Source organism: Massilia sp. WG5 (assembly GCF_001412595.2).
Lineage (GTDB): Bacteria > Pseudomonadota > Gammaproteobacteria > Burkholderiales > Burkholderiaceae_D > Telluria.
In genome coordinates, this window is sequence record NZ_CP012640.2 from 3,531,521 (window position 1) to 3,762,206 (window position 230,686).

General features: G+C 65.5%; 193 protein-coding genes, 6 tRNA genes, 2 pseudogenes and 1 riboswitch (2 of these 202 cut by a window edge). Of the genes and pseudogenes, 117 read left to right on the forward strand and 84 right to left on the reverse strand.

Features of this window, described 5'->3' with window-relative positions:
* On the reverse strand, nt 1-559 hold the 5' portion of the coding sequence (locus tag AM586_RS15775) for a hypothetical protein (RefSeq protein WP_229411249.1). It extends 1,673 nt beyond the left edge of the window; the window shows 559 of its 2,232 coding nt (coding positions 1-559); it begins with the start codon at nt 557-559; the stop codon falls past the left edge of the window.
* Between the two features lie 258 nt (nt 560-817).
* A complete protein-coding gene (locus AM586_RS15780; RefSeq protein WP_052234276.1) occupies nt 818-1,738 on the reverse strand; it encodes a cytochrome c5 family protein in 921 nt (306 codons plus the stop codon).
* A 183-nt stretch (nt 1,739-1,921) separates the two neighbouring features.
* On the opposite strand from AM586_RS15780, the gene AM586_RS15785 reads away from it, so the two are divergent.
* Nucleotides 1,922-1,997 (forward strand) — tRNA-Arg (locus tag AM586_RS15785).
* A 6-nt stretch (nt 1,998-2,003) separates the two neighbouring features.
* Here the strand turns inward: AM586_RS15785 and AM586_RS15790 are convergent.
* Nucleotides 2,004-2,918 carry a hypothetical protein gene (locus tag AM586_RS15790; protein WP_052234275.1) on the reverse strand — a complete coding sequence of 305 codons (915 nt, stop codon included), beginning with the start codon at nt 2,916-2,918 and terminating at the stop codon, nt 2,004-2,006.
* Between the two features lie 466 nt (nt 2,919-3,384).
* Between AM586_RS15790 and AM586_RS15795 the strand changes: the two genes are divergently transcribed.
* The 6 genes from AM586_RS15795 to AM586_RS15820 all read left to right on the forward strand — a co-directional run bounded on the left by AM586_RS15795 (nt 3,385) and on the right by AM586_RS15820 (nt 12,144).
* Nucleotides 3,385-4,674: a nucleotide sugar dehydrogenase gene (locus tag AM586_RS15795; protein ID WP_052234274.1), complete on the forward strand. Its 1,290-nt coding sequence runs from the start codon at nt 3,385-3,387 to the stop codon at nt 4,672-4,674.
* Nucleotides 4,675-4,798: 124 nt separating this feature from the next.
* Nucleotides 4,799-5,827, forward strand: a complete 1,029-nt coding sequence (locus tag AM586_RS15800; protein ID WP_052234273.1) for an SDR family oxidoreductase — start codon at nt 4,799-4,801, stop codon at nt 5,825-5,827.
* 71 nt (nt 5,828-5,898) lie between these two features.
* Nucleotides 5,899-7,287: a TIGR03013 family XrtA/PEP-CTERM system glycosyltransferase gene (locus AM586_RS15805; RefSeq protein ID WP_229411248.1), complete on the forward strand. Its 1,389-nt coding sequence runs from the start codon at nt 5,899-5,901 to the stop codon at nt 7,285-7,287.
* Nucleotides 7,288-7,350: 63 nt separating this feature from the next.
* Nucleotides 7,351-9,435, forward strand: a complete 2,085-nt coding sequence (prsK, locus tag AM586_RS15810; protein WP_060566608.1) for an XrtA/PEP-CTERM system histidine kinase PrsK — start codon at nt 7,351-7,353, stop codon at nt 9,433-9,435.
* Between the two features lie 10 nt (nt 9,436-9,445).
* Nucleotides 9,446-10,807 carry a PEP-CTERM-box response regulator transcription factor gene (prsR, locus tag AM586_RS15815; protein ID WP_052234270.1) on the forward strand — a complete coding sequence of 454 codons (1,362 nt, stop codon included), beginning with the start codon at nt 9,446-9,448 and terminating at the stop codon, nt 10,805-10,807.
* Complete coding sequence (locus AM586_RS15820) at nt 10,804-12,144, forward strand: chondroitinase-B domain-containing protein (protein WP_052234269.1); 1,341 nt, start codon at nt 10,804-10,806, stop codon at nt 12,142-12,144. The genes prsR and AM586_RS15820 overlap by 4 nt, the downstream gene beginning before the upstream one ends.
* An 18-nt stretch (nt 12,145-12,162) precedes the next feature.
* Here AM586_RS15820 and AM586_RS15825 read toward each other — a convergent pair whose 3' ends face one another.
* The 5 genes from AM586_RS15825 to AM586_RS15845 are packed head-to-tail and all read right to left on the reverse strand — an operon-like array spanning nt 12,163 to nt 16,332.
* Nucleotides 12,163-13,014: a hydrolase 1, exosortase A system-associated gene (locus AM586_RS15825; protein ID WP_052234268.1), complete on the reverse strand. Its 852-nt coding sequence runs from the start codon at nt 13,012-13,014 to the stop codon at nt 12,163-12,165.
* Entirely contained in the window at nt 13,004-13,861 is an 858-nt protein-coding gene (locus AM586_RS15830) for a hydrolase 2, exosortase A system-associated (protein ID WP_052234267.1), read from the reverse strand. The genes AM586_RS15825 and AM586_RS15830 overlap by 11 nt, the downstream gene beginning before the upstream one ends.
* Before the next feature lie 2 nt (nt 13,862-13,863).
* On the reverse strand, nt 13,864-14,109 hold the full coding sequence (locus tag AM586_RS15835; RefSeq protein WP_052234266.1) for an acyl carrier protein: 246 nt from the start codon (nt 14,107-14,109) through the stop codon (nt 13,864-13,866).
* A 10-nt stretch (nt 14,110-14,119) separates the two neighbouring features.
* Nucleotides 14,120-15,145, reverse strand: coding sequence for a GNAT family N-acetyltransferase (locus tag AM586_RS15840; protein WP_052234265.1), 1,026 nt, complete (start codon nt 15,143-15,145; stop codon nt 14,120-14,122).
* Entirely contained in the window at nt 15,142-16,332 is a 1,191-nt protein-coding gene (locus AM586_RS15845; protein WP_052234264.1) for a DegT/DnrJ/EryC1/StrS family aminotransferase, read from the reverse strand. Before AM586_RS15845 ends, AM586_RS15840 begins: the two co-directional genes overlap by 4 nt.
* A 120-nt stretch (nt 16,333-16,452) precedes the next feature.
* On the opposite strand from AM586_RS15845, the gene AM586_RS15850 reads away from it, so the two are divergent.
* From AM586_RS15850 to AM586_RS15865, 4 genes are all read left to right on the forward strand, one after another.
* Nucleotides 16,453-18,045, forward strand: coding sequence for an acyl-CoA ligase (AMP-forming), exosortase A system-associated (locus AM586_RS15850; RefSeq protein ID WP_052234263.1), 1,593 nt, complete (start codon nt 16,453-16,455; stop codon nt 18,043-18,045).
* 7 nt (nt 18,046-18,052) lie between these two features.
* Nucleotides 18,053-19,294: a pyridoxal-dependent decarboxylase, exosortase A system-associated gene (locus tag AM586_RS15855; protein ID WP_052234262.1), complete on the forward strand. Its 1,242-nt coding sequence runs from the start codon at nt 18,053-18,055 to the stop codon at nt 19,292-19,294.
* 102 nt (nt 19,295-19,396) lie between these two features.
* Nucleotides 19,397-20,410, forward strand: coding sequence for a glycosyltransferase family 2 protein (locus tag AM586_RS15860; RefSeq protein WP_162600550.1), 1,014 nt, complete (start codon nt 19,397-19,399; stop codon nt 20,408-20,410).
* Between the two features lie 228 nt (nt 20,411-20,638).
* Nucleotides 20,639-22,120, forward strand: coding sequence for a lipopolysaccharide biosynthesis protein (locus AM586_RS15865; protein WP_229411247.1), 1,482 nt, complete (start codon nt 20,639-20,641; stop codon nt 22,118-22,120).
* Between the two features lie 62 nt (nt 22,121-22,182).
* Here the strand turns inward: AM586_RS15865 and AM586_RS15870 are convergent, their stop codons facing one another.
* The 15 genes from AM586_RS15870 to AM586_RS15940 all read right to left on the reverse strand — a co-directional run bounded on the left by AM586_RS15870 (nt 22,183) and on the right by AM586_RS15940 (nt 41,206).
* Nucleotides 22,183-23,553, reverse strand: a complete 1,371-nt coding sequence (locus tag AM586_RS15870; RefSeq protein ID WP_229411246.1) for a glycosyltransferase — start codon at nt 23,551-23,553, stop codon at nt 22,183-22,185.
* Between the two features lie 3 nt (nt 23,554-23,556).
* Nucleotides 23,557-24,537 carry a polysaccharide deacetylase family protein gene (locus AM586_RS15875; protein ID WP_082439361.1) on the reverse strand — a complete coding sequence of 327 codons (981 nt, stop codon included), beginning with the start codon at nt 24,535-24,537 and terminating at the stop codon, nt 23,557-23,559.
* Nucleotides 24,534-25,835, reverse strand: a complete 1,302-nt coding sequence (locus tag AM586_RS15880) for a putative O-glycosylation ligase, exosortase A system-associated (RefSeq protein WP_082439362.1) — start codon at nt 25,833-25,835, stop codon at nt 24,534-24,536. The genes AM586_RS15875 and AM586_RS15880 overlap by 4 nt, the downstream gene beginning before the upstream one ends.
* Nucleotides 25,828-27,003 (reverse strand): glycosyltransferase family 4 protein, encoded by a 1,176-nt coding sequence (locus AM586_RS15885; protein ID WP_052234259.1) that lies wholly within the window; start codon nt 27,001-27,003, stop codon nt 25,828-25,830. The genes AM586_RS15880 and AM586_RS15885 overlap by 8 nt, the downstream gene beginning before the upstream one ends.
* A complete protein-coding gene (locus AM586_RS15890) occupies nt 26,960-28,213 on the reverse strand; it encodes a TIGR04063 family PEP-CTERM/XrtA system glycosyltransferase (RefSeq protein WP_052234258.1) in 1,254 nt (417 codons plus the stop codon). Before AM586_RS15890 ends, AM586_RS15885 begins: the two co-directional genes overlap by 44 nt.
* Nucleotides 28,214-30,112, reverse strand: coding sequence for an XrtA/PEP-CTERM system amidotransferase (locus AM586_RS15895; protein ID WP_052234257.1), 1,899 nt, complete (start codon nt 30,110-30,112; stop codon nt 28,214-28,216).
* Nucleotides 30,100-31,269 carry a TIGR03088 family PEP-CTERM/XrtA system glycosyltransferase gene (locus AM586_RS15900; protein ID WP_052234256.1) on the reverse strand — a complete coding sequence of 390 codons (1,170 nt, stop codon included), beginning with the start codon at nt 31,267-31,269 and terminating at the stop codon, nt 30,100-30,102. The genes AM586_RS15895 and AM586_RS15900 overlap by 13 nt, the downstream gene beginning before the upstream one ends.
* Nucleotides 31,270-31,330: 61 nt before the next feature.
* Complete coding sequence (xrtA, locus tag AM586_RS15905) at nt 31,331-32,881, reverse strand: exosortase A (RefSeq protein ID WP_052234255.1); 1,551 nt, start codon at nt 32,879-32,881, stop codon at nt 31,331-31,333.
* Nucleotides 32,878-34,074: a TIGR03087 family PEP-CTERM/XrtA system glycosyltransferase gene (locus AM586_RS15910; protein ID WP_052234254.1), complete on the reverse strand. Its 1,197-nt coding sequence runs from the start codon at nt 34,072-34,074 to the stop codon at nt 32,878-32,880. The genes xrtA and AM586_RS15910 overlap by 4 nt, the downstream gene beginning before the upstream one ends.
* Before the next feature lie 6 nt (nt 34,075-34,080).
* Nucleotides 34,081-35,199 (reverse strand): FemAB family XrtA/PEP-CTERM system-associated protein, encoded by a 1,119-nt coding sequence (locus AM586_RS15915; protein WP_052234253.1) that lies wholly within the window; start codon nt 35,197-35,199, stop codon nt 34,081-34,083.
* Nucleotides 35,196-36,074, reverse strand: a complete 879-nt coding sequence (locus AM586_RS15920) for an XrtA system polysaccharide deacetylase (protein WP_197416497.1) — start codon at nt 36,072-36,074, stop codon at nt 35,196-35,198. Before AM586_RS15920 ends, AM586_RS15915 begins: the two co-directional genes overlap by 4 nt.
* Nucleotides 36,075-36,076: 2 nt before the next feature.
* Nucleotides 36,077-37,135, reverse strand: coding sequence for an XrtA/PEP-CTERM system-associated ATPase (locus AM586_RS15925; RefSeq protein WP_052234251.1), 1,059 nt, complete (start codon nt 37,133-37,135; stop codon nt 36,077-36,079).
* 11 nt (nt 37,136-37,146) lie between these two features.
* Nucleotides 37,147-38,703: a TIGR03016 family PEP-CTERM system-associated outer membrane protein gene (locus AM586_RS15930; protein ID WP_082439363.1), complete on the reverse strand. Its 1,557-nt coding sequence runs from the start codon at nt 38,701-38,703 to the stop codon at nt 37,147-37,149.
* Nucleotides 38,684-39,634, reverse strand: coding sequence for an XrtA-associated tyrosine autokinase (locus tag AM586_RS15935; RefSeq protein WP_052234249.1), 951 nt, complete (start codon nt 39,632-39,634; stop codon nt 38,684-38,686). Before AM586_RS15935 ends, AM586_RS15930 begins: the two co-directional genes overlap by 20 nt.
* A gap of 36 nt (nt 39,635-39,670) precedes the next feature.
* On the reverse strand, nt 39,671-41,206 hold the full coding sequence (locus AM586_RS15940; protein ID WP_052234248.1) for an XrtA system polysaccharide chain length determinant: 1,536 nt from the start codon (nt 41,204-41,206) through the stop codon (nt 39,671-39,673).
* Nucleotides 41,207-41,636: 430 nt separating this feature from the next.
* On the opposite strand from AM586_RS15940, the gene AM586_RS15945 reads away from it, so the two are divergent.
* From AM586_RS15945 to AM586_RS15990, 10 genes are all read left to right on the forward strand, one after another.
* A complete protein-coding gene (locus AM586_RS15945; protein ID WP_052234396.1) occupies nt 41,637-42,353 on the forward strand; it encodes a S1C family serine protease in 717 nt (238 codons plus the stop codon).
* Between the two features lie 112 nt (nt 42,354-42,465).
* A complete protein-coding gene (locus AM586_RS15950; protein ID WP_082439364.1) occupies nt 42,466-43,092 on the forward strand; it encodes an XrtA/PEP-CTERM system exopolysaccharide export protein in 627 nt (208 codons plus the stop codon).
* 236 nt (nt 43,093-43,328) lie between these two features.
* Entirely contained in the window at nt 43,329-43,874 is a 546-nt protein-coding gene (locus AM586_RS15955; RefSeq protein WP_156328254.1) for a hypothetical protein, read from the forward strand.
* Nucleotides 43,875-43,890: 16 nt separating this feature from the next.
* Nucleotides 43,891-44,163, forward strand: coding sequence for an HPr-rel-A system PqqD family peptide chaperone (locus tag AM586_RS15960; protein WP_082439365.1), 273 nt, complete (start codon nt 43,891-43,893; stop codon nt 44,161-44,163).
* Nucleotides 44,157-45,074, forward strand: coding sequence for an HprK-related kinase A (locus AM586_RS15965; RefSeq protein ID WP_197416496.1), 918 nt, complete (start codon nt 44,157-44,159; stop codon nt 45,072-45,074). Before AM586_RS15960 ends, AM586_RS15965 begins: the two co-directional genes overlap by 7 nt.
* On the forward strand, nt 45,071-46,165 hold the full coding sequence (locus AM586_RS15970; protein WP_052234245.1) for a nucleotidyltransferase family protein: 1,095 nt from the start codon (nt 45,071-45,073) through the stop codon (nt 46,163-46,165). Before AM586_RS15965 ends, AM586_RS15970 begins: the two co-directional genes overlap by 4 nt.
* Before the next feature lie 101 nt (nt 46,166-46,266).
* On the forward strand, nt 46,267-46,989 hold the full coding sequence (locus tag AM586_RS15975; protein ID WP_162600552.1) for a GAF domain-containing protein: 723 nt from the start codon (nt 46,267-46,269) through the stop codon (nt 46,987-46,989).
* Nucleotides 46,990-47,009: 20 nt separating this feature from the next.
* Nucleotides 47,010-48,623: an FAD-binding oxidoreductase gene (locus AM586_RS15980; protein WP_052234243.1), complete on the forward strand. Its 1,614-nt coding sequence runs from the start codon at nt 47,010-47,012 to the stop codon at nt 48,621-48,623.
* A 242-nt stretch (nt 48,624-48,865) separates the two neighbouring features.
* Complete coding sequence (locus AM586_RS15985) at nt 48,866-49,747, forward strand: PEP-CTERM sorting domain-containing protein (protein WP_229411245.1); 882 nt, start codon at nt 48,866-48,868, stop codon at nt 49,745-49,747.
* A 140-nt stretch (nt 49,748-49,887) separates the two neighbouring features.
* Nucleotides 49,888-50,520, forward strand: a complete 633-nt coding sequence (locus AM586_RS15990; RefSeq protein ID WP_052234241.1) for a hypothetical protein — start codon at nt 49,888-49,890, stop codon at nt 50,518-50,520.
* 24 nt (nt 50,521-50,544) lie between these two features.
* Here the strand turns inward: AM586_RS15990 and AM586_RS15995 are convergent, their stop codons facing one another.
* The 6 genes from AM586_RS15995 to AM586_RS16020 all read right to left on the reverse strand — a co-directional run bounded on the left by AM586_RS15995 (nt 50,545) and on the right by AM586_RS16020 (nt 63,017).
* Nucleotides 50,545-51,309, reverse strand: coding sequence for a GNAT family N-acetyltransferase (locus AM586_RS15995; RefSeq protein WP_229412933.1), 765 nt, complete (start codon nt 51,307-51,309; stop codon nt 50,545-50,547).
* A gap of 170 nt (nt 51,310-51,479) precedes the next feature.
* Nucleotides 51,480-54,254, reverse strand: a complete 2,775-nt coding sequence (prsT, locus tag AM586_RS16000) for an XrtA/PEP-CTERM system TPR-repeat protein PrsT (RefSeq protein WP_052234239.1) — start codon at nt 54,252-54,254, stop codon at nt 51,480-51,482.
* Between the two features lie 145 nt (nt 54,255-54,399).
* A complete protein-coding gene (locus tag AM586_RS16005) occupies nt 54,400-54,705 on the reverse strand; it encodes a hypothetical protein (RefSeq protein WP_052234238.1) in 306 nt (101 codons plus the stop codon).
* Nucleotides 54,706-54,828: 123 nt separating this feature from the next.
* Nucleotides 54,829-58,116, reverse strand: coding sequence for a fused isobutyryl-CoA mutase/GTPase IcmF (icmF, locus tag AM586_RS16010; RefSeq protein WP_052234237.1), 3,288 nt, complete (start codon nt 58,114-58,116; stop codon nt 54,829-54,831).
* A gap of 189 nt (nt 58,117-58,305) precedes the next feature.
* Nucleotides 58,306-61,899 carry an indolepyruvate ferredoxin oxidoreductase family protein gene (locus tag AM586_RS16015; protein ID WP_052234236.1) on the reverse strand — a complete coding sequence of 1,198 codons (3,594 nt, stop codon included), beginning with the start codon at nt 61,897-61,899 and terminating at the stop codon, nt 58,306-58,308.
* A 170-nt stretch (nt 61,900-62,069) separates the two neighbouring features.
* Nucleotides 62,070-63,017 carry a LysR substrate-binding domain-containing protein gene (locus tag AM586_RS16020; protein ID WP_052234235.1) on the reverse strand — a complete coding sequence of 316 codons (948 nt, stop codon included), beginning with the start codon at nt 63,015-63,017 and terminating at the stop codon, nt 62,070-62,072.
* A 132-nt stretch (nt 63,018-63,149) separates the two neighbouring features.
* Between AM586_RS16020 and AM586_RS16025 the strand changes: the two genes are divergently transcribed.
* The gene (locus AM586_RS16025; RefSeq protein WP_052234234.1) at nt 63,150-64,373 is read left to right on the forward strand and encodes an HD-GYP domain-containing protein; all 1,224 of its coding nucleotides are present in this window, start codon (nt 63,150-63,152) and stop codon (nt 64,371-64,373) included.
* 4 nt (nt 64,374-64,377) lie between these two features.
* Here the strand turns inward: AM586_RS16025 and AM586_RS16030 are convergent, their stop codons facing one another.
* Entirely contained in the window at nt 64,378-65,409 is a 1,032-nt protein-coding gene (locus tag AM586_RS16030; RefSeq protein ID WP_052234393.1) for a GGDEF domain-containing protein, read from the reverse strand.
* A gap of 382 nt (nt 65,410-65,791) precedes the next feature.
* On the opposite strand from AM586_RS16030, the gene AM586_RS16035 reads away from it, so the two are divergent.
* From AM586_RS16035 to AM586_RS16090, 12 genes are all read left to right on the forward strand, one after another.
* The gene (locus tag AM586_RS16035; RefSeq protein ID WP_052234233.1) at nt 65,792-66,007 is read left to right on the forward strand and encodes a Flp family type IVb pilin; all 216 of its coding nucleotides are present in this window, start codon (nt 65,792-65,794) and stop codon (nt 66,005-66,007) included.
* Nucleotides 66,008-66,062: 55 nt separating this feature from the next.
* Nucleotides 66,063-66,587 (forward strand): prepilin peptidase, encoded by a 525-nt coding sequence (locus tag AM586_RS16040; RefSeq protein ID WP_052234392.1) that lies wholly within the window; start codon nt 66,063-66,065, stop codon nt 66,585-66,587.
* A 93-nt stretch (nt 66,588-66,680) separates the two neighbouring features.
* On the forward strand, nt 66,681-68,042 hold the full coding sequence (locus AM586_RS16045) for an ATP-binding protein (RefSeq protein WP_052234232.1): 1,362 nt from the start codon (nt 66,681-66,683) through the stop codon (nt 68,040-68,042).
* Nucleotides 68,043-68,897, forward strand: coding sequence for a Flp pilus assembly protein CpaB (gene cpaB / locus AM586_RS16050; protein ID WP_052234231.1), 855 nt, complete (start codon nt 68,043-68,045; stop codon nt 68,895-68,897). It begins immediately after the preceding gene.
* A gap of 34 nt (nt 68,898-68,931) precedes the next feature.
* Complete coding sequence (locus tag AM586_RS16055) at nt 68,932-70,458, forward strand: type II and III secretion system protein family protein (protein WP_052234391.1); 1,527 nt, start codon at nt 68,932-68,934, stop codon at nt 70,456-70,458.
* 9 nt (nt 70,459-70,467) lie between these two features.
* Nucleotides 70,468-70,746: a hypothetical protein gene (locus AM586_RS16060; protein ID WP_197416494.1), complete on the forward strand. Its 279-nt coding sequence runs from the start codon at nt 70,468-70,470 to the stop codon at nt 70,744-70,746.
* A gap of 84 nt (nt 70,747-70,830) precedes the next feature.
* Nucleotides 70,831-72,006 (forward strand): AAA family ATPase, encoded by a 1,176-nt coding sequence (locus AM586_RS16065; RefSeq protein WP_052234230.1) that lies wholly within the window; start codon nt 70,831-70,833, stop codon nt 72,004-72,006.
* Between the two features lie 19 nt (nt 72,007-72,025).
* A complete protein-coding gene (locus tag AM586_RS16070) occupies nt 72,026-73,369 on the forward strand; it encodes a CpaF family protein (RefSeq protein WP_052234229.1) in 1,344 nt (447 codons plus the stop codon).
* 19 nt (nt 73,370-73,388) lie between these two features.
* Nucleotides 73,389-74,366, forward strand: a complete 978-nt coding sequence (locus tag AM586_RS16075; protein WP_052234228.1) for a type II secretion system F family protein — start codon at nt 73,389-73,391, stop codon at nt 74,364-74,366.
* A gap of 10 nt (nt 74,367-74,376) precedes the next feature.
* On the forward strand, nt 74,377-75,312 hold the full coding sequence (locus AM586_RS16080; RefSeq protein WP_052234227.1) for a type II secretion system F family protein: 936 nt from the start codon (nt 74,377-74,379) through the stop codon (nt 75,310-75,312).
* Between the two features lie 17 nt (nt 75,313-75,329).
* Nucleotides 75,330-76,415: a LytR C-terminal domain-containing protein gene (locus AM586_RS16085; protein ID WP_082439366.1), complete on the forward strand. Its 1,086-nt coding sequence runs from the start codon at nt 75,330-75,332 to the stop codon at nt 76,413-76,415.
* A gap of 89 nt (nt 76,416-76,504) precedes the next feature.
* Complete coding sequence (locus AM586_RS16090) at nt 76,505-76,831, forward strand: BON domain-containing protein (protein WP_052234225.1); 327 nt, start codon at nt 76,505-76,507, stop codon at nt 76,829-76,831.
* Nucleotides 76,832-76,894: 63 nt separating this feature from the next.
* On the opposite strand, the gene AM586_RS16095 is transcribed toward AM586_RS16090, so the two are convergent.
* The 8 genes from AM586_RS16095 to petA form a co-directional block, all read right to left on the reverse strand.
* Nucleotides 76,895-77,668 carry a GIN domain-containing protein gene (locus AM586_RS16095; protein WP_052234224.1) on the reverse strand — a complete coding sequence of 258 codons (774 nt, stop codon included), beginning with the start codon at nt 77,666-77,668 and terminating at the stop codon, nt 76,895-76,897.
* A 173-nt stretch (nt 77,669-77,841) separates the two neighbouring features.
* Nucleotides 77,842-78,807, reverse strand: a complete 966-nt coding sequence (locus AM586_RS16100; protein WP_060566612.1) for a phosphatase PAP2 family protein — start codon at nt 78,805-78,807, stop codon at nt 77,842-77,844.
* 303 nt (nt 78,808-79,110) lie between these two features.
* A tRNA-Thr gene (locus tag AM586_RS16105) sits at nt 79,111-79,186 on the reverse strand.
* 21 nt (nt 79,187-79,207) lie between these two features.
* Complete coding sequence (locus tag AM586_RS16110; RefSeq protein ID WP_052234389.1) at nt 79,208-79,705, reverse strand: ClpXP protease specificity-enhancing factor; 498 nt, start codon at nt 79,703-79,705, stop codon at nt 79,208-79,210.
* A 144-nt stretch (nt 79,706-79,849) separates the two neighbouring features.
* Nucleotides 79,850-80,461 carry a glutathione S-transferase N-terminal domain-containing protein gene (locus AM586_RS16115; protein ID WP_052234221.1) on the reverse strand — a complete coding sequence of 204 codons (612 nt, stop codon included), beginning with the start codon at nt 80,459-80,461 and terminating at the stop codon, nt 79,850-79,852.
* 91 nt (nt 80,462-80,552) lie between these two features.
* Nucleotides 80,553-81,314: a cytochrome c1 gene (locus tag AM586_RS16120; protein ID WP_052234220.1), complete on the reverse strand. Its 762-nt coding sequence runs from the start codon at nt 81,312-81,314 to the stop codon at nt 80,553-80,555.
* A 20-nt stretch (nt 81,315-81,334) separates the two neighbouring features.
* Nucleotides 81,335-82,744 carry a cytochrome bc complex cytochrome b subunit gene (locus tag AM586_RS16125; protein ID WP_052234219.1) on the reverse strand — a complete coding sequence of 470 codons (1,410 nt, stop codon included), beginning with the start codon at nt 82,742-82,744 and terminating at the stop codon, nt 81,335-81,337.
* Nucleotide 82,745: 1 nt separating this feature from the next.
* A complete protein-coding gene (petA, locus tag AM586_RS16130; RefSeq protein ID WP_052234218.1) occupies nt 82,746-83,360 on the reverse strand; it encodes a ubiquinol-cytochrome c reductase iron-sulfur subunit in 615 nt (204 codons plus the stop codon).
* Between the two features lie 254 nt (nt 83,361-83,614).
* Between petA and mscL the strand changes: the two genes are divergently transcribed.
* Genes mscL through AM586_RS16150 form a run of 4 tightly spaced genes read left to right on the forward strand, consistent with a single transcriptional unit; the run spans nt 83,615 to nt 86,327 of the window.
* Entirely contained in the window at nt 83,615-84,043 is a 429-nt protein-coding gene (gene mscL, locus AM586_RS16135; protein WP_052234217.1) for a large conductance mechanosensitive channel protein MscL, read from the forward strand.
* Between the two features lie 9 nt (nt 84,044-84,052).
* Nucleotides 84,053-85,213, forward strand: a complete 1,161-nt coding sequence (locus tag AM586_RS16140; protein WP_052234216.1) for a Do family serine endopeptidase — start codon at nt 84,053-84,055, stop codon at nt 85,211-85,213.
* 22 nt (nt 85,214-85,235) lie between these two features.
* On the forward strand, nt 85,236-85,928 hold the full coding sequence (locus AM586_RS16145) for a DUF2461 domain-containing protein (protein ID WP_052234215.1): 693 nt from the start codon (nt 85,236-85,238) through the stop codon (nt 85,926-85,928).
* A 15-nt stretch (nt 85,929-85,943) separates the two neighbouring features.
* Nucleotides 85,944-86,327 (forward strand): cupin domain-containing protein, encoded by a 384-nt coding sequence (locus tag AM586_RS16150; protein ID WP_052234214.1) that lies wholly within the window; start codon nt 85,944-85,946, stop codon nt 86,325-86,327.
* Nucleotides 86,328-86,330: 3 nt separating this feature from the next.
* Here the strand turns inward: AM586_RS16150 and AM586_RS16155 are convergent, their stop codons facing one another.
* From AM586_RS16155 to AM586_RS16175, 5 genes are all read right to left on the reverse strand, one after another.
* On the reverse strand, nt 86,331-87,368 hold the full coding sequence (locus tag AM586_RS16155) for an NAD(P)H-dependent glycerol-3-phosphate dehydrogenase (RefSeq protein WP_373887946.1): 1,038 nt from the start codon (nt 87,366-87,368) through the stop codon (nt 86,331-86,333).
* 13 nt (nt 87,369-87,381) lie between these two features.
* Nucleotides 87,382-87,837, reverse strand: coding sequence for an SH3 domain-containing protein (locus tag AM586_RS16160; RefSeq protein ID WP_052234212.1), 456 nt, complete (start codon nt 87,835-87,837; stop codon nt 87,382-87,384).
* A 101-nt stretch (nt 87,838-87,938) separates the two neighbouring features.
* Nucleotides 87,939-88,412, reverse strand: a complete 474-nt coding sequence (gene secB / locus AM586_RS16165) for a protein-export chaperone SecB (protein WP_052234211.1) — start codon at nt 88,410-88,412, stop codon at nt 87,939-87,941.
* A 158-nt stretch (nt 88,413-88,570) separates the two neighbouring features.
* The gene (gene grxC, locus AM586_RS16170; RefSeq protein ID WP_052234210.1) at nt 88,571-88,840 is read right to left on the reverse strand and encodes a glutaredoxin 3; all 270 of its coding nucleotides are present in this window, start codon (nt 88,838-88,840) and stop codon (nt 88,571-88,573) included.
* A 19-nt stretch (nt 88,841-88,859) separates the two neighbouring features.
* The gene (locus tag AM586_RS16175) at nt 88,860-89,264 is read right to left on the reverse strand and encodes a rhodanese-like domain-containing protein (protein WP_052234209.1); all 405 of its coding nucleotides are present in this window, start codon (nt 89,262-89,264) and stop codon (nt 88,860-88,862) included.
* Nucleotides 89,265-89,355: 91 nt separating this feature from the next.
* On the opposite strand from AM586_RS16175, the gene gpmA reads away from it, so the two are divergent.
* From gpmA to AM586_RS16255, 16 genes are all read left to right on the forward strand, one after another.
* The gene (gpmA, locus tag AM586_RS16180) at nt 89,356-90,102 is read left to right on the forward strand and encodes a 2,3-diphosphoglycerate-dependent phosphoglycerate mutase (protein ID WP_052234208.1); all 747 of its coding nucleotides are present in this window, start codon (nt 89,356-89,358) and stop codon (nt 90,100-90,102) included.
* Between the two features lie 15 nt (nt 90,103-90,117).
* Complete coding sequence (locus tag AM586_RS16185; RefSeq protein WP_082439367.1) at nt 90,118-91,548, forward strand: murein hydrolase activator EnvC; 1,431 nt, start codon at nt 90,118-90,120, stop codon at nt 91,546-91,548.
* Between the two features lie 8 nt (nt 91,549-91,556).
* Entirely contained in the window at nt 91,557-93,035 is a 1,479-nt protein-coding gene (locus AM586_RS16190; RefSeq protein WP_052234207.1) for a S41 family peptidase, read from the forward strand.
* A gap of 23 nt (nt 93,036-93,058) precedes the next feature.
* A complete protein-coding gene (locus tag AM586_RS16195) occupies nt 93,059-93,823 on the forward strand; it encodes a molybdopterin-synthase adenylyltransferase MoeB (protein WP_052234387.1) in 765 nt (254 codons plus the stop codon).
* A 126-nt stretch (nt 93,824-93,949) separates the two neighbouring features.
* Nucleotides 93,950-94,405 (forward strand): type II secretion system major pseudopilin GspG, encoded by a 456-nt coding sequence (gene gspG, locus AM586_RS16200; RefSeq protein WP_269467308.1) that lies wholly within the window; start codon nt 93,950-93,952, stop codon nt 94,403-94,405.
* A 47-nt stretch (nt 94,406-94,452) separates the two neighbouring features.
* Nucleotides 94,453-94,950, forward strand: coding sequence for a type II secretion system minor pseudopilin GspH (gene gspH, locus AM586_RS16205; RefSeq protein WP_052234206.1), 498 nt, complete (start codon nt 94,453-94,455; stop codon nt 94,948-94,950).
* 8 nt (nt 94,951-94,958) lie between these two features.
* Nucleotides 94,959-95,336, forward strand: a complete 378-nt coding sequence (gene gspI, locus AM586_RS16210) for a type II secretion system minor pseudopilin GspI (protein WP_082439368.1) — start codon at nt 94,959-94,961, stop codon at nt 95,334-95,336.
* Nucleotides 95,333-96,019, forward strand: a complete 687-nt coding sequence (locus AM586_RS16215) for a type II secretion system protein J (protein WP_052234204.1) — start codon at nt 95,333-95,335, stop codon at nt 96,017-96,019. Before gspI ends, AM586_RS16215 begins: the two co-directional genes overlap by 4 nt.
* On the forward strand, nt 96,016-97,104 hold the full coding sequence (gene gspK, locus AM586_RS16220; protein ID WP_082439369.1) for a type II secretion system minor pseudopilin GspK: 1,089 nt from the start codon (nt 96,016-96,018) through the stop codon (nt 97,102-97,104). Before AM586_RS16215 ends, gspK begins: the two co-directional genes overlap by 4 nt.
* Before the next feature lie 37 nt (nt 97,105-97,141).
* Nucleotides 97,142-98,350, forward strand: coding sequence for a type II secretion system protein GspL (gene gspL / locus AM586_RS16225; RefSeq protein ID WP_052234203.1), 1,209 nt, complete (start codon nt 97,142-97,144; stop codon nt 98,348-98,350).
* Complete coding sequence (gene gspM / locus AM586_RS16230) at nt 98,347-98,865, forward strand: type II secretion system protein GspM (RefSeq protein WP_052234202.1); 519 nt, start codon at nt 98,347-98,349, stop codon at nt 98,863-98,865. The genes gspL and gspM overlap by 4 nt, the downstream gene beginning before the upstream one ends.
* Nucleotides 98,862-99,635: a type II secretion system protein N gene (gene gspN / locus AM586_RS16235; RefSeq protein ID WP_052234201.1), complete on the forward strand. Its 774-nt coding sequence runs from the start codon at nt 98,862-98,864 to the stop codon at nt 99,633-99,635. Before gspM ends, gspN begins: the two co-directional genes overlap by 4 nt.
* Nucleotides 99,635-101,971: a type II secretion system secretin GspD gene (gene gspD / locus AM586_RS16240; protein ID WP_052234200.1), complete on the forward strand. Its 2,337-nt coding sequence runs from the start codon at nt 99,635-99,637 to the stop codon at nt 101,969-101,971. The genes gspN and gspD overlap by 1 nt, the downstream gene beginning before the upstream one ends.
* Nucleotides 101,972-101,977: 6 nt before the next feature.
* The gene (gene gspE, locus AM586_RS16245) at nt 101,978-103,405 is read left to right on the forward strand and encodes a type II secretion system ATPase GspE (RefSeq protein WP_052234199.1); all 1,428 of its coding nucleotides are present in this window, start codon (nt 101,978-101,980) and stop codon (nt 103,403-103,405) included.
* A complete protein-coding gene (gene gspF / locus AM586_RS16250; protein WP_052234198.1) occupies nt 103,405-104,625 on the forward strand; it encodes a type II secretion system inner membrane protein GspF in 1,221 nt (406 codons plus the stop codon). Before gspE ends, gspF begins: the two co-directional genes overlap by 1 nt.
* A gap of 17 nt (nt 104,626-104,642) precedes the next feature.
* Entirely contained in the window at nt 104,643-105,425 is a 783-nt protein-coding gene (locus AM586_RS16255) for a type II secretion system protein N (RefSeq protein WP_084777139.1), read from the forward strand.
* A 65-nt stretch (nt 105,426-105,490) separates the two neighbouring features.
* Here the strand turns inward: AM586_RS16255 and AM586_RS16260 are convergent, their stop codons facing one another.
* The 11 genes from AM586_RS16260 to AM586_RS16310 form a co-directional block, all read right to left on the reverse strand.
* Entirely contained in the window at nt 105,491-106,222 is a 732-nt protein-coding gene (locus AM586_RS16260) for a helix-turn-helix domain-containing protein (protein WP_052234196.1), read from the reverse strand.
* Between the two features lie 70 nt (nt 106,223-106,292).
* Nucleotides 106,293-106,490, reverse strand: coding sequence for a hypothetical protein (locus tag AM586_RS16265; RefSeq protein WP_052234195.1), 198 nt, complete (start codon nt 106,488-106,490; stop codon nt 106,293-106,295).
* A gap of 31 nt (nt 106,491-106,521) precedes the next feature.
* The gene (gene hslU, locus AM586_RS16270) at nt 106,522-107,856 is read right to left on the reverse strand and encodes an ATP-dependent protease ATPase subunit HslU (protein ID WP_197416493.1); all 1,335 of its coding nucleotides are present in this window, start codon (nt 107,854-107,856) and stop codon (nt 106,522-106,524) included.
* 15 nt (nt 107,857-107,871) lie between these two features.
* A complete protein-coding gene (gene hslV, locus AM586_RS16275; RefSeq protein ID WP_052234194.1) occupies nt 107,872-108,408 on the reverse strand; it encodes an ATP-dependent protease subunit HslV in 537 nt (178 codons plus the stop codon).
* Between the two features lie 90 nt (nt 108,409-108,498).
* Nucleotides 108,499-109,854, reverse strand: coding sequence for an STAS domain-containing protein (locus AM586_RS16280; RefSeq protein WP_052234193.1), 1,356 nt, complete (start codon nt 109,852-109,854; stop codon nt 108,499-108,501).
* A gap of 191 nt (nt 109,855-110,045) precedes the next feature.
* Entirely contained in the window at nt 110,046-110,498 is a 453-nt protein-coding gene (gene dksA / locus AM586_RS16285; protein ID WP_052234192.1) for an RNA polymerase-binding protein DksA, read from the reverse strand.
* Between the two features lie 203 nt (nt 110,499-110,701).
* Complete coding sequence (locus tag AM586_RS16290; protein ID WP_052234191.1) at nt 110,702-111,757, reverse strand: GTP-binding protein; 1,056 nt, start codon at nt 111,755-111,757, stop codon at nt 110,702-110,704.
* A 133-nt stretch (nt 111,758-111,890) separates the two neighbouring features.
* On the reverse strand, nt 111,891-112,829 hold the full coding sequence (gene xerC / locus AM586_RS16295) for a tyrosine recombinase XerC (RefSeq protein WP_052234190.1): 939 nt from the start codon (nt 112,827-112,829) through the stop codon (nt 111,891-111,893).
* A gap of 16 nt (nt 112,830-112,845) precedes the next feature.
* Nucleotides 112,846-113,520 (reverse strand): DUF484 family protein, encoded by a 675-nt coding sequence (locus tag AM586_RS16300; protein ID WP_052234189.1) that lies wholly within the window; start codon nt 113,518-113,520, stop codon nt 112,846-112,848.
* A gap of 72 nt (nt 113,521-113,592) precedes the next feature.
* Complete coding sequence (locus AM586_RS16305) at nt 113,593-114,864, reverse strand: porin (protein WP_052234383.1); 1,272 nt, start codon at nt 114,862-114,864, stop codon at nt 113,593-113,595.
* Nucleotides 114,865-115,050: 186 nt separating this feature from the next.
* Nucleotides 115,051-116,145, reverse strand: a complete 1,095-nt coding sequence (locus AM586_RS16310; protein WP_052234188.1) for a porin — start codon at nt 116,143-116,145, stop codon at nt 115,051-115,053.
* 454 nt (nt 116,146-116,599) lie between these two features.
* Here AM586_RS16310 and AM586_RS16315 point away from each other — a divergent pair, with 454 nt between their 5' ends.
* Nucleotides 116,600-118,216: an SEL1-like repeat protein gene (locus AM586_RS16315; protein WP_052234187.1), complete on the forward strand. Its 1,617-nt coding sequence runs from the start codon at nt 116,600-116,602 to the stop codon at nt 118,214-118,216.
* 105 nt (nt 118,217-118,321) lie between these two features.
* Here the strand turns inward: AM586_RS16315 and dapF are convergent, their stop codons facing one another.
* The 3 genes and pseudogenes from dapF to AM586_RS16330 all read right to left on the reverse strand — a co-directional run.
* The gene (gene dapF / locus AM586_RS16320) at nt 118,322-119,185 is read right to left on the reverse strand and encodes a diaminopimelate epimerase (RefSeq protein ID WP_052234186.1); all 864 of its coding nucleotides are present in this window, start codon (nt 119,183-119,185) and stop codon (nt 118,322-118,324) included.
* Nucleotides 119,186-119,195: 10 nt separating this feature from the next.
* Nucleotides 119,196-120,059, reverse strand: coding sequence for a lysophospholipid acyltransferase family protein (locus AM586_RS16325; protein ID WP_052234185.1), 864 nt, complete (start codon nt 120,057-120,059; stop codon nt 119,196-119,198).
* Nucleotides 120,056-120,922, reverse strand: a pseudogene (locus tag AM586_RS16330) (lysophospholipid acyltransferase family protein); the annotation flags it as partial. The gene AM586_RS16325 and the pseudogene AM586_RS16330, both read right to left, overlap by 4 nt.
* A gap of 165 nt (nt 120,923-121,087) precedes the next feature.
* Here AM586_RS16330 and metK point away from each other — a divergent pair.
* The 4 genes from metK (at nt 121,088) to metF (ending at nt 125,132) form a co-directional block, all read left to right on the forward strand.
* Complete coding sequence (gene metK / locus AM586_RS16335; RefSeq protein WP_052234183.1) at nt 121,088-122,257, forward strand: methionine adenosyltransferase; 1,170 nt, start codon at nt 121,088-121,090, stop codon at nt 122,255-122,257.
* A 90-nt stretch (nt 122,258-122,347) separates the two neighbouring features.
* Nucleotides 122,348-122,420, forward strand: a riboswitch (S-adenosyl-L-homocysteine riboswitch).
* A gap of 28 nt (nt 122,421-122,448) precedes the next feature.
* Nucleotides 122,449-123,864 (forward strand): adenosylhomocysteinase, encoded by a 1,416-nt coding sequence (gene ahcY, locus AM586_RS16340; protein ID WP_052234182.1) that lies wholly within the window; start codon nt 122,449-122,451, stop codon nt 123,862-123,864.
* 85 nt (nt 123,865-123,949) lie between these two features.
* The gene (locus AM586_RS16345) at nt 123,950-124,303 is read left to right on the forward strand and encodes a phage holin family protein (protein ID WP_052234181.1); all 354 of its coding nucleotides are present in this window, start codon (nt 123,950-123,952) and stop codon (nt 124,301-124,303) included.
* Nucleotides 124,290-125,132 carry a methylenetetrahydrofolate reductase [NAD(P)H] gene (metF, locus tag AM586_RS16350; RefSeq protein ID WP_052234180.1) on the forward strand — a complete coding sequence of 281 codons (843 nt, stop codon included), beginning with the start codon at nt 124,290-124,292 and terminating at the stop codon, nt 125,130-125,132. Before AM586_RS16345 ends, metF begins: the two co-directional genes overlap by 14 nt.
* Before the next feature lie 56 nt (nt 125,133-125,188).
* On the opposite strand, the gene AM586_RS16355 is transcribed toward metF, so the two are convergent.
* Complete coding sequence (locus AM586_RS16355) at nt 125,189-125,752, reverse strand: 5-formyltetrahydrofolate cyclo-ligase (RefSeq protein ID WP_229411243.1); 564 nt, start codon at nt 125,750-125,752, stop codon at nt 125,189-125,191.
* Between the two features lie 94 nt (nt 125,753-125,846).
* On the opposite strand from AM586_RS16355, the gene AM586_RS16360 reads away from it, so the two are divergent.
* The 5 genes from AM586_RS16360 to AM586_RS16380 all read left to right on the forward strand — a co-directional run bounded on the left by AM586_RS16360 (nt 125,847) and on the right by AM586_RS16380 (nt 131,505).
* Nucleotides 125,847-127,895, forward strand: coding sequence for a lytic transglycosylase domain-containing protein (locus tag AM586_RS16360; RefSeq protein ID WP_082439371.1), 2,049 nt, complete (start codon nt 125,847-125,849; stop codon nt 127,893-127,895).
* Between the two features lie 10 nt (nt 127,896-127,905).
* A complete protein-coding gene (locus tag AM586_RS16365) occupies nt 127,906-128,889 on the forward strand; it encodes a complex I NDUFA9 subunit family protein (protein WP_052234179.1) in 984 nt (327 codons plus the stop codon).
* 9 nt (nt 128,890-128,898) lie between these two features.
* On the forward strand, nt 128,899-129,615 hold the full coding sequence (locus AM586_RS16370) for a glutathione S-transferase family protein (RefSeq protein WP_052234178.1): 717 nt from the start codon (nt 128,899-128,901) through the stop codon (nt 129,613-129,615).
* A 14-nt stretch (nt 129,616-129,629) separates the two neighbouring features.
* Complete coding sequence (locus AM586_RS16375) at nt 129,630-130,736, forward strand: multifunctional CCA addition/repair protein (RefSeq protein WP_052234380.1); 1,107 nt, start codon at nt 129,630-129,632, stop codon at nt 130,734-130,736.
* Nucleotides 130,737-130,842: 106 nt separating this feature from the next.
* Entirely contained in the window at nt 130,843-131,505 is a 663-nt protein-coding gene (locus AM586_RS16380; protein WP_052234177.1) for a GNAT family N-acetyltransferase, read from the forward strand.
* Nucleotides 131,506-131,509: 4 nt separating this feature from the next.
* Here the strand turns inward: AM586_RS16380 and AM586_RS16385 are convergent, their stop codons facing one another.
* Entirely contained in the window at nt 131,510-132,010 is a 501-nt protein-coding gene (locus AM586_RS16385) for an Lrp/AsnC family transcriptional regulator (protein WP_052234176.1), read from the reverse strand.
* A gap of 164 nt (nt 132,011-132,174) precedes the next feature.
* On the opposite strand from AM586_RS16385, the gene AM586_RS16390 reads away from it, so the two are divergent.
* From AM586_RS16390 to AM586_RS16410, 5 genes are all read left to right on the forward strand, one after another.
* Complete coding sequence (locus AM586_RS16390) at nt 132,175-135,744, forward strand: indolepyruvate ferredoxin oxidoreductase family protein (RefSeq protein ID WP_052234175.1); 3,570 nt, start codon at nt 132,175-132,177, stop codon at nt 135,742-135,744.
* A 68-nt stretch (nt 135,745-135,812) separates the two neighbouring features.
* On the forward strand, nt 135,813-136,787 hold the full coding sequence (locus tag AM586_RS16395) for a questin oxidase family protein (RefSeq protein ID WP_162600553.1): 975 nt from the start codon (nt 135,813-135,815) through the stop codon (nt 136,785-136,787).
* An 88-nt stretch (nt 136,788-136,875) separates the two neighbouring features.
* Nucleotides 136,876-138,477, forward strand: coding sequence for a S41 family peptidase (locus AM586_RS16400; protein WP_082439372.1), 1,602 nt, complete (start codon nt 136,876-136,878; stop codon nt 138,475-138,477).
* Between the two features lie 165 nt (nt 138,478-138,642).
* Nucleotides 138,643-140,403, forward strand: a complete 1,761-nt coding sequence (locus tag AM586_RS16405; RefSeq protein ID WP_052234173.1) for a M14 family metallopeptidase — start codon at nt 138,643-138,645, stop codon at nt 140,401-140,403.
* 161 nt (nt 140,404-140,564) lie between these two features.
* Nucleotides 140,565-141,431 carry a glycosyltransferase gene (locus AM586_RS16410; protein ID WP_162600554.1) on the forward strand — a complete coding sequence of 289 codons (867 nt, stop codon included), beginning with the start codon at nt 140,565-140,567 and terminating at the stop codon, nt 141,429-141,431.
* Here the strand turns inward: AM586_RS16410 and AM586_RS16415 are convergent.
* Nucleotides 141,374-142,669, reverse strand: coding sequence for a sugar MFS transporter (locus AM586_RS16415; protein WP_052234171.1), 1,296 nt, complete (start codon nt 142,667-142,669; stop codon nt 141,374-141,376). The genes AM586_RS16410 and AM586_RS16415 overlap by 58 nt on opposite strands.
* A 168-nt stretch (nt 142,670-142,837) precedes the next feature.
* Between AM586_RS16415 and AM586_RS16420 the strand changes: the two genes are divergently transcribed.
* Nucleotides 142,838-143,068 carry a hypothetical protein gene (locus AM586_RS16420; protein WP_052234170.1) on the forward strand — a complete coding sequence of 77 codons (231 nt, stop codon included), beginning with the start codon at nt 142,838-142,840 and terminating at the stop codon, nt 143,066-143,068.
* Between the two features lie 139 nt (nt 143,069-143,207).
* A pseudogene (locus AM586_RS16425) lies at nt 143,208-143,360 on the forward strand (DUF1427 family protein); the annotation flags it as partial.
* 102 nt (nt 143,361-143,462) lie between these two features.
* On the opposite strand, the gene AM586_RS16430 reads toward AM586_RS16425, so the two are convergent.
* On the reverse strand, nt 143,463-146,315 hold the full coding sequence (locus AM586_RS16430; RefSeq protein ID WP_052234169.1) for a TonB-dependent siderophore receptor: 2,853 nt from the start codon (nt 146,313-146,315) through the stop codon (nt 143,463-143,465).
* Nucleotides 146,316-146,617: 302 nt separating this feature from the next.
* On the opposite strand from AM586_RS16430, the gene AM586_RS16435 reads away from it, so the two are divergent.
* Genes AM586_RS16435 through AM586_RS16445 form a run of 3 tightly spaced genes read left to right on the forward strand, consistent with a single transcriptional unit; the run spans nt 146,618 to nt 149,940 of the window.
* The gene (locus AM586_RS16435; RefSeq protein WP_052234168.1) at nt 146,618-147,310 is read left to right on the forward strand and encodes a hydrolase; all 693 of its coding nucleotides are present in this window, start codon (nt 146,618-146,620) and stop codon (nt 147,308-147,310) included.
* A gap of 27 nt (nt 147,311-147,337) precedes the next feature.
* Nucleotides 147,338-149,227 (forward strand): amidohydrolase, encoded by a 1,890-nt coding sequence (locus AM586_RS16440; RefSeq protein ID WP_052234167.1) that lies wholly within the window; start codon nt 147,338-147,340, stop codon nt 149,225-149,227.
* 11 nt (nt 149,228-149,238) lie between these two features.
* A complete protein-coding gene (locus tag AM586_RS16445) occupies nt 149,239-149,940 on the forward strand; it encodes a YoaK family protein (RefSeq protein WP_052234166.1) in 702 nt (233 codons plus the stop codon).
* On the opposite strand, the gene AM586_RS16450 is transcribed toward AM586_RS16445, so the two are convergent.
* Genes AM586_RS16450 through AM586_RS16465 form a run of 4 tightly spaced genes read right to left on the reverse strand, consistent with a single transcriptional unit; the run spans nt 149,937 to nt 152,589 of the window.
* Entirely contained in the window at nt 149,937-150,434 is a 498-nt protein-coding gene (locus AM586_RS16450) for a histidine phosphatase family protein (RefSeq protein WP_229411241.1), read from the reverse strand. The two genes, AM586_RS16445 and AM586_RS16450, sit on opposite strands and share 4 nt — an antisense overlap.
* A gap of 26 nt (nt 150,435-150,460) precedes the next feature.
* Nucleotides 150,461-151,387 carry a tRNA 2-thiocytidine(32) synthetase TtcA gene (ttcA, locus tag AM586_RS16455; protein ID WP_052234165.1) on the reverse strand — a complete coding sequence of 309 codons (927 nt, stop codon included), beginning with the start codon at nt 151,385-151,387 and terminating at the stop codon, nt 150,461-150,463.
* Nucleotides 151,384-151,782, reverse strand: coding sequence for a dihydroneopterin aldolase (locus tag AM586_RS16460; protein WP_052234164.1), 399 nt, complete (start codon nt 151,780-151,782; stop codon nt 151,384-151,386). The genes ttcA and AM586_RS16460 overlap by 4 nt, the downstream gene beginning before the upstream one ends.
* Before the next feature lie 9 nt (nt 151,783-151,791).
* The gene (locus tag AM586_RS16465; RefSeq protein WP_052234163.1) at nt 151,792-152,589 is read right to left on the reverse strand and encodes an SDR family oxidoreductase; all 798 of its coding nucleotides are present in this window, start codon (nt 152,587-152,589) and stop codon (nt 151,792-151,794) included.
* A 30-nt stretch (nt 152,590-152,619) separates the two neighbouring features.
* On the opposite strand from AM586_RS16465, the gene AM586_RS16470 reads away from it, so the two are divergent.
* The 4 genes from AM586_RS16470 (at nt 152,620) to AM586_RS16485 (ending at nt 158,116) form a co-directional block, all read left to right on the forward strand.
* On the forward strand, nt 152,620-153,768 hold the full coding sequence (locus AM586_RS16470) for a class I SAM-dependent methyltransferase (RefSeq protein WP_052234377.1): 1,149 nt from the start codon (nt 152,620-152,622) through the stop codon (nt 153,766-153,768).
* Between the two features lie 47 nt (nt 153,769-153,815).
* Nucleotides 153,816-154,772: a J domain-containing protein gene (locus AM586_RS16475; protein ID WP_052234162.1), complete on the forward strand. Its 957-nt coding sequence runs from the start codon at nt 153,816-153,818 to the stop codon at nt 154,770-154,772.
* 147 nt (nt 154,773-154,919) lie between these two features.
* Nucleotides 154,920-156,545, forward strand: coding sequence for a tetratricopeptide repeat-containing response regulator (locus tag AM586_RS16480; RefSeq protein ID WP_052234161.1), 1,626 nt, complete (start codon nt 154,920-154,922; stop codon nt 156,543-156,545).
* A complete protein-coding gene (locus tag AM586_RS16485) occupies nt 156,542-158,116 on the forward strand; it encodes an HDOD domain-containing protein (RefSeq protein WP_082439374.1) in 1,575 nt (524 codons plus the stop codon). The genes AM586_RS16480 and AM586_RS16485 overlap by 4 nt, the downstream gene beginning before the upstream one ends.
* Here the strand turns inward: AM586_RS16485 and AM586_RS16490 are convergent.
* Entirely contained in the window at nt 158,082-161,339 is a 3,258-nt protein-coding gene (locus AM586_RS16490) for an EAL domain-containing protein (RefSeq protein WP_052234160.1), read from the reverse strand. The two genes, AM586_RS16485 and AM586_RS16490, sit on opposite strands and share 35 nt — an antisense overlap.
* A gap of 228 nt (nt 161,340-161,567) precedes the next feature.
* Between AM586_RS16490 and AM586_RS16495 the strand changes: the two genes are divergently transcribed.
* The 16 genes from AM586_RS16495 to AM586_RS16570 all read left to right on the forward strand — a co-directional run bounded on the left by AM586_RS16495 (nt 161,568) and on the right by AM586_RS16570 (nt 177,488).
* A tRNA-Tyr gene (locus AM586_RS16495) sits at nt 161,568-161,652 on the forward strand.
* Nucleotides 161,653-161,702: 50 nt separating this feature from the next.
* Nucleotides 161,703-161,776: transfer RNA gene (locus AM586_RS16500), tRNA-Gly, on the forward strand.
* Between the two features lie 11 nt (nt 161,777-161,787).
* Nucleotides 161,788-161,862, forward strand: a tRNA-Thr gene (locus AM586_RS16505).
* Nucleotides 161,863-161,945: 83 nt separating this feature from the next.
* Nucleotides 161,946-163,136 carry an elongation factor Tu gene (gene tuf / locus AM586_RS16510; protein WP_047826130.1) on the forward strand — a complete coding sequence of 397 codons (1,191 nt, stop codon included), beginning with the start codon at nt 161,946-161,948 and terminating at the stop codon, nt 163,134-163,136.
* A 107-nt stretch (nt 163,137-163,243) separates the two neighbouring features.
* A tRNA-Trp gene (locus AM586_RS16515) sits at nt 163,244-163,319 on the forward strand.
* A gap of 37 nt (nt 163,320-163,356) precedes the next feature.
* Nucleotides 163,357-163,746 carry a preprotein translocase subunit SecE gene (secE, locus tag AM586_RS16520; protein WP_052234159.1) on the forward strand — a complete coding sequence of 130 codons (390 nt, stop codon included), beginning with the start codon at nt 163,357-163,359 and terminating at the stop codon, nt 163,744-163,746.
* Nucleotides 163,746-164,369, forward strand: coding sequence for a transcription termination/antitermination protein NusG (gene nusG / locus AM586_RS16525; protein WP_052234158.1), 624 nt, complete (start codon nt 163,746-163,748; stop codon nt 164,367-164,369). The genes secE and nusG overlap by 1 nt, the downstream gene beginning before the upstream one ends.
* A gap of 112 nt (nt 164,370-164,481) precedes the next feature.
* On the forward strand, nt 164,482-164,913 hold the full coding sequence (rplK, locus tag AM586_RS16530) for a 50S ribosomal protein L11 (RefSeq protein ID WP_052234157.1): 432 nt from the start codon (nt 164,482-164,484) through the stop codon (nt 164,911-164,913).
* Nucleotides 164,914-165,609: a 50S ribosomal protein L1 gene (gene rplA, locus AM586_RS16535; protein ID WP_052234156.1), complete on the forward strand. Its 696-nt coding sequence runs from the start codon at nt 164,914-164,916 to the stop codon at nt 165,607-165,609.
* 296 nt (nt 165,610-165,905) lie between these two features.
* On the forward strand, nt 165,906-166,442 hold the full coding sequence (gene rplJ, locus AM586_RS16540) for a 50S ribosomal protein L10 (RefSeq protein WP_052234155.1): 537 nt from the start codon (nt 165,906-165,908) through the stop codon (nt 166,440-166,442).
* Between the two features lie 54 nt (nt 166,443-166,496).
* Nucleotides 166,497-166,871: a 50S ribosomal protein L7/L12 gene (rplL, locus tag AM586_RS16545; protein WP_052234154.1), complete on the forward strand. Its 375-nt coding sequence runs from the start codon at nt 166,497-166,499 to the stop codon at nt 166,869-166,871.
* Nucleotides 166,872-167,161: 290 nt separating this feature from the next.
* Nucleotides 167,162-171,271, forward strand: coding sequence for a DNA-directed RNA polymerase subunit beta (gene rpoB / locus AM586_RS16550; RefSeq protein ID WP_052234153.1), 4,110 nt, complete (start codon nt 167,162-167,164; stop codon nt 171,269-171,271).
* A 107-nt stretch (nt 171,272-171,378) separates the two neighbouring features.
* Nucleotides 171,379-175,626 (forward strand): DNA-directed RNA polymerase subunit beta', encoded by a 4,248-nt coding sequence (gene rpoC, locus AM586_RS16555; RefSeq protein ID WP_052234152.1) that lies wholly within the window; start codon nt 171,379-171,381, stop codon nt 175,624-175,626.
* A 153-nt stretch (nt 175,627-175,779) separates the two neighbouring features.
* A complete protein-coding gene (locus AM586_RS16560) occupies nt 175,780-176,334 on the forward strand; it encodes a cysteine hydrolase family protein (RefSeq protein WP_052234151.1) in 555 nt (184 codons plus the stop codon).
* Nucleotides 176,335-176,385: 51 nt separating this feature from the next.
* Nucleotides 176,386-176,970 (forward strand): helix-turn-helix domain-containing protein, encoded by a 585-nt coding sequence (locus AM586_RS16565; RefSeq protein ID WP_052234150.1) that lies wholly within the window; start codon nt 176,386-176,388, stop codon nt 176,968-176,970.
* A complete protein-coding gene (locus AM586_RS16570) occupies nt 176,967-177,488 on the forward strand; it encodes a GNAT family N-acetyltransferase (protein ID WP_052234149.1) in 522 nt (173 codons plus the stop codon). Before AM586_RS16565 ends, AM586_RS16570 begins: the two co-directional genes overlap by 4 nt.
* A 9-nt stretch (nt 177,489-177,497) precedes the next feature.
* Here the strand turns inward: AM586_RS16570 and AM586_RS16575 are convergent, their stop codons facing one another.
* Together AM586_RS16575 and AM586_RS16580 are read right to left on the reverse strand one after the other, a co-directional pair.
* Nucleotides 177,498-177,875: a hypothetical protein gene (locus AM586_RS16575; RefSeq protein WP_156328252.1), complete on the reverse strand. Its 378-nt coding sequence runs from the start codon at nt 177,873-177,875 to the stop codon at nt 177,498-177,500.
* The gene (locus tag AM586_RS16580) at nt 177,872-178,342 is read right to left on the reverse strand and encodes a penicillin-insensitive murein endopeptidase (protein ID WP_162600555.1); all 471 of its coding nucleotides are present in this window, start codon (nt 178,340-178,342) and stop codon (nt 177,872-177,874) included. The genes AM586_RS16575 and AM586_RS16580 overlap by 4 nt, the downstream gene beginning before the upstream one ends.
* A gap of 152 nt (nt 178,343-178,494) precedes the next feature.
* Here AM586_RS16580 and sodC point away from each other — a divergent pair, with 152 nt between their 5' ends.
* Both sodC and AM586_RS16590 read left to right on the forward strand, forming a co-directional pair.
* A complete protein-coding gene (sodC, locus tag AM586_RS16585) occupies nt 178,495-179,100 on the forward strand; it encodes a superoxide dismutase family protein (protein WP_082439375.1) in 606 nt (201 codons plus the stop codon).
* A gap of 136 nt (nt 179,101-179,236) precedes the next feature.
* Nucleotides 179,237-181,969 carry an ATP-binding protein gene (locus AM586_RS16590; protein WP_052234146.1) on the forward strand — a complete coding sequence of 911 codons (2,733 nt, stop codon included), beginning with the start codon at nt 179,237-179,239 and terminating at the stop codon, nt 181,967-181,969.
* 11 nt (nt 181,970-181,980) lie between these two features.
* On the opposite strand, the gene AM586_RS16595 is transcribed toward AM586_RS16590, so the two are convergent.
* Both AM586_RS16595 and AM586_RS16600 read right to left on the reverse strand, forming a co-directional pair.
* Nucleotides 181,981-183,627, reverse strand: a complete 1,647-nt coding sequence (locus AM586_RS16595) for a M28 family peptidase (protein ID WP_052234145.1) — start codon at nt 183,625-183,627, stop codon at nt 181,981-181,983.
* Between the two features lie 17 nt (nt 183,628-183,644).
* Nucleotides 183,645-186,005, reverse strand: a complete 2,361-nt coding sequence (locus AM586_RS16600) for a M28 family peptidase (protein ID WP_052234144.1) — start codon at nt 186,003-186,005, stop codon at nt 183,645-183,647.
* Between the two features lie 336 nt (nt 186,006-186,341).
* Here AM586_RS16600 and AM586_RS16605 point away from each other — a divergent pair, with 336 nt between their 5' ends.
* The 6 genes from AM586_RS16605 (at nt 186,342) to AM586_RS16630 (ending at nt 193,637) form a co-directional block, all read left to right on the forward strand.
* On the forward strand, nt 186,342-186,992 hold the full coding sequence (locus AM586_RS16605; protein WP_052234143.1) for a response regulator transcription factor: 651 nt from the start codon (nt 186,342-186,344) through the stop codon (nt 186,990-186,992).
* A 4-nt stretch (nt 186,993-186,996) separates the two neighbouring features.
* Nucleotides 186,997-187,914 carry a hypothetical protein gene (locus AM586_RS16610; protein ID WP_052234142.1) on the forward strand — a complete coding sequence of 306 codons (918 nt, stop codon included), beginning with the start codon at nt 186,997-186,999 and terminating at the stop codon, nt 187,912-187,914.
* Nucleotides 187,911-189,419, forward strand: a complete 1,509-nt coding sequence (locus AM586_RS16615) for an ATP-binding protein (RefSeq protein ID WP_229411240.1) — start codon at nt 187,911-187,913, stop codon at nt 189,417-189,419. Before AM586_RS16610 ends, AM586_RS16615 begins: the two co-directional genes overlap by 4 nt.
* A 66-nt stretch (nt 189,420-189,485) precedes the next feature.
* On the forward strand, nt 189,486-191,174 hold the full coding sequence (locus tag AM586_RS16620; RefSeq protein ID WP_052234141.1) for a M14 family zinc carboxypeptidase: 1,689 nt from the start codon (nt 189,486-189,488) through the stop codon (nt 191,172-191,174).
* 26 nt (nt 191,175-191,200) lie between these two features.
* Nucleotides 191,201-192,898: a PQQ-dependent sugar dehydrogenase gene (locus tag AM586_RS16625; protein WP_052234140.1), complete on the forward strand. Its 1,698-nt coding sequence runs from the start codon at nt 191,201-191,203 to the stop codon at nt 192,896-192,898.
* 184 nt (nt 192,899-193,082) lie between these two features.
* A complete protein-coding gene (locus AM586_RS16630; RefSeq protein WP_082439376.1) occupies nt 193,083-193,637 on the forward strand; it encodes a PEP-CTERM sorting domain-containing protein in 555 nt (184 codons plus the stop codon).
* 91 nt (nt 193,638-193,728) lie between these two features.
* Here the strand turns inward: AM586_RS16630 and AM586_RS16635 are convergent, their stop codons facing one another.
* The 3 genes from AM586_RS16635 to AM586_RS16645 form a co-directional block, all read right to left on the reverse strand.
* Nucleotides 193,729-195,543 (reverse strand): DUF885 family protein, encoded by a 1,815-nt coding sequence (locus tag AM586_RS16635; RefSeq protein WP_052234138.1) that lies wholly within the window; start codon nt 195,541-195,543, stop codon nt 193,729-193,731.
* Between the two features lie 87 nt (nt 195,544-195,630).
* Nucleotides 195,631-196,770 carry a branched-chain amino acid ABC transporter substrate-binding protein gene (locus tag AM586_RS16640; protein ID WP_052234137.1) on the reverse strand — a complete coding sequence of 380 codons (1,140 nt, stop codon included), beginning with the start codon at nt 196,768-196,770 and terminating at the stop codon, nt 195,631-195,633.
* Between the two features lie 64 nt (nt 196,771-196,834).
* Nucleotides 196,835-197,320 carry an Lrp/AsnC family transcriptional regulator gene (locus AM586_RS16645; RefSeq protein WP_052234136.1) on the reverse strand — a complete coding sequence of 162 codons (486 nt, stop codon included), beginning with the start codon at nt 197,318-197,320 and terminating at the stop codon, nt 196,835-196,837.
* 163 nt (nt 197,321-197,483) lie between these two features.
* Between AM586_RS16645 and AM586_RS16650 the strand changes: the two genes are divergently transcribed.
* The 4 genes from AM586_RS16650 (at nt 197,484) to AM586_RS16665 (ending at nt 204,141) form a co-directional block, all read left to right on the forward strand.
* A complete protein-coding gene (locus AM586_RS16650; RefSeq protein ID WP_052234135.1) occupies nt 197,484-199,583 on the forward strand; it encodes an aminotransferase class V-fold PLP-dependent enzyme in 2,100 nt (699 codons plus the stop codon).
* Nucleotides 199,584-199,747: 164 nt separating this feature from the next.
* Nucleotides 199,748-200,635, forward strand: a complete 888-nt coding sequence (locus AM586_RS16655) for an outer envelope protein (protein WP_052234134.1) — start codon at nt 199,748-199,750, stop codon at nt 200,633-200,635.
* Nucleotides 200,636-200,731: 96 nt separating this feature from the next.
* Nucleotides 200,732-202,414, forward strand: a complete 1,683-nt coding sequence (locus AM586_RS16660; RefSeq protein WP_052234133.1) for a CehA/McbA family metallohydrolase — start codon at nt 200,732-200,734, stop codon at nt 202,412-202,414.
* A gap of 89 nt (nt 202,415-202,503) precedes the next feature.
* Nucleotides 202,504-204,141 carry a serine hydrolase gene (locus tag AM586_RS16665; RefSeq protein ID WP_052234132.1) on the forward strand — a complete coding sequence of 546 codons (1,638 nt, stop codon included), beginning with the start codon at nt 202,504-202,506 and terminating at the stop codon, nt 204,139-204,141.
* An 18-nt stretch (nt 204,142-204,159) separates the two neighbouring features.
* Here the strand turns inward: AM586_RS16665 and AM586_RS16670 are convergent, their stop codons facing one another.
* From AM586_RS16670 to AM586_RS16680, 3 genes are all read right to left on the reverse strand, one after another.
* Nucleotides 204,160-205,092 (reverse strand): hypothetical protein, encoded by a 933-nt coding sequence (locus AM586_RS16670; protein ID WP_052234131.1) that lies wholly within the window; start codon nt 205,090-205,092, stop codon nt 204,160-204,162.
* Nucleotides 205,093-205,094: 2 nt separating this feature from the next.
* Nucleotides 205,095-206,630, reverse strand: a complete 1,536-nt coding sequence (locus tag AM586_RS16675; RefSeq protein ID WP_082439377.1) for a S1C family serine protease — start codon at nt 206,628-206,630, stop codon at nt 205,095-205,097.
* An 86-nt stretch (nt 206,631-206,716) separates the two neighbouring features.
* Complete coding sequence (locus tag AM586_RS16680) at nt 206,717-207,493, reverse strand: class I SAM-dependent methyltransferase (protein ID WP_052234372.1); 777 nt, start codon at nt 207,491-207,493, stop codon at nt 206,717-206,719.
* 320 nt (nt 207,494-207,813) lie between these two features.
* Between AM586_RS16680 and AM586_RS16685 the strand changes: the two genes are divergently transcribed.
* The 10 genes from AM586_RS16685 to AM586_RS16730 are packed head-to-tail and all read left to right on the forward strand — an operon-like array spanning nt 207,814 to nt 220,935.
* A complete protein-coding gene (locus AM586_RS16685; RefSeq protein ID WP_060566617.1) occupies nt 207,814-209,451 on the forward strand; it encodes a TldD/PmbA family protein in 1,638 nt (545 codons plus the stop codon).
* A gap of 15 nt (nt 209,452-209,466) precedes the next feature.
* Nucleotides 209,467-210,804: a TldD/PmbA family protein gene (locus AM586_RS16690; RefSeq protein ID WP_052234130.1), complete on the forward strand. Its 1,338-nt coding sequence runs from the start codon at nt 209,467-209,469 to the stop codon at nt 210,802-210,804.
* Nucleotides 210,805-210,862: 58 nt separating this feature from the next.
* Nucleotides 210,863-212,512: a TldD/PmbA family protein gene (locus tag AM586_RS16695; protein WP_052234129.1), complete on the forward strand. Its 1,650-nt coding sequence runs from the start codon at nt 210,863-210,865 to the stop codon at nt 212,510-212,512.
* A gap of 15 nt (nt 212,513-212,527) precedes the next feature.
* Nucleotides 212,528-213,865: a TldD/PmbA family protein gene (locus tag AM586_RS16700; protein WP_052234128.1), complete on the forward strand. Its 1,338-nt coding sequence runs from the start codon at nt 212,528-212,530 to the stop codon at nt 213,863-213,865.
* Nucleotides 213,866-213,873: 8 nt separating this feature from the next.
* Nucleotides 213,874-214,491 carry a DUF4159 domain-containing protein gene (locus AM586_RS16705; protein ID WP_052234127.1) on the forward strand — a complete coding sequence of 206 codons (618 nt, stop codon included), beginning with the start codon at nt 213,874-213,876 and terminating at the stop codon, nt 214,489-214,491.
* 4 nt (nt 214,492-214,495) lie between these two features.
* Nucleotides 214,496-215,494 carry a MoxR family ATPase gene (locus AM586_RS16710; protein ID WP_052234126.1) on the forward strand — a complete coding sequence of 333 codons (999 nt, stop codon included), beginning with the start codon at nt 214,496-214,498 and terminating at the stop codon, nt 215,492-215,494.
* A 12-nt stretch (nt 215,495-215,506) separates the two neighbouring features.
* Nucleotides 215,507-216,409 carry a DUF58 domain-containing protein gene (locus AM586_RS16715; RefSeq protein WP_052234125.1) on the forward strand — a complete coding sequence of 301 codons (903 nt, stop codon included), beginning with the start codon at nt 215,507-215,509 and terminating at the stop codon, nt 216,407-216,409.
* A complete protein-coding gene (locus tag AM586_RS16720) occupies nt 216,409-217,392 on the forward strand; it encodes a hypothetical protein (protein ID WP_052234124.1) in 984 nt (327 codons plus the stop codon). Before AM586_RS16715 ends, AM586_RS16720 begins: the two co-directional genes overlap by 1 nt.
* Nucleotides 217,376-219,388 carry a DUF4175 family protein gene (locus tag AM586_RS16725; protein WP_052234123.1) on the forward strand — a complete coding sequence of 671 codons (2,013 nt, stop codon included), beginning with the start codon at nt 217,376-217,378 and terminating at the stop codon, nt 219,386-219,388. Before AM586_RS16720 ends, AM586_RS16725 begins: the two co-directional genes overlap by 17 nt.
* Complete coding sequence (locus tag AM586_RS16730; protein ID WP_052234122.1) at nt 219,385-220,935, forward strand: hypothetical protein; 1,551 nt, start codon at nt 219,385-219,387, stop codon at nt 220,933-220,935. The genes AM586_RS16725 and AM586_RS16730 overlap by 4 nt, the downstream gene beginning before the upstream one ends.
* 8 nt (nt 220,936-220,943) lie before the next feature.
* Here AM586_RS16730 and AM586_RS16735 read toward each other — a convergent pair whose 3' ends face one another.
* Nucleotides 220,944-221,714, reverse strand: a complete 771-nt coding sequence (locus AM586_RS16735; protein ID WP_052234121.1) for a spermidine synthase — start codon at nt 221,712-221,714, stop codon at nt 220,944-220,946.
* A gap of 57 nt (nt 221,715-221,771) precedes the next feature.
* On the reverse strand, nt 221,772-222,671 hold the full coding sequence (locus AM586_RS16740; RefSeq protein WP_052234371.1) for a LysR family transcriptional regulator: 900 nt from the start codon (nt 222,669-222,671) through the stop codon (nt 221,772-221,774).
* Between the two features lie 107 nt (nt 222,672-222,778).
* On the opposite strand from AM586_RS16740, the gene AM586_RS16745 reads away from it, so the two are divergent.
* Nucleotides 222,779-224,245: an MmgE/PrpD family protein gene (locus AM586_RS16745; RefSeq protein ID WP_052234120.1), complete on the forward strand. Its 1,467-nt coding sequence runs from the start codon at nt 222,779-222,781 to the stop codon at nt 224,243-224,245.
* A gap of 66 nt (nt 224,246-224,311) precedes the next feature.
* On the opposite strand, the gene AM586_RS16750 is transcribed toward AM586_RS16745, so the two are convergent.
* From AM586_RS16750 to AM586_RS16775, 6 genes are all read right to left on the reverse strand, one after another.
* On the reverse strand, nt 224,312-224,758 hold the full coding sequence (locus AM586_RS16750; protein ID WP_052234119.1) for a hypothetical protein: 447 nt from the start codon (nt 224,756-224,758) through the stop codon (nt 224,312-224,314).
* A 71-nt stretch (nt 224,759-224,829) separates the two neighbouring features.
* Entirely contained in the window at nt 224,830-226,179 is a 1,350-nt protein-coding gene (locus tag AM586_RS16755) for a PAS domain-containing sensor histidine kinase (RefSeq protein ID WP_052234118.1), read from the reverse strand.
* A gap of 18 nt (nt 226,180-226,197) precedes the next feature.
* Complete coding sequence (locus AM586_RS16760; protein ID WP_052234117.1) at nt 226,198-227,532, reverse strand: sigma-54 dependent transcriptional regulator; 1,335 nt, start codon at nt 227,530-227,532, stop codon at nt 226,198-226,200.
* Between the two features lie 28 nt (nt 227,533-227,560).
* The gene (locus AM586_RS16765; RefSeq protein WP_052234116.1) at nt 227,561-228,796 is read right to left on the reverse strand and encodes an ABC transporter permease; all 1,236 of its coding nucleotides are present in this window, start codon (nt 228,794-228,796) and stop codon (nt 227,561-227,563) included.
* A gap of 25 nt (nt 228,797-228,821) precedes the next feature.
* Nucleotides 228,822-230,132, reverse strand: coding sequence for an ABC transporter permease (locus tag AM586_RS16770; protein ID WP_052234115.1), 1,311 nt, complete (start codon nt 230,130-230,132; stop codon nt 228,822-228,824).
* Between the two features lie 10 nt (nt 230,133-230,142).
* Nucleotides 230,143-230,686, reverse strand: the 3' portion of a protein-coding gene (locus AM586_RS16775; RefSeq protein ID WP_052234114.1) for an ABC transporter ATP-binding protein. The gene runs 170 nt beyond the window's last position; only the last 544 of its 714 coding nucleotides appear in the window; the start codon falls outside the window, past its right edge; its stop codon occupies nt 230,143-230,145.

Below are 230,686 nucleotides of genomic sequence, written 5' to 3' on the forward strand. Positions count from 1 at the left end.
TAAAACCGTTTCGCATTAGCATATCAATACTGGTGCTGCCGGTCGGCGCGGTGCCGCCCTTGACGAGGCTCATGGTGCGGGTAGTGCTCGCAGCCAGGGACGGCAGCACGGCTGAGATCACTGCATGGCGGATCGAACCGTCAGCATGCTTGGCCTTGACGTCCACCTGCAGCGGCACGGTGGTGCCGTCGTCGAGGCGGCCGGACAGCTGTTCGCCGGCCTTCAGGTGACCCACGGCGAACACCTGGCCAAAAGTAACCGGTACGTTCGTTTGGGTCGTGGCGGAAGTATTTTCGAAGCGGACATCGGTGATTCCGGTGCCGGCGACGGTCGCAGTCGAGGTGTTGGTGGGAGTCGTGGTCGGAACAGTCGTGGTGATCGGGCCGGTCAGAACGTTGCTGGCGAGGCTCGTGCTCGAGCCGCTCAGTACGGCAGCGGTCTGGGGGGCGGAAGTATTCTGTGCCTGATCGCTCCCGGCGCCACAAGCGGCGAGCGTAGCGGAACATGCGATCACGGAAAGGTGGCGGAACTTCGAGAGTTGGTGTGCAAATTTCATCATTAATTTCTCTGGTTTGGCTCTGTGTGGGATGTTTTCTTCTTTTGAGCCAAACAGGTTACCGTACAGAAATTAATGGCGCACGGAAAAATTACGGATTTTTTGTGAAATGTCCCCCTAAGGCAACGAAATATTTTCGTTTCTTTAACATATATTGTTCGGAATAAATGGCTAAAAGATATCTTTTTATTAGTCTGAAATCCTTTAAGCGAAAAAACACCGCCTGTACAGGCGGTGTTTTTATGTCAACTTCGTAAACTATTACTTGGCGGCAGCGACCATGTAGTCGACTGCGCTCTTGACGTCGGCGTCGGACGCACTTGATCCGCCTTTCGGCGGCATCACGCCGGCTTTACCCTGGAAGCCCTTGATGGCGTGCTCGTACAGGACGCTGGCGCCCTGCGCGATGCGCGGCGCCCAGGCCGCCTTGTCACCATACTTCGGCGCACCGGCGATGCCGGCGCCATGGCAGGCTACACAAGCCGAGCTGTACAGAGTCTTGCCTGCGCCTGCGCTGGCGGTCGCGGTGGCAGGCGCTGCCGCCGGGGCAGGGGCGGCCGGCGGCGTTGCCGCGGCGGGCGCCGGGTTTGCTGCTGCCGCCGGCGCTGCACCTGCAGTTGCCGCAGCCGGCGCGTTGGCCGCCGGAGCGGCGCTGGCCTGGGCCTTGGGCGCCGGTGCTTCCGGTTCCTTGAACTTGGCGCCGCCCTGGTTGGCCATATAGACCATGGCGCGCGCTACTTCGATATCGTCGAGGTCCGGATTGCCGCCCTTGGCAGGCATGGCGCGAATACCGTTGACGGCGTGCTGGACCAGCGTGTCGTAACCTTGGGCAATTCGCGCGCTCCAGGCGCCGGCATCGCCAACTTTCGGAGCGCCGGCGGCGCCAGTGGCGTGGCAGGCGGCGCACACGGCGGTGTAGACGGCCTGGCCGTTCTGCAGCACCTTGGGCGCATTCATGTCTTTCAGCGAGAAGCCTTCTTCAGCCACAGGGCGCACGCGGGCAGCGACCTCTTCGGGATTCGATCCTGCGGAGCCGGCGCCGGCGAGGGGGCGGTTGGTAGCGAAGGACACTAATAAGATGATGCCGATCACAATGACCAGGAAGAATCCGGCCACTGCGCCAATCAACTGCTTCGGGGTCCTGATAAAAGACTGGTGCTCACTGTGGTTTACGTCGCTCATGATTTCCTTATAAATAAAAAAACCTGCTGGCGTCCGGCACTCGGTCCAACCTCACTACAGATGGCTCGGAACCAATCGATTATAGATCGAAAACATCTTAATTGAAACGCAATTTCTCCTACGTCAACATCGTTATCCATAGACGTGGCGACGGAAACTCTGTATCCTTCGCATCACTCCTGCGCGGCTGTAGCTCAGTGGATAGAGTATTGGCCTCCGAAGCCAAGGGTCGCTGGTTCGATCCCAGCCAGCCGCGCCACTTTCCTCAGTCGTTCCCCATTTCCTGCACGCTTCCGATCTCCGCGCTGCCATGCAGCAGCTGCGGCGGCATTTTCGCAGCCGACCAGTCTCTCTGAGCATGTAGTTTGTACGCTGCATAGCGGCAGGTCGGCTTCTTCAGGAGCACCCTGGCCTGCTGCGGCTGGGTCGTAATCCACTGCTTGACCAGTTCGGCCGCCGTCTCCGGCAGCTGTTGCGCAGGCAGGCGCCGCACTGTCATGTGTTCGCGCAAGGCGCGGTTTTCGAGTTCGCCCTGGGCCTGGCGCAGGATGCGTTTGAACTGCGCCTTGACGTTACGGAAGGTGAGTGAGGATTGGCCGGGGATGTCCCAGGTGGCGTCGCCCGCCACCACCATCCGCTTGGGTTCCCACTTCGCGCTTTCCGGCGCCAGGTTCAACAGCAGGAAGGCGCCGACCAGCGAATCGGTTCGGTACAGCCCCAGCGGCAGGCGCAGGCCGCGCTCCCTCATCCCGGCCATGGCGGCGCCGCTCAGTGCATGCATATTTCCCTGGATACCGCCGTGCTGGAGCATGTATTCGCGCGTTTTCGCGGCCGAGCGCCCGGCGCTCGGCACACCGGTCACGCCAAGCGCTTCCGGCGCTTCGGCAAGCCGCCGGCTCAGGGCGCCAAAGGCGTCGCGCCGGGCTTCCACATAGCCATCGAGGAAATAGGCGATTTCACTGCCGGGCCAGATGTGGTGCACGTACTGGTTCCAGGCATGGGCCTTGTCACCGACCGCGATCGACCAGACGCGCATCGTGCTGGGGCCCTGGTCAAGGGTGCCGGAGCGAACCAGCGTGGCGGCCTGTTCGGCCAGGACCGGATTTCCATTGATAACAACATCGATGACTGCTCCATGGGAAGCGCAGGCCGTCAGCGTCGCCTTGATGCAGCGGGCCAAGGTTTCAATGGACTCACGCGCCGCAATGATGGCGACTGTCCAGGGAGCAATGTTGTTGTGCATGTTGGGAAAATATTGAAAATGAGTAAATTATTTTACGTCAAACTGTGACCCCGGTGCTATTCTGGTCTGTGGCGAACACAGCAGCGAAAAAGGGTGCGCACGATAGCCGCAAAGAAAAACTTGATTTTCCGAAAATGCTAAAATTGCATCTGTGCCATGAGTGAAGCTGGACGGTATGCATGCTACCCGTGTAGAACTGAATCTCCGACGACGTAAGCATGTCTGAATAAGAGCAGGACATACCGTTGCGGGAAGATCGGTCTCATGCATCTTGTTGGTTTCTTGATATTTTCTTTAAGACATTTATGGTTGTGGCACAACAGAGTTGACAAATTGTTGGGTGTCACTGTTGTCTTGCTACTAGTCAATAATGGTAAAAATCCATTCATAAACGGAACGTAATATGAAAGCAGATGAGATCGTCGCAGTAGTGGGCCTGGGCTATGTTGGCCTGCCCCTGGCCGTAGAGTTCGGCAAGAAGGCGAAAACGATTGGTTTCGACCTGTCGGTATCGAAGGTCGAGAACTACAAACGGTTCGTGGATCCGACCGGTGAAGTGTCGAGCGAGCAGCTGAGGGCCGCGCAACACCTGGAAGTGACCACCGATCCATCGCTGCTTTCCCAGGCCGATTACATCGTGGTCGCCGTGCCGACCCCGGTCGACATCGCCCACAACCCCGACTTCACCCCGCTGGCCGGCGCCAGCAAGACCGTCGGCAAGAACATGAAGCGCGGCGCGGTCGTCGTGTTCGAGTCGACCGTGTACCCGGGCGCCACCGAGGAAGTCTGCATCCCGATCATGGAAAAGGAATCGGGCCTGAAGTGGAAGGAAGACTTCCACGTCGGTTTCTCGCCGGAGCGCATCAACCCGGGCGACAAGGAACATACCCTGACCACCATCCTGAAAGTGGTGTCGGGCGACGACGACGAGACCCTGGACCGCATCGCCAAGCTGTATGAATCGGTGGTGACGGCCGGCGTGTACCGCGCCTCCAGCATCAAGGTGGCCGAGGCCGCCAAGGTCATCGAGAACACCCAGCGCGACCTGAACATCGCCCTGATGAACGAACTGGCGATCATCTTCGACAAGGTCGGCATCGATACGCTCGAGGTCCTGAAGGCCGCCGGCACCAAGTGGAACTTCCTGCCCTTCCGTCCGGGCCTGGTCGGCGGCCACTGCATCGGCGTCGACCCGTACTACCTGACCCACAAGGCCGAGATGGTCGGCTACCACCCGCAGGTGATCCTGGCGGGCCGCCGCATCAACGACGGCATGGCCAAGTTCGTAGCCGAGAAGACCGTCAAGTCGATGATCTCGTCGGGCTTCCACGTGAAGGGTTCGAAGGTCAACGTGATCGGCCTGACCTTCAAGGAAAACTGCCCGGACCTGCGCAACTCGAAGGTCGCGGACATCGTCCACGAACTGGAATCCTACGGCTGCGAAGTGCACGTCTACGATCCGGTCGCCGAAGCCGACGAAGCCCAGCACGAATACGGCATCAAGCTGGAGAGCTGGGAAGCGCTGCCGAAGGCCGACGCCCTGGTGGTGGCCGTGCCGCACAAGGAAGTGCTGGCCCGCTCGCTGCTCGACTTCCAGGCCAAGCTGAACGACAACGGCTGCTTCATCGACGTCAAATCCCAGTTCGATCCGAAGGCGATCAGCGAAGCCGGCTACTGCGTCTGGCGCCTGTAAGCATTTCCCGGAACTGACGCCGCCTGCAACGGCCGCACGCCAGCGGCTGTGCGGCCCACGCAGGCGGCAACCCAGCGGGCCTGTTTCGGCCATTTGCCCGCGCGACTTGTAAGAGTGTCTCAACGTGAACAAGATTCAAGACGTCCAACAGCAATTGCAGCGGCACAGCTACCACTGGCTGGTTACTGGCGCTGCCGGCTTCATCGGCTCGAACCTGGTGGAAGCCCTGCTCAAGCTCAACCAGCGCGTTACCGGCCTCGACAACTTTGCGACCGGGCACCAGCACAACCTGGATCAGGTCCGTGAACTGGTGGGCGAGGTCGCCTGGTCCAACTTTACCTTCCTGCAGGCGGACATCCGCTCGCCCGACGATTGCGCCCGTGCCTGCGAAGGCGTGGACTTCGTCCTGCACCAGGCCGCGCTCGGCTCGGTGCCGCGTTCGATCGCGAATCCGCAGCTGACCAACGAGACGAATATCTCCGGCTTCCTGAACATGCTGGTGGCCGCCCGCGACGCCAAGGTCAAGCGCTTCGTCTACGCCGCTTCCAGCTCGACCTACGGCGACCATCCCGATCTGCCGAAGGTCGAGGACCGGATCGGCAAGCCGCTGTCGCCGTATGCAGTGACCAAGTACGTCAACGAGCTGTATGCCGACGTGTTCGGTCGCACCTATGGCTTCGAGTCGATCGGCCTGCGCTACTTCAACGTGTTCGGTCCGCGCCAGGACCCGAACGGTGCGTATGCGGCCGTGATCCCGAAATGGGTGATGGCCCTGATCCGCAACGAAGAACTGAACATCAACGGCGACGGCGAGACCAGCCGTGACTTCTGCTATATCGACAACGTCGTGCAGGCGAACCTGCTGGCGGCCATGGCCGGCAGCGAAGCGGCCAATCAGGTATACAACGTCGCGCTGAACGACCGCACTTCGCTCAACCAGCTGCACGCGATGATGAGCGAACTGCTGGCCCGGCGCTTCCCGCATGTGGCCGAACACAAGCCGACCTATGTCGATTTCCGCAGGGGCGACGTACGTCATTCCCAGGCCGACATCAGCAAGGCCGCCACGCTGCTGGGCTATGCGCCCACGCACCGTATCGGCGACGGCCTGAAGCAGGCTATGGACTGGTATGTCGACAATTTGCCGCGATAAGCACTGCAGTATGAGTTCTGTATGTAATAAGAATACCGGAGGCTACTGTGCTTAGGATCTCTAATCACTACGTGTCGAAAATCGTTTTCGTCCTGTTGTTCGTCGAGGTGCTGGTGCTGCTCGGCGCAGCCTACGTCGGCGCGGCGGTCCGCTTCATGGAATTGGGCCAACCGATCATCCTGTCGAACATCGAGCACCTGGACCACTTCTTCACCTCGGCCATCGCCTTTACCGCCGCCATCATCTTCAGCATGAGCGCGATGGGCATGTACCAGCTTAACTTCAACGAGGGCCTGCGCAACCCCTTCTTCATGAAGCTGATGCCCTCGTTCCTGATGGGCTTCCTGATCCTGACGCTGGTGTTCTACGTCGCCCCCGACCTGTATTTCGGGCGCGGCATCCTGGCCCTGGTGTTCGTGATCGCCGCCGCCGGCATCTTCATCGCGCGGATGATCTTCTTCAAGAGCTCGGAACTGCGCTTCCTCGAGACGCGCATCCTGTTCCTGGGAAGCGGACCGCTGGCCAAGGAGTGCAGCGACCTGGCCCTGCAGAGCGCGAGCTACCACCGCTACAACATCACCGGCTTCATGCCGACGCCGAACGAAGAGCTGTGCGTGCCCTCGACCAGCCTGCTGAACGGACGCGAAGGGGATACCCTGGTGTCGCTGGCGCGCCAGTACAACGTCGAGGAGGTCGTGGTCTCGGTGCAGAACCGCCGCGGCGGCTTCCCGATCAAGGAGCTGCTCGAGTGCAAGCTGGCCGGCGTGAAGGTCACCGACGCCGCCACCTTCTTCGAACGCGAGACCTGCCAGATCCGGGTCGACTCGCTGCAGCCGTCCTGGCTGGTGTTCGGCGGCGGTTTCGACCAGAGTTTCGTGCGCACCTTCATGAAGCGCAGCTTCGACATCGTGTGCAGCGTGATCATCCTCATGCTGACCCTGCCCCTGATGCTGCTGGCGGCGCTGGCCGTCAAGCTGGAAGACCGCGGCCCGGTGTTCTACTCGCAGGAGCGGGTCGGCAAGGATGGCAAGACCTTCTTCGTGCATAAATTCCGCAGCATGCGCACCGATGCCGAAAAGGGCGGCAAGCCGCAGTGGGCCCAGCAGAACGACCCGCGCATCACCCGCATCGGCAACTTCATGCGCAAGACCCGCATCGACGAACTGCCGCAGATCCTCAACGTGTTCAAGGGCGAGATGTCTTTCGTCGGCCCGCGTCCCGAGCGTCCCTACTTCGTCGAGCAACTGATCGAGGTGGTCCCGTATTACAATGTGCGTCACAGCGTCAAGCCGGGCATCACCGGCTGGGCCCAGGTGCGCTACGGCTACGGCTCGTCCGCCGAGGATGCACTGCAAAAGTTGCAGTACGACCTGTACTATGTGAAGAACAACAGTCTGTTCCTCGACGTCCTGATCCTGATCGACACCCTGAAAGTCGTCCTGTTCCGCAGCGGACGCTGATCCCTGCCGCGGCCTGGACGGTTCGCATCGTCCAGGCCGCGCGGGCTTATACTCATCCATGCCGTGACCAATATCGCCGCCTATAGTTATGCACTGGCCGCAGCCGGCTACCTGCTGCTGGTCCTGCCTGTACTGTCGGGATGGAGCGGGCGCAACCAGCGCGGGACCCTGTCCGCCGCCTGCCTGCTGACCGCCTTGTGGGCCGCGTGGCTGGCCTGGGACGCCAGCCATGCGCGGTTCTGGAGCGCATTTACCGGATCGCTCGAAATACTGCGCGACGGCGCCTGGTCGCTGTTCCTGGTGGCGCTGCTGGGGCACTGGCGCAGCGAGGGCAGTCGCCTGCCGTTCGGCCTGCGCCCATCGCTGTTCGCGGCCGGCTGCGCCTACCTGGTGCTGCTGGGCGCGATGCTGGCCGGGCACTTCCGTTTCGAACTGCTGAACGCCCTCGGCGCGCTGCCGGTGGTGACTGCCTTCGCCTGCCTGGCCGTGTACGGCATGCTGCTGGTCGAGCAGGTGTACCGCAACAAGACCATCGAAGAACGCTGGGCGATCAAATTCGCCTGCCTGGGCATCGGCGGCATGTTCGCCTACGACTTCTACCTGTACACCAACATGATGCTGTTCCGCGAGCTGAATCCGGAACTGTGGAATGCGCGCGGCGTGATCAATGCCCTGACGGTGCCGCTGGTGGCGGCCTCGATGGCGCGCAGCAAGTCGTGGAGCACCCCCTTCGTGGTGTCGCGCCGCGTGATGTTCCACTCGGCCGCGCTGTTCGGCTCCGCGATCTACCTGCTGGCGATGGGATCGGCCGGGTATTACCTGCGCTTCTTCGGCGGCCGCTGGGGCACGGTGATGCAGGCCGCCTTCCTGTTCGGCGCGGTCAGCCTGCTGCTGGTGATCCTGTTTTCCGGGACCTTCCGTTCCTGGCTGAAGGTTTCGATCAACAAGCACTTCTTCCGCTATAACTACGACTACCGCGAGGAATGGATGCGCTTCACGCGTACCCTGTCCGAACGCGGCCCCAACCTGGGCGACCGCGCGATCCAGGCGATGGCGGCGCTGGTCGAGAGCCCGGGCGGCACCCTGTGGCTGCGCAGCGATGCCGGCCGCTACGAGACCCGCGCGCGCTGGCATGCCTCCGAGGCCGACACCGTCGAGCCGGCCAATTCGCCCTTCTGCCGGTTCCTAGAAAGCACCCAGTGGGTGGTCGATCTCGACGAGTTCGTGGCCCGCCCCGACAAGTACGAAGGCCTGGCGGTGCCCGATTGGCTGCTGGAGTATCCGCGCCGCTGGCTGGTGGTGCCGCTGATCCTGCACGAGAAGCTATTCGGCTTCGTGGTGCTGCAGCGCGCCCGCAGCCCGCTCAAGCTGAACTGGGAAATCACCGACCTGCTGGAAATCGCCGGCAGCCAGGCCGCCGGCCACCTGGCCCAGGAAGACGCCGCCAACGCGCTGATGGTGGCGCGCCAGTTCGAATCCTTCAATCGCATGTCGACCTTCGTCGTCCACGACCTGAAGAACCTGGTGGCCCAGCTGTCGCTGATGAACGCGAACGCCGAAAAGCACAAGGACAATCCGGAGTTCCAGCGCGACATGCTGGAAACCCTGAACCATTCGGTGCAGAAGATGAAGCTGCTGCTGCAGAAGCTGTCCCGCACCGAAAACGCCGAGAAGCCGCTGCCGCTCGCGGTCGAACAGGTGGTGCGCCAGGCGGTGGCGCTGAAGAGCGCCTTCGAGCCGCGCCCGCAGCTGGTGGTCGAGGTGCCGGGCATGAAAGTGATGGCGGACCGCGAGCGCCTCGAGCGCGTGGTCGGCCACCTGATCCAGAGCGCGATCGAAGCCACGCCGCGCGACGGCCATGTCATGATCCGCCTTGGCCGCCGCGAGGCGGACGGGCAGCCTGACGCAGTCGAAATCGAGATCGTCGATACCGGCGAAGGCATGAGCGAGGAATTCATCCGCGAGCGCCTGTTCAAGCCCTTCGACTCGACCAAGTCGGCCGGCATGGGCATCGGCGTGTTCGAGAGCCGCGAATACATCACCGAGCTGGGCGGGGCGCTGGAAGTCACCAGCCGGCCCGCGCTCGGCACCACGTTCAAGGTCGTGCTGCCGCTGTACCATGAGGCGGCGGCAGCGACGATCTCCTGAAAGGAAAACCGTGACCCAAACCAAACCGAAACTGCTGATCATCGAAGACGACCCCGGCCTGCAGAAGCAGCTGCGCTGGAGCATCGACGCCTACGAGGTGGTGGTGGCCGGCGACCGCGAGGCCGCGCTGGCCCAGATCCGCCGCCACGAACCGGCGGTGGTGACCATGGACCTGGGCCTGCCGCCCGATCCGGACGGTTCCACCGAGGGCCTGGCCACGCTGGCCCAGATCCTGGCGCTGGCGCCGGACACCCGCGTGATCGTCCTGACCGGCAACCAGGACCACAACAATGCCGTCAAGGCGATCGGCATGGGCGCCTACGACTTCCACCAGAAGCCGGTCGACCCCGAAGTGCTGAACCTGGTGATCCAGCGCGCCTTCTTCCTGCACAACCTGCAGCAGGAGAACCGCCGCATGCAGCAGTCGCAGGCCGATTCGCCGCTGGCCGGCGTGATCTCGCGCGACCCCGGCATGCTGAAGGTCTGCCGCACCATCGAGAAGGTCGCGCCGACCTCGGCCTCGGTGATGCTGCTGGGCGAATCCGGCACCGGCAAGGAAGTGCTGGCGCGCGCCGTCCACGCGCTGTCGCCGCGCTCGAAAGAGCGTTTCATGGCGATCAACTGCGCGGCGATTCCGGAAAACCTGCTCGAGAGCGAACTGTTCGGCTACGAGAAGGGCGCCTTCACCGGCGCCGCCAAGCAGACCAAGGGCAAGGTCGAACTGGCCCACGGCGGCACCTTCTTCCTCGACGAAGTGGGAGACCTGCCGATGCCGCTGCAGGCGAAACTGCTGCGCTTCCTGCAGGAGCGCGTGATCGAGCGCATCGGCGGCCACGAGGAGATCCCGGTCGACGTGCGCATCGTCTGCGCGACCCACCAGAAGCTGAAGGACCTGTGCGTCCAGGGGCGCTTCCGCGAGGACTTGTATTACCGCCTGTCGGAGATCGTGGTGAACATTCCGCCGATGCGCCTGCGCGAAGGCGACGCCGCGCTGCTGGCCCACCACTTCAAGAACAAGTTCTGCAGCCAGGAAGCGCGCTCCTCGCTGCACTTCTCGCCGGATGCGCTGGCGGCGATCGAAGCCTATGCCTGGCCGGGCAATGTGCGCGAGATGGAAAACTGCATCAAGCGCGCCGTGATCATGGCCGACGGGAACACCATCGTCGCCGACGATCTCGGCCTGCCCGACACCGAGGCCGAAGAAGAACCGTTGAACCTGCGCCAGGTGCGCGACGAGGCCGAGTACAAGGCCATCGTGAAGGCGCTGGCGCGGGCCGACGGGAATATCGTGAAGGCGTCGGAGATGCTGGGCATTAGCCGCCCGACCATGTATGACCTGATGGGGCGGCACGGCATCAAGGCCGCCGCGTGACCCGTCACCGGCGCCGTTTCACGCAGGCGGCCCTGCTGCTCGGAGGCGTCGGCCTGCTGGCGGCGGCCGGCGGCCTGCTGTACCTGCAGGGACAGGGCATCACGCCGCGCGCGCTCGCGCCTTACATCGAGAAGCGCAGCAGCGGCCACAATCCGCTGATCGAAGGCGCCGGACAGGAATTGGCCGCGGCACTGTACGGCATTGACCGCGGCGAGGCCGTGCCGGATCTGCTGGCGCAGGGCCTGGTTGGCGCCCAGCCTGCCGGCGCCGGGCGGCAGGACGAGCGGGATGGCGGCCACACCCGCAAGCTGGTCGCGTCAAGCGAGGAAGCGCGGCGCGCCATTGCCGCCGCCGCGCCGGGCGACGAGATCGTGTTCCTGCCCGGGACCTACCGCATCCGCGGCAACCTTGACGCCAGCCGTGCGGGAGAAGAGGGCGCGCCGATCGTCGTACGCGCCGAGCGGCCGGGCAGTGCGACCATCGAGTTCGACGCCGCCGAGGGCTTCAAGGTGTCGGCGCCGTACTGGCGTTTCGAAAACCTCACCATCCGCGGGGCCTGCGCGCAGCAGGAATACTGCGAACACGCTTTTCACGTGGTCGCCGGCGCCCACCATTTCGCGGCCGTCAACAACACCATCCTCGACTTCAACGCCCACTTCAAGATCAACGCCGCGGACGGGCGTTTCCCGGACGACGGCCTGATCGAATCGAACACGCTCGCCGATTCGGCGCCGCGCCGTACCGCCAGTCCGGTCACGCCGATCGACCTGGTCGCGGCCAGCAACTGGGTCATCCGGCGCAACCTGATCGCCGACTTCATCAAGCTTGGCGGCGACCGGATCAGCTATGGCGCCTTCGCCAAGGGCGCCGGCGCGCACAACCGCTTCGAGCGCAACGCCGTCGTGTGCGAGCAGCACCTGCGCGGCTTCCCTGGACAGCGGGTCGGCCTGTCCTTCGGCGGCGGCGGCACCGGCAAGCCTTACTGCCGCGACCACAGGTGCGTGACCGAGCAGGACCAGGGCGTCATGCAGGACAACCTCGTCGCCGCCTGCTCGGACGTTGGCATCTACGTGAACGCCGCGGCGCGGACCCGGCTGCTCGGTAACACGGTGGTCGACACGGCCGGCGTGGACGTGCGTTTCCCCGAGAGCAGCGCCGAGGCCAATGGCAACCTGGTCGACGGCAGCATCCGCAGCCGCAACGGGGCCCGCCTGCATCCCGGCGACAACCGGGAAACCCCGATCGCGCTGGGCTATCTCGGCTATCACCCGCTGCGCAAGTGCGGCAGCGCATGGGGGAAGGAAGGGCGCTACGACGGCGCCCGCTGCGGCGACTGACCGCTAATCAAGCGGAAATCAGGCCGCGCGCAGCCAGGCCGCGGTCCACGCCACGACCTGCTCGTGCCACTCGCGCCGCGAGCAGGTATGGTCGGCCCCGGGCAGCGTATGGCGGGTCACGTGCGGCCCGGCCAGCAGGCGCTCCCAGTCGCGCGAGCCGGACGACAGCCCGGCGAATTCCTGCGCCGTCAGGTCGGCGCCGCTCAGCATCACCAGCACCCTGCCGCCGAAACGCTGCAGCGCGGCGTGCATCCGCTCGGGCAGGGGAGCAGGGCTGTCGGCCTGCTGCGCGGCAGGGGCTTTCGGGCCGAACGCGGCGCGGACCTGGGCCGCGAAGGAGGTCGCGGCCTGCCTGGCATCGAAGCGGCCGCTGGCGATCTTCTTCCACAGCTCCGGCGCCAGCAGGCGGCTGCGGTAATAATGCTTCAGGGTCGCCCTGGCGGCGCCGTCCTCGGTGCGTACCCAGGGATTCAGCAGGGCCAGGCCGGCCACGCGCGCGTCATTCGGCGCGTACATCGCCGCCGCCGAGGCGCCGTCGCACAGGCCCCACAGCACCACGTCTTCGAGTCCCGGCGCCTGCGCCATGAAACAGTCGATCGCCGCGCGCAGGTCGTCCTCGATCTGTTCGAAATCGCGCGGCGCGCCTTCGCTGTCGCCCATGCCGCGGTAGTCGAAGCGCATGGCCGGAATACCGGCCTGCGCCAGGCTGCGCGCGAGCAGGGTGAACTGGCGGTGGCTGCCGGTGCGCACCTGCGGGCCGCCGACCACGATCAGGACGCCGCGCGTCGCCGGCCGGGCCGGCAGCGACAGCACCCCATACAGCCAGGAGGCGCCGCAGGCAAAACTCAGGGCGCGTTCTTCAAGATGCATCGCTGGCCTCCCGGTACAGGGCGGCGGTGGCGTCGAGCAGGGCCGCGCATTCGCTGATTTCCGGCGTGGTCCAGAACGGCTCGCCATGCACCAGCTGCACGCCGAAGTCGATGCCCTGGGCCTGCCAGATCGCGGCGATGCGGCTGGCCGCCGGCGGCAGCGGCCGCTCGGGCGCCGCCGTGACCTCGAACCAGTCGATACGGCAGCCGCGCGGCGCCAGCACCGAGGCGTCGAGGCGTTCGATGGCGGCGGCCATCGGCGGCGCCAGCTCGTAGCCGGCGATCTCGAGCGATCTGCCCTGTTCGAGCTGCAGGCGCAGCGCCTTGGTGCCGCCGTTGCCGGCGCCATCCTGCAACAGCTCGGCGGCGACGCGCAGGCGCAGGAACTGGGTCAGGAAGCCGGCGCCGCTGGTGACCGGTTGCCACAGCAGCAGGCAGGGCGGGGTGGCGGCCGCGCCGGCCGCATAGTCGAGCGCGAGCAGGGCGCCCAGGCGCAGTCCCCACAATCCGGCGCGGCGGCCGAGGCGCTGCTCCAGCCAGGCGCGCGCGGCGTCGACGTCACGCTTCCAGCCGTCCCAGCGCGCATCGCCGAATTCGCCGCTGCTGTCGCCGCAGCCGTGCAGGTCGATCTGCAGCACGCCGACGCCGCGCGCCGCCAGCGCGCGCGCCTGCAGCGCGGCCATGCGGCGCGACTTGTTCATCTCTTCGGCGAAGGGGTGCAGGTAGACCAGCGCACCCCGGCATGCGCCTTGCGGAACGTGGAACAGGCAATAGCGCAAGCCATCCTGCACGGGCAGGAAGAAGGCTTCGGCCGGCGCATGGGCCGGCACCGCGTTTGCCGGCGCCATGCTCAGGCGGCTTTCTGCTCGACGAAGGCAGCCAGGCTGCCGAGCGTTTCGAAGGTGCTGGCGCTGATGTCGTCGTCGTCGATGACGATGCCGAAATGCTCTTCCAGTGCGCCGATCAGGGTGACCACCGCCATCGAGTCGAGTTCCGGCAGGCTGCCCAGCAGCGGGGAACCGGCATCCAGGGCCTGGCCGGCATCGCCGAGGTTCAGCACGTCGATCAGGAGGTTTTTGACTTCATTTAAATACATGGGTGCTCCATTATTGGCTGCGTTGCCGCCGCTCGTGCATCGCATGCAGGCGGCGCAGGCCCGGCCAACGGTAATAATTGACATGGTACATAGTGCGCACCTCGTCCGTCCAGCGCAGGTGCCATTCCATGACCCTGCCGTAGAACTCGATCCGGCCGAGCCGGGCTTCCTCGAACAGCGCGCGCGTCGCTTCTTCGCGCATCAGCAGGGTCGGCGAAAACTGCTTCGGCACGTTCTCGTCGTAGGCGGTCTTCAGCACCACGATGCAGGCCCCGTCCTCGATGCAGAGGTCCATCGCCACCAGCCGCTCGTCGAAATAATAGCGGTACACGCGGCCGGCGCCGCGCCGGCACAGCGCTTCCAGCATCGCACGATAGTAACGCCCTTGCGCATCGTCGGCATGGACCGCGGTGCCGCAGCCTTCCTTCCAGCCCGAACTCTCCAGGCGCGCATAGTCGGCCACCGCCTGCGCCATCGCGGACGGGTCGCGGCTGACTTGCAGCGTGAGCGCCACGCCGTCCTTGTCGAGCCGGGCGCGCTGCTTCTTGAGGTTGCTGCGCAGGTTCTTGCCGCGCGCCTGCCAGTAGTCGTCGAAGCTGCCGGCCAGCGTCACCTTTGCCGTCTCGATGTAGTCGAGCGTGGCCAGCTGCGCGGTCGCGCGCGGGCGCGGCATCAGGGCCGGATCCATCTGGGTCAGCCCGAGGATCAGCGGGAAGCCGGGCAGGGCGCGCACCAGGCCGGCCAGCAGTGCATCCAGCTCCAGCCCCGGTTGCTGCAGCCACAGCCCGAGCGGCGCCTGGGCCGGCTGGAAGGTAGTCCAGCTGCCGCGCCGGGACGGGGTCACCAGCGCCATCGCGACCGGCACGCCGTCGCGTTCGCAGATCGCCAGCAATTCCTTGCCGGTGCCGAAGGCGTCCAGCAACGGCGCCACGAAATCGTGGGCCAGCAGCAGCGATGCCCCGGCCGCGCGGTGCAGCGCTTCCCACTGCGGGGCAAAGGCGGCCAGGCGTGTGGCCGGCTCGAGCTTCCACTTCATGGCCGCAGCGCCTTTCCGATCGCTTCGATCATCCAGCCGAGTTCTTCCGCGCGCAGCTCCTGGTGGCAGGGGAAGGACAGGACCTGGCGCGACAACCGGACGCTGTTGGCGCAGACCTGTTCGTCCACGCCCTGCCACAGCGGATTGCCGAAGCGGGTCACCGGCACCCCGGCAGCCTGCACGCGCTCGAACAGCAGCGCCGGATCGTCGGCCACCAGCGGGTAGACCCAGGGGCAGACGCCGTCGGGCAGCGTCGGATACAAAGGCCGCACCCCGGGCAGGCCGCGCAGGGCGGCGTCCAGGCGCAGGTAGTTGGCCCGCCGCAGCGCCGCGATGCGGCTCGGCGAGACCAGGCGCAGCATGGTGCGCGAGAACCAGGACGAGCGCTTGTCGATCCAGGCCGGGTCGAGCTCGAAGCTGCTGTCGGAGGAGCCGGGCGCCATCGCCGCCGGCGCCGTACTACCCGGACGGCGCCGCTTGACCAGGTTCCACAGCGTGCTCTTGAGTTGCAGCGGCAACCACAGCGCCGCGCGGACGGTCGGCAGGCGGCCGTAGGCGAAGCCGTTTTCCAGGGAATTCAGCGCGACCTTGGCCTCGAAGCCGGTGCCGGCCGGGCGCAGCGGTATCCGCTCCAGGCTGTGCCGGCTCGACACCAGTGCGCCGCCTTCGTAGATGGGGAAGAATTTCATGCTGCTGCCGATCGCGTAGTCGCCGATCGAGCCAACCGGCGCGCCGCGGTATTCGCCGATGAAGGCGTGCGCGCAATCCTCCAGCAGCGGCACGCCGCGCGCGTCGCACAGGGCGCGCACCCGTTCCACCGCTTGCGGAAAGCCGAAATAATGGGTCACCATCACTGCCCGCGTGGCCGGGCCGATTTTCGATGCAATGTCGTCGAGGTCGACCGCGGCGTCCGGACCCAGGCGGTAGAACACGGGGGTGGCGCCGCGCCACAGCACCGGCGGGATCATCGAGGGGCTGTGCCAGGCCGGCACCAGCACTTCGTGGCCGGGGCCGACCCCCATTTCACGCAGCGCCAGCGCGATTGCGACGCGGCCGCTGGTGACCAGCCGCGCCTGGCCGGCGTCGAGCAGGGTCGGCAGGCGCAGCGGGGCGGCGCGGCGGAACGAGGCGGCGGACAGGATCGGTGCGAGCGGGATCAGCGGACGGGAAGCCTGGGTGGAAACCATGCCCGAGTATAGCCGCAGAGTAGAAATATTTGCCACGAGATATGTTGGAATCTAAACAATTATATTGGGCGCCTGGCGCAAGCTGTTAAGATGCCCACCTGCACGACACAGCCATCCCCTATGCCTGATCTGATCCACGACTTCATCTTCGATTCCGCACGGCGCACGCCCGACGCCGAAGCGCTGGTGCATGGCGGACAGCGGCTCGACTACGCGGCGCTGGCCGGCGCGGTCGAGCAGGCCGCCGGTGCGCTGCTTGCCTGCGGCATCCGGCGCGGCGAGCGCGTCGCCGTCTATCTCGACAAGCGCGTCGAGAACGTCGCGGCGATGTTCGGCGCCAGCATGGCCGGCGCCGTGTTCGTCCCGGTCAACCCCCTGCTCAAGGCCGAGCAGGTGGCGTACATCCTGTCCGACTGCAATGTGCGGGTGCTGGTCACCTCCGCCGAGCGCCTGGCGCCGCTGGACGCCGCGCTGGCGGGCTGCCCCGACCTGCGCATGGTGCTGGTGACCGGCGCCGCGCCGAAGTCCGGCCTGCCGCCCGCCGCCGGCGGGGCCGCGGTGCAGGCCTGGGATGCGGCGCAGGTATGCCCGGACGCTGCGGCGCTGGCCGCGCGCCGCGCGATCGACGCCGACATCGCCGCGATCCTGTACACCTCGGGCAGCACCGGCAAGCCGAAGGGCGTGGTGCTGTCGCACCGGAACATGGTGGCCGGCGCGCAGAGCGTCGCCAGCTACCTCGAACTGACGCCGCGGGACCGGGTGCTGGCGGTGCTGCCGCTCAGCTTCGACTACGGCCTGTCGCAGCTGACCACCAGCTTCCTGGCCGGCGCCACCGCGGTCCTGATGAATTACCTGTTCCCGCGCGATATCGTGAAGGCGGTGCGGGACGAACGCATCACCGGCCTGGCGGCGGTGCCGCCGCTGTGGATCCAGCTGGCCGCGCTGCCGTGGCCGGAAGACTGTTCGCTGCGCTATCTCACCAATTCGGGCGGGGCCATGCCGCGCGCCACCGTCGACGCGCTGCGCCGCGTGCTGCCGGAGGCGCAGCTGTTCCTGATGTACGGCCTGACCGAGGCCTTCCGTTCCACTTACCTGCCGCCGTCGGAACTGGCGCGCCGCCCCGATTCGATGGGACGCGCGATCCCGAACGCGCAGGTGATGGTGGTGCGGCCGGATGGCAGTTCCTGCGCGCCCGGCGAAGCCGGCGAGCTGGTGCACCGCGGCGCACTGGTCTCGCTCGGCTACTGGAACGATCCCGCCAAGACCGCCGAGCGCTTCCGCCCGGCGCCGGGCCAGGACCCGGCCCTGCCGCTGACCGAGATGGCGGTGTGGTCGGGCGACACCGTGCGCATGGACGAGGAGGGCTACCTGTACTTCATCGGCCGCAGCGACGACATGATCAAGGTGTCGGGCTACCGCGTCAGCCCGACCGAGGTCGAGGAAGCCGTGCACGCGAGCGGGCTGGCGCTGGAAGCCGCCGCTTTCGGCGTGCCGCACCCGGCGCTGGGCCAGGCGATCGTCCTGCTGGCCGTGCCGCGCGAGGGCGTGACCACCGCCGAGCTGCTGAAGGAATGCCAGCGCCGCCTGCCGGCCTGGATGGTGCCGGCCCACATCGTGCTGCATGACGGCCAGTTCCCGCGCAACCCGAACGGCAAGATCGACCGCAATCTGCTGCGCCAGTCCTATTCAACGATGTTCAGTTCCGACCGATGAGCCAATCATGAGCACGACTCCGAATCGCCCGGTGCACGCCGCGCAGACGCTGTTTTCAACCGCCGACGGTTGCCTGCAGGTCGGCGGCGTGCCGCTGACCCGGCTGGCGCAGCGCGTCGGCCGCACCCCCTTCTATGCCTACGACCGCGCGCTGGTCACGGAGCGCGTGCGCCACGTGCGCGCGCACCTGCCGGAAGCGGTCGGGCTGCATTATTCGATCAAGGCGAATCCGATGCCGGCGCTGGTGCAGCACCTGGCCGGCCTGGTCGACGGGCTCGACGTCGCGTCCGGCGGCGAATTGTCGGTCGCGCTCGACACCGGCAAGGACCCGGCCCACATCAGCTTTGCCGGTCCCGGCAAGTCCGAAGCGGAACTGACCCGGGCCGTGGCCGCCGGCGTGCACGTGCACGCCGAGTCGGAACGCGAGATTCGCCTGCTGGCCCGCATCGGCGAACAACTCGGCCTCGGCCCGCAACTGGTCCTGCGCATCAACCCGGACTTCGAGCTGAAGGGTTCGGGCATGCGCATGGGCGGCGGCGCCAAGCAGTTCGGCATCGATGCCGAGGAGGCGCCGCACATGCTGGCGCTGGCGGCGCAACTCGGCCTGACGGTGCTGGGCTTTCACATCTTTTCCGGCTCGCAGAGCCTGAAGGCCGAGGCGATCGCCGACGCCCAGGCCCAGACCCTGGAACTGGCGCTGCGCCTGGCCGGCGACGCCCGCGATCCGCTGCGCGTGCTGAACATCGGCGGCGGCTTCGGCATTCCGTATTTTCCGGGCGAAGCGCCGCTCGAGCTGGCGCCGATCGGCGAACGATTGGCGGCGGCGCTGCCGCGCGTGCAGGCCGCCTTGCCGCAAGCGCGCCTGAACATCGAACTGGGACGCTACCTGGTCGGCGAGGCAGGCGTGTACGTGGCGCGCGTCATCGACCGCAAGGTCTCGCGCGGGCAGGTATTCCTGGTGACCGACGGCGGCCTGCACCACCACCTGGCGGCTTCCGGCAACTTCGGCCAGGTGATCCGCAAGAATTACCCGGCCGCGATCGGCAACCGGAGCGGGCAGGAAGAAACGGAAGTGGTGTCGGTGGTCGGCCCGCTGTGCACGCCGCTCGACCTGCTGGCCGAGAAGATGGAACTGCCGCGCGCCGAGGTCGGCGACCTGGTGGTGGTATTCCAGTCCGGCGCCTATGGCAAGAGCGCCAGCCCGGGCGGCTTTCTCAGCCACCCGGAAGCGCTTGAAGTGCTGGTGTAGCACGTCCGGCACACTTTCGCTTGCCATTCAAGTAATAAACTTCGTACACTGATCGGTGCGGTCATTGACTCCCGCTAGCTGAAAATGGAAATAAGAATACCGATGGATAAGAATTCCGTGCCAATGGTGGACGTAACGGTAATCATGGCTTGCTATAACCGCTCGGCGCTGATCCTGCGCGCCTTGCAAAGCTTGCATGTCCAAACCGTCTGGCCGCGTCAAGTGATCGTCGTCGACGACGCTTCAACCGATGACTCCGTCAAGAAAGTACGCGACTGGGCCGCCGCCACCGGGTTTCCCGTCGTCGTCGAAGCGCTGGCGCGCAACGGCGGCGCGGCCGCTGCCCGCAACCACGGCATGAAGCTGGCAACCACGACCTATCTCGCGTTTCTCGACTCGGACGATGAGCACATGGGCGACGCACTGGCAAAGATGGCCGCGGCGATCGACGCCAATCCGGACGCCGTCCTGGCGTTTGGTGATGGCACCAAAGTGACGCCTACGGAAACCATTCCGAATGCGATGTTCTCCAGTAAGGTCGACATGGCGAAGGAATGTGAGCTGCTCGATCAGGAAATGCCGCGCTATCGGCTCCGCAACGCCAAGACGACGATGCTCAATGCGAGCCTGATTCCAACTTGCGCCACTTACTTCCGGCGAGCCGACGCGCTTGCGGTGGACGGCATGCCGGTCGCGTTCCGCACCGGCGAAGACTGGTTGTTCTGGCTGAAGCTGAGCGAGCGGGGCGACTTCATCTATGTGCCGGAAAATCTCTCGCTCGTGCATCGCCATGTCGATAACCTGACGCATCCGGCCAGCGGCGTCGCGACCTCGCTGGCCAAGCTGGTCGGCTTCATCGCGCTCCTTGACGGCTCTGCCGGTATTCAGATCGACCAAGAACAGCGCGCGCGCCTCCAGCGCTTCGTGAGGGAACGTACCGCCCTGCTGCGCTACCAGTCGTCCCGACTTGGCCTGGCTGCCTACCTGAAGCTGCTGCGTGAGCTGCCGTCGATTCAGCGCCAGAGCTTGCTGGCCCATGTCTTCGAAGACCCCAAAAGCATCATCCGTGCTTTTATCTGCTCGGTATTGCCCGCAGCCGCCCCGCCAACGCGCTAGGTCAGCGCGTGCTGCCCGGCGACGGGGCGCGCCGCTTTCTACTTCAATTCATCCATTTTGACAGGGTTCCCATGCCGAACTGATGTTTTTCGGCACGATACCCGCGCACGCTACGTTTTGTCGGAAAGAATATTTGCTTAAATTGCTACAATATATATCGATTGTAATTTCCATCTACGTCCTCCCGATATGCCGCTCACAACAAGCTCACCAGCCAAAACCAAACAAGTGAGCGTCCTGAAAGGCGCCTTCATCTACGTAATGATGCGCTGGATGGACCGGCTGGTCGGGTTTGCGAGCACCCTGATCCTCGCGCGCTGGCTGGTGCCGGCGGATTTCGGCATCATCGCCATGACTTCGCTGGTGATCGGCATCGCAGACGTGTTGCTCGACCTCGGCGTCAACGTGGCGCTCATCCAGAACCCTTCGCCAACTCCGGCGCATTACAACACCGCCTGGACACTGCGGATGATGCAGGCATGCTGTACCGTGCTAATCGTTTCGCTGATCGCGCCCTACGCCGGCGATTACTTCCACGACCCGCGCATCGTACCGGTGCTGCGTATCGCCTGCCTGGGCGCCCTGCTGGCTGCGATGGAAAACATTGGGGTGATCACCTTCCAAAAGGAAATGCGGGCCGATCTCGATTTCCTGCTGACCTTCGTGAAGCGGATCTCGGGCTTCATTGCGACCGTCATCCTGGCATGGAAATTCCAGAGTTATTGGGCACTGGTGTTCAGCACGCTGTTCGGCCGCGCCGTCGGGATCGTGATGAGCTATTGCCTCCACCCAATGCGTCCCCGCTTCAGCGTGGAAAAATTCCGCGACATCTTCGGCGTTTCGCAATGGATGCTGGTGAATAGCATCGGTAATTACATCAACAACAATCTGCATCGGACGCTGGTTGGCCGCTGGACCAATGCAACCACGATGGGCGGCTATACTTTGTCGGACGAGATTTCCTCCATGCCGTCGACGGAAATCCTGGCGCCGCTGAACCGGATCCTGTTCCCCACCTTCGTGCGCGCCAAAAACGATCCTGTCGAACTGAAGCGCAATTTTCTTCTCGCGCAGGGCTTGCAATGCCTGATCGCGATTCCGGCGAGCCTGGGGCTGGCGCTGGTGGCGCATACCATGGTCTTTGTCCTCCTCGGCGAGAAATGGATGATGGTCGTTCCCTTCGTTCAGATCCTTGCGCTGACCAACATTGTGCAGGCGATTTCGACAAGCACGGCTTATATCCTGCTCTCGCTCGGCAAGAACCGCAACGCCACCTTTACGACCTGGACCCAGGTCACGCTGTTCGCGGCAGTCGCGTTGCTGGTCCTGCATCATCCGCAGGCGCTCGAACTCGCTTGGCTGCGCTTGGCCTGCGTAGGCAGCGGACTGCTGGTCGCACTGGGTATGCTGATGCAGACAATGCGTAACGTCAGCCTGTTCGATATGCTCAGGAACGTGTACCGCCCAGGGGTGGGCGCGCTGGTGATGGCCGGCGTCATCCATGTGGTGGAGCCGCTGATTCCGAGCACGCCAGCCGTGATCCTGGTCGCCACCATCATCGCGGGTGCGCTGGCCTATACCCTGACCGTGCTCGCTGCCTGGACGCTTGCCGGCAGGCCGCAGGGTGCGGAATCCTATATCGTTGAGAAAATCGCCGGCGTGCTGAAACGGCGCGCCATGGCGAAACTGGACGGCGTTACCGAAAGCTGAGGCCAAACGCGCGGGCGGCAGCACCGCCCGCGGCGCATACTGCCTTCCGTTCACATCTTTCCCTATGCGGCCTTGACCTTGCTGGTACTGATCGCTGCGTCGAGCAGATGCGCTAGTTGCTGAGCGCGGTTGGCGCGCGAGCACTGTTTCACGACCTCGTCCGATGCAACATGGACTGAGCCGGAGCGGATCTGCTCGATGAATGCCTTCAGCACCGGCACGATAGATTCGGGCCGATCCATGTGGGCCACGCTTTCGAAGCCGGCCGCACCCATCACACGCGCCGTTTCGCCGGTCGGATCGACCAGGCCCAGAATGGGACGGCGCGCCCAGAAATATTCATACAGTTTGGCCGGGATCTGCGTATTGAAAGGCGTGCCTTGAAATACCATCAGGCCATCGACCGACAACATCTCGCGCAAGGCTTCGCGGTAGGGCACCGAAGGCGCGATCTCGACGATGTCGTCGACGCCGTGTTGCTGCGCCAGTTCCAGCATAGCCTCGGCCTCGCCCGGCGCGCGCAGGATCACCCGCAGCGTTGCGGCGCTGACGGCGCCTTCTTCCTTGAGCATTGCCACCGCCTTCATGAACGCGGAAGGATTGCGGCCGGTCTGGTACAGCACGCCGCTGTGCAGCAGGGTGATCCGCTCCTCGTCAGCCGGGGCCGCGGCGCGGGCAGTTGGAGCCGAAGCGGCGAGGCCATCTTCGTCGTAACCATTTTCGATGACCGTGAACTTCGATGCCAGCTCGGGGAAACGAGTGCGGTAGGTGCTCATGGCGCTGTGCGTCGTTAGCACGGCGAAGGTGCATCGCTTGACGGTTTCCGCTTCAATCCACTGGTAGACCTTGCGCTGCAACTTTGCCGTCGGATAGGCCGGCTGCAACATGGGGTCACGAAAATCGGCAATCCAGGGCAGACCGGTCAGGCGATGCAGGGCCAGGCCGATCAGGTGTGCGGTGGCGATCGGAAAAGTCGACCAGATGACCTGGGGACGGTGCTGGCGGATCAGCGATAGGCCGGCCGGCACCGCGCCGAAGAACCAGGAAACCCAGCGGTCCGGCAGGGCCAGCAGCTCCAGGTAGCGGCCCTTGATGCCCATGTGGTATTTGGTGTCGAGCGCGAAGGCGCGGCGCACTACCTGGCTAGCGGGGAGGCTGGCCAACTGCGACGGGTTCTGCTGACGATATACGCGCGGATGGGCCGACAGGACCATTGGCTCCCAGCCGTACTTCCCCAGGTGCTTGAAGAAGCTCAGGGTGCGCTGGATGCCGCTGCTGATGGCTTCCGGCGGAAAGTGGAAGGCGATCAGCAGGACCCGCCTGTTCGTTTGCGCCAGTTTGTCGGAATGCACCGCCGGGGTGGCCGGAACCACCGCCTGATCGGTGGTGACGGCGGCGGTGGCGCGGGTAGTGCTGTTTTCGTTGCTTAACATCGTTTACTCCTGGGCCAGCCAGCGCAGCAGGCGCAGCCCAAACAAAAAGGGGTTAGCGTCCCATGGTCGGCTGCGAGGCAGCTGGAACAGGTCGCCCCCGCGTACGGCTGGGCCCACCTCGGTAGAGAAAGCGGCGGCAAAGCCCGCGCTGCGTACCATCTCCTTGTGGCGCTCGTCGAAATCCTTGCCGACCTTGCCGTTCGGGTAGGCGAAATAGCGCACTGGGGCGCCGGTGATCGCTTCCAGGTCGCGCTTGCACTGCTCGATTTCATGGCGCGCCGCCTCGTCGCTAAGGGAAGTCAGGATCGGGTGCGAGACGGTGTGGGCGCCAATCTCGAAGCGCTGCGCAGCCATGGTCCGGATCATTTCCGGGGTCAGCATCAGGCTGTCGGCGCCACCGCCGCCGACCATCGCCATCAGGCGCTCGGTCAGCGCCTGGCGTTCCGCCGGCGGCATGTATTTGGCATGCGCCGTCAATTCGTTCAGCAGGTTCCGGCGGTCGTCGCTGGTGCGCAGTTCGCGCATGCCGAGCCCGGCGCCGGATAGGTCGACGGCGCCGTCGGGCAGGCGCCTCACCGCGTCGGCAATGGTCTCGTTCCACATCGTGCCCGAGTCCAGGTAAGCGGTCGAGACGAACACCGTGGCCGGCAGGCCGAACTCGTTCAGGACTGGCATGGCCAGGTCGTGGACCGAGCGGTAGCCATCGTCAAAAGTGATGCAGACGGCACGCGGCGGTAGGCGGCCGGCGGACAGCCTGGCGATAGCGTCCGGCAGCGACAGCACGTTGAAGTAGCGCGCAACTAGGCGCATCTGCCAGCGGAAGGTCTCGACGGTCGGCTCGTCGTCGAGAAGAGGGTCGGGCTGCGCCAGGATGCGGTGGTAGTTCAGCACGCACAGGCGGTCGGCGTCCTGGAATGGAGTAAACATGGCCGCGGCACGGATCAGGCGCGCCGGCAGGTTGCTGGGAACGGGAAGCGTCGTCATGCCGGCCCGCTTTCCAGGACAGGCGGCTTGGGCGCCGCCACGGGCGCTAGCTGCCGGAGTGGCACAGTGACTTTCGAGACGAGCACTTTTTCCAATAATACCAAAATTATAACCACATCATACAACAGGTCGGCGTAGGCGAGCGTCAGGAATGCGCCGCCGGCACAGTAGCCGAGCAGGCTGACCTGGCACATCGCGGCCAGGTCGGAAGCCCATTTCAGCTCCGGCTTGTCCTTGCAGAAGCGCAGCACCCGGCTGCCGGTGCGCCAGGCAAAGAAAAGGAAGGCTAGAAACAGCACCAGGCCGACGAAGCCGTGTTCGCCCAGCACCTGGAAATATAGGCTATGCGGCGCGTGGACGTTGGCCGGCTCCGGCGCATACAGCCAGAACATTCTCGGCGTAAAGCAGCGGAAGCCCCCGCCCATGAAGTTATGTGTGGCGACGTTGAAGGCAAAGTGCCATGCGTTCACGCGGCCCATGGCCGAGCCATCGGCCTGATATTCGCTGATCGTCCCCATTCGCCCGAACCACTGCTCCGGCATCAGGATGTACACTAGTGGCACCACCAGCAGAACTACTATGCCGGTACGTAGCTTGTTGCGGCTCTTTAGCCATAACATGACTAGCATGGCGCCGAAACCAAGCAGGGCGCCGCGCGAATAAGAACCGATTACCGCAACCATGCTCAGCAAGGCCAGGGCGGCCCAGCCCCATTTCAGCCAGCGGTGCTGCTCCTGCAGGTGAAGGTACCAGACCAGCGGCACGATGGTCAGCAGCGCCAGCGCCAGATCGTTGTTGTCGCCAATGTATGTGCCAGGCGGTCCTAGTACGCGGTTGCTTCCACCTGATAGCAAAGTGAAGATTCCGCCCTTCAATCCGTAGAAGCCTAGAGACAGAATGACGACAAGTGCAAACAGTTTAGTGTCCTTCTGGTTGTTGATGGCGCCAATTGTCACCAGCGCGAAGAAAAGTGTTTTCATTACACGGTCCCACTCGTCCCAAGCACGATCCGGCTCGAATGCGAAAGGGGTGGTAATGGTCATCCATGTCATGAATAGCACCAAGGTTATCGTAAGAGCGTTCTTCGGTAGCTTGAATTGCTCCGGACGGGCGAACAACGACAGCAGCGTGAGACCACCGACCGCCGCCACCCATGGGAGGCTGTAGGCGAAACCGTAAGTAAGCCGGTGCGGGTTCATAAGTGAAAGCCACGCAAAGGTCATGACGCCGATTGCTGGTCGTTTCGGAATTTGCACTAGCAGAAAGCAAATGATTAGGCTAAGAGCGATGTCACGCATGGCAGTAGGCTCCCCTGTTTTGGGCCAGCGCCTCGAAGATGGCCAGCTGGCCGGCGGTGGTGTCTTCCCAGCTGAAGCGCTCGGCGTAGCGGCGGGTGGCGGCGCGGTCCGGATAGTCGGCGCGCAGCGCTTGCACGCCGTCGGCCACGCCGCGTGCGCTGAGTTCGTTCATCAGCACGCCGGCTTCCGGCGCGGCCACGACTTCGGGCGTGCCGTATACGCGGCTCGCTACCACCGGGGTGCCGCAGGCCATCGATTCGAGCAGCACATTGGCCCAGCCTTCGCGGCTGGAAGCCAGCACCAGGGCGTCGGCCTGGTTGTAGTGCTGCACCAGCTCGGGCTGGCGTACGGCGCCCAGGAAATTGACGCGTCCGGCGACGCCGAGTTCCTGCGCCAACTGCACCAGCTTGGCGCGGTCGGGACCGTCGCCGGCAATGCGCAGGCGTACTTCCGGCAGCAGCGGCAGCGCGCCGACGATCCGCTCCTGGCCCTTGACCGGCACCAGGTGGCCGACCGCGAGCAGGGTGAACGGCGCCTGGACCGCCGGGCGCGGCGTGGGGTGGAACAGCGCCAGGTCGACCCCGTTGCGCAGCGAGGTCACGCGGTCCGGGGCGACGCCGAGCGCGATCACTTCCTCGCGCAAGGCATTGCAGACGGTGATCATATGCTCGGCGCTGGACGCCGCCCACTTGATCATGCGGCGCGGCAGACGGTAGTTCGGCAGTAGCGTGATGTCCGAGCCGCGCGCGGTGATCGTCACCGGCTTGTTGAAGTAGCGGCCAAGCATGGCGGCGGCCACGCCGTCCGGGTAGAAGTAATGGGCGTCGATCACGTCGAAATCGAAGCCCTCGTCGAGCAGGCGGCCGATGGCGGCGCGGCTCGAGGCGGCCAGCAGTGCCGGCGCGACGTTCATGCCGATCTTCGGCAGGACCGGATAGCGCGGATGCAGCACCTCGATGCCGGCGCGCTGTTCGCTGCGCGGCACCGCGGCCCATGCGGCCCAGGCGCCGAAGCGCGGATGGCGCGACGGGAACCAGGGCACCGGCGCGACCACGCGCGATTCCACGCGCCCGCTGGCCACCAGGTGGCGCAGGCGGGTCTCCACGAAGATGCCGTGCCCGGGTTTAACGCTGTTGGGGAACAGGGTGCTGAAAGTCAGGATCTTCATGCAGCTTGCAGCCGGTCAGGCCGCCATAGATGTTCTTGTAGCGCGCCACGCTGACACGCCAGTTGCGCTCGGTTTCGACATACTGACGCCCGGCCGCGCGCAGCGCCGGCCAGGACTCCTGCGCTTCCAGCAGGCCGATCAGCTTGCCGGCCAGGGCGGCAGGATCGTCGGCCTTGAACAGTACGCCGGTCTTGCCGTCGGCGATCAGCTCGAGGTGGCCGCCGACGTCGGATGCCGCCAGCACCCGGCCCTGGGCCATGGCTTCCAGCGGCTTCAGGGGCGTGACGAGGTCGGTCAGGCGCATCGACAAGCGCGGGTAGACCAGCACGTCGAGCAGGTCGTAGTACTTCTGCACCTGATCGTGCGGCACGCGGCCGGTGAACACGACTTTGTCGGCGATGCCGAGCTCCTCCGCCAGGCGGCGCAGCGCCTCGTCCTGCGGACCGCCGCCGACCAGCAGCACGCGCAGGTCCGGCAGGCGCGTCACCAGCTGCGGCACCGCACGCAGCAGCACGTCCAGGCCCTCGTAGGCATAGAATGAACCGATGAAGCCGACCAGGCGCGCGCCCGACAGGCCGAGCTGTTCCTTGAGCGCCAGGTCGGCGCTGCCGCCGACCGCGAACTTGTCGATCTCCACGGCGTTCGGAATCACCGTGACCTTCTCGGCCGGGATGCCGCGCGCCACGATGTCCTTGCGCAGGCCTTCGCAGATCGTGGTGACGGCGTCGGCGCGCTTGAGCGCCCAGGTCTCGAGGGCACGGGTGGCGCGGTAGCGCAGGCCGAATTCCTTCGAGGTGCCGTGGTCGACCGCGGCGTCTTCCCAGAAGGCGCGCACTTCGTACACGACCGGGATGCCGAAACGGCGGCCGGCGCGCAGGGCCGCGACCGCGTTGAGCGAAGGCGAGTGCGCGTGCAGGACGTCCGGCTTGACCTGCGGGATGATCTCGGCCAGGCGCCTGGTGAGGCCGTCGATCACCTCCTTCTGGTTCAGTACCGGCAGCTTCGCCAGCGGACTGGTCGAAGCGGACGTGCGGTAGAAGTGCAGGCCATCCACGGTTTCTTCCAGCATGTCCTGCGAATGCTGCTTCGAACCGGTCACGTGGAAGGTTTCCCAGCCGAGCGCGCGTTGTTCGCGCAGGATCGCGCGGGTGCGGAAGGTATAACCGCTGTGCAGCGGGATCGAGTGATCCAGGATGTGCAGGACACGCATTTACGCCGCCTCCATTTCTTTGCGCAGGAAGGCTTCGAACATCAGCACCGTCCAGATCGGCGCGCTGTAGTCGCGGCGGCCGGACTCGTGCTGCTCGACGATCTCAGCCAGGAAAGCAGTGTTGAAGATGCCAGTGCTGTTCAGGATCGGGCCCAGCAGCGACTCGCGCACGCGCTGGCGCAGAGGGCCGCGGAACCAGGCCGCCAGCGGCACTGCAAAGCCCTGCTTCTTGCGGTACAGGATGTCGTGCGGCAGGTAGCGCTCCATGCTCTTCTTGAAGATGTACTTGCCTTCGCCATTCTTCAGCTTGATCGATGAGGACAAGCCGGAAATCCATTCGACCAGCTCGTGGTCGAGTAGCGGCACGCGCACTTCGAGCGCGTGCGCCATGCTGGCGCGGTCGACCTTGGTCAGGATGTCGCCCGGCAGGTAGGTCTTCATGTCGAGGTACTGGATCAGCGACAGCGGATCGTCGGTCGGCGCTTTGGCGGCGTGCCCGCGCATGACGTCGATCGCGCGGTAGCCCTGCAGGCGCTGCTGGAATGCCGGGGTGAACAGGCGCTTGCGCATCGCGTCAGACATGATCGACACGCCATGGAAGTAGCCCTCGACCAGGTCGCGCGCGAGCGACTCGAAGGTGGTTTTGGCGCGGAATACGCGCGGCGCCCAGTCGGCTTTCGGGTAGTAGCGACCGAGCGGACCGAACACATTGCGGCGCAGCGCCGGCGGAATCCGGGAACGTACCGCGTCTTCCGCCATGGTCAGGCGGTAGCGGCGGTAGCCGGCCAGGTTCTCGTCGCCGCCGTCGCCAGACAGCGCTACCGTCACGCGCTTGCGCGCCAGTTGGCACACGCGGTAGGTCGGGATCGCGGAGCTGTCGGCATACGGTTCGTCGTACAGCGCGGCCAGGGTGTCGAGCAGCGCGTAGTCGTCGGTGTCGACGGTCTCGACGTGGTGGTTGGTCTGGTACTTGCGCGCGACCTGGTCGGCGTATTCGGATTCGTCGAAGGCCTTGTCGTTGAAGGCGATCGAGCAGGTGTTCACCGGTTCATTGGTCAGGCCGGCCATCATTGCCACCACCGCGCTCGAGTCGACCCCGCCCGACAGGAAGGCGCCGAGCGGCACGTCAGCCTTCAGCTGACTCTGCACCGCTTCGCGCACGCGTGACGCCAGTTCGCCGGCGGCGTCGGCCTCGGTCATCTTCTCGTGCTGCTTGAACGGCACATCCCACCACTGCTTCGGCTGCGGCACTGGCTGGCCGATCCGCACCGTCAGCGAGAAGCCCGGCGCCAGCTTGCGCGCGCCGGCGTAGATGGTCTTCGGCTCGGGCACATAGCCGTAGGCGAAATAATCCTCGACCGCGGTCGGGTCGATCTCGCGCGACAGGCCCGGGTGGGCGCGCAGCGACTTCAGCTCGGAGCCGAAGATGAACATGTCGTCCGGCAGATGGGCGTAAAAGAAGGGTTTCACGCCCATGTGGTCGCGCGCCATGAACATGGTCTGCTTGTTGCGGTCCCACACCGCAATCGCGAACATGCCGCGCAGGTGGTGCACGCAGTCTTCGCCCCAGGCTTCCCAGGCGTGGAGCACGGCTTCGGTGTCGCTGTTGGTGCGGAACGGGAATCCGAGCTTTTCCAGCTCGGCGCCCAGTTCGCGGTAGTTATAGATCTCGCCGTTGAACACCACGCCGACGTCGCCGGCGGCATTGAACATCGGCTGCTGGCCGGCGGCCAGGTCGATTACCGACAGGCGGCGATGGCCGAAGCCGACGCCGGGCTCGGTATAGATGTCGCCCTCGTCCGGACCGCGATGATGCTGGGTCTCGTTCATCCGCTTGAGCAGCACCGGATCGATCGGGCGCGCTCCGCGGGTATCGAAAATGCCGACTATTCCACACATGATTTGATGGGCTTCCTGAATGGGGTTTTACGTTCGAGCAGGCTGTCGTAGAGCGCCTGGTAGCCGGCGACCATCGCCGGCATTGAATAGTGGGACATGACGCGCGCGCGTCCGGCGGCGCCGTGGGCCTGGGCCATCGCCGGCGCACGCACGTAGCGCGCCAGCGCATCGGCCATGGCGTCCGGATCGCGCGGCGGCACCAACTGGCCGGTGACGCCGTCGGCGATTACCTCGGGCACGCCGCCGACGCGGGTACCGACCGCGGGCAGGCCGCTGGCCATCGCTTCCAGGACGCTGCCAGGCGTGCCCTCGGCGATCGAGGAGATCGCATAGGTGTCGAAGCCGCGCAGGATCTCCGGGACGTCGTAGCGGGCGCCGGGCAGCCACACCAGGCCGTCGAGACCGAGCGCGCGCACCTTTTCGCGCAGCGCCGGCAGCAGCGAACCCTCGCCGACGATCGCCAGGCGCAGGTTCGCGGCCTGCTCCGGCAGGCGCGCGCGAAGCAGGGCGAAGGCGTCGATAAGGGCGGCATGGTCCTTGACGTCGGTCACGCGGCCGACCGTGCCGATCACCCGGCAACCGGGACCGAAACCGAAATCCGGGCGCTCCTCGTCCGCAGCCAGCGGGCGGAAGCGCTCGGCGTCGATGCCGTTGGACAGCAGGCAGCTCTTCCGTTCGGGCACGCCGATCACCTCGCGGTTCCAGGCCAGCATGTCGCCGGAATTGGCGTAGCAGTGGTCGTAGAACGGCAGCATTAGGCGGCGCAGGAAGTTGTGCTTGGGGTTGCGGCCTTCGGGATCGGCGGCGTCGCGGCCGTGCAGGCCGTTGATACGAACCGGCACGCCGGCCAGCATCGCCATCGGCGCATACTCGATGGCGGCCAGGTTATAGGTGTGCAGGATCGCCGGCTTCAGGCGGCGCATCAGCTTGAATAAGTCTGCGTGCGTGCCCAGCGATAGGCCAGGGCGCTTGTTCAGGGCATACACCCTAACGTCCGGCTTGCTAATCTTGCGAGCGAAGTCGGTGCTGCGGGTCAGCACGACCACGGCGTGACGGTAAGCCTCGGCCGGCATCCGGTTAATGCGCTCGATGAGCAGGGTCTCCAGCCCTCCAAAGTCGAGACTATAGGTCAGATGGACGATCAGGGGCGCGGTCATCGGTTCTTCTTTGGTGCGTACAGCGGCGCCGTAAACAAGGTAGTGCGCATGGCGTATTGCTTCAGTGTCTGCGCGCGTTGTCGAGCGCTAAATTGATAACTTTGTAATTGTCTAACAGAAATGAATGTAGTGTCGCACGCGCTGCATCGGGCTGTTCGTCGAAGGGCGCGGACAGCATGACGGCCGCGCCATCGTCACCGTGCAGCAACAGTTTCGACTGTGCCTGCAGCAGTTTGCCGACCGCGTTGCTGGTGACGTCGCGGTCGCCGACCCGCATCCAGTCCCACACCAGCAGGGCCCGGCCGTCGCGGCGCAGCACGGTCTCGCGCACGGTCAGCGCGACGCCGTCCACGGTCTCGGTATGGCGGGACGACGTGGTCTCGTGCCAGGCGTCCTTGTAGCCGGCCAGGCGGTTCAGGGAGCTGATCAGGGACTTGCTGCGGTCCTGGTTGCGGTAGTAGAGCAGGGTCAGCGCCACCGGCGTCGCGCCCTGGCGGTAGCTGCGGTGCACGGCGGCGTCGGGCGCCATGTAGTCCGGCTTCCAGTCGGCGAAGGCGGGAACCTCGGGCCAGCTCACCGCCACCTGGTCGAGCTGGACCGGGGCCGGGTTGTGGTTGGCATGCTCGCCGTAGCGCGCGAATCCCGGCCACACGGCGCACAGGGCAACCACGCAGACGGCCATCATCGGGACGCGCGCCGGCGCGCCGGCTTCCGCGCGCAGGGGCGCGGCGCCGTTTGCCGCCGGGGTATCGGTGTCTTCGCGCCAGTAGCTGCCGATCCAGAACATGATGAACATGACCAGGCCGAAGAACAGCCAGCCGTAGATGATGTGGTCGACGCCGGTCGCCAGCGCCATGCCCGACAGGTGGCCGATCATCACGATCATGTAGGCGCGCAGGCCGTTGGCGAGGATCGGCACCAGCACCGACAAGGCGATGAACAGGGCGCGCCGCGCCATCGAGCGGTAGGTGAGGTAAGCGTACAGGCAGCCCAGCGTGATCGAGGAGATCAGGTAGCGCACGCCGCTGCAGGCTTCGACCACCGACCAGTTCCCGGTCGGCAGCTCGAAGCGGGTGCCGCTGCGCAGCACCGGGATGCCGGTGGCCTGCACCGCCGCCACCGTGAAGTCGGCGGTGAACTGGATCAGCGGCGCGACGAAGACTTCGCCGAAGGGCACCGCGAACAGCAGGAACAGCAGCGGGAAGGCGAGCGAGCCGGCCAGGCGCGGGCCGAGCAGGGCCAGCGCGGCGACCGGGAACATGGCGACGAAGGTGTATTGCGACACCACCTGGACCTCGCCCAGCTGCGCCGCCAGCCAGCCGGCGCCGAGCACGGCCAGCAGGGCCAGCGCCGGCGCGTACGGCGTCGGCGGATACAGGCTGAAGTTCTGGCGGCGGCGCCAGATCAGCCACAGGCTGATCGGCAGGATCACATAGCCGTGGGCGAAGGTCTCGGAACTGTTCCAGATCGAGACGATCGATTCGACCGTGCCCAGGTAGAGGGCGAACGGCGCAAGCAGGGCCAGCGCGATCAGGACAATCGCCGAACGCGCCAGCGGCGCGGCGGCGGGAGGGGCGACGTTGGCGACGCCGGGCGGCGGATTCAGGATCATTCCAGGTTCTCCCCGATACATGCAAGGTTACTGGACCAGCTGTAGCGCTGCTGGACTTTGGTGCGCGCGGCCTGGCCGATGGCGGCGGCGGCGCTGTCCTGACCTTGCAACAGCATGGCCACGGCGTCGGCGAAGCCGGCCGCGTCCTCGGCCAGCACCAGTTCATTGCCCGGTTCCGCTTCGATGCCTTCCAGCGCCTGCGGCGACACCACCACCGCGCGCGCCATCGCCATCGCTTCCAGCACTTTGTTCTGGATGCCGCGCGCGATGCGCAGCGGCGCCACCGCCACCGCCGCATGCGCGATATACGGGCGCACGTCCGGCACGGTGCCGGTCACTACCACGCCGGCCTGCTGGCCCAGGGCCTGCACCGCAGGGCTTGGCCTGGCGCCGACGATGTAGAAGCGCAGGTCCGGGAAGCGCGCGCGCAGCAGCGGGAACACCTCGCCGGTGAACCACTGGACGGCGTCGACGTTGGGCCAGTAATCCATCGCGCCGGTGAACACCAGCGCGCGCTCGCCGGCCGCGTACGGGCTGGCGTAGGCCTGCTCGGGCGAGAAGTAGTCGGTGTCGACGCCGTTGTTGAAGTGGCCGATCTTGGCCGTGCTCTCCGGCGCCAGGCTGCGGAACAGGTCGGCTTCGGGGGCGGACACGAACAGCGAGGCGTCGTATTCGCGCGCCACCTGGCGCTCGTAGCGCAGCAGCTGGTCCGCCTCGTGGCGGTACAGCCAGCTCATGGGGAAGGATTTCTTGTCCGCGTACTGGCGCCACTTGTCGGAGTCGACGTCGCAGAAGTCCACCACGCGGCGCGCCTGGCGGTAGTCGTCGGCATACTGCGCCATCGCCGAGGAGAACACCAGCACGCGCTCGATCCCGTGCGCGGACACGGTGTCGCGCACCCAGCGCGCGAGCCCGGCGTCGCGGTAGTACTCGAGCGACAGCGAACGGTTCTTCAGCAGGGCGGTAAGACTCTTCACGCGCGCCAGCAGCGGGTTCATGCGGGCGAAATGGCTGCTCGCGCACAGCGCCTGCACGTGCGGCACATACTGCCAGTCGTCCGGGTCGTCCACGAAGGTCGCCAGGTGCACCCGGTAGTGCTTCGCCAGGTGCTTGAGCAGGTGGTAGGAGCGGATCTTGTCGCCCTTGTTGGGCGGGTAGGGGATCCGGTGGATCAGCAGGAGCAGGTCTTCCACGATTGTTCAGCCCAGGTTGCGCACGATGTACGGGCCCATGAAGTTGGCCAGCGGCAGCGGCAGCTTCTTCCACATCTTGATGAACAGCTGGTACTTCGGATTCAGCGGATTGTTGTCCGGCAGCGCTTGTGCCCCGTACAGCTTGTACTCGTAGGGCAGGTGTTCGGCGGTGAAGCCCCAGTTCTTCTTGAAATCGTAGGCGCCGGTGCCCAGCTTGCTGCGGCCGAAGTCGAAGATCCGGCAGCCACGCGCGGCTGCTGCCTGCATCAGGTTCCAGTACATGAAGTCGTTGCCGGCCACGTTGCGCGCGATGTCCATGCCGCCACCGTAGTAGGGCACGACCTCGTCGCGCCAGTAGAACGACAGCACCGATCCCACCAGCTGGTCGTCTTCGGTGAGGATGGTGCGCACTTCGCACTCCGGGCCGAAGGTCTTCTGCAGCAGGGCGAAGTATTTTTTCGGGAACACCGGGGTGCCGAGGCGGTGCACGCTGTGCGCATACGCTTCGAACATGCGGTCGACGTTGTCCTCGACCACGCCCTTCAGGCCCAGCTTGATGCCCTTGCGGACCATCGCGCGCTGCTTGCGCGGGATCGCGTTCAGGTTGGCCTCGTCGTCGCTTGAAATCTCCTTGCGGAAGGTGACGTACAGCTCCTTCGTGTGCCAGGACGCGTCGTCCGGATGGAAGCGCTGCATGCCGCGGTATTCGAGGTGGCCCACGCCCAGCTTTTGCGCCAGTTCGTGCGCGGCCTGGTCCAGCATCGCGCGCGCGGCATCGCCGCCGGCGCCGCCGGATGCGGCCGGGCCGCCATACACGCAGAACGGCATCGCGCCCAGCGAGTGGCCGAACAGGCGGCTCTTGATCTCGGCGAGCGGCAGCACGCCCTGGATCTGGCCGTCCTGCTGCACGTAGTAGAACCAGGTCTTGATGCCGAACGAGGTCTCGATCACCTGCTGCCAGCCTGACAGGTGGAAGAAGGTGGCCGCGGGGCAGGTACGCACGAAGGCGTCCCAGCGTGCGCGGTCGTTCGGCTGCATGAGGTGCAGGGTCAGCGGGCCGGCGGCCGGGGTTGCTGCTGCCGGGGCGGTGCGCTTGAGTTGTGCTGCTTCGATGATCGAGTTCATGCTTGGTTCAGGAAGATGCGGTCCATACGATCCCAGGCGAAGTCGCGCGCCAGTGCTTCGATGCGGCGCTCCATCCGGTTGATATTGATGTAGTGGCGGAAGCGGGCCTTGGCGCCGAGGCCTTCAGGGCGCGGCTGCTGCGTGTCGATCTCCCACGGGTGGAAGTAGAACAGCGAGGGCTGGCGGTCGTCGCGGTTGACCTTTTCCATCATCCAGCGCGACAGCGCATACGGCAGCAGGCGGAAGTAGCCGCCGCCGCCGGCCGGCAGGTTGCGTTTCAACAGGCTCACCGTGGTGATCGGCACTTCCAGCAGGCCGTCGGGGCCGTTCGGGTAGAAGGCGAAGCGCGGCGCTTCCGGCATGCCGTAGTGGTCGTGGGCGATCGGATAGATGCTGGAGCTGTAGCGGTAGCCGGCTTCCAGCAACTCGTCCAGCGCCCACAGGTTGGCGCGGCCGATCGAGAAGCTGGGCGCACGGTAGCCCAGCACGGCCTGGCCGCCGAGGTCTTCCAGCAGTGCCTTGCTCGAGCGGATGTCGTTGGCGAATTCGGCGCGGGTCTGGTCGGAAGCGCGCAGGTGGCCGTAGCCGTGGCTGGCCAGCTCGTGGCCGCCGGCGACGATGCGCCGCACGACCTGCGGATAGCGCTCGGCGATCCAGCCCAGGGTGAAGAAGGTGGCGCGCACGCCGTTGCGCTCGAACAGGGCCAGGATGCGGTCCATGTTGGCTTCGACGCGGCATTCGCGGTCCGGCCAGCTGGCGCGGTCGATATAGGGTGCGAAGGCCGAGACCTGGAAGTAGTCCTCGACATCGCAGGTCATCGCATTGCGGATGCGTTCCCCCGGCGCCGGCAGGCGGCGCGGGGCGAGTTCATACATGTTCATTCTTGGTTGTCCATCGGCTGGGTGACCGCCCCCTGGGGCGTGGCAACGATCTTCTTCAGGATCGACAGTACGGAAACGATCGATTTCTCGAGGCGCATCATGCGTTCGTCGAGCACCTCGACGCTGCTGGCGCGGCGCTCGCCGGCGCGCTCGTCGAGGGTACGCAGTTCCTGGCCCAGCACGCCCAGGCCGGCGCCCGGCAGGGCCTCCGGCGCCCCGGCAGCAGCCTGGCCCTCGGGCAGCTGGAACTCCTCGCTGATGTCGCTGATGACGGCCTGGATGTCGGCGTCCGTGAAGGCATGCATCTCTTCCAGGTAGCCCATCAGCAGCACGCGGTCCATCAGGGTGTTGACTTTGCGCGGGATGCCGCCGCTGTAGGCGTAGATGGCGGCGTGGGCGCCGTCATCGAAAGACGGGTCGCCGTTCCAGCCGACCGTGTGCAGGCGGTGCTCGATGTAGGCGCGGGTTTCCTGCGCGTCCATCGGGCCCAGGTGGTAGCTGGCGATCACGCGCTGGCGCAGCTGCTGCATGCCGGGGCTGTGCAGGGTGGCGCGGAATTCCGGCTGGCCGAGCAGGAAGGTCTGCAGCAGCGACTTGTCGTCGGTCTGGAAGTTCGACAGCATGCGCAGCTCTTCGACCGTGCGCGCCGACAGGTTCTGGGCCTCGTCGATGACCAGCAGGGCGCGCTTGCCCTGGTGGTCGACGTCGCACAGGAATTTTTCCAGGCGGGTCAGCAGGTCGGTCTTGCTCGCGCCTTCGTACGGCAGGCCGAACGCCGACACCACCATGCGCAGGGTGTCGTCCGGATCGAGGTGGGTGTTGACGATGTGCGCCGCCACGATCTGGTCGGACGGCAGGCCGTTGAACAGGTTGCGCACCAGCGTGGTCTTGCCTGCGCCGACTTCGCCGGTAACGATGATGAAGCCTTCACCTTGCGACAGACCGTACTCGAGGTAGGCCATGGCGCGCTTGTGCCCCTTGCTGCCGAAGAAGAAGTGCGGGTCCGGACGCAGTTGGAAGGGTTTGGCGGAAAATCCGTAAAAGGTTTCGTACATCGCTGCTCCGATTAAAACTGGGCGGAAAGTGAGGCTGATACTGCGTTCTCGGTGTAGGTCTGGCCGGTGCCCGCGCCGCTGCCGCCGCGCACGTGGCGCAGGTCGACGGCGAAGTTCAGGCGGCGATCCAGGCGCCGCGCCAGTCCGACCCGGAACTGGCGGTGGTTTTCGGTGATGCCGGTATCGATCGAGGTCACGCGGGCCAGATTCGCGCTTGCCGTGGCCGCGCTGCGCGACGACAGCTGGTAGGTGAAGACGCTGTTGAGACTGCGCTGGCGGGTATTGTTGTTCAGGGTGGCGAGCTGGCTGCCGAGCAGCTCGCTGTCGCTCTGCTGCAGGGACAGTGCGGTGCGCTCGGTTTTTGCGACCGAGGTCACCAGGCTGCTATGGGCCCAGTTGAAGGCGACCGCGGCCGACAGCTGCTTCTGGCGCAGGTAGCGGTTGCTGAGGTAATTCACGTTGTTCGCCAGGCTGGGCGGCAGGCCGGTGGCCTGCAGGTAGGCCTGCACGGCTTGCTGGCGCAGCACCGGATCCGGGATCGAGGCGCTGAACAGGGTGTCGAGCAGGGCCGCGGTGTCGACCGTCGACGGCAGCAGGAACTGCTGGCGGGTGGTCGTGATGGCGTCGCTATAGTTGATGCTCCACACGCTGTGACGGCTGTGGTGGCTGGCGATCAGCGAGCCGGTCTTGCCGAAATAACGGCGGCCAAAACTGGCTTGCAGGTTGGTGCGGCTCGACGGGGTCCAGATGAAGCCGCCGGACCAGTTGCGTCCGGCGGTGCGTCCGCCCAGCGCCTGGTAATCGTATTCGTCGTAGCCGGCGCTGGCGGTGGCGCTCAGGTACGACGAATAGCGCAGGCGCAGGTTGCCCAGCGCATTGCTGGACGACGAGCCGCCGGCCAGGCGGTTCTGCATTTCCTGGTGGGTGTACGACAGGCCCCAGCCGACGGCATGGAAGGCGGTCCCGCTGTTCACGTTCACGCTGCTCGTGCTGGCGGTGCTTGAACCGAACAGGTTGCGCGCGCCGGCATCGACGCCATCGCGCGAATAGCGCAGCAGCAGGTTGGCCACGTTGCTGTAGTGGTGCTGGACGTAAGGACTGATGCGCCAGGTGTTGACGGTGGTGCGGTTGCCCATCGTATACAGGCTGTCGCTCACCTGGGGGCCGAAGGCCGAGATACTCTGCGGGCCGCCGCTGGCCGCCACGTCGAGGAACACGTCGTCCGTCAGCTTGGCCAGGGCGGCGGCGCTGTAGTCGTGTTCGCGGTTGTTCAGGTTCGGCAGGCTGCCATCGGTGTAAGCGAACTGGTGTACCCGGCCGGACGCGGAAAAGCGCAGGCGCGAACTCAGCTCCGTCACTGCAAACCCACCCATTGCTTCGCTGACGAACTGGCCGTGCGCCCGATCGCCGGGCTGCAGGTTGACGTTGTCGGTATAGGTTTCGGTCGCCCCGACGGTCGGGGTAAATTTCCAGTCGGCGCGACATTCGGCCGACCACAGCAACGCCGCCATGGCGAGCGGCGTCAGCAGAAGCGCCCGTTCTGGACGCTTAGCCGTAGTGATAGTCATACGTCTCTTCAATGCCGGGGAGGTCCCTGGTCTTGTTATAGATGAGATTTACGTTGTTCAGGCCATCGAGCTGGCTCAGGGCTTCCTTGACCGCATGCTGGGTCGTGGTCTGGGCTTCGACCACCAGGACGATCTGGCCCATGTGCGAGGCCAGCACGCGCGATTCGCTGGTCAGCAGCAGCGGCGGCGAATCGAAGATCACGATGCGGTCCGGATAGCGGTTGGCGATTTCGGTGACCAGGTTGCTCATGGTCGAGCTGGCCAGCAGCTCGGTCGCGCGCGGGGTGCTGGTGCCGGCCGGCAGGATCGACAGGGTGTCGACGTTGGTGCGCAGCATCACGTCGCCCATGTCGAGCTTCTCGTCGACCAGCAAGTCCATCAGGCCGCGCTGGGCCGGCAGGCCGAGCGTGCGCAGCACCGACGGACGGGCCACGTCGGCATCGACCAGCAGCACGGTGTGGTCGAGTTCCATGGCGATGCTCATCGCCAGGTTGATCGCGCTGTAGGTCTTGCCTTCACCCGGCAGCGAGCTGGTGATCATGATCAGGTTGCCCGGCTTGTCACCCGGCGCGCGCTCGGCGAAGGCGCGCTGCAGCAGCGGGCGCTTGATGATACGGAAGTCTTCCAGCAGCGGCGTACGGCCGCTGGCCGCGGTGACCATGCCGGTCTCGCGCATGCGCGCCAGGTCCAGTTCGACGCGGCGGGTGCTGAACTTCGGCACGGCGCGCTCGGCGCCAGCGGCTGGCGCTGCCGCCGCGGGGGCGGCGCCAAAGGCCGGCGTGGCCGGGACTGCGTGCACGACCTCATGCGCCGGGATGTCCAGCACCGCGGCCGGGGCCGCGCTGGCGTCGATGGGGCTGGCAGGGATGACGGGGGCGGTGCTGCGCTGCTGCCGGTCGATGCGGCTGGCCGCTTTTTCGATAATGCTCACGAGGAACTCCTTGCAATCTTTACGGGGGCGCCGCGATTAAAGCGTCGGATGGGACAGGATCGCTGCCATCCCGGCGCCATAAATGCCGAACAGGACCAGTACCGATACCCCGAGCGCGGCCAGGCGGCGCTTGCGGCGGATCGTCTGTTGCGAGGTCCAGTTCATGCCGATCGAGCCGAGCACCGGCAGGCCGGTGACCTCGCGCAGGGTGGCCTGGCTCAGGAAGGTCGGGCGCAGCTGGCTCATCAGGAAGGCGACGGCGATGCCGGCCACCAGGGCGCCGGCGAACACCAGCGAGAACAGGCGCAGGCGGTTCGGGCCGCTCGGCTGCAGCGGGACGGTCGGCGGGTCGATCACGCGGAAGTTCAGCATGTCGGTGGCGGACGACAGGTCACCCGACAGGCGTGCCTGTTCGCGGCGTTCCAGCAGCTTCTGGTAGTTTTCCTTGTTGACCTGGTAGTCGCGGTTGAGCTGGGCCAGCTGGGCTTCGACTTCCGGCACCGAGGCGCTCTGGGTGCGCAGGCGGGCGACGCGGGCCGCATATTCGTCGACGCGGGTGCGCATCGACGCCACATGGGCTTCGGCCTGCGACAGCGAGACGTTCAGCTGTTGCAGCATCGGGCTGTAGCCTGCGCCGGGGTCGGCGCTGCGCTTCTTCTGCTTGGACAGGTCGGCCTTCTGCGCCAGCAGCTGGTCCAGCAGGCGGCGGTTGGCGACGATGTCCGGGTGCTGCTCGGTGTACTGCAGGCGCAGGGCATCCAGGTTCTTCTGGGTGGTGGCGATGCGGGCTTCCAGTTCCGGATCGGTCACCGGGATATTGGCCACTTCGCCCGGCTTGGCCGGCTCGCCCGAGATCTGGCGGCGGATCGCGTTCCGGGCCTGCTCGGCTTCGGCCAGCTCCAGGCGCGCCTGGCTCAGCTGGTCGGTGGCCTGGCTCAGCTGGGAACTGAAGTCGCCGCCGCCTTCGCGCGGCAGCAGGCCCATGTTCCTGATCTTGAATTCCTTCAGCGAGTTTTCGGCAGCGGTCAGCTTGCCTTCATAGGACTTGATCTGGTCGTCGATGAATTGCACGGCCCGTTCCGAGTCCTGTTTCTTGCCGCTGGACCCGCCCTCGACGAAGATGGTCATCAGCGACTGCACCACGTCCTTGCCCAGCTTCGGGTTGTCCGCGGTATAGGTGATCGTATAGATGTCGTCGCGCTCGGTACCGGCGATCTTGATCTTCGCCATCAGCTCGTCGACCATCTTTTCATGTTCCTTGGTGTCCCTGGCCTTGACGTCCAGGTCCACCATGCGCATCAGGCGCTCGACGTTCGGACGGCTGATCAGGGTGCGGCGCATGAAGACCACCTGCTGGTCCAGGTTGGGCAGGGTAGTCATGCCCGACAGCAGCGGCTTGAGGATGCTTTGCGTGTCCACATACACGCGGGCCGACGCTTCGTACTGGTTGGGCAGCTTTAATACCACGGCCCAGCCGATTACGGCGATCGTCCAAGAAATGGCAACGGCATACCAGCGGTACTTGCCGATTGCTTTAAGGAAGTTCAGGAGGGTGGCTGTGATCTCTGCCATCGTGTCAATCTCACCAGGAAGGAACCGGATTTATGTACTGATCCGGGTCAAGGAAAATGGAATACTCATCATCATCGCTTGTACTCAAAGCAATTGCAATTAAGCACAAGAAAAATGTGAAGCGCTCGACAGGTAGTACCTCGTCTACAACACAAATGCCGTCAAGAAACCCGGAGATGCGCTGTACTTGCATTGATTTTGTGAAATTATTGAAAAGAGTTTATGAAAAACAAGGATGTAAGATGCATTGAGGCAATACAGCGGCGGCAGGCAGAGTATTCATGGAGTAGACTTGCAGAATCGCAATTTTCTAAAAGAAATCGAATTTATTGTAATGTCTAAATTGCAAAAAGGGGTGCACGGTTGGTGCGCAATCGAAACATGGTCTGGCGCGGCGCGTCGGCTGCTGGCGGGGGGAGTGGCGGCCTGCATGCTGGTGCCTGCAGCGGGCGCCGATCTGACGGCCGTAGTTCCGACCGTCAAGCGTTCAGTGGTCGGCGTCGGCACCTTCGAGCGCACGCGCAGTCCGTCGACCGTGTTCTTCGGCACCGGCTTCGTGACGGGCGACGGCCTGGATGTGATTACCAATGCGCATGTGGTGCCCGAGAAGCTGGACGAGGCGCATATGGAGCAGCTCGGCATCGTGACCAGCGACGGCGACGTAGTGCGGTTCCGGCCGGCCCAGCTGGTGGCGCGCGACAACGAGCATGACCTGGCCCACCTGCGGCTGAGCGGTCCGCCGCTGCCGGCCTTGAAGCTGGGCGATTCCGATGAGGCGGCCGAGGGCCAGAACCTGGCGTTCACCGGTTATCCGCTGGGCATGGTGCTGGGCCTGCATGCGGCCACCCACCGCGCCACCCTGGCGGCCATCACGCCAATCGTCATGCCGTCGCTGAACTCGCGCAAGCTCGAGGTGCGCCAGCTGGCCCAGCTTCAGCGCACGTCCTTCGACATCTTCCAGCTCGACGCGACAGCTTATCCCGGCAACAGCGGCAGCCCGGTCTACGACCCGGCCAGCGGCCAGGTATGGGGCGTGATCAACGCCGTGTTCGTCAAAGGTTTGAAGGAAACCGCGATCAGCAACCCCAGCGGCATCACGTATGCGATCCCGGTGAAATACGTTAAAAATCTAATGCAACAGAAATGAAACGTTAGGGAAAGTTTTCAAGCGTGCGCGGTCTTTTCCTAAAGCACTATGATATACAATAGCTCGCTGTTAATGGCTTACTAACATATTGCGTTCGACGAAAGGGAATGACGTGGGCAAGTACAAGGCGAACCTGATCAAACATACGGCAGTAGCGGCGTCCACTGCGCTTGCGCTGGTCCTGACCGGCTGCGCCACCAGGAGCCCGCTGCCGCCTCAAACCCAGGTCAGCAACCCCGAGTACCTGATCGGACCGGGCGATACCGTGAATATCATGGTGTGGCGCAATCCCGAGGTGTCGATGTCGGTGCCGGTGCGTCCGGACGGCAAGATCACGACCCCGCTGGTCGAAGACCTGCCGGCCGCCGGCAAGACCTCGACCGAACTGGCGCGCGATATCGAAAAGGCGCTGGCCAAATTCATCCAGCAACCAGTGGTGACCGTCATCGTCACCAACTTCATCGGCAATTTCAGCGAACAGATCCGTGTGGTCGGCCAAGCTGCCAAGCCACAAGCCCTGCCGTACCGCCGCGACATGTCCCTGATGGACGTGCTGATCGCGGTCGGCGGCGTGACCGAATTCGCGGCCGGCAACCGTGCCAGCCTGATCCGCACCGTCGATGGCAAACAGCAGAAGTTCAACGTCCGCCTGGACGATCTGATCAAGGACGGCGATATCTCGGCCAATATGCCGATGCGCCCGGGTGATGTGCTTGTGATCCCCGAAAGTTTCTTCTAATCTTACGCGTCGATAATTTTTACACTCGGCAGCGTTCCGACTTACAATGGAAATTTCCGGGTAGTACATCAGCGACTAAGCGTCTGATTTAAAATATTTTTTTCGGAACAGCGTGATCATGGCCCGGAACTTGCTTTTCATGGGAAGTCAGGGAAACTTCGCATGAACGCAACACATCTTTGGGGATATCGCACGTGCCTACCGAAAATCAAGAAAGCAATGGAAACGCGGCGCCCTTGTCCTTGAGTGAACGCGGCGCCACGCGGCGCCGGCTGGCCAAGGCCGGCGTCGGCGCAGCCGGTGTCCTGTTGACACTGGAAAGCCGTGCCGCCATGAGCCCGATGATCTGCAAGTCGCCCTCGGGCGCCCTGTCCGGCGGCTTGAGCAGTCATTACGGCCCGGAGCCAGTCTGCCAGGGGCTCTCGCCGGGATACTGGAAAAATCATACCAGCGCCTGGCCGATTCCCACCACGACCATGTTCGCCGCCGTGTTTTCCGCCGGCGACCCGCGTTCCTGCAGCGCCGATACCAAGGGCAAGAACTACACCTGCTCGACAATGCTTAACCTGCTGACGCCGCAGCACTTTGACCAGTACAAGCTGGCGATGCATGCAGTGGCGACCTACCTGAATATCAAGTCGGGCAAAATCAATTTCCTGTCCGTCGAGACGCTGCTGAGCATGTGGTCCGAGGTGCAGGCCAAGGGCTACTATGAGCCGACCGCCGGAGTGAAGTGGAGCGCCGAGCAGGTCAAGAACTACCTGCAGGCCACTCACGACTGACGGGGCGGCAATAAGCATGTGGCGCGTGGTTCAAGGGCAATCCCTTTTCTTTCGGGAATGGGATGGCGAAGCGGTGTTGTACAACGACCTGTCAGGCAATACCCACCTGCTGGATGGCGGCGCCATCGATGTGCTGCAGGCCTTGCGCGCCGGCCCGGCCGATGCCGCTACCCTGGCGGCCGGACTGGCCGGGCGCTTCGAGGCCGATGCCGATGAACTGAGCGCCGTGATCGACGACATGCTGGCCGGCCTGGCCACCCTCGACCTGGTCGAATTTTCCCCATGCTGACCATCGCCGACCTGCCGCGGCGCGAGCTGGCGGCGCGCCTGGCCGGCCCGGGGCTGGTCCTGCGCACCGGGCCCTTCGCCAACCGCATCCGCAGCGACATTCCCTATCTGGTCGATGGCATTGCGCTGCTGTACGCCGACTATCCGGTTGACGAGCCCGGCGGCTTTGCCGACTTCCACCTGTCGCTGCATCGCGCGGGCGGCGTGCGCCGCTGGTTCCGGCCGCAGGTCCGTTTCGCCCACGAGGGCATGACCCCGTTCAAGCCCTTGCCGCTGGCGCAGGCCTATCCGATGTTCGAATGGGTGATGAACTGGTGCGTGTCGCACCGCGCCCACGCTTACCTGATCATCCATGCCGCCGTGCTGGAGCGGCATGGCCGCGCGGTGATCCTGCCGGCGCCGCCCGGCTCGGGCAAGAGCACGCTGTGCGCGGCGCTGGTCACGCGCGGCTGGCGCCTGCTGTCCGACGAGATGACCCTGGTGCGCCTGGACGACGGCGCCGTGCTGCCGCTGCCGCGTCCGGTCAGCCTGAAGAACGGGTCGATCGACGTGATCCGCGGCTACGCCCCCGATGCCGTGCTCAGCCGGCCGGTGGAAAACACCGCCAAGGGCACCATCGCCCACCTGAAACCCCCGGCAGACAGCATCGCCCGCGCCTTCGATCCGGCCCGCGCCGCCTTCATCGTGTTTCCGCGCTACGAGGCGCAGGCCGCCACCAGCCTGGCGCCGCTGGCGAAGGCGCGCGCCTTCATGGGCGTGGCCGAGAACGCTTTTAATTACCAGGTGCTGGGTGTGCGCGGCTTCAAGGCCCTCGGCGACCTGATCGAATCGACGGCGGCCTTTGAGTTCCGTTACAGCAAGCTGGACGAAGCGGTGACCCTGTTCGAGCGCCTGGCGAAGGAGGGCGCATGAGGGACCCGCTGCTGCTGCGCGTGCTGCGCGAGCCGTCCGCCGCCGCCGGACTCGATCTGGCCGGCTGGGACCTGCTGCTGCGCCAGGCGCTCGGCGCGAATATGAGCGCCATGCTGCCGGTGCTGCTCGAGGATGCCGGCCTGTTCGACGCGGTCCCGCCGGCGCCGCGCGCCCAGCTGGAGTGGGCGCGTGCCGCCAGCGCGCGCCATGCCCAGGCGGTGCATTACGAGGTGATGCAGATCGACCGCGCCTTGTCCGGCCTGGGCTTGCCGCTGATCCTGCTCAAGGGCGCGGCGTATGCGATGGCCGGCTTGGCGGCGGGGCGCGGCCGGATGTTTTCCGACATCGATATCCTGGTGCCGAAAGCGCAGCTGGGCCAGGTAGAGGCCGCCCTGATGCTGAACGGCTGGGCCAGCCTGCACCAGGATGCCTACGACCAGCGCTATTACCGCGAGTGGATGCATGAATTGCCGCCGATGGAGCACCTGCGCCGAGGCAACGTCATCGACGTGCACCATGCCATCCTGCCCGAGACGGCGGCGCAGCGTCCGGATCCCGCCAGGCTGCGCGCGGCCGCCGTGCCGATCGATGGCCTCGCACCGGGCATGCCGCGGTTGTTCATGCTGGCGCCGCGCGACATGGTGCTGCACAGCGCCGTGCACTTGTTTTCGGAAGGCGAGTTCGACCACGGCCTGCGCAACCTGTTCGACATTCACCGGCTGCTCCAGCAATTCGGACCGCAGCAGGGCTTCTGGGACGGCTTGCCGGCGCGCGCGCGCGAACTCGAACTCGAACGGCCGCTGTTCTATGCGCTGCGCTACTGCCGGCGTCTGTTGGGGACGCGGGTGCCGGACGCGGTCCTGCAGGCCATGGCGCCGTCCGGCCCCGGCCGCCCGCTGCTGGCGCTGATGGACCGCCTGTTCCTGCGCGCCCTGGTCCCGGCGCACCCCAGCTGCGCCGACGCTTTCACGCCGGCCGCCCACGGCATGCTGTACATCCGCGGCAACTGGCTGCGCATGCCGTTTTTCCTGCTGACGCGCCATCTGTTCCATAAAGCCTTTCTTTCTCCTGACGCAAAGCCGGCCCATTGAATGGCTGGCTCCGCAAAGTGAAAAGGCATATTATTAAAAGATTATTGATATGCAATCATTAATATTGCGAGGACGACATGGGAAGCGCGGAAAACAGGCTGGTGCGATTGCAGGACCTGCAGCATTTTCTGGCGGAAGGCAGCCTCGACGATAATCTGCAGCACCAAGCCACGCTGGCGGCCGGCCTGCTCGGTGCGGGAAGCTGCTCGATCATGCTGCTCAACAGCGGCGCGCCCGAACACCTGCGCATGACGCTGTATGCGCGCGTCGGCAACTTGCCGGATGCGGCCCTGACGGCCTCGGTCGGGCAGGGGGAAGGCATCTGCGGCCGGGTGCTGGCCAGCGGCGATCCGCTGCTGGTCGACGATATCGCGCAGTCGGAACTGGCGGGGCTGGCGCATGCCCGCGACGACATCGGCGGCAGCCTGATGTGCTCCCCCTTGCGCGTCGACGGCAAGATCGTTGGCGTCATCAACGTGGCGGGCGCGAAGGACAGGCCGGCATTTGGCCATAGCGATTTGCAATTGCTGAATATAATTGCGCTATTCATTGGTAAGTCGATCCAGGTGCAACAATTGCAACGCTTGCTCGATTCGCGCTTTGCCCAGCTGGCCTTGCTGCAGGAAGCGCGTGACCAGGTCGAGGACAAGGTCCGCCTGGCTTACCGTAATCCGGAGGATGCGGCAAAAATTCTGGCGCGCTCGTTTTTCAAGGAAATGACGAAGGCCGGTTTCGAGTCCGGCCAGATCGTCAGCGCGGCAACCGAATTGATCGAGCAACTGAACCTGAAGTTGAAGCGTCCTCCATTGTCCCCACCGACCTGAAGCGATTCTTAATCCGATTCATGCCCGATACCACACACCATCTGGCGTCCGCACTGGATGCCTGGCAGGCATTGCTCGGCCGGGACAATGTCCTGACCGGCGATGCCGCCCAGCAGGCCTGGGGCCGTGATACCACCGGCGCCGCGCGCCGCCTGCCGGCCGCGCTGCGCATCCTCGACAGTCAACTCCTGCCTGAAGTCATGCGCATCGCCCAGCGCTACCGGGTGCCGGTGCACCCGATCAGCACCGGCAACAACTGGGGCTACGGCAGCGCGCTGGCGGCGCGCGACGGCTGCGTCATCATCGATTTGTCGAAGCTGCGCAAGATCCTGCATTTTGACCAGGAAATGGGCGTGATCACGGTCGAGCCCGGCGTTACGCAGGGGATGCTGGCCGACTTCCTGACGCAGAAGGACTACCCGTTCATGGTGCCGACCACCGGCGCCGGTCCCCATTGCAGCCTGCTCGGCAATGCGCTCGAGCGCGGCTACGGCGTGACGCCCCATACCGACCACTTCGCCGCGGTGACGGACCTGGAAGCCGTGCTCGCGGATGGCAGCCTGTACCGCACGGCGATGCGCGAAGCGGGCGGCGACGATATCGCGCGCCTGTTCAAGTGGGGCATCGGTCCCTACGCCAGCGGCCTCTTCACCCAGAGCGGCCTGGGCATCGTGACGCGCATGAGCATCATGCTGGCGCGGCGGCCGGAAAAAGTGAAGGTATGCCTGTTCAGCCTGAAGGACGACAGCCTGCTCGAGCCGGCCGTCGAGCGGATCCGCACGATTCTCGGCCGCCTGCCCGGCACCGTCGGCGGCCTGAACCTCATGAACCGGCACCGGGTGCTGGCGATGTCGGCGCCGTATCCGGCCGACCGGGTCGGGCCCGACGGCCTGATCCCGCAGGAAGTGATCGACGCGCTCGGCAGCCAGTACCAGATCCTGCCCTGGACCGGTTTCGGCACCCTGTACGGCACCGCCAGGATGGTGGCGGCGGCGCAGAAGGAGATCCGGGCCGCGCTGAAGGGCGTAGCCAGCCGCCTGCTGTTCCTGAGCCAGGACAATGCGAATACCTTGCTGGCCCTGTCGCGCTGGATTCCAGGGCCGGCCGGGCGGCGCTTGTCGAGCACCGCGTCGACCCTGGCCAGTTCGATGGAACTGGTGCTCGGGCGCCCGAACGAAACCGCCTTGCCGCTGGCTTATTGGCGCAATCCGCGTCCGCATGGCGAGGGGCCGCGCGATCCGGCGCGCGATGGCTGCGGCCTGATCTGGTACGCGCCGCTGGTGCCGATGCGCGGCGCCGGCGCGCGCGCCTATGTCCAGATGGTCAGGGAGATCACCCGGCGCCACGGCATCGAGCCCTTGCTGACCTTCACCTCGCTCAGCGACAAGCTGTTCGACAGCACCGTGCCACTGCTGTTCGACCGCCATTCCCCGGCGGCAGTGGCGGCGGCGCAAGCGTGTTACCGCGAACTGATCGCCGCCGGCCGCGAGCGCGGCTGGTTCCCCTACCGGCTGGCGGTGGACGCCATGCCCGAACTGCAGGGCTGGCTGGACGATTCGGCGCGCCTGCATGCGCGGCTGCGTCGCGAGTTCGACCCGCACGACCTGCTGGCGCCGGGGCGTTATCACAGCTGAGCACATGCCCGGCAAATCTCCTCAGCGGTCATGGCCCGACAGATGTGTTAAACAGCGCACTGTCGGGTTTTTTTACAATTTTTGTTAACCGGGCAATGTAATTACGCAATAATGTTAATTTCCAAATAACAATTCGCTTAAAAATCAGTTATTTACAAGGTAACTCTTCATGCTGGCACAGAGGTTGCTTATATACCTGTGCTGTCGCAACCATCAATTGAAATCCAAATATTGGAGAGAACATGAAGAAGTTACTCGCTTTCGCCGCTACTGCCGTCATGAGCGTTGGTGCCTATGCTGCTCCGGCAATCGCCCTGCCGGATGGTCCGCTGTACCTGAAGTTTACCGGCCAAGAACAAATCGCCACGAATGGTGCGACCACCTGGAACGCAAATGGCGTGAAAGAGATCAACTGGGGTGTCTTTAGCGTCGAGACCCTGTACAAAGGTAACGTCGTGGTTCCGCACGACTCGGTCAATCCGATCACCCCGGCTATCTACGCCAATGGCTTCTCCGGCGGCCAGATCACCGGTATGTTCTACGGCGTTCAAGCCGGTACTGCTTCGACCGACCCGCTGAACGCATTCCCTGCAACCGGCGGCTACCTCGACCTGTACTGGCGCGATACCAGCAAGATGAGCGCCAGCTCGACCGACATCAGCCCGGCCGGCGTTCGTTGCGGCTATAGCTGCGCCACCGGCTTCACCGAAGGTACCTTCCTGGCGCGTATCATGTTCGATACCGGCATGGATACCGGCAACACCACCAACACCATCGTCGGCACGACCATCCCGAGCAGCAACGGCTTCTCCGGTGTGGCTGATTCCTACGGTTCGGTCGTGGCCGATGCCACGGTCAACGGCATGACCGGCCTGTGGGCAAACCAGCTGGACTCGAACTGGTTCTCGAGCTACCTCGGCCTGCGCGACCTGCGCTTCAAGAACAGCTACAACTACAACCCGACCTGGAATGGCGGCGCCAACATCCTGGGCGCACGGATCGACGATCCAGCCCAGGCATACTCCGGCACCGTCCCGGAACCGGGCGTGCTGTCGCTGATGGGCCTGGCGATGGTCGGCATGGGCGCTGCCCTGCGTCGCCGCGAGAAGAAGCCTGCCAAGTAATCCTGGCGCGCTCATGAAAAGGCCTCTTCGGAGGCCTTTTTCTTTTTCTAAAACTTTTGCTGATTGACAACATCAGCGTCCTATTGTTTACTTGCCAAATGTATATACGAACCCGCCTTCTTCTCCAGGTGCCGGCAGTCATGCTGATCCTGGCCTTCGTGCCGACCAACCTCGGCAAGCTGGCCGCGTTGCTGCTGCTCTGGGCCCTGACGTTCGGCCGGATCAGCAAGGTGGAAGCGATCTTCTATGTCTGCGTCTGCCTGTTCTTCACGGCGATGAACGCGGCGTCCCTGAAGCAGGGCATCTTCATGTTCGCCCATCCGGACATCCTGCTGCAGCCGGTCTGGGAGCTGTTCATGTGGGGCTTTTATCTGCTGCACACGCGGCGCCTGCTGAACGGTCCGGCGCCAGGCGGCCGGCGCGCCACGGTGTGGGCGCTCGCACTGGCCTATGCGGCCGCGTTCGCGACCATCCACGACAGCAATACCTTATTGATGGTGACCGGCGCCTTGCTGCTGGTCGGGCTGGTGCTGTTCCACGAGCCGCTGGACCTGGCCTATGCCGGCTATATGGTGCTGCTCGGGGCGCTGATCGAATACACGGGCGTGCATAGCGGGCAGTGGGGCTATCCCGGCAATCCGCCGGGCGGCGTGCCGCTCTGGTTCATCACGATGTGGGGCGGCATCGGCCTGTTCATGCGCCGGCTGATCGTGCCGATCCTGGTGCGCCATGAAGCGGCCGGGCAGGCGCCGGCGGGTGCGCCGGGCGCCTGAGCGGGTCTGGAAGCCTGTCCGGACTCAACCGAGATTGGTCAGGCGGCGCGCGATACCTTCTTCTTCCTTCTGGGAGAAGAAATAGGGGAACAGGGAGCGTTCGTTTTCTATGGAATCGCTGGTGCCGCCGTAGCGCTCGATCTGTTCCTGGACGTAATCGAGGCTGTTCCACAGCAGCCAGCCCGGCGCATCCACGCGCGGGTTGATGCGCAGTTCGCCCATGCGCTTGAAGCCGAGCATGGTTTCATAGAAGCGGCGGTGGCGCGGATTGACTTCGATGAACACGTCGGTGCATTTGTGCAGCCGGCGGCCATAGATGAACATCACGTGGAACAGCGAGGCCAGCGCGGCCTTGGAGCGGACTTTGGGATCGAAGGCGAGCTTGGTGATCTCGCAGACTTTTGCCCCGCGCGCGCGAAAGCGGTCGATCTCGTCCTTGAAGACTTCGTCGGCCAGCAAGCCGACCGGGGAATCGATGCCAAGCGTGACCGTTCCGACCACTTCGCCGTGGTCAGAAGCCGAAAGGGTAATCCGGTTCGGATCATCGTCAAGACGATGCGTGCCCGTATAACCGCGCCACGCATACATTTTGTTGATGAGAAGATTCGCAGAACTGCGTCTCCCATCCGTGTCCGCAGTGCGGATACCAAATGTTTTTTCGTTAATAGTCACGTCTGTGATCGTATCACAGTCGAGCTTGGCAGCTTGCTCAGGAGCGGTATCGTACCGTGCGCCTTGAGATTCAGAGGACGCTTTTGTCAATTCCTCGTGAGTTGTTAAACTGTTCATTCTTTTAATCTCCGCAGGACGTCGATAATCATCTTGCGCAAAGGCGCGGGTACTTTAACAATCGTAACACCGAGGCAGTAAAGATTCTATAAAGAAATGAATAATTGCTAACTAATATGATGAAAAATGCACTATTTGTGACACCGGCGGCTTGCGCCGCCGGTGAAAATTCACAGTTGTTGTAACAGTTCCTTGGCCTTGACCGCAGCCTCGCCTTTATTGGCTGCAGAAAGCTTTTCCAGTGTCTTGCGGGCGTTCGCCTTGTCGCCGCTCTTGACTTGGGCTTGTGCCAGATGCAATTGCATGTCGCCGTTCTCGGGCAGCGCCGCCACCGCCTTCTGCAGCAGGTCCACTGCGCGTTTGCTGTCGCCCTTGTCGGTCAGGATGCTGCCGAGGGTGTCGAGCACGGCCGGGTTGTTGCCGGCGATGCTGTAGGCCTTCTCGGCCGTTTCCAGGGCCTTGGGATTGTTCAGCTGCTGGTAGGTCCAGGCCAGGTTGTTGAGCGCCAGCGCATTATTGGGCGTCAGCTTCACCACCGTCTCCAGCTGGGCGGCCGCAGGCTGGTACTGTTTGCTGTACAGGCTTTGCTCGGCCGAGTACATCAGTGCCTGGACATCGTTCGGATGGTCCTTGATCCATTGTGCCAGACCCTGGTTGGCCTTCTGTTCCTTGCCGCTCATCTTTTGCAGACGGTGCATGGCAAGGGCGACCTGGGTGGTCGGATGGCTGGCCTGGGCCTTCTCGTACAGCGGCAGGGCCTGGTCGATCTTCTTCTCCATGGTCAGCAGGTCGGCTTCGAGCATTAGGCCGGCGGACGCATTGCGTTCCTGTTTCTGCAGGCTGCGGGCGATGGCCAGCGCTTCTTCCGGATGCTTCTTGCGCATCGCCAGCTCGGCCAGCGCAAGCTGGGCCGGGAGGAAGTCGGGCTGCAGGGCGGTCGCCTTTTTCAGCTCGGCGGCGGCATCGTCGTCACGCTTGGCCACCGCATAGGCCGAGGCGAGCTGGTACTTGGCCTGCGCCGACTTCGGCTGGACGTTGACCAGCTTGCTGTAGGTCTCGATCGCGCCTTCGTTGTCCTTGTTTGCCAGCTGGGTCTGGCCCAGCAGGTTCAGCAGGTTGGGATCGGTCGGATGTTCGGTCTGCAGCTTGCGCGCCACGGTCAGCGCCTTCGGCGCCTGCTTGTTGCGCAGGTAATGGTTGGCCAGGCGGATGCCGGGGGCGACCGCGTCCGGATTCTCGCTGCTGGCTTTTTCGAGCCAGGTCGTGGCCTTGTCCGGCTGGCCCTGCACGTTGGTCAGCTCGGCCAGCGCGGTCATCGCCGCGATATTCTTCGGATCCTTCTTCAGCAGCGTGGTGAAGCGGGCCTCGGCATCGGCCGGCTTCTTGTCGTTCAGGTCGAGCTGGGCCAGATTGGCCGCGGCGGGGAAATTGCTCGGTTCGAGCGCGAGCGCCTTTTCCATGCTGGCGCGGGCATTGGCGATATCCCCCTTGGCCGCATATACCGAACCCAGCAGGACATGCACCTGCGCATTCTCGGGCTGCTGCTTCACCAGCGCCTGGGCGGCGGCTAGCGCCTTGTCGTAGTGCTGCATCGCCAGTTCGGCCTGCACCAGCGCAATGCCGCCCTTGGGCGAGCTGGTATCGAGCGAGGCGCCGAGTTCGAGTTCGGACAAGCCCTTGGCCTGGTCGCCCTGGTGCAACTTCGACAAACCCAGGGAAGTGTGCAGGGCCGCGACCTTCGGTACCAGCGCCGAGGCTTTTTCGAGGTAGGTGGTGGCGTTGCCGTAATCCTGGTTGCGCAGATAGGTTTCGCCGGCCAGGGCCAGCAGCTGCGGGTCGTCCGAGTTCCCCTTCAGCGCCGGCGCCAGGGTGGCGAGGGCATCGGACGGGGCGGTCTGCAGCTGGGCCTGGGCCAGCAGCTTGCGCGCATAGGTATTGTCCGGGATGGTGTCCAGGTATTTGCGCAGGTGTTGTTCGGCTTGCTGTTGGGCACCCATTTTGAGCTCGATCGCGCCTGCCAGCAGCAGGCTCGGCATATGCTCGGGTGCACTCTTGAGCACTTTTTGCACGGATTCCAGGGCCGCCGAGTTATCGCCCTTGGTGAAGTCGAGCAGGCCCTGGGTATAGGCCAGCTGCAGGCTGCCCGGGGTGAGCTTGCGCGCCGTGACCAGGTCGGCCTTGGCCTCGTCGAACTTGCGCAGGTTGATCTCGACGAGCGCTTTTTCGATATACGCGGTGCGGTGGTCCGGCTTGATCACGGATGCCTGGGTGAACGCGGCCAGCGCTTCCGGCATCTTGCCTTCGTTGCGCGCCAGCGAGCCCTTGAACATCCAGGCGTCGGTATTCTTCGGATCCTTGGCGACAGCCTGGTCGATCAGCACCGCCGCCGCCATGGCATCCTTCTGGAACAGCGCCAGGCGCGCCATGCCGATCAGGACGTTGCCGCTGTCCGGCTGCAGTTTGGCGGCCTGTTCATAGGCTTCCTTGGCCTTGTCCGGCTGGTTCAGGTCGAGATAGGCATTGCCGCGCAGCGTCAGCAGCTCAGCCGAGCTGGCGGCGCTGTCGGCCGGGATCACGTCCAGCACGTCCTTGTACTTGCCCTGCTGGTCGAGGGCACGGGCCAGCGGCGACAGCACGCGCTTCTTGTCGATGCCGAGCGACAGCGCCTTGCGTAGTTCTTTTTCTGCGGAAACATAATCGCCGGATTCGACGTACAGGGTGCCGAGTGCCAGACGCGCTTCGCCGTTTTCCGGGCTGTTGGCGACGGCATTCTTCAGCTCGATCATCGCGGCCTTGGTTTCGCCTTTTTGCTGGTACTGCTTCGCTTCCGCCAGCAGTTGTTCGGTCGGCTTGGTGCGATTGCAGCCGCCGAGAGCGGCGGTAACGATGATGGCTCCGGTGACCAGAGCGGTGCTGAGCGCCTTCTTGTTGACTTTACGCGGCATGATTTCCTCGAAATATAGGCGGGTGCAAACAGGCCTGTCTGCATAGAAATTTACAAAAATTAATCATACCCGAAGAAATCAATGCTTCATTAACACAATAGGCAATTGTGCGAAATCAAACAAATCTGTGGTTTGTCGGCCGCACTTACTTCTTGTTGCGCAGTCGGCTCAGCAGCGCCTCGACATTGTCGCCGGCAGGGATGCCGTGACGGCGCAGCAGCTGGACGTGCAGCACCAGGTTTTCGAGCACCAGCTTGGCGGACACGGCAAGCAAGGTCATCAGGCGGTCTTCGGAGCTGAAGTTCTCCATCGAGGCCGCCATTTCGCACAGGTGATTGGCGACCAGCTCGCGCAGATCGTCTTCGGGGAAGGGGAGGTCGGCGAAATCGATCGGATCTTCCTGCTCGACTTCGCGCATCAGGGCGGCGAGGTGTTCCGGCTTGATCGGCATGCATGGCTCCGTGGTGGTCCTGGAACCATTCTAGGACAGGCCCGTCGCCCCTGCCCACGGGATTGCCTGAGCTAAAACGAAAAACGGCGCCCGCAGGCGCCGCCGGCTGGCCGGACAGCCAGCTTACATATTCCGGCGATACTGCCCGCCGACTTCGAACAGCGCGGTCGTGATCTGGCCCAGCGAGCACACGCGCACGGCATCCATCAGGCGCGCGAACACATTCTCGTTGTCGATCGCGGCCTGCTGCAGCGCGGCCAGCGCGGCCGGGGCCTCGGCGGCATTGCGCTGGTGGAAAGCTTCCAGGCGCGTCAGCTGCGACTGCTTCTCGTCGTCGGTCGAACGGGCCAGCTCGATGGTGGCCGGGGCTTCCGCGCCCTTCGGGTTGCGGAAGGTGTTCACGCCGATGATTGGCAGCGAGCCATCGTGCTTCTTGTGCTCGTACAGCATCGACTCTTCCTGGATCTTGCCGCGCTGGTAGCCGGTTTCCATCGCGCCCAGCACGCCGCCGCGCTCGGCGATCCGCTCGAACTCCTGCAGCACCGCTTCCTCGACCAGGTCGGTCAGCTCCTCGATGATGAACGAGCCCTGGTTCGGGTTTTCGTTCTTGGCCAGGCCCCATTCGCGGTTGATGATCAGCTGGATCGCCAGCGCGCGCCGGACCGATTCGTCGGTCGGGGTGGTGATCGCCTCGTCGTAGGCATTCGTGTGCAGCGAGTTGCAGTTGTCATAGATCGCGATCAGCGCCTGCAGCGTGGTGCGGATGTCGTTGAAGTCGATTTCCTGTGCGTGCAGCGAGCGGCCCGAGGTCTGGATGTGGTACTTCAGCTTCTGGCTGCGGTCGTTGGCGCCATACTTGTCGCGCATCGCCACCGCCCAGATGCGGCGCGCCACGCGGCCCAGGACCGTGTATTCCGGGTCCATGCCGTTCGAGAAGAAGAAGGACAGGTTCGGCGCGAAGTCGTCGATGTGCATGCCGCGCGCCAGATACGCTTCCACGAAGGTAAAACCGTTCGACAGCGTAAACGCCAGCTGCGAGATCGGATTCGCGCCGGCTTCGGCGATGTGGTAGCCGGAGATCGACACCGAGTAGAAATTGCGGACCTGGTGCTGGACAAAATATTCCTGGATGTCGCCCATCACCTTCAGCGAGAACTCGGTCGAGAAGATGCAGGTGTTCTGGCCCTGGTCTTCCTTCAGGATGTCGGCCTGCACCGTGCCGCGCACATTGGCCAGCACCCATGCCCTGATCTTCGCCGATTCTTCTTCCGTCGGCTGGCGGCCCTTCTCCAGGGCGAACTTCTCCATCTGCTGGTCGATGGCGGTGTTCATGAACATCGCCAGGATGGTCGGGGCGGGGCCGTTGATGGTCATCGACACGGACGTACTCGGGCTGCACAGATCAAAACCGTCGTACAGCACCTTCATGTCGTCCAGGGTCGCGATCGACACGCCGGAGTTGCCCACTTTGCCGTAGATGTCGGGGCGCAGGGCCGGGTCGGCGCCATACAGGGTCACCGAGTCGAAGGCGGTCGACAGGCGCTTGGCGTCCATGCCTTGCGACACCAGTTTAAAACGGCGGTTGGTGCGGAAGGCGTCGCCTTCGCCGGCGAACATGCGGGTCGGGTCTTCGCCCTCGCGCTTGAAGGGGAACACGCCGGCGGTGTAGGGGAAGGCGCCGGGGACGTTTTCCAGCATCAGGAAGCGCAGGATCTCGCCATGGTCTTCGTACCTTGGCAGGGCGACCTTGCGCACCTTGTTGCCGGACAGCGTGGTCTGGACCAGGCTGGTCCGGATTTCCTTGTCGCGGATTTTCACGACATGCTCGTCGCCGGCATAGGTCGCCTGCAGCTGCGGCCAGGCCGCCAGCAGGTTCTTCGCTTCGCCATCCATCGCGTTGTCGCGCTCGGTAATCAGGTCGTCCAGCACCACTTCACGGTTCGCAAGCGCCAGCATGCGTTTGGTTTCGCTGAGCTGCTGGCGCTCGCGCGCCAGTTTCACCTGTTTATAAGTGGTGCGATGGTAGCCGCGCACGGTATCGGCGATCTCGGCCAGGTAGCGGGTGCGGCCCGGCGGCACGATCACGTTCTTGCCGCTCGAGTATTTCTGCGACGGCTTCGGCAGCTTCGGCGCTTCGGTTTTCAGGCCGAGCTCGGCCAGGGCCGGCAGCAGGCCATGGTACAGGGCCGTCACGCCGTCGTCGTTGAAGCGGGAGGCCTGGGTGCCGAATACCGGCATCTCGTCGGCTTGCCTGCTCCACAGTTCGCGGTTGCGCTGGTACTGTTTCGCGACGTCGCGCAGCGCATCCTGGGCGCCCTTGCGGTCGAACTTGTTGATGGCGATGAAATCGGCGAAGTCCAGCATGTCGATTTTCTCGAGCTGGGATGCGGCGCCGAATTCCGGGGTCATCACGTACATCGACAGGTCGACGTGCGGGACGATCGCCGCGTCGCCCTGGCCGATGCCCGAGGTTTCGACGATCACGAGGTCGAAACCGGCCACCTTGCAGGCAGCGATCACTTCCGGCAGCGCCTGCGAGATCTCGGACCCCGCTTCGCGCGTGGCGAGCGAGCGCATGAACACGCGGGATTGGCCGTTCCACGGATTGATCGCATTCATGCGGATGCGGTCGCCGAGCAGGGCGCCGCCCGACTTGCGGCGCGACGGATCGATCGAGACCACGGCGATGTTCAGGCGGTCGCCCTGGTCGAGGCGGATGCGGCGGATCAGCTCATCCGTCAGCGAGGATTTGCCGGCGCCGCCGGTGCCGGTGATGCCGAGCACCGGCACCTTCAGGCTTTCGGCCGCATCGACGATCTGCTTGCGCAGTTCGGCCGTGGCCTTGCCGTTTTCCAGCGCGGTGATCAGCTGGGCCAGCGGGCGGTGGCGCTGTTCGATCGCGCCAGCCTGCAGCGGCTCCAGGCTGGTCGGGGCATACGTCGAGAGGTCGATGTCGCAGGCTTCCAGCATCGAGCGGATCATGCCGACCAGGCCCATGCGCTGGCCGTCTTCCGGGCTGAAGATGCGCGTCACACCGTAGGCATGCAGCTCTTCGATTTCGCTTGGCACGATCACGCCGCCGCCGCCACCGAACACCTTGATGTGCGCGCCGCCGCGCTGGCGCAGCAGGTCGATCATGTACTTGAAGTATTCGACGTGGCCGCCCTGGTAGCTGGAGATGGCGATGCCTTGCACGTCCTCGGCCAGGGCCGCGGTGACGACGTCGTCGACCGAGCGGTTGTGGCCCAGGTGCACGACCTCGGCGCCGTTCGATTGCAGGATGCGGCGCATGATGTTGATCGAGGCGTCATGGCCGTCGAACAGCGAGGCGGCGGTCACGAAACGCACTTTATTGCTCAGCTTCGGCTGTTCCGGCAGATCGAGCTTGGCGGCGGGGGTGATGTCGTTCATGGTGTTCCTTGAGATTGCGGAAGCGAACAGGAGTTCTTGGTACGGTATATGACGTTAACGTAAACGTCAAGAATGCGAAACGTCGCCCCCGCGCAGGCGGGGGCCCAGTGCTGTTTGCGTTACCGAAACGCCAGCAAGCTTGGGGGAATAATGCCGGGGGCATTATCCCGCCTGCGCGGGGACGACGGTTCAGGCAGCGCGTTTCTTGATGTTGCCGCTCAACAGCTCTTCCTTGCGCGCACGGTATTCGGCGACCGCCTTTTCCTTCACATGGCCGAAGCCGCGGATCTGTTCCGGCAGCGCCGCCAGCTCGACCGCCGTCGCATGGTTCGACATATCCAGCGAGCGCAGCACGCCTTCGATCATCTCACGATACTCCTTGATGAGCGCGCGTTCCATCTTGCGCTCGGCGGTGTAGCCGAAGAGATCGAAAGCGCCGCCGCGCAGGCCCTTCATTTTCGCCAGCAGCTTGAAAGCGCTCCACATCCAGGAGCCGAATTCGGCTTTCACGAGATGGCCCTTGGCGTCCTTCTTCGCGAACAGCGGCGGCGCCAGGTTGAACTTGACGCTGAACTCGCCTTCGAACTGGGTCTTCAGCTGCTCGACGAAGCGGCCGTCCGTGTACAGGCGCGCGACTTCGTACTCGTCCTTGTAGGCCATCAGCTTGAACAGGGACTTCGCCACCGCGGTGGTCAGCTTGTTGCCCAGGTCGTGGGCGGTCTCGATCTTGCGCACCTTGTCGACCAGGTCGGCGTATTGCGCGGCGTAGGCGGCGTCCTGGTAAGCAGTCAGGAACTCGACCCGCTTCTTGACGATGCTGTCCAGGCTCTGCGGCATCTGCACGACGATGGCCTGGGCCGGGGTCGCGGTTCTTTCCACACGCTTGAGGTCGAAGGCGGCGCGGCGGCCCCACAGGAAGCTGCGCTTGTTCGACCCCACGGCCACGCCGTTCAGTTCGATGGCGCGCAGCAGCGCGGCTTCCGACAGCGGAATCAGGCCCTTCTGCCAGGCGTAACCCATCATGAACAGGTTGGCGGCGATCGAGTCGCCCATCAGCGCGGTGGCGAGCCTGGTCGCGTCGATGAAGTCGGCACCGGCTTCGCCGCCGACGGCTTCCGCGATCAGCGAGCGCACCTGCGCGGCCGGGAATTCCCAATCCCGCTGCTGGGCGAAGGTGCCGGTCGGCTGCTCGTGCAGGTTGACCACGACGGTGGTGCGGCCCGGGCGCATCTTCGAGATCGCGTCGGAGGCGCCGGCGGTGAGCATGTCGCAACCCAGCACCAGGTCCGCTTCGCCGGTGGCGATGCGCTGGGCGCGCAGGCGTTCCGGGGTTTCGGCGATCTTCACGTGCGAGGTGACGGAGCCGTTCTTCTGGCTCATGCCGGTCATGTCCAGCACCGAGGCGCCCTTGCCTTCGAGGTGGGCCGCCATGCCCATCAGCGCGCCGACGGTGATCACGCCGGTGCCGCCGATGCCGTTGATCAGGATGTTGTAGGGCGCCGCGATCGAGGGCAGCGCCGGTTCCGGCAGCGGGCCCCAGCCATCATCCGTGCCCTCCTTGGCCACGCCGGCCTTGTTCTTCTTGAGCGTGCCGCCTTCGACGGTGACGAAGCTCGGGCAGAAGCCCTTGGCGCACGAATAATCCTTGTTGCAGGACGACTGGTCGATGGCGCGCTTGCGGCCGAATTCCGTTTCCTTCGGCAGGATCGAGACGCAGTTCGACTGCACGCCGCAGTCGCCGCAGCCTTCGCAGACGGCTTCGTTGATGACCATCCGCTTGTTCAGGTCCGGGAATTCCCCCTTCTTGCGGCGGCGGCGCTTTTCGGCGGCGCAGGTCTGGTCGTAGATCAGGACCGTCACGCCCGGCAGTTCGCGCAGCTCGCGCTGGATGTCGTCCATGTGCTTGCGGTCGTGGATCGTGACCAGCTCCGGCAGGCTCGACCTGTCCTCGTAGCGGGATACATCTTCGGTGACGAGGGCGATGCGTTTCACGCCCTCGGCCGCCATCTGCTGGGCGATCAGCGGCACCGAGGTGATGCCGTCGACCGGCTGGCCGCCGGTCATCGCGACCGCGTCGTTGTACAGGATCTTGTAGGTGATGTTGACCTTGGCCGCGATCGCGGCGCGGATCGCCAGGTAGCCGGAGTGGAAATAGGTGCCGTCGCCCAGGTTCTGGAATACGTGCGGCACTTTCGAGAACGCGGCCTGGCCGATCCAGGGCGTGCCTTCACCGCCCATGTGGGTGGTCAGCTTGTTCATCTCCGGGTAGATCGAGGTCGCCATCACGTGGCAGCCGATGCCGGCCAGCGCAAAGGAGCCGTCCGGCACCTTGGTCGAGGTGTTGTGCGGGCAGCCGGAGCAGTAGAAGGCCGGGCGGAAGGGCGTGGTGACCGCTTTCATGAGCACCGCGTCCTTCGCTTCGAGGAAGGCCAGGCGGGCCTTGATGAGGTCGCGGGTGCGCTGGTCCAGGTTCAGGCGCGCGATGCGGCCGGCGATCACGCGCGCCACCTGCGCCACCGAGAAGTCGGCCTTCGGGGGCAGCAGCCATTCGCCGCGCGGCGCGACCCACTCGCCCTTGTCGTCGAACTTGCCGACGATGTGCGGACGCACGTCGTCGCGCCAGTTATACAGTTGTTCCTTGAGCTGGTACTCCACCACCTGGCGCTTTTCTTCCACAACCAGGATCTCTTCCAGGCCTTGCGCAAATTCGCGCACGCCTTCCGGCTCCAGCGGCCAGATCATCGCGACCTTGTACAGGCGCAGGCCGACCTGGGCTGCCATCGCTTCGTCGATGCCGAGTTCTTCCAGCGCTTCCAGCACGTCCACATACGATTTGCCGGAGGCGATGATGCCGAGTTTCGCGTCCGGGCTGTCGATGGTGACGCGATTGAGCTTGTTTTCGCGCGCGTAGGCCAGGGCCGCGTAGATCTTGTAGTCCTGCATCAGCGCTTCCTGGTTGCGCGCCTGCTGGCCCAGCGGCACCGAGGACAGGCGCGTATTCAGGCCGCCTTCCGGCATCGCGAAGTCCTGCGGAATTTTCACGTCGACGCGGAACGGGTCGGCATCCACCGAGGCGCTCGATTCGACCGTATCCGCCAGCGCCTTGAAAGCCACCGCCAGGCCGGAGAAGCGCGACATCGCCCAGCCGTGCACGCCCAGGTCCAGGTATTCCTGCACGTTCGACGGGTACAGCACCGGGATCATGCAGGCGGAGAAGATGTGGTCGGACTGGTGCGGCAGGGTCGAGGAGTAGGCGCCGTGGTCGTCGCCGGCCACCAGCAGCACGCCGCCGTTGGTCGCCGTGCCGGCATGGTTCATGTGCTTGAAGACGTCGCCGCAGCGGTCCACGCCCGGGCCCTTCGCATACCACATGGCGAACACGCCATCGTATTTGGCGGGGCCGATCAGGTCGACGGTCTGGGTGCCCCAGACGGCGGTCGCGGCCAGGTCTTCGTTCACGCCCGGCACGAACTGGATGCTTTTCGCTTCCAGGTGGCCCTTGGCCTTCCACAGGTTCTCGTCCAGGCCGCCCAGCGGCGAGCCGCGGTAACCCGACACGAAGCCGGCCGTATTCAGGCCCGCGGCTTCGTCACGCAGCTTCTGGATCATCGGCAGGCGCACCAGCGCCTGGATGCCGGACAGGAAGATCTTGCCGGAGGTGGCGGTGTACTTGTCGTCGAGGCTGACGTCTTTCAAGCGGTCCGGCGTGCCGGAGACAGGCAGGGAAGGGGTGGCGGGTACGGCGGACGCAGGCGCGCCCTGGCCAAGGATGGTGTCAGGCATGGTGTCTCCAAATGGTCTTCGGGTGGGCTGGCTTTGGCGCGGCGCCGGGTAGGCGCTGGCTGGGAACCGGCCGCTGGATGCTTTTTTAGCTTTGCCCGCAGTGTAGAGACAACTTGACGTATACGGAAATACGGAATGGGGATGGGGCTATAAGAAAAAATGATGGCTCATCAGGCGTCCCGGCCGGCGTCCAGCGCCCGCGCGCCGATCCAGGCGCCGTTGGCGCACAGTTCCGTGGCGACCTGGGCCACCAGGCGGCTGACCGCGGCGGCGGCGTTGGTCAGCGGGATGTTCTTCGAGGTGCACAGCACCACCGTGCGCGAGATCGTCGGGCTGTGGATCGACAGCGCCCGCATCGCGCCGCGCTCGACTTCCGCCAGCACCGGCGCGACCGGCAGGATGGTGGCGCCCATGCCGGCCAGGATCGCCGATTTCAGGATCGCGATCGAGTTGATCTCGATGACGCCGTGCGTGTGCAGACCGGCGGCGCGCGCCGTGCTTTCGATGCGCGGACGGACGCCATGCTGCAGGCCGGGCAGGATCAGGGTCGCGTCCAGCGCTTCTGCCAGGCTCAGGCGGTCGCGTGCGTCGGCCCAGGGCGCGTCGGCACGGCAGATGAAGCGCAGCTCTTCCTCGACCAGGGGCGTGGTCACGAAGCTGGCCAGTTGGCCGTCGTCGAACAAGACGGCCAGGTTGAGGCGTCCGGCGCGCAACTGCTCGGCCAGGTTGCCTGTGATTTCTTCGGTCAGCTGCAGGGTGATTTCGGGATAGCGCTGGCGGATCGCGGTCAGCAAGGGCAGGGCCAGCGCGCCCGAGATACTGTGCGGTAAACCGAGGGTGACGCTGCCGGATGGCCGCTCGGCCGACTGGGTCACGGCTGCCTGGGCGTCCGCCACCTGTTTCAGGATTGCCAGCGCGTGCTCGTAGAACACCTTGCCGGCATCCGTGCTGACCACGCCCTGCGCCGAGCGGTGCAGCAGCTGGGCGCCGAGCTCGTCTTCCAGTTGGCGCAACTGCTGGGTCAGCGCCGGCTGCGCCACGTGCAGCACCAGCGCGGCGCGTGAAAGCGAGCCGTGATCGACGATGGCAACGAAATAGCGTAGCTGACGGAGTTCCATGGCGCAATTTTTGTATCTTTAAGGACACATAATCAGCAAGAGAGTTTACTTATGGCAATTGGGTAGCTGGACAGTTGCTATACTGAAAGCACGTCGAAACGCGGCGAGATTAACACACCCCGTTTTATCCCCATGCTTAAAAAAATCGATTCCTCACAACTTCGTGTGGGGATGGCCATCCATGACCTCGATTGTGGCTGGATGGAACATCCCTTTGTGCGCAACCGTTTCGTCATCAGCAGCGAGGACGAGATCCGCAAGGTCCTGCACGCGGGTATCCGCGGCGTGACCATCGATTGCGGCAAGGGGCTGGACGTGGACGACGCCCCGACCGTCGAGGAGGCGGACGCGGTGCTCGATGCGGAAATGGCGGCGATCGCGGCCAAGCCGGTGGCGCCGCTGCGCACCACGCTGGCCGAGGAATTCGACCGTGCCGTCGCGATCCGCCGCCAGGCCGCCGGCCTGGTCAAGACCGTGATGCAGGATGCGCGCCTGGGCAAGGCGGTCGAAATGGACAAGGTGTCGCCGGTCGTCGAGAGCATCACGGCGTCCATCCTGCGCAATGCCAGCGCCTTGCTGGGCCTGTCGTATATCAAGAACAAGGACGATTACACCTTCCTGCACTCGGTCAGCGTGTGCACGCTGCTGGTCGCCTTCTGCCGCTCGCGCAAGATGGACGACGAAACCATCTACCAGGCCGGCATCGGTGGTCTGCTGCACGACACCGGTAAAGCCCTGGTCCCGGACCACATCCTGAACAAGCCGGGCCGCTTGACCGACGAGGAGTTCGAGGTGGTGCGCCGCCATCCGCGCGACGGTTACGAGATCCTGCGCCGCTCGCCGGAGATCGGGCCGATCCCGCTCGACATCACGCTGCACCACCACGAACGGCGCGACGGCACCGGCTACCCGGACCGCCAGGGCGCCGACCAGATCGGTGAACTGGCGCAGATGGCCGCGATCGTCGACGTCTACGACGCGATCACGGCCGACCGCTGCTACCACAAGGGCATGCCGGCAGCCGAAGCCCTGCGCAAGATGTACGAGTGGAGCAAGTTCCACTTCAACCCGGCGCTGACCCAGGAGTTCATGCGCTGCGTCGGCATATATCCGGTCGGCACCCTGGTGCTGCTGGAATCGGGCCGCCTGGGCGTGGTGGTCGAGCCGCACGAAACGAGCCTGCTCACGCCGAAGGTCAACGTGTTCTTCAGCACCAAAAGCCAGACTTATATCAAGCCGGAGACGATCGACTTGTCGCGCGGCCTCGGCTTCGGCGGCGGCGACAAGATCGTGCGCCACGAATCGCCCGAGAAGTGGAAGGTCGACCCGATGCGCTTCATGGCGTTGGCGGCGTAAGACCTCAGAAGAATTCGGCGGTGTCGTTCGAGGTCACCGCCTGCAGCACGCCGTGCGAGACCAGGTCGTCGTAGTGGCAGGCCTGGTTGCGGCCATTACTCTTGGCGTAGTACAGCGCCTGGTCGGCATGGCCCAGGGTCACCACCGGCGACTCGTAGGCGCTGATGCTGACGAAACCGACGCTCACCGTCACCCGACCCACCTGCGGGAACTCGTGGTTCTCGACATTGGTGCGGAAGCGCTCGATGATTTTCCACGCATTGTCCAGGGTCGTCGAGCGCAGCAGCACGACGAATTCCTCGCCGCCGAAGCGGAACACCCGGTCCTGGACCCGGAACGATGACTGCATCAGGTTAGCGATCAGGATCAGCACTTCGTCGCCGTACAGGTGGCCGAACTTGTCGTTGACGGCCTTGAAATGGTCGACGTCGACCACCGCCAGCCACTGTTTTTCCGGGCCGTGCGCCTGGCGCCGCTCGGCCGTGCCGGGCAGGCGCGGATCCTGCTCATGGGCGCTGTGCAGCATGCGCGCCAGCTGGTCGTCGAAAGTCTTGCGGTTGAGCAGGCCGGTCAGGGAATCACGCTCGCTGTAGTCCAGCAGGTTCTGGAAATTCCGGTAGACGCCGACGATGCCGCCGACAGTATGGATGGTATCGCTGCAGAAGGGCTTTTCGTTGTTCAGTTCCAGGCAGGTGCTGGCCTTGTCGCCGAACCAGATCGGCAGCCACAGGGTGCGGCTGCCGTTCGCGCCGCAGGCTTCGGCGCTGGTACGGTGTTCGGCGAGGCAGCGCGCCAGTTCGGGACTCAGGGGTTCGCCGAGGGCGCCCTCATGCACATCTTCGAGGCGGGCTTCGCCGCCGGCATGGATCGAGGCGCGTGCGCGCAGGTATTGCTGTCCAGCCACGGTGGCAATGCTCAGGATGCGTGTCTGCGTGGCGCCGGCCAGTTCCTGCACTGCCGAAATCACGGAGATGTCGAGCATCGCGTGATCGCGGTGGCCGGTCATATCCACCATGTGTTTCAGAAGCGAGTCCATGTCGTTCTCAGCAATGTAATCCACCGACCTGCGGGCCAAACAGCTGCCTTCGCTTCGCAGGTATCTGGCATGTCACAAAGAGCAAGCAAAACAGGATATAGCTTTTTTGCATTCTATGCAATTATGCAAAAGCAATTTTTTTGTCCTCAAGGGATTTCCTCAAGGATCGGCCTGATCCGATGCGTCGAGCGAACGATAGATGATTCTCCTCGACAAAGAATAGTTCCCATTGGAAAGCTTGTGTGCAGTCAACTTGCCGTACGGCATCAGCTCCTATAGTGAACTCACTGGCACGGAACGCGGAGCAGCCAACCGTAGAAAGCCTCAAGCAGTGTCTCCGGCCAGCGTTGTACTTACTAACCTACCATATGGGAGTAATGTCATGAGCAACTTCATCTCTGCAGTCAAAGCCTTCATCGACGACGAGAATGGTGTCACCGCCATCGAGTACGGCCTGATCGCTGCACTCGTCGGCGTGGCGATGGCGGCGGCAGCGACCACGCTCGGTAAGGAAATTTCAAATACCTTCGATACCGTCAAAAACTCGCTGAGCGATGCACTGTCGGCAGCCTCGACCACGCCTGGTGGTAACGGCTAATTGAGCCACAGCCCTCCGGGTCCCTGCCCGGAGGGTTTTTTTGTGGGAGGTTGGCATGCCCATCGAACAGTATCTTGAAGTGGCCCTGCTTCTGCTGGTGAGTATCAGCGCACTCAATGACCTCGCGACACGCCGTATCCCGAATCGCCTGTTGCTGGCTGGCCTGGGGTGCGCACTGCTGTTGCGCGCAATCTCTACCGAGCCCGGAACAGCCCTGCTCGCCGCCTTTGGCGGCATGGGCGTGGGTTTCGCCTTGTTCCTGCCGTTTTACCTGGTAGGCGGGATGGCAGCGGGGGACGTCAAGATGATGACCGTGGTCGGCGCCTTTACGGGCGTGCCGGACGCAATCGTGATTGCCATTTCCGCATGGTGCATCGGTGGCGTCATGGCGATCCTGCTGATGCTGGTACGCGGACGTCTGCGCCTGGCCGTCGGCAACATGTGGCAAATCATCCGTGGAGCAACGATGCGCCATGCAGGCATGGGCGCGCCGCTGGCGCCCACGAGTGCCGGTTCCATGCCGTATGGGCTCGCGATTGCGGCTGGCACAGTCGCGGTTCTGGTTCGCCATTATGGCTGAGTTCGCTCTTGGCGAAACGCAAGAGTGGGCCGGGGGACGGTCGCTAGAATCAATCTGACCCGTTTCGGAAAACATGCAAGTCTGGGGGATCCGATGATTGAAACGCTATCGACAGGCAGTACCGCGACGGCGCCGCGCGCCGCGCAACCGGTGCCGCTGGGCAGCCCGGACATTGCTCCGATCCTGCCGCGTCAAGCCAAGACTGTACGCGACACCGGCCTGGAACCACGCTTCGTCACCGACCTGGTGCTCAAGTCGATCCAGGTGATCGGCAAGGCGCCGCTGCCGGTCCTGGCGGGCAAGCTGAGGCTGTCGATCAGCGTGCTGCGCGAGGTGCTCAATCCTATGATTGCCGAGCAGCAGGTAGAAGTGGCCTGGTGCGGCGAATCCGACATCGATATGCAGTATCAGCTGACGCCGATCGGCCAGCGCGGCGCGGCCGACGCGCTGGCGCGCTGCCGCTATGTCGGCCCGGCGCCGGTCACGCTGGCGTCCTACCGTGCAGTGGTCGAGCGCCAGGCGCTGCGCCATGCCGATGCCGAGCGCACTACGCCAGCCCAGCTGGCCGCCGCCCTGGGCGAGGATGGGCTGTCGCCGATCACCCGCGACGTGCTGGGGGCCGCATTGTATGCGCGCCGCACCCTGCTGCTGCACGGACCGTCCGGCAGCGGCAAGACCCAGCTGGCGCACAAGCTCGGACGGCTGCTGCCGGGGGCGATCGCCGTTCCCTACGCCCTCATCGTCGGGCGCCAGGTGATCCGGTTGTACGACCCGGCGCTGCACGTGGCGCCGCCGCCGCTTCCGCGCCAGCAGGAAGAACGCCGCAGCTGCGACGCGCGCTGGATCGTTTGCCAGCGTCCGCTGGTGCACGTCGGCGCCGAGCTGGGACGCGAGATGCTGGATTTGCGCTACGACGTCGAGGAAGGCGCCTACCATGCCCCGCCGCACCTGCAGGCCAACAATGGGATGTTGGTGGTCGACGACGTCGGACGCCAGCGCATTCCAGCCGCCGAACTGCTCAACCGGTTCATCGGTCCGCTGGATTCCGGCGAGGACCAGTTAACCCTGCAGGGCGGCCAGGCAGAAACTGTGCCGTTCGATGTTTCCGTAGTGTTCGCGACCAATCTCGCGCCGTGCACCGTGTTCGATGATGCGGCGCTGCGCCGTATCGGTTACAAGGCTGCGATCGGCCCCTGGTCGCCGGCTTCCTACCGCGCGTTGTTGCGCCGCCAGTGCCGGATGCGTCGCATCGACTACGACGAAAGCGCAGCCGATCACCTGATCGAGAAGCTGCACATGCAGTCCCGGCGTGCGCTGCTGGCATGTTATCCGGGCGAGCTGCTCGACCGGATCGCCGATTTCGCCGGCTTTGCCGGCATCCCGCCGCGCCTGACCATGACAGCGGTCGAGCAAGCCTGGCGCAGCATGTTTATCGCCTGCGACACGGAGGCATGAATGAAGAACAAGCGCGCCCTTATCGTGATGACGATTGCCATCCTGTTCGGCCTGGCGGCGGTGGTATTCGCCTCGCGCTGGCTCCTGAACCAGCCGGGTGGCGCCAGCGGACGGATCGCCGTCGCGAACGCCGATATCAGTCTTGGACAACGCCTTACGCCGGAAATGTTCAGGCTGGCCGAGTGGCCTGCCGAAAGCGTGCCGAAAGCTGCGTTCACCGATCTGCAAAAACTCAGCGGGCGGGTCCTCAAGAGCAACCTGCTGATGGGCGAGCCGATCAGCGAAACCAAACTGGCGCCAGCCGGCACCCTGGGCGGGCTGTCGGCCCTGATCACCGAAGGTAAACGCGCCATCACCGTGCGTGTGAACGACGTCATCGGCGTGGCTGGCTTCGCGTTGCCCGGCAATTATGTCGACATCATCGTCAGCACCCAGAAGGAAGCCTCGCCCGGTTCCGATTCGCGTGAGCAGAACATCTCGAAGATCGTGCTGGAGCGAATCCTGGTGCTCGCTGTCGCCCAGGAAGTCAACCGCGATGAGACCAAGCCGAAGGTGGTCAATGCGGTGACGCTGGAAGTCACGCCGGAACAGGCCGAAAAGCTCGACCTGGCGCGCAGTGTGGGCACGCTGTCCCTTGCACTGCGCAATCAGATCGACCCGCAGTCGGCCAGCACCCTGGGCGCCACCAAATTGACCCTGCTGCCGGAGGTCAAACCGTCGGCTCCGCCCAAGCCCGCTCCCAAGCCGGCCCCGGCGGCACGTCCGGTGCCGGTGGTGGTCAAGGTGGCGGCGCCGGTACGGCGTGACTGCGTCAGCGTGCTCAATGGCCTGCGTGTGACGCAGGAATGCTTCTGAACCTGTCTGGGGTAATGCCATGAACGGATGCCTGATGCATACGCCGATTGTCCGCAGCCTGCTTGCCGCCGGCCTGGCGCTGGTGGTCGCCGGACCTGCGTTCGCCGCCTCCAAGTCCGCTGCACAGAGCGCCGAGAATGCCGCGCAGGCCGCACCGGCGCGCACCGAAATCGGGCCGAATTGCCAGGGCGAGGCAGCGCGGCCCGCCCAACTGTCCCTGGAAATGGGCAAGTCAAGGCTGATGCGCCTGCCCGAAGCGGTCCAGCACCGCAGCGTCGGCAATCCGGCGATCGTGCAAGCGCTGATGGTGTCGCCGGACACCCTGTACATTGCCGGCATCGATGTCGGCACGACCAATATGATCGTGCAGGGTAAAAGCGGCCTGTGCAGCGTACTCGACATCACGGTCGCGATGGATCCTTCGGCGCTGCAGGCCACGCTGGCAGCCGCCATGCCGGAAGAACGGGATATCAAAGTCATGGCCGCGGCCGACGCCCTGGTGTTGAGCGGTACCGTGAGCGATGCCGCTGCGGTAGCCCGCGCGATCGAACTGGCTGGCGCGTACGTGCGGCGGCCACTGCGCATGCTGCCCGGCCTCGACAAGGACGATATGCCCGCTGGGCAGGGCGGAAGCGGCGGCGCCAACGCGGCCGGCGCCCGCGTGATCAACCTGCTGTCCGTCAGCGCCCCGCAGCAAGTCCAGCTGGAAGTCAAAATCGCGGAAGTGTCGAAAACCCTGCTCGAGCGGCTGGAAGCCGGAGCAACCTGGCGGTTCAGCTCCGGCAGCTGGGGCGCGACGCTGTTGTCGAACTTCCTCACGGGCACCTCACACAGCAGCCTTGAGGCAAGCAAGGGTGTCGGCAAGAACCTCACCCTCGCAGCCGACAAGCAGGACGGCCTGGTGCGGATATTGGCCGAGCCGAATGTAATGGCCATCAGCGGCCAGGAAGGGACATTCCTGGCCGGTGGCAAGTTCTACGTGCCGGTACCGCAAGATAACAGTCGCGTGACGCTGGAAGAGAAAGAGTTTGGCGTCGGATTACGCTTCACGCCGACGGTGCTGGGAGGCGGGCGCATCAACCTGCGTGTCGCACCCGAGGTCTCGGAGTTGTCGCGGGAAGGCATCGGCTTCTCGGCCAACGGCTCGTCCGCCGTTTCGGTCCTGCCGGTCGTGACCACGCGCCGCGCCAGCACTACCGTCCAGCTGTATGACGGCCAGAGTTTTGCGATCGGCGGCCTGATCAAGAATAACGTGGTGACCAACCTGAAAGGCCTCCCCGTGCTGGCGGACTTGCCGGTGCTGGGCGCGCTGTTCCGCAGCACCGACTACCAGCAGGATCGCACCGAACTGGTGTTCGTGATTACCGCCCACCTGGTCAAGCCGCTGCCTGGCATTGGCTACCAGCTGCCGACCGATAAGGTAGGCGAGCCTTCGCGCGGCGCGCTCATGCTCGGCGGCCGGCTGGATGGCGCCGCACCCGAGACCACGACGGCGGCAGCGTCGACGCCGATGCCGGTGCCGCCGGCGTCGCACAGCACCGGTGGTTTCGAATTGAAATAGGAGAACGCGATGCCCATCAGATCCAACCAGCTCATGCTCCTGGCCTTGCTGGGCGTGACCCTGCAGGGATGCAGCTCGACCCCACGCTTCAACGACCATTTTGGCGCCTCCGTTCGCGCCAACCTGGCGGCCCAGGTGATCGATCCGGCGGCAGCCGCGAACACCAGTCCCGCCTCCGGCGTGGACGGCGCTGCCGCCCGCGCGGCCCACGAGCGCTACCAGCGTTCGTTCAAGGAAACCGATGCCAGCGCGGCCAGTCCGCTCGTCGGCGGGAATGGCCTGAAATGAGAAAGTGCCTGCCGCCCTGGCTTGAGCACATCGCCCTGTCCCAACCCAACATGGACCCGACCGAATGCCGTTCCGAGGACCCCAATGAAAGCCCTCCTGATCAGCCGCGACACACAACTCTACGCGGAGATCGCTTCCCAAGGCGCGGCACGCGTACCGCCGTTGAATGTGTGCGCCAGCCGCGCCAGCCTGCGCGATGCGCTCGACCGTCCGCTGGCTGAAGCCCCCGCCCTGGTCATCGTCGACACCAGCGAAGCCGATACCGCCGACGGTGACCTGCTCGAACGCCTGACCCGCCATTACGCAGCAGCGCACTTCATGCTGCTGACCGACAACCATCATCCGGAGCTTCTGATCCGCGCCATGCGCGCCGGCGTGCGCGAGGTGCTGCCGCTGCCGCTGGTACACCGGGCGCTGCACGAAGCGATCGATCGCGTCGCCTCCAGTACCGGCAGCGCGTCGACGCGCGACGGCAAAGTCCTCGCCTTCATCGCCTGCAAGGGCGGCAGCGGTGCGACCTTCATTTCGACCAACTTCGGCTATGCACTGGCGACCCTGGCCGATAAAAAAGTCCTGCTGATCGACCTGAACCGCCAGTTCGGCGACGCCACGCTGTACGTGTCGGACCAGAAGCCGGCCATGACGCTGTCGGACGTCTGCCGGCAGATCGCGCGCATCGATGGCCCGTTCCTCGAATCATGCCTGGTGCATGTGGCGCCCGGATTCGGCGTGCTGGCCGCAGCCGATGACCCGGGCCAGACGAGCGAGTCCAAGCCCGAGCACATCGATACCATCCTGCGCGTCGCGCGCCAGCACTATGACTTCATCCTGCTCGACGTCGGCCGCCAGATCGACGCGGTCTCGCTGCGCGCGCTGGACAGCACCGATGCGATCTACCCCGTGCTGCAGCTGGCATTGCCCGATATCCGGGATGCCCGCCGCCTGCTCGACATCTTCCGCTCGCTCGGCTACGTCACCGACCACATCCGACTGATCGTCAACCGCTACGAGAAAGGCGGCCGGCTCCGCCTGCAGGACCTGCACGCGGCGCTCGGCGCGGAAGTACTGCATACCGTCCCCAACGATTACGTCGCCGTCACCGATTCGGTCAACCAGGGTATCCCGGTCCTGCAGCTGTCGCGCGGCAGCGCAGCCGCGCGCAGCCTGGCCGATCTGGTCGAGGTGATCACGGCGCGCCGCGTCACCGAGACCAAGGGCCTGTTCGATCGCCTGTTCGGACGCGGCGAAGGTGATGATTAATTCCTGAAGGAGCAGCCCCATGTCTCTGCGTGAACGTTTATCGGGAACCGACGAGGACCGCCATTACCAGGCCTTTCCCGAGGTGGCCCAGCAAGCCTACCAGGAGCTGAAGAAGGCGATGCTCCAGATGATCCTCGACCGGATCGACCTGGAGCGACTGAAGCGCCTGACCAGCGAGCAGTTCAAGCACGAACTGGCCCTGCTGGTCCAGCGCATCGTCGAGGAAGAACGCATCGTATTGAACCAGCAGGAGCGGCACCACCTGGTGCTGGACATCCAGCACGAAATGCTCGGCTTCGGTCCGATCGAGCCGCTGCTGAACGACCCGACCATCTCCGACATCCTGATCAACACGTTCAACAAGGTGTACGTCGAGCGGCGCGGGCGCCTGGAGCTGACCGACGTAAGCTTCCACGATAACGCGCACCTGATGAAGATCATCGAGAAGATCGTCTCGCGGATGGGGCGCCGCGTCGACGAGTCCAGTCCGATGGTCGATGCGCGCCTGCCGGACGGTTCGCGTGTGAATGCGATCATCCCGCCGCTTGCGGTCGACGGCCCGCTGGTGTCGATCCGGCGCTTCGGCGCGACACCGCTCACGGTGCAGAACCTGCTCGACCTGAAGAGCGTCACGCCGCCGATGATCAAGGTGCTGGAAAGCCTGGGACTGGCGAAAGTGAACATTCTGATCTCCGGCGGTACCGGCAGCGGCAAGACGACGCTGCTGAACCTGATCTCCGGCTTCATCCCCGGCAATGAGCGGATCGTAACGATCGAGGATGCGGCCGAACTGCAGCTGCGCCAGCCGCACGTGGTGCGCCTGGAGACACGCCCGCCCAACATCGAAGGCAAAGGTGAGGTCACGCAGCGCGCCCTGGTGCGCAACTCGCTGCGCATGCGCCCCGACCGCATCATCCTGGGCGAGGTGCGTGGTCCGGAAGCGCTGGACATGCTGCAGGCCATGAACACCGGTCACGAGGGCTCGCTCGCGACGATCCATGCGAATACGCCGCGCGATGCGCTCGCACGCCTGGAGAACATGGTCGGCATGGCCGCCGTGGCCCAGCCCCCACGCGCGATCCGCCAGCAGATCTGCTCGGCCATCACCGTGATCCTGCAGGCATCCCGCCTTACCGACGGCACGCGCAAACTGGTGAGCATGCAGGAAATCACCGGCATGGAAGGCGACATCATTTCGATGCAGGAGATCTTCCGCTTCGAGCAGACCGGGGTCGATGCTGATGGCAAGGTGCAGGGCCATTTTTGCGCGACCGGCGTGCGTCCGCGTTTTGCCGACCGCCTGAAGATGTTCGGCGCGCCGGTGCCAGAGGACACCTTCGATCCGGACCGGATCTTTACCTAGGCCGTTCGCGGAGCCGCACATGGACACTCTTTTCTACGGTTTTGCCGTCTTCCTGTTCGCCGCCGTGATCCTCGGCATCGAGGGCGTGTACCTCTGGTGGATGAACTCCCATGGCGCTGCGGCCCAGCGTGTAGCGCGGCGCCTGCAGATGATGTCGGGAGGCCCGGGTCGTTCCAGCGAGCGCATCTCCATCCTCAAGCAGCGCCGCTTCAGCCGGCACGACGTCGTCGACCAGGTGCTGCACCGCATCGCCCTCGTGCACCGCCTCGACCGGCTATTGGTACAGTCCGGCATGAAATGGACGGTCGGACAATTCCTTACGTGGACCGGCGTGATGCTCCTTGCCGCCGCCCTGATCGTCTTGCGATGGCCGATTCCGCTGCCGGTGCGCTTCGGCATGATATTCCTGTTCGCCCTCACGCCCCTGTTCCTGGTGCGGCGGGTGCGTGCACGGCGCCTGACCACCATTGAAGAGCAGTTGCCGGACGCGGCCGACTTCATCGCGCGCGCGCTGCGCGCAGGACATTCCTTCACCAATGTTCTGCAAATCGTCGGCAACGAACTGCCGGAGCCCCTCAGCAGCGAGTTCCGTATCGCCCGCGAGGAAATCAACTATGGGGTGCCGATGAGCGAAGCGCTGCACAACATGGCCGCCCGGATCCCGCTGACTGACCTGCGCTACCTGATCATCGCCGTGCTGATCCAGCGCGAGAGCGGCGGCAACCTTGCTGAAATCCTCGGCAATATCAGCCACATCATTCGCGGCCGGCTCAAGCTTGCCGCCCAGGTAAGGGTCTTGTCGGCGGAAGGGCGCATGTCGGCCCGGATCCTGCTGCTGCTGCCGTTTGCCGTCTCCGCCATGCTGTTCGTGGTCAATCCCACCTATGTCAAGATCTTGTGGACCGATCCGTCCGGCATCAGGCTGGTCTGGTATGCGCTGGCGATGATCCTCGTCGGTGTGATCTGGCTGCGCAGGGTAGTTCGTATCCGGATCTAAGGAGCCAACGATGACTAGCGCACAGCTGTTTTTCCTGCTGATCGTCTTCGCGGTCGCCTGCGGGCTCGTGTGGCTCGGCATGGCCTTGTTCGCGCCCGGCGCGCTGCGCGAACGCCTCGCGAATTTCATGAACCGCTCGGAGGAGAACAAGGACGGCATCGGCTGGATCGAGCGTGTGGCGCGCGTGGCGCGGCCGCTCACCAAGCTGTCGATCCCGGAAGAGGGCTGGGAAAAGTCGGCGCTGCGCACGCGGTTCATGAATGCCGGCTGGCGCAACCCGGCCGCGCCGACGCTGTTCTTTGCGTCGAAAAGCGCACTTGCGCTGGCGCTGCCCGCCATCGTGGGCATCGGGCTGGCCTTTGTGCCTGCGCCGCTCGTCAAGGCCAAGCTGTTGTTCCTGCTGCTGCTTGCGGCTACCTGCGGCTATTACCTGCCAAACGGCGTCCTGCACCACATCGTGCGGCGCCGCAAGCGGGAAATCTTCGAGACCATTCCCGACGCGCTCGATCTGCTCACCGTCTGCGTAGAAGCCGGGCTGAGCCTGGAACGCGGCCTGGTCAAGGTCGCCGCCGAAATCCACATCAAAAGCGTGACGCTGGCCCAGGAACTGCAGCTGGTATTGATGGAGATGCGTACTGGCTTCAGCAAGGAAAAGGCATTGCGCAATTTTGCGCTGCGCATCGGCCTGGACGACGTCGATTCACTGGTCGCGATGCTGATCCAATCCGAACGCTTCGGCACCAGCGTCGGCGACGCCTTGCGCGTGTATTCGGAAAACCTGCGCGGCAAGCGGCGCATCCTGGCCGAAGAGGCTGCGGCCAAAATCGGCCTGAAGATGCTGTTCCCGCTCATTTTCTGCATTTTCCCGACTCTCATGATGGTGCTGCTCGGCCCAGCCGGCATCCAGATTACGCGCACCTTCAGGAATGTCCTGGGCGCTCATTGATTCTTGTGGAGACTGTCATGCGATCGCGAATCCTCTTCCGTACCTTGCCACTCCTGTGCAGCGGCGTCATGCTGCTGGCTTGCAGCAGCCCGCCCCAGCGCCAGGAAGCATCCACCGCGCTGTCCGCGGCCAACGACAGCTATCTGCGCGGCCGCAATGCGCATCTGGCACGGCGTTACGGCGACGCGATCGCGGCGTACCAGGAGGCGCTGCGGGTCGACGATGCGCACGTGAATGCCAGGAATGGCCTGGCCATCGCCTACGCTGAACAGCGCGATTTTGCGAAGGCGATTCCGATCTGGCGCGAACTGACCCGCGGTGCGACGATGTCGTCCGGTCCGGCGATCGCCTTCTTGTTCGGCAACCTTGGCTATGCTTATTTCCTCAACGGAAACTACGACGACGCCCTGGTGGCGCTGGAAAAGGCCTGCCTGCTCGATCCGCTCAATCCCCGGAACTGGCAGTACCTGAGCGAGACCTTGCAGCAGCTCGGCCAGCAAGAGCGTGCGCAACAGATGTTGCGCCAGGCGAATGCCCTGCGCGAGCACGATTTCCGCTCCGATTACACGGCGGCGAACGGAGGCGCCAGGGTGCCGGCGATCGAGCAGGCGCTCAAGACCGGCCCACGCCAGGATCGGGACTGGGCCTTCATGGAGGTGACCACCAAGGCCAACGGCATGCTCGAACTGCGCCGTGTCGTCCCTTCCCGGTTGTCGCCGCCGGCCGCACCGCCAAAGCCCGAGAGGGCGCCGGCGCTCCCTCCGGTCACCGTCGTCGCGCTCGAGATCAGCAACGGCAACGGACGCCAGGGCCTGGCGCGGATGATGTCGCGCCAGCTGCACGACGCGGGCCTGAAAGTGGTGCGCCTGACCAACGAGAAAGGATTCGCAGTGCGCCAGACCCGCATCGAATACCAGCCGGCCTTTCGCGGCGCGGCCGAACGGCTGGCCGAGCGCTTCGGCGGCGCCAGGCCGGTCGAGGTCAATATGAGCGGGCGTGCGAATGTGCGGCTGGTGATCGGTCACGACCTGTCGGCCGGATCGATCGCCAGCCGTTCAAGCGTTTCGCCGCCGGGCCAGGCGAGCGGAGCCGGCGCCCCCTGAGGGGCAGTGCTGTTTTTGCAACAGTATCGAGCGCCAGGCTGAGCCGAAATTGGGAATAATAAAAATCTCAATAACTCGGGAGAACTGCCATGGCTTTTACTCGTCGTTTCCAGATCGCTCTGGTTCAATCCGTCATCGCTGGCGCCCTGCTGGTCTCGGCCGTCGGTTGCGCTCCGACTCCCACCCGTGAAGGCACCGGTGAATATATCGATGACTCGATGATCACCGGCAAAGTCAAAGCTGCCTTCGCCGCCGACCCGACCGTCAAGGCGACCCAGGTGCAGGTCGAAACGTTCAAGGGTACGGTTCAACTGAGCGGCTTCGTCGATTCGCGCGAAAGCGCCCAGCGCGCCGTCGAACTGGCGCGCGGCGTGAAGGGCGTGAAATCCGTGAAGAACGACACGGTGATCCGCTAAGCCTGTTATCAAGCGGCCGGCACGGCGGCCCAGCCGCGCGCCGGCCGCTGCCGCTGCTACCCCTTACTGCCAGCTCACCTTGCCGAACCCGTTGGTGGTCGCGTTGCGCGTCGCCGGCTTGCCGTAGACGGTGGCCGAGCCCATGCCGTTCAGGCTGACGTTGGCCGCGGTCCTGGCGAACACGCTGGCGCCACCCAGGCCCGACATATCCAGGTCGACCGTATCGGCGCGCAATTGCTGCGCGTCGAGGCTGCCGACCCCGCCCAAGTGGGCGCGCAGCACCTTGGTCTGGCCGCTCACGCTGATGTGACCGGCGCCGCCCAGTTTCAGCTCGATGCGGTCGGCCTGGCCCGACGTATTGAGGGTGAGGCCGCCAACGCCGCCCAGGTGGGCATCGATGTCGCGGTACTGGCCGCTGACCTTCACGGCGCCAGCGCCATCGAGCGACACGACCAGCCGATCGCCACTGAAGCCCGATACCTCGCTCGAGCCCACGCCTTCGGAGACGAATTCCTGCAGGTTCGGCACCGTGAGCTCGGCACGCACTTCGTTCTTGTTGTTCCCGAAGCGCATATCGTTATTGCTTTCGGTATCGATCATGAGGGTATCGCCGCGCTGGGTCGTCGTGATCTTCGAGACATAACGGCGATCGCCCGACACCACCAGCGACGCCGTCGGCCCCTGACGCACGTTCAGGCGAATCACGCCACCCAGGTGAACCTTCGAGACCTTGGCATCGACCGGGCGGTTTTCGCGCACGATGTCGTCCGCCCAGGCGGCGTGTGCGCCCAGCGAGAAAGCGGTGGCCAGGAATGCGGTGCCGAGCAGTTTGTTCATGACATATTCTCCAGAGGTGGGCTGATGGCTTCACTATAGGCCTGTGCGCTGTGGGGAAATGGCGGATTGCGACAGACTGCAGCATCGGCGGGATGAAGCGCAAAATCCCTTTGAAAATCCGATCCGTGGAAAGCGTCAGCCTGCGTCGAGCTGATCCGACCGGTGCACTGCTGTCAGGCCACACAACGTGAGAATCGTATGGTCGTCTTCGCACACGCGATGCAAAACCATGCCATCCCGATCGCGGCAACGCCGTCGAGGGCATAGTGCCAGGCCAGCACGAGAGTCGAAAGCCAGATAAGTCCGGCGCACGGGATCGCGCACCACAACATTGGCCGCCAATGGCGCATGACGAACCACGTCGCCATCGCCGTTAAGGCGACGTGAAGGCTCGGCATTGCCATGGTTCCGTAAAACAGGCCGTTTTGCGGTATTTTCCCCGATTGGTAGCTTCCCAACATGTCCTGCAAATATTTGCTGACCGAACCTTCCAGATAGCCGAATAGTTCCGGGCGATAGTATTGCGGCCCTGCGACAGGAAAAGCCATGGCAATGAAGGTAGTGCAGTAAAAGGACAGTACGATTGCTATCGCGAAGGTCATATAACTTTCAGTGCGATCCTGCTTAACCAAGGCTGCCATCACGAATAAGATATACACCCACATCATGTGATAGACCGTTTCCCAAAATTTCAAGGGAAGAAAATTTGAGGAAATAATGGTGCGAAATAGTGGCTCTTCGATGTTCCACAAAATCCGGTCTTGCCAAACCAGTGTATGGGAACGATATATTTCGATGAGGTTGGCATTCCCGTTGATCGAAAAAATGACAAGCGCCATCACGCCGCTTCCCGTCAGCATCGCCGATTTCATCGGTAAACTGTTCCAGAGCGCAACGACATCCACCTGCTTGGAGCCTTTGTCCACAAAGGACTTTACCGACCTGACTGAGTCCAGCAAAAACAGCAGGGACATTATTAGTAGAAAACAGGTAAGAAAAGATATTGCCGAATATATCTGAGCGGCAGTGATGATTCCTATGGATAATTGCCCGGCACAGACCGCCGACAAGCTTGTGAAAATAGTCCCGAGTAAGGCGAGAGGCATTGCTGCACGAACGAAATTCTTCATTGCGCTCATAAAATTCCTTTCCGATAAGTCGAAAAATAGAAATTGACGAGACTTGCAAGAATCAGGTCATCAGGTCGACTGACGGTAAGCGGTGAATCTATTCAAATGGCATCGGGTCGGGCATCATGCGCCGGATCGATTGTAGAGAGATTCGAAAATGGGAGAAAGGATTTTTTGCTCACGCTCAAATTTCAGATGAAACAAGCGAGTGAGCAACAGCAGAGTTTCGATACGGCCCAAGGCGGCGCAATTCTTCGACGCCCGGAAAGCAAAAAGCCCAACCATGAAGGCTGGGCTAAGTGCTTGAATTATTGGTGCCGGCTGCAGGACTCGAACCCGCCACCTGATGATTACAAATCAACTGCTCTACCTGATGAGCTAAGCCGGCAATGTGGCCAGAATTATACCTCTATTTGATCCTGGTCAACGTCGGGCGGCCACCTTTTTTAGGTGGCTCGTTGTTGTCGTCGGGCAGATGCGACACTTCGGAAGCTGGCGCGCTCGAGGTTTTGCCGGGAACGGCGGACAAGCCGGGGGCGCTGGCCGCCTCGGGAGCGGGGATGGGCGCTGGGAGCGGGGCCATCTCGGCGGCGGTGGTGCTGACGTCGAAGGCCATGCCCTGGCCGTTTTCGTTGGCGTAGATCGCCAGCACGTTCTGCACCGGAATGTAGAGTTCGCGCGAAACGCCGTTGAAGCGCGCTCGGAAGGTGATTGCGTCGTTGTCCATCTTCAGCCCGGAGGTGGCGCCGTAGCTGATGTTGAGGATGATTTCGCCCTTCTTCACGTATTCCATCGGAACCGTGGTCGCGGCGTCGACCTTGACCGCCAGGTAAGGCGTGTAGCCGCTGTCCGTGCACCATTCATAGATGGCGCGCAGTAGATATGGCTTGGTGGAGATGTCTGGCATTTTGTAGATCAAATTGCATCAAGTTGTTACACGCCAGTGTAATCCGATTCGCCGCAAGGCGTCGAAAATTGGCGTGCAACAGTGTCCGGGGGCGCCGGACCGGTAGACCGGCGCCGGACGAAGCGCGAGTGCGTCTGCTTGCGCTTAGCGGCGCATTACTTTCTCGGACGGCGTCAGCGCTTCGATGTAGGCAGGACGCGAGAAGATGCGTTCGGCGTACTTCATCAGCGGCGCGGCGGTCTTCGACAGCTCGATGCCGTAGTGGTCCAGGCGCCACAGCAGCGGCGCGATGGCGACGTCCAGCATCGAGAACTCGTCGCCCAGCATGTACTTGTTCTTCAGGAACAGCGGGGCCAGGGTGGTCAGGCGGTCGCGGATTTCCGCGCGGGCCTTGTCGTGGCTCTTGTCGCCGACCTTGCTGCGCTCGTTCTCGAGCGTGTTCACGTGCACGAACAGCTCTTTTTCGAAGTTGAACAGCATCAGGCGGGCGCGGGCGCGCATCAGCGGATCGGCCGGCATCAGCTGCGGGTGCGGGAAGCGCTCGTCGATGTACTCGTTGATGATGTTCGATTCGTACAGGATCAGTTCGCGTTCGACCAGGATCGGCACCTGGCCGTACGGGTTCATCGTCGAGATGTCCTCGGGCTTGTTGAACAGGTCCACGTCGCGCACCTCGAAGTCCATGCCCTTTTCGAACAGGACCAGGCGGCAGCGCTGGGAGAACGGGCACGTGGTGCCAGAGTAGAGAACCATCATGGTTTATAGTTCCTTCAAGTAACAAAGGGGTGAAGCGCCGCGCGGCTCACCCCAGGATAATAATTGCCCGCATTATAACCGGGCAATCAAATCACTTTACGTCTTTCCAATAAGAAGCGTTCAATCTCCACGCAAGGAAAGCAAAAACAGCAAGGAACAGCAACACAATTGCACCCAGGCGCTTGCGCAGGTCCTGCGCCGGCTCCGCCATCCAGTTCATGTAGGCAACCAGGTCCGCCACCTGGGTGTCGAACTCCTGCTGGGTCAACTGGCCCTGGCTGACCTGTTCGAAGCCGGCGAACTTGTGCACTTTCTTGCCGTGCTCATGCGGATCCTCTTCCTCGACCATCTTGGCAGTGCGCACGCCTTGCAGCTGCCACAGGACGTGGGGCATGGCGACGTTCGGCACCACCATATTGTTCCAGCCGGTCGGGCGGGTATCGTCCTTGTAGAAAGTGCGCAGGTAGGTGTACAGGTAATCCGCACCCGAACCGGCGCCCGACGAGCGGGCGCGCGTGATCACCGACAGGTCCGGCGGCACCGCGCCGAACCAGGCTTTCGCATCCGCAGGGCGCATCGCGATCGTCATCATGTCGCCTACCTTCTCGCCGGAGAACAGCAGGTTGTTCTTGATCTGGTCTTCATTCAGGCCCAGATCCCGCAGGCGATTGTAGCGCATCGCTGACGCCGAATGGCAGTTCAGGCAGTAGTTGACGAACAGCTTGGCACCGTTTTGCAGCGACGCAATATCATTGCGCTCCGGCGCTCGATCCAGCGGGAAACTTCCCTCGTTCGCAAAGACGAATCCCGGCAGCAAGGCAAGGACCGCGAGTATCTTCTTCGAAAATTTCATGGTTGTCCTTTTCCTTTCGATCAATGCGGGGTGAAGGTCACGCGATTCGGCACGACCTTGAAGCGGCCGGCGGCGCTCCACCACGGCATCAGGAGGAAAAAGCTGAAGTAGATCAGGGTGCAGGCCTGGGCCATCAGCGTCGAGGACGGGGTCGGCGGCTGGGTGCCGAGGTAGCCCAGGGTCAGGAAGGCGACGGCGAACACGAGGTACACGTACTTGTGCCAGCTCGGGCGGTAACGGATCGACTTCACCGGCGAGTGGTCCAGCCATGGCAGCAGGGCCAGGATCACGACGGACGAGCCGAACAGCACCACGCCCCATACCTTCGCGTCCAGGAACAGCATGCCGATTTCCAGCACCACGGCGATCGCGGTAACGGCGAGCTTGGTCTTGTACGACAGGCGCGAACGCAGCCAGATGAATACGACGTAGGCGGCGACGCCGGCCATCACGACCCACATGAAGTCGGACGTCGTGGCGCGCAGCACCGAGTAGAAGGGCGTGAAGTACCAGGTCGGCGCGATGTGCGGCGGGGTCTTCATCGAATCGGCCGGCAGGAAGTTGTTGTATTCCAGGAAGTAGCCGCCCATCTCAGGCGCAAAGAAGATCACCGCGCTGTAGATGAACAGGAACACCGAGACGCCGAACAGGTCCTTGGTCGTGTAGTAGGGGTGCGACGGGATCATGTCGACGCCGTGACCGTCCGGGCCGAGGTTTTCCTTGACCTCGATGCCGTCCGGATTGTTCGAGCCGACTTCGTGCAGCGCGATCAGGTGCGCGGCCACCAGGCCCAGCAGGACCAGCGGGATCGCGATCACGTGGAAGGCGAAGAAGCGGTTCAGGGTCGCGTCGGACACCACGTAGTCGCCGCGGATCCACAGCGACAGGTCCGGGCCGATCAGCGGAATGGCGCTGAACAGGTTGACGATCACCTGGGCGCCCCAGTACGACATCTGGCCCCACGGCAGCAGGTAGCCGAAGAAGGCTTCCGCCATCAGGCACAGGAAGGTGGCAAAGCCGAACAGCCAGATCAGCTCGCGCGGCTTGCGGTAGGAACCGTACAGCAGCGCACGGGTCATGTGCAGGTAAACCACGATGAAGAACATCGAGGCGCCGGTCGAATGCATGTAGCGCACCAGCCAGCCCCACGGGACTTCGCGCATGATGTATTCGACCGAGCCGAACGCGAGGTTGGCGTCCGGCTTGTAGTGCATGGTCAGGAAGATGCCGGTGACGATCTGCAGCACTAGCACCAGCATGGCCAGCGAGCCGAAGATGTACCAGACGTTGAAGTTCTTCGGGGCGTAGTACTTGCCCCACTGATCGTTCCACAGCTTCGACAAGGGGAAGCGGTCGTCGATCCAGGCCAGCGCTTTCTGGCCCTTCGGCGCATTTGCCGGGAGTTTGGTTTCCTTGAACGCGGCGCCCATGTTATGCCTCGCCTTTCTCGTCTTTGCCGATCAGGATCTTGTTATCGGACAGGTACATGTAGGGAGGAACGTCGAGGTTGGCCGGCGCCGGCTTGTTCTTGAAGACGCGGCCGGCCAGGTCGAAGGTCGAACCGTGGCAGGGGCAGAGGAAGCCGCCGTGCCAGTCGTCCGGCAGGTTCGGCTGCGGGCCTTCGGCAAAGCGGGAAGAGGGCGAACAGCCCAGGTGCGAGCAGATGCCGACCGCGACCAGCACTTCCTTGTGCTCGGCGCGCGAACGGGTCTCGTTCTTGGCGTACTCAGGCGTCTCCATCTGGTACGGTTTTTCGGACTTCGGATCGGCGACCAGACTGTCGTTCTTCGGCAGGCTCGCCAGCATTTCCGGGGTACGGCGCAAGACCCAGACCGGTTTGCCGCGCCATTCCACCACTTTCATTTCGCCCGGCTTGACGTCGGAGATATCCACCTCGACCGGCGCGCCAGCCGCTTTCGCTCGTTCCGAAGGCTGGAAAGTACTTACCAGAACTCCGGCCGTTGAAACACCGACAACGCCACCCGCCGCGCATGTAGCCACGAGCAAGCCTCGCCGGCCTGTATCGACCTGCTTCTCATTACTCATACCAACTCCATTCGTCAAATGCGAAATGCTGCAATGCAATAGATTGCAATTAGGTAAAAACCTTTATTGCAACAGTCGATTATATGTGAACAGTTTTACAAATTAAAGAAAAAACGTTCTTGCGGTCATGATGCCTTCCAAATGTGCATTTTCACCTTTCCCTTGGAGCCGCATTGGAACTCACTCTCGACAGGATCGGACCCGCTTTCAGGTATCATCCTGATAGATATGTAAAAACAACAAGGAGTTCCAAAATGGCGATGATGGAAGAGTTCAAAAAATTTGCGATGAAGGGGAATGTCGTCGACCTGGCCGTTGGCGTGATCATCGGCGGAGCTTTTGGACGCATCGTCGATTCGCTGGTGAAAGACGTGATCATGCCGCCGGTTGGCATGCTGTTCGGCAACCTGAACTTCGCCGACTATTACATTCCCCTGAACCACCAGCCGTATGGCTTGTCGCTGGCGGAAGCCCAGAAAGGCGGTGCGGTACTGGCCTACGGTAACTTCCTGACCATCCTGCTGAACTTCCTGATCCTCGCCTTCATCATCTTCCAGATGGTGCGTTTGATGAACCGTTTGCGCAACGGGTTCCAGCGCAAGCAGGAAGAAGAAGTCGTGGTCGTGGCGCCCGAAGAGGTCCTGCTGCTGCGCGAGATCCGCGACGCCCTGAAAAACAGATAAGCTCCAACCATGCGCCGTACCTGGCTCCTGTTCGCGCAGACCGTCACGATCGCCCTCGGCATCTACGCCGTGATCGCGACCCTGCGCCCGGAATGGTTCGGGTCGATCCGGACAGGGGCGCCTGTCCAGGTGGGTGTCGGCGGCGCCGGCCGTGCGGTGCCGGTGCTGCAGGCGCCCGGAGCGCCGGCCCCGGGCAGTTACCGCGAAGCGGCCGGGCGCGCGATGCCGGCCGTCGTCAACATCCTGACCAGCAAGGCCCTGCGCGAAGCGCATCCGCTGCTGAAGGACCCGTTTTTTCGCCGCTTCTTCGGCGACAAGATGCCGCCGCAGGAACAGATGGCCAGTCTCGGTTCGGGCGTGATCGTCAGCGCCGACGGCTACATCCTCACCAACTACCACGTGGTCGAAGGCGCCGACGAGATCGAGGTCGGGCTGGCCGATGGCCGCAAGGCTGCCGCCAGCATCGTCGGCACCGACCCGGAGACGGATCTCGCCGTGATCCGCATCAAGGCGAATAAACTGCCGGTGATCGTGCTGGGCGACCCGAACGAAGCGCGGGTGGGCGACGTGGTGCTGGCGATCGGTAACCCCTTCGGCGTCGGCCAGACCGTCACCCTCGGCATCATCTCCGCCCTGGGGCGCAACAACCTGCACATCAACCACTTCGAGAATTTCATCCAGACCGACGCCGCGATCAACTTCGGCAACTCGGGCGGCGCCCTGGTCGACACCCGCGGCAATCTGCTCGGGATCAATTCGGCGATCTATTCGCAGACCGGCGGCTCGGTCGGCATCGGCTTCGCCATCCCCGTCTCGACCGCCAAGACCGTACTCGACTCCATCATCAAGCATGGCCAGGTGGTGCGCGGCTGGATCGGGATCGAATCCCAGGACATCACGCCCGAACTGGCCGACAGCTTCGGCCTCGCGCGCGACAGCGGCGCCATCATCGCCGGCGTGGTGCGCAACGGCCCGGCCGACCGCGCCGGCATGCGCCCGGGCGACATCCTGCTGTCGGTGGACGGCAAGAAGGTCTCCAGCACCAACGACATGCTGAACTTGATCGCCGCCCTGCCGCCGGGCGGCAAATCGAAAATGACGGTGATGCGCAAGAACCGGCAGTCCACGCTCGACGTGACGGTCGGCCGCCGCCCGCGCCAGACTCCTTAACCAAGACAACCCGCCACAACCCATGCACCTGCGCGACCTCACGCAATTCCTCGCCGAGCTCAAGGACAACAACAACCGCCCCTGGTTCCTCTGGAACAAACCGCGCTACGACATCCTGCGCGTCGAATTCATCGAGACGCTGACGGAGCTGATCCGGGAAGTCGCGAAGTTCGACCGCCAGGTGGCGGCCTGCGACCCGAAGAAGGCGGCGTTCCGCTTCCAGCGCGATACCCGCTTCTCGCACGACAAGACCCCGTATAAAACGCATTTTTCGGCCGGGATCGCGCCGGGTGACAAGCGCCGGCCCAGCGAAGCCGGTGGCCCGACCTATTACTTTCACATCGAAGCCGACGGCACCCTGCAGTTCGGCGCCGGCGAATACCTGCCGCCGGCGGCGCGCCTGAAGGCGATCCGGGAACACGTGGTCAACGATGCGACAGGGTTCGGCAAAATGTTGAAGAATAAACATCTGCGCGAGACCTACGGCGACCTGACGACGGAAGACAAATTGCAGCGTCCGCCAAAAGGCTTCGACCCGGACCATCCGCTGGTCGAATACCTGAAGCTCAAGAGCTATTTCGTCTGGATCGAGGTGAAACTCGACGTCAACGCCCCGGAAAAACTGGTGCCCCAGCTCGCGCAAGGATTCAAGGACGCCACCGCGCTGGTGAACTGGCTGCGTGGCGTGCCGCAGACGTTTGAAGAGATAGCGTAAAAAGGAGAGAACACCATGGCCTTGCAACATGCACGATCCGGCGAATGCATCGCGCTCGAACGCGGTGAAGACGACATCGCGAATTTCACCTCGATCGCGCTGATCAAGACCGACCACATGGAGTTGATCCGTCTGGTGCTGCCGAAGGAAAAGCCGATGCCCGAGCACTGGGTCGAGGGAGAGATGACGCTGCTGTGCCTGGAGGGAGAAATCGCCTTCGACGCCCATGGCCGTACCACGATCCTGCGCCCGAACGAACTGGTCTACCTGGCCGGCGGCGAACCACACGCGATCCGCGCCAACCAGGATGCGGTGGCCCTGATGACCATTTTGCTGCATCCGGGCGACAACAGCGGCGGCCCGACGCGCCGCGACACGCAAGCCACGTCGGACACCTGAGCCTTACGCCAGTTCGTTACGCGGATCCCGCGCCAATAACTGGTCCACGGTTTCCTGCACCGAGGCGCCATCGAACAGCACGCCGGCCACCGCATTGGTGATCGGCATGTCCACGCCGAGCCTGGCCGCCAGTTCGCGCACGGCCTTCGCGCACGGCACGCCTTCAGCCACGTGGCCGAGTTCCTTGACGATGGTGTCGAGCGCCTTGCCCTGGGCCAGCGCCAGGCCGACGCGGCGGTTGCGCGACAGGTCGCCGGTGCAGGTCAGGATCAGGTCGCCCATCCCGGTCAGGCCCATGAAGGTGCCGGGCTGGGCGCCGAGCGTGGTGCCGAGGCGGGTGATCTCGGCCAGGCCGCGCGTGATCAGGGCCGCGCGCGCGTTCAGGCCCAGGCCCAGGCCGTCGGCCGCGCCGGTGGCGATGGCGAGGATGTTCTTCACTGCGCCGCCGACTTCCACGCCGACCAGGTCATCGCAGGCATACACGCGCACGCTGCCGCCATGCACCAGCGCGACCACGCGCTCGCGCAGTTCGGCCGAGCTGGACGCTACCGTCAGCCCGCAGGGCAGGCCGCGCGCCACTTCCTGGGCGAAGGAGGGGCCGGACAGGGCTGCGCCGGGGATCGTATCGCCGAGCACTTCGCGCACCACCTGGTGCGGCAGCAGGCCGGTGCCGTATTCGAAGCCCTTGCACAGCCAGACGATGTTCGGGATCGCCCGGCCCTTCAGCCGTTCGAGCAGCGGGCGCAGGCCGGCTACCGGGCAGGCCGCGATCAGGAGCGGCGTGGTCCCGGCCGGCGCTTCGGCGACGTGGGCGATGGCGGCCTCGAAGTCGGCCGACACGCGTAGTGCCTCGGGCAGCGGATGGCCGGGCAGGTAAGTAAGGTTGTCGCGCGCCGCGTCGGTGGCGGCCATCTGTTCCGGGTTGCGGCCCCAGAGCAGGACGTCATGGCGGGCGGCCAGCGCGATCGCGACCGCCGTGCCCCAGGCGCCGGCGCCAAGGACAGTGATGGGTTGGGGGTGTTTGTCTTCTTGCATGGGCATGGGAATGAGGGACTCAGATGCCCCAGATGTCGGACGCCCTGATATAGCCGCTGATGCCGTCGCGGTGGCGCACGCGCAACCACGGGCCGGCTTCCGGATCGACCAGTTCCAGCAGGACGTTCTTGTCGGCCGTCATCAGGACGGCGGCATTGTCTTCCGGCGCGGCACGTACCCGTGCCCCGGCCACGCGCACGATCACATTGCGCCTGGCCGACAGGTTTTTGGACTCGGTCCAGGCCAGGTCGCCGGACGCATCGCGCACCTTGACCCAGTCGCCATAGCTGAGCATGACCTCGACCGGCATGCCGCTCGGGGCGATGAACAGCTTGCCGCCCTTGGCGGACGGGGCGTCGTACAGGATCGCGGGACGCGCGCCCACCGTTTTGAAGTCGAACGCCAGAGCGCTGCAGGAGGCCAGCAACAGGATGCTGCCTGCGATGAGACGTGGACGGATGCAAGTGGTGCGCATGACAGGCCTTTGGGAAAACGACACGCGCCAAAAGGCAGAAAGGAAAGTACAGCAAGGCACTCCGGCCCGTCCGCAGCGGACCGGCCGGAACGCCCGGGGTATTACTGGTTGGCGGCCGGGGTGCCGGCTGCGCCAGCCTGCTCGGCCAGTGCCTGGCGACGCTGCTGGTAGAACACTTCGAAGTTGATTTCAGCCAGGTGCACAGGCGGGAAGCCGGCACGGGTGATGAAATCGGCGATGTTGCTACGCAGGTAAGGATAGATGATGTTCGGGCAGCCGATGCCCAGCAGCGGATCCATCTGGTCAGCCGGGATGTTGCGGGCTTCGAAGATGCCGGCCTGCTTGCCTTCAACCAGGAAGGCGACCTTGTCCTTGACCTTGGCGGTCACGGTGATGGTCACGGTCGATTCGTAGATGCCATCGGCGATTCCTTCGGCGCCGACGTCCAGCGAGACCTCGATGGTCGGGGCTTCCTGCTCGAGGAAGATTGCCGGGGAATTCGGTTGTTCCAGCGACATATCTTTCAGATAGATACGCTGGATTTGGAACACGGGTTGCAGGTTTTCGTCAGCCATGGAACGCTTTCGTTAATTATGTAAAGGGCAAGTCTCGCCCGTGCTTGAATGTCAAGGCGTCGGCAATTGTATCAAAACCAATTCGGTTTCAATAGGATTGCCGGCCGCCCTGGCGCGGAGTGGCACTGCCTTGGCATTTCCCTGGCATCAGGCCTGTCTCAGGCCGCTTCGCCCTTCAGCAGCGGGTCCAGGCGGCCGGCCTGGTCGAGTGCGTACAGGTCGTCAAAGCCGCCGACGTGGGTATCGCCCACATAGATCTGCGGCACGGTACGGCGGCCGGTGCGCTGCATCATGATGGCGCGCTGCTCCGGGTCAAGGTCGACGCGGATGCGCTCGATGTCGGTCACGCCCTTGGCTTCCAGCAGGCGCTCGGCGCGCACGCAGTAGGGGCAGCTTGCAGTGTGATAGAGAACGACGTGGGCAGTCATAAGCAATCCTTTGGAACGATTATTTGATGAGGGGCAGGCCGGCGGCCGACCAGGCCGCAACGCCGCCATCCAGCGTGTAGACGTCCTCGAAGCCGGCCGCCTTGATCTGGCGCGCCGCCTTGTCCGCGCGGGCGCCGCTCTGGCATACCACGATCACGGTCTTGGTTTTCGACTTGTCCAACTCGCCGATACGATTGCCCAAGTCTGCCAGCGGAATGTTTTTTGCGTCGCGCAGGTGGCCGGCCGCGAACTCGTCGCTGCCGCGCACGTCGACGATGGCCGTGGCTTTGCCGCGGTTCATCATCTGGGTCGCCTGCAGGGGCGTGGCGCGGCGGCCGCGCGGCGCGAGCGCCGGCCACAACAGGGCTGCGCCGGAAATCACGGCGATCGCAACAACGAAGATATGGTCTAGGATGAATTTCACGAAGTTTCCGTCGGTTGAACTGAATTGAATCGTCGCATTATAAAATAGAAGCTGAATCCGTATTCCTTCCAACTTTTTTCCAAAAAGCCTTATGTACAAAATCGTATTCATGCGCCACGGCGAGTCCACCTGGAATCTCGAAAACCGTTTCACCGGCTGGACCGACGTCGACCTCACGGAAAAGGGCGTGGGCGAGGCCAAGACCGCCGGCCGCCTGCTGCGCGAAGCTGGCTTCACCTTCGATCTTGCCTATACCTCGGTATTGAAGCGCGCGATCCGCACCCTGTGGCTGGCCATGGACGAGATGGATATGATGTGGCTGCCGGTCAAGAACGACTGGCGCCTGAACGAGCGCCACTACGGCGCCCTGCAGGGTCTGGACAAGGGCGAGACCGCCGCCAAGTTCGGCGACGAGCAGGTGCTGGTCTGGCGCCGCAGCTACGACACCCCGCCGCCGGCGCTGGAAGAGAACGACCCGCGCACCTCTTTCGCCGATCCGCGTTACGCCGGCCTGGACAAGGGACAGATCCCGCTGACCGAATGCCTGAAGGACACCGTGGCGCGCGTGATGCCGGCCTGGGACGAGGAAATCGCCCCGGCCATCCGCGCCGGCAAGAAGATCCTGATCTCGGCCCACGGCAACAGCCTGCGCGCCCTGATCAAGATGCTCGACAACATCAGCGACAGCGACATCGTCGGCCTCAACATCCCGAACGGCACTCCGCTGGTGTATGAGCTGGACGAGAACCTGAAGCCGATCCGCCATTACTACCTGGGCGACCAGGACGCGATCGCAGCCGCGATGGCCGCCGTGGCCAACCAAGGGAAGGCAAAGTAAATCTTGCGTCTTCCAATGAAGTCCGCCGCCAGCACGCTGCTGTGCGGCCTGCTGGCGTGCGCGCTTGCGTTCGCCCCCGGCGACACGCAGGCGGGACGCAGCCGTCCCACCGAGCGCAGCAAGCAGAAGGCCCAGGCCGAGGCCGAGCGCGCCGGCATCCAGCAAAAGCTGAATGCGCTGAAGAAGGACATCAGCCGCACCGAGAGCGAAAAGGACGATGCGGCCGACGAGCTGGCCGATTCGGAAGAGGCGATCTCGGACGCCAACCGCTCGCTGCGCGAACTGGCCGGCGAGCAGGCCGCCACCAACGCCAAGCTGCAAGACCTGGGCACCCAGCAGGAGCGGCTGACCCGGACCATCGCGACCCAGAAGCAGCAGCTGTCCAGGATGCTGCGCGAACACTATGTCGCGGGTAACGAGGACCGCATCAAGCTGCTGCTGTCGGGCGACAATCCGAACCGCATCAACCGCGACCTGCAGATGATGGCCTATGTGTCGCAGGCCCAGGCCAAGCTGCTGACTTCGCTGCGCAGCAACCTGGCGGCGGTCGAGGCGAACCAGGCCGACACGCAAAACGCCAAGGACGAGCTCGAAGAAATCGCCCAGGAGCAGCGTGACCAGAAGGCGCTGCTGGAAAAAGAGAAAGCCAGGCACGCTTCCCTGGTGGCCAGCCTGTCGAGCAAGCTGGTGTCCCAGCGCAAGCAGGCCAGCAAACTGGAGCAGGACGAACAGCGCATGAGCGGCCTGGTCGACCGCCTGACCCGCCTGATCCGCGAACAGGAAATCGCCGCTGCGGCCGAGCGCAAGCGCCAGCAGGAACTGGCCGCCGCGCGCGCCAAGGCCGCGGCCGAAGCGAGGGCGCGCGCGCTGGCCCGCGCCAAGGAACAACAGGCCGAGCGCGAGCGCCTGGCGCGCGAAGCGGCCAAGCACGGCAAGCCGTACAAACCGCCTGCGCCGGTCAAGGAAGAAGAGCCGCAGGTGGCCGAGCAGCCGGCCGAGAAACCGGCGCCGAGGTCGGCCGACACCGCGCTCGCCGCCGATCTCCCGAGCGGCGCCTTCGAGAGCCTGCGCGGCCGCCTGGCCACGCCGGTCGCCGGCACCGTCGCCGCCCGCTTCGGCGCCAAGCGCGCCGACGGCCCGGCCTGGCGTGGCGTGTTCATCAAGGCGCCGGAAGGCACCGACGTGCGCGCGGTCGGCCCGGGCCGCGTCGTGTATGCAAAATGGATGCGCGGCTGGGGCAATATGATCATTGTCAACCATGGCGGCGAATACCTGTCGATCTACGGTTTCAACGAAACCCTGCTGAAGCACGAGGGCGACGCGGTCAAGGCCGGCGACGTCATCGCGAGTGCGGGCAGCACCGGCGGCAACGGCGAATCGGGGCTATACTTTGAACTCAGACATATGGGCAAACCGATCGATCCGGCCGGCTGGGTCAAATTCTAGGAACGGCAATGGGCAACAAACTCAAGAATCTCGGTCTGGTCGGCATCGGCATGGTTGCCGGTGTCGCGGCCTCGTTCCAGTTCTCGGCGATGGCGCAGAAGGATGTCGAAGCGCCGCTGCCGCTGGATGAGCTGCGCCAGCTGGCCGACGTCTACGGCCTGATCAAGAGCGACTACGTGGAGCCGGTATCGGACAAGAAGCTGCTGTCCGACGCGATCGCCGGCATGGTGTCCTCGCTCGATCCGCACTCGGTCTACCTCGACGAAAAGGATTTCGCCGAGATGCGTGAATCGGTGCAGGGCAAGTTCGTCGGCGTCGGCGTCGAGGTCGCGATGGAAGACGGCTACGTCAAGATCGTCTCGCCGATCGAGGACACGCCCGCCTTCCGCGCCGGCATCAAGGCCGGCGACCTGATCACCCGCATCGACAATGTGCCGGTCAAGGGCCTGACCCTGGACGAGGCCATTTCGAAAATGCGCGGCGAGCCGCACAGCAAGGTCATGCTGACCATTGCGCGGCGCGGCGCCGAGACCCCGTGGGTGGTGCCGGTCGAGCGCGACGAGATCCGCGTGGCGAGCGTCAAGGCCAAACTGGTCGAGCCGGGCTATGCCTGGCTGCGGATCAGCCAGTTCCAGGAAGAGACCGTCGACGAGCTGGCCGAGAAGGTCAAGGGGCTGTATGCCCAGAACCCGAACATCAAGGGCCTGGTGCTGGACCTGCGCAACGACCCGGGCGGCCTGCTGCAGAGCGCGATCGGGGTGTCGAGCGCCTTCCTGCCGCAGAACGAGGCGATCGTCTCCACCAAGGGCCAGCTGGCCGAGTTCAACACCACGTATTACGGCCGGCGCGACTTCTATGCGACGAAACCGGGCGCCGACCCGCTGGCGAAGCTGCCGGCCGCGCTGAAGACGGTGCCGATGGTGGTGCTGGTCAACACCGGCTCGGCCTCGGCCTCCGAGATCGTCGCCGGCGCCCTGCAGGACTACAAGCGCGCCATCGTGATGGGCAGCCAGACCTTCGGCAAGGGCTCGGTGCAGACCCTGCGCCAGCTCACCGAGAACACCGCCGTCAAGCTGACCACGGCGCGCTACTACACGCCGAAGGGCCGCTCGATCCAGGCGCGCGGCATCGTCCCCGACCTGAAGGTCGACGAGACCCCGGAAGGCGACGGCCTGAACGCGCTGCGCGTGCGCGAAGCCGACCTCGACCATCACCTGTCGAACGAAGGCGAGATCAAGGCGAATGCCGTCAGCGCCAAGCGTGACGAGCTCGAGGAAGAGCAGCGCGCGCTGGCCATGCTGAAAAATGCCGCGCCGCCCGAGTTCGGCGGCAAGGACGACTTCCAGCTGAGCCAGGCCATCAACCACTTCAAGGGCTTGCCGGTCAAGCTGGCCAAGGCCGACCCGGCCGACGACGCGCCGGCCCCGGCCAAGCTGCCGGGCACCGAGACGAAGCCGCCTGAAGTGAAGGGCAGCCCGAAGAAGTGAGTTTGCCCGAGACTGCGGCCGGCATGGACGACCGCCAATTGTTGCGCTACTCGCGCCATATCCTGCTCGACGAGGTCGGCATCGAAGGGCAGCAGCGGGTGCTGGGCGCGCGCGTCCTGATCATCGGCGCCGGTGGACTCGGTTCGCCGGCGGCGCTCTACCTGGCCGCCAGCGGCGCCGGCCGCATCACCCTGGTCGACGATGACGTGGTCGATCTCACCAACCTGCAGCGCCAGGTCATGCACACGACGGCCCGGATCGGCCAGCCCAAGGTCGAGTCCGGTCGCGAAGCGTTGATGCAGATCAACCCCGAGATCGAGGTCGTCGCCCTCCGCGAGCGCGCCAGCGGCGAACGCCTGCGGGAACTGGTGGCCGACAGCGATGTCGTACTCGACTGCAGCGACAACTTCGCCACCCGCCAGGCAGTCAACCGCGCCTGCGTGGCGGCGCGCGTGCCGCTGGTGGCCGGCGCCGTGATCCGCTTCGACGGCCAGCTGTCGGTGTTCGACGTACGCGACCCCGCTTCTCCCTGCTACGCCTGCCTGTTCCCCGCCGACAGCCGCTTCGAGGATGTGGCCTGCAGCAGCATGGGCGTATTCGCGCCGCTGGTCGGCGTGATCGGCGCCGCGCAGGCGGCCGAGGCCCTCAAGCTGCTGGCCGGCTGCGGCCGTCCGCTGGTCGGGCGCCTCCTGATGCTCGACGGCCGCGGCATGGAATGGACCGAAGTGCAGGTCGGGCGCAACCCCTGCTGCCCGGTCTGCCATGAGCGGGAACGGCAGCGCGGATAGCCATCCCGACAAGAAGTGCAGCGGCGTTTCTCCTGGCTTACAATTGGAAAGTGTTCCGGGTGACGGTTTAAGCTCATTCGGCCTTATACTAGTTCGATTCTTCCGACCACCATCCATCATTACTCTATGCAGAACATTCCGTATCGCATGTCGCAGCGGCGCCGCCAGGGCGGTTTCACCCTCGTCGAGATCATGGTCGTCGTGGTCATCATCGGCATTCTCGGCATGCTGGTCGTGCCCAAGCTGCTGGGCCGTACCGGCGAGGCGCGCGTTACCGCCGCCCGGACCGACATCGCGACCCTGATGCAGGCGCTCAAGCTGTACAAGCTGGACAACCAGCGCTACCCGACCACCGAGCAGGGCCTGCAGGCGCTGGTCCAGAAGCCGACCACCGGCCCGGCCGCCAACGGCTGGAAAGAAGGCGGCTATGTCGAGAAGCTGCCGAAGGACCCGTGGGGCAATAATTACCAGTACCTGTCGCCGGGCCTGCATGGCGAGGTCGACGTGTTCTCGCTGGGCGCGGACGGCCAGCCCGGCGGCGCCGGCGAAGATGCCGACGTCGGTTCCTGGGAAGGCAAATAAGCAAGGCTGATCCATCGGCCCGCCAGCACTGAGGAGAATCCATCCCGATGACCAGACACGTGCGCGGACGGGCTGCCCGGCCCGCCTCGGCGGCCAAGGGCTTCACCCTGGTGGAGATCATGGTCGTGATGGTCATCATCGGCATCACGCTGGGAATGGCGTCGCTCAACGCGATTCCGAGTCCGCACCAGGACCTGCAGAAAGAGGCCCAGCGCCTGACCCTGCTGCTGCAGCTGGCGCGCGACGAGGCGATCGTGCGCAACCGCCTGGTCACCTTCGAAGCGACGCCCGAGCGCTACCACTTCCTGGTCCGCAACGAGACGCGCTGGGACCTGATCACCGGCGACGACCTGCTGCGCGAGCGCGAATTCAAGAACGGCCCGCTGACCCTGCTGCTCGACCCGGCCAGCGCCGGCACCCTCAATCCGCTGCGCATCACCTTCGGCCGGGAGCCGGTCGACAAGCCCTTCGTCCTGATCCTGGCCACCGGCGGCAACCGGGTCGCCATCCGCGCCGACGGCATCGGCCACTTCACGGTCGAATGAACGCTGCCATGAAGATATCCCGCTCCCGTGGCTTTACCCTGCTCGAAGTGCTGGTGGCACTGGTCATCGTCGGCACCGCGCTCGGCGCCGGCCTGCGCGCGGTCGGCAGCCTGACCGCCAACAGCAGCGGGCTGCGGACCTCGATGATGGCGACCTGGTCGGCCGAGAACCGGCTCGTGCAGATCCGCCTGGGCAAGGAATTCCCGGAGATCGGCAAGCGCGGCTTCGACTGCCCGCAGGGCGACCTGCACCTGGTCTGCCAGGAAGAAGTGTTCGCCAGCCCGAACCCGCGTTTGCGCCGCGTCGAAGTCTCCGTTTTCGACATCGAAAACCCGAACCGGCGCATCGTCAAGCTGGTCCAACTCGTGCTGAGGCCGCGTCTATGAAGCGTCTACGGCAGCGTGGCTTCACCCTGGTCGAACTGCTGGTCGCGATCAGCATCCTCGCGATCGTGGCCGTGCTCGGCTGGCGCGGGCTGGACGGCATCATCCGCGCGCGCGTGGCGCTCACCAATCAGATGGAAACCACGCGTGGCATGCAGCTGGCTTTCGCCCAGATGCAGAGCGACTGCGAGCACATCGCCGGACGCGACGTGCTCGAGCGTCGCCCTTATCTGCTGACGGGCACCGACCGCTTCACGATGGTGCGCGAGGTGTTCACCGAAAACCAGCCCTCGCGGCTGCAGGTGGTGGCTTACCGGATCATCAACGGCACCCTGGTGCGGCGCGAGTCGCCGGCCGTGCGCGACCTGGCCCAGCTCGACGGCCTGTGGCAGGCCGCAGTCAGCGACACCGACACCAGCGGCGCCGTCACGCTGCAGTCCGGGGTCACCGGGATGCAGGTGCTGACCTGGGAGAACCGCGCCTGGCGCCAGGCCACCAGCGCCGCGACCGCAGGCAACGCCCAGGCAACGCAACAGACGCAGCAGGCGCAGCAGACTGAGCAGGCCCAGCAGGCCCAGCAGGATTCGAATACCGTGCCGCTGCCGCCGACCGGCATGCAGGTGGCGCTGCAAGTGCAGGGACAGGAAGTACCGATGACCAAGTCTTTCCTGCTGGGGGAACCATGAGACGGCCACGACTGCGGGGCGTGCGCGAACGCGGCGTCGCCGTCATCACCGCACTGCTGCTGACGACGCTGGCGATTTCCATCGTCGCCAGCCTGTTCTGGCAGCAACAGGTACAGGTGCGCTCGATGGAGAACCAGCGCCTGCACCTGCAGACCAAGTGGATCCTGCGCGGCGCCCTCGACTGGGCCAGCCTGGTGCTGTTCCAGGACGGCCTCGATCACATGCAATATACGTCGCTCGACCAGGTCTGGGCCACCCCGCTGGCGGAAACCCGGCTCGACCAGTACATCGAACGCGAACGGGTCGCGGGAGAAAATTTCGATGCGACCTTGTCCGGCAACATAATTGACGCTTGCTCGCGCTACAATCTGCGCAATCTGGCCGACAAAGGGCAGGTGAATCCGGAGCAGATGGAAGTGTTCGGCCGCCTGCTGCGCAACCTGCAGATGGACCAGCAGCTGGCGGGGCGGGCCGCCGCCTTCGTCGCCGCCGGCCAGCCGCTGGAAGCGCCGACCCCGGAGGGCGGCGCGGCGAGCGGCGAGAACGGCGCCGGTACGGGAACGGGAACAACGACGGGCGGTACGGGAACGGGAACGGGAACGGGAACGGGAACGACGACCGGCAGCCGGACCCTGCCGAGCGTCAGCCGCAGCAGCGTGGCCGGCTCGCCGATGAAGTTCCTGGCGGTGGACGACCTGCTGACGGTGCCGGGCTTTACGCCGGCGATGGTCGAGCGCCTGCGGCCGTTCGTGATCGTGCTGCCGGACGTGACGCCGGTGAACGTCAACACGGCGCCGGCCGAGGTGCTGGCGTCCCTGATGCCGAACATGTCGGTGTCGGAAGCGAATTCGCTGGTCGTGCGGCGGCAGCGCGCGGCCTGGCGGGGGATCGAATTTTTTGCGATGGACGTCGGAGACAGCAGGCCGATCACGCCGAACGCCGCGGGCGTGCGGAGCGACTGGTTCCTGGTAAACAGCCGGATCCGCCTGGACCGCGCCGCCCTGGATGCCGAGGCGCTGATCCACCGCTATCCGACGCTGATTGCCGGCGGCGGCACCAAGGTGGAGTGGATCCGCCAGTACTAAAAAAGAGCGCTCTACAAGACTAAGAAAGAGAGACGGTTTGACTACACTCTATATCCGGCATCCCGCCCGCGCGGAAGGCGAGCACGCGCTGAGCCGCTTCGCTCTCGTGAACGATGGCGGCGTCATCGAACAGCAGGGCGAAGGCCCGCTGCGCAACCTGGGCGACCTGGTGGGCGGCAACCGGGTCGTGCTGCTGCTGGCCGGCGCCGACGTCAACCTGCTGCAGGTACAGGCCCCGCCCCTGACCGGCGCGCGCCTGAAGGCCGCGCTGCCCGGCCTGGTCGAAGAACACATCCTCGGCGACCCCGCCGACCACGTCCTGGTGGCCGCGCCCCAGCAGCCGGACGAGACCCGGCCGGTCGCCGTGGTCGACCGTGACTGGCTGGAATCCATCGTGCGCAGCCTGCTGGCGCAGGGCGCGCGCTCGGTGGCGGCGGTGCCGGCCCAGCTCTGCCTGCCGCTGCAGCCGGGCAGCGTCTCGGCCGCCATCCAGGGCGCCGAGCTGACCCTGCGCCAGGGCCTGTTCCAGGGTTTCGGCCTGGCGCTCGACGCCGCCCCGGCGGTGGTGCTGCAGACCGCGCGCGCCTTCAGCGGCGACGCCCCGCTGGCGCTGTACGTGCCGCCCGGCCAGTTGGGCGAATACCAGGCCCTCGCGCTCGACGCCGGCCCCGGCATCAGTTTCGAGACCGACGACTGGGCGCACTGGATCGCCGGCTCGAAGAGCACCTCGCTCGACCTGGTGAGCGGCCTGGGCGCCGCCGGCAGCCAGCCGCGCGACTGGCGCCGCTGGCGCTGGCCGCTGCGCCTGATCCTGCTGGCGGTGGCGGTCAACCTGATCGGCCTGAACGTCGAGTGGCTGCGCCTGAAGCGCGAAGCCGACACCGTGCGCCAGTCGATGACCCAGACCTTCCGCTCCGTGTACCCGAACCAGACCGCGATCCTCGACCCGGTCGCCCAGATGCGCCAGAACGTCGCGCGCGCCCGCGCCAGCACCGGCGAGGTGGCGCCCGACGAATTCACCTATATCGCCTCGGCCTTCGGTGAAGCGACGCGCTCGCTCGGACGTCAACCCGGCATTGCGTCAATTGAATACCGGGAACACGCACTGTCGGTCAAAGTCAAACCCGAAACAGTCGACCCCGGTTTGACGGGGCAGCTGCGTACCGCCCTGGCTGCGCGCAACATGAGCCTCGACGAGGCCGCGCCGGGCAACTGGGTGATCCGCAGCACAGGAGCCAAGCAATGAGTCTAGCCACCACCATCGCCCAGTACCGCGAGCGCGCCAACGCGCTCTGGCTCGCGCGCACCGAACAGGAACGCCGCTTCCTGAGCATCGGCGGCGCCGTCGTGGTGCTGGCGCTGCTCTACCTGGTCCTGGTCGATCCGGCCGTCGAAGGCCGCGCCCAGCTGCGTCGCACCCTGCCGCAACTGCGCCAGCAGGCCGCCGAGCTGCAGGCCATGGCCCAGGAAGCGAGCAGCCTGGCGCATGCGCCGGCCACCCAGGTCACGCCGCTGACCCGCGAAACCGTCAACACCAGCCTCAGCGGCCGCGGCCTGACGCCGCAATCGCTGTCGATGACGGGCGAATACATCAAGCTGCAGTTGAATAATGTGTCGTTCGCCAACCTGGCGACCTGGCTCGACGAGCAGCGCCGCGCCAACCGCGTACTGGTGCAGGACGCGGTCGTCACCGCCTTGCCGGCGGCCGGCCAGGTCGATGCCAGCCTGACGCTGCGCCAGAATACCGGCGCCGCCCAATGAGGCGGGCCCTGCTATGGGTCGGGCTGACCGCGCTGGCGGTCGCCGTCACGATCCTGGTCTTCCTGCCGGCTGCCTGGCTGGGGCCGATCGTCGAACGCCAGACCGGCGGGCGTTTGACTCTGGGGGATGCGCAGGGTACGCTTTGGCACGGTTCAGCCTTCTTGGGCGGCGCGCCGGGCGAAGGCGGTTCGGTCACGCCGCTGCTGCCGGGCCGGTTCAGCTGGCGGCTGTCGCCGCTGGTGCTGTTCGGCCAGGTGAGCATGGACCTGGCCAACGAGCGGGCGCTGGCGCTGCCGGTGCGGATCACCGGCAGCTGGTCGCAATGGCAGGTCAGCGCCGGCGAACTGCTGCTGCCGGCCGAGGGCCTGGCTGGGCTGGGAGCGCCGCTGAACACGCTGGCGCCGTCGGGGGTGATCAAGCTGTCCTGGAACCTGCTGGACATCGCGCGCCAGGGCCAGGCGGTGGCCGTGCAGGGCCGGACGGTGCTGTCCCTGACCGACATGGGATCGCGTATGAGTCCGGTCAAGCCGCTCGGCAGCTATGAGCTGGCGATGGATTGGCGCGGTCAGCAGGCCGACCTGAGCCTGCGGACCGTGCGCGGCGCGCTGTTGCTTTCCGGGAGTGGTACTCTGCAAAATGGCCGTCTGCGCTTTTCGGGTCAGGCGCAAGCGGCCGATGGATATGAAGACACGCTGGGCAACCTGCTGAACCTGCTGGGCCAGCGCCGAATGGTGAACGGCAAGAACATAATCGCATTAGAGTTCAGATAATGAAAAATACTCCGCAAACCCCGGCTCTGCGCCGTCTCGCCGCCAACGTCATGCTGTGCTGCGCCGTGCTCGGCACGGTGCCGCCGGTACCTGCCTTTGCCCAGGAAGGCAATGGCGCCGCCCTCAACTTCGTCAACGCGGACATCGAATCGGTGATCAAGGCGGTCGGCCACTACACCGGCATGACCTTCATCATCGACCCGCGCGTGAAGGGCACCCTGACCCTGGTGTCGGAGCGCACCCTGAGCAAGGCCCAGGCCTTCGCCCTCCTGACCTCGGCGCTGCGCCTGCAGGGCTATGCGGTGGTCACCGGCGACGGCTATGCGAAAGTGGTGCCGGAAGCCGAAGCCAAGCTGCAGTCTTCGCCGACCCAGGTCGGCGTCAAGGGTTCACGCGCGCACGGGGACCAGATCGCGACCCAGGTCTACCGCCTGCAGCATGAGTCGGCGGCCAACCTGACCGCCGTGCTGCGCCCGCTGATCTCGCCGAACAATTCGATCATGGCCGACCCGGGCAACAACAGCCTGGTGATCACCGACTATGCCGACAACCTGCGCCGCCTGTCGAAGATCATCGCCGCGCTGGACTCGCCCTCGACCGGCGACCTCGACGTGGTCCCGATCCGCAACGGCATCGCCAGCGACGTCGCGGCCCTGGTCACGCGCCTGATGGAGCCGAGCCCGGGCGGCGACGCCGGCCGCGTCACGGTGCTGGCCGATCCGCGCACCAACTCGGTGGTCGTGCGTGCGCCCTCGGCGGCGCGCGCGAACATGGCCAAGAGCCTGATCGCCAAGCTCGACCAGCCGACCTCGGAGATGGGCAACATCCACGTGGTCTACCTGAAGAACGCCGACGCCAGCAAGGTGGCCCAGACCCTGCGCGCGGTGGTCTCGCAGGACGCCTCGGCGGTGCCGGTGCAGCAGCAGGGCACCTCGGGCGGCTCGATCCAGTCCACCAACAACACCGGCGCCGGCGGCGGCGCCGGCCAGCAGGGCCAGCAGAGCAGCGTCGGCATGGGCGGCACCGGCAACACCTACGCCCAGCAGAGCCAGGCCACGGCGGCCGGCGGCGGCGGCGGCCAGGGTTCCGGCTTCATCCAGGCCGATGCCTCGACCAACAGCCTGATCATCACCGCGCCGGACGCGATCTACCGCAACCTGCGCTCCGTCATCGACCAGCTCGACGTGCGCCGCGCCCAGGTGTATATCGAAGCCCTGGTGGTCGAGGTCACTTCGAACGACGCCGCCGAATTCGGCGTGCAGTGGGTCGGCCTGAGCGGCGACGATTCCAGCAAGTACCGCGTGGGCGGCCTGCAGTCGTTCAGCGTCGGCGGCAACAGCAACAACATCGTCAACCTGGCCACGGCCGCGGTAAGCGGCCTTGGCGGAACGAATGCGGGCACTACCAGCTCGACCTCGATCCCGAACCCGACCGGCCTGTCGATCGGCGTGTTCCGCCAGATCAATGGCCAGCTCGGCCTGGGCGCGATCGCCCACCTGCTCGACAGCACAGGCAAGGCGAACATCCTGTCGACGCCGAACATGATCACGCTGGACAACGAGCTGGCGACGATCAAGGTCGGCCAGAACATCCCGATCATCACCGGCTCCTTCACCACCGGCGCGAGCGGGGCAAGCAACCCCTTCCAGACCGTCGACCGCAAGGACGTCGGCCTGCTGCTTAAAGTGCGTCCGCAGATTTCCGAAGGCGGTACCATCAAGCTGTCGATCTACCACGAGAACTCGGGGATCGACACCTCGGTCACGAATTCCGGAGGCATCATCACCACCGTCCGCGCCATCGAAAGCAATGTGCTGGCCGACGACGGCCAGATCATCGTGCTGGGCGGCCTGATTTCGGACGATGAAACCGAGAACCAGGAAAAAGTGCGCGGCCTGGGCGATCTTCCCATCGTGGGCAACCTGTTCAAGTACAAGACCCGCAGCCGCGCGAAGCGCAACCTGATGGTCTTCCTGCGTCCGATCGTGGTCCGCAGCAAGGAGCAGAATGACAGCATCTCGATGGACCGCTACCAGTACATGCATGCGGCGGGAGCGGGCGCGCAGCCGGCCGACAACAACATCCTGATCCGCGACCTCGGCGCACCGCTGCTGCCCTCATTAACCAATGGCCAGCCGCCCGCGGGCGGCTCGATGGCCACGATGCCGCCGCCAGCGCCAGTCGCGCCGCGTCCGGGCGCCGCCACCGGCACGGGCACGAACCAGCCGGCGCCGCCGGGCCAGCGCACACAGCCGCGCTATGAGTCCGAATTCCGACCGGTGCAGCCGCAGCCGGCGCCGTCGGATTACCGGCCGGCATCGCCGACACAGAATTGATCGATCATGAATAATCTGTTGCCCTACGCATTCGCACGCGACTACGGCGTGCTGGCGCGTTCCAATGGCGACCCGTCGCAGGCCGTCGAAGTCCTGGTCTCGAACGCGACCAAGCCGGCCGCGATCGCGGAAGTCTCGCGCCGCTTCGGGCGCATCGCCCTGCACCGCATGGACCGTGCGGAGCTGGAAGCGGCGATCGCCGCCGCCTATGCGAATGCCGGCGGCGACGCCTCCCAGGTCGCCGACGAATTCGACGCCGATCTCGACCTCACCAAGCTGCTGCAGGACGTGCCGGCCATCGAAGACCTGCTGGAATCGTCCGACGACGCCCCGGTGATCCGCATGATCAACGCGCTGCTCACGCAGTCGCTGCGCGAAGGCGCCTCGGATATCCATATCGAGCCCTTCGAGCAGACCTCGGTGGTGCGCTTCCGCATCGACGGCGCGCTGCGCGACATCGTGCGTCCGCGCAAGGCGATCCACGCCTCGCTGATCTCGCGTATCAAGATCATGAGCCAGCTGGACATCGCCGAGAAACGCCTGCCGCAGGACGGCCGCATCACCCTGCGCGTGGGCGGCAAGCCGGTCGACGTGCGTGTCTCGACCCTGCCGACCGGCCACGGCGAGCGCGCAGTGCTGCGTCTGCTCGACAAGGAAGCGGGCCGCCTCGACCTCGGCCACCTCGGCATGAGCGAAGGCCTGCTGCCGCAGTTCGACCGGATGATCAACCAGCCGCACGGCATCGTGCTGGTGACGGGCCCGACCGGTTCCGGTAAAACCACCACGCTGTACGCCTCGCTGTCGCGCCTGAACGCCAGCACCACCAACATCATGACGGTGGAAGACCCGATCGAATACGACCTGCCCGGCATTGGCCAGACCCAGGTCAACGCCCGCATCGACATGACCTTCGGCAAGGCCCTGCGCGCCATCCTGCGCCAGGACCCGGACGTGATCATGATCGGCGAGATCCGCGACCTCGAAACCGCGCAGATCGCGGTGCAGGCCTCGCTCACCGGTCACCTGGTGCTGGCGACCCTGCACACCAATGACGCGGCCTCGGCCGTGACCCGTCTGCTGGACATGGGCATCGAGCCATTCCTGCTGTCGTCCTCGCTGCTGGGCGTGATGGCGCAGCGCCTGGTGCGCAAGCTGTGCCCGTACTGCAAGAAGCAGGACAGCAATGGCCAGTGGGTGGCAGTCGGTTGCGAGCGTTGCGGCCATACCGGTTACCAGGGACGGGTCGGCGTCTACGAACTGCTGGAAACGAACGAGCAGATCCGTGCGCAGATCCACAATCAGGTGTCGGAAGCCCTTATCCGCGATACGGCCTTGAAGTCCGGCATGAAGACCATGCGCGAGGATGGCGAACGCTGGGTGCGCGAAGGCGTGACCACCGAAGCCGAGCTGGTGCGCGTGACGAAGGCTGACTGATGCCGGCATTCCGCTACGAAGCCGTCGATACCGGCGGCGTCACCCGCAAGGGCGTGCTGAACGCCGACAGCCCGCGCGCCGCCCGCGCCGACCTGCGCCTGCAGGGCCTGACGCCGCTCGCGGTCGAGGCCATCGCGGCCCAGGTCGACGAGAGCGGGGTGGCGCGCTCGCGCGGCTTCGGCGAACGCCTGTCCCAGGTCGAGCTGGCCCTGTTCACGCGCCAGCTGGCCAGCCTGCTGGAGGCCGGCCTGCCGCTCGAACAGGCGTTTACGGCCTTGCTGGAGCAGGCCGAGCGCCCCTACATGCGCGACCTGGTCGCTTCGATCCGCTCCGAAGTGATGGGCGGCGCCTCCTTCTCCAGCGCGCTGTCGCGCCATCCGCGCGACTTCGCCGAAATCTACCGCGCCCTGGTCTCGTCCGGCGAGCAGATCGGCCAGCTGGCGCGCGTGCTGGCGCGCCTGGCCGACTACATCGAGCGCCGCAACGCGCTGGTGCAGCGGGTGCGCCTGGCGTTCACTTATCCGGCGATCGTCACCGTGGTCGCGTTCGCGATCGTGATCTTCCTGCTGACCTACGTGGTGCCGCAGATCGTCTCGGTGTTCGCCAACACCAAGCAGAAGCTGCCGGTGCTGACCATCATGATGCTCGGCGTGTCGAACTTTACGCGCGCTTATGGCATCTATGTTGGTTTGGCCATCGTCGCGGCCTGGTTCATGTGGCGCCGGGCGCTGCAGAATCATGCATTGAAACTGCGCTGGCATGCCTGGCTGCTCGACGCCCCGGTGTACGGCCGTTTCGAACGCAGCCTGAACACGGCGCGCTTCGCCAGCACGCTGGCGATCACCACCGGTTCCGGCGTGCCGATCCTGCGTGCCCTCGAGACCAGCCGCGACACGCTGTCGAACGTGGCCATGAAGGGCCTGGTCGAGGATGCGACCGCCGCCGTGCGCGAGGGCGCGAGCCTGGCGCGCGCACTGTCGGCGCAAAAGTATTTTCCGCCGATGCTGGTGCACATGATCCGCGCCGGCGAAATCACCGGCGAACTGCCGGCCATGCTGGAACGCGCCGCCGATTCCCAGCAGGCCGACCTGGAGCGTCGCGCGCTGACCATCGCCGGCCTGCTGGAGCCGGTGCTGATCCTGGCCATGGGCCTGGTCGTGCTGCTGATCGTGCTGGCGGTGCTGATGCCGATCATTGAAATTAACCAATTGGTGCGCTGACAGGGACCCTGACACTGATGAACAAGCGTTTACCCCTTCTTTTGAGTTTGCTTGGCGTGATCCTGCTGGCGGCCTCGCTTGCCTACTGGATCCTGCAGCTCTACCAGCCGCCGCAGCGCCCGCTCGCCGCGGTGCCGCGCACCAGCATGCCGGAGCCCGGCATCGACGCCGCCGCTACCCTGTTCGGCGGGCAGGTGGCCACGGCCAGCGCGACCAATTACCAGTTGACCGGCATCGTGGCGGCCGGACGCGACAGCGCGGCCATCATCGTGGCCGAGGGCTCGCCGCCGAAGGCGCTGAAAGTGGGCAAGGAAGTGGCGCCCGGGATCACCCTGGCCGAGGTGCATCCACGCTACGTGATGCTGTCCGATGGCGGCGTCATGAAACGGCTCGACCTGGCGACCGACAGCAAGGCGGCGGCGCCGATGGGCGGTCCGCCGGGCGCCCAGGGCGGTGCGCCCGCCAATGCCGCCATGCCGGCTACCCTGGCGCCGGGGGCGCCCGTGCCGGAGCCGCCGATGTCGCCGGGCGCGGTCCAGCAGCAGGCGGTGCCGCCGGCCGGCCAGGTCGCGCAGGGCTCGACCTTCCCGGATCCGGGCAACCCGGGCCAGGTCAGCGGGCCGCCGGAAGAGCCGCCGCCGGCCACGCCGAACATCGCCGTGCCGAACAACGCGAACAACCCCAACGGCGCGAACAATCCGAACAGCGCGAACAACCCCGCCCCGGCGCCAGTGCAGATGGCGCCGCCAACCCGTTCGACTAGCAGTCCGGTAGGCGGCCGGGCTCCAAGCACTCAATAAGAGAGCGTCTGACAAAACCTCCGTAGCTGCGTGCAGCGCCTCGCCGTACGCTCCTCTCAGCCCGCTTAGCGCCGCAGCGCCGTAAAAGCAGAAAACTCCCACGAGCGGAATCCGACCAGCAAGGTAAAACCGTCGCGTTCGCGCGGCGCCAGGCGGCGGTCGTTGCGGTGCAGCCGCGCCAGCTCCCCGGCCAGCTGGTAGATTTTTTCCGTCAGTTCGGCGGCGCTGGCCAGCGACAGTCTCGCCGGCAGGCACATCAGCGCCTCTCCCGGACCGTCGAAGCGGCCGTCGAAATAATCCCCCACCACATGCTCGCGGAAGTAGCGCTGCACCGGACCGTCCGGCAGCCAGCGGAAGGCGTTCGAGACGCGCAGGCTGTAGCGGTTCAGGGGTTTCAGTTCGATCAGGCCGAGCCGGTCCAGTTCGGCCAGCAGGCCGATGCATTCCGGTTCGCTCAGCCGGTAGGTTTCGATGATCTGCTCCAGGCTCCAGTGCCCGAGGCAGCAGATCGCCACCAGCAGCAGGCGCGGGTTGGCGACCAGCGAGGTTTCCTGCGGCAGGGTGAGGGTGTCGGCCTGGGGGCGCGCGTCGGCCGCGCGGCGCAACACGTCTTCCATGTTGACGCCGGCGGCCTGGCAGATCTGGGCCAGGCGCGACAGGGTCATGTCCTTCTGGCCGAACATGCGCTTGATGCTCGATTCGCTCATCGCGATGCGATCGGCCAGCATCTTGTAGGTAATGCCTGCGGCGCGCAGTTCGGCGCGCAGGACGTCCAGAACCATGTCGGGGGAGCTCATGGGTTCTGACTTTACAGAAGAACAAGCCAGTCTTCAACGAAAAACAACGCCGGCGGGGGCCGGCGTTGTTTCATTCGTCGTCCGCTTCCAGCTTGACCTTCTTGAGGGCACGCTTGGCGGCTTGCCGTTCGCTGGCCACCGGTTTCGCATGTGGACCCGCTGCGCGCTGCTTGGCGAAGCCGGCAAAGGGATTGCGCGGCTTGAGCGGCGGCATCGGTTCGACGCGCAGCATCATCTTCTGCCGGGTTGCAAGGGCCTTGTTTGCCATCTTTGCCTCCTTTCTGATTACAGTACCTCAGTTAAAGCACATAACGCGACAGGTCTTCGTTAATCGCCAGTTTGTCGAGCCGCTCGTTGACGTAGGCGGTGTCGATGACCAGCTTCTCGCCCGACTTGTCGGTGGCCGAGTACGAGATCTCCTCGAGCAGCTTTTCCATCACCGTGTACAGGCGGCGCGCGCCGATGTTCTCGGTGCGTTCGTTGACGGAATAGGCAATCTCGGCCAGGCGGTGGATGCCGTCCGGCGCGAACTCCAAGGTCACGCCCTCGGTCGCCAGCAGGGCCTCGTACTGCTTGGTCAGGCTGGCGTCGGTCGAGGTCAGGATGCTCTTGAAATCCTCGACCGACAGCGCTTCCAGCTCGACGCGGATCGGGAAGCGGCCCTGCAGCTCCGGAATCAGGTCCGAAGGCTTCGACAGGTGGAACGCGCCCGAGGCGATGAACAGGATGTGGTCGGTCTTGATCATGCCGTATTTCGTGTTCACGGTGGTGCCCTCGACCAGCGGCAGCAGGTCGCGCTGCACGCCGGCGCGCGAGACCTCGGCCCCGCCGTGTTCCGAACGTGAGGCGATCTTGTCGACCTCGTCCAGGAACACGATGCCGTTCTGCTCGACGTTCTGGATTGCCTTCTGCTTCATCTCGTCTTCGTTGACGAGCTTGGCGGCTTCCTCGTCGATCAGGATCTTCATCGCATCCTTGACCTTCATCTTGCGCGGCTTCTTGCGGGCTGCGCCGACGCCGGCGAACATCGACTTGATCTGTTCCGTCATCTCTTCCATGCCCGGCGGCGCCATGATGTCGACCTGGGGCGCGGCGTCGGCCACTTCGATCTCGACTTCCTTGTCGTCGAGGGCGCCTTCGCGCAGGCGCTTGCGGAAGGTCTGGCGGGTGGTGTCGCCGTCCTTGGCTTCGGTGCTGCTGACGTTGAAGCCGAAGTCGCGCGCCGGCGGCACCAGGATGTCGATGACGCGGTCTTCGGCGGCGTCTTCGGCGCGCTGGCGGTTCTTCTGCATCTCGCTGGCGCGGGTCTGCTTGACGCCGATGTCGATCAGGTCGCGGATGATGGTGTCGACGTCGCGGCCGACATAGCCGACCTCGGTGAACTTGGTCGCCTCGATCTTGATGAAGGGCGCATCCGCCAGCTTCGCCAGGCGGCGCGCGATCTCGGTCTTGCCGACGCCGGTCGGGCCGATCATGAGGATGTTCTTCGGCGTGATCTCATGGCGCAGGGGTTCAACCACCTGCTGGCGGCGCCAGCGGTTGCGCAGGGCGATCGCCACCGCACGCTTGGCCCTGCTCTGGCCGACCACGTGCTTGTCGAGTTCCGAAACGATTTCGGAGGGGGTCATATTCATTTGATTGTTCATTGCTCAGTCCAGCGTCTCGACGATGTGGGACATATTCGTATAGATGCACAGCTCGCCCGCGATGGTGAGCGCCTTCTTGACCACCTCGGCGGGGGCCATATCGGTGTTTTCCTGCAGCGCCTTGGCGGCCGACTGCGCGTACACGCCGCCCGAGCCGATCGCGCCGATGCCATCCTCGGGTTCGAGCACGTCGCCGTTGCCGGTGATGATCAGGGTCTTCTCGCGGTCGGCGACCAGCAGCATCGCTTCCAGGCGGCGCAGGATGCGGTCGGTGCGCCAGTCCTTGGCCAGTTCGACCGAGGCGCGCAGCAGGTTGCCCTGGTGCTTTTCCAGTTTGGCTTCGAAGCGATCGAGCAGGGTGAAGGCGTCGGCGGTGCCGCCGGCGAAACCGCACAGGACCTTGCCCTGGTACAGCTTGCGCACCTTGCGCGCCGAGCCCTTCATGACGACATTGCCGAGGGTGACCTGGCCATCGCCGCCGAGTGCGACCTGTTCGCCGCGTCGCACGCTCACAATGGTCGTGCCGTGAAATTGTTCCATAGTTGCCTCGTGGTTGATTGCTCACCAAACGTGGGGCTATTTCACTTAATTACAAGACGAAACTGTCGCGTTCGCTGGCCGGACCGAGATTCAATACTTGTGCGCGTACAGACGCGCGTACTCGCCCGCGCCCAGCAGGCGCAGCAGGGCGGCGACGAGATGGTTCAGGTCGCGTAGTTCGATGCTGCGCTTTGCATCGGCACTGCCGGCGCCGGCCAGCTGGCGCAGGCGGGCGACGAGGGCGGTGGCCGCCGCGTAATCGATGCGCGCCAGGCGCGAGCAGTCCAGCACCAGGGAGGCGTGCGGGCCGGCATGGGCGTCGATCGCGTCCAGCAGCGCCACGCTGTTGCCTTCGATGAGGCCCGGGAGCAGGAAGCGGTCGCCGCTGCTTGCAGGACTGTCCGCCGTGGCGCCGACGCTGACCGCGGCGCGCGCCGGCGCTTCGAAGGAGGGCGGCGAGACTTCGAAGGTGACGCAATAATCCATCGCGGTCTCTTCGAAATCCTTTTCGCGGTTCATCAGGAGCAGCAGCTCGAGCAGCAGCAGCCAGGGTGCTTCGCCGGCCCCGCGCTCGCCGATCGCCAGCATCGGGCGCAGCACGGCGATCAAATGGTCGGCGCCGGCCACGACCAGCTCGCGGCCGCCCTGGCGCAGGGTTTGCAGGGCCGCGAGCAGGACTGCGCAGCCTTCCGGCGTGGCCGAGGCGACCGTGCTGAATTCCAGGCGCACCAGCGGCAGCGTCGAGTCCAGCACGCGCGCCAGCTGGGCGCCGGCGGCGCCGTCGAGGCGGCCCGACAGGCTTGCGGTCGGGGTCGCACCGGCGAAGGCCTGGGCGGACGATTGCGCCCCCAGCGGCGCCAGGAGGGGCGAATACGCCGGCGGCGAGGTCTCGAAATGGCTGGCATAGTCGATCGCGATGCTCTCGAAGGCCGGCTCGCGCCCCGTTGCCTGGTACAGGTCGAACAGCATCCACCAGGGCTGGCGCTCGCCGCGGCAGGCGCTGTCCAGGCAGGCCCGCAGCGCCTGTTCCGCCGCCTCGACCTGGTTGTTGGCATACAGGATCGCCGCTTCCTCGACCGCCGGCGCGCTCGACGGCGCTACCGCCGCGTCCGGCATGTTTTCTTCCACCAGCAGGTCGGCCGTGTCCAGGTCGAGCAGGGGAGCGCTGGGCGCGCCCGAGGCGACCGCCGGCGCGCGCCGGTTGCCGGCCCAGGCCTGGTCGTCGAAGATGTCGGCGGCCATCTGCAGCTCGATCTCGTCGATCTTGGCCGCGGTTGCGCGCGCGATCTCGCGCTGGCGCTCGCGTTCGGCTTCGGTGTCGAGCGGCATGCGGGTTGTCGGCGCGAACATGCTGGCGGGATCGGGCGCAGTGGGCGCGCGCGGGCGTGCGCCGGCCCGCGCGTCGGGCGCCTCGGTCTTTTTCTTCAGGAAGGAAAAGAGTCCCACGTCGGTCCTTGTCTACCGTTTTCACCGGTCGAGACAGTAGCACGGCGGCCCGCCGCGCATGGCGCGCACGCCTGAGCTGCGTCAATCGACAGGCAAGCCGACGCTAGTGTATCCCAAGGGAAATAACTATGTAGCTCAAATAAAAAAAGCATGCGAGTGACGCATGCTTTTTTTAGCGGAGCCTGTCACGGTCAGTCGCCGTACAGCTTCTGCTTCAGTTCGCGACGCTGCTGGGCTTCCAGCGACAGCGTTGCCGTCGGACGGGCGATCAGGCGCGGAATGCCGATCGGCTCGCCGGTTTCTTCGCACCAGCCGTATTCGCCGGCTTCGATGGCGGCCAGCGACTGCTGCACTTTCTTGAGCAGCTTGCGTTCGCGGTCGCGGGTGCGTAGTTCGAGCGCGTGTTCTTCCTCGATCGTGGCACGGTCGGCCGGGTCCGGTACCAGGACCGTCTCGCGCAGGTGTTCTGTAGTCTCGCCGGCATTCTTGAGCAGCTCCTTCTCGAGCTCCTGCAGCCGGTTCTTGAAGAACGCGAGCTGAGCCGGGTTCATGTAGTCGTCGTCGCTCATCGCCCGAATTTCTTCTTCCGTCAGGAGGCGGTCTTCGGGCTGCGCCACGGTATTCGGTTTCGTTGTTTTAGTCATGACTTCACTTACCTTTGATACGACAGAGTTTCCATTTTATCAGCTTACTCAGCGGTTACTCTTGTTGCGGTGTGCGCTGGTTCGCTGCCGTGACGGCAGGGTTGGCGCCCTGCCTGTCCCGCTGTATTGCGGGACTGTTCAGTCGTTCAACTACCGGCTTGCACGGTCAAGCTGCCTGACCTGCAATACAGAACCGGAGTAGTTTATACCAAACATTGTTCCAATCCCCGGATAAAGACATCTTTCGGTAAATTTTTACCAATAAACACCATCTTGCTGCCGCGTGGTTCTTGATCGCCCCACTTTGCACCCAGGTCGCTGCCCATGATTTGATGCACGCCTTGGAATACCACCTTGCGATCCGCCCCCGCCATCGACAGCACGCCTTTGTAGCGCAGCATATTCGGGCCAAAGACTTGCACCATGCTGCCGAGGAACTGGTCGAGGCGTTCCGGATCGAAAGCGCGCTCGCTCTTGAACACGAAGGCGGCAATATCGTCGCTGTGGTGGCCATGATGGTGGTCGTGGCTGTGATCTTCGCTGTGATTGCAGGCTTCGGTGTGCACGTGCTCGTGATCGTGCTCGTGATCATGCGCCTCGTCGGCGGTCAGGAAGGCCGGGTCCAGCTCCAGCTTGTCGTTCAGGTTGAAGCCGCGCAGGTCGAGCACCTCCTGGATCGGCGCGCGACCGAAGTCGGAGACCGCGATCGGCGCACGCGGGTTGATGCGGCGGATGCGCGCCTTGAGCTCCTCGAGCGCGGCGGCGTCGACCAGGTCGGTCTTGGACAGCAGGATCTTGTCTGCGAAGCCGACCTGGCGCTGCGCTTCTTCCTGGCGGTCCAGCTGGTCCATGGCGTGACGGGCGTCGACCACGGTCACCACGGCGTCGAGCAGGTAGTGAGCACCAACTTCCTCGTCGACGAAGAAGGTCTGTGCCACCGGCCCGGGATTCGCCAGGCCGGTGGTTTCGATGACGACGCGGTCGAACTGCAGTTCGCCGGCGTCGCGCTTGCGCGCCAGGTTGCCGAGGGCAACGATCAGGTCCCCACGTACGGTGCAGCAGATGCAGCCGTTGTTCATCTCGACGATTTGCTCGCTGGAATCCTGCACCAGGATTTCGTTGTCGATGTTTTCCTGGCCAAATTCGTTTTCGATCACGGCGATGCGCATGCCGTGGTTTTCCTGCAGGATGCGGTTGAGCAGCGTGGTTTTGCCGGCGCCGAGGAAGCCGGTCAGGATGGTGCTGGGGATCAATTCCATATTTCGCTATCCGATCAAAGTGGGCCCTACGGCCGCAGAGAATCGGGGGATTATGCCGGAATTTACGAAATGTCACCACCAACCGAAGTCGCGTGCGCTGGCCTTCGTTTGATCTTTTACCTGGTTTGATCTCTTACTTGGCCTTGGCGCGCGGATGCGCCTTGTCGTAGACGGCGGCCAGGTGCTGGAAGTCGAGCGACGTGTAGATCTGGGTCGAGGTGATGCTGGCGTGGCCCAGCAGTTCCTGCACCGCGCGCAGGTCGCCCGAGGACTGCAGCAGGTGCGAGGCGAAGGAGTGGCGCAGCACGTGCGGGTGCACGTGGACCGGCAGGCCGGCCTTCAGGGCGTGGTTCTTCAGGCGGTGCTGGACCACGCGCGGGCTGACGCGGGCGCCGCGCGCCGACAGGAACAGGGCGTTGCTGCCGTCGCTGCTCGGCGGGCGCACCGCCAGCCAGGCCGCGATCGCCTCAACCGCCGGGGCGCCGACCGGCACCCGGCGCATTTTATTTCCCTTGCCGGTGACCACGACTTCCTGGGCTTCCAGCTCCAGCCAGCCCATCGATGCCGGCGCGCCATCCCCGGCCGCCACGAAACCGACGTCCAGCCCCGCCAGCTCGGACACCCGCAGGCCGCTCGAATACAGCAGCTCGAACATCGCGCGGTCGCACAGTTCGGCCGGTTCGGGATGGCCGTGCCGGTTCGCTTCCATCAGGCGCACGGCGTCGTCGACCGGTAATGCCTTCGGCAGGCGCCGGGCGCGGCGCGGCGCCCGCACCCCATCGGCCGGATTCGCGGGAAGCGGCGTCTGGCGCGCCAGCCAGTTGAAGAAGCCGCGCCAGCCGGACAGCTTGCGCGCGATCGAGGTCGGGCTCTGGCCGTCGGCGTGCAGCTTGGCGGCGAAGCGGCGGATGTCGAAGTGGGTCAGCCTGGCCCAGTCCGTATGGCCGGCCAGGCGGGAAAGTTCGCCCAGGTCGCGCGCATAGGCGGCGACGGTATGGCCGGACAGCTTGCGCTGGGTGCGCAGCTCGGCCAGGTAGCGGCCGGTCCAGTCGTCCGCGGCCGGGGTGTCCATGGCTGGCGTCGCTGCCTCAGGCGCGCAGCGGGCTGAGCGCGGCGCTGGCCGTCTCGCCGATGTGGACCAGGAAATCGGTCCCCATGCTGGCGCTGAAGCGCTCCGCATCGGGCGAGCCGAGCACCAGCAGGCCGAAGGCCGAGCCGGCGGCGCGCAGCGGCACCAGCACGGTCGAGCGTACCGAGGCGCTGTCCTCGAGCCAGCGGACGGCGTCGAAATCGCGGTTCGGGCCGCAGTAGGGCGCGCGCAGGCCGTTGGCGAACAGGCGGACGTCGTCGGAGACGCCGCTGGCATACCACTCGGACGCGTGCTCCGGCGCCAGGCTCCACAGGCGAAGGGTTGCCTGCGGGACCACGAAGTGCTTGATCAGGCCGTCGACCACGGCGCGCGGCATTGCGGCCGGCGCCTCGTCGGGCGCGCCGGCTTCCAGCAGCTGGCGGGTCCAGCCGTGGAAACGGTTGGCGATCGCCGCGTTTTCCTCGGCATGGCGGACCAGCTCGGCCATGCGCAGCTCGAGTGCCTTGTACTTGTCGCGCATCACTTCCATCTGCCGTTCCTGCAGCGAGACGGCACGGCCGGTCAGTGGGCTCGACAGCTTTACCTCGCCCAGCAGGCCGGCGTGTTCTTCAAAAAACTGCGGATGATCGACCAGGTATTGGGCGATGGCAGCGGAATCCAGTGTTGCGGTCATTGCATGGTCTTGCAAAAGAGGTAGACCGCCAATTTTACCCGACTGTAAGCGCCATCAGCAGATAAACATGCATCAAAAGCGGTAGCGCATGCCGAGCTGGAAGGCGCGGCCGTTGTCGCCGGGCGCAGGGGTGAAACCGCCGGGCGCACCCGCCGTCGCCGGGCTGTACTGGGCCTCGTTGTCGTTCTTGATGTAGGAGACGACGGCGTAGATGTCGGTGCGCTTCGACAGGTAGTAGTTGTAGCCCAGCGCATACAGGGTCGCATCGCTGTCCGAGACCGTGCGGTCGTTCTGGCGCGCGACCGAGGCCAGGATGCGGTTGGGGCCGATGCGGTACTGCAACCCGGCCTGGTAGCTGGCGGCGTCCTGCTGGCTGTTGAAGGAAATGTTGTTGACGAATATCGCGCGCAGGGCGGCGGCAGTGGCCGGGCCCAGCGGTGCGAGCTGGGGCGCGATCTGGGCATCCCAGCCGGCGATATAGGTGGGCAGCAGCGCCGAATGCTTGTTGCGCTGGTCGTGCCAGCCGGCGAAGAACTTCCAGTCTTCCCAGGTGTACGAGCCGCCGACGGTGGTGGTGCGCAGGCTCGGCGCGCCGGACGGATCGTAGGCGTGGTTGTGGCCGATGCCGACATCCCAGCCGCGCGCCTTGTAGGTGATGGCCGCGCCCCAGAATTTGTTGTACAGGCCGAGATAGCCGGAGCCCTTGCCGGCGATCATGACCGAACCGCCGAGGCCGGAAGGCAGGGCGATCCGGTACTGCAGGGCGCGCTGGGAACGGATGTCGGCGCCCAGCGCCTGGAAGCCGGCGGTGCCGCCGGTCACGCTGCCCCAGGTGCCGCCGGTGCCGACCTCGAAGGTATCGGCCGCCGCGAACACTTCGTAGCCCGGTGTGTACATGCGTCCGACCAGGACTGCGCCCAGCGGCGTGACCAGGCCGACCATCGCGGTGCGGTCGAACAGCGCGTTCTCGGGATTGACGGCCGGGCCGCCGCGCGGCTGCAGGGCGCTGCGCACGATGGCCAGCAGGTTGGGCGGCAGGGCTTGCATGCCGCGCGTCAGGTAAAAGCCCTGGTTCTCGTTGATCAGGGTCGGCTGCTGCTTGCCGGTGTCGAGCTCGATCCGCGCCTCCAGGTTGAACACGGCCTTCAAGCCCCGTCCGAGGTCTTCGCTGCCCTTGACGCCGAGACGGGAGCCGTCGGCGCCCCCGCTGATGAGCTTGGGCGAAGAGCCGTGCTGCCACATGAGGCCGGCGTCGGCGATACCGTAGAGCTGGACGCTGGACTGGGCCAGCACGAGGGTCGGAACGCAGGCGCCGGCGAGCGCGCCCAGCACAATCTTTTTCATCGTATCTCCCATGGCAAATCGAATCACATCGCGACACAATCGGATGCCTGTCAATTCGCGCTGGCCGATACGGCTCAGCCGCGTGAGCGTTGCGCGAATCGCACAGGGCCCAGATGCAGCAAGGGCGGACCTGGTTTCCCAGGCCCGCCCTTGCGGAGTTACTGCTTAAGACTTACAGCGTAAAGCTTAGAACGAGTGGTTCACGCCCACGTCGTAGGTGTTGATGGTCGGGGTGCCAGCCAGAGCGCCGGTGGTCTGGTTGAAGCTGGCGTTCTTCTTGCGCGACGCATCGATGTACACGTAGGTACGCTTCGACAGGCTGTACTCGTAGCCCAGCGAGTACTGGCGGGTCAGCAGGTCGTGCTGCAGGAAGTTCTCGTCCTGCTTCTTGACACCGACGCCGGCCAGCACCTTGCCCGGGCCGACCGCGTAGGTCAGACCCAGCACCGTGCCCTTGACCTTCGGACGCAGGGTGTTGGTGTGTTCCTTGTCCTGACGGCTGTAGGTGGCCATCAGTTTCAGTTCCGGGGTCACGGCGAACGAACCGGCGATCGACCAGATCTTGGTTTCGATGGCGTTACGCTCGTAAGCCAGCATTGCAGCGGCCGGACCGTTGTTGTAGGTGGCAGCGACCGAGAACGGGTTGGCCGAAGCTTCCTGGCCCGAAGTGTACGAGGTTGCGCCAGCGCCGACGCCGGCGACGGCTGCGCCGCCTGCGATGCCTTCCTTGCTTGCCCAGGCAGCGTTCACCTGGAAGCCGTTAGCGACCGGCGAGTTGTAGAAGATCGCGTTCGAGAAGCGGTTGTTGCTTGCGCCAGCGCCGCTGGTGTTGCTGCCCTGGTCCAGCGGAGTCGAGTTGTAACCGGCGATGCTGATGTCGGTATAGAAACCGGCCGGGGTCGGCAGGCCGTGCCACGGTTCGAACGAACCGACCACTTCCTGGAACGGGGTCAGGCCACGGCCCAGGCGGATCATACCGAAATCACCCTGCAGGCCGACGCGGGTCTGGCCCTGGAACAGCGGACGGGTGTTGTTCTCGACGGTGCCGGTGTCCGGCTCGTAGCGCATTTCAATCTGGAACAGCGCTTTCAGGCCGTTGCCCAGATCTTCGGTGCCCTTGAAGCCCAGGGTGTTGGAAGCACGCTTGCCGATGGCCAGGGTCTGGTCGGTACGCTTGACCAGGCCGGCGTCGATGTTGCCGTAGATTTGCACTGCGGTCTGCGCTTGCGCGACACCAGCGAATGCACCCAGCAGAGCGACTGCCACGAGGGATTTTTTCATCTATTTATGTCCTTATAAAGTGAAACGCAGGAATCCAGTGAGCATTGAGGCTTTTTCTTTTTGCTGAACACTCGGATGTGTGAACCTTAAATGCTGGAAGCATCAAGGTTGTCTGATTAGTCAATTATGACGGGTCCACTTGGTGGAAAGCCAATAAATCCAATTGTGCTGTTGTATTTTCGAAACGGCAGAGCTGATTCACGTAGGAAATCTTAAGCATTGTTTAAGTTTCTGGGCGTCATCATGCCAGCCGGGCACGACATTTAACATTTGTGCGGCCTCAAATGCACATGGAATCGCAGGCGAATCGCCCCTGAGCCGGCTTTAGACTCTGCCCCATCCGACAACCGCAACCGGATGTCCAGGTCTGGCGACCTCATCCATCATGTACTTACCAGGATTTGCGTGCATCTGCATGCATCTGCGGCGGTGTCTTACTACCGATAAATGAGCGATGGCAAACCGTGAAGAGCTAGCAATCATCCGTGGCGCACGCGCCGGCCGGGCCGACTCCCAGCTGGCGCTGGGCCGACTGTATCTTTTTGGGAGCACCGGCCTGCCGAAGAGCCTGCCTACCGCGCTGCACTGGCTGGACCGCGCCGCGCGCCAGGGCTGTGCCGAGGCCTGGCAATTGATCGGCAATCACATCCCGCTCGACCTGGCCCGGCAGAGCCCCCAGCCCGTGACCTGCTGGTACGAGCGGGCCTACGACGGCGGACTGGCGCGGGCCGGCCTGGTCTATGCGCAGCTGGTGCTGGGCGGCGAGCGGGTAGCGCCGGGGCAGCGCGCCAAGGCCCTGCGCGCGCTCGAGGACGCGGGCCGCGGTGGTTTTCCGGAAGCGCAGTGGCTGCTGGCGCGCGAACACGGGGCCGCGCCGCCGCGCCCGGGCGCCACGGCGGCGATGCCGGCGGAGCAGGGCGCCGGCCTGCCGACTGCCGGCGCCCTGGGCCGCGATTCTTCGGCACCGCGCGCCGGCGCGCCGGAGCATGCCGGCCAGCGCTGGCTGCGCCGCGCCGCCGACAATGGCGTCACCCCGGCCCAGTTCGCGCTGCTGGCGCAGGAATGGGAATCCGGAAACCAGCAGGGCTATCTGGTGCGCGCGCTGCCGCTGGCGCGCTCCCTGGCCCATTCCGAAGTGGCGCAGGACAGGGCTTGCGCGCGCCTGTCGCCGGACGAGGTCACCCTGCTGTCGCGCTGCGCCCGGCTGGTGGAAGAGGGCGCTGTCACCCACGACGTCGCGCCCGACGAATTGCACGCGTTCTGGGAAATGGCCGCCGCCGAGCAGGACTGCTACGCCCAGTTTGCCCTGGGCCTGTGGTGCGCGCGCATGCGCATCGATGGCCGCCGCATTCCCGGCAGCAGCGGCGCGGCCAACTTCAAGAAGGCGGTGCGCTGGCTGCAGCAGGCCGGCGAGCAGGGCCTGGCCGAAGCCTGGTACGCGCTGTCACGCATTTATGTGAAGCCTGAATTTTCCCAGCGTAATGTGAACGAGGCCCAGAAATATCTCGAGCGCGCCGCCGAGATGGGTTACCGCGACGCCCAGCTGGAATGCGGGAATGCCGCCTGGCGCGCGCGCCGCGAGAACGAGAACAATGATGTGCGCGCCGTGTTCTGGCTGCAGAAGGCGGTCGCGCAGGGCTGCGCGAAGGCGGCGGCAATGCTGCGCAAGATCGCGCCGCGCGTTCCCGGCGCCTGGCCGGATCTGCGGGCGCTGTTGTCCGGGCGGGATCTGGCGGAATACCCCTTGCTGGCGGCGCGCCTCGAGCTGGCCCTGGCCTTCGGCCTGAGTCGTGCGGAGGCGCTGCTGCTGGACATCGGCAATGCCGACCGCGGGCACTGCCTGGTGGTCGACATCCGCGCCAGCTACGGGCGCAGCCGGAGACGTCTGGTGCCGGTGGAAACGGCGCAGGAGCGCCAGCTGCTCGACCGCATCGTGCGTCTGTTCGAGAGCGTCGACTGCGGTCCGGGCGGTCCGGAAGGAAATTACCGCCAGCGCCTGTACCGGCTGCGGACCCTGCTGCCCGAGGCGGGCGGGGCGGATTCTTCGCTCGACCTCGACCTGGCCGCCTAATCGCGCCTGACAGCACCCTGATGGCAGCGTTGCATCGTCTCGCCGTACACGCATACTGTCTTCGAGGATGGGCCTTGCCCTCAGGGCGTTGTCAGACGCGATTATTCAGAGCGTGATCTCGCCTTCGAACACCGTCTCGGCCGGCCCGCTCAGGTAGACCGGCTGGCCTTCGCCGGCCCAGGCGATGCTCAGGCGGCCGCCGCGCGCTTCGACCTGCACCGGCGAATCCAGCAGGCCGCGCCGGATGCCGGCCACCACCGCCGCGCAGGCGCCGGTGCCGCAGGCCAGGGTTTCGCCGGCGCCGCGCTCGAACACGCGCAGCTTCACGTGGCCGCGGTCCAGCACTTGCAGGTAGCCGGCATTGACCCGTTTCGGGAAGCGCGGATGATGTTCGATCTGCGGGCCGGTCTCCGCGACCGGGGCGGTGTCCACGTCGTCCACGACCTGCACCGCGTGCGGATTGCCCATCGAGACGGTCGAGACCAGCACGGTCTGCTCGGCGCCGCGCGCGCGGACCGTGATCGGCCACAGGGCATCGCGGCCTTGCGTTACGCTTTCCAGGCCCTGGCTGTCGAACGGCACCAGGGCCGGCTCCAGCACAGGCGCGCCCATGTCGACGGTCACGCTGCCATCCGTCTCGAGACGCGGCGTGATGATGCCGGCCATGGTCTGCACGCGGATGCTGCGTTTGTCCGTCAAGCCCTTGTCGCTGACGAAGCGCACGAAGGCGCGCGAGCCGTTGCCGCACTGTTCGACCTCGCCGCCGTCGTTGTTGAAGATGCGGTAGCGGAAGTCGCAGCCTGCCTCGCTGGGCGGCTCGACGACCAGGATCTGGTCGGCGCCGATGCCGAAGCGGCGGTCCGCCAGGCGGCGCCACTGCTCGGGACCGAGGTCGATCTGCTGGTTGATGGCGTCGATCACGATGAAGTCGTTGCCGGCGCCGTGCATCTTAGTGAATTTCAGTTTCATTGCTGGATCCTTACTGGTAAAGCGAGGGTTCGCCGTTGGGCCGGGTTTTGAAACGTTTATGGGTCCAGAAGTACTCGGCCGGGTTCTCGCGCACCCGCTCTTCGATGAATTCGTTCATGCGGCGCGTGGCGGCGACCATGTCGTCGCCCGGATAGTCGTCCCAGGCCGGATAGAACACCACCCGGTAGCCCTTGTAGTTGGGCAGGAAGGTCGCGACCACCGGGATCACCTTGGCCTTGGTGGCGGAAGCCAGGCGGGGCAGGGCGGTGAGGGTGGCGGCCGGGATCCCGAAGAAAGGCACGAAGCTGGCGTCCTTCTCGCCGAAGTCCATGTCCGGCAGCATGAAGTAGGGCAGGCCGTCACGCAGCGCGCGCAGGATCGGCTTGATGCCGTCTTCGCGCGTGAACAGGCGCACCGGGCCGTAGCGTTCGCGGCCGTGGCGCAGCAGGCGGTCGAAGGCCTGGTTCTTCTGCGGCGAATAAATCGTCGACAGTGGAATGACGCGCGCCGCCACGCCGGCCACGTCGAGGCAGACGAAGTGCGGGCACAACAGGATGGTCGGGCCGCTTTCCATTTCCGCCTTCGGCACCGCCGGCACGACTTCGATCAGGCCGTGGATGCGCTCGAATGGCGCCCACCAGATCAGCGAGCGCTCCAGGATGCTGCGCGAGTAGCCCATGAAATGGCGCTTGGCGATGGCGACCCGTTCCGCTTCGCTCAGCTCGGGCATGCACAGGCGCAGGTTGGTCAGGGCGATCTTGCGGCGTTTCGGGATCGCGTAATACATCAGCCAGCCGATGGCATTGCCGATACGGCCCAGGATCGGCAGCGGCAACCAGTGCAGCAGCCACAGCAAGGCAATCAGGAACCTCATGCGACCGCCTCGGTTTCCGGGGCTGCCACGCCTTGCGGACGCTTGTAGCGGTTATAACTCCAGAAATACTGGGATGGGCAACGCGCGATCAGTTGCTCCATCGCGCGGTTGATGGCGGCGGCCTGCTCGGCCGCAGTGCCGGACAGCTCGCCCTCGAAGGGAACGAAGCGGATCACGTAGCCGCGTCCGTGCGGCAGGCGCTCGGCGTAGGTCAGCAGGATGTCGGCCTTGCCCAGCTGGGCCAGCTTGGCCGGCAAGGTCATGGTGTAGGCCGGACGGCCGAAGAAGGGCGCCCACACGCCTTCTCCTTCCTGCGGCACCTGGTCGGGCAGCACGCCGACGGGCTGGCCGCCGCGCAGCGCCTTGACCAGCATGCGCACGCCCGACAGGTTGGCCGGGGCCAGGTGCATGTTCTGGCGCGCGCGGGCGCCTTCGACCAGGGGTTTCAGCGCGCTCTTGCGCGGCGGACGGTACATGACCGTCAATTCCTGGCGCAGCGAGACCTGCTGGGCGGTCAGTTCGAAACAGCCCAGGTGTGGCGTCAGGAATACGATGCCACGACCAGCGTCGAGCTGGCGCTGGACCAGTTCCCAGTTTTCCATCGTGACATGGCTGGTCACGCGTTGTTGTTGCGCGCACCAAACAAAAGGCAGCTCGACGATCGCCTTGCCGGACTCGGCGATGGCAGTGCGCAGGTGGGCGCCGTAGCCCGCCAGCTCGAGATTGCTGCGTAGGCGGCGGCGATAGGAGGGAGAAGCCAGGTAGACCAGCCAGCCGAGCCCGGCGCCCAGCGCATGTAGCACAGGGAGCGGAAACACCGACAGGAAACGGAACAAAAGGACGAGCATTATTGATTCAGGGTAGAGGTGATGCGGCTTGCTTCACCAAAATTTTTTAAGGAGCGTAAAATACCACTTTGAGCAGGATCCGCGGAGTTAATGACAACTTGCGAAGCGGAATATAAATATCGCTAAAGCGTCGCAGGCAATGGTACTGCGGCATTTATCTCAACAGTATCAGGAGCCTTAATGTCTTCCAATGACTACCTCTTTACTTCCGAGTCTGTCTCGGAAGGCCATCCGGACAAAGTCGCCGACCAGATTTCCGACGCCATCCTCGACGCCATCCTCGAACAGGATCCGCGCGCGCGCGTGGCCGCCGAAACCCTTTGCAACACCGGTCTGGTGGTGCTGGCCGGCGAGATCACGACGCACGCAAACGTCGATTATATTCAAGTTGCGCGCAACACCATCAAGCGCATCGGTTACGACAACACCGATTTCGGCATCGATTACAAGGGCTGCGCGGTGCTGGTCGCCTACGACAAGCAGTCGCCCGACATCGCCCAGGGCGTCGACGAAGGCGCCGGCCTGGATCTGGACCAGGGCGCCGGCGACCAGGGCCTGATGTTCGGCTACGCCTGCGACGAGACCCCGGAACTGATGCCGGCCGCGATCTACTACGCGCATCGCCTGGTCGAGCGCCAGTCGCAGCTACGCAAGGACGGCCGCCTGCCCTGGCTGCGCCCGGACGCCAAGTCCCAGGTCACGCTGCGCTACGTGAACGGCCGTCCGGTGTCGGTCAATACCGTGGTGCTGTCGACCCAGCACGCACCTGAAATCAGCCACAGCCAGATCGAAGAAGCCGTCATCGAAGAAATCATCAAGCCGGTGCTGCCGAAGGAATGGCTGCAGGACACCCGCTACCTGGTCAACCCGACCGGCCGCTTCGTCATCGGCGGGCCGCAGGGCGACTGCGGCCTGACCGGCCGCAAGATCATCGTCGACACCTACGGCGGCGCAGCCCCGCACGGCGGCGGCGCCTTCTCGGGCAAGGATCCGACCAAGGTCGACCGTTCGGCAGCCTATGCCGCCCGCTATGTGGCCAAGAACGTGGTCGCCGCCGGCCTGGCGCGCCAGTGCCAGGTGCAGGTCAGCTACGCGATCGGCGTGGCCAAGCCGATCAACATCACCGTCTACACCGAAGGCACCGGCGTGATCTCCGACGAGAAGATCGCCGAACTGGTGATGGAGCACTTCGACCTGCGCCCGAAAGGCATCGTGCAGATGCTGGACCTGCTGCGCCCGATCTACCAGAAGACCGCCGCCTACGGCCACTTCGGCCGCGAAGAGCCGGAGTTCAGCTGGGAGCGCACCGACAAGGCCGCGCTGCTGCGCGCCGAAGCCGGTCTGGCCTGATGGCGTAGGGTGGGCACGGGGTGCCCACCCTACGATCGCAGGCAATACAACACAGCGGCACACCAGCAAGCCGCCCGTGTTAAACTTATGAATTCCGAGGAGCGTTGCGACGAAAGATTCCTCTTTCGCCAGGCTCGGATCATCAACACCGCGCTCACGTTACTTTTTTCTTAACTTGAAAGGAGGGCGTGATGAGCGCCGTACTCAAAAACACTTCCCAGGATTACCTCGTTGCCGACATCGGCCTCGCCGCATGGGGCGAGAAGGAAATCCGCATCGCCGAAACCGAAATGCCGGGCCTGATGGCCATCCGCGAGGAATACGCCGCCGCCCAGCCGCTGAAGGGCGCGCGCATTGCCGGTTCGCTGCACATGACCATCCAGACCGCCGTGCTGATCCGCACCCTGGAAGCCCTCGGCGCGCAGGTGCGCTGGGCCTCGTGCAACATCTACTCGACCCAGGACCACGCCGCCGCCGCCATCGCGTCGGTCGGCACCCCGGTGTTCGCCATCAAGGGCGAAACCCTGGACGAGTACTGGGAATACACCCACCGCATCTTCGAATGGCCGGGCGACCAGCACGCCAACATGATCCTGGACGATGGCGGCGACGCCACCCTGCTGCTGCACCTGGGCGTGCGCGCGGAGAAGGACATCTCGGTGCTGGACAAGCCGGGTTCGGAAGAAGAGATCTGCCTGTTCAACGCGATCAAGGGCCGCCTGGCTGTCGATCCGCAGTGGTACTCGAAGCGTCTGCCGGAAATCAAGGGCGTGACCGAAGAGACCACCACCGGCGTGCACCGCCTGTACCAGATGCACCAGGAAGGCAAGCTGGCCTTCCCGGCCATCAACGTCAACGATTCCGTCACCAAGTCGAAGTTCGACAACCTGTACGGCTGCCGTGAATCGCTGGTGGACGGCATCAAGCGCGCCACCGACGTCATGATCGCCGGCAAAATCGCCGTGATCGCCGGCTATGGCGACGTGGGCAAGGGCTCGGCCCAGGCCATGCGCGCGCTGTCGGCCCAGGTCTGGGTCACCGAGATCGACCCGATCTGCGCCCTGCAGGCTGCGATGGAAGGCTACCGCGTCGTGACCATGGACTACGCTGCCGAACACGGCGACATCTTCGTCACCTGCACCGGCAACTACCACGTCATCACCGAAGCCCACATGCAGAAGATGAAGGACCAGGCGATCGTCTGCAACATCGGCCACTTCGACAACGAAATCGAAGTCGCGGCACTGAAGAAATATCAGTGGGAAAACATCAAGCCGCAGGTCGATCACGTGATCTTCCCGGACGGCAAGCGCATCATCCTGCTGGCCGAAGGCCGCCTGGTGAACCTGGGCTGCGGCACCGGTCACCCGTCCTACGTGATGAGCTCCTCGTTCGCAAACCAGACCATCGCCCAGATCGAGCTGTTCGCCAACACCGACAAGTATCCGGTCGGCGTGTACACCCTGCCGAAGCACCTGGACGAGAAGGTCGCGCGCCTGCAGCTCAAGAAGCTGAACGCACAGCTGACCACGCTGACCGAAGAGCAGGCGGCTTACATTTCGGTATCCAAGGAAGGTCCTTACAAGCCGGATCATTACCGCTACTAATTTGTAGTCTGGTAAGCTTTCCGTGACATGGCGCCATCCAGCTGGGTGGCGCCGGACTTCTTACGCCCTCACGAAAGACACCGATATGCGCTTGCTCCTGACCTGGTTGATCAATGCCGCCGCCCTGATGGCGCTGCCTTACCTGATGCATTCCGTGACCGTCACCAACCTCGGCGCCGCCCTCGTGGCCGCGCTGGTGCTGGGGCTGGTCAATACCATCATCCGTCCCGTGCTGGTCGTGTTGACCCTGCCGGTGACCGTGGTGTCGCTCGGACTGTTCATTCTGGTGATCAATGCGCTGCTGTTCTGGCTGGTGGCGCACCTGGTCGAAGGATTCCATGTTGCCGGGTTCTGGTCGGCCTTCCTGGCAGCCATCCTGTACAGCGTGATTTCGTGGGCGCTTTCTACCTTACTCCTGAATAAAGATGGAAACCCCTAATATCAGCATCGAGTTTTTCCCGCCCAAGACCCCCGAGGGTGCGGAAAAACTGCGCGTCGCGCGCCAGAAGCTGGCGCAACTGCAGCCGAAATACTTTTCGGTGACCTTCGGCGCCGGCGGCAGCACCCAGCAGGGCACGCTCGACACCGTGCTCGAGATCCAGTCCGAAGGGCACGCGGCCGCGCCGCACCTGTCCTGCGTCGGCGGCACGCGCGAGTCGATCCGCACGATCCTGCGCGAATTCCAGGCGAAGAACATCCATCGCCTGGTGGCCCTGCGCGGCGATCTGCCGAGCGGCTACGGCGGCGCCGGCGAACTGCGCTATGCCAGCGACCTGGTCGAGTTCATCCGTCTTGAAACCGGCGACTGGTTCCACATCGAAGTCGCCGCCTACCCGGAAATGCACCCGCAGGCGAAGTCGCCGCAGGACGACCTGCAGAATTTCGTACGCAAGGTGCAGGCCGGCGCGAACGCCGCCATCACCCAGTATTTCTATAACCCGGACGCGTATTTCCAGTTCGTCGACAACGCGCGCAAGCTGGGCGTGGACGTGCCCATCGTGGCCGGCATCATGCCGATCACGAACTACACGCAACTGATGCGCTTCTCGGACATGTGCGGCGCCGAGATCCCGCGCTGGATCCGCCTGAAGCTGGCCAGCTTCGGCGACGACAGCGCCTCGATCAAGGCTTTCGGCCTGGACGTGGTCAGCCAGCTGTGCGAACGCCTGATCGCCGGCGGCGCACCCGGCCTGCACTTCTACAGCATGAACCAGGCGGCGGCCACCACCGCCATCTGGCAGCGCCTGCACGGGACGCCAGCGGCCTGAGGCGCACCGATCGCCGCACCGACAAGCCCACGCGCTGCTGGCCGTGGGCTTTTTTTTCAGGTCACCTGGCTGCGCTCGGTAACGATCACATCCAGCGGCACATCGTGCGGCCCATGCCCGAAGCGGGCTTCCTGGTTACTGTAGGCAATCCCCAGCGTCAACGGACGTGGCGTCAGCGCCAGGGTGCGGTCGTAGTAGCCGCCGCCATAGCCCAGCCGGTAAGCCTCGGCATTGAAGCCCAGGCAGGGAATCAGGAGGGCCGGGGGACGCTCGATGAAGCGCAGCGTGGCCGGCACCGCCACCCCCATCTCGTCGGCCAGCATCGGCTCGTCCAGCTTCCATTCCGTGAAGGCGAGCGGGGCGTTGCGCTCCATCACCACGGGCAGCGCCAGGCGCACCCCGGCCAGCGCCAGTTCCGCATAGGCCGCGCGCAGGTCGGGTTCGCCGGCCAGCGGCCAGTAGACGCCCAGCACAGGCATCTGGCGCAGGCGCCACCAGGCGACGACCTGGGCGCCGATGTGCGCGTCCCACTGGACCTTGATGGCGGGGTCGAGCGTTCCGCGCGCCGTCCTGAGCGCCTTGCGCAGCGCGGCCTTGGCCGCCTGGCTGTCGCCCGTCACGCTTGAGGCATCGGATGGCAGTCCCGGGAGGGGCCGTGGTATTCTTGATTCGCCGGTCATGGATGAAATGAAGCGTACATTGAAGGTTGGTTTGATGTTTCTGTTGAAATTGTTAGCCGGCGCAAGTATTGCTGCGTCTACATTGCTGGCGTTTTCGCCCGCATCCGCCCAGACGGCGCCGCCCGCCGCCGCCGCATCTGCCGCGTCTGCCGCTCCTGCTGCACCCGCCGCGTCTGCCGCGCCTTCCGGCATGCTGCTGCAGGCCGTTGCCGTTGCCGATGCTGCGCGCGAGCAGGATGCGCTCTTTCTGCAGTTGCGCGAGGCCGCGCGTGCGAACGATGCCGGCAAGGCGGCCGAGCTGGCGGCGCGCCTGCCCAACTACGCAATTCCCTCGTATGTCGACTATTATCGTCTCAAACCGCGCCTGAAGGACGCGCCGAACGAGGAGGTCCTGGATTTCCTGAAGCGCTACGAGGGCAGCGCCATCGCCGACCGCCTGCGCAACGACTGGCTGCTCGAGCTGGGCCGCAAGCGCGACTGGGTGAATTTCGACCGCGAACTGCCGCTGTTCGTGAAGGACGACGATTACCAGGTCAAGTGCTACGCCCTGCTGTCGCGCGCCGTGAAAGGGCAGAACGTGGCCCGGGACGCGCGCGCCCTGCTGGACAATCCGCCAATGTATGGCGAAGCCTGCGCCGCCCTGGTGGCCCAGCTGGCCCAGTCCGGCCAGTTCAGCAAGGAAGACCTGCTGGCCCAGCTGCGCCTGGCGGGCGAGATGCACGCCACCGGCCCGTCGCGCCGCACCGCGCTCCTGCTGGGCGCTTCCGACACCCGCGCCGCCCAGGCGGTCGACTTCCCGGCGCTGGCGATGGCGCGCGGCATCGGCAGCACGCGCGCCGAGCACGAGATCTACCTGGTCGCCATCGGCCGCATGGCGCGCACCAGCCTGAAACTGGCCACCGTGGCCCTGAACAAGAATGCGTCCCGGCTGTCCGCCGAGGAACGGGCGATCGGCTGGTCGAACATCGCCCTGGCGGCCTCGCTGGTACTGGCGCCGGACGCCTACGACGACTGGCAGCGCAGCGCCGGCGCGCCCCTGTCCGAAACCCAGTTCGAGTGGAAGACCCGGATCGCGCTGCGCCGCGGCGACTGGAAGACGGTGCGCGCCACCATCGAGGCCATGCCGGCGGACCAGCGCGCGCTGCCGGCCTGGACCTACTGGCTGGGCCGTGCCGATCTGGCGCAAGGCCGGCGCGAAGCCGCGCAGGCGCTGTTCCGCCGCATCGCCGACCAGAACAATTTCTATGGCCAGCTGGCGCTCGAAGAGCTGGGCCAGCAGATCACGATCCCGCCCAGCGCATCGGGACCGATCGCGCCGACCGCGCCCGAGCTGGCGCAGATGGCCGCCAATCCCGGCTTCCGGCGCGCCCTGAAGTTCTTTTCCCTGCGCTTGCGCTTCGAGGGCACGCGCGAGTGGAACTGGGCGCTGCGCGACTTTTCCGACCGCCAGCTGCTGGTCGCGGCCGAGTACGCGCGCCAGAACGAGATCCTGGACCGCATGGTGAACACCTCGGAGCGCACCCGCACCGAATTCGACTACACCCAGCGCTTCCCGGCCCCGCACAACGACATCCTGCACCCGACCGCGCAAGGGCTGGGCCTGGACCAGGCCTGGGTCTACGGCCTGATCCGCCAGGAATCGCGCTTCATTTCCGACGCCCAGTCCGGGGTCGGCGCCGCCGGCCTGATGCAGGTGATGCCCTCGACCGGCAAATGGGTGGCGGAAAAGATCGGCATGAGCGACTATGCCCACGGCATGCTGAGCGATATCCGCACCAACATCCTGCTCGGCACCAATTACCTGAACATGGTGCTGAACAATGCCGACGGCTCGCAGGTGCTGGCCACCGCTTCCTACAACGCCGGCCCGGGCCGCGCGCGCACCTGGCGCGGCCTGCTCAGCGCGCCGATGGAAGGAGCGGTGTTCGTCGAAACCATTCCATTCGAGGAAACCCGCAACTACGTGCGCAACGTGATGTCGAACGCAACGAACTACGCCGCACTGTTCGAGAAGCGTCCGCAGTCGCTCAAGGCCCGACTGGGGACGATCACGCCGCGCGGCAGCGCAATTGGCCTGCCCTGAGGAGTCCAGCATGCGCCAGCTGTCGGTAGTGTTGTTCGGAGGAACAGGATTCATCGGCAGCCACCTGGCCGCCAGGCTGGCCGAGCGCGGCGTCACGATCGTGGCGCCGACCCGGCACGAAGCGCATGCCATGCACCTGATGCCGCTGGGCGTCGACATCGTCGAGGCCGACATCAACGACGATGCCGTCCTGCGCCGCCTGGTGGCCGGCAAGGATGCCGTCATCAACCTGGTCGGCATCCTGCATTCGCGCCGCGGCATGCCCTACGGGCCGCAATTCCGCCATGTCCACGTCGAGCTGCCGCGCCGCCTCGTGGCCGCCTGCGCGGCCGGAGGCGTGCCGCGCTACCTGCACATGAGCGCGCTGGGCGCCTCGCGCGACGGGCCTTCGATGTACCAGCGCTCCAAGGCCGACGGCGAACTGGCGGCCGCCAGCGAAACGGCGGTCGCGCCGACGATCTTCCGGCCCTCGGTGGTGTTCGGTCCCGGCGACAATTTCCTGAACATGTTCGCGCGCCTGCAGCGGCGCCTGCCGGTGGTGCCGCTGGCCGGCGCCGGGGCGCGCTTCCAGCCGGTGTACGTGGGCGACGTTGCCGACGCCTTCGTGCACGCCCTGTTCAAGCTGGAAAGCCGCAACCGGACCTACGAGCTGGGCGGGCCCGGCATCTATACGCTGGCCGAACTGGTGCGGCTGGCGGGACGGTATGCCGGCCATCAGCGCCCGATATTGCCGCTGCCCGACGCGCTGGCGCGGCTGCAGGCGATGCTGTTCGAACTCTTGCCGACGCCGCTGATCACGCGCGACAACCTGGACTCCATGAAAGTCGATAATGTTGTCAAGCCGTCCGATCAGGCCTTGACAGCGGAGGCGCTCGATATCAAGCTCACGGCGCTCGAGTCGGTCGCGCCCCAGTACCTGGCGCCGAGCGGACAACTCGACGAGCTGCGCTCCCGGGCGCGGCATGCTCATGCGGAACACCCCCATCCGAAATAGAAAGAAACCATGCAGACAATCGAACTCGATCCGACGCTTTCGCAGACCCTCGACCAGGCGCGCCAGGCGGGCCTGACCCTCGTCATCGGCAACAAGAATTATTCGTCGTGGTCGATGCGCCCGTGGGTGGCAGCGGTGGCGGCCGGGATCCCGTTCACCGAAGTGCGCGTCCTGCTCGACCAGCCGGACACCGCCACCAACATCGCGCGCTTTTCGCACGCCGGCCGGGTGCCGGTGCTGCTGGCCGGCGAAATGACGATCTGGGACAGCCTGGCCATCTGCGAATACCTGGCCGAGCAGTTCCCCGAAAAACACCTGTGGCCGCAGGATGTGGCGGCGCGCGCGATGGCGCGTTCGGTGGTCGCCGAGATGCATTCCGGCTTCCCCGACCTGCGCAGCGCGATGTCGATGAACATCAAGGCGCGCCTGCCGGGCCGCGGCCGCACGCCGGGCGCCCAGGCCGACATCGGCCGCGTCTGCGAGATCTGGGAAGAGTGCCTGTCGCGCTTCGGCCACCACCGCTTCCTGTTCGGCGACTTTTCCATCGCCGACGCCTTCTATGCGCCGGTGGTAATGCGTTTTAAAACCTATGGCGTGGCGCTGGCGCCGGCCCTGCAGGCGTATTGCGACCGCATGCTGGCGCACCCGGCCGTGGCGCGCTGGGTCGAGGAAGCGATGGCGGAAACGGAAATCGCCGCCGCCCACGAAGACGAGCTGCCGGAGTGACGGAGCCGATGCCGATGCGGGCCTATGTCGTCGGCGGCGCCGTGCGCGATGAGCTGCTGGGGCTGCCGGTGCAGGACCACGACTGGGTCGTCGTCGGCGCCACCCCGGAACAGATGGTGGCGCAGGGCTTCCGCCCGGTCGGCAAGGATTTTCCGGTCTTCCTGCATCCCGAGACGCACGAAGAATATGCGCTGGCGCGTACCGAGCGCAAGACCGCGCCGGGCTACCACGGCTTCGTGTTCCACACCTCGCCCGAGGTCAGGCTCGAAGACGACCTGGTCCGGCGCGACCTGACCATCAATGCGATGGCGCGCGCCGAAGACGGCACCATCGTCGATCCCTACGGCGGCCGGCAGGACCTGGAAAACCGCATCTTCCGCCACGTGTCCGACGCCTTCGTCGAAGACCCGGTGCGGATCCTGCGCCTGGCCCGCTTTGCCGCGCGCTTCCCGGCCTTCCGCGTGGCCGATTCCACGAATGCCCTGATGCGCAGCATGGTGGAGCAGGGCGAGGTCGACGCCCTGGTGCCGGAACGTGTCTGGCAGGAACTCTCGCGCGGGCTGATGGAGCGGACGCCCTCGCGCATGTTCGCGGTGTTGCGCGACTGCGGCGCCCTGGCCCGCATCCTGCCGGAGCTCGATGCCAGCGAGGGCCTGATGCTGACGATCGATGAGGCGGCCGGACGCGGGGTCGAGCTGCCGGTGCGCTTTGCCGTCCTGGCGCATGCGCTGCGCCAGGCGCCGCAGCGGATTACCGAAGTTTGCAAACGCCTACGCGTACCGCTGGAGTGCCGCGACCTGGCCGTCATGAGCGCGCGCGAGCACGATCCGGTCGAGCGCGCGCTGGCGCTTGGCCCGGATGAGATCGTTACCCTGTTCGAGCGCAGCGACGCCTTCCGCAAGCCGGAGCGTTTTTCCCAGATGCTGCTGGTGGCCGCGTGCGTGGCGCGCGCGCCGGACTATCCGCAGGCGGCCTGGCTGCTGCGCGGGCTGGCGGCGGCCCGTGGGGTGAATGCGGGGGAGATCGCCGGCAGGTGTGCGGAGAACAAGGCCGGTATTCCGGGCGCCGTGCACGCGGCGCGGGTAGCGGCGGTGGCGGCGGCCCTGAACGCCAGCGGGTAAAGCGCTTTTCCGCGAAGCTTGTGTGCACCTTACAAACCAGCCCGGCAGTTCCGCATCCGATCCGCTAGAATACGGGATTGGTGCAGTGCACAAAAGAATATCCCCCATGCAGGACAATCCCCTCCGCCGCTGGCTGAACAACCTGATCGGCAAACACGGCCGCCAGCCGGTGCTGGTCAAGGCCTTGAGCGAACGCGATCGCAAGCGCGTGCTGCGGCATTTCATGGCGCTCGACAGCAATGACCGCCTGCTGCGCTTCGGCAGCGTGTTGCCGGACGAGCAAGTGAGCAACTACGTCGGCAAGCTCGACTTTGCGAACGACATCGTGTTCGGCGTCTACAACCGCCTGTTCCAGCTGGTCGGCGTCGGCCATCTGGCGTTCACCTCGCGCGAGGCGCGTCCGGACAGCATCCACTACACGGACAAGGAAAAAGTGGCCGAGTTCGGGGTCTCGGTGTCGAAGTCGGCGCGCGGGCAGGGCGTCGGCACCCGGCTGTTCGAGCGCGCTGCCATGCACTGCCGCAATTCGGACGTCGACACGCTGTACATGCAGTGCCTGTCCTCGAACCGCACCATGATGCACATCGCCAGGAAGGCCGGCATGGAGATCCAGCGCGAGTACGGCGAGGCCGACGCCCACCTGCACCTGCCGCCGCCCAGCCCCTCGAGTGTGCTGGCCGAAGCGCTGGAAGAGCAGATCGCGAAGATCGACTACACCTTCAAGCGCAACACCCGGCTTGCCCTGAAGTGGCTGATGCCCAAAAAATAGGCGATCAGACGATCGGCAGCGCCGTCGTCTCCTTGATTTTCTGCAACGCGAAGCTGGATTTGACGTCCAGCACCGCCGGATGCCGCAGCAACGTCCCCATCATGAAGCGCGAGAAGTGGTCCATGTCTTCCACGTGCACGCGCAGCAGGAAATCCATTTCTCCCGTCATCGCATAGCAATCCACCACTTCCGGCCAGGCCGACACGGCCTGGGCGAACTCGAAACGCGGCGAGGTCGCCGGCACGCGCGCGTTCGGCGCGCCTTCGGCGTGCTTTTCCAGGCGCACGTTGACATAGGCCAGCAGGCCAAGCCCCAGCTTGTCCGCATCGAGCAGCGCCACGTATTGGCGGATCACCCCGGCTTCTTCCAGGCGCTTGATCCGGCGCAGGCAGGGCGATGGCGACAGGTTGACACGCTCGGCCACGTCCTGGTTGGACAGGCGGCCGTCGGCCTGCAGGATGGCCAGGATCTTCCTATCGGTTTTATCCAGCTCGATCTTTGACATGAATTTTTCTCGTCTTCAGGGGTTCCGCAATTTTATTGCGCAAATCGCGCGGCGGGGGGAATCGATTGAAATTTAATGGCCGGGGGGCGGGAATATACTGGCGCACAGAATAACGCGGCCTGGACCACAGAAGACCGCGCGCACAAAAACAACCCGGAGACACAATGAACGCACCCCTGGACCGCACCCAGCTGGAGCCGCAGCCGCCTGCCCACGACATCACGCTGGACGACAAATGGACACTGGAGCGTGGCCGCGCCTTCATGACCGGCACCCAGGCCCTGATCCGCCTGCCGATGCTGCAGCGCGAACGCGACCTCAAGGCCGGCCTGAACACCGCCGGCTACATCACCGGCTACCGCGGTTCGCCCGTCACCGCGGTCGACCAGACCGCCATGAAGGCGAAAAAGCACCTGGAAGCCCACCATGTCCACTTCCACCCGGGCATGAACGAAGACCTGGCGGCGACCGCCGTCTGGGGCACCCAGCAAACCAACCTGTTCAAGGACGCGAAATACGACGGCGTGTTCGCGATGTGGTACGGCAAGGGCCCGGGCGTGGACCGCTGCGGCGACGTCTTTAAACACGGCAACAACGCCGGTTCCGCCAAGCACGGCGGCGTGCTGGTGCTGGCCGGCGACGACCACGCGGCGAAATCCTCGTCCACCGCCCACCAGTCCGACCACATCCTGCACCACGTCGGCATGCCGGTGCTGTTCCCGGCCTCGGTCCAGGAATACATCGACTACGGCCTGCACGCCTGGGCGATGAGCCGCTACAGCGGCCTGTGGGTGTCGATGAAGTGCGTGACCGACACCATCGAGTCCGGCGCCGTGGTCGACCTCGACCCGGACCGCGTCCAGCCCGTGATCCCGACCGCCTTCGAGATGCCGCCGGGCGGCCTGAACATCCGCTGGCCGGACGCCGTGCTGGACCAGGAAGTGCGGATGAACAATTACAAGTGGTACGCGGCGCTGGCCTATGCGCGCGCCAACAAGTTAAACAATATTATCTGGGACAGCCCGACCCCGAAGATCGGCATCATCACGGCAGGCAAAAGCTACCTGGACACCCGCCAGGCCCTGGCGGACCTCGGCATCGACGAGCAGGCGGCCAGCGACATCGGTTTGCGCCTGTACAAGGTCGGCATGACCTGGCCGCTCGATTCCGTCGGCGTGCACGAATTCGCGCAAGGCCTGGACGAGATCATCGTGGTCGAGGAAAAGCGCCAGGTGCTGGAATATGCGCTGAAGGAAGAGCTGTACAACCTGCCGGACGGCGAGCGTCCGCGCGTGGTCGGCAAGTTCGACGACAGCGGCGAATGGAGCATCAAGAACCGCTCCGGCCAGGGCGACTGGCTGCTGCCGGGCACCTACGAGCTGAACCCGGCCCAGATCGCGCGCGCCATCGCCTCGCGCATCGGGCACTACTGCGCCGGCCACCCGGTGGCCGAGCGCGTCAAGCAGCGCATCGCCTACCTGGAGGCGAAAGAGGCCGTGCTGAAGGCGATCCCGGTCAAGGCGAATCCGGAAACCGACCGCATCCCCTTCTTCTGCTCGGGCTGCCCGCACAACAGCTCGACCAAGGTGCCGGACGGCTCGCGCGCGCTGGCCGGCATCGGCTGCCACTACATGGTGCTGTGGATGGACCGCGAAACGTCCACCTTCACGCAGATGGGCGCGGAAGGCACGACCTGGATCGGCCAGGCCCCGTTCACCGATGAAAAACACGTGTTCGCCAACCTCGGCGACGGCACTTATTTCCACTCGGGCGTGCTGGCGATCCGCGCTTCGGTCGCGGCCAAGGTCAACATCACATACAAGCTGCTGTACAACGACGCCGTCGCGATGACCGGCGGCCAGACCCATGACGGTCCACTGGATCCGGGCAAGATCAGCCGCCAGCTGGCGGCCGAAGGCGTCACGCCGATCGTCGTCGTCACCGACGAGCCGGAAAAATACCCGGCGGATTATCCGTGGGCCGAGGGCGTCACCGTGCGCCACCGTGCGGAACTGATGGACGTGCAGCGCGAACTGCGCGAGGTGCAAGGCGTATCGGCGATGATCTACGACCAGACCTGCGCGTCGGAGAAGCGCCGCCGCCGCAAGAAGGGCGAATATCCCGACCCGGCCAAGCGCGCCGTGATCAACGAAGCCGTCTGCGAAGGCTGCGGCGACTGCTCGAAGCAGTCGAACTGCCTGTCGGTCGAGCCGCTGGAAACCGAACTGGGCCGCAAGCGCCAGATCAACCAGTCCTCGTGCAACAAGGATTTTTCCTGCGTCACCGGTTTCTGCCCGAGCTTCGTGACCGTCGAAGGCGGCGGACTGAAGAAGCCGAAGAAGGCCTCGAGCGCTGAAGCGGCGCCGCGCAGTACAGCCGATCCACTGCCGGCCCCGGCGATTCCGGCCACCCTCGAACCCTTCGGCATCCTGGTCACCGGCATCGGCGGCACCGGCGTGGTCACGGTCGGCCAGATCCTGGCCGTGGCCGCCCACGTCGAAGGCAAGGGCGCGCTGGTGCTGGACATGAGCGGCCTGGCCCAGAAGGGCGGTCCGGTGATGTCGCACGTGCGCCTGGCGGATAAGCAGTCCGACCTGCACGCGACCCGCGTCGGCACCGGCAGCGCGGACCTCGTGATCGGCTGCGACCAGATCGTCACCGCCAGCCGTGACGCCCTGTCGCGCATGGGAGAGGGCCGCACCCGCGCGTTCGTGAACAACAGCGGCGCCACCACGGCCGCCTTCATCAAGAACCCGGACTGGCAGTTCCCGGCCGAAGGTTCGAAGGGCGCGATCGTGCAGGCTTGCGGCGCGAACAATGTCGATTTCGTCGACGCCGGCCAGATCGCCACCGCGCTGATGGGCGACGCCATCGCCACCAATATGTTCATGCTCGGCTACGCCTTCCAGAAGGGCCAGGTGCCGCTGCAGGAAGCCTCGATCATGAAGGCGATCGAGCTGAACGGAGTGTCAATCCCGTTCAACAAGGCCGCCTTCAACTGGGGCCGCAGCGCCGCGCACGACCTCGCGTCGGTCACGAAACTGACGACCCCGGCCAAGGTGATCGAGTTCAAGCGCAGCCAGTCGCTCGACGACCTGGTCAAGCGCCGCGTCGAACTGCTGACCGCTTATCAGAACGCCGCGTATGCCGCCCAGTACAAGAGCTTCGTGGACCAGGTCCGCGCCGCGGAAGAAAAACTCGGCAAGGGCACCCGCCTGGCGGAAGCCGTGGCGCGCTACCTGCACAAGCTGATGGCCTACAAGGACGAGTACGAAGTCGCGCGCCTGTACACCGACCCGGCCTTCATGCAGAAGATCGAAGGCATGTTCGAAGGCGATGTCACGCTCAAGTTCCACCTGGCGCCGCCGCTGCTGGCGAAGAAGGACCGGGACGGCCACCTGATCAAGCAGGAATTCGGCCCGTGGATGATGAAGGCCTTCGGCATGCTGGCGAAACTGAAGGGCCTGCGCGGCACCGCCTTCGACGTCTTCGGCTACACCGACGAGCGCAAGATGGAGCGCGCCTTGATCGGCGAATACCGCCGTACGGTCGAGGCCCTGCTGCCGAAGCTGGACAGCGGGAACCTGGCCCAGGCCGTGGCGATCGCCAGCATCCCGGAAGACATCCGCGGCTTCGGCCACGTCAAGGAACGCAACCTGGCGGCGGCCAAGCGCAAGGAGGCGGAGCTGGTGGCGGCGTTTCATGCGGGCAGTGTGGGCGCACGCGCCGCATAAGCCGTCGTTCCTGCCTGCGCGGGGACGACGTGTACATGGCGTCGGTGCTACAGTGAAGCATGAACACCGTGTCCGACACATGCCGTGAACTGCTGGCGCAATCGCGCCACTACGCGCCGCTGTACGGTAACCGGCTGGCCAACCACCTGCCGATGGCGGTGGTGGCGCTCGACCGGCTCGGCGCCGATGCCGGCATCCTGCGCCGCTTCGCCGCCGGCTATGCCCGCAAGCTGCTGCCCGGCGCGGCGTCGGGCAGCGCGCTCGATCCGCACGACTACCTGGGCAGCAGTGGCGACTATCCCCGCTTCGTGAATTTCTTCCAGGATCGCATCCGCGAGGCGGGCTTTGATGCCGTGCTGCATGACTGGGTGCCGGTCCTGATGCCGGGCCTGGCGGCATCCGCCTTCCATGCCCTGATCCGCCTGGCCTATGCGATCGAGGGCGGGATCGAGGACGAGATCGCGTGCGCACTGGCCTACTGGGCCGGCGAATATGCGAGCCTGCCGCTGTCGCTGGAACCGTCCGACGGCACCCTGGAGCAGATCGCCGGGCGCCTGCACGACAGGGTGGCGGAGCATGTGTTCAAACCCGGCATCATCATCGACCGGATGCTCGAGATCGCCTGGGACCCGGCGCTGGCGGGCGCGGTGCTGCAGCCGGCCGCGCCGCCGCCGCTGTGCGAGATCGCCCGCTTCGCCCTGCAGGCATACGCGCGGCGCGAAGACTTCACCCTGCTGCACATCGTCACCGGCTGCCACGCCTTTCGCATCGTGCAGCCGTATGCCGGCGACAAGCCGCTGGCGCGGCGCTACCTGTGGCAGGCGGCGCTGGCGGCCTGGCTGACGGTCGTGATCGGCCGGGGCGACCCGGCGCAGGCCGCTGAGCAGGCCGGCGCCGGCGAAGGCGAGATCATGGCGCGCGCCATCCTGTCCAGCGACGACCACGTCATCAAACTCTGCTATTCCGCACTGTGCGAGTACCGGGAATACGGCGACCCGGCCTATTTGCTTGTGGCCGCGCGCAAGCTGGCGCTTGATGTGTAGTTGAGGTTTGGCGCACACCGCTGTCGCATCCTCCCAACTGTTACAGTTGTTTGCAATCGGGAAGACGGGCGCGTCTATAATCAGGCGCATGAGCTCGCGATATGTCCCTTCCGGCCGCCTGGCCGTTCTGTCCCAGATTGCCGCGTCTGCCTGTGCGGCTCTGGTCCTGCTGGCCGGCTGCGGCGGCGGTGGCGGCGGCGGTTCGTCCGCCAGCGCCGGTACGCCGGTCGGCGACAGCCCGACGCCGGTCACGCCCGCCGACCCGGGCACGCCGACTACCCCGACCACGCCAGGCGCCCCCGCGGATCCGATCCCGACCGACTTCATGAGCTACGCGAACCTGTGCGCCGCGCCGCGCACGGGCGTGGACGCCCAGGGCTACGGCTTCCCGGACCGCCAGGGCACGCTGCAGGACGAAATGAAGTTCCTGCGCGGCTGGGCCGACCGCTATTACCTGTGGTACGACGAGATCCCGACCACGGTGCGGATGGCCGACTACACGAACACGCTGGATTATTTCGCGGCGCTCAAGACGCCCGCGCTGACGGCCGCCGGCAAGCCGAAGGACCGTTTCCACTTTACCTATACGACGGCCGAGTGGGACGCGCTGAGCCGGGCCGGCGAGGAAGTCGGTTATGGCCTGACCTGGTCGCGCAATTCCGCCACCGCGCCGCGCACCTGGCTGGTTTCCATTGTCGAGCCCGGCTCGCCGGCGGCGAAGGCCGGCCTGCAGCGCGGCGACATGCTGACTGCGGTCGACGGCCTCGACTTCGTCAACACCACCGGCAGCGCCGGCGTCGACGCGCTGAATGCCGGCCTGTTCCCGGACAATGCGGGTGAAACGCACCGCCTGACGATCCAGCGCGCCGGCAGCAAATTCGATGTGACGCTGGTCTCGCAAGTGGTCGCCAGCGATTCCGTGAAGAACACCAAGGTGATCGACACCCCGACCGGCAAGGTCGGCTATCTCACCTTCGACGACCACAATGCGGTGGCCGAGAAACAGCTGATCGACGCCTTCAACCTGTTCAAGAGCCAGGGCGTGAGCGACCTGGTGCTGGACATGCGCTACAACGGCGGCGGCCTGCTGTACATCGCCAGCGAACTGGCCTACATGGTCGCGGGTCCGAGCTCGGCCGGCGAGACCTTCGAGCGCCCGGTCTACAACAACAAGACGGCGCCGGACGCGCCGATCCCCTTCCGCAACACGGCCTACGGCTTCACGTCGCCGAATCCGGTCCCGGCCGGCATGGCGCTGCCCTACCTGGGCCTGAAGCGCGTGACCGTGCTGACCACCGCCGGCACCTGCTCGGCCAGCGAAGCCGTGATCAACGGCCTGCGCGGCGTCGACGTCGAAGTGGACATCATCGGCGGCCAGACTTGCGGCAAGCCCTACGGCTTCACCCCGGTCGACAACTGCGGCACGACCTATTTCTCGATCGAGTTCCAGGGCGTGAACGCGAAGGGCTTCGGCGATTTCGCGGACGGCTTCGCGCCGACCTGCACCGTGGCCGACGACCTGAACCACGCGCTCGGCGATCCGGCCGAGAACGTGCTGGCCGCGGCGCTGACCTATCGCGCCACGAATGCCTGCCCGGCCTCCGGCACTGCCCGCGCGAGCGCCGCACAGATGCAGCTGGTGCGGCCGCAGATCAAGGAGATTTCGATTTATCCGCCAAGGCAGCGTTAGCAGCCCGTCGCCCCGCGTACACCGTCGCCCCCGCGCAGGCGGGGGCCCAAGCTCTGCTTGAGTTACCGAAGCGCATGCCAACTTGGATTCCCGCCTCCGCGGGAACGACGAGTTAACGTCTATAATTTCCGGATTGAATTTTTCCCAACTCTGCCGGAGCCATAGATGATCCGTTCTGCGTTACTGCTGGCCATGCTGGCTGCCCTTCCTCTTGCGCAGGCCGCGCCCGACCTGGTCACCGTGTCGGAACGTTCCGGCTTCACGGCCACCGGCCGCTACGACGAAGTCATCCAGCTGTGCGGGGCGTACCAGCAGGCGTATCCGAAGCAGGTGAAGTGCTTCCAGTTCGGCGTCAGCCCGGAAGGCCGGCCGATGATGGCGCTGGCCGTGACCGCGACCGGCGCCTTCACGCCCGAGGCCGCGCGCAAGAAGAACCTGCCGGTGACCCTGATCCAGGGCGGCATCCACGCCGGCGAGATCGACGGCAAGGACGCCGGCTTCCTGGCGCTGCGCGAGATGCTGGAAAACCGCATCGCCCAAGGCGCGCTCGATCGACAGGTGTTGATCTTCGTGCCGGTGTTTAACGTCGACGGCCACGAGCGCTTCGCCAAATGGAACCGTCCGAACCAGCGCGGCCCGGTCGAGATGGGCTGGCGCACCACCGCCCAGAACTTCAACCTGAACCGCGACTACATGAAGGCCGACGCGCCCGAGATGCAGGCCATGCTGGCCCTGGTGAATGCTTGGGATCCGCTGACCTACGTCGATCTGCACGTCACCGACGGCGCCATGTTCCAGCACGATGTCTCGATCCAGGTCGAGCCGGTCTACTCCGGCGACATGGCATTCCGCAAGGCCGGCCTGGCGCTGCGCACCAATGTCATCGCCGACATCACGAAAGAAGGCTCCTCGCCGCAGTCCTATTACATGTCGTTCGTGGAAAACGACAACCCCGCCTCGGGCTTCAGCAACACCGTGTACGAGCCGCGCTTTTCGACCAGCTATTTCCAGTTGCGCAACCGGATGTCCCTGCTGGTCGAGACCCATTCGTGGAAGGATTACGCGACCCGCGTGCGGATCACCCACAACACCATCGTCTCGATCATGAACCAGGTCGCCGCGCATGGCAAAGAGTGGCGGCAGCTGGCCTTCGATGCCGATGCGCGCGCCACCCGCATCGCCGGCCAGCCGGTGGCATTGACGTACAAAACCACCGACAAGACCACGATGGTCGACTTCCAGGGCTATGCCTATACCCGCACCATGTCCGACGTGTCCGGCATGATGATGACGCATTACGACGAGAGCAAGCCGCAGGTCTGGCACGTGCCGCTGCGCGAAGAGGTGGTCGACGACCTGCAGGTGAAGGCGCCGGGCGCCGGTTACGTGGTGCCGGCGGCCTGGGCGCAGATGGTCGCGACCAAGCTGGTCCAGCACGGCATCGCTTTTCGCACGCTGGACAAGGCGCTCGCCCAGGCCCGGCTCGAAACCTTCCGCGCCGACAAGGCGAGTTTTGCCGCCACTTCCTTCGAATCGCACCAGCGCCTGAAAGTCGAGGGCGCGTGGCGGCAGGAGCCGCGTGCGGTCGGCAAGGGCGCGCTGTTCGTGCCCATCGCCCAGCCCAAGGCGCGCCTGGTGATGGCCCTGTTCGAGCCGCAGGCGCCGGATTCGCTGCTGGCATGGGGCGAATTCAACAACGCCTTCGAGCGCAAGGAATACATGGAAGAGTACGTGGCCGAGGACGTCGCGCGCGAGCAGATGGCGAAGGATCCGGCGCTGGCCGCGGAATTCCGCCGCAAGCTCGAGACGGACGCCGCCTTCGCGAAGAATCCGCATGCGCGCCTGGAATTCTTCGCGCGCCGCCATCCGTCCTGGGACGAACGCCTGAACCTGTATCCGGTGATGCGCAGCGATATCGCTCTCTGATTCCGCGCAAAGCCCGGCCATTCCGCTGCAACCGCGGCCGGCGCGGCCGCTCTGATCAAGTATTGACGAGCGGCCGATGCGGGAGCAACGATGGATGATTATCCGAAACAGCAGCGGAAGCAACAGCAGCAGGGCGGGGTGCACTGGCGGGAGCGATGCTCATGATGCCGCGGGCCAGCTGTTCCATCGTCTGTTACCGCAGCCGGCGCGAGCAGCTCGAGCGCCTGCTGGCCAGCGTCACCACCGCCAGGCCGGACCTCCTCGTGTACCTGGTCGATAACTCCCCCGACGATGCGCTGCGCGCGCTGGCCGAACGCGTCGGCGCGTGCTACCGCCACCAGCCCGACAATCCCGGCTACGCCCGCGCCCACAACCTGGCGCTGCGCGAGGCCATTGCCGCCGGCAGCATCTACCATTTCGTGCTGCACGCCGACATCCAGATCCCCCTCGACGCCATCGGCAAGCTGCTCGCCTACATGGAGCAGCATCCCGACATCGGCCTGCTGGCGCCGCGCGTGCATTATCCAGATGGCCGCCTGCAGCCGCTGTGCAAGCTGCTGCCGCATCCGCTCGAACTGCTGGTGCGGCGCTTCTTTCCGCTGCTGCACCGGTCCAGCGGCCGGCTGGCGCGCTACGAACTGCATGGCAGCGGCTATACCCGGGTGATGGACGTGCCCGCGCTGTCCGGCTGCTTCCTGCTGATGCGGCTCGAGGCGGTGCGGCGCGCCGGCCTGTTCGACGAGCGTTTCTTCCTGTATTTCGGGGATGTCGACCTGTCGCGCCGGGTCGGCCGCATCGCGCGCACGGTGTTCGTGCCGCATGTGGCGGTGGTGCACGACTACGGGAGGGGGTCTTACCGCGACTGGCGGCTGCTGGGGCACCACCTGGTCTCGGCGGCGCGCTACTTCAACAAATGGGGCTGGCTGCGTGACGAGGAACGGGCCCGGATCAATGCCCGGGCCCTGTGCGCTCAGCAGTTCTCGAGGGGACGGCGGGCGTACCAGCCGAACACCAGGATCAGCAGGTAGCAGATCGCGGGTACGGCCAGCGACAGGCGCAGGCTGGACATGTCGGCGGTGAAACCGGTAATCAGCGGCACGATGGCGCCGCCGACGATGGCCATGCAGATCAGGCCCGAGCCTTCGGCGGTGCGCTCGCCCAGGCCTTCCGAGGCCAGCGTGAAGATGGTCGGGAACATGATCGAATTGACCAGGCCGATGGCCAGCAGGGACCAGCCCGACACGGCGCCGGTGCTGTTGGCCGACACCAGCAGCAGCGCGGCGGCCAGGCCGCCGGCCACCGCCAGCACCTTGCCCGGCGAGCAGATGCGCAGCACGTAGGCGCCCAGGAAGCGGCCGACCATGGCGCCGCCCCAGTACAGCGGCACGTGCTTGCCGGCCGCCTCGGCGCCCAGGCCCAGCACGTCGAACTGCATCAGGTAGTTGACGATCAGCGAGCCGACCGCCACTTCGGCGCCGACGTACAGGAAGATGCACAGCGTGCCGAAGGCGAAGCGCGGGCGCTGCAGCAGGCCGAAGGCGTTCAGGATGCTGCCGGCCGGGCTGGTGTGCTCGACCAGCTTCTTGCGGTTCATCCAGACCATGGCGGCGACGATGGCCAGCGCGATCGCCAGTCCGATATAGGTATGCACGACCACCTGGCTTTCGGCCGCGCGGTAGGCGGCCAGCTGCACCGCCGACAGGGTGGCCTGGTCGACCTTGGCCAGCGAGCCGAGGATCAGGATCGCGCCGACGTAGGGGAAGACGGTGGTGCCGAGCGAGTTGAAGGCCTGGGCGAAGGTCAGGCGGCTGCTCGCGGTCTGCGGTGCGCCCAGCATCGAGATCAGCGGGTTGGCCACCACCTGCACGATGGTGATGCCGGCCGCCAGCACGAACAGGGCCAGCAGGAAGGCGCCGAACAGGCTGGACGAGGCCGCCGGGATGAACAGCAGGCAGCCCGCGGTCATGGTCAGCAGGCCGACCACGGCGGTGCGCATATAACCGATGCGGCGCACGATCGCGGCCGCCGGCAGCGAGACGATGAAGTAGGCGGCGAAGAAGGCCGACTGCACCAGCATCGCCTGGGCATAGCTGAGGGTGAACAAGTCCTTCAGCTTGGGAATGATGACGTCGTTCAGGCTGGTGATGCCGCCGAAGGTGAAGAACAGGGCGAACACGAAGACGCGCAGGCTGGCGAGGTTCGCACCGCCGTTGGCGCTGTGGGAGGCGTCGCTTTGCGCAGCGCCGGCAGGGTGGCCGATTTGCATAGAAAAGTCCAGGTGGGTTGATGCGGGCAGTCCGGCGGATTGGCTGCCGGGCTGAAGTAGGAATATTACATGGCTTCGTATAAAAAATACGTATAACCAAATAAAAGCTGCATGTTTCCTTCATGCATTCTTCATGCTAGTCTAGCCGCCCGACGATTGGAGGATGAGATGTTGTTGCTGGAAGACCCTGGCCTCATGAATAAGCAAGCGCTGCTCCAGCTTCTCGATCGTATGAAGCCACCGGCCTCGGACGCCTTGTCCGACGAGGAATTCGACGCCCTCGTGCTCGCTTTCTGCGCTGCCTGCCCCGATCCCGTACGGGCAAGATGGCTGCTGCTCGACTGTCTCGCATCGCTGACGGATGAAGAGCTGGTGGATCGCGCATTGGCGGCGAAATAAGATTCGAAAATTTCGACTTTAAATCAGTAAATTATCCGTTTTTCACCGTCGCTGTCCTCCCGCATACTCGCTCCATCGAATCGGACACACTGTCCTGTTTGCTTCGAAACATTCGACCCTTAACAAGGAGGAGCGAGCTATGTATCTGGTTTCCCTGGGCGCCGGCCTCTTGGCTGGCGTGCTCTACGGCTTGATCGGCGTGCGCTCGCCGGCCCCGCCCGCCATTGCCCTGATCGGCTTGCTGGGCATGCTGCTTGGTGAACAGGCAGTGCCGCTGGTCAAGCATCTGATTTTCAAGATCCAATAAATCCGGAGGCCGACGGCCTGATGGCGTAAAAAAGCGCCGGCGGGACTGGCCCGGCCGGCGCTTGCGTCAAGCTGGCGCGGATGCGAATTACAGGAACTTGTACTTCGCGCGCAGGTAGAACATGCGGCCCAGCGGATTGCCGTACTGCGGATCGTAGCCGACCTGGAAGCCCTGGTCGTTACGCGAGCTCGGCGGATCCTGGTTCAGCAGGTTCTTGATGCCGAACGCCACGTCCAGGGCCTTGATCGGGCTCCAGACCAGCTGGGTGTCGAAGGTGCTGATCGACGACACATGGCGGACCGCAGGGTAGTCCGGGCCGATCAGGTCGGCGTTCGTGTAGTCCTGGTAGCCGGCCGTGTAGTTGTGCGTCAGCGACCCGGTCCACGCGCCGTGCTTCAGGCTGAAGGTCAGGATGTGGCGCCAGCGCGGGGTCGCACCGAAGTCCTCATACTTGCCGAGATCGCTGACCGTCGCCACGCCCGCATACTGGTAGCCATGCTTCAGGTAGTAGGTGCCATCCATATTGGCGCCGAAGCTGCCGATGCCGGCGAAGTTCTGCTTGTAGTTCAGGTTCAGGTCCAGGCCCGAGGCGAAGAAGCGCGACGAGTTGGCGTAGGGCAGATCGACGAAGGCCAGCGGGAAGGCCGGGTTGGTGCTGCCCTGGATCGTATTGCTCTTGTTGAGCAAGGTCGGATCGAGGAAAGGCTTGCCGGTCGAATCGAGCGGCAGGGTTTTCGGATCGACGCGCCAGTAATTGTTCTGGTACAGCGTCGGATTGCCGAGCACGCCGATTTCCGAGGTCTGCACGATCGAATTGTTGATCTTGATGTTCCAGTAGTCGAGCGAGCCGCTGATGTGCTGCGTCGGCTGGAACACCATGCCCAAGGAATATTGTTTCGATTTCTCCGGCTGCAGGTTCGGATTGCCGCCACGTGCGGCGCTCAGCTGCACGTTGCACTCATCCTCGAGCGCGCCGACCGGATTGGCGCTCTTGATCGGCTGGCCGCCCGGGCAGCGGACCGGGTCGCTGTAACTGCCGTTGGTGTTCTGGCCATACGAGTAGGGCAGCAGGTTCTGGTACAGGGTCGGCGCGCGGAAGCCTTCGGCGAAGGAACTGCGCACCATGATTTCCTTGATCGGCTGCCAGCGCAGCGAGACCTTCGGACTGACCTGGGAGAACGAGGTGCCGAAGTCGTTCTTGTACTTGTCGTAGCGCGCCGCCATGTCGAGGTCGAGATGGGTGTACAGCGGGACCGACACCTCGGAGTAGGCCGAGTAGACCTTGCGGCTGCCGGTCACGCCCGGCACCGGCCCGTTGCCGCCGACCTGGTCGCCGGACGCGAGCGCATCGGACGAGACCTGCTCCAGCTTTTCGTCGCGCATGTCGACGCCCACCGCGAAGCCGAGCGCGCCGTATGGCAACTGCATCAGTTCCCTGGACACGCGGGCGTCGAATTCCTTGGCCGTCGAGGTCGCACTGTTCTCCATGCCGGTCAGGCGCGCGCCTTGCAGCGCCGCCAGGCTGTTTGCATCCTGGTCGCCGAACACATTGATGGCGCCGGAGGCGATCAGCGGGCTCAGTTTCGCGTAGCTGTACTGGCCGTCGCCGAACGAGATCACGCCTTCGTTCTTCGAGTACGAGATGGCGGTGTCGTAGTCCCAGCCGGCGATGGTGCCGCGGGCGCCGACCAGGAAGCGGGTATTGGTGGCGTCGGTGATGTCGGCGCGGCCACCGCCGGCCACGGTACGCCAGGTGCCGCTCATCGGGCCGACCGGGGTGACGGTGGTATCGGCGGCGAGGATCGAGCCGTCCGGCATGGTCATGCCTTTCGGCAGCGTGAAGCTTTTCGGATAGAAGCGGCCGTTCGCCGGGTAGATCATCGGCTTGGTGTAGGGAGCCGGCGAATAGTGGGCCGTGGTCTCGTCCTTGGTGCGGATGGCTTCGGCGTACAGCTGGTTGTCCTCGTTCAGCTGCAGCACGCCGCGCGCGACGATGTTGTCGTGCTTGGCTTTCGGGATCAGGTCGATGAAGCGGACGTAATCGGTGCCGCAGGTGGTCGCGCTGCCGATCGGAATCAAGGCAAAGGCAGCGTTGTCGCAGTTCTTGTAACGGAAAGGATTGACGGTGGTGTAGTGATTACCGTTGGAATCCGTGAAGTTGAAGTTGGGGATGCCGTTACGCGGCGAATTCTTGATCAGGCCCAGGTCCGGGCGCACGCCGGTGCTGGCGTACGGGCGCTGGGTCGCCTTGAGCGCGTCGTCGGTCTCGTGGTTCGCGCTCAGCAGGACATTGAAGCCCTTGGTCGACAGGTCGCCGTAGCCGCCGGTGAAGTTGAAGCTGCGCGTGTTGCCGCCTCCTTGCTGGACCTTGGTGTCGTAGGCCGAGACTTCCGCGCCCTGGTAGTCCTTCTTGAGGATGAAGTTGATGACGCCGGCGACCGCGTCGGCGCCATAGATGGCCGATGCGCCGTCGCGCAGCACCTCGACGCGTTCGATCGCCGAGAGCGGAATCGAGTTCAGGTCGACCGGGCTGCTGCCGAAGGCATAGTTGGCCACGCGGCGGCCGTTGAGCAGCACCAGTGTGTACTGCGGGCCGAGGCCGCGCAGGTTGGCGGTCGAGGGATTGCCGGTCGAGCCGACGTTCTGCGCCAGCACGCCACCGCCGAAGTTCGACGGGATCAGGCTCACGAGATCCTGCGCCGTCGTGGCCCCGGTGCGCTCGAGGTCGGCGTGGGTCAGCACCGAGATCGGCAGCGCGGTCTCGGATTCGGTACGCTTGATCGCCGAGCCGGTGACTTCGACACGTTGCATGGCTGGTGCGGGGGTACTGCCGGTCGCATCCTGCGCCGTTGCCGGCAAGGCCAGCAGACCGAAGCCGGCGGCGATGCCGCCCGAATAAATGACTCGCAGCGAGCGCGCGAGCATTGTCTCCTTGAACATATTGTTCCTTTTCTTTTGTAGGGAAAGTACTCACCCGTTTCGGGTAGGAAACGGACGTGGCGAGCATCTGAACATATGCATATTTAAGGGTCAATACAGAACAGGGGGCATTACCAAGATGTAATCCAGAGGCGCGACGGGGCCCTTGAATAGGACATTCGAAAATTTCGATTAAATATCCGCAAATTATCCGTTTTTCACTTGCGCCCGGATCCCACATACTCACGTCATCGCATCACACATGAAGCAGAGCGGCACAGTCCGATGCTTCGAAACCTTCGATCTTTAAAGAGGAGTACATCATGAGCAATCCGAAACTCGAGGTCCTGACCCCGCAAAACTCGCAGCTGATCATCATCGACCACCAGCCGCAGATGGCCTTCGGCGTGCAATCGATCGACCGCCAGACCCTGAAGAACAATGTGGTCGGCCTGGCCAAGGCGGCGAAGGCCTTCGGCATCCCGACCGTCATCACCACCGTCGAATCCGATTCCTTCTCCGGCAGGACCTACCCGGAAATCCTGGACGTGTTCCCGGACCATCCGCTCCTCGAACGCAGCTCGATGAACTCCTGGGATGACCAGAAGGTGCGCGACGCCCTCAAGGCCAACGGCCGCAGGAAGGTCATCGTGGCCGGGCTGTGGACCGAAGTCTGCAACACCACCTTCGCCCTGTCCGCCATGCTGGAAGGCGACTACGAGATCTACATGGTGGCGGACGCCTCGGGCGGCACCTCGAAGGAGGCGCACGACTTCGCCATGCAGCGCATGGTGCAGGCCGGCGTGGTCCCGGTGACCTGGCAGCAGGTGCTGCTGGAGTGGCAGCGCGACTGGGCGAACCGCGACACCTACGACGCCGTGATGAAGATCGTGACCGAGCACTCGGGCGCCTACGGCATGGGCGTCGATTACGCCTACACGATGGTGCACAAGGCGCCGGCCCGCAACCAGGGCCATAACGAGGTGCTGGCGCCGGTCCCGGCGCCGGTCCGCTGATTCACCGATCCACGCAGGAGAACAAGCATGCAAGCACAGTCCACCACCAAGGCAGCGCCGGCGCTCATCCTCATCAACGGTCGATTCGCCACCCTCGACCGCGCCCAGCCGCAGGCCAGTGCGGTCGCGATCCGCGACGGCCGCTTCCTCGCCGTCGGCGATGTCGAGCACGTGATGCGCTTCCGCGAAGCGGGCAGCCAGGTCATCGACCTGAACGGCCGCACCGCGATTCCGGGCCTGAACGATTCGCACCTGCACCTGATCCGTGGTGGACTGAACTACAACCTCGAGCTGCGCTGGGAAGGCGTGCCTTCCCTTCGCGATGCGCTGCGCATGCTGAAGGAACAGGCCGACCGCACCCCGCATCCGCAGTGGGTGCGCGTGGTGGGCGGCTGGAGCGAATTCCAGTTTGCCGAGCGCCGCATGCCGACCCTCGAAGAGATCAACGCCGCGGCGCCCGATACCCCGGTGTTCATCCTGCACCTGTACGACCGCGCGCTGCTGAACCGCGCCGCCCTGCGCGCCGTCGGCTACACCAAAGACACGCCGAACCCGCCGGGCGGCGAGATCCAGCGCGACGCCGCCGGCAACCCGACCGGTATGCTGATCGCGCGTCCGAACGCGATGATCCTGTACGCGACCCTGGCCAAGGGGCCGACGCTGCCCTACGATTTGCAGGTGAATTCGACGCGCCAGTTCATGCGCGAGCTGAACCGTCTCGGCATCACCAGCGCGATCGACGCCGGCGGCGGCTTCCAGAACTATCCCGAGGATTATTCGGTCATCGAAGAGCTCGACCGCAACAAGCAGCTCACCATCCGCATCGCCTACAACCTGTTCACCCAGAACAAGGGGCAGGAGCTGGAAGACTTCCAGCGCTGGACGAAGATGGTGACGCCGGGGCAGGGCAGCGATTACTACCGCCACAACGGCGCCGGCGAGATGCTGGTGTTCTCGGCGGCCGACTTCGAAGACTTCCTGGAGCCGCGGCCGGAACTGGCGGCCGGCATGGAAGATGAACTGGAGAAGGTGGTGCGCCACCTGGTCGCGAACTGCTGGCCGTTCCGCCTGCACGCGACCTATGACGAATCGATCACCCGCATGCTCGACGTGTTCGAGAAGATCGATCGCGAGATCCCCTTCGACGGCCTGCACTGGATGTTCGACCATTGCGAGACCATCAGCCCGCGCAATATCGACCGCGTAAAAGCGCTGGGCGGCGGCATCGCGATCCAGCACCGCATGGCCTTCCAGGGCGAGTATTTCGTCGAGCGCTACGGCGCCGACGCGGCGCGCGCCACGCCGCCGATCAAGCAGATGCTGGCGTCCGGCGTGCCGGTCGGCGCCGGCACCGACGCGACCCGCGTGGCCAGCTACAACCCGTGGACGGCGCTGTACTGGCTGGTGTCCGGACGCACCGTCGGCGGTTTGCCGCTGTACGGGAGCGCCGGGCATTTGCCGCGCCAGGTCGCACTGGAGCTGTGGACTTCGGGCAGCGCCTGGTTCTCGAACGAGCAGGGCCGCAAAGGCCGGATCCAGGAAGGCATGCTGGCCGACCTGGCGGTGCTGTCGAACGACTTCTTTACCGTGCCCGAGGAAGAGATCAAGGCGCTCGAATCGGTGCTGACCGTGGTCGGGGGCGAGGTCGTGTACGGCGCCGCCGAATTCACGCGCCTGGGACCGCCGCCGATTCCGGTGCTGCCCGAGTGGTCGCCGGTGCAGAAGGTGCCGGGCCACTGGCGCCGGGCTGAACCCCGGGCGCAGCAGCCGCAAGCGCGGACCGCCCTGGTACACCAGTGCTCCGGCCCCTGCGGCGTGCACGCCCACCAGCACGACAAGGCGCGCAAATCGGCCGTGCCGGTGTCGGATTTCGGCGACTTCTGGGGCGCCTTCGGCTGCAGCTGTTTCGCGTTCTGAAGGGAGGCCGCATGGACACGCAAGGATTCCAGCGCCTGCAGGGCGTCAGCATGGGCTTTTTGGCCGGTTATGTCGACACGCTCGGCTTCGCCGCGCTGTTCGGCCTGTTCACCGCCCACGTCACCGGCAACTTCATCCTGTTCGCGGTGGCGCTGGCGGCGCCGGGGCACACGCCGGGCGTGCTCAAGCTGCTGGCCTTCCCCGCCTTCATCCTGGGCGTGGCGGCCTGCCGGCTCCTGATCGCCGGCTGCGAGCGGCGCGGCCTGTCCGCCACCAAGCCATCGTATGCGCTCCAGCTGGCGCTGCTGCTGGGCTTCATGGTGTGCGGGGTGCTGGCCGAACCGCTCGGCACGGCCGCCGACGGCATGGCCATCGCCGCGGGCATGCTGGGTGCGGCCGCCATGGGCGCGCACGGTGCGACCAGCAAGCTGCTGCTGAACCACCTGGCGCCGACCTCGATGATGACAGGGAACGTTACCCAGCTCGTGATCGATACCGTGGACCGCCTGCGCGGCGCCGCCGACGCGGCGACCCGGGCGCGCAGCAGCAAGTTCTTCTGGCAGATCGTGGCGTTCGCGCTGGGCTGCGGCGCGGCGGCGTTTGCGTATTTTGCCTTCGGCTTCGCGGCGCTGCTCGTGCCGGCCGCGATCCTGGGCCTGCACCTGTACTTGCCGGAGCCAACGGCGGCCCCGACAGTCATCAAGGCGGCTTAAGGCGTCCCGAGCAGGATCGTCCTGACCTGCCCAGTCGCGCCGGGCAGCAGCAGGTACAGGCGGTCGAACTCGTCGTCGCCGATCTCGCTGCCGGGCGCACCGCCGAACAGGCTCACCAGTTCCGGCAGCGTATTCGAGTGCCCGACCACCACCACCGCGCCGTTCAGGGCGCGCACCTTCTCGACCAGCGCCTTGGGCGCGTGCGGATCGTAGATCTGGACGCCGAGGCCGGTCTGCGCCGCCAGCGGCGCCGCGGTCTGCCGGGTGCGCGCAGTGGGCGTGCTGAAGATGGCCGTGATGCCGGCCCGGCGCAGGATCGCGGCGATATGCTGGGCACGCAGCCGGCCCTGCGGCGTCAGGTCCGGATCCTTGCCCCCGGCCATCTTCTCGGCATGGCGCACGAGGTAGATGGTGGCCGGTTCCGCCGCCGCCAGGCCCGGCAGCAGGGATGCCGCCGCCAGCGCGGCGCACAGCAAATGGCGGAACGTGGGCATGGGCGGTCTCCGTGAGGGATGAAGGATTACAGCGGCTGCAGCGGAATCGTGCCCGGCAGGCTGGACGGCGTCGAGCACGGCTCTTCGTCGAAGGCGATGTCGCCGTCCGGATTCGCCACGCCGTCGGTCTTCAGGTCCTGGAAGCCGAACATGTCGCGGTCCATCAGGTGCGACGGCACCACGGTGCTGAGCGAGGAGAAGATGTTCTCGACGCGGCCCGGATGCTTCTTTTCCCAGTCGCGCAGCATCGCCTTGATCTGCTTGCGCTGCAGGTTCTCCTGCGAGCCGCACAGGTCGCAGGGAATGATCGGGAAGCCTTTGACTTCGGCGTAGCGCTCGGTATCCGCTTCCTTTACGTAGGCCAGCGGGCGGATCACCATGTGCTTGCCGTCGTCGGAGACCAGCTTGGCCGGCATGCCCTTGATCTTCGCGCCGAAGAACATGTTCAGGAAGAAGGTTTCGAGGATGTCGTCGCGGTGGTGGCCGAGGGCGATCTTGTTGCAGCCGAGTTCGTCCGCCACGCGATACAGGATGCCGCGCCGCAGCCTGGAACAGAGCGAGCAGGTGGTCTTGCCTTCCGGGATCAGGCGCTTGACGATGCTGTAGGTGTCCTGGTTCTCGATATGGAAGGGGATGCCCAGCTTTTCCAGGTAGGCCGGCAGCACCTCGGCCGGGAAGTTCGGCTGCTTCTGGTCGAGGTTCACGGCCACCAGTTCGAACTTGATCGGCGCGCGCTCGCGCAGCGTCATCAGGATGTCGAGCAGGGCATAGCTGTCCTTGCCGCCGGACAGGCAGACCATCACCTTGTCGCCGTCCTCGATCATATTGAAATCGCCGATCGCCTGGCCGACCAGGCGGCACAGGCGCTTGTGCAGCTTGTTGTTCTCGTACGCTTGTTTCTCAGCCTGTTTTTCCACGGGCTGCGCAGTTGCCTGCTCCATCACTTCACTCATGCTTGATCCTTGATCTGGAATACTTCGACCCCGACGCCTTCGCAGTCGGGGTACACGTCCGGTTTCATGGTCGACACGCCGGCGGCGCGCACGCGCGGGTGCGCGAGCATTGCCTTGACCACGTCGTCGCACAGCGTTTCCTGCAGGTGCACGTGGCCCTGGGCGATGCGCCTGGCGATGGTCTCGCGCATGAAGTCGTAGTCCACCACTTCGTGCAGCTGGTCGTCCTTCGGCGTCGACATCGCCAGCGGGATGTACAGCTCGACATTGATCAGGACGCGCTGCTCGCCCTTCTTCTCGAAGTCGTGCACGCCGATGTTGATCATGACTTCGTAATTGCGCAGGAACAGGCGACGGCAATCGCGCAGCTGCGGGTGGGACAGGGCGGACAACATAGAAACCTTTTATTTAGTTAAAAACATCACGTCGCGATCCAGCGGCACCAGGTGCTGCCCGCCGTCGACGAGCAGGGTGGTGCCGGTCAGGGCGCGCGCATTCGCCGCATAGCAGACGGCATCGACGATGTCCTGCGGGGTGGACGAGCGCCCCAGCGGCGTGACGGCATGGGCGCGCTCGAAGCCGTCCTCGGTCTGGTCGCCGGACACCATCGTGATGCCGGGGGCGACGCCGACCACGCGCAGCTTCGGCGCCAGGGCCTGGGCCAGCATCGTGGTCGCCGTCTGCAGTGCCGATTTGGACAGCGTGTACGACAAAAAATCCGGGTTGAGATTGTACAGTTTCTGGTCGAGCAGGTTGATCACCACGGCCTGGCCGCCGTCGGGCACATGCGCGTGCAATTCCTGCGCCAGCAGCAGCGGGGCCGCCAGATTGCACTGCATGTGGGCCGCCAGCAGGGCGGGCGAGAAGGCGTCCGGCTTGTCGTATTCGAACAACGAAGCGTTGTTCACGATGCAATCCAGGCTGCCCAGCAGGTGCACGACTTCGCGCGGCAGTTCGCGCACCGCATGTTCATCGGCCAGGTCCGCATGCAGCGCCACGGCGCGCCGGCCCAGCGCGCGGATCGCGTGCACGACCGCTTCGGCCTCGGCATGCGAGGCGCGGTAGTGGACGGCCACGTCCCAGCCGGCCTGCGCCATGCCGAGCGCGATTTCCCGCCCGATGCGGCGTCCGGCGCCCGTCACCAGGGCCACGCGGGCGCGGCCGGCGTGGGCCGGGAGATCCTTGGAAGCTGTGTCTGTCATGTTCTGCGTGATATGTCCTACAATGGCCGGATGTCTCTACCCGCACCGAATAGCGACGCGTTGGCCGCGTCCCAAGCCCTGCAGCGCCTGATCGCTGCCGAGATCGCCGAACAAGGCGGCGCCATCCCGTTTTCGCGTTTCATGGAGCTCGCGCTGTACGCGCCCAGGCTGGGTTACTACAGCGGCGGCGCCGCCAAGCTGGGCAGGGACGGCGACTTTACCACCGCGCCCGAGATCAGTCCGCTGTTCGGCGCCACGCTGGCGCGGGCAAGCGCCGCTATTATGGCCCAAAGTGGCCCCAACATCATCGAATTCGGCGCCGGCACCGGCAAGCTGGCGCGCGACGTCCTGACGGCGCTGCTCGAACTCGGCGTGACCGTCGACAGCTATACGATCATCGAACTGTCGGGCGAGCTGCGGGCGCGCCAGCAGGAGGCGCTGAAGGATTTTCCGCAGGTGCGCTGGCTGAACGCCTTCCCCGACGGCTTCCAGGGCGTCGTGCTGGCCAACGAGGTGCTGGACGCCATGCCGGTCGAGCTGGTCATGAAGGAGGGCGCAGGCTGGACCCGCCAGTACGTCACCATCCATGGCGGCGCCTTTGCCCTGATCCCGGGCCAGGCGGATGCGGCACTGCTGGAGCAGGTGGCGCGCCAGATCCCGGACTTCGCATCGCTGCAGGACGGCTACCTGACCGAGGTGCACCCGGTGGCCTGCGGCTTCATGCGCTCGCTGGCCGAGATGTTCAAGAACGGCAAGGGGGCGGCGCTGCTGTTCGACTACGGCTTCCCGGCCCACGAATACTATTTCGACGAGCGCAGCAGCGGCACCCTGATGTGCCACTACCGCCACCATGCGCATCCGGACCCGTTCTACCTGCCGGGCCTGCAGGACATCACCGCCCACGTCGACTTCACCGCCATGGCGCTGGCCGCGCAGGATGCCGGGCTGGACGTGCTCGGCTACATGAACCAGGCCTCCTTCCTGCTGGCGGCCGGCATCGGCGAGCTGCTGCTGCGCACCGATCCCGAGGATGCGCTGCGCTACCTGCCGCAGTCGAAGGCTGTTCAAAAACTGGTGTCGCCGGCCGAGATGGGTGAACTGTTCAAGGTGCTGCTGGTCGGTAAAGGCGTGGAGCTCGATCCGGCAATCGTGCGCGCTGATCGTTCTCACAAGCTTTAAGATTTTGATATCTTGCGCGCCGGCTACAAACCCGGCTATGCTGACTCATGGCCAAAATCCACACTCACTATGACAACCTGAAGGTGTCGCGTCATGCGCCGCAGGAAGTCATTCGTGCGGCCTACAAGGCGCTGAGCCAGAAATACCATCCTGACAAGAACCCGGGCGACGAACGCGCCGCTCGCATCATGGCGATCGTCAATACCGCCTACAACATCCTGTCCGACCCCATGCGCCGCAAGGAGCACGACGACTGGATCGCCTCGGAGGAATGGGAAGTCGAGTGGCTGGAAGGCAGCCATGGCGAGGACGGCCGCGAGAAGGCGCGCGGCGAAGCGCACTGGGAACCGCGCCAGGTCGAGGCGCCGGCGCGCTGGCGCTTCCTGCTCGCGCCGCGCTGGTGGGGCGGCATGCTGGCCTTTTTTGCGGCCGGGGTGGTGCTGACCGTGCTGTTCGTCGATCCGCCCCGGGTATTGCCGGCCGCCCTGGCCTGGGGCGGCAAGCCGCCCTCGGCCAGCGCCAGCGCCCCGAATTCCCCGCCCGATCCGCTGGGCGCCGATACCAGCAACGACGGTTGGGCCCGCCCGGCGGGCCAGGCCGATGCCCCGCCCGACATCAAGGCCCTTGCCGTGACCCAGCTGGTGGTGCCGGCGCGGGCGCCGGATTGCGATACCGACCTGCAGAGCCAGGTCTCGCCGAACGGCGACCCGTGGCCGGCCCAGTCCGGCTATATCGACAGCTTCCCGGTCGGTAACCAGGGCGAGGAAATGCAGATCCTGGTCGACAACAGCGGCAATCCCTCGCCGGTGCTGGTCAAGATCTACGACCTGGACCGCCGCTCGAACGTGCGCCACGTCTATGTGCTGGGGCGCGCCAAGTTCCTGATCGACAAGCTCTCGGCCGGCAAGTACGAGGTGCGCTACCAGAACATCCTGATCGGCGCCTCGCGCAGCGAGTGCGCGAATGGCCGCCGGGCTTCTCTCCGCCAGGCGGCCGCCCGCTGAGGAGTGTGGTTTTCTGCGACACTTCGTGTCGCCGCTCAGCCGTGAGTAAGTATTTTGTTCCCTGGACGTAATATACTCGGACAGCCGCGGGCCCATGCAGCCTGCCGGCCCATGCCCAACGCAGGCTGATACGGAAAAAACCGGGATATGAACGAACTAGACGGGCTGACCGCCCTGATCATCGAGCCGCATGCCGGGATGCGCGCGACGATCCATAACATGCTGACAATGTGTGGCTTGAGCAAGGTCGACCATGCCGGCAGTTCCAACCAGGCGGTCAAGCACGTCGGGATGAAGCAGTACGACCTGGTGCTGTGCGAATACGCGCTGGATGGCGGCCAGGACGGCCAGCAATTGCTCGAGGATTTGCGCCACCACAAGCTGATGCCGCTGGCGACCATGTTCTTCATGGTGACGGCCGAAGGCGACTACGGCAAGGTCGTCAGCGCCGCCGAGCTCGCGCCCACCGACTACATCCTGAAGCCCTTCACCGCCGACCGCCTGCTCGAGCGCATCGCCCGCGCGCTGGACAAGCGCAACGTGTTCCTGCCCGTGTACGAACTGATGGAGTCGGGCAGCCAGCGCGAAGCGATCGAGGCCTGCATCGAGGGCGAGGAAAAGCATCCGCGCCATGCGATCGACTTCATGCGCCTGCGCGCCGAGCTGCACATCTTCCTCGGCGAGGCCGACCAGGCCGAGCCGATCTACCGGCGCCTGATCGAAGCCAAGGCGATCGCCTGGGCGCGCCTGGGCCTGGCCAAGACCCTGTTCCTGCGCGAGCGCTTCCCCGAAGCCCAGGAGATGCTGGAAGACCTGGTCCGGACCAACAAGAACTTCGTCGACGCCTACGACTGGCTGGCCCGCACCCACGAAGCGGCCGGCGCGCTGGACAAGGCCCAGGCGGTGCTGGGCGATGCCGTCGCGGTGTCGCCGCATGCGGTGCGGCGCCTGCGCAAGCTGGGCGAGACCGCGCTCGAGGCCGGCGACCACGACACCGCCGAGAAGGTCCTGAAGCAGGTCGTCAGCAAGGCCAAGTACTCGGAATTCCGCGATCCGCAAGACCATCTGCGCCTGGTGCAGACCCTGGTGCGCAAGGGCGACCCGGTGCAGGCGGCGGCCGTGATCCGCGACCTCGACAAGTCGATGGCCTTCCAGAAGGGCACCGCGCTGTGCAGCGCGATCGCTTCCAGCATGGTCCATGAATACACCGGCAACGAGCCGCGCCTGAACGAATCCCTGCTGGCCGCGCTGGCCGCCAGCAAGGAAGCGCCCGTACTGGCGCCGGACCTGAAGCTGGAACTGGCGCGGGTGGCGATCGAGAACGGGATGGAAGAGGGCGCGGCCGAGGTGATGCGCGAAGTGATGCGCAACGCCCGGAACAGCGCCGCCATGGGCCGGGCGATGGCGGTGTTCGAGAAGGCCGGCCATGCCGACCTGGCCCAGCAGCTGGCGCGCGAAAGCCGCCAGCAGGTGGTCGACCTGGTCGCCAGCGGCGCCGCCAGGGCGAAGGAAGGCGACTTCAAGGGCGCGGTGTCGATGATGCAGGAAGCGGTCGCCAAGCTGCCGGACAACCCGCAGGTGGCGTTCAACGCGGCCCTGGCGGTGCTGAAGGCCCTCGACAACGGCGGCTGGGACGAGCGCCTCGGCCGGCAGGCGATCGCCTACATCGGCGCGGTGCGCCGCCTCGACCCGCTCAACCCGAAGCTGCCGGCGCTGGCCGGCCTGCACCAGACGGTGCTCAGGAAATACAACAAGGGTCCGAAAAGAACATGAAAGCAGTACCCCCAGCAGCGCCGGCGACGACAGAGGTCCCGGACGCCGTGGCGACGGACCGCCGGCGTGTGCGCGCCGCGCTCCTGAATAAAGTCTGCGGCGACGAAGACATGTTCGCGCTCGGCAGCTCGGTCGCGCGCGTGGTGCAGATGGCGTCCTCGGACGACGAAGGCACCCATGCGCTGGCCTATTACGTGCTGTCCGACGTCGCGCTCACCCAGCGCATCCTGCGCCTGGCGAACACCGTCAAGTACCGTACCGCCTCCGGCACCGCCGTCACCACGATCTCGCGCGCCATTTCGCTGCTCGGCTTCGACAACGTCAAGACCACCGCGCTGGCGATGCTGCTGGTGGACGCGCTGGCCAGCAGCGAACATGCGTGGAGCGTGCGGCTCGAGCTGGAAGCATCGCTGTGCGCCAGCCTGGTCGGGCGAGAGATGGCGCGCCACAGCTTTTACCAGGGCGCCGAGGAGGCCTCGATCGGGGCCCTGTTCAAGAACCTGGGGCCGCTGCTGGTGGCCTCCCACGAGCACGAGCGCTACCGCGAGATCGGGGCCCTGGTCGCGGCCGGCAGGCACAAGCTCGGCCAGGCGGCCCAGATGATCCTCGGCTGCAGCTACGACGCGCTGTCCGAGGCCGTGCTGGGCGAATGGAAGATCCCGGACGTGATCATGCGCGCCCAGCGCCCGCTGCCCGAGGGGGCGCTGAAGGTGGCGCTCAACCGCGGCGAATGGATGCGCCAGGTGGCTTCGTTCAGCCTGGACGTGGCGCGCCTGCTGGCGAAATCCGGCGATCCGGCCGGCACCCCGGAAGCGCAGGCGCTGCTGGAACGCTACGGCCATGCGCTGAACCTCGACGGCCAGCAGCTCGACGAGCTGTTCGGCGCGGTGGCCCGCGAGATGACCTGCCTGCTGGAGAGCATGAACCTGGAGCCGGTGCGCCGCCGCGAAGAACCCGACGGCGACGGCCTGCCCAACGTGCTGCTGCTGGCGACCCTCGGCTCCGGCGAGGAAGAGCAGGGCAACTACCCGAGCGGCAAGCCGAAGAATGCGCGCGAGCTGCTGCTGGCCGGGGTGCAGGATGTGACCCAGATGCGCGCCTCCGGCCGGCACAAGGTCAACGACGTGGTGCTGGCCGTGCTGGAGACCCTGTACACGGCGCTGGGCTTCCGCTTCGCCACCGTGGCCCTGAAGGACGTGCGCAGCGGCCAGTACCGCGCCCGCGTGTCCTTCGGCGCCGACAAGTCCGCGACCCAGGCGGGGTTTGCCTTCCCGGCCGCAACGGGAAATGCAGGCAGCCGTGACCTGTTCTTGCTGGCGATGGCGAACAATGCCGACCTGATGATCTCGGACGCCGCCAGTCCGAAGATCCGCGACCTGCTGCCGGCCTGGCACCGCCAGCTGCTGCCGGACGCGAAGAGCTTCATCGTGCTGCCGCTGGTGGTGGGCCAGGCCCAGCTGGGCCTGTTCTACGCCGACCGCGTCCAGACCGCGCCGGAAGGCGTGCCGCCGGACGAAACCTCGCTGATCAAGGCGCTCAAGGGTCAGGTACTGGCTGCGCTTGCGCCCTGACGAAGTCGCCGAACTCGCGCGCCGGCATCGGCCGGCCGAACAGGAAACCCTGGGCTTCGTCGCTGTGCTTGTCGCGCAGGAAGCCCCATTGGGCCTCGGTCTCGACCCCTTCCGCCACCACCGACAGCCCCAGCGAATGCGCCAGCCCGATCGTCGCGCCGACGATCGCGGCGTCGTTCGGATCGTTCTCGATGTCCTTCACGAAGCCGCGGTCGATCTTGATGCGGTCGATCGCGAACAGCTTCAGGTAGGCCAGCGAGGAGTAGCCGGTGCCGAAGTCGTCGATCGCCAGCTTGAAGCCGCGCGCGCGCAGCTGGCGCAGCAGGGCGCGGGTATTTTCCGGATCGCGCATGGCGGCCGTCTCGGTGATCTCCAGCTCCAGCCGCGAGGGGTCGATCGGATGCTGGGCCAGCAGCTGGTCCAGGCGCGCGAGCAGGGAGCCGCCGCCGAACTGGCGCGCCGACAGGTTGACCGCCAGGCGCAGCCCGCCGAGTCCCTCGCGCTGCCACTCGGCCAGCAGGGCCATGGCGCGCCCCAGCACCCAGTCGCCGAGCGGCAGGATCAGGCCGGACTCCTCGGCGATCGGAATGAAGCGGCTCGGCTCGATGCTGCCCAGCTCGGGGTCGTGCCAGCGCAGCAGGGCTTCGGCGCCGATCACGCGCCCGGTGTCGAGCGCGACCTGGGCCTGCAGGTGGACTTCGAAGCCACCGTTCTCGAGCGCCGCCCACATCCGGTTTTCCAGCATCAGGTGCTCGTGGGTGGCGGCGTTCATGGCCGGCGAGAAGAAGCGGAAATTGCCGCGCCCGTCGCGCTTGGCGGCGTACATCGCCATGTCGGCATGCCGCACCAGGGTGTCGGCATCCTCGCCATCCTCCGGGAACAGGGCCACGCCCACGCTGGCGCCGCTGTGCGCGGTGATGCCGTTCAGGTAGTAGGGCTGCTGCAGCGACTCGACCAGGCGCACCGCCACCGTGGTCACGCTGTCCGGCGTCAGCGGGCCGCCCAGCACGATGATGAATTCGTCGCCGCCCAGGCGCGCCAGGGTGTCGACGTCGCGCAGCAGGTCCTTCATGCGCGTGCTGGCGCCGATCAGCAGCTGGTCGCCGGCCTGGTGGCCGAGCGAATCGTTGATCTTCTTGAAATGGTCGAGGTCGATGAACAGCACCGCCAGCGGCAGGTTCGAGCGGCGCGCCTGGGCCAGCTGCTGCTCCAGCCGGACACCGAGCGCGGCGCGGTTCTCCAGGCCGGTCAGCGGATCGTGGTGGGCCAGGCGGTGGATGTCGGCCTGCGAGCGGTGCTGCTCGGTCAGGTCGCGCAGGATGCAGACATACAGCCGCTCGCCGGGCAGGTCCACCTGCGAGACCGACACCGCCAGCGGGAACGGTTCGGCGCGCGCGTCGATGCCGTCGAGCTCGCGCCCGTCGGGCGGTTCCCCGGCCAGGCGCGCCAGCAGTGCGGCGCCGTCTTCCTCGCCGGCGCCCGGCACCAGGGTGGTGAAGTCGAGGCCTGGCAGGTGGGCCTGGGGATAGCCGAACAGCGCTGCGGTGGCCGGGTTGGCCGACAGCACGACGCCGCCCGCATCGACGGTGACGATGGCGTCGCCGGCATTGTCGAGGATGGCCTGCAGGCGCGCTTCGCGGTCACGCAGGCGCGCGGTGCGATCCAGCACCTTGGCTTCGATCGCGGCGCGCTCGCCGCTGGTCAGCAGCAGCATCGCGCCCAGCAGCGCGGTCAGGAGTAGGCCGGCGGTCAGCACGGTCCAGCTGGCGACGCCGCGCTGTTCTTCCATATAGGCGGCGGTCGGGGAAAAGCGCAGTGCATAGCTGCGCCCGCCGAATGAGAGTGTGACCCGGTAGTCGGTGCGCGCGGCGCGGCGCCGGATGTCGCCGGTCAGCACGCGCGGCGTCGCATCCGTGATGTCGGCCAGGCTGAGGTCGAAACCGCCGAAGCCGCTGTGCCGCACCGCCTGGTCGATGAAGGCGTGTGCATCCAGCACCAGGGCCAGCAGGCCGAGCGGCTGCTGGCCCGGCTCGCCGACCGCGCGGAACAGCACGATGCCGGTGCCGGCGCCATTCGCGAGGTCGAGCGGCGGGGTCGCCAGCGCCCGGGTGCTTTGCAGGGCGCGCTGCGCCGTTTCGGCGCGTCCGGGGGCGGTCAGGAAGTCCATCCCGCGCAGGAAGCCGAGGGTGGGCGGCCAGATGTACAGCATCGGCAGGTAGAGATCGCGCTCGCCGGCTGGATGCAGCGTGCGCTCCAGGCCCAGATCGCGCAGGCCGGTAAAGGCCGGGTCGACTTCGGTGCGGACCCAGTTCTCGAAGGCGCGCCGTTCGCTGCGCGTCACCGGCACCATCCAGTTGACGCCGACGATGTCGCTGCGCCCGTCGACATAGCCCCGGGCGATGCGCAGGAATTTTTCGCGCGCCATGTACTTTTCGTCGGCGCCGAGGGTGCGCGCGAAGGTGCTGACGAAGCGCTCATGCTCGTTCAGCTCGGCCTGCAGGCCGTCGGCCACCTGCTGGGCTTTCAGGAGATAGGGCTGCAGGTGCTGCTGGGTCTCCCAGCTCACGGCCTGTTCGTACACCGCCACCACGGCGCCCGCCGCCAGCACCAGCGGCACCGCGACCACCGGGGCGCGCTGCCGCCACAGTGCGCGCGGGCGCCCGCAGGCGATCCATACCAGCGGCGAGGCGAGCAGCACGCCGATGGTGTCGCCGGCCCACCAGTTGATCCAGTTCGCCCAGCGGTCGGCGGCCGGGATCAGCCCCAGCCAGTACAGGGCGGAGACGCTGATGCTGGCGTTGATCAGGCAGACGGCCGGCGTCAGCGCCAGGAAGCGGCCGACGTCGCGCGCCGAGTCGAGGGCAGGGCGCACCAGGCGCCGGAACCAGCTGGCGCCGAGCCAGGCCTGCAGCACCGAGCCGACGGTGGTGATGACGGTGATGGCGATGGCAGGGCTGCGCGCGGCATTCGGGCCCAGCCAGGTGCCGGGCAGGTGCAGCAGCGCGGCGCCGAGCGCGATGGCGGGCAGCACGCGCCAGCCGGCGGTGACGGTCAGCGCGAAGCCGACCCCGGCGGGAATGAAGACCGGCGTGGCATAGCCGGACGGCAGATCGAGCAGGTCGCTGACGAAGCGCATCGCGACATAGACGCCGACGATCGCCAGGCTGGCCAGCAGAAGCTGTGGCCATTCCCAACGGGCTTTTCCTGCTGGTATGCGCGCCATGCCTCTTCCTCTGGGTTTGCGCCAGTCTAGCCGCTCCCGTAAATACTTGGCGCATTAGTTGCACCCTGCAACCGCCTTGCAAAGATAGTTGCAAAGAACCCTTGCGGACTTGCGGTTGGGTCGCTACAATCACGCCCCGAAGCAACGACACTATGTGAGTCAGATCAGTTCTGATGAAACAATAGTTGACAGTAGTTTGTCCGTGCTTCATACTCTGCGGTTCTTCGCGGTGGGGTGGCCGAGTGGTTAAAGGCAGCAGACTGTAAATCTGCCCTCTCTGAGTACGCTGGTTCGAATCCAGCCCCCACCACCAAATGCGTTGATCGTGAAGTCGAATCGAAGTTGAGTTGAGAAGTGCCTCGTGCGGGTGTAGCTCAATGGTAGAGCTGAAGCCTTCCAAGCTTATGACGAGGGTTCGATTCCCTTCACCCGCTCCAGTTTCAAATAAGCCCTTGTAGCTCAGTGGTAGAGCACTCCCTTGGTAAGGGAGAGGCCACGTGTTCAATCCACGTCAAGGGCACCAGAATTTAAAACGGCAGTCAGCTGTACCCGACCGTCAGACGTGCCTGGTAATTTCAAACATCGTTAGGATCTTAGGAGTCAAGAATGGCAAAGGAAAAATTCGAACGGACCAAGCCGCACGTCAACGTCGGCACCATTGGTCACGTTGACCACGGCAAAACCACCCTGACGGCTGCAATCGCAACCGTCCTGTCGAAGAAATTCGGCGGCGAAGCCAAGGCCTACGATCAGATCGACGCGGCTCCGGAAGAAAAGGCACGCGGCATCACCATCAACACCGCGCACGTCGAGTACGAGACCGCAAACCGTCACTACGCTCACGTTGACTGCCCGGGCCACGCCGACTACATCAAGAACATGATTACCGGTGCTGCCCAGATGGACGGCGCGATCCTGGTGTGCTCGGCCGCTGACGGCCCGATGCCGCAGACCCGCGAGCACATCCTGCTGGCGCGTCAGGTTGGCGTTCCGTACATCATCGTGTTCCTGAACAAGTGCGACCTGGTCGACGACGCAGAACTGCTGGAACTGGTCGAAATGGAAGTGCGCGAGCTGCTGTCGAAGTACGAGTTCCCGGGCGACGATCTGCCGATCATCAAGGGTTCGGCTCGTATGGCACTGGAAGGTGCTGCCGGCGAAATGGGCGAAGACTGCATCATCCGTCTGGCCGAAGCGCTGGACACCTACATCCCGACCCCGGAACGTGCCGTTGACGGCGCTTTCCTGATGCCGGTGGAAGACGTGTTCTCGATCTCGGGCCGCGGTACCGTGGTGACCGGTCGTGTCGAGCGCGGCATCATCAAGGTCGGCGAAGAGATCGAGATCATCGGTATCGTCGACACCGTGAAGACCACCTGCACCGGCGTGGAAATGTTCCGCAAGCTGCTGGACCAGGGTCAAGCTGGCGACAACGTCGGCCTGCTGCTGCGCGGCACCAAGCGTGAAGACGTCCAGCGTGGCCAGGTTCTGGCCAAGCCGGGCTCGATCAAGCCGCACACCGACTTCACCGGCGAAGTGTACGTGCTGTCGAAGGACGAAGGTGGTCGTCACACCCCGTTCTTCAACAACTACCGTCCGCAGTTCTACTTCCGCACCACCGACGTGACCGGCTCGATCGTTCTGCCGGCCGACAAAGAAATGGTGATGCCGGGCGATAACGTGTCGATCACCGTCAAGCTGATCGCCCCGATCGCGATGGAAGAAGGTCTGCGCTTCGCAATCCGCGAAGGCGGCCGTACCGTCGGCGCCGGCGTGGTTGCCAAGATCATCGCCTAAGTAACAGATGTACCTCCGGGAGGAACGTTTCTGTTCCTCCCAACAACAGAGTGTTGCGCGGTGCACCCGCACCGCGTATAATGCTCGATTCAGCTAGAAGTTTATGTAGGGGAGTAGCTCAATTGGCAGAGCGTCGGTCTCCAAAACCGAAGGTCGCGGGTTCGATTCCCTCCTCCCCTGCCACCGAATTCGGTGCTAGGCACCCGAAAGTAAATTAAGTATGTCTAATCAATCCGTGCAAACCGTCAGCACCTCGAACGACAAGTTCAAGGTTGCGCTGGCAGTGGTTGCTACGATTGCAGGCGTGGTTGGCTTCTTCATTCTGAAGGGCCAGAACAAACCAGCTCTGGTGTGCGCAGGCGCACTCGTGGCTGGTTTGGCCGTTGCTGTCCTGCTCTTGTGGACCTCCGCTACCGGACGCGACTTTCTGGGCTTCGCCAAGGAGTCCGTGCGTGAGACGAAGAAGGTTGTTTGGCCCACCCGCAAGGAAGCTACCCAGATCACGGCCGTCGTCTTCGGCTTCGTGCTGGTGATGGCGATTTTCCTGTGGGGCACGGATAAGATTCTTGAATTCCTGATGTACGACGTAATTCTGGGGTGGAAACAATAATGAGCGAAAACGCTGACAACGTGCCGGGTGAAGTCCCGGCGGCCGGCGTTCCGGCACAAGACGCTGGTGCGCCGCTGAGTACTCCGGTCAGCAACAAGCGCTGGTACGTCGTGCATGTCTACTCGGGCATGGAAAAGAGCGTGATGCGCGGCCTGACCGAACGCATCGAGCGTGCCGGCATGCAGGAACAGTTCGGCCAGATCCTGGTCCCGACCGAAGAAGTGGTCGAGGTCAAGAACGGCAGCAAATCGGTGTCCGAGCGCCGCTTCTTCCCGGGTTATGTGCTGGTCGAGATGGAAATGACCGACGAGTCCTGGCACCTCGTGAAGAACACGCCGAAAGTCACCGGCTTCATCGGCGGCAAGAGCAACAAGCCGACCCCGATCCCGGCCCGCGAAATCGACAAGATCATGCAGCAGGTCCAGGAAGGCGTCGAAAAGCCGCGGCCCAAGGTGCTGTACGAAGTGGGCGAGCAGGTGCGGATCAAGGAAGGCCCGTTCACCGACTTCAACGGCAACGTCGAGGAAGTCAACTACGAAAAATCGAAGGTGCGTGTCACAGTCACCATCTTCGGCCGCGCAACTCCGGTGGAACTGGAGTTCGGGCAGGTAGAGAAAGTCTAACAACGCTGAATCGGAGCGTCGCAGCAGCAAGGCGGAATCCGGTAAGAGGAGCTCCGCCTGATAAGTGGTACAGGTGGAGCGCTACCACTCAATCGAGAGATTAGGAGCCATCATGGCAAAGAAAATCATCGGTTTTATCAAGCTGCAAGTGCCGGCTGGTAAAGCAAACCCGTCCCCTCCGATCGGCCCGGCCCTCGGCCAGCGCGGTCTGAACATCATGGAATTCTGCAAGGCCTTCAATGCCAAGACCCAAGGCATGGAACCGGGCATGCCGATTCCGGTGATCATCACCGCCTTCGCGGACAAGTCCTTCACCTTCGAGATGAAGACCCCGCCGGCAACCTACCTGATCAAGAAGCTGTCGGGCGTCACCAAGGGTTCGGCCAAGCCGCATACCGACAAGGTCGGCACCCTGACCCGTGCTCAGGCTGAAGAAATTGCTAAAACCAAACAGCCGGACCTGACCGCTGCCGACCTGGACGCTGCTGTGCGCGTCATCGCCGGCTCGGCACGTTCGATGGGCATCACGGTGGAGGGTATCTAAATGGCTAAGCTGTCCAAGCGCGTCAAAGAAATGAAAGCCAAAGTGGATCGTAACAAGGTCTACGCTTTCGACAACGCAGTCGCAATCGTCAAAGAATTCGCTACCGCCAAGTTCAACGAGTCGATCGACGTCGCCGTCCAGCTGGGCGTGGACCCGAAGAAGTCGGACCAGGTCGTTCGCGGTTCCGTGGTGCTGCCGGCTGGTACCGGCAAGACCGTCCGCGTCGCTGTGTTCGCACAGGGTGACAAGGCCGAGCAGGCTAAAGCCGCCGGCGCCGACATCGTTGGCATGGAAGACCTGGCAGAGCGCGTGAAGGCCGGCGACATGCCGTTCGACATCGTGATCGCTTCGCCGGACACCATGCGTATCGTCGGTACCCTGGGTCAGATCCTGGGCCCGCGCGGCCTGATGCCGAACCCGAAGGTCGGCACCGTGACCCCGGACGTCGCCACCGCCGTCAAGAACGCCAAGGCTGGTCAGGTTCAGTACCGTACCGACAAGGCTGGTATCGTTCACGCCACCATCGGCCGCAAGTCGTTCTCGGACGAACAGCTGAAGACCAACCTGGTCGCGCTGATCGACGCCCTGAACAAGGCCAAGCCGGCATCGTCGAAGGGCATCTACCTGCGCAAGGTTGCCCTGTCGTCGACCATGGGCGCTGGCATCCGTGTCGATCACGGTAGCCTGGCTGCTTAATACGGCGGTCTTGTCGTCGCCCCCGCGCAGGCGGGGGGTCAAGTTTAGAATTTAGTCCCTGCAAAACACCGTGGGGCAGATCTTTGGGCTGGCGGGGCAACCCGCCAGGCAATCAAAGACCGTTGGGCCGAATGCAGCCGCTGTTCCGGGCAAGGCAGGAGGTTAATACATCACCCAACGCAGATGGCGAACCCGAACAAGTTTTGTAGTCGATGCTATGTCGTACTTCTTAACTTCGGACGCCGTGTTCGAACCGATGCGGGGGATGTCCCTCACATCATTTAAGGAGATTGACCGTGGGTCTTAATCTGAATGACAAAAAGGTCGTCGTCGAAGAAGTTAGCGCAAAAGTAGCAACTGCGCAAACCATCGTCGTCGCCGAGTACCGTGGCATCCAGGTTAGTGCTCTGACGAAACTCCGTGCAAATGCTCGTTCGCAGGGCGTGTACCTGCGTGTTCTGAAGAACACGCTGGCTCGCCGCGCTGTGGAAGGCACCCAGTTCGCATCCCTGGCCGACACCATGGTTGGTCCGCTGATCTACTCGATCTCGGACGACGCCGTGGCTGCCGCCAAGGTGCTCAGCGACTTCTCCAAGACCAACGACAAGCTCGTGGTCAAGGGTGGTAACTACGCTGGCAAGAACCTGGATGTCGCTGGCGTCAACGCGCTGGCAAGCATCCCGAGCCGTGAAGTCCTCATCGCCCAGCTGCTGGGTGTCATGCAGGCTCCGGTTTCCGGCTTTGCACGAGTTCTGGCTGCCGTGGCAGCACAAAAAGGCGAAGGTTCCGCAGCTCCGGCAGAAGCCGCAGCGGAACCGGCAGCGGCTGAATAAGCCCTGGCCTTTTTGCTCAAGTACTAATCACACACTAAATATTTGGAGTTTCAAATGGCAATTAGCAAAGAAGAGTTCCTGGACGCAGTTGGCGCAATGTCGGTCATGGAACTGAACGACCTGGTCAAGGCATTCGAAGAGAAGTTCGGCGTGTCGGCAGCTGCTATGGCAGCACCGGCAGCTGGCGGCGGCGCAGCTGCTCCGGCAGCTGAAGAGCAGACCGAATTCAACGTCGTGCTGGCTGAAGTCGGCGCGAACAAGGTCGGCGTCATCAAGGCCGTCCGCGAAATCACCGGTCTGGGCCTGAAAGAAGCCAAGGACTTGGTCGACGGCGCACCGAAGACCGTCAAGGAAGCCCTGCCGAAAGCTGACGCTGAAGCCGCTAAGAAGAAGCTGGAAGAAGCTGGCGCCAAGGCCGAGCTCAAGTAATACATATGCAAAGGGCGCCGCTTGCGACGCCCCGAGCCGGAGTCAAAGCTTGCAGACCCCCACCGGAAGGTGGGGTATGCGGCTTTGGCTCTTTTGTCGTCCCTGCGACAAACATGCGTCACCCCGGCAGGCCATCGTAACACTAGCAGTACGCAGTAATCGTAACACAGCAGTACCGGCTGTCTTTAATCATCAGGCGGAGCGTGACGAGTTTTGAGGCCTTGCATGTGGTGCCCTCGCCACTGGCAATTCCTGAAGTCTCATCCCTTTCTGTCACTCACGGAGTGTCCATGCACTACTCATTTACTGAGAAGAAACGCATTCGCAAGTCGTTCGCGAAGCGCGCCAACGTTCACAACGTTCCCTATCTCCTGGCTACTCAGCTGGAGTCCTACGAGAATTTCCTGCAAGCGGACGCAACCCCTTCCGTGCGCAAGAATGAAGGCCTGCAGTCGGCCTTCAGCTCCATCTTCCCGATCGTGTCGCACAACGGTTTTGCGCGCCTCGAGTTCCTCTCATACGTGCTGGGTGACCCCGCTTTCGACGTCAAGGAATGCCAACAACGCGGTCTGACCTTCGCGTCGCCGCTGCGCGCCAAGGTGCGCCTGGTGATCCTGGACAAGGAATCCCCGACCAAGCCGGTCGTGAAGGAAATGAAGGAACAGGAAGTGTACATGGGCGAACTGCCGCTCATGACCGCCAACGGCTCGTTCGTGATCAACGGTACCGAGCGCGTGATCGTCTCGCAGCTGCACCGCTCGCCGGGCGTGTTCTTCGAGCACGACCGCGGCAAGACCCACTCCTCGGGCAAGCTGCTGTTCTCGGCACGTATCATTCCTTACCGTGGCTCGTGGCTGGACTTCGAGTTCGACCCGAAGGACATCCTGTTCTTCCGCGTCGACCGCCGCCGCAAGATGCCGGTGACGATCCTGCTGAAAGCCATCGGCATGACGCCGGAGCAGATCCTCGCCAACTTCTTCGTGTTCGATAACTTCAACCTGCGCTCGGAAGGCGCGGAGCTGGAATTCGTGGCCGAGCGCCTGCGCGGCGAAGTCGCGCGCTTCGACATCGTCGATCCGAAGTCGGGCAAGACCCTGGTGCAGAAGGACAAGCGCATCAACGCCAAGCACGTGCGTGACATCGAAGCCGCCGGCATCACCTATATCTCGGTGCCGGAAGACTACCTGGTCGGCCGCGTGCTGGCCACCAACGTGGTCGACGGCGACACCGGCGAGATCATCGCCAGCGCCAACGACGAGCTGACCGACGAGCTGCTGGGCAAGCTGCGCGACGCCAACATTTCGGCGATCCAGACCCTGTACACCAACGACCTGGACCAGGGCGCCTACATCTCGCAGACCCTGCGTACCGACGACACCGCCGACCAGACCGCCGCACGCGTGGCGATCTACCGCATGATGCGTCCTGGCGAGCCGCCGACCGAAGAATCGGTCGAAGCGCTGTTCAACGGCCTGTTCTACATGCCGGAACGCTACGACCTGTCGGCCGTCGGCCGCATGAAGTTCAACCGCCGCATCGGCCGTGACGAACTGGTCGGCGACATGACGCTGTCGAACGAAGACATCCTGGCCGTGATCAAGATCCTGGTCGAGCTGCGCAATGGCCGCGGCGAAGTCGACGACATCGACCACCTGGGTAACCGCCGCGTGCGCTGCGTGGGCGAACTGGCCGAAAACCAGTTCCGCGCCGGCCTCGTGCGCGTCGAGCGCGCCGTCAAGGAGCGCCTGGGCCAGGCCGAAGCCGACAACCTGATGCCGCACGACCTGATCAACAGCAAGCCGATCTCGGCCGCGATCCGCGAATTCTTCGGTTCGTCGCAGCTGTCGCAGTTCATGGACCAGACCAACCCGCTGTCGGAAATCACGCACAAGCGCCGTGTTTCCGCACTGGGCCCGGGCGGCCTGACCCGCGAACGCGCCGGCTTCGAAGTGCGCGACGTGCACCCGACCCACTACGGCCGCGTGTGCCCGATCGAAACGCCTGAAGGCCCGAACATCGGCCTGATCAACTCGCTGGCACTGTACGCCCGCCTGAACGAATACGGCTTCCTGGAAACCCCGTACCGCAAGGTCGACGGTTCGAAAGTCACCGACAAGATCGAATACCTGTCGGCGATCGAAGAAGGCCGCTACATCATCGCCCAGGCAAACGCCGCGATCAACGCGGAAGGCCAGCTGGTCGACGAACTGGTGTCGGCGCGTGAAGCCGGTGAAACCATCCTGGTCTCGCCGGAACGCATCCAGTACATGGACGTGGCCCCGGGCCAGGTCGTGTCGGTGGCAGCGTCGCTGATTCCGTTCCTCGAGCACGATGACGCGAACCGTGCACTGATGGGCGCCAACATGCAGCGCCAGGCCGTGCCTTGCCTGCGTCCGGAAAAAGCCTTCGTCGGTACCGGCATCGAGCGCACCGTGGCGGTCGACTCGGGCACCACCGTGCAGGCCACCCGTGGCGGCCTGGTCGACTACGTCGACGCCGGCCGTGTGGTGATCCGCGTGAACGACGACGAGGCGCAAGCCGGCGAAGTCGGTGTGGACATCTACAACCTGATCAAGTACACCCGTTCGAACCAGAACACCAACATCAACCAGCGTCCGATCGTGAAAGTGGGCGACCGCGTCGCGCGCGGCGACGTCATCGCCGACGGCGCATCGACCGACCTGGGCGAACTGGCACTGGGCCAGAACATGCTGGTGGCGTTCATGCCGTGGAACGGCTTGAACTTCGAGGACTCGATCCTCATCTCGGAGAATGTCGTCAAGGACGACCGCTACACCTCGATCCACATCGAGGAACTGTCGGTGGTTGCCCGCGACACCAAGCTGGGCCCTGAAGAAATCACCCGCGACATCTCGAACCTGGCGGAGAACCAGCTGGCTCGCCTGGACGAGTCGGGCATCGTCTACATCGGCGCCGAAGTGCAGGCCGGCGACGTGCTGGTCGGTAAGGTCACCCCGAAAGGCGAGACCCAGCTGACCCCGGAAGAGAAGCTGCTGCGCGCGATCTTCGGCGAAAAAGCGTCCGACGTGAAGGACACCTCGCTGCGCGTGCCGTCGGGCATGGTCGGTACCGTGATCGACGTGCAAGTCTTCACCCGTGAAGGCATCGTCCGCGACAAGCGCGCCCAGCAGATCATCGACGACGAGCTGAAGCGCTTCCGCCTGGACCTGAACGACCAGCTGCGCATCGTCGAAGGCGACGCCTTCCAGCGTCTGGAACGCCTGCTGGTCAACAAGACCGTGAACGGCGGTCCGAAGAAGCTGTCCAAGGGCGCCGTGATCACCAAGGAATACCTGGCTGATCTGGACAAGTTCCACTGGTTCGACATCCGTCCGGCCGACGACGAAACCGCCAACGCACTGGAGGCGATGAAGGAGTCGATCAACGAGAAGCGTCACCAGTTCGACCTGGCCTTCGAAGAGAAGCGCAAGAAGCTGACCCAGGGCGACGAGCTGCAGCCGGGCGTGCAGAAGATGGTCAAGGTCTACCTGGCCGTCAAGCGCCGCCTGCAGTCGGGCGACAAGATGGCGGGCCGCCACGGTAACAAGGGTGTGGTCTCGCGTATCGTGCCGGTGGAAGACATGCCGTTCATGGCCGATGGTACCCCGGCCGACGTCGTGCTGAACCCGCTGGGCGTCCCGTCGCGTATGAACGTCGGTCAGATCCTCGAAACCCACCTCGGTTGGGCGGCGAAGGGCCTGGGCCTGCGTCTCGGCGAAATGATCAAGGCCAAGGCACAGACCGAGCAGCTGCGCGCCTTCCTGGGCAAGATCTACAACGAGACCGGCAAGAAGGAAGACCTGGACAACTTCAGCGATGAAGAGATCGTTGAACTGGCGCACAACCTGAAGAACGGCGTGCCGTTCGCGACCCCGGTGTTCGACGGCGCCCACGAAGACGAGATCCGCCGCATGCTGGACCTGGCGTTCCCGGACGAGATCGCTGCCCACCTGGGCATGACCCCGTCGAAGAACCAGGTCACGATGTACGACGGCCGCACCGGCGAAGCATTCGAGCGCAAGGTCACCGTCGGCTTCATGCACATGCTGAAGCTGCACCACCTGGTCGACGACAAGATGCACGCCCGTTCGACCGGCCCGTACTCGCTGGTGACCCAGCAGCCGCTGGGCGGCAAGGCGCAGTTCGGTGGCCAGCGCTTCGGTGAGATGGAGGTGTGGGCACTGGAAGCCTACGGCGCGTCGTACGTGCTGCAGGAAATGCTGACCGTGAAGTCGGACGACGTGAACGGCCGTACCAAGGTGTACGAGAACCTGGTCAAGGGCGACCACGTGATCGACGCAGGTATGCCGGAATCGTTCAACGTGCTGGTGAAAGAGATCCGTTCGCTGGGTATCGACATCGACCTCGAGCGCAGCTAAGAGCCAGTACCCCGTCGCCCCCGCGAAGGCGGGGGTCCAAGTACTTGGGTTCCCGCCTCCGCGGGAACGACGACTGAAGTAAAGAATTCAATCACCCGGAGTGATAAATGAAAGCACTGCTCGATCTATTCAAGCAAGTTCAGCAAAACGAGAGCTTCGACGCCATCAAGATTGGCCTGGCGTCGCCCGAGAAAATCCGTTCGTGGTCGTACGGCGAAGTCAAGAAGCCGGAGACCATCAACTACCGTACGTTCAAGCCGGAGCGTGACGGCCTGTTCTGCGCCAAGATCTTTGGTCCGATCAAGGACTACGAATGCCTGTGCGGCAAGTACAAGCGCCTGAAGCACCGCGGCGTCATCTGCGAGAAGTGCGGCGTCGAAGTCACCCTGGCGAAAGTGCGCCGTGAGCGCATGGGCCACATCGAGCTGGCCTCGCCGGTCGCGCACATCTGGTTCCTGAAGTCGCTGCCGTCGCGTCTGGGCATGGTCCTGGACATGACCCTGCGCGACATCGAGCGCGTCCTGTACTTCGAAGCATACGTCGTGACCGATCCGGGCATGACCCCGCTGAAGAAGTGCCAGATCATGTCGGAAGACGACTACGCCGCCAAGTACGAAGAGTACGGCGACGACTTCACCGCATTCATGGGCGCCGAAGGCATCCGTGAACTGCTGCGCTCGATCGACATCGACCGCGAAGCCGAAGCGCTGCGCGTCGAACTGAAAGAGTCGAAGTCGGAAGCGAAGATCAAGAAATACGCCAAGCGCCTGAAAGTGCTCGAGGCATTCCAGCGTTCGGGCATCAAGCCGGACTGGATGATCATGGAAGTGCTCCCGGTCCTGCCGCCGGAGCTGCGTCCGCTCGTCCCGCTGGACGGCGGCCGTTTCGCGACCTCCGACCTGAACGACCTGTATCGCCGCGTCATCAACCGTAATAACCGCCTGAAGCGCCTGATGGAACTGCGCGCGCCGGAAATCATTACGCGTAACGAGAAGCGCATGCTGCAGGAAGCGGTGGACTCGCTGCTGGACAACGGCCGTCGCGGCAAAGCGATGACCGGCGCCAACAAGCGTCCGCTGAAGTCGCTGGCTGAAATGATCAAGGGTAAGGGCGGCCGCTTCCGTCAGAACCTGCTGGGCAAGCGCGTCGACTACTCGGGCCGTTCGGTCATCGTGGTGGGTCCGCAGCTGAAACTGCACCAGTGCGGCCTGCCGAAGCTGATGGCCCTGGAACTGTTCAAGCCCTTCATCTTCAACAAGCTGGAACTGATGGGTCTCGCGACCACCATCAAGGCTGCGAAGAAGCTGGTCGAGCAGCAGGAACCGGTGGTCTGGGACATCCTGGAAGAAGTCATCAAAGAGCACCCGGTCATGCTGAACCGTGCGCCGACCCTGCACCGTCTGGGTATCCAGGCGTTCGAGCCGGTGCTGATCGAAGGCAAGGCGATCCAGCTGCACCCGCTGGTCTGCGCGGCGTTCAACGCCGACTTCGACGGTGACCAGATGGCAGTCCACGTCCCGCTGTCGATCGAAGCGCAGATGGAAGCCCGCACCCTGATGCTGGCCTCGAACAACATCCTGTTCCCGTCGAACGGCGAGCCGTCGATCGTCCCGTCGCAGGATATCGTGCTGGGTCTGTACTACGCGACCCGCGAAGCGATCAACGCCAAGGGCGAGGGCATGCTGTTCCCGGACGTGTCGGAAGTCCTCCGCGCGTACGACAACAAGGAAGTCGAACTGGCGACCCGCATCACCGTGCGTATCGTCGAGTTCCCGAAGAACGAGCAGGGCGGTTTCGACCAGACCCTGACCCGCTACGAGACCACGGTCGGCCGTGCGATCCTGTCCGAGATCCTGCCGAAAGGCCTGCCGTTCTCGGTGCTGAACCGCGCGCTGAAGAAGAAAGAGATCTCGAAGCTGATCAACACGTCGTTCCGCAAGTGCGGCCTGCGTGCGACCGTCGTGTTTGCCGACAAGCTGATGCAGTCGGGCTTCCGCCTGGCGACCCGCGCCGGTATCTCGATCGCCGTGGACGACATGCTGATCCCGGACGTCAAGAAGTCCATGATCGCGACCGCCGAAGCGGAAGTGAAGCAGATCGAGCAGCAGTACGCTTCGGGTCTGGTCACCGCCGGCGAGCGTTACAACAAGGTCGTCGACATCTGGGGCAAGACCTCGGACGAAGTCGGCAAGGCGATGATGGACCAGCTGAAGGTGGAACCGGTCGTCAAGCGCGACGGCACCCACGGCACCCAGGAATCGTTCAACGCGATTTACATGATGGCCGACTCGGGCGCCCGTGGTTCGGCAGCCCAGATCCGTCAGCTGGCCGGTATGCGAGGCCTGATGGCGAAGCCGGACGGTTCGATTATCGAAACGCCGATTACCGCGAACTTCCGCGAAGGCCTGAACGTTCTGCAGTACTTCATCTCGACGCACGGCGCCCGTAAGGGTCTGGCCGACACCGCGCTGAAGACCGCGAACTCGGGTTACCTGACCCGCCGCCTGGTCGACGTGACCCAGGATCTGGTGGTGATCGAGGACGATTGCGGCACCACCAACGGCACGCACATGAAGGCGATGGTCGAAGGCGGTGAAGTGATCGAGCCGCTGCGCGACCGTATCCTCGGCCGTGTCGCGGGTACCGACATCGTCAACCCGGAAACCCAGGAAACCCTGTTCGAAGCCGGCACGCTGCTGGATGAAGACATGGTCGAAGAGATCGAGCGCGTCGGTATCGACGAAGTGAAGGTCCGCACCCCGCTGAACTGCGACACCCGTTATGGCCTGTGCGCGAAGTGCTACGGCCGTGACCTGGGCCGCGGCCTGCTGGTGAACAGCGGCGAAGCCGTCGGTGTGGTCGCTGCACAGTCGATCGGTGAGCCGGGTACCCAGCTGACCATGCGTACCTTCCACATCGGTGGTGCGGCATCGCGTGCGGCAGTGGCATCGTCGGTCGAAGCCAAGTCGAACGGTACGGTCCGCTTCACCGCGACCATGCGTTACGTCACCAACGGCAAGGGCGCCCAGATCGTCATTTCGCGTTCCGGCGAAGTGCTGATCACGGACGACCACGGCCGCGAGCGCGAGCGTCACAAGGTGCCGTACGGCGCGACCCTGGCGGTGCATGACGGCATGGTGGTGAAAGCCGGCCTGCCGCTAGCAACCTGGGATCCGCTGACCCGTCCGATCATCACGGAATACGGCGGCACGATCAAGTTCGAAAACGTGGAAGAGGGCGTCACCGTCGCTCGCCAGGTGGACGAAGTGACCGGCCTGTCGACCCTGGTGGCGATCGATCCGAAGCGCCGCGGTTCGGGCAAGACCCTGCGTCCGCAGGTCAAGCTGCTGAACGAAGAAGGCCAGGAAGTGAAGATCGCCGGCACCGAGCACGCCGTGACGATCGGCTTCCAGGTCGGCGCGCTGATCATGGTCAAGGACGGCCAGCAGGCGTCGGTGGGTGAAGTGCTTGCACGTATCCCGACCGAGTCGCAGAAGACCCGTGACATTACCGGTGGTCTGCCGCGCGTTGCCGAGCTGTTCGAAGCCCGTTCGCCGAAAGATGCCGGCATGCTGGCGGAAGTCACCGGTACGGTCGCCTTCGGTAAAGAGACCAAGGGCAAGCAGCGCCTGGAAATCACCGACATGGACGGCAACAAGCACGAGTTCCTGATTACCAAGGACAAGCAAGTGCTGGTGCACGACGGCCAGGTGGTGAACAAGGGCGAGATGATCGTGGACGGCCCGGCCGATCCGCAAGACATCCTGCGCCTGCTGGGTATCGAAGCGTTGGCCCGCTACATCGTCGACGAAGTGCAGGACGTGTACCGTCTGCAGGGCGTGAAGATCAACGACAAGCACATCGAGGTGATCGTTCGCCAGATGCTGCGCCGTGTCCAGATCGTCGAAGCCGGCGACACCGACTACATCGTCGGCGAGCAGGTCGAGCGTTCGGAACTGCTGGAAGCGAACGACCGTATCGAAGCCGCGGGCAAGCTGCCGGCGACCTACGAGAACGTCCTGCTGGGTATTACCAAGGCATCGCTGTCGACCGACTCGTTCATCTCGGCCGCATCGTTCCAGGAAACCACCCGCGTGCTGACCGAAGCGGCGATCATGGGCAAGCGCGACGGTCTGCGCGGCCTGAAGGAAAACGTCATCGTCGGCCGCCTGATCCCTGGCGGTACCGGCCTGGCCTTCCACCGCGCCCGCAAGGAAAAAGAAGCGTGGGAAGCGGAAGAGCGCCAGCAGCTGCTGCAGCAGGAGAAGGCCAACATGGCTGCCGAACTGCAGGCGATGGAAGACCAGCAGCAGGCTGCGGCTTCGATCGAGCAGCATCATGGCGATGGCGAGTGATTCTTGCTCCAGCCTTAGCTGAATAAGCTAATGAAAACGGCACCTGAGGGTGCCGTTTTTTTATGTCTGTCAGCACGCCTACCTGTCAGCAGCGACAGGGCAAAGTCATGCGCAAAGATGCTAACGTTGAGCAAAGAACCCCGAACGGCAAACATGGCTGAACAAACCGCACTGATCATCATCGACATGCAGAAGGGTATGCAGGGCAGCGCCCTTCCACCTAGGAACAACCCGGCCGCAGAAGACAACATCGCCCGTCTGCATACCGCCTGGCGCGCCGCGGCATGGCCCGTGATCAGCGTGCGCCACATCAGCCGTTCCCCGGCGTCGGTATTCGCACCCGGCCAGAGTGGCGTCGAGTTCCAGGAGCGATTCATGCCGCTGGCGCACGAACACGTCGTCGAAAAGAACGTCCCCGATGCGTTCATCAATACCGGCCTCGAACGCTGGCTGCATGCGCGCGGTATCCGGCAACTGGTGATCGTTGGTGTGAGCACCAACAATTCGGTGGAGGCGAGCGCGCGTACGGCCGGCAACCTGGGCTTTGCGGCGGTGGTCGTCGCCGATGCCTGCTTCAGCTTCGAAAAGCAGGATTTCGGCGGCACCCTGCGGACTGCCGAAGAGGTGCATTTGATGGCGCTCGCCAACCTGCATGGCGAATATGCCCAAGTGATGTCCACTGAAGAGCTCATCGATCAGATGATTTAAGTCTTGGCATATCCAGTTTACAGGACAATAAATTCCTATATACTGGACGCCATGGATATCAACCACCTCATCGCCCAACGCCTGCGCGAACTGCGCGACGCCCAGGGCCTGTCGCTCGCCGCCCTGGCCGAGCGCAGCGGCGTCAGCAAATCCAACATCTCGCTGATCGAACGCGGCGAGAGCAGCGCCACCGCCACCGTCCTCGATAAATTGAGCGCGGCCCTCGGTGTGACGGTCGCCTCGCTGTTCGAGAAGCCGGCGCAAGATATGCCGTCCCCGGTTTCGCGCGCGAAGGGCCAGCCGGTCTGGACCGACCCGGGCTCCGGCTACGTGCGCCGCAACCTGTCGCCCGCTGTCTACTCGCCGATCCAGCTGGTCGAGGTCAGCTTCCCGCCCGGCCAGCGCGTCGCCTACGAGACCAGCGCGCGCGACGTCGACGTCCACCAGCAGGTCTGGATCATCGAGGGGACGATGGACGTCACGGTCGGCGAGACGCTGTGGACGCTCGACCAGGGCGACTGCCTGGCCATGCGCCTCGACCAGCCGATTACCTATCACAACCCGAGCGGCCAGCCGGCGCGCTACCTGGTCGCGCTGGTCACGCAAGCCCACAAACCACCGAGGAGAGAGGCATGAGGAACGATGTCGCCGTACGCCTGCTGGGCGCCGATGAAGCCAGGGAACGCATCGACCGGCTGGCCGACGTGCTGCTCGATTGCGTCGAGGGCGGCGCCTCGGTGAGCTTCATGCTGCCGATGGCGCGCGAGACCGCGCTGCGCTTCTGGCACAAGGTCGCCGACAGCATCGCCCGCGGCGAGCGCACGTTGCTGGTGGCCGAGGATCGGGACGGCATCGTCGGCACCGTCCAGCTGATCACGGACATGCCGGAAAACCAGCCGCACCGCGCCGACGTCGCCAAGCTGCTGGTGCACCGGCGCGCCCGCGGCGCCGGGATCGGCCGGCAGCTGATGGAAGCGGTGGAAGCGGCGGCGCGCGGGCAGGGCAGGCGCGTACTGGTGCTCGACACGGCCAGCGAGACCGCCGAGCGCTTATATGAACGCCTGGGCTGGCGGCGCGTTGGCGTGGTGCCGGATTATGCCTTCATGCCGGATGGCGCGCTGTGTGCTACGACTTTCTTCTACAAGCACGTTTGAGAGGCATCGTCAGCAGACAATCCCGCCAATACTCTTCCCGCTGCGCAGGTCGAAGCCGAAATTGCACGAGTACTCCCCTTCAGCGGACCGCATGCAGAACAGCTTGTCGTCATCCTTCGCGCGTACCCGCGTTCCGCTGCCTGCAGTGCATACGTCCTTTTTGTCCGGACCGAGTGCGTCGAACAGCTCGCGGGCTGCCCCGCCGGCGATGGAAAACATCACTTTCTTGTCTTTCGCGGTCGGCGCCACCGGATCGCCTAATCCCCCGCCATAGATGCGGTAGACGCCCTCGAGTTTGCGATGTTCCCCGAGCGCCTGGTCGGCGCCAATGGCCGCCGCTGCTGCACCGAGCATCAGGGTAAAAACGACAGCAGCTTTTTTCATCATTTCGCTCCCAAAAGTTGGATATGAAAATGGTCGTGATGGCCCTTGGCAGGAGTGACGTGCGGGATCGCCAGATCGTTGAACAATACGACTTTCAGCGCCGCGTTTTTCCTGAAGAGGGCGATCAATTTTGTCGTGGCTTCCCTGTCGTACTGGGCATCATGGATGGAACAGGGTAGACGACGACCGTCCTTGCGCACAGGTCGGACGTCGACCTCGAGGCCACTGCGATGGGTCGCGTGATCGGGATGCTTGACGCCATCTGCCAGGCTGATATTGCCGACTCCGAATTTTCGCTCGTCGATCGCCGCCCATGCCTCGGCTACCAACCCGATCAGCGTCATCAGCCGTGGATGCGCATACTGGCTGCGTCCCTGATCGGGAGTGCCGTAGGTGTAGTAACCGCCGCCTTCGTATCCTTGCGGAAGCATGAAAAACTTTCGTGCATCTTGAACGGGTGGAGTAGGCATAGGATGTCCTTTTAAGGAAATAACAGCCAACAATTTTTCGCCAGAACGCCTCCCCAAGCGGTGAGCAGGCTCAAGCTCCTCCCGTCCGCCCTCATCCATTGCATTGTCATACACTATCCCCGCTCCACCTTCCCACCTGAAAGGAGACGGTCATGAACACACATACCAAAACCGCCCTGCTGGCCTGCACCCTTGCCGCAGCCCTGGCTGGCACGGCCAGCGCCCAGACCACACCCACGGGCCCGTCCGCGAAGGCGGCCCAGACCCCGGTGCCGGCCGCGGCGGGCGCCGGCGGCCAGCTGCAAGCCCCGATGACCCTGGTAAGCGCCGGCGGCACCGGCAAGATGATCGGCGTCGTCTCCATCAGCGAATCCCCGAACGGGCTGGTGTTCACGCCCAAGCTGACCGACCTGCCGGCGGGGCCGCATGGCTACCACGTGCACGAGAACGGCAGCTGCGGCGTCAACGAAAAGGATGGACAGAAGGTCGCGGCCGGGGCTGCCGGCGGGCATTTCGACCCGCATGGCACCAAGCAGCACCTCGGCCCTGCCGGGAACGGCCACCTGGGCGACCTGCCGCCGCTGGTGGTGGGCGCCGACGGCCGGGCCAGCGTGCCGGTGACGGCGCCGCATCTCAAGACCCTGGCGGAAGTCAAGGGCAAGGCCCTGATGATCCACGCCGGCGGCGACAACTATGCCGACAAGCCGGCGCCGCTGGGCGGCGGGGGCGCGCGCATCGCCTGCGGCGTGATCCAGTAAGCACGGCAGTCGGCAGGCCGCCACACCCGGCCGGGGAAAGTTGCAAATTGTTCACTGATGCATGCATGTATTTAACAATGCCTGCTATGATGGTTAGCTGAGCCGACCGCCCAGCTCTGACCTGCTTGCGAATACTATGCCCTGGCCTTTCGATCCTGCCGCGTCCGGCGACGTCCCGCTCCCCAACGTCAGCGAGATGGAGATGCGCATGCGGCGCCATCCGTGGGAGACGACTGCCGTCGGTCCCGTCGATCGCTGGCCGTCCAGCCTCAAGCTGACGGTGCGTTCGCTGCTCGATTGCCGGATGCCGATGTGCCTGGCCTGGGGCGAGGACAATCTCCAGTTCTTCAACGACGCCTACCTGCGCATCCTCGGCAACAAGCAGGGTGCGGCGCTGGGCCAGGATGCGCGCGTGACCTGGGCCGAGATCTGGCCGCTCATGGCCCCGATGTGGCATCGCGCCCAACGCGGCGAACCGGTCGGCGCCGACAAGCTGGAGCTGACCATCAATCGCTACGGCTACCCCGAAACCTGCTGGTTCAATTATTCGTACAGCCCGGTCTACGACGACGCACGCCGGGTCGCGGGCGTGCTGGTCACCCTGATCGAGACCACCGAAGCCGTGATGGCGGAGCGCCGCCAGGCCTTCCAGCTCGAACTGGCCGACATCGTGCGCCGTGAAACCGAAGCCGACGCGCTGCTGCGCGCTTGCGGACGCCACGTGAGCAGCTATGCCGCCGGCGTGGCGGCGATCTATGCGACGGTCGATCACGAATCGCATGCGGCCCTGATCCGCGAACAGTGGCGCGACGGCGCGCCCGACGGCGGGGCCGGACGTACCGTGCCGCTCGAGATGCTGGCCTTCGGGCGCGCATCCGCGCTGCTGCGCGGCGAGACCGTGTGCGTGTCGGACGTCGCCGGCGAGGGCATTCCGGGCTTCGAAGCGTGGCTGTCGCAGGGCATCGGCGCCGGCATCGCCGTGCCGCTGATGGATGGCGACCGGCTCGAGGCGGTGATGGCGCTGCAGGTCCCGGCTGCGCGGCATTGGGACCCGGCCGAGATGCGCCTGATGGAAGACGGGGTCCACCGCACCTGGGACGCGCTGCGCCGCATCCGCGCCGAACAGGCGCTGCGCGAAGAGACCCGCCTGCTGGAGCTGATGAAGGACGCCACCGAGAAGCTGGCCTCGACCATCGATCTCGAGCCGCTGATGCAGGCGATCACCGACGCCGCCACCCAGCTCACCGGGGCGGAATTCGGCTCCTTCTTCCATAACAACACGGACAGCAACGGCGACGCCTACCTGCTCTACACCCTGAGCGGGGCGCCGCGCGAAGCGTTCCAGCACCTCGGCCAGCCGCGCGCCACCAAGGTATTCGGTCCGACCTTCTACGGCGGCGCGCCGGTACGCAGCGACGACATCACCAGGGATCCGCGCTACGGCTCGATGGCGCCGCACTACGGCATGCCGAAGGGGCACCTGCCGGTGCGCAGCTACCTGGCCGCGTCGGTGGTGTCGCGCTCGGGCGAGGTGATCGGCGGCCTGTTCTTCGGCCATTCGACGCCTGGCATGTTCAACGCCCGCACCGAGGAGCTGATCAGCACCTTTGCCGGCCAAGCCGCAATTGCGATCGACAACGCGCGCCTGTACGACATGGCGCAGAAGGCGGCGCAGGAGCGCGAGAGCCTGCTGGCCAGCGAACGCGCCGCGCGCGCCGAGGCCGAGCGCCACAACAAGATGAAGGACGAGTTCCTGGCAATGCTGGCGCATGAGCTGCGCAATCCGCTGGCGCCGATCACCAGCGCCGCCCAGCTGCTGCGCCTGCCGGAAGTGAACGAGGGCCTGCGCCTGAAGGCCAGCAACATCATTTCGCGCCAGGTGCGCCACATGACGGAGCTGGTCGACGACCTGCTGGATGTCTCGCGCGTCACGCGCGGCCTGGTCAAGCTGGAGAACGAGGTGCTCGACCTGAACAAGGTGGCGATGGCCGCCGTCGAGCAGGCCCGCCCGCACATCGAAGAGCGCCGCCACACGCTGGTGGTCGACCTGCCTGCCGACCAGGTGCCGGTCGAGGGCGACCGCACGCGCCTGATCCAGGTGCTGGTCAACCTGCTCAACAACTCGGCCAAGTACACGCCGGCCGGCGGCAGGATCACGCTGGCCGTCGCCAGCGCCGGCGGGACGGCCGAGGTGAGCGTGCGCGACAACGGCAGCGGCATCGACGCCCAGCTGCTGCCCCACATCTTCGACCTGTTCACCCAGGCCGACCGCGCGCCGGACCGCTCGCAGGGCGGCCTCGGGATCGGGCTGGCTTTGGTGAAGAGCATCGTGCGGATGCATAACGGCAGCGTGTCGGCGTACAGCGATGGCGCCCAGCAGGGCACGACGATGAAGGTCGCGCTGCCGCGCGCGCAGGCGCTGGCACTGGTCGGCGCCACTCCGCGCCCGGCCGGCGCCGGCGAGACCCGGCCGCTGCTGGTCACCATCGTCGACGACAATGCCGACGCGGGCCAGTCGCTGGCGGTGCTGCTGCGCGCCCACGGCCACAGCGTGCAGGTCTACGAGGATGCGTCGACCACGCTGCGCGCGCCCGAGGTCGAGGGCACCGAGGTCTTCATCCTCGACATCGGCCTGCCCGACATGACCGGCTACGAACTGGCGCGCCGCCTGCGCCGCCAGCCCGGCCACGCCGGCGCCGTGTTCGTGGCGCTGACCGGCTACGGCCAGGAGCGCGACCGCGAACTGTCGCGCCAGGCCGGCTTCGACCACCACCTGGTCAAGCCGGTCGATATCGCGAAGCTGGCGCAGATCCTGGCGGCGGCCGCCGTCCCCGTACCGGCGGCGTCCGTCCCCGCGCTGGCGCGATAGCGCGGGTTGGCTTACCTGTCCGCCAACTTGCCCGCCGCACGCGCCTTGCCGAACTGATCGCCCGGCTGCCAGGTCGGCATGGCCGGCGCATCGGCCACCATGCGGCCCAGGTTCAGCGTGTACTGCGCCTGCTGCACCATGCCGGACAGGTCCCAGTTCGGATCGTATTCGTCGCTGACCTGGTGGTAGCGCGTGCCGTAGGCCTTGCGCTTGGCCTCGCTGGCCTCCTTGTCCTTCACCCAGTCGTGGCCGCCCGAGATCGAGAACGCCGGCACGCCGGCCTTGGCGAAGCTGAAGTGGTCGCTGCGGAAGTAGCCGCCCCCCAGGTCCGGATGGGCCGGCGCCACCGTCATGTGCATCGCCTTCGCGGTCTGCGCCGCCAGTGCGCCCAGGGTGCTGCGTTCGCTGCCCTGCACGCCGACGTCCCTGACCGCGCCGACGAAGTTCAGGCTGTCCAGGTTGAGCGCCGCCGCGGTTTTATCCAGGGGCCACAGCGGACGGGCGGCATAGGCCGCGCTGCCCAGCAGGCCCTGTTCCTCGGCCGCGACCCACAGGAACATCTGGCTGCGCCTGGCCGGATGGCGCACCGCTTCCTGGGCCATCGCCAGCAGGCCGGCGCTGCCCGAGGCGTTGTCGACGGCGCCGTTGAAGATGGTGTCCGCGCCGTTGCCGCCGTCCCCCTGCTTGCCGAGGTGGTCCCAGTGCGCGCTGTAGATCACCACTTCGTCCTTCAGCTTCGGGTCGGTGCCCGGCACGATGCCGGCCACGTTGAACTGCTCCAGCGTGCGCACCGTGGCGCGGGTCTGCCCCTGCACGCGGGCGTTCAGCGCGACCGGCCTGAAGGATTTTTCTTCGGCGCCGGCGCGCAGCTTGTCGAGGTCCTGGCCGGCGGCGGCAAACAGGGCGCGTGCACCGGCATCCGTGATCCAGCCCTGCAGGCCGGTGCCGAGGTCGGCGTCGGCCAGCTGGAAGCGTTCGGCGGTCCAGCTGTTCTGCACCACGCTCCAGCCATACGAGGCCGAGGCGTCGGTGTGGATGAGGATCACCCCGGCGGCGCCGCGGCGCGCGGCTTCCTCGAACTTATAGGTCCAGCGGCCGTAGTAGGTCAGTCCCTTGCCGTTGAAGCGCTTCGGTTCCGCGTCAGTCGGCGCCGGGTCGTTGACCAGCATGACCAGCACCTTGCCTTTCACATCCAGGCCCTTGTAATCGTCCCAGCCGCCTTCTTCCGGCGCGCTGATGCCGTAGCCGACGAAGACCAGTTCGGCGTCCATGTCGTGCACCGGTTTCGCGTCGCCAGGCGCCCACACCCAGTCCTTCGCGAACGCCAGCGGCAGCGGCTTGCCGCCCGCGACCACGGCCACCGAGCTTTCCTCCGGCTGCGCTTTCACGCCGGCGATCCGGACGCTCTGGCGGTAGCTGCCGTGCCTGGCCGGCAGCAGGCCGGCGGCCATGGCCTGGGTTTCCAGGTAGGTGACGGTCAGTTCGCCGCCGCGCTGGCCGGTGCCGCGGCCTTCCATGGCGTCCGAGGACAGGAAGGCCAGGTGGGCGCGCAGCGGGGCTTCCTGGACGATGGCGGCGGTGGCGGCGGGTTTGGCGGCGTGTGCGGAAAAGGCCAGCGCCAGGCTGGCCGCGAGGGCCGAGTGGATGAGCTTGTGCATGCCGTCATTCTACGGAACTAGCGGAAATAAAGCACGTCCGCGGAGACCGTGGTGCCGGTCTGTGGCAACAGGCGCGGCAGCATCCCGGCCGGGCGCGCCGGCAGGTCGCGGTCGGGGAGGCCCGGCATCCGTTCCTGGATGAAGATCAGGAAAGGCGGGTCGCCGACCAGGTCGAAGGCGAAGCGAAGCTCGCGGTCCTGCATGCCGTGCAGGTCGAGCTTCCAGCCCCGGTAGCGCCTGGCGGTCAGCACGCGGCCGTTCAGGCTGGATTTCAGGGTATCGGCGCCGACCAGGCGGATCACGATCTCGGGTGCGCTGTTCTTCGAACGCATCAGGACTTCGACGTGGCGCACGTCGCCGCCGCGCTGATCCTTTTCGATGATCAGGTAGGGATAGGCGACGCTGTCGTCGCGCTTGGCCGCGGCATACCACACCGGGCCGGCGCTGGAGCCGAACAGGTAGGGCAGCTGGTAGGGATGCATGGTGTTGGGGAAGACCTGGCGCGTCCAGGCGTCGAGCGGCACCGGCGGATACAGCCAGAAAGCCTGCCAGCTCGGGGTGTCCTTGAAGTATACCAGCTGGTTCGGCTGCGGCAGTGCGGGCGGCGTCGGGCTGCCGCGGTGGGCCAGCACCATGCAGGCGCATACGCCCAGCAGCAGCGGCCGTACCACCAGGCGCGCGCCCACTTCAGCCAGCAGCGGGCCGCACAGGGCCGGCAGGCAGCAGGCCAGGGCCCCCGGCAGCACCAGCCAGGTGGGCGAGACGAACAGCAGGCTGTCGCGCGCCGCCGGCAGGATCAGGAACGCGGCCGGCACGGCGGCCGCCAGCAGCACCGCCAGCCTGCGCGCCCGCGTCCATGCGCGCGCGCGGCGGCTGGACAGCACAAGAAAGGCGGACAAGGCCGCCAGCAGCGGCCAGGCCAGCACATAGCTCGCGCCCGGCACGAACCAGCTGGCGCCGAGCAGGGCGAGGCTCAGGGTGCACATCGCACCCAGCGCCACCGGCGTGACGCCGAGCCGCTCCTGCAGTTTGCGCTGCAGGGCGATGAAGACGGCCACCGGCAGCAGCGTGAAGACGAGCAGTTGCCAGCGCACGCTGGCGGCCAGGCCCGGGCCCCCGGCCAGCAAGCCGGCGTCGTAGCGCGGCGCGAGCCCCGGCTGCGCATCGCGGCACAGCCAGGCGGCGCCGATGGCCAGCATTGCCGTCATGAGGAAGCCGAAGGCGCCGTGCACGATGTCGATGCTGTCGACTTTTTCGCGCCGGACCGCGTTGCGCCAGGCGGCCGCGCACAGCAGGCAGACCAGCAGGCTGAGTGGCCACACCAGCGGATACGCATAGTGCAGCATGCCCAGGCCCGGCAGGGCGAAGAAGACCTGGCCGCGTACGCCGGGCTCCGGCAAATGGGTCGAGCCGAAGCGGCGTAGCAGGGTCAGCATGGTGTCGCCTTCGTGCTGCAGGCTAGCGCTGTCGAGGCGTTCGGGAATATCCCCGGCGCCGTCGCCCAGCGGCCCGGCGGTGGTGGCGAAGTGCAGGACCGCTGCCTGCGCCGGCGCGCCGGCGCCATCCGGTCCGCCCAGCAGCGCGGCGGCTTCGTGCTGCGGCAGCGTGGCGTACAGCTCGCCCATCAGCGACGAGCCCTGCGGATCGGGCGCCAGCCCGGCCCAGGTCTGTACCGCGAAGCCGTCCGCGCGCTCGGCGCCGATCAGCTGCAGCGCGCCGCGGTTGCCCGGATTGTCGAAGCGCAGCGCGACGCGCGCGCGGCGCGCCCACGGATGCGCTTGCACGAAGCCGCGCGTGCCCAGCGCCTGGCCGGCGTCGCCGTCGGTGAACACGACCAGCAGGTCATTGTCGAGCGGCGGGCCGGCCTGCAGCACGCGCAGGGTCTCCAGCAGGGCCGCGCTGGAAGCGGCGCCGTCGGCCGCGCCCAGCGTGGCGCTGCCGGAATCGTAGTGGGCGACCGCCAGCACCGCCGGCCTGCCGGCATGGCCCGACACCATGCCCGGCTTCTTCACGACCACGTTGTGCACCTCGGCCAGCGTCACGCGCACGTTGGCGGTGAGGTCGGACGACGCCGTCTGTGCGATCGCCGTCTGCACCTCCGGCTCCAGGCCGATCGCGCGCAACTGGGCCAGCAGGTAGGCGCGTGCTTCCTGGTTGGCGCGGCTGCCGACCGGGCGCGGCGCCGCCGCCAGCGCGCGCACATGGGCTTGGGCGCGGACGACGGAAAATCCGCCCGCGGCGGGCGCCCCGATATGCGTGGATGGCGCCGGAAAATGGCGCGGGGCCAGCGCCAGCCAGGCCAGCAGCGCGCCGAGCAGGCAGGCGGCGGCGAAGCCCTGGCGCCCGCTGGTGGCGGGCAGGACGGAATCGTGGGACATCGGGTCTCCAGGCAAAAAAAAGCCCGCCAGGCTTCGAGGAGGTAGGCGGGCAAAGAAGGGTTCTCGTCAAGGGCGCCCCTGGTCCAGTTTCCAGGCATGGGCCAGCTGGGTCCAGCCGGCTTCCGGCGCGCTGTCGTTCATGGCCTTCCTCCTTGTTGTTGTCAGGCAGTGAAACAGATTGGCTAAGCTGTGGAATAAATATATGCTATGTACTAGCAATATGTAAAGCGAATTATTGGTAAAATTGCTTCCATTGGCTACCGCGCCTGTCTTCGTTGGAGTTGCGTTCTTTATATGGAATAATCTCCCTATCCAGATACCAGGGAATGGCAAGAGATGCAGAAAGAGCAAACACCGATCCGCGTGATGCTGGCGGACGACCACCCGATCGTGATGACCGGTTTCGCCATGTCGCTGGGCGCCCAGGGAATGGAAGTGGTGGGCCAGGCCAAGTCGCCGAGCGAGGCGGTGGCGATGTACGCCGAACACAAGCCCGACGTGGCGGTGCTCGACATCCGCTTCGGCACCGAACTGACCGGCCTGGACGCCGCCCAGAACATCCTGAAGGCCGATCCGCAGGCGAAGATCGTCTTCCTCAGCCAGTTCGACCAGGACAGCCTGATCAAGGAAACCTACCGCCTCGGCGCGCATGCCTTCGTCACCAAGGACTGCGACCCGGCCGACCTGGCCGAGGCGGTACGCCAGGCGCACGCCGGCAAGCTGTACTTCCCGCCGCAGATCGCCGAGCGCCTGGCCAGCCTGGCGGTGCGCGGCGACGTCTCGCCGCAGTCGATGCTCGACGAGCGCAGCCTGGAGATCTTCAGGCTGATGGCCGAAGGATTGACCAACAACGAGATCGCCGAGCGCCTGAACTTGTCGACCAAGACCATCAGCAATATCAGCCAGTCGGTGAAGGAAAAGCTGGGGGTGCATCGGCAGGCGTATATCACCAAGCTGGCGGTAAAGCATGGTCTGATCGAGCCTTGACGACATGCTGAGGAAGCTGGCATGCGGCGCCATGGCGGCCCTGGTCCTGGCTTCGGGCGCCCAAGCCGCCAAACCCGTCCAGGAACCCAGCCAGGGCTTCCGCTTCCAGTTCGTCACCGGCGACGACAGCGCGCTCACCCAGCGCATCACCGAAGATCTCTATAAACGCCTGGTCCCGATCTTCGCCGGCTTTCGTACCGAGCTGGCGCAGCACCGCCGCATGCTGTACGTGGCGATCGGTCCGGCTGCCCTGCGCGAGGTCGCATCGAAGCGCTGCGATTGCGTGGTGATCTCGGCCTTCACGTCGAGCCAGGTGTACCGGTCCATCATGGACCAGGCCGCGCGCGGCGGCGGGCATCCGGTCGCCAGCACCGCCGTCTACGCCGAGCCGGCGCCGGCCGACCAGCTGCGCCTGGCCGCGCTGCTGTACCGCCGTCCGGTGCGCGTCAGCGCCATCCTTGGCGCCGATACCGCCTTCCTGCGGCCGGCGCTGGAAGCAGGCAAGGTCGCGGTGCTGGACGCCGCCGCCGGCGACGACATCAACCGCCTGCTGAACCAGATCGCCCAGACCGACGTGCTGCTGGCCCTGCCCGACAGCGCCGTCTTCACCACCGAGAGCATCCGCAACATCCTGCTCTCGACCTACCGCCACAAGCAGGGCGTGATCGGCTTCTCGGGCGACATGGTGAAGGCCGGCGCGCTGGCCACCACCTATTCCGAGATCGAGGACATCGACGCCCAGGTCGCCGAGATCGCCGGCGCCTACGTGGCCGGCGGCGAGCTGGCGCCGCCGCAGTTCCCGCGCTACTTCCGCACCATCGTCAACGAAGGCGTGGCGCGCTCGCTCGACCTCACGGTCGGCGACGAGGTGCGCAGTTTCTCCCGCCGGGCGGCGGATCCGGCTCCGGCGCGCCGGCCATGATGCGCTACCTGTCCTTCTGGCGCGGCTGGAGCATCGGCCTGCGCATGGCCTTCATTACCATGCTGCCGGTGGCGCTGCTGTTCTCTTCCTTCGTCTGGTATTCCTGGTACTCGCACCGCGCCCAGGTCGACGAGGAGCTGGCCGAGCGCGGACGCATCCTGGCGCGTGCGCTGGCCGAGACCAGCGAGTACAACGTCATCTCAGGCAACCTGTCCGACCTGAGCCTGACCATCAACGGGCTGGTGCAGTCGGACCGCAGCGTGTACCGCATCGACGTGCTCGACACCAACGGCAGGAATGCCGTCAGCGCGATTTCCGAGCACCCGATCCAGGCCGAGGCGCGCTCCTGGGAAGCGCCGATCCGCAAGCAGGTGGTGTGGATCAACCTGTTCTCGGACAACGGCACGCCGCACGTCTCGGCTTCGAGCGACACCCGCCCGCCGACCCTGACCACCGAGGTGGTGGGACGGGTGCGGGTGACGATGTCGCCGACCAGCATGCTGGCCAAGCAGCTGCGGCGCTTTCGCATCGAGCTGGCGATGGCGGCGCTGGCCCTGGTCGCCAGCGGCCTGCTGGCCTACTTCCTGGCGCGCAGCCTGACGGTGCCGCTGCAGGAGGCGATCGCCGTGCTGCGCGCGATCCGCGGCGGGCACTATCGGGTCGAGCTGCCGGTCACAACCGGCGGCGAGATCGGCGAGCTGCAGGCCTCGATCGGCGAGATGTCGGTGGCGCTCGACCGCTCCAAGCAGGACCTCGAGAACAAGGTGGCCGAGCGTACCCGCGACCTGCTGGCGTCGCGCAACGAGGCGCTGCGCGCCGACGCCGACAAGCGCAAGCTGATCCAGAAGGTCAACAACATCATCGAGGACGAGAGAAAAAGCATCGCGGTCGAGATCCACGACGAGCTGAACGCCTCCCTGATCGCGGTGCGCCTGGAATCCCAGACCATCCAGCAGCTGGCGGGCAAGGCCGCGCCGGGCCCGGAAGTCGAGCAGATCGGCGCCAAGGCCCAGGCGATCACCAAGCTCGCGCTCGACCTGTACGCCAACGGCCGGCGCCTGGTGCGGCGCCTGCGCCCGGAAGTGCTCGACATGCTGGGCCTGCACGGCGCGGTCGAGGAGATGGTCAGCCACTACCGCTCCAGTTCCGGCATCGATTTCGAATTCCATACCGAGGGCGACTTCTCGCGCCTGAACAATGAGCTGGCGATCTCCGCCTACCGCATCGTGCAGGAAGCGCTGTCGAACATCATGAAGCACGCGCATGCGTCCGCCGCCCACGTCAGCCTGGTGCTTGCCGACACCGACCAGGCCCTGCACATCGAAGTCGGCGACGACGGCGCAGGCTTCGATCCGGCCGTGTCGTCCGAAGGGATCGGCATCATCGGCATGCGCGAGCGCGTGTTCGCGCTGGGCGGCACGATCCAGGTGCGTTCCCGGCCGGGGCGCGGCACGACGGTGGCGATCACGCTGCCGCTGGGCGGCGCATCCGAGGCACGCAACTGAGGTACATTAGCGGCTTCGCATCGCCCCGCTTCGCATCACCCATTATTCAAGAACCAAGACGCCATCATGTCCAATGAATTGAAGACCCCTTTCGAGAAGGGCAACCAGAACCAGACCACCACCTGGGCCGACTGCATCGCCTGGTACGAAGACCTCGCCAAGCGCTATCCGCGCGTGCTGCGCTTCAGCCAGATCGGCACCTCGGATGCTGGCGTGCCCATCCACGCGGGCGTGGTCAGCGCCGACGGCGTGTTCGACCGCTTCGAGATCAAGCGCGACAAGCGCCCGGTGTTCTTCAACAATAACGGCATCCACCCGGGCGAGCCGGAAGGCGTGGACGCCTGCATGGCGCTGGTGCGCGACTTCTGCCAGGAGCCGGAGCGCCTGGCGGGGTTGAAACGCACCGTATTCATCTTCATCCCGCTGTACAACGTCGACGGCGCCTTCAACCGCAACAACAGCTCGCGCGTGAACCAGGACGGCCCCGAGCAGTTCGGCTTCCGCGGCAACAGCCGCCACCTCGACCTGAACCGCGACTTCGTCAAGTGCGACACCTTCACCGCGCGCGTGTTCAACGAGTTCTTCACGGCCTGGGATCCGGATGTGATGGTCGACACCCACACCTCGAACGGCGCCGACTACAGCTATACCATGACCCTGATCCAGACCCAGGCCGACAAGCTGGGCGGCGAACTGGGCGACTTCCTGCGCGACACCATGGTCCCGGCGATGTACGCCGAGATGGAAACGCGCGGCTGGCCGACCTGCCCCTACGTGAACCCGGTCAAGGATAGCCCGGACCAGGGCATCGCCGACTTCCTGGAGACGCCGCGCTTCTCGACCGGCTATGCGGCCCTGCATTACACGATCGGCTTCATGCCCGAGACCCACATGCTGAAGCCCTTCGCCGACCGCTACCACTCGATGCGCGCGCTGGTCGAGACCGCGCTCGGCTTCACGGTCGCGAACGGCGAGAAGATCGTCCAGCTGCGCCGCGCCGCCAGGGACCTCGGCCGCACCCGCCGCGAGTGGCCGATCCACTGGTCGATGGACGACGCGAACCCGTCGACTTTCCGTTTCAAGGGCTACGAGGCGAAGTACAAGCCCAGCAACCTGGGTAACTACCAGCGCTTGTGGTACGACCGCAGTGCCCCGTTCGAGAAGGACATCCCCTATTTCAACCGCTTCCCGGCCGACGTGGTCGTGTGGGCGCCGCGCGCCTATGTGGTGCCGCAGCAGTGGCGCGAGGCGATCGAGCGCCTGCAGTGGAACGGCGTGCGCATGGAGCGTGTCGAGGCCGACCGCGTGCAGACCGTGGCCTGCTACCACGTCCGCTCGGTGACGTCGCGCCCGCACGCCTACGAAGGCCATATGTTCCACGACGACGTGCAGCTGGAGCGCCGCAGCGCCACCGTGACCCTGCGCGCCGGCGACTACGTCGTGCCGCTGGACCAGGACAAGGCGCGCTACGCGGTCGAGATGCTCGAACCGCTGGGTCACGACAGCTTCTTCCGCTGGGGCTTCTTCAACAGCGTGCTGGAAAAAAAGGAAGCGTATTCGGATTACGTGTTCGAGGACGAGGCCGAGAAGCTGCTGCGCGACGAGCCGGAACTGGCGGCCAGGTTCGAGGACTGGAAACAGGACAATCCGCACCTGCTGGAGAACCAGGAAGCGGTGCTGGACTTCATCTTCGCCAACTGCGCGCGCTACCGCGAGCCGGAGTGGCGCCGTTATCCGGTCTTCATGATCGACTGAGCGCTGGATTCAACAAGGAGAACAATATGCATCGATCCATTTTGGCGGCGAACATCGCCGCGCTGGCGTGGCTGGCGGCAGGGGCCGCGCAGGCCGCGCCGGCGGCCGGCCAGACCTATTTCGAGCGCAACTGCGCGAGCTGCCACACGGTCGATCCCAAACTGGGTTCGCGCGCCGGTCCGGGCCTGTACAACGTGGTGGGCCGCAAGGCCGCCGCGGTGGCCGGCTACAACTACACCGATGCGCTGACCAGGGCCGGCGCCGCCGGCAAGACCTGGACCCGCGAGGAGCTCGACGTCTTCCTGCGCGATCCGAGCAAGGACGTGCCGGGCACCGCCATGCCGATCGGGATCGCCGACGCCAGGGCGCGCGCCGCCGTGATCGACTACCTGGCGTCGCAGAGCGGCAAGGCGGCGCCGACGGCGGCCGCGGCGCCGACAGGCGCGAACGGCGGCGACAAGGCCGGCGCCTGGCTCGATGACAAGCCGGGCGACCTGCACCATCTCACCGTGGACAAACTGGCGGCGCCGTTCGCCAGCGACAGCGCCGGCAACGGCCCGAAAGTCGCCGCGCGTCCGGACAATGCGATGCCGGCCGTGCCGAAGGGCTTCAAGGTCTCGATGTTCGCAGCCGACACCGGCAAGGCGCGCCTGGCCTTGCGCGCGCCGAACGGCGACATCATCGTCTCCGAGGCGAGCAAGGGCCAGGTCAGCATCCTCCGCCCGGGCAAGGGCGGCGACAAGGCGGACAGCAGCAGCGTGTTCGCCAGCGGCCTGTCGCGCCCCTACGGCCTGGCCCTGTGGCCGTCCGGCGCGAATCCGAAATACCTGTACGTCGCCAACGTCAACTCGGTGGTGCGCTTCCCGTATTCGGTCGGCGACCTGAAGGCGAAGGGCGAGCCGGAGACCATCGTCGAGAAGATCGCCGACACCGGCGGCGGCCACGTCACGCGCACGCTGGCGTTCTCGAAGGACGACAAGACGATGCTGCTGTCGGTCGGCTCGGCCACCAACATCGCCTCGAACATCGGCCCGAAACCGCCCGAGGCGCTGGCGCAATGGGAAGCGAAGCATGGCCTGGGCGCCGCCTGGGGCGAAGAGACCGACCGCGCCGCGGTGCTGGCCTTCGACGCCGACGGCAAGAACCGCCGGCCCTTCGCCAACGGCCTGCGCAACTGCGTCGGCATGCTGGTGCACCCGCAGACCGGCGACCTGTTCTGCAGCGTGAACGAACGCGACGAGCTGGGCGACAACCTGCCGCCGGACTACGTCACGCGCGTGAAGCAGGGCGGCTTCTACGGCTGGCCGTGGTACTACCTGGGCGCGCACGAAGACCCGCGCCTGAAGGGCATCCGCCCCGACCTGAAGGACAAGGTGACGATCCCCGACACCCTGATCCAGGCGCACTCGGCGCCGCTGGGCATGGTGGTCTACCAGGCTCCGGCGGGCGCCCGGCACGCCTTCCCGAAAGAGTACGAGGGCGACATCTTCCTGGCCCTGCACGGCTCCTGGAACCGCGCGACCCGCACCGGCTACAAGGTGGTCCGCGTGATGATGAAGAACGGCGCGCCGACCGGCCAGTACCAGGACTTCATGACCGGCATGGTGCTGAGCGACCGCGACGTCTGGGGTCGTCCGGCCGCGGTGACGGTGGCGCAGGACGGGGCGCTGCTGGTGGTCGACGACGCGGGCGGGGTGGTGTGGCGCGTGGCGCCGGAACGATGAGGTAAGCGGTGGGCGGCAGGTCGCCTGTCCGCCCGCGTCACAGCGACTACCTTGTCGAGAATATTTACAATATTTTAGGGAGGAGAAACTTTAATTTCTTTAAGTAATTGAAATTATTGAAAAATTGCCCTTTGGCATAGGACTTGCTTGGCATTCCGGCACTCAAACCATAACTAGGAAACCCATGAAAGTCCTGAAATCCCTTCTCCTGGCAGCATGCGCTGCGGCGTCGTTCGGTGCACAAGCTACCACGATCGATTTTGCAACTTACGATGGCGCTCTGGCGTCGGTGAACGATGCACACTTTTCACTGGCAGGTGACGGTGAGCAGGGCACCCCGTCGGCGTACTATGGTTACTTGTTCAATTCCGTCGATGGCCCTGTCTACCCGACCAACTCGATCCTGAAAATCCAGTTCGATCAAGACGTCACTGGTGTCAATTTCGTGTTCAACACCTTTGGCGACAAGCCAACCACGGCCTGGTCGCTGTTCGATGCGACCCATACGCTGATCAGCACAGGCCATCTGTCATGGGAAAACGATGTGTCCTATGACTTGTCACAGTTCGGCAATGTCCGCAGCATCGAATATAACAACGGCGGAAATAACTGGTACTTCGGCGTCAGGAGCCTGACCTACACCGCTGAGGCGGCCGACGTGCCGGAGCCGGCTTCGCTGTCGCTGCTGGGCATGGGCGTGGCCGGCCTGCTGCTGGCGCGCCGCCGCAAGGCCGCCTGATCCGGCCACTCGGGAGCCGTTCGCAGCATGAAACAAGAGTGCCGTTCAGCCGAGGCTGAGCGGCATGCGGACATACCCCGGTCTTGCTACGTCATTTGGACTCGGCAATCCACCGATCCACCTTCTTCTCCAGCAGCGCCAGCGGCAGCGTACCTTCGCCCAGCACGATCTCGTGGAATTTCGGCAGGCTGAACTTCGGCCCCAGGGCCGATTCGGCGCGGCGGCGCAGTTCCTGGATCTTCAGGGAGCCGATCTTGTAGCCCAGCGCCTGGCCCGGCCAGGCCATGTAGCGTTCGGTCTCGCTGCGTGCGATCGATTCCGGATAGCCGAGGGTCTCGCGCATGTACTGGATCGACTGCTCGCGGGTCCAGCCTTTCGCGTGCATGCCGGTGTCGACCACCAGGCGCACGGCGCGCAGCATCTCGTCGTTCAGGTGGCCGAAATAATCTTCCGGCTTGTCGAACAGGCCCATCTCCTTGCCGAGGGTTTCGGCGTACAGCGCCCAGCCTTCGGTGAAGGCGTTGTTGCCGCCGAACTTGCGGAAGTTCGGCAGCTCCAGCTCCTGCATCAGGGCGATGTGGAAGTGGTGGCCCGGCTGGCCCTCGTGCAGGAACAGCGTCACCATGCCGGTGCTGCCGTACTGGGTCGGGTCGTTCACGACCGACCAGAACACGCCCGGACGCGAACCGTCCACCGCCGGCGGCGTGTAGTGGTCGGAAGCCGTGGCGCGCGACAGTTCCGGCTCCAGGCGCAGGTCGAGCGGGGTCTTCGGACGCAGCGTGAACAGCGCCGGCAGCTTGGTGTTCAGCTGGGCGTTCAGCTTGCGGTAGACGTCGATGATCTCGCCTTCGGTCTTGAACGGCTTGTACTTCGGCTGCGACAGCACCCAGGTCGGCAGGCCGGCGGCCGGGCCGTCGTAACCCATCTGCGGGCCGATGCGCGCGTATTCGCCCTGGATGCGCGCCACTTCCTTCAGGCCGATCTGGTGGATCTGCTCCGGCTGCAGGTCGGTGGTGGTCTGGCTCGCCACGCGCACCAGGTACCAGTCCTTGCCGTTCGGCAGGGCGCTCCAGCCGGTGCTGGTGCGGCAGGCCGGGATGTAGTCCTTTTCGAGGAAGGCGGCCAGGCGGGCCAGCGCGGGGTTCAGCTTGCCGGCGATGGCGGCGCGGTAGCCGGCCGTCAGCTTCTTCCTGTCGGCCTCCGGGAAGGAAGCCGGCAGTTGCTTGATCGGGGTGTAGTAGATGCTGTCTTCCGGCTTGTCCGCCACCAGCTTCTTGAACTGGGGCAGGGCGGACAGCATGACGGCCTTCGGCTGCACCACGCCGCGCTTCATCCCTTCGCGCATGTTCGCGATCGCCTGGTCGATCCACGGGCCGAGCTGGTTCAGGCGGCTCAGGTAGGCCTGGTAGTCCTTCACGCTCGACAGCGGCTGGGCGCCTTCGCCGCTCGAGTAATTCGCCAGCGTCACCGGCAGGCTGTCCATCTGGTTGAGCGGCAGCAGGTGCTCGGGGAAGGGCTCGAAGCGCAGCGCCGTCGCCAGCTCGTAGTCAAGGATGTCGTAGCTGGTCTGGTCGCGCTGCGACAGGGCCTCGCGATGGATCGTGTGCAGGCGTTTCAGGTAGCCCTTGTAGCGCGCGAACTGGGCGGCCCGGTTCTTGGCCGAGATCGACATGCCGATCTGGTCGGCAAAGCGGTTGTCGCCGCTCTCGCCGGCCGAGACCGGGTCGAAGCGCGCCAGCGCATCGTAGTACTCGTCGCCCAGCTTGTTCAGGCGCTGCGATTCGGCGTTGGTGCTCGCGGCGGTGGTCTTGGCGGCGGCCGGTGCAGCGGTGGAGACGGCGCCGGCGGGCGCGCAGGCCAGTGCGGCGGCGCAGGCGATCGCGCCCAGCTTCAGGATGTGATTCATGTGTGTTCCGTGCTTTGAAATGAATAAGGCGGCGACAAGGATAACCCTTGCGCCGCCTGCGGCCCAGTCTTTACGGGTGCTTGTTGATCAATAGCTCGCCAGCGGCGCCAATGCGCCGTCCTTGAAGGTGTACACCGTCACCGCAGTCTTCTTCAGGTTGCCATTCGGGTCGTAGCCATAGGTGCCGGCCACGCCCTGGTAGCTCATGGTGTGCAAGGCTTTGCTTACCGCGGCCGCGTCGACCGTGTTCGCATTCCTGATGGCCTGGGCGATGAACATCGTCTGGTCGTAGAAGGCCGGTGCGTAGACGTCCGGATCGCGCTGGAAGCGCTGCTTGTAGCGGGTTTTGAACGCCGGGCCGCCGGGCTGTTTGTCGAGCATGGCGCCGGCCTGGGCGCACAGCACGTTGCCGCCGACGGCGTCGCCGCCCAGCTTGGCCATCTCCGGGCTGCACAGGGTGTCGCCGCCGAGCAGGCGGACGTTCGCCAGGCCGAGCTGCTTCATCTGGCGCGCCATCGGCGCCGCCTGCGGCGCATAGCCGCCAAAGAAGATCGCGTCGACCTTCTTCGCGCGGAAGGCGGTCAGGATCGAGGCGAAGTCGCTGGCCTTGTCGGTGGTGAACTCGCGGCCGGCCACGCTCAGGCCGGAGGCGCGCGCCTGCTTGGCGAATTCGTCGGCGATGCCCTGGCCGAATGCGGTGCGGTCGTCGATCACGCCGACGGTCTTGATCTTCAGTTCCTTGGCCGCGTAGGACGCCATCGAGCCGCCGACCTGGTTGTCGCTGGCGACGATGCGGAACACGTTCGGATAGCGCGACTGGGTGATCTTCGGATTGGTGCCGACCGTCGACATCAGCATGCCGGCATCGTTGTAGACGCGCGACGCGGGAATCGCGACGCCCGAGTTATACGGGCCGAGCACGAACTTCACGCCGGCGTCGGCGAATTTCTGCGCCACGTTCACGCCGGCCTTGGGGTCGCCCTGGTCGTCTTCGGACATCAGTTCGAAGCGGAGCAGCTTGCCGCCCACTTTCAGCTTCTGCGCGTTGAGTTCTTCGACCGCCAGGCGCACGCCGTTTTCATTGTCCTTGCCGGCGAAGGCGTTCGCGCCCGAGAGGGGGCCGCTCACGCCGATGCGCACCAGCTGGTCCTGCGCCTGCGCGGAAGCGCCGAACGCCGTCAGGGCCGCGGCCAGCGCCAGCGGCGCAATCTTGAATTTCGATGGCATTACCAGTCTCCGTTATGTTCCAACGGGCGCCATCATCGCATGATTCGGTAGGCCTGGAACAGCGTCAGGCGGCGAGCCCGTGCGAAATCAGCTCCAGCGGCAGCGCCGTGGTGCACTTGATCTGTTCCATCGAGAAGGCCGAGGAGACGCCGGCCAGCTGGGCCGTCTTGATCAGCTTCTTGTAGAAGCGGTCGTAGCCTTCGATGTCGGTGGTGACCACCTTCAGCAGGTAGTCGATGTCGCCGCTCATGCGGTGGAATTCGAGCACCTCGGGCAGGGACACGACGGCCGCGGCGAAGCGCTCCAGCCATTTTTCGTCGTGTTCCTTGGCGCGCACGCTGACGAAGACCGTGACCGGCAGGCCGACCTTGTTGCGGTTGACGATGCTGACGCGACTCTCGATATAACCCTCTTCCTCCAGACGCTTGACGCGCTTCCAGCAGGGAGTGCTGGACAGCCCGACTTTCTCGCTCAGACCGGAAATCGACAGGGTAGCGTCCGCTTGCAGGGCGGCAAGAATCGCGCAATCGTATTTGTCGAGTGAATTCATTTGGTTTATGCAGTAAGAATGAGAATGTCAGTTCTTCTTTGAAGCGAAAACTAAGGAATTTTAGTACATCTTATTCTGCGTCAGCCCCTAACATATTACTCAACTATAGCCCCTTGTGCGCAAATTATTTTTTGTTTTTAGCAATCTTTCCGAGATTTAATTCATGAGTCACGACCTCTACCTCGACGCCAACGCCACCTCGCCGGTGCTGCCTGCCGCCGCCCGCGCCGCCCTCGACGCGATGGAAGCCTGTTTCGGCAATCCGAGCAGCAGCCATGCGACCGGCCTGCGCGCCCGGGCCCTGCTCGACGCAGTGCGGGCGCGGGCGCGGCGCGTGCTGGGCGCGGAAACGGGCAGGGTGCTGTTCACCAGCGGCGCCACCGAGGGGATCCAGACCGCGGTGCTGTCGGCGCTGTGCGCGGTGCGCGAGCGGCAGGCCGCGGGAGAGGCCTGCGGCGACCTGCTGCTCTACGGCGCCACCGAGCACAAGGCGGTGTCGGAAAGCCTGGCGCACTGGAACCGCCTGCTCGCTACCGGCTTGACCCTGTGCGCGCTGCCGGTCGACGGCGCCGGCCGCCACCGCCTCGATTTGCTGCGCGAACTGGCGCCGCGCGCGGCGATGGTCTGCACCATGGCCGCCAACAACGAGACCGGCGCCGTCTCCGACCTGGACGGCATCGCCGCCGTGCTGCGCGAGCATGCGCCGCGCGCCTATTGGATGGTCGATTGCGTGCAGGCCCTCGGCAAGCTGCCGCTGACGCTGGCGAACACCCGCATCGACTACGCGCCGTTCTCCGGCCACAAGCTGTATGCGCCGAAGGGCATCGGCATGCTCTACGTGCGCGAGGGCGCGCCCTACACGCCCCTGATGATCGGCGGCGGCCAGGAAGCGGGCCAGCGCTCCGGCACCGAGAACATGGCCGGCATCGCCGCGCTGGGCGCCGTGCTGGCCGCGCTGGAAGAGGGGACGACCTTCCGCAGTCACGCCGAACTGGCGGCAATGCGCGAGCGCGTGGCGGCCAGCCTGGCCGACGCGTTTCCCGGCATCGTGTTCAACGCGCCCTTCGACCTGACGCTGCCGACCACCCTGAACTTCGCGGTGCCGGACATGGCCAGCAAGGACCTGCTCGACCTGTTCGACGCCGCCGGCGTGCGCGTCAGCGCGGGTTCGGCCTGCTCGGCGGCGAAGGCCGCGCCCAGCTACGTGCTGGAGGCGATGGGCCTGCCGTCCTGGCGCGCCAGCGGCGCCGTGCGCCTGTCCTTCGGGCCGCTGGCGACCGAGGAATTCATCGATGAAGCCTGCGCGCGGATCCGCCGCTGCGGCCAGGCGGCGCGCCTTCCGGCGCTGGCGCCGTCGCGCTTCAGCGGCGACAGCCGCGGCCTGCTGCAGCTCGGCGCCGGTGGACAGCACGGCTGGATCCCGTTCGACGCCGTTGCCGGCGCCTGCGTGCTGATCGATCCGCCGGCCGGGATGGCGGCGCGGATCGCGGCCCAGGTCCGGGGCAGCGGCCTGCGCGTACTGGCCGTGCTGGGCACCGGCGCCGACCCGAGCGGCGCGGATGCGCGCGCGGCCCTGCGCACGGCCCTCGGCCTGGACAGTCATGAAACGGGCGCGCTCGGCTGGCCACGCGACGGCGCCGGCGAGACGGTGGCGCTGGCCGACGGCCGCGCCGCGCCGGCGATCGCGATCGGCGACGAGGTGCTGGTGCGGCTGGCGATGGCGGATGGCGGCGCCGCCTACCTGCTGGGCCCCGCGCGCGGCGGCCGGCTGGACGCCGCGGCGGTGCGCCTGGCCTTCACCGGCGGGATCGCGCTGCGCGAAGCGGACCTGCAGGACCTGGCGCGGCTGATCGATGGCGCGACGGTGCTGTGCCATGGCGCCGACATCGGCGGCGTCTCCTGCGGCACGGCGGCGCGGCAGCGCGCGGCAGCGTCGGCGCAGGCGGAATCGGAAGCGGTGCAGCAGCTGCAGCCGGAGCGCCTGCACGCCTTCCTGCGCGCGCACGAGGATGCGTTGCTGGTCGACGTGCGCGAAGCCTGCGAGCGCGAAGCGGGCGGCATGCGCCTGCACGGCATCGAGGCGCAGGCGGTGCCGCTGTCGCGCCTGGCCGAGCATCTGGGCGGCTTGCTGGCCGCACCGCGGCGTCCGCTGGTATTCGTCTGCCGCAGCGGCAACCGCAGCGCGCGGGCGGCGCTGTGCCTGCAGCGCCTGGGACATGCGCAGGCCTGGAGCCTGGCCGGCGGCCTGGCCTTGAGCGTCTAAAAAACCCTCATGGCGGCGTTGCGTCGTCTCGTCGTACAACGCATCACGCACCGGCAGGGCTTTGGCATTCACGCCACAAGCCCTTAACGGCGGGGGGGCTTCCAGCTACACTAGCGTTATCTCGGCATGCCGATAACCCCCACTTCACGAAAACAGAGAACAAGATGAGCGAACGTACGAGCGTCGCGGCCCTGGCCGCGTTCGGATTCCTGGCCATTGCCGCAAGCACCGCACTGCCGGCAACGGCCGCCGACTGGAGCGATACGGCGATCAGCTGGCGCTACGGACAACGCTTCCGCGAGCCCTTCAACCCGTCCGACATCAAGAAGAACATCTTCGCGCTGACCCACGCCAGCGGCTACAAGTACGGCTCGAACTACTTCAACATCGACCTGCTGCAGTCCGACAGCAACGACCCGGGCTCGCTGAACCAGACCGAAGGCGCGCAGGAAGCCTATATCGTCTACCGCCACACGCTCGACATCGGCGCACTGCGCGGCGCCCCGATCAGCTACGGTCCGGTGAAGGGCCTGGGCCTGGTGCTGGGCTTCGACTGGAACACCAAGAACGACGTCGGCTACAACTCGCGCAAGCGCATGCTGGTCGCCGGTCCGACCCTGATGTGGGACGTCCCGGGCTTCCTCAACACCGGCATCCTGCTGCTCCGCGAGAGCAATGCGCCGAGCGGCGCCTTCCCGCCGATCTCGGAAGTGCGCAGCCGCTATACCTACGACTACCACCCGATGTTCTCGGCCAGCTGGGGCATCCCGATCCCGGACAGCTGGGCCAGCGGCCTGTCCTTCGAGGGCTACCTGAACTACATCGCCGCCAAGGGCAGGGATGAAGTCGGCAACGGCACCGGCGCCGAGACCAACCTCGACATGCAGCTGATGTATGACATCGGCAGCCGCTTCGGCCAGCCGAAAAACCGCTTCCGCGTCGGCCTCGAATACCAGTTCTGGAACAACAAGTTCGGCAACACCGCGGCCACCACCGGCAACCGCGGCCAGCGCGCCAGCACGCCGATGGTGCGCGCCGAGTACCATTTCTGAGCTGGCTGTACTTTTGTCAATTAACTAATAACAATTTGACATCGGCATGATCCGATGATCAAGATGGGGGCTTGATGCAATTGCAAAAATTGCATCATGAAAACCTCATCCCCATCCCCCTTCCTGGCCTGGACCCGCTGCCTCGTACTGGCAGCGGCCAGCTTCTCCCACTTCACCGCCGCCGCCGCTGCTCCACCTTCAGCTCCAGCTCGGCATGAGCACCAGGAGTTCGAGGCGACGCTCGCTGCGCCCTACCACGGCGAGCGCCGCGGTCTCGACGCGCGCACCTTCACCCTGTCTTTCGACTACCCGGGCCTGCTGGGGCGCCGCGATGTGCACTGGCGCCTCGAGCTGGTGGCGCCTTCGGGCCGGCCGGTGCGGCGCTGGCAGGGGCAGGCGACCCTGTCCGGCCGTCCGGTCGACGTGCCGGTGCGCTGGCCAGGCTTGCAGGGAAACGCGCCGGCCAGGCGCTCGCTGGCGCCCGGCGTGTACCGGGTGCGCCTGCACGCCGCGGCCGGGAGCGAGGAAGTCGAGCAGTCCTGGGACATCGTCGTCGGCAGCCCGCCCGCGCCCGCGCTGCCGGGTTTCGTTCCCTTGCGCAGCCGGGGCGCGGTCCTGCAGGCCGCGCCGGCGCCGGACGCGCTGCCCTACACCGTCTATTACGGCAACCTGCACAGCCAGACCCGCGACAGCGACGGCGGCGCCGCCCTCGACGCTTGCCGCGGCGCGCAGGACCCGCAGACCGCGCCTTTCGGGCCGGACGCGGCCTTTCCTTACGCCCGCGAGCATGGCCTGGACATGCTGATGGTCTCCGAGCACAACCACATGTTCGACGGCTCGGACGGCACCAATGGCGGCGCCGATCCTGCGGCAGCGAAGGCGCTGTACCAGGCCGGCTTGCAGGCCGCGCGCGACTTCAACCAAGGGCACCGCGACTTCCTGGCCCTGTACGGCATGGAGTGGGGCGTGATCAGCAATGGCGGCCACCTGAACATCTTCAACAGCGACGAGCTGCTGGGCTGGGAAAAGAACGCCAGGGGCGAGCTGCTGGCCGACGCCGCTACCCCGCGCAGCGACTATGGCGCGCTGTACACGCTGATGCGCAGGCGGGGCTTGATCGGCCAGTTCAACCATCCTTCGCTGAAGGACCAGTTCAAGGTGAACGGCGTGCCGCTGGCCTACACCGAGGATGGCGACGAAGCGATGGCGCTGTGCGAAGTCATGAACACCTCGGCCTTCTCGACCAACGACAAGGAAGCGGAAACCCGGCGCAGCAGCTTCGAGGCGGCCTGCAACAAGCTGCTGGAAGCGGGTTATCACCTGGCCTTCAGCAGCAACCAGGACAATCACTGCGCCAACTGGGGCGCCGCCTATACCAACCGCACCGCGGTGCTGGTCCCGAACGGCGAGGCGCTGACCCGCGACAGCTTTGTCGCCGCGGTCCGCGCGCGGCGCGTGTTCGCGACCATGGACAAGGAATCGCAGCTGGTCTTCAGTGCCAACGGCCACCTGATGGGTGAGCGTTTCGACAACCTCGGGCCGCTTCGATTCAGTGTGCAGTTCGCGAACGGCGCCGGCCGGCGCGCGGCATCGGTGGCGATCATGGAGGGTGTGCCGGGCCGGAACGGCGCGGTGACCCAGCTGGCCGGCGAGGCCTCGGTGACGGTCACGCCCTCGCCCGGCCGACATTTCTATTACGCGAAGCTGACCCAGGACGACGGCAGGGTATCGTGGTCGGCGCCGGTGTGGGTCAACCAGTTACCGGAGGAGCAGCCTTGAAAGCTATCGGGACAAGGACCGAAGTGCTATCCTGCTCGCGCTCCGTTTATTCAGCCCAGCTTCCAGTCAAGGATCTACCCGTGCTCTCCATGAACCGCATCGCAGCAGCCCTCCTGATCGCATTCTCCGGCGCCGCCCTGGCGCAGGCTCCCGCCTCTGCTCCAACCGCCGTCCCGGCATCGGCCGCCGTGGCCAGCCCGGCGACGATCCAGCTCGCCAGTCTCGACGCCGACGTCGAACGCGTCATGAAGCTGTTCGACGTGCCGGGCATCGCCATCGCCATCGTCAAGGACGGCCAGGTGCTGACCGCGCGCGGCTTCGGCGTGCGCAAGCTGGGTGCGCCCGAGAAGGTCGATGGCAAGACCCTGTTCGAGGTCGCGTCGAACTCGAAGGCCTTCACCGCCGCGGCGCTGGCGATGCTGGTCGACGAGGGCAAGCTGGCCTGGGACGATCCGGTCACCAAGCACCTGCCGGACTTCCAGATGTACGACGCCTACGTGACCCACGAGATGACGGTGCGCGACCTGCTGACCCACCGCAGCGGCCTGGGCCTGGGCGCCGGCGACCTGCTGTGGTGGCCGACCACCAGTTTCTCGACCGACGAGATCATCCACAAGCTGCGCTATATCGCACCGAGCACCAGCTTCCGCAGCAGCTACGCCTACGACAACCTGCTGTACATCGTGGCCGGCAAGATCATCGCCGCGAAGTCCGGCAAGACCTGGGGCGAGACCATCCACGAGCGCATCCTGGCGCCGGTCGGCATGGCCAGCACCACCACCAGCCTGGCGGAAAACGCGGGTAACCCGAACGTCGCCAACGCCCACAGCAAGATCAACGACAGGATCGCCGCCGTGAAGGCGATGCCGGTGCCGAATGCGGTCGGCGCGGTCGGCATCAACACCAACGCCGAGGACATCGCGCGCTGGATGAACGTGCTGCTGGCCGGCGGCAAGCTGCCCGCAGGCGCCAAGGCGGGCGCCGACGGCAAGGAAGCGCGCCTGTTCAGCGCCAAGCAGGCGCGCGAGCTGTGGACTGCACAGACGCCGATGCGCACCGGCGAACCGAACGCCAGGCTGGCCGCGACCAAGGCCAACTTCGCCGCCTACGGCCTGGGCTTCCAGCTGCGCGACTACCACGGCCGCCTGCTGGCCCTGCACAGCGGCGCGCTGCAGGGCTTCTATTCAAAAGTGGTGATGGTGCCGGAAGAGAAGCTGGGCATCGCGATCCTGACCAATGCCGAGAGCGGCGGTTCGCTGAACGCGCTGCAGTGGCAGCTGCTGGGGCGCCTGGTGGACCACGACGACAGGACCGACTGGATCGGCGCCGTCGCCGCGGTCGAGGAAGAGATGCACGCCAAGGAACAGGCGCGCCTGGCCAAGACCGGCGCCGCGCGCGCCGCCAAGTCCCAGCCCTCGCTGCCGCGCACTGCCTACGACGGCGACTACCAGGATCCGTGGTATGGCATCGCCTCCATCAAGCACGTGGGGGGCAAGCAGGTGCTGTCGCTGTCGCGCACGCCCGACCTGACCGGGGAGCTGGAGCACTTCCAGCACGATACCTTCATCGTGCACTGGAAGGAGCGCAACTTCAACGCCGACGCCTACGTGACCTTCGCCCTGAACCCGGACGGCAGCATCGAGCGCATGAAGATGCAGCCGATCTCCACCGAGACCGACTTCAGCTACGACTTCCAGGACCTGAACTTCACGCCGGTGAAGAAGTAAGCCTGCGCGGGGGCGGGCTCAGATCGGCGGCACCGGGTTAAAGCCCGACACCGCCCGGTACTTCCCGCTCCCGTAACGCAGCACCTGGCGCTGGTCGACCGGCGCCGGGGGCGCCAGGTAGGCTTCGGCGCGGCTCATCGCGCCCTGGTAGCGGACCACCAGGTCGCCCGGCTGCTCGTGCGAGGCGTCGACGGTCCAGCTGCTTTCGATGGCGTAGCAGTCATGGCTGTCCGGCCGGCCGCCGGCGGGCGCGGAAACCGGCGCCGACGCCAGCGCCGGCGTACCAGGTTTCACCAGCGGCTGCAGGCGGCGCGCGCAGTCGGCTGTGCTGTCGGCATTGCTGCCGGACAGCGCCAGCTCGACCGCCGGCTCGCGCCGCACCGCGCCCTTGTCCACTTCGTACAGCGCCATCCAGGTGCCGCAATAACCATCCCAGCAGCTGCCGTATTCGATGCCGATGCCCTGGCGCTGCGCCGACAGCGCGACCGCCTGCACATTCGCCGTGCCATTGAAGCCGCGCCAGGCGAACACGCCCTGGCGTCCGATCAGCGTCCAGGCGCCGCCACGCTGCTCGAACTGGTAGGAAGCCAGGGCCATCGGGGTCAGCTGGGAAGCCGCCGGCTTGCCGTCCTCGCCGGCCGGCGCCAGGCCGGCAATCAACATGAGGCGGCCGTTGTCGAGCCGCAGCACCAGCTTTGGTTCGGCAATCACCCGTACCTGTCCGGCGCTCCAGCCGTCCCGGCCCGCACCCGGCGCCGGGCCGGGCAGGGACACGGTCTGCACGTGCGCCGAAGGATGGTCCGTCCAGCCGGGGAAGGCCAGGGCCATCAGGTGGTCCGGCGCCAGCGGCGCGGACGCCGCGCCGGGCGCGTTGGCGGCGCCGGCCCCCAGCACCGATGCCGCCGCGAGGACGGCGCACAAGCGGACGGTCCGCTGCTGCAGTTTTGCCATGCTCAGATCTTCTTGCCGTTCCAGACTTCCATCATGTCCGGCGAGCCCTGGGAGCGGATCCCGTTGTCGGACAGGATGTTCTCGGTGGCGCCCAGCATCTCCTTGCGCGGCAGGACCATGGTCTCGCCCTCGCGCTGGTCGAAGCGGATCACCAGCATATCGTCCTTCAGGTCGCGCAGCAGGGCCACCAGGTGGCGCAGGCTGCGCACCGGCACGCCGTTGACCGACTCGACCACGGAGCCCATGCGGTTGCTGTAACCGGCCACCAGCTTGTGCGGGAAGAAGGGCGAGCTGATCACCACCAGTTCCTCGTGCTGCGCATCGGGGGCTTCGCCGCGGCGCGTCACCAGCGGGCTGGCGTTGAACGCGAAGGCGTTCAGCGCCGACGCATTCGTGTTCATGAAGGACAGGTATTCGGCGGTAGCGCGCGAGAACACGATCGGGCCATACACGAAGTAGGACGGGTAGCCGCCGTGCAGGTCGGGGATCAGGAGCTGGCGCGGGCCGCTCACCGGCACCTGCAGCTGCAGGGTCTTGCCATCGCGGATCACGGTCAGCGGCACCTTGCCGTCCTTTGCGACCTGCTGCACGCGGTACTGGAAGCGCACCCGCAGGTTCGGGCCCAGCTTGACCATGGCCTGGTTATCCACGGGGTAGTCGCCGATGCGGGTGATGACGTCCCATTCCTTCAGCGGATAGGCGGCGTCGCTGCGGTGCGGGCGGTGCACGATCGCGCCCTCGACCGACTTGTCGAGCTTCAGGTACTGGCGCAGCACCGGGTTTTCCAGGGTCTGGATCGAGTCGAGCAGGAGCGGCTTGCCGTCGTAGCGGCCGTCCGCGACGTCGCTCAGGAACAGCTCGATCTCCTCGTTCGGGATCACGTAGCCGATGTTGTTGGCGCCGGCGATGCCGGAGAAGGCCAGGCCGATCATGCGGTCGCCGGCAATCACCGGGCCGCCGCTGTTGCCGGGGTTGATCGGGGCGTCGATCTGCACCCGCAGGCCGGCGTTGCCGTAGCCGTAGGGGACGAATTCGACCCGCGAGACGATGCCCTTGGTGATCGACAGCGAGCTGCCGCCGACCGGGTAGCCGTAGGCGAACACCTGCTCGCGCACATCCGGCAGCACGCTCGCGCGCGGCAGCGCCGCATGCTTGTCGAAGAAGGATTCGTCGTCGAGCTTGAGCAGGGCGAGGTCCATGCCGCGCGCCACCGCCACCACCGTGGCGCCGACCTTGTCGCCGTCCTCGCTGGCCTGGACCTGCACCTGGCTGGCATAGCCGACCACGTGGGCATTCGTGAGGATGCGCCTGCCCTCGATGATCACGCCCGAACCGGTGACGTCCTGCGGCGTGGCCTTGGTCCACGGTTTGTAGGGGTCGGGCCGGCGCAGGGTCGAGAAGATCTTGACGACCGAATTCTCGACGTGGGAAGCGATGGCGGGCGCGGTCGGCGCGGCCTTGGCCTTGCTGTCCTGCGCCTGGGCGGCGAGGCTGGCGGCGGCGAGCAGGACTGCTGCAGCGATACGGGAAAATGTCATGCGTTTCTTAAATGTAAAAGATTGCGGATCGACTATACACCGTGAAGCTGCGTAAAAGTTCACAAATACTCACCGCCGCGTGACAATCACGGCTTCACGAACTTGAGCGTCATGCGGTCGCTCTCGCCGATGGCCTGGTACTTGGCGCGGTCTTCGTCGCGGTTGGTCAGGGTCGGCGGCAGCGCCCACACGCCGCCCTTGTGGTCGGCCTTGTCCTTCGGATTGGCGTTGATCTCGGACTTGCCGGCCAGCCTGAAGCCGGCGCTCTCGGCCATCTTGATCACATACGACTCGTGGACGTAGCCGCTCGTGGCCTTGGCATCCTGCGGCATGGATTCCGGCAGGCGGTGGTCGGTCACGCCCAGCACGCCGCCCGGCTTGAGGCTGGTGTACAGCGCCTTGAACATGTCCTTGACCTTGTCGTCGCCCAGGTCGACAAAGTTGTGCACGTTGCGGAAGGTGAGCACCATGTCGACGCTGTTCGGCGGGGCGAAGTCGTAGACGCCCTTTGGCGGACTGAAGGGGGCCCGCACGACCTTGTCATAGACCGCCGGGTTGGACTCCAGCAAGGTCCTGGAGATGGCGCCGGCGCCGATCAGCTTGCCGTCCTGGCGCAGGTAGGGCGCCAGGATCTCGGTGTACCAGCCGCCTTCCGGCAGCAATTCGACCACCGTCATGGTCGGCTTGATGCCGAAGAAAGTGAGCGTTTCGTAGGGATGGCGCCAGCTATCGCGCGCCACGTTGGCGCTGCTCCGTTGGCTGCCCGCGATGGCGGCGCGCAGCTGGCTGTCGTCCGCCTTGTCGGCCAGTGCCGTGCCGGCCAGGCCAGCGCCCAGCAGGACGGCCAGGATGAATCGTTTCATGTTCTTCTCCAGGATCGGTGGCGCCGACGCCATGCCGGTGCCGCGCGACGATCATCGGCCAGTCGATAGTTGTCGTCAAGTAAAGATTGCATACGTATCAAACGCGTCCGGCGGACACTGCCCGGACACGGGCGGACACGCGCCAGCCGGACACTCCCGGGCAGCCTCATTCCGGCAGCGGACACTCAGGCGCATGGCATAAAGATTGCCTATTCAAAAACTTTGCTTGCTGATATGGTTCAGCAGCTAGAGAAGAAGACAAGCGCAATAAAAACCAGAGCGGTCCGCCCGCCGGGCCACTGTCCACCTCAGGAGACGTCATGGAACGCCGTACCTTCCTCAACATCAGCAGCCTGGCTTTCGGCTCGATGCTGGTGCCCGTCTTCGGCCGCGCGATCGCCGCCGAAGAGCTGCTCAATCCGATGCCGGCCGCGGCCAGGAAAATGCTGGCCGATACCGCCCTGGGCGCCGCCACCAAGGCCGGCGCCAGCTACTGCGACGTGCGCATCGGCCGCTACCTCAACCAGTACGTGATCACCCGCGACCTGAACGTCGAGAACGTGGTCAATACCGAGTCGGCAGGCATCGGCGTGCGCGTGGTCTGCAACGGCGCCTACGGCTTCGCCGCCACCAACGACATGACCCCGGACGGCGTGGCCGGCGCGGCGCGCCAGGCGGTGGCGATCGCCAAGGCGAACGCCAAGCTGCAGTCCGAACCGGTGCAGCTTGCACCGGTCAAGGGCGTGGGCGAGGTGGCCTGGGCCACGCCGGTGCTCAAGGACTGGCGCACCGTGCCGATCAAGGAAAAGGCCGAGCTGCTGATCGCCGCCAACAAGGCCGGCATGGACGGCGGCGCCAACTTCATGCAGTCGATGCTGTTCCAGGTGAACCAGCAGAAGTACTTCGCCTCCACCGACGGCTCCTACATCGACCAGGACATCCAGCGCCTGTGGGCGCCGCTGACCGCGACCGCGGTCGACAAGGCGACCGGCAAATTCCGCTCGCGCCAGGGCCTGTCGGCGCCGGTCGGGATGGGCTACGAATACCTGTCCGCGCGCAAGGAAGACAAGATCAAGGCCGCCGGCGGCATCGCCACGCTGTACACCAAGTCGTACGACATCGTCGAGGACGCGCGCGCGGCCGGCCGCGACGCCAAGCGCAAGTTGACCGCCAAGAGCGTCACCCCGGGCAAATACGACCTGGTGCTCTCGCCGGAACACCTGTGGCTGACGATCCACGAATCGGTCGGGCACCCGACGGAGCTGGACCGCGTGCTGGGCTACGAGGCCAACTACGCCGGCACCAGCTTCGCCACCCTGGACAAGTGGGAGTCGAAGAAATTCAACTACGGCTCGCCGCTGGTGAACATCGTGGCCGACAAGACCACCCCGGGCTCGCTCGGCAACGTCGGCTACGACGACGAAGGCGTCAAGTGCAAGCGCTGGGACATCATCAAGGACGGCGTCCTGGTCAGCTACCAGGCCACGCGCGACCAGGCTCACATCATCGGCAAGACCGAATCGGACGGCTGCTCGTACGCGGACAGCTGGAGCAATGTGCAGTTCCAGCGCATGCCGAACGTTTCGCTCCAGGCGGGCCAGAAGAAGATGACTCCAGACGAGATGGTCAAGGACGTCAAGAAGGGCATCTACATCGTCGGCGACGGCTCGTTCTCGATCGACCAGCAGCGCTACAACTTCCAGTTCGGCGGCCAGCTGTTCTACGAGATCAAGGACGGCAAGATCGGCCAGATGCTGGAAGACGTGGCCTACCAGTCGAACACCCAGGACTTCTGGAATGCCTGCACCGCGCTGTGCGACGAACGCGACTGGCGCATGGGCGGCTCCTTCTTCGACGGCAAGGGCCAACCGCCGCAGATTTCCATCGTGTCGCACGGCGCCTCGACCGCGCGCTTCAACGGCATCAACGTCATCAACACCGCCCGCAAGATCGGCTAAGGCAGGGAGACCCACATGACCATCCTGACCCAGGAACAAACCAAGCATATCTGCGACCGCGTGCTGTCGCTGTCCAAGGCCGACGAATGCAGCGTCAACGTGAACGGCAGCCGCCAGGGCAATATCCGCTTCGCGCGCAACGCCGTTTCCACCGCCGGCCTGGCGGAAGACACGAATATCGCGGTGCAGGTCGCCTTCGGCAAGCGCCAGGGCACCGCCACCATCAACGAGTTCGACGACAAGTCGCTGGAAAAAGTCGTGCGCCGCGCCGAAGACCTGGCCAAGCTGGCGCCGGAGAATCCGGAGTTCATGCCGGCCGTCGCCAAGCAGAACTACCGCAGCTCCGAGACCTTCAGCAAGAAGACCGCCGCCATCGATCCGGAATTCCGCGCCCAGGCCGCCGCCTACGCGATCGAAGCCTGCCGCAAGAACAAACTGGTGGCCGCCGGCTTCTTCACCGACAGCACCTCCTTCTCCTCGGTCGCGAACTCGAATGGCGTGTACGGCCACCAGGACGAGACCGGCTTGGACTTCACCTGCACGGTGCGCACCGAGGACGGCCGCGGCTCCGGCTGGGTCAAGCGCTCGGCCACCGACGCCGCACGTTTCGATCCACGCGAAGCGGCCGACGTGGCGATCGAGAAGGCGCTGCGCTCGGTCGATGCGAAGGCGCTGGAGCCGGGCCGCTACACCGTGATCCTGGAGCCGGCCGCCACCTCCGAGCTGCTCGGCTTCATGCTGTTCGGCTTCGACGCGCGCCAGACCGACGAAGGCCGCAGCTTCCTGTCGAAGAAGGGCGGCGCTTCGCGCCTGGGCGACAAGCTGTTCGACAGCCAGGTCAACATCTGGGCCGACCCGTGGAATCCGGACGTGCCGGTGCTGCCCTGGGACACCCAGAACCTGATCGCGCGCGAGCGCATGGACATCATCAAGGACGGCAAGGTCAACGCCCTGAACTACTCGCAGTACTGGGCCAAGAAGAAGGGCGTGAAGCCGACCGCGACCCCGGGCAACATCATCATGGCCGGCACCGACAAATCGACCGCCGACCTGATCGCCAGCACCAAGAAGGGCATCCTGGTGACCCGCACCTGGTATATCCGCATGGTCGACCCGCAGTCCGTGCTGCTGACCGGCCTGACCCGCGACGGCACCTTCTACATCGAGAACGGCAAGATCAAGTACCCGATCAAGAACTTCCGCTTCAACGAGAGCCCGGTGACCATGCTGAACAACATCGAGGAAATCGGCAAGCCGGTGATCATCGGCGGCGATGAAGTGCCGTTCCAGATGGCGATTCCGCCGATGAAGGTCCGCGACTTCAACTTCACGTCCTTGTCGGACGCGGTGTAAAAAAGTAGCAGCCGTCGTTCCCGCCTGCGCGGGAACGACGGGCATTCTTGGAGATTCAATGGAACGCCGTACCTTCCTCCACCTCGCCGCCGGCACCGCCGGCGCCCTGCTGGTCCCTGTCTTCGGCAACGCCATCGCCGCCGAAGAGCTGCAAAGCAGCATGCCGCCCAGCTTCAAGAAGGCGCTCGCCGACGCCGCCATGGACGCGGCCACCAAGGCCGGCGCCAGCTATTGCGACGTGCGCATCGGGCGCTACCTGAACCAGTTCATCAGCACCCGCGACCTGACGGTGCAGAGCGTGACCAATACCGAGTCGAGCGGGGTCGGCGTGCGCGTGATCGCCAATGGCGCCTACGGCTTCGCCGCCACCAATGCGATGAACCCCGACGCCGTCGCCAACGCCGCGCGCCAGGCGGTGGCGATCGCGCGCGCCAATGCCAGGCTGCAGACCGAGCCGGTACAGCTGGCGCCACTTGGTGGCAACGGCAGGGGAGTCGGCGAAGTCGCCTGGGCCACGCCGATCAGGAAGGACTGGCGCACGGTCCCGGTGAAGGAGAAGGCCGAACTGCTGATCGCCGCCAACAAGGCCGGCCTCGATGCCGGCGCCAGCTTCATGACGTCCAACCTGTTCCAGGTGAACCAGCAGAAGTATTTCGCCTCCACCGACGGCTCCTACATCGACCAGGACATCCACCGCCTGTGGGCGCCGCTCACCGCCACCGCGGTCGACAAGGCGACCGGCAAGTTCCGTTCGCGCGCGGGGCTGGCGCCGCCGGTCGGCATGGGCTATGAATGGTTCGATGTCCGTCCCGAGCACAAGATCCGCGCCGCGGGCGGCGTCACCACGCTGTACAAGGGCGGCTACGACATCGTCGAGGAAGCGCGCAACGCCGGGCGCCAGGCGCGCGAAAAGCTGAGCGCGAAAAGCGTCGAGCCGGGCAAGTACGACCTCGTGATCGCGCCGGAAAACCTGTTCCTGACGATCCACGAGTCGGTCGGCCACCCGACGGAGCTGGACCGCGTGCTGGGCTACGAGGCCAACTATGCCGGCACCAGCTTCTGCACGCTCGACAAATGGGAAAGCCGAAAATTCAAGTTCGGCGCCGACAAGGTCAACTTCTTCGCCGAGAAGAGCACGCCCGGCTCGCTGGGCGCGGTCGGCTACGACGACGAAGGCGTCAAGCCGAAGCGCTGGGACATCATCAAGGACGGCATCCTGGTCAACTATCAGGCCACGCGCGACCAGGCCCACATCATCGGCGAAAAGGAATCGCAGGGCTGCTCGTATGCGGACAGCTGGAGCAATGTGCAGTTCCAGCGCATGCCGAACGTCTCGCTGGCGCCGGGCAAGGCGCGCCTGACCCCGGACGAGATGGTGGCGGACGTCAAGAAGGGCATCTACATCCTCGGCCGCGGCTCCTACTCGATCGACCAGCAGCGCTACAACTTCCAGTTCGGCGGCCAGCTGTATTACGAGATCAAGGACGGCAAGATCGGCCCGATGCTGGAAGACGTGGCCTACCAGTCGAATACCCAGGAATTCTGGAATGCCTGCAGCGCCATCTGCGACGAGCGCGACTGGCGCATGAGCGGCTCCTTCTTCGACGGCAAGGGCCAGCCGAGCCAGGTCAGCGCGGTCTCGCACGGCGCCTCGACCACCCGTTTCAACGGCGTCAGGGTGATCAATACCGGCCGCAAGATCGGATAACACGAGAGAGACAAGATGAAACAGTTGAACCAGGAAGAAGCCAAACGAATCTGCGACCGCGTCCTGTCCTTCTCGAAGGCCGATGAATGCAGCGTCGCCATCAACGGCAGCCGCAACGGGAATATCCGCTTTGCCCGCAACAGCGTCTCCACGGCCGGCCTGAACGAGGACCGGCGCCTGACCGTCACCGTCGCCTTCGGCAAGCGCCAGGGCACCGCGACAAGCAACGAATTCGACGACAAGTCGCTCGAGCAGGCGGTGCGCCGCGCCGAGGACACCGCCCGCCTCGCGCCCGAAAACCCAGAGTATGTGACGCTCCCGGGCAAGCAGGAGTTCAAGGCGACCGGCGAATACTTCGCATCGACCGCAGCGATCGATCCGGACTACCGCGCCGAAGTGGCTTCGCATGCGATCATCGCCGGGCGCAAGAATAAACTGGTCACCGCCGGCTTCTTCACCGACAGCACCGGCTTCGAGACCATCGCCAACTCGAAGGGCCTGTTCGGCCACCGCGAGTTCACCGGCCTCGATTTCACCTGCACCGCGCGCACCGAGGATGGCCGTGGCTCCGGCTGGGTGACCCGCTCGGCCAGCGACGCCAAGCGCTTCGATCCGCGCGAAGCGGCCGAGGTGGCGATGGAAAAGGCGCTGCGCTCCGTGGATGCGAAGGCGCTGGAGCCGGGCCGCTACACCGTGATCCTGGAGCCGGCCGCGACCTCCGAACTGCTGGGCCGCATGTTCGGCGCCTTCGGTGCACGCCAGGCCGACGAGGGCCGCAGCTTCCTGGCGAAGAAGGGCGGCGGCAACCGCCTGGGCGAAAAGCTGTTCGACGAACAGGTCAACGTCTGGTCCGACCCCTGGGACAAGGATGTCCCGGTCAGCCCCTGGGATGCGCAGTCGATGCTGGCGCGCCAGCGCCGCGACCTGATCAAGGACGGCAAGGTCGCCAATCTCGAGTACTCGCGTTTCTGGGCACAGAAGAACGGCCTGGCGCCGACCGCGCGCGCCGGCAATATGATCATGGCCGGCGGCACCAAATCGCTCGAAGAGCTGATCGCCAGCACCAAGAAGGGTGTGGTGGTGACCCGCACCTGGTACATCCGCATGGTCGATCCGCAGTCGATGCTGCTGACCGGCCTGACGCGCGACGGCACCTTCTACGTCGAGAACGGCAAGATCAGGTACCCGATCAAGAACTTCCGCTTCAACGAAAGCCCGGTCACGATGCTGAACAACGTCGACGAACTCGGCAAGCCGGTGATCATCGGGCCGGACGAGGTGGCCTACCAGATGGTGATTCCGCCGATGCGGATCCGCGATTTCAACTTTACCTCGCTGTCCGACGCGGTCTAGGTTCGACAGTGGTCTACGATTTTTACTTCACGCGCCTGATGTACGAGTCGGGCGACTGGGACGTGGACATCCGCATGCCCAGCAATGTGCTCAACTCGCTGGTCGAATACACGACCCTGCGCGTGGATCCGGCCGAGCGCGTGATCGCCCTGTCGGACCCGAAGATGCTGCAGGCGCCGTTCTGCTACCTGGCCGGGCACAAGCTGGTGCAGTTCACGCCCGCCGAGCGCCGCAACTTCGAGCGCTACGTGAAGGGCGGCGGCTTCGTCTTCGTGGACGACTGCAACCACGACATCGACGGCCTGTTCGCCAAGTCCTTCGAGGCCGAGCTGGCGAAGATGTTCGGACCCCTGGCGCTGAAGAAGATCGCGAATACGCACCGCCTGTATTCCAGCTTCTTCAAGTTCGACGGGCCGCCGAACACCGCGGTGGAGCTGAACGGCTGGGGCGACGACCTGGTGCACGAATACCTGCGCGCCATCGAGGTGAACGGCCGCATCGGCGTGCTGTATTCGAACAAGGACTACGGCTGCGAGTGGGACTACGACTTCCGCAACAAGCGCTGGCTGGCGGTCGACAACACCCGCTTTGCGGTCAACATCATTCAATATGCGTTAGGAGCGTAGCATCGTGGCAGAAGCAGCGGCATGGACGGAACACGAGATCGCCGACCTGGTGGCGAAGGTCGACGGGCTGAAGCGAAGCATGGGGCAGGTGATCATCGGCCAGAAGGACGTGATCGAACTGCTCGTCACCTGTCTGCTGGCCGGCGGCCACGCGCTGGTCGAGGGCGTGCCGGGGCTGGGTAAGACCCTGCTGGTCAAATCGCTGGCCCAGGCCACCGACATGCAGTTCCGCCGCGTGCAGTTCACGCCCGACCTGATGCCTTCGGATATCGTCGGCACCGAGATCCTCGAGGAAGACCAGGCCACGCGCAAGCGTGTGTTCCGCTTCCAGCAAGGCCCGGTATTCACCCAGGTGCTGCTGGCCGACGAGATCAACCGCGCGCCGCCGAAGACCCAGTCGGCCCTGCTGGAAGCGATGCAGGAACGCAGCGTTACCTTCGCCGGCCAGACGCACAAGCTGCCGCGGCCCTTCTTCGTGCTGGCGACCCAGAACCCGATCGAGCAGGCCGGCACCTACCCGCTGCCGGAAGCCCAGCTCGACCGCTTCCTGCTGCGTATCGATGTCGGCTACCCGACCGAGGATGAAGAGATGGCGATGGTCGGCGCCACCACCCATGCCGGCCTGGTCGACGCCGAACCGGCGATGACGCTCGAAGCGCTTCTGCGCCTGCAGCAGCTGGTGCGCGACATCGAGATCGGCGAGCCCATGCTGCGCTACGCCACGCGCCTGGTGCGTGCGACCAGGCCGGGCGACTCGCCGGTCGAGGCAATCCGCAAGCACATCGGCTGGGGCGCCGGACCGCGCGCCGGCCAGGCACTGGTGCTGGCGTCCAAGGCGCGCGCACTGATGCATGGCCGCCTGGCCGTCACCCGCGAGGATATCGGCGCCATGCTGCTGCCGGTGCTGGCCCACCGCGTGCTGCGTAATTTTGAGGCGGAAGCGGACGGCATCGCGATCGCCGACATCCTCGCCGCGCTGCGCAGGGAAGTGCGGATCGATTGAGGGATTGACCAAGTGGCAGTATTCGCAAGCGCCGCGCTGGCGGCGCACACGGGAAAACTCGAGCTCGCGATCCGCCATGTGCTGGCGGGGCTCGGGCACGGCATCCATGCCGGCCGCGAGCGCGGCGCCGGGGTCGAATTCTCCGAATACCGGGCCTATGCGCCCGGCGACGAGTGGCGCCGCGTCGACTGGAAACTGATGGCGCGCGCCGACCGCTACTATGTGCGCGAGGCCGAGCGCGACAGCCACGTCGCGGTCTGGCTGGTGCTGGACGCCACCGCCTCGATGGGCGAACCGAGCCGCAGTATCTCCGGCCTCGACAAACTGGGCTATGCACGCCTGCTGCTGGGCTGCGTGGGCGCCATCGCCCAGCGCCAGGGCGACGCCTTCGGCCTGGTCGTATGTCATGGCGAGCGCGCCCACTTCACCCCGGCTTCACGCGGACCGCGCCAGCTGCAGCGGGTGCTGTCCCAGCTCGAGCGCGTGGAGGCCGCCGGCACGCTGCCCGGCAGCGAGGTGCTGCGCGCCAGCCTGCATTTTGCGCGCGCGCCCAGCGTGGTGTGCGTGGCCGGCGATTTCCTGGAGTGGCCGTCGCCGCTGTCCGAGGCGATGATCCGCCTGCGCGGCATGCGCCACGACGTGCGCGCCCTGTGCCTGCAGACCGAGGCCGAGATCGCGGCGGATTTCGATGCCGCACAAGCCTGGCGCGATCCGGAAGGGGATGGCAAGCTGTTCCGCTTCGGGCGCGAAGCACGCAGCGAATACGCCCGCAAGCGCGGCGAACATTTCGAGATGCTTGCCCGGCAGTGCCGCGCGCATGACATTCCCTATACGGCGGCGCCGATCGAACGCGCGCCGGGCGAGGTCCTGCGCTCCTGGCTGCAGACCAGGCTGAATGCGCGGGGAGGACGCTGATGGCGAGTCTCTGGTGGTGGGCGCTGCCTGTCCTCCTGTTGCCGATCCTGTGGCACCGGCAGAAGCGCGAACAGACGCAGGCGGCGCCATTGGCGACGGCGCGCTTCCTGCCGGCGTCAATGCCGGTGCAGCTGCGCGTGTGGCGCTGGCGCGATCTGCTCCTGCTTCTCCTGCGCTGCCTGCTGCTGGCCACCCTGATTGCCTTTCTGGCCGATCCGGTACTGCCCTGGCGCGGCGACAGCGTGCTGGTGGCGCCGGGCGCCGACCCGGCCTTCGTCGACCGGCAGGCACGCGAGGCAGGCCTGGCGGACGCCGGCCGCATCGCCTTGCCCGGCCGCGACGGCTATCGCTGGCTGCACCAGCACGAGCGCGAATTCAAGCCGCAGGCGCGCCTGCTGCTGGTCGGCGATGTCGCCATGCCGGCCGCGCTGCCGCATCTGCGCCATGCCCTCACGGTGCGGCCGCAGGCGGCATCGGTCCCGTCATCCGAACAGCATGTGGCCGTGGTCAGCCGCCGCGCCGAGGAATGGCGCACGCTGTTCGCCGCGCCCGGCGGGCCGCAACGCTATGTCGTCGACGCGCAGGCGGGACCGAAGACCGGACTGGTGGTGTGGGATGTGCCGGAGCCGCCGCCGCCGGGTGTGCATGCGCCGCTGTGGTGGGTCGCCGACACCACGGCCTTCCCCGAACTGCAGAAAGCGCCGCAGGCCGGCGATCTTCACTACCTGGACAGCCCGCGCGGACGCCTGTGGAGCGCCGCCTGGCTGCCGCCGCGCGACGCCGCCGGCGCGCGCACGATGTTCGAGACCTGGCAGCGCCTGCATGCCGGCGTCGCTCCCTACACCGCGCCACCGCAGGCCCCCGTCGTCGATGCGGGCGCGCCGGCAGGGCCGGATGGCGGCGCCCTGCGTGACGCGCTGGCGATGGCGCTGCTGGTCCTGTTTGCTCTCGAAAGGATGTTGACCCATGTCCGCCGGCGTTGACATCTTCGCGCGTCTCTGGCGTGCTGCGCTGCTGCGCCGCGGCGGCCTGTGGCTGGCCGGCGCCGTGCCCTGGCTGCTGCTGCGCTCCGGCCCCGGCCTGCTGGCCTGGTCGGCGTTCTGCGCCTGGGATGGACTGCGCCTGCAGCGCCAGGTGGCCCACGGCTGGACCGCCTGGCTCGACGGCGCGGTGCCGGAACTGGAAGACAGCGCGGTCCTGCTGCTGCATGCGGAATCGCCGCTGGCGCAGCTGCAGCGGCAGCGCCTCCTGTCACGCGTCAAGGCCAGCCTCACGGGTGCGCGCGTGCGTGCGATCGTGCGCGAACGCGTGCGCCTGGGCCTGCCATGGCTGGCCGGGAGCCTGGCGCTGGCGGCGCTGGCCTGGGGCGCGGTGCTGCCGCCGCATGGCGGGCAGCCGGCTGCCGCGGCCCTGCCGGCGCTGCAAAAGGCCAGGCCGGCCGCAGCCGCGCCCGAGCTGCTCGTGAAGCTGGCGCCGCCGCGCTACACCGGGGTGGAGGCATCCAGTTCGGCGCCGCGCGATGTGCAGGCGCCGGAGCAGACCGTGGTCGAATGGTGCCTGAAGAATCCGGCCGCCGGCGCCGAGACGATCGAACTGAGCGACGGCCAGCTGCTGCACGCCGGCGCCCAATGCGCACGCTGGACCGCCACCGAATCGATCTTCTGGCGCTGGCGCGGCGCCCGCTACACATTGAAGGTACTGCCGGACGCCGCGCCGGAGATCGTGGTAACCCAGCCGAACGAGATCATCAAGGAACTGGCGCGCGACGCCACCCAGGCCGCGATGGCGATCTCGGTGCGCGACGACTACCAGGTAAAACAGGCGACCCTGCACCTGACCCTGGCGCGCGGCAGTGGCGAGAACATCCGTTTCAGCGACCGCGAGATGCCGATCCCGGCCGGGCATGACCCGCGCCGGCGCGACTGGTCGAAGAACTGGGCGGTGAGCGAACTTGGCATGGAGCCGGGCGACGAGCTGTACTTTTTTGTGCGCGCCACCGACAACGCGGCCAAGGCCCACACCGTGCAGTCGCCGACCTACACGCTGCGCCTGCCCGCGCCGCCCGCCGCGGAGGACGAGCAGGTGTCGGCGCTGCCGGTGATGGTCAAGCCCGAAAGCCTGCGCAGCCAGCGCCAGATCATCATCGACACCGAACAGCTGATTGCCGACATGCGCGTAGGCGACGTGCGCGTAGGCGACATGCGCGTAAAGAAGATGGATGCGGCCACCGTGCGCGAGCGCAGCGAATCGATCGCCACCGACCAGGCCGCGCTGCGGCGCCGCTACGGCCAGTTCCTGGGCGAGGAATCGACGCTGTTCGGCAAGGACGATCATGACGACGACCATGGCGCCGGCAACGGAAAACCGCAGGATGTCCTGCACGAATTCGGGCACGCCCACGACCAGGCCGAGAACGCGACCCTGTTCGACGACGCCACCAAGAAGGTCCTGCGGCGCGCACTGAGCGCGATGTGGGATGCCGAGAAGGCGCTGCGCGCGATTAGTCCGAAGACGGCGCTGCCGCCCGAGCACAAGGCGCTGGAAGCGATCAAGGAATTGCAGCAATCCGAACGCATCTACCTGCACAAGACGGCGTTCGCGCCGCCGCCGATCAAGGAGGACAAGCGCATGACCGGCGACATGGCGGGCGCCGCCAGCAACCGGCGCGAGCAGTCGGCAGCCCCGGACGGCATCCCGGCCGAGCTGCGCGCGCTGGTGCAGGCGCTGGCCGGCGACGGCCCACTGCCGGCCCTGTGGACGCGCACCGCCCACGACTGGGTGCGCGAGCGCATCGCCGCCGACGAACAGCGCCTGGCGGCGCAGCGTGCGATCCAGGACGTGGCCGACGGCTGCCTGCCTTGCCGCCCGGTGCTGCGCGCCTGGCTGCGCGGCGCCGTGCATGAGGCGCCGGTACTGCTGCAGGCCACGCCGAAGGTCGAGACGCCGTTCGAGCGCGCCGCGCGGGGAGGACTGCAATGACGACGCTCGCACTCGTCGCCCTGGCGATCGGGGCGCTCGGCATGCTGGCCTATGGCGCACGCCGGCGCTGGTTCGACGCCCTGCTGGCCGCGCTGGCGGGTATCGCACTCGCGGGCGCGGTCGGCAATTTCACGCTGCCGGGCGAGGCGGGCGCCACGCTGGCGTTGTCCGCTTCGAAGCCGCCGGCGTCGCTGGACGGCGTGCGCGCACTGACGCTGGATGGGGACGGCCTGCGCGCCGCCGAATGGGACGATTTGCCGGCACGGCCGCTGGCCTGGACCATGCCGGCCACACCGACGGTCCGGGTGGCCTTTCCGCGCACGATCGCGCTGGGCCGGATGTTCACCTTGACGCTGGCGCGTTCGTGGCGGGCGCCAGGCCGGCTGCAGCTGCTGGCCGAGAACGGCGAAGTGCTGGCCGAGGGCAGGGGAGAGGGCGTGTTGTCGGTGCAGTGGCTGCCGCCGCTGGCCGAGCGCCTGGTCTTGACGGCGCGCCTGCTCGATGCGGACGGCAAGCCGGTCGACCAGGGGCCGGTGCCGGTGACCGTGGTCGAGCCGTCGCCGCTGCAGGTGCGCGGGCGCTTCGGCGCGCCGTCCTTTGACCTGCGCACGCTGGATGACCTGCTGGCGGCCAGCAATGCCGTGATCGACTGGCAGGTCGAGCTGGGCAAGAACCTGCGCCGCAGCGAGAGCGCGCGCGCCGAGATGGCGGCGCCGAACCTGGAGATCGTCGACGCCGCCTGGTTCGAACATGCCGGCGACGCCGCTAGAACCGCATTGCTGGCGCGGGTGGCCGCCGGCGCGCCGCTGCTGGTGCTGGGCGCGAACGCGGGCGACCCCGGGGTCTGGTCGCGCAGCGTCGGCCTGCGCTTGGCGCCGCAGCCGGCCGATAAAACGATTGGCGCGCGCCTGCCGATGGCCGCGGGCGGCCTGAACCCCGCTCAGGAGCGCAGCGGCGAGTGGCAGGGCCAGGACGGACTCTGGACCCGCGACTGGCACAGGGGCCGCATCGCCTGGCTGGGCGTGGGCGGCTGGCACCGCCATGCGATCGAGGCGCCGCGCGCGCTGGCGCTGTGGTGGCAGGACGTGCTCGACCGCCTGCGCGTGCGCACCAGCGAGGACCTGGCCTGGCTGGATCCGGACGAACTGCCGCTGCCGAACCGGCGCCTGGAGGTATGCGCGCGCGGCGAAGCGCTGCGCAAGTCGGCGGCGCTGGCCTTCCCGGACCTGGCCTTGAGCCTGCCGTGGCAGCGCCGTTCCGAACGCGTCGACGCCTCCTGCGCGGCGGTGTGGCCGAAGCAGTCCGGCTGGCTGAAGCTGCGCACGCAGGCCGGGGGCGACCGCACGCTGGATGACGCGGTGTACGTGTATGCGGAGCGCGACTGGGCCCTGTGGCAGCGCGCCCAGCGCCGCGACGCCACCGCGCGCTATGCGGCCCGCACCCCGCTGCCCGCCGTGGGCGGCGCAACGCGCCCGCTGCCGGCCTGGCCCTTCGGCCTCGTGTTCGCGCTGGCGATGCTGGGCCTGTGGTGGCGCGAGCGGCGCTGATCGCGCCCTCAGTCCCGGTGATCCTGCATCCACTCCTTCAGGCCATTGACCCAGTTCTTGGCCGGCAGGTTGTAGCGCCGCTTGATCTCGGCGGCGCGTTCGTACAGCACCGCGAAGTCGATCTGCGGCGCCTGCTTGAAGGCGATGACGACGATGTTGGCGTCGTGGACCTCGGGCAGCCAGACCACGGCGTCGAAGGCCTGCTCCATCGCCTTCAGGTTCTTGTCGTAGTTGATGAAGTCGCCGAACACATTGGCGGTCATGACGCCGCCGTCGACCAGGCAGTCGGCGCAGGCCTGGTAGAACTCGGGCGTGTCGAGCACCGGGCCGCGCGCTTCCTCGTCGTACAGGTCGACCTGCAGCACGTCGACGGCGCCGTGGTTGGCCGCATCCATCACGAAATCGAGGGCGTCCATCTCGCGTACATCCAGGCGCGCATCGTTCGGCGGCAGGCCGAAGTGGGCGTGGCAGATGGCGATCACGTTCGGATTCAGTTCGGCCGCCGTGACCCGCGCGTCCGGGAATTTCTGGTGGCAGAACTTGGTGAGCGCGGCGCTGCCCAGGCCTAGCTGCACGATGCGGCGCGGCTGCTGCACGAACAGCATCCACATCATCATCATCTGCACGTATTCGAGTTCGATCGCATCCGGCCTGCTGAGGCGCATCGAACCCTGCACCCAAGAGGTGCCCAGGTGGAGCGAACGGACGCCCTCGAATTCGGTAATGGTGGCGGGAGGATGGCCGGGCTGGGAGAAGCGGGGGTCGGTCGATGGGGACATGGCGCGATCTTACCAAAGCTGCTGGCTGAACACCGGGAACACCGGGGTCAGAGTCCCTTAAAAAGCAACACCGGACTCTGACCCCTTGATCATGTCGTACAGCTGCTGCGCCGCGGGCGACAGCGCGATCCCGCGGCGCCGGATCAGCCCGACCGTGCGGGTGACGTCCGGCTCCACCAAAGGAATGCTGACCAGGGTCGGGTGATCGCCCGGCGGCATCGCCAGCTGCGGCACGGCGGCGATGCCGAGGCCCGCCTCGACCAGGCTGACTACCGTCATCACATGGCGCACCTCGCAGAAAGAGCGGGGCCGGGCCGGCGTGTCGGCCAGCGCCAGGTCGAGCAGGAAGCGGTTGCCGCTGGCCTTTGCGACGGTCATGTAATCGTATTTGTCGAGCTCCGCCCAGGTCACCTTCTTGCGCCTGGCCAGCGGATGCTCCTTGCGGCAGGCGACCACGAAGGATTCCTTCAGCACCGGCTCGAACTCGATGTTCGGCTCGTGCGCGCCGATGTAGTTGATGCCGAAGTCGGCTTCGCTGCGCGCCACGCTGGTGAGCACGTCGCCGGCGCCTTCGTCGCTCACCCGGATCAGGATGCGCGGATACTTCTGGTGGTACTGCTGCAGTACCTGCGGCAGGAAGTAGCGCACCGCCGACGGCACGCAGGCAACCGTGACCTCGCCGCTCATGCGTTCCGCAATCGCGCCGATGCCCAGCAGCGACTGGTCCAGGCCGTAGAGCAGCTCGCGCGCCTTGCGTGCGAAGTCGCGCCCGACCGTCGTCAGTTCGACCTTGCGGGTGGTGCGCTCGAGCAGCCGGACGCCGAGCGAGGCTTCGAGTTTCGCCACCCTGCGCGACAGCGCCGGCTGGGACAGGTGGATGTCGTTGGCGGCGGCGTGAAAGCTGCCGCGCTCGGCGACCGCGACGAAGGCGCGCAGATCGCCGAGATCGAGATTCATGTTGGACATGCATTAATCGCAAAGAATTTTGCAATTCACATATTAACACTGCTCATGCATGATGGATCGGCACAGCACCCACACCAACATCCATGGAGACCACGTACATGAGCACCACCAATCGCCGCAACTTCCTCAGGGCGGGCGCCGCCGCATCGATCGCCGGCGCCATCGCGCCGGCACTCGCGATGCCTGCCGCCGCCGACGACAAGGCGGCATCCGGCCCGGCCGCGCAGGGCGTGACCCGCACCCTGGCGCGCTACATCGTCGGCGCCCGCTACGAGGACCTGCCGGCGAACGTGCGCAAGGAAGGTACGCGCACGCTGCTGAACTGGATCGGCGTCGCCGTGGGCGGCTCGCACCACGAGACGGTCGACAGGGCAGTCGCCGCACTGGCGCCGTTCTCGGGCCCGGCCCAGGCCAGCCTGCTGGGGCGCCGGGAACGCTTCGACATCATGAACGCCGCCTTCCTCAACGGCGTCAGCAGCCACATCTTCGACTTCGACGACACCCACCTCAAGACCATCATCCACCCGGCCGGCCCGGTCGCGTCCGCGATCCTGGCGCTGTCCGAGTACCACCCGGTGAGCGGCAAGGACTTCCTGAACGCCCTGGTGCTGGGCATCGAGACCGAATGCCGGATCGGCAATGCCGTCTACCCGAACCACTACGACGTGGGCTGGCACATCACCGGCACCGCCGGCGTGTTCGGCGCGGCGGCGGCGGCCGGCAAGCTGCTCGGGCTGAGCGAGCAGCAGATGGTCTGGGCGCTGGGCCTGGCCGCCTCGCAGCCGGTCGGCCTGCGCGAATCCTTCGGCTCGATGAACAAGAGCTTCAATCCGGGACGCGCGGCGAGCAACGGCATTTTCGCGGCGCTGCTCGCATCGAAGAACTACACCAGCTCGGAAGGCATGATCGAAGCCAAGCGCGGCTGGGCCAACACCATCAGCACCAAGCAGGACTACCGCCAGATCACCGAGGGCCTCGGCCAGCGCTACGAAGCGGCGCTGAACACCTATAAACCCTTCGCCTGCGGCATCGTGATCCATCCGGCGATCGACGCCGCGATCCAGCTGCGCAACGAGAACAGGCTGACGGCCGACCAGATCGCGCGCATCGACCTGAAGGTGCATCCGCTGGTGCTGGAACTGACCGGCAAGAAGACCCCGCAGATCGGCCTGGAGGGCAAGTTCAGCGTCTACCACTCGGTGGCGGTGGCGATCATCGAAGGCGCGGCCGGCGAGAAGCAGTACAGCGACCGCGCGGTGCGCGACCCGCAGGTCATCGCGCTGCGCGACCGCGTCAACGCCATCGTCGACCCCTCGGTGAGGCCGGAGCAGGTGGACATGACGATCACGCTGAAGGACGGCCGCACGCTGCACAAGCACATCGAGCATGCGATCGGCAGCGTCGAAGTGCCGATGACGGACCAGCAGCTGGAAGCCAAGTTCACCGACCTGGCCGACGCCGTCCTGCCGGCGGCCCAGGTGCGCAAGCTGATCGAGACCTGCTGGCAGGTGGAGCGCTTGCCGAATGCGGCGGCGATTGCGACGGCGGGGGTGTTGCAGCGCTAGTGGCTGAACACCGGGGTTGAACACCGGGGTCAGAGTCCTTTTAGAAGCAACACCGGACTCTGACCCCTACTCTGACCCACCCTGTTGTGCAGGATCGCGGACCAGCGCACAGGACATCATGTCCGGCGCATCCCGCGTGTAGGCGCTGCGCTTGTCCGCCTGGTAGCTGGCCCGGTCGGCATAGCCGGTCGCCTCCCATCCCGTATCCTCGCCGGCGCTGTCGTCATGTATCAGCGAGATCACCCGGAAGCGGCATGCGGATGCGCTTCCTGTGAGTTCGAAGGTCAGCCGCCGCTTGCCGCCAGTCCGCGTGTCTTCCGCCAGACGGAAAGGCCGGGCCTTGCACTTGCTGAAGGCGGTATGCCACGAGATCGCCTTTTCGGTGATGTCGAGCGTCCCGTAACATGCGCGGCCGCAGCCGACGAAATGGCCCGTCAATGAAGGCGTGGCGGCGTGCGCGTGGGTGAACAGGGCGCCGATGACGATTGCGGAAAAAAGCAATATCGCGCGCATGCTATTGCCTCCTTACGGATGATCGATTAACGGTATTCCAGCGCTCTTGCACAGGATGCGCAAGAACGGCGTCAAACCGCCCCCGGCCCCACCGGCAAAATCATGGTCACCGCCAATCCGCCCCCTTCGCGGTTCGACAGCAGGATGCGCCCGCCGTGCGCCTCGGCGATTTCGCGCGCCAGCGCCAGGCCCAGGCCGGTGCCGCTGCGCTTGGTGGAGTAGAAGGGCACCAGGGCGTTGGTCAGCACGGCGTCGTTCATGCCGCTGCCGCGGTCCAGCACGTCGATGCGGACCACGTCCTGCACGCGGCGGATCTGCAGCTCCACATGATCCGGCCAGGAGCCGGATTCGTGGGCGTTCTTCAGCAGGTTCAGCAGCGCCTGCTCCATCTGGGCGGTGTCGATCTGGGCGGGTTCGGGCGGCAGCTCGCCGACCAGGCGGAACGCCACCTGGCCGGCCAGGCGCGTCACCAGGGACTCCCAGGGCACGGCGCCGATGCGCGGCGTCGGCAGCTTGGCGAAGCGGGCGTAGCCGAGGATGAAGGTCTCGAGGTGGCGGGTGCGCTCGCCGATGGTTTCGAGGATCTGCGGCAGGCGCTCGGTCTGGCCGCGCCGCACCAGCTCCGCGCCAGAATGCGCGAGCGAGGCCAGCGGAGCCAGGGAATTGTTCAGCTCATGGCTGATGACGCGGATGACCTTCTTCCAGGTCTGCACTTCCTGGCGCCGCAGCTCGGTGGTCAGCTGGCGCAGCAGCAGCAGTTCGTGGCGGCGGCCGTTCAGGCTGAAGTTGCGGCGCGCCAGGTGATAGACCTCCTCCATCTCGCCTTCGCCGGCGGTGAACAGGCCGTCGCCGCCGCGTCCCAGGGCCTCGATCAGGGCGGGCGCCGCATGTTCCAGCACCTCGTTCAGCGCGTGTCCTTCCAGCTTGCGGCCTTCCGACAGCAGCTGGCGCGCCGCCAGGTTGGCGTAGACGATGGTGCGCGGCGCATTCGCGAGTTCCGCCACCAGCAGCATGGCCACCGGCGTGTTCTGCACCATGGTGTCGAGCAGTAGTTCGCGCTGCGCGAGGTCGAGGCGCTGTTCGCGCAGCACCTGGCCGAGCGCGTTGTGGGCCTCGATCAGGTCGGACAGCTCGTCGTTCTGGCCCCAGTGCAGGCTGAAGGAAAAGTCGCCGTCGCGGTAGCTGGCCACCGTGCCCTCCAACGCGCGAAACAGCGACAGGATCGGCTGGACCTGCGAGCGGATCGTGATCAGGGAGATCGGCACCACGCACAGCAGGCAGATCCCGAGCACGGCCAGCGGCTGGCCGGGCAGCAGGTGGTCGAGGGCCAGCGCGATCAGGATCCCGACCGCCAGCAGCGTGCCGACCAGGGCCGACCAGCGTGTGACGAGCGAGAGCCTGAAGCGCTTCCCCTGACTCATGCGGGATTCACACCAAGCTCATGCAGCGCGCGCGATGCCGAGGCGCTCCATGCGGCGGTACAGCGCCTGGCGCGACAGGCCGAGGTCGGCGGCGGCCTGGGCGATGACGCCGCCCGCGCGCGCCAGCGCCTGCACGATGGCTTCGCGGTCCGGCTCGGCATCCTGGACGCTGCCGGCGGGCGCCGGCAGGCCGAGTTCGGCCGGCTTGATGACGTCGCCGTTCGCCAGCAGGCTGGCGCGCGCCATCACGTTCTTCAATTCGCGCACATTGCCCGGCCAGGGATGCGCCAGCAGCGCGCTTTCCGCGCTCGGGTGCAGGGTCTTGCCGGGCGGGAGGAAGGACTGCGCCAGCGGCAGGATGTCGCCGGGGCGGGACGCCAGCGGCGGCAGCTTCAGCTCGATCACGTTGAGGCGATAGAACAGGTCTTCGCGGAAGGTCCCCAGGCGGATCATGGCCTGCAGGTCGGCATTCGTGGCGCTGACCACGCGCACCTTCACCTGGCGTTCGCGGTTCGAGCCAAGGCGCTCGAAGCGGCCGGTCTCGAGCACGCGCAGCAGCTTCATCTGGCCGGCCAGCGGCAGGTTGCCGATCTCGTCGAGGAACAGGGTGCCGCCGTCGGCCGCCTCGAACTTGCCTTCGCGCGCCTTCGAGGCGCCGGTGTAGGCGCCGGCGTCGGCGCCGAACAGCTCGGCTTCGATCAGCTCGGAAGGCAGGGCGCCGCAGTTGAGCACCACGAAGGGCCCGTTGCGGGCCAGCGAATTGGCCTGGATGATCTCGGCGATGCGTTCCTTGCCGGTGCCGTTCGGCCCCGTGATCAGCACCGGCACGTCGGCGCGCGCCACCTGGCAGGCCAGGTTCAGAACGCGCTCGGTGGCCGGATCGGCCCACACCAGGCCGCGCAGGTCGTAGTTCTGTTCCAGTTCGCGGCGCGCGCGGTGCTCGCGCTGCAGGCGCTGGTTCAGGGCGCGGTTGGCCTGGCCCAGTTCGACCAGGTTGGTGACCGTCGCCAGCAGGCGGTCGTCGTTCCACGGCTTGGACAGGTAGTCCGCCGCGCCGGCCTTGACCAGGTCGACCGCGGCGTCCAGGTGGGTCCAGGCCGTCAGCAGGATCACCGGCAGGTCCGGGTGGCGCCGCCTGATCTCGCGGAACAGCGCCACGCCTTCCTCGCCCGAGGTGGTGTCGGCGGTGAAGTTCATGTCCTGGATCACCAGGTCGACCGGCTGGCGCGCCAGCAGCTCGAGGCCTTCTTCGGGCGAGGCCGCGTGCAGCGCCGCGATGTCGTGCAGCGAGAACAGCACGTCCAGGGCGACGCCGACGGCGGCGTTGTCGTCAATGATCAGTACGGTAGGCATAGGCATGGTTGCTAGCATACCACCGGGTTTACACGCTGCGGGTGGCCGTGGCCGGCGAAATGCTGGCTGCGCGCCAGGCCGGCCCGTAGGAGGCCAGGATGCCCAGCAGCCAGAACACCACCGCGCCGGCGATCAGGTAGCCGCCCGGCAGGCGCGCCATCTCCAGCTTGCTGACCAGGAGCTGGTTCAGGGCCAGCCCCAGGGCCACGCCGCCGAACACGCCGGCGCTGGTGATCATGAAGTTCTCGGCGATGAAGTAGCGCAGGATGTCGAACTTGCGCGCCCCCAGCGCGCGGCGCACGCCGATCTGCTTGCGGCGCTGGGTGACCCACAGGCTGGCCATGCCGACGATGCCGCAGCAAGTCACCACCAGCAGCAGCAGGCTGACGGTGATCAGCATCCACTGCACCGTCACGCTGCTGCGGTATTTGTTGCTGCGGTCCTCGTCGGTCGAGGTCAGCTCCAGGATCAGGGGCAGGGGCGAGGATTTGCGCAGCGCGGCTTCCGTTTCCTTCATCACGCGGTCGCGCTGGCCGGGTTCGGCGCGCACCGCATACATCGTGCCGCGGCCGCCGCCGTAGGCGCGCTGCGGAATGATCACCGAATACATGGCGCGCTCCTTGAACTCGGCATGCGCGCTGATCAGGTTCTCGACCACGCCGAGGATGCGGGTGGGCTGGGCATCGGCCCCGGTGCCGAAGTACATGGTCTTGCCGATCGCGCTGGCGCCCGGCCACAGCTTCTCGGCCAGCGGCCTGGTGATGATCACGCCCGGCGGATAGACGTTCTCGGTGGCTTCGTTGACGTCGACCAGTTCCGGCGCCAGGAAGTCGCGCCCTTCGACCAATTTCAGGCCGAAGGTCTTGATCAGCGAGTCGCCCGACACGTAGATCGAGCCGACCGTGCTTTCCTTGTTCTGGCGCGGGTCCAGCGCCAGCGAGGTATTGCTGCCGCTGGTCGACATCGGCATCTGGCTGACCTGGGCCACCGAGGCCACGCCGCCGACGGCGCGCAGCACCTCGGTCTGGCGCTTGATGTCGGCCAGCTGCTGTTCCGGCGTCTCGTTGCTGAGGGTGCGCACTTCGATGCGGAATACCGCGTGCTCATCAAGCATGCCCGAGGGGCGCGCGGCCAGGCCGCGCCTCTCGTTCACGATGTGCAGCGCATTCGCCAGGATGGCCAGGCTGAGCGCGACCTGCAGCGCCACCAGGATCGGGCCGGTCTTGTTGCGCATCAGCGCGGAAAAGATGGGGCGGATTTCCATGATGATTCTCCTTGCGACGATGCGCTTATTGCGATTTGAGTTGGATGGCCGGCGTGACCTGGCAGGCGCGCCAGGTCGGCAGCAGGCCGGCCAGGACCGCCGCGCTCACCGAGATCACGAAGGTCAGGCCCAGCATCTGCCAGTCCATCTGGGCGAGGTTGGCCATCGCCTTGCCCGACATGCCGATCAGCTTCAGCGCGCCGAACGCGAGCAGCAGGCCGAGCAGGCCGCCGACCAGGCCCACGACCACGGTCTCGATCAGGAACTGGTGGAAGATCTCGGTGCGCGAGGCGCCCAGCGCGCGCCGCACGCCGATCTCGGAAGCGCGCACCGAGAACTTGGCCAGCAGCAGGCCGACGGTGTTCACCAGGCACAGCACCAGGAAGCCGAAGGCCAGCCAGGCCTGCAGCTTGCTGTCCTTGCCGACCACGCCGGTGTATTCCATCCAGCCGGGGACGTCGAACAGGCGGTTCGGCGCATTGCGCTTCAGGCGGCCCAGCTTGCGCTGTTCGCTGGCGTAGTTGTCGAGCCAGGACTGGATGTCGCTGCGGTCGCCGGCGGACGCGGTTTCGATCCAGGCGGTGATCCAGGTACAGTCCGAGGCCAGGCGCGCAGCGAAGCCCGGGCCGAGGTTCTGTGAGCAGCTCATGCCGCCGTTATGCTGGGTTTCGTGGCGCACGGCGGTCGCCAGCGGGATGAAGAACTCTTCGCCGGTGGCATACGGCGAGCCGCCCTGCAGCAGGTAGACGCGCGGCAGCATCTTCCATTTTTCGGTGACGCCGACCACGGTGAACGGGAAGCCCATCAGGTTCAGCCGCTTGCCGACCGGGTTGACCTCGCCGAACAGCTTCTCGGCGATCGGACGGCTCAGCACCACCACGTCGGCGCCGCGCGCCTCGTCGGCCTCGGTCCAGGCCTGGCCGTAGGCGAAGGGCACTTCGAACATGGCGAAGAAGTCGCGCGTCGGCGCCAGGCCGCCCATGGTGAAGGGCGGGATCTCGCGACGCGGCGGCTCGACCGAGCCGGCGACGCCGTACAGCGCGGTGCGGCGCACGCCCAGGCCGCTCTTGAGGATGTTGATCGCATCCGGGTAGGCGATCTGGATGTCGCCGGGCTTTTCGCCGGCCGTGTAGTTGTCGAGCGAGGCGGGGTCGATCAGCGGCACGAACAGGCGCGCACTCTTTTGCGGGATCGGGTCGTTCGACATCATGTGCAGGATGGTCAGCGTGGAGACGCTGGCCGCCACGCCGACCGCCAGCGTGATCACCATCAGCGCGGTCAGCGCCGGGTTGCGGCGCAGGCTGCGCAAGCCGAGCTTGAAGTAATAAGCGAACATGGCCGGCTCCTCAGGCGGTGGCCGTGCTGGAAGGGGTCACCAGCGTCGGCCCCTTGCGCACCAGGTCGGATACCTGGCCGTCGATGATGTGCACGTTGCGGGTGGTGCGCACCGCCAGTTCCGGATCGTGGGTCACCATCAGGATCGTGGTCCCGGCGGCGTTGATCTCTTCCAGCAGCTCCATCACGCCGCGCGCCATCGCGGTGTCCAGGTTACCGGTCGGTTCGTCGGCCAGCAGCAGCTTCGGCGAGCCGGCCAGCGCGCGCGCGATCGCCACGCGCTGCTGCTGGCCGCCCGACAGCTCGGCCGGATAATGCTTCATGCGCGAGGACAGGCCGACCTTGGCCAGCGCTTCCTCGATGCGCTTCTTGCGCTCGGTGGCATTGAATCCGCGGTAACGCAATGGGACATCGACGTTGTCGAACAGGTTCAGGTCGGGGATCAGGTTGAAGCCCTGGAAGATGAAGCCCAGCTTTTCGTTGCGCAGGCGCGAGCGCTGGTTGTCATCCAGGCCCTTCACGTTCACGCCGTCGAGGATGTATTCGCCCGAGGTG

Coding starts and splice junctions, on each gene's coding strand:
- AM586_RS15780 (WP_052234276.1), bottom strand. CDS start 1,738: ATGAGCGACGTAAACCACAGTGAGCACCAGTCTTTTATCAGGACCCCG.
- AM586_RS15795 (WP_052234274.1), top strand. CDS start 3,385: ATGAAAGCAGATGAGATCGTCGCAGTAGTGGGCCTGGGCTATGTTGGC.
- AM586_RS15825 (WP_052234268.1), bottom strand. CDS start 13,014: ATGCATCTTGAAGAACGCGCCCTGAGTTTTGCCTGCGGCGCCTCCTGG.
- AM586_RS15830 (WP_052234267.1), bottom strand. CDS start 13,861: ATGGCGCCGGCAAACGCGGTGCCGGCCCATGCGCCGGCCGAAGCCTTC.
- AM586_RS15835 (WP_052234266.1), bottom strand. CDS start 14,109: ATGTATTTAAATGAAGTCAAAAACCTCCTGATCGACGTGCTGAACCTC.
- AM586_RS15840 (WP_052234265.1), bottom strand. CDS start 15,145: ATGAAGTGGAAGCTCGAGCCGGCCACACGCCTGGCCGCCTTTGCCCCG.
- AM586_RS15845 (WP_052234264.1), bottom strand. CDS start 16,332: ATGGTTTCCACCCAGGCTTCCCGTCCGCTGATCCCGCTCGCACCGATC.
- AM586_RS15850 (WP_052234263.1), top strand. CDS start 16,453: ATGCCTGATCTGATCCACGACTTCATCTTCGATTCCGCACGGCGCACG.
- AM586_RS15855 (WP_052234262.1), top strand. CDS start 18,053: ATGAGCACGACTCCGAATCGCCCGGTGCACGCCGCGCAGACGCTGTTT.
- AM586_RS15860 (WP_162600550.1), top strand. CDS start 19,397: ATGGATAAGAATTCCGTGCCAATGGTGGACGTAACGGTAATCATGGCT.
- AM586_RS15870 (WP_229411246.1), bottom strand. CDS start 23,553: ATGTTAAGCAACGAAAACAGCACTACCCGCGCCACCGCCGCCGTCACC.
- AM586_RS15875 (WP_082439361.1), bottom strand. CDS start 24,537: ATGACGACGCTTCCCGTTCCCAGCAACCTGCCGGCGCGCCTGATCCGT.
- AM586_RS15880 (WP_082439362.1), bottom strand. CDS start 25,835: ATGCGTGACATCGCTCTTAGCCTAATCATTTGCTTTCTGCTAGTGCAA.
- AM586_RS15885 (WP_052234259.1), bottom strand. CDS start 27,003: ATGAAGATCCTGACTTTCAGCACCCTGTTCCCCAACAGCGTTAAACCC.
- AM586_RS15890 (WP_052234258.1), bottom strand. CDS start 28,213: ATGCGTGTCCTGCACATCCTGGATCACTCGATCCCGCTGCACAGCGGT.
- AM586_RS15895 (WP_052234257.1), bottom strand. CDS start 30,112: ATGTGTGGAATAGTCGGCATTTTCGATACCCGCGGAGCGCGCCCGATC.
- AM586_RS15900 (WP_052234256.1), bottom strand. CDS start 31,269: ATGACCGCGCCCCTGATCGTCCATCTGACCTATAGTCTCGACTTTGGA.
- xrtA (WP_052234255.1), bottom strand. CDS start 32,881: ATGATCCTGAATCCGCCGCCCGGCGTCGCCAACGTCGCCCCTCCCGCC.
- AM586_RS15915 (WP_052234253.1), bottom strand. CDS start 35,199: ATGAACTCGATCATCGAAGCAGCACAACTCAAGCGCACCGCCCCGGCA.
- AM586_RS15920 (WP_197416497.1), bottom strand. CDS start 36,074: ATGTATGAACTCGCCCCGCGCCGCCTGCCGGCGCCGGGGGAACGCATC.
- AM586_RS15925 (WP_052234251.1), bottom strand. CDS start 37,135: ATGTACGAAACCTTTTACGGATTTTCCGCCAAACCCTTCCAACTGCGT.
- AM586_RS15930 (WP_082439363.1), bottom strand. CDS start 38,703: ATGACTATCACTACGGCTAAGCGTCCAGAACGGGCGCTTCTGCTGACG.
- AM586_RS15940 (WP_052234248.1), bottom strand. CDS start 41,206: ATGGCAGAGATCACAGCCACCCTCCTGAACTTCCTTAAAGCAATCGGC.
- AM586_RS15945 (WP_052234396.1), top strand. CDS start 41,637: ATGCTGGTGCCTGCAGCGGGCGCCGATCTGACGGCCGTAGTTCCGACC.
- AM586_RS15960 (WP_082439365.1), top strand. CDS start 43,891: ATGTGGCGCGTGGTTCAAGGGCAATCCCTTTTCTTTCGGGAATGGGAT.
- AM586_RS15965 (WP_197416496.1), top strand. CDS start 44,157: ATGCTGACCATCGCCGACCTGCCGCGGCGCGAGCTGGCGGCGCGCCTG.
- AM586_RS15970 (WP_052234245.1), top strand. CDS start 45,071: ATGAGGGACCCGCTGCTGCTGCGCGTGCTGCGCGAGCCGTCCGCCGCC.
- AM586_RS15980 (WP_052234243.1), top strand. CDS start 47,010: ATGCCCGATACCACACACCATCTGGCGTCCGCACTGGATGCCTGGCAG.
- AM586_RS15985 (WP_229411245.1), top strand. CDS start 48,866: ATGAAGAAGTTACTCGCTTTCGCCGCTACTGCCGTCATGAGCGTTGGT.
- AM586_RS15990 (WP_052234241.1), top strand. CDS start 49,888: ATGCTGATCCTGGCCTTCGTGCCGACCAACCTCGGCAAGCTGGCCGCG.
- AM586_RS15995 (WP_229412933.1), bottom strand. CDS start 51,309: ATGAACAGTTTAACAACTCACGAGGAATTGACAAAAGCGTCCTCTGAA.
- prsT (WP_052234239.1), bottom strand. CDS start 54,254: ATGCCGCGTAAAGTCAACAAGAAGGCGCTCAGCACCGCTCTGGTCACC.
- AM586_RS16005 (WP_052234238.1), bottom strand. CDS start 54,705: ATGCCGATCAAGCCGGAACACCTCGCCGCCCTGATGCGCGAAGTCGAG.
- icmF (WP_052234237.1), bottom strand. CDS start 58,116: ATGAACGACATCACCCCCGCCGCCAAGCTCGATCTGCCGGAACAGCCG.
- AM586_RS16015 (WP_052234236.1), bottom strand. CDS start 61,899: ATGCCTGACACCATCCTTGGCCAGGGCGCGCCTGCGTCCGCCGTACCC.
- AM586_RS16020 (WP_052234235.1), bottom strand. CDS start 63,017: ATGGAACTCCGTCAGCTACGCTATTTCGTTGCCATCGTCGATCACGGC.
- AM586_RS16025 (WP_052234234.1), top strand. CDS start 63,150: ATGCTTAAAAAAATCGATTCCTCACAACTTCGTGTGGGGATGGCCATC.
- AM586_RS16030 (WP_052234393.1), bottom strand. CDS start 65,409: ATGGACTCGCTTCTGAAACACATGGTGGATATGACCGGCCACCGCGAT.
- AM586_RS16035 (WP_052234233.1), top strand. CDS start 65,792: ATGAGCAACTTCATCTCTGCAGTCAAAGCCTTCATCGACGACGAGAAT.
- AM586_RS16040 (WP_052234392.1), top strand. CDS start 66,063: ATGCCCATCGAACAGTATCTTGAAGTGGCCCTGCTTCTGCTGGTGAGT.
- AM586_RS16045 (WP_052234232.1), top strand. CDS start 66,681: ATGATTGAAACGCTATCGACAGGCAGTACCGCGACGGCGCCGCGCGCC.
- cpaB (WP_052234231.1), top strand. CDS start 68,043: ATGAAGAACAAGCGCGCCCTTATCGTGATGACGATTGCCATCCTGTTC.
- AM586_RS16055 (WP_052234391.1), top strand. CDS start 68,932: ATGCATACGCCGATTGTCCGCAGCCTGCTTGCCGCCGGCCTGGCGCTG.
- AM586_RS16060 (WP_197416494.1), top strand. CDS start 70,468: ATGCCCATCAGATCCAACCAGCTCATGCTCCTGGCCTTGCTGGGCGTG.
- AM586_RS16065 (WP_052234230.1), top strand. CDS start 70,831: ATGAAAGCCCTCCTGATCAGCCGCGACACACAACTCTACGCGGAGATC.
- AM586_RS16070 (WP_052234229.1), top strand. CDS start 72,026: ATGTCTCTGCGTGAACGTTTATCGGGAACCGACGAGGACCGCCATTAC.
- AM586_RS16075 (WP_052234228.1), top strand. CDS start 73,389: ATGGACACTCTTTTCTACGGTTTTGCCGTCTTCCTGTTCGCCGCCGTG.
- AM586_RS16080 (WP_052234227.1), top strand. CDS start 74,377: ATGACTAGCGCACAGCTGTTTTTCCTGCTGATCGTCTTCGCGGTCGCC.
- AM586_RS16085 (WP_082439366.1), top strand. CDS start 75,330: ATGCGATCGCGAATCCTCTTCCGTACCTTGCCACTCCTGTGCAGCGGC.
- AM586_RS16090 (WP_052234225.1), top strand. CDS start 76,505: ATGGCTTTTACTCGTCGTTTCCAGATCGCTCTGGTTCAATCCGTCATC.
- AM586_RS16095 (WP_052234224.1), bottom strand. CDS start 77,668: ATGAACAAACTGCTCGGCACCGCATTCCTGGCCACCGCTTTCTCGCTG.
- AM586_RS16100 (WP_060566612.1), bottom strand. CDS start 78,807: ATGAGCGCAATGAAGAATTTCGTTCGTGCAGCAATGCCTCTCGCCTTA.
- AM586_RS16110 (WP_052234389.1), bottom strand. CDS start 79,705: ATGCCAGACATCTCCACCAAGCCATATCTACTGCGCGCCATCTATGAA.
- AM586_RS16115 (WP_052234221.1), bottom strand. CDS start 80,461: ATGATGGTTCTCTACTCTGGCACCACGTGCCCGTTCTCCCAGCGCTGC.
- AM586_RS16120 (WP_052234220.1), bottom strand. CDS start 81,314: ATGAAATTTTCGAAGAAGATACTCGCGGTCCTTGCCTTGCTGCCGGGA.
- AM586_RS16125 (WP_052234219.1), bottom strand. CDS start 82,744: ATGGGCGCCGCGTTCAAGGAAACCAAACTCCCGGCAAATGCGCCGAAG.
- petA (WP_052234218.1), bottom strand. CDS start 83,360: ATGAGTAATGAGAAGCAGGTCGATACAGGCCGGCGAGGCTTGCTCGTG.
- mscL (WP_052234217.1), top strand. CDS start 83,615: ATGGCGATGATGGAAGAGTTCAAAAAATTTGCGATGAAGGGGAATGTC.
- AM586_RS16140 (WP_052234216.1), top strand. CDS start 84,053: ATGCGCCGTACCTGGCTCCTGTTCGCGCAGACCGTCACGATCGCCCTC.
- AM586_RS16145 (WP_052234215.1), top strand. CDS start 85,236: ATGCACCTGCGCGACCTCACGCAATTCCTCGCCGAGCTCAAGGACAAC.
- AM586_RS16150 (WP_052234214.1), top strand. CDS start 85,944: ATGGCCTTGCAACATGCACGATCCGGCGAATGCATCGCGCTCGAACGC.
- AM586_RS16155 (WP_373887946.1), bottom strand. CDS start 87,368: ATGCCCATGCAAGAAGACAAACACCCCCAACCCATCACTGTCCTTGGC.
- AM586_RS16160 (WP_052234212.1), bottom strand. CDS start 87,837: ATGCGCACCACTTGCATCCGTCCACGTCTCATCGCAGGCAGCATCCTG.
- secB (WP_052234211.1), bottom strand. CDS start 88,412: ATGGCTGACGAAAACCTGCAACCCGTGTTCCAAATCCAGCGTATCTAT.
- grxC (WP_052234210.1), bottom strand. CDS start 88,840: ATGACTGCCCACGTCGTTCTCTATCACACTGCAAGCTGCCCCTACTGC.
- gpmA (WP_052234208.1), top strand. CDS start 89,356: ATGTACAAAATCGTATTCATGCGCCACGGCGAGTCCACCTGGAATCTC.
- AM586_RS16185 (WP_082439367.1), top strand. CDS start 90,118: ATGAAGTCCGCCGCCAGCACGCTGCTGTGCGGCCTGCTGGCGTGCGCG.
- AM586_RS16190 (WP_052234207.1), top strand. CDS start 91,557: ATGGGCAACAAACTCAAGAATCTCGGTCTGGTCGGCATCGGCATGGTT.
- AM586_RS16195 (WP_052234387.1), top strand. CDS start 93,059: ATGGACGACCGCCAATTGTTGCGCTACTCGCGCCATATCCTGCTCGAC.
- gspG (WP_269467308.1), top strand. CDS start 93,950: ATGCAGAACATTCCGTATCGCATGTCGCAGCGGCGCCGCCAGGGCGGT.
- gspH (WP_052234206.1), top strand. CDS start 94,453: ATGACCAGACACGTGCGCGGACGGGCTGCCCGGCCCGCCTCGGCGGCC.
- gspI (WP_082439368.1), top strand. CDS start 94,959: ATGAAGATATCCCGCTCCCGTGGCTTTACCCTGCTCGAAGTGCTGGTG.
- AM586_RS16215 (WP_052234204.1), top strand. CDS start 95,333: ATGAAGCGTCTACGGCAGCGTGGCTTCACCCTGGTCGAACTGCTGGTC.
- gspK (WP_082439369.1), top strand. CDS start 96,016: ATGAGACGGCCACGACTGCGGGGCGTGCGCGAACGCGGCGTCGCCGTC.
- gspM (WP_052234202.1), top strand. CDS start 98,347: ATGAGTCTAGCCACCACCATCGCCCAGTACCGCGAGCGCGCCAACGCG.
- gspN (WP_052234201.1), top strand. CDS start 98,862: ATGAGGCGGGCCCTGCTATGGGTCGGGCTGACCGCGCTGGCGGTCGCC.
- gspD (WP_052234200.1), top strand. CDS start 99,635: ATGAAAAATACTCCGCAAACCCCGGCTCTGCGCCGTCTCGCCGCCAAC.
- gspE (WP_052234199.1), top strand. CDS start 101,978: ATGAATAATCTGTTGCCCTACGCATTCGCACGCGACTACGGCGTGCTG.
- gspF (WP_052234198.1), top strand. CDS start 103,405: ATGCCGGCATTCCGCTACGAAGCCGTCGATACCGGCGGCGTCACCCGC.
- AM586_RS16255 (WP_084777139.1), top strand. CDS start 104,643: ATGAACAAGCGTTTACCCCTTCTTTTGAGTTTGCTTGGCGTGATCCTG.
- AM586_RS16260 (WP_052234196.1), bottom strand. CDS start 106,222: ATGAGCTCCCCCGACATGGTTCTGGACGTCCTGCGCGCCGAACTGCGC.
- AM586_RS16265 (WP_052234195.1), bottom strand. CDS start 106,490: ATGGCAAACAAGGCCCTTGCAACCCGGCAGAAGATGATGCTGCGCGTC.
- hslU (WP_197416493.1), bottom strand. CDS start 107,856: ATGAATATGACCCCCTCCGAAATCGTTTCGGAACTCGACAAGCACGTG.
- hslV (WP_052234194.1), bottom strand. CDS start 108,408: ATGGAACAATTTCACGGCACGACCATTGTGAGCGTGCGACGCGGCGAA.
- dksA (WP_052234192.1), bottom strand. CDS start 110,498: ATGACTAAAACAACGAAACCGAATACCGTGGCGCAGCCCGAAGACCGC.
- AM586_RS16290 (WP_052234191.1), bottom strand. CDS start 111,757: ATGGAATTGATCCCCAGCACCATCCTGACCGGCTTCCTCGGCGCCGGC.
- xerC (WP_052234190.1), bottom strand. CDS start 112,829: ATGGACACCCCGGCCGCGGACGACTGGACCGGCCGCTACCTGGCCGAG.
- AM586_RS16300 (WP_052234189.1), bottom strand. CDS start 113,520: ATGACCGCAACACTGGATTCCGCTGCCATCGCCCAATACCTGGTCGAT.
- AM586_RS16305 (WP_052234383.1), bottom strand. CDS start 114,864: ATGAAAAAGATTGTGCTGGGCGCGCTCGCCGGCGCCTGCGTTCCGACC.
- AM586_RS16310 (WP_052234188.1), bottom strand. CDS start 116,145: ATGAAAAAATCCCTCGTGGCAGTCGCTCTGCTGGGTGCATTCGCTGGT.
- AM586_RS16315 (WP_052234187.1), top strand. CDS start 116,600: ATGGCAAACCGTGAAGAGCTAGCAATCATCCGTGGCGCACGCGCCGGC.
- dapF (WP_052234186.1), bottom strand. CDS start 119,185: ATGAAACTGAAATTCACTAAGATGCACGGCGCCGGCAACGACTTCATC.
- AM586_RS16325 (WP_052234185.1), bottom strand. CDS start 120,059: ATGAGGTTCCTGATTGCCTTGCTGTGGCTGCTGCACTGGTTGCCGCTG.
- metK (WP_052234183.1), top strand. CDS start 121,088: ATGTCTTCCAATGACTACCTCTTTACTTCCGAGTCTGTCTCGGAAGGC.
- ahcY (WP_052234182.1), top strand. CDS start 122,449: ATGAGCGCCGTACTCAAAAACACTTCCCAGGATTACCTCGTTGCCGAC.
- AM586_RS16345 (WP_052234181.1), top strand. CDS start 123,950: ATGCGCTTGCTCCTGACCTGGTTGATCAATGCCGCCGCCCTGATGGCG.
- metF (WP_052234180.1), top strand. CDS start 124,290: ATGGAAACCCCTAATATCAGCATCGAGTTTTTCCCGCCCAAGACCCCC.
- AM586_RS16360 (WP_082439371.1), top strand. CDS start 125,847: ATGTTTCTGTTGAAATTGTTAGCCGGCGCAAGTATTGCTGCGTCTACA.
- AM586_RS16365 (WP_052234179.1), top strand. CDS start 127,906: ATGCGCCAGCTGTCGGTAGTGTTGTTCGGAGGAACAGGATTCATCGGC.
- AM586_RS16370 (WP_052234178.1), top strand. CDS start 128,899: ATGCAGACAATCGAACTCGATCCGACGCTTTCGCAGACCCTCGACCAG.
- AM586_RS16375 (WP_052234380.1), top strand. CDS start 129,630: ATGCGGGCCTATGTCGTCGGCGGCGCCGTGCGCGATGAGCTGCTGGGG.
- AM586_RS16380 (WP_052234177.1), top strand. CDS start 130,843: ATGCAGGACAATCCCCTCCGCCGCTGGCTGAACAACCTGATCGGCAAA.
- AM586_RS16385 (WP_052234176.1), bottom strand. CDS start 132,010: ATGTCAAAGATCGAGCTGGATAAAACCGATAGGAAGATCCTGGCCATC.
- AM586_RS16390 (WP_052234175.1), top strand. CDS start 132,175: ATGAACGCACCCCTGGACCGCACCCAGCTGGAGCCGCAGCCGCCTGCC.
- AM586_RS16400 (WP_082439372.1), top strand. CDS start 136,876: ATGAGCTCGCGATATGTCCCTTCCGGCCGCCTGGCCGTTCTGTCCCAG.
- AM586_RS16405 (WP_052234173.1), top strand. CDS start 138,643: ATGATCCGTTCTGCGTTACTGCTGGCCATGCTGGCTGCCCTTCCTCTT.
- AM586_RS16410 (WP_162600554.1), top strand. CDS start 140,565: ATGATGCCGCGGGCCAGCTGTTCCATCGTCTGTTACCGCAGCCGGCGC.
- AM586_RS16415 (WP_052234171.1), bottom strand. CDS start 142,669: ATGCAAATCGGCCACCCTGCCGGCGCTGCGCAAAGCGACGCCTCCCAC.
- AM586_RS16420 (WP_052234170.1), top strand. CDS start 142,838: ATGTTGTTGCTGGAAGACCCTGGCCTCATGAATAAGCAAGCGCTGCTC.
- AM586_RS16430 (WP_052234169.1), bottom strand. CDS start 146,315: ATGTTCAAGGAGACAATGCTCGCGCGCTCGCTGCGAGTCATTTATTCG.
- AM586_RS16435 (WP_052234168.1), top strand. CDS start 146,618: ATGAGCAATCCGAAACTCGAGGTCCTGACCCCGCAAAACTCGCAGCTG.
- AM586_RS16440 (WP_052234167.1), top strand. CDS start 147,338: ATGCAAGCACAGTCCACCACCAAGGCAGCGCCGGCGCTCATCCTCATC.
- AM586_RS16445 (WP_052234166.1), top strand. CDS start 149,239: ATGGACACGCAAGGATTCCAGCGCCTGCAGGGCGTCAGCATGGGCTTT.
- AM586_RS16450 (WP_229411241.1), bottom strand. CDS start 150,434: ATGCCCACGTTCCGCCATTTGCTGTGCGCCGCGCTGGCGGCGGCATCC.
- ttcA (WP_052234165.1), bottom strand. CDS start 151,387: ATGAGTGAAGTGATGGAGCAGGCAACTGCGCAGCCCGTGGAAAAACAG.
- AM586_RS16460 (WP_052234164.1), bottom strand. CDS start 151,782: ATGTTGTCCGCCCTGTCCCACCCGCAGCTGCGCGATTGCCGTCGCCTG.
- AM586_RS16465 (WP_052234163.1), bottom strand. CDS start 152,589: ATGACAGACACAGCTTCCAAGGATCTCCCGGCCCACGCCGGCCGCGCC.
- AM586_RS16470 (WP_052234377.1), top strand. CDS start 152,620: ATGTCTCTACCCGCACCGAATAGCGACGCGTTGGCCGCGTCCCAAGCC.
- AM586_RS16475 (WP_052234162.1), top strand. CDS start 153,816: ATGGCCAAAATCCACACTCACTATGACAACCTGAAGGTGTCGCGTCAT.
- AM586_RS16480 (WP_052234161.1), top strand. CDS start 154,920: ATGAACGAACTAGACGGGCTGACCGCCCTGATCATCGAGCCGCATGCC.
- AM586_RS16485 (WP_082439374.1), top strand. CDS start 156,542: ATGAAAGCAGTACCCCCAGCAGCGCCGGCGACGACAGAGGTCCCGGAC.
- AM586_RS16490 (WP_052234160.1), bottom strand. CDS start 161,339: ATGGCGCGCATACCAGCAGGAAAAGCCCGTTGGGAATGGCCACAGCTT.
- tuf (WP_047826130.1), top strand. CDS start 161,946: ATGGCAAAGGAAAAATTCGAACGGACCAAGCCGCACGTCAACGTCGGC.
- secE (WP_052234159.1), top strand. CDS start 163,357: ATGTCTAATCAATCCGTGCAAACCGTCAGCACCTCGAACGACAAGTTC.
- nusG (WP_052234158.1), top strand. CDS start 163,746: ATGAGCGAAAACGCTGACAACGTGCCGGGTGAAGTCCCGGCGGCCGGC.
- rplK (WP_052234157.1), top strand. CDS start 164,482: ATGGCAAAGAAAATCATCGGTTTTATCAAGCTGCAAGTGCCGGCTGGT.
- rplA (WP_052234156.1), top strand. CDS start 164,914: ATGGCTAAGCTGTCCAAGCGCGTCAAAGAAATGAAAGCCAAAGTGGAT.
- rplL (WP_052234154.1), top strand. CDS start 166,497: ATGGCAATTAGCAAAGAAGAGTTCCTGGACGCAGTTGGCGCAATGTCG.
- rpoB (WP_052234153.1), top strand. CDS start 167,162: ATGCACTACTCATTTACTGAGAAGAAACGCATTCGCAAGTCGTTCGCG.
- rpoC (WP_052234152.1), top strand. CDS start 171,379: ATGAAAGCACTGCTCGATCTATTCAAGCAAGTTCAGCAAAACGAGAGC.
- AM586_RS16560 (WP_052234151.1), top strand. CDS start 175,780: ATGGCTGAACAAACCGCACTGATCATCATCGACATGCAGAAGGGTATG.
- AM586_RS16565 (WP_052234150.1), top strand. CDS start 176,386: ATGGATATCAACCACCTCATCGCCCAACGCCTGCGCGAACTGCGCGAC.
- AM586_RS16570 (WP_052234149.1), top strand. CDS start 176,967: ATGAGGAACGATGTCGCCGTACGCCTGCTGGGCGCCGATGAAGCCAGG.
- AM586_RS16575 (WP_156328252.1), bottom strand. CDS start 177,875: ATGATGAAAAAAGCTGCTGTCGTTTTTACCCTGATGCTCGGTGCAGCA.
- AM586_RS16580 (WP_162600555.1), bottom strand. CDS start 178,342: ATGCCTACTCCACCCGTTCAAGATGCACGAAAGTTTTTCATGCTTCCG.
- sodC (WP_082439375.1), top strand. CDS start 178,495: ATGAACACACATACCAAAACCGCCCTGCTGGCCTGCACCCTTGCCGCA.
- AM586_RS16590 (WP_052234146.1), top strand. CDS start 179,237: ATGCCCTGGCCTTTCGATCCTGCCGCGTCCGGCGACGTCCCGCTCCCC.
- AM586_RS16595 (WP_052234145.1), bottom strand. CDS start 183,627: ATGCACAAGCTCATCCACTCGGCCCTCGCGGCCAGCCTGGCGCTGGCC.
- AM586_RS16600 (WP_052234144.1), bottom strand. CDS start 186,005: ATGTCCCACGATTCCGTCCTGCCCGCCACCAGCGGGCGCCAGGGCTTC.
- AM586_RS16605 (WP_052234143.1), top strand. CDS start 186,342: ATGCAGAAAGAGCAAACACCGATCCGCGTGATGCTGGCGGACGACCAC.
- AM586_RS16610 (WP_052234142.1), top strand. CDS start 186,997: ATGCTGAGGAAGCTGGCATGCGGCGCCATGGCGGCCCTGGTCCTGGCT.
- AM586_RS16615 (WP_229411240.1), top strand. CDS start 187,911: ATGATGCGCTACCTGTCCTTCTGGCGCGGCTGGAGCATCGGCCTGCGC.
- AM586_RS16620 (WP_052234141.1), top strand. CDS start 189,486: ATGTCCAATGAATTGAAGACCCCTTTCGAGAAGGGCAACCAGAACCAG.
- AM586_RS16625 (WP_052234140.1), top strand. CDS start 191,201: ATGCATCGATCCATTTTGGCGGCGAACATCGCCGCGCTGGCGTGGCTG.
- AM586_RS16630 (WP_082439376.1), top strand. CDS start 193,083: ATGAAAGTCCTGAAATCCCTTCTCCTGGCAGCATGCGCTGCGGCGTCG.
- AM586_RS16635 (WP_052234138.1), bottom strand. CDS start 195,543: ATGAATCACATCCTGAAGCTGGGCGCGATCGCCTGCGCCGCCGCACTG.
- AM586_RS16640 (WP_052234137.1), bottom strand. CDS start 196,770: ATGCCATCGAAATTCAAGATTGCGCCGCTGGCGCTGGCCGCGGCCCTG.
- AM586_RS16645 (WP_052234136.1), bottom strand. CDS start 197,320: ATGAATTCACTCGACAAATACGATTGCGCGATTCTTGCCGCCCTGCAA.
- AM586_RS16650 (WP_052234135.1), top strand. CDS start 197,484: ATGAGTCACGACCTCTACCTCGACGCCAACGCCACCTCGCCGGTGCTG.
- AM586_RS16655 (WP_052234134.1), top strand. CDS start 199,748: ATGAGCGAACGTACGAGCGTCGCGGCCCTGGCCGCGTTCGGATTCCTG.
- AM586_RS16660 (WP_052234133.1), top strand. CDS start 200,732: ATGAAAACCTCATCCCCATCCCCCTTCCTGGCCTGGACCCGCTGCCTC.
- AM586_RS16665 (WP_052234132.1), top strand. CDS start 202,504: ATGAACCGCATCGCAGCAGCCCTCCTGATCGCATTCTCCGGCGCCGCC.
- AM586_RS16670 (WP_052234131.1), bottom strand. CDS start 205,092: ATGGCAAAACTGCAGCAGCGGACCGTCCGCTTGTGCGCCGTCCTCGCG.
- AM586_RS16675 (WP_082439377.1), bottom strand. CDS start 206,630: ATGACATTTTCCCGTATCGCTGCAGCAGTCCTGCTCGCCGCCGCCAGC.
- AM586_RS16680 (WP_052234372.1), bottom strand. CDS start 207,493: ATGAAACGATTCATCCTGGCCGTCCTGCTGGGCGCTGGCCTGGCCGGC.
- AM586_RS16685 (WP_060566617.1), top strand. CDS start 207,814: ATGGAACGCCGTACCTTCCTCAACATCAGCAGCCTGGCTTTCGGCTCG.
- AM586_RS16690 (WP_052234130.1), top strand. CDS start 209,467: ATGACCATCCTGACCCAGGAACAAACCAAGCATATCTGCGACCGCGTG.
- AM586_RS16695 (WP_052234129.1), top strand. CDS start 210,863: ATGGAACGCCGTACCTTCCTCCACCTCGCCGCCGGCACCGCCGGCGCC.
- AM586_RS16700 (WP_052234128.1), top strand. CDS start 212,528: ATGAAACAGTTGAACCAGGAAGAAGCCAAACGAATCTGCGACCGCGTC.
- AM586_RS16720 (WP_052234124.1), top strand. CDS start 216,409: ATGGCGAGTCTCTGGTGGTGGGCGCTGCCTGTCCTCCTGTTGCCGATC.
- AM586_RS16725 (WP_052234123.1), top strand. CDS start 217,376: ATGTCCGCCGGCGTTGACATCTTCGCGCGTCTCTGGCGTGCTGCGCTG.
- AM586_RS16730 (WP_052234122.1), top strand. CDS start 219,385: ATGACGACGCTCGCACTCGTCGCCCTGGCGATCGGGGCGCTCGGCATG.
- AM586_RS16735 (WP_052234121.1), bottom strand. CDS start 221,714: ATGTCCCCATCGACCGACCCCCGCTTCTCCCAGCCCGGCCATCCTCCC.
- AM586_RS16740 (WP_052234371.1), bottom strand. CDS start 222,671: ATGAATCTCGATCTCGGCGATCTGCGCGCCTTCGTCGCGGTCGCCGAG.
- AM586_RS16745 (WP_052234120.1), top strand. CDS start 222,779: ATGAGCACCACCAATCGCCGCAACTTCCTCAGGGCGGGCGCCGCCGCA.
- AM586_RS16750 (WP_052234119.1), bottom strand. CDS start 224,758: ATGCGCGCGATATTGCTTTTTTCCGCAATCGTCATCGGCGCCCTGTTC.
- AM586_RS16755 (WP_052234118.1), bottom strand. CDS start 226,179: ATGAGTCAGGGGAAGCGCTTCAGGCTCTCGCTCGTCACACGCTGGTCG.
- AM586_RS16760 (WP_052234117.1), bottom strand. CDS start 227,532: ATGCCTACCGTACTGATCATTGACGACAACGCCGCCGTCGGCGTCGCC.
- AM586_RS16765 (WP_052234116.1), bottom strand. CDS start 228,796: ATGGAAATCCGCCCCATCTTTTCCGCGCTGATGCGCAACAAGACCGGC.
- AM586_RS16770 (WP_052234115.1), bottom strand. CDS start 230,132: ATGTTCGCTTATTACTTCAAGCTCGGCTTGCGCAGCCTGCGCCGCAAC.